Raw genomic sequence first — 230,686 nt, 5'->3', positions numbered from 1 at the left:
CCCGGCGACGGCTCCGGGCAGAAGGACCAGCGCGGATGCCATGCTGGTTTCGCCGTAGCCGCGTTGCAGCAGGATCGGCAGCAGGAAGTTCACCCCGAGCACGCTTCCGCTGCTCATGAGGATGATAAGAATGCCGAGTGTGAATCCGGGATGGGTGAAGGTACGTACCTCAACCAGGGGCCGTTCCATGTGCAGCTGCATGCGGGCGAATACGGCGAGCGCGATGATCGCCACGGCGAGCGTGGCCCAGACCCGCCAGTCGCCGTTCCATTCGGAGAAGAAGCTGACGGCCACGATGATGCCGCTGAGTCCGATGGCGGCGAGCAACAGCGATGGGATGCTGATGGTTCCGCGCTCCCCTTTGCGGATATCCGGAACCGTGGTGATGCCGAGCGAGAACGATATCGCAAGGAATGGCAGCATGATGATGAAGATCCAGTGCCAGTTGAGATATTCCATGACGACACCGCCGAAGACCGGTCCGATGGCCGGTGCCGCGCAGGTGACGAGGCTGACGAGTCCGAGCATCATGCCGCGCTGGGCGAATGGCGCCTTGTCGAGGATGATCGTGGTCAGCAGGGGCAGGGAGATACCGGTGCCAAGTGCCATGACGAGTCGCGCGGCGAGCAGCATGGGGAAGTTGATCGCCATGGCACCGAGCAGCGTTCCCGCCGAGAAGACGATGACGGCGACGGCGAAGAGCGCTTTGGTCGGGAATCGTCGCACGAGGAACGGCGAGCTGGGTATAGCCACGGCGAGCAGCAGCAGGTAGCCGGTGGTGAGCCATTGCACGATCGCCGCGGAGATGGAGAACTCCTCCATGAGTGCCGAGTAGGCGATGTTGAGGGAGGTTTCGGAGAGAATGCCGAGGAAGGTGAGCAGCGCAAGGGCCACTACGGTGACGATCAACGTGCCGCCTACGGCGCGTTGCGGTTGTTCGGAAACGTTTGGCTTGGTTTCGGTCATCGGTTGGTTCCTTTGCTGTCGCTGTCGGGTCCGTTGGTCTTGTCGCGTTGGATGAGGTCGGCGTACATGAGTCGCAGAGCTGTGTTCAATGTGTCTACCGTGGTGTTGCATTGGTCGACGGCGAGTGGGGCGAGCACGTGCATGAGATGTGCGTGGTACTGCTCGACGTACGTGCGCCGGCATGTCATTCCCTGCTTGGTGAGCGTGAGCGTCACTGCTCGGCGGTCGTCGGCGGTCGCGTGTTTTTCCACGAGGCCGAGTCTGACGAGTTCATTGACGAGTTTGGTGACGCTGGGCGTGGTGACGTCGAGGAAGGCGCTGACGTCGCCGACACGTGCGACGGCGGTGTGCTGCCCCGATGGTTCGTTGATGTGCCATATGGCGTCGATCACATGGACGTGGCGCGGTTTCATGCCCTTCGGCAGGCTGGGCAGCAGCTCGGTGATGCGCTTTGCCTTCCAGCAGGCGTCGAGCAATCTGCGCACGTCTTCGACGTTCAGTGCTCCGCCGCCGGTCTTCTCCGCCGGAGAATCATTCGGTTCGTTGTCGGACATACGATCAATATCCTTACTATTGATAATTACGAAGAGTCATTACCAATGATAAGTATATAGGCGTTCACGACATGAGATACGAAACAGCCGGTGAGCCAGCACCGGCGGCAATGAGTGTCAGCGCCCAAACAGCCCGTACGGACTGACGGAGAATCGCGCCTCGCCAAGAACGGCGACCGGACGCACGCCCATCAATGAGTTCGTGGCGTAGCATGCGTCGAATCCAGCCAGATCATCAGGACGAATATGCATTTCCACCGCGTGGTGCATCTCGCACACGCGCTGGCGCACGGTCCCCGGAAGCAATCCGCACTCGACGGCCGGCGTATACCAACGGTTGTCCCTGACGAAGAACAGATTGGCATTGGTGGCCTCGCACACCTCGCCGCGGGAGTTGAGGAACACCGCCCCGTCGAGTCCCAGATCGTGCGCCTTGCGGAATTCGAGGATGTTGTCGCCTTGATTGAGGGTCTTGTGGTACGTGAACAATGAACGCTCGTTGCGCCGAGTCGTGCACCATCCAAGATGCAGCGCACGGTCGGGGCCCCAATCGTCATAGGGGTTCTCCCGGTTCGTGATCACCGTGTTCGCCTCGGAGAGGATGATCTTGACCACGGCGGACGCCGCACCCTCCAGATCGGCTTCATGCAGGTACTCGCCAAGGGTCCATCGCAGATCATCATCGCTGGGAACGTCGATGCCCAATGCCTCCGCGCCCTTGCGCAACCGGTTCAGATGACGGTCAAGCATCATGATCCGACCGGACCGCAGTGCCATGGTCTCGAATACACCGAGACCGAACTGGTATCCCTCATCCAGTGCGATCGTTCGGCGCTTAGGTCCGCTTTCGGGTTCGCTCGTCGATGTGACGTCGCTTTCCGTCGTTGTTTCCGCAGGTTCCTCAGGCTGCCGATCGGCAGTGTTCGATTCAGTCATGCCATCCCTTTCGCGTGTCGCACCCCAAGGCGGACAGGAGGGCCTCGGTTTTCTGCATGGCCTCGTCGTATTCGAAGTCAGGATCCGAATCGAGGGTCACTCCCCCACCACCGCCGATACTATACGCACCGCCGACAGCGGCGTTCCCCTGATGTATCGCCATACGAATCAGAATGCTCAGATCACAGTCGCCCGACGCATCGATGTACCCCAGACTTCCAGTATAGGCGCCACGGGCGCTGTGCTCATACCGATCGATCAGCGTCATGGCGCTGTGCTTCGGAGCTCCGGTGATCGACCCTCCCGGGCTCAGTGCAGCCAGCACATCAGCAATCGTACGCCCCGGCGAAACGTCCGCCTCCACGGTAGAGACCAGATGGAACACGTGCGGATATGCTTCAAGTTCGGCGAAGCCGGTGGTCGACACCGTCCCCGGCATGGCGATGCGACTCAGATCGTTACGTTCCAGATCGGTGATCATGAGCAGTTCGCTACGATCCTTGAACGAATGCTCGAGCTCACCGCGCAGACGATCGTCCTCCGCAACGTCTCGACCTCTCGGCCGAGTGCCCTTGATCGGCTGGGTGACGACATGCCCTCCCCGGCTTTCCAGAAATCGTTCCGGAGAGGAACTGATGATCTGCCAGTCCCCGGCGTCGAGGTAAGCCATGAACGGTGACGGGTTATCGGATCGCAGTCGGTTGAACATGACCGGAGGCGCGATGAGGCTCCTGACGCGCAGACGCAGCGAATAGTTCGTCACGTAGATGTCCCCGTCACGCATGCGCCCGCACAGGGCCCTGATGCCTTCGCAGTAGGATGCGCGGTCATGGTCGGACGACCAGCCGGCAATGGTCGTGCCATGGCCGTCACGGCGCGGAACGGCACCAGGCATGATGCCGTCCATCATGTCATGGACCGATGGCACGCCGGTCGCGGTCCCGCGTTGGCGTCTACGAGAGTTCCAACGTTCGATGATGCGCTCGGCACCACCGGGCATACGATGGTGGGAGACCAGCGTAACCGTGCCGGCGAGCATGTCCTCAATGAGGATGTCGTCGAACCACCACCAGGCGGCATCGGGAATCGCCGACCGGGAGTGACGCGACCGGATACCCTCGCGACGCAGCCCGTCATCATACGACATGAATCCCATGACGCCGTCGGCCAACGGCAGGCGCTCGCCGGTGACGGGATCCGATGCCACCGGCGCGGCCATATCGGCGGATCGGCCGGAGCGTCCGGACAGCCATTCCCCCAGCAGGGCGAGGGCGTCGCCCTCCACGGTTGCGCAGCGCCAACGCCCATCAGCCGCCAACGATTCATCCCGCACCCGGTCTCCGATCTGCAGAAGACGACGGTAGGGATGCAGGCCAAGCATCGTATACCGTCCGCCACGGGCGGAATGCAACAGCATCATGGCACCGCGCCCGTCGGCGGACATCGTCTCGGCGAGCGCGTCGGCCATGTCGGCCACCGGATGACATGGCAGCGGTGTCACGCTCGGGGCACTCGGACCGTAGGCATCGGAGACGCTGACTGCCGTAGCGGATGAGTTCGACGCGGTTGTGCCCATCGCGTCATCCATGCCGGTCATGCCTTGGGAGCCTTGGACGCCTTGGCGGCCTCGGCTGCCTTGGCCGGCCGATGCTTCCACGACAGGTCGTCGAGCAGCTGGTTGACCCAGTCAAGCACGGCCTGCGAGTCCATCGGCCCCGAGCCCATCGATCCCTGGAACGGAGTGGCGATGAGATACTGGTGGGTGACGGGTCGATACTGCAATCCCTTGTATATGCGGGCCATGCGCATCGCCACGGATTCGGGAGGATCGATTTTGCCGACGCGTACGTTACGCCCCTGGGTCACGATCTCCTCAAGTCCCATGTCGCGGGCGCGGGCGCGCAGACGGGCCACGGCGAAGAGCGTGTCGAGCTGGGTGGGGGGTGTGCCGTAACGGTCGGTGAGCTCCTCGCGCAGTTCACGGAAATCGTTCTCGTCACGCGCGGCGGCCATCTTGCGGTAGGCCTCGAGTCGGAGCTTGTCGGAGTCGATGTACTCCTCGGGGATCGACGCGTCCACCGGCAGGTCGACGGTCACGGACACCGGCTCCTTGCGGTCGGGTTCCTTGTACTCCTCCACCGCTTCGGAGACCATGCGCACATACAGGTCGAATCCGACTCCCTCGATGTGCCCGGACTGCTCGCCGCCCAGCAGGTTGCCGGTGCCTCGCAGTTCAAGGTCCTTCATGGCCACGTCGTAGCCGGATCCCAGGGCGGTGTTCTGTGCGATGGTTGAGAGACGGTCATGCGCCGTCTGCGTCATCGTCTTGGACGGGTCGTACAGGAAGTACGCGTAGGCGCGTTCACGCCCTCGGCCCACGCGTCCGCGCAGCTGGTGCAGCTGTGAGAGTCCGAAACGGTCGGCGTGATCCACGATCAGCGTGTTCGCATTGGAGATGTCAAGTCCGGTCTCGATGATCGTGGTGCACAGCAGCACGTCGATGTCGCGATGCCAGAAGTCACGGATCACCGCATCAAGCTGTTTCTCGCCCATCTTGCCGTGGGCGATGCCGATGTTCGCCTCGGGCACGAGCTCCTTGAGATGCGCGGCGAGTCGCTCGATGCCGTCCACGCGGTTATGCACGTAGAACACCTGTCCGCCGCGCAATAGTTCTCGGCGGATGGCGGCGGTGACCTGTGCGTCCTCGTAGGCGCCCACATAGGTGAGCACCGGCAGACGGTCCTCGGGGGGCGTGGCGAGGGTGGACATCTCGCGGATGCCGGTGATCGCCATCTCCAGCGTTCTGGGGATAGGCGTGGCGGACAGGCTCAGCACGTCAACGTTCGTGCGCAGAGCCTTGAGCGCCTCCTTGTGTTCCACGCCGAAGCGCTGCTCCTCGTCGATGATCACCAATCCCAGATCCTTGAACCGGATCTTGGGGCTGAGCAGCTTGTGCGTGCCGATCACCACGTCCACGGTTCCGTCGGCCAGTCCCTCGGTGGTCTCCTTGAGCTGCTTGGCGGTCTGGAAGCGGCTCATGGCGGCCACGTTCACGGGGAATCCCTCGAACCGTTCGGTGAAGGTCTCGTAATGCTGCTGCACCAGCAGCGTGGTGGGGACGAGCACGGCCACCTGCTTGGAATCCTGCACGGCCTTGAACGCGGCACGCAAGGCGATCTCCGTCTTGCCGAAGCCCACGTCACCGCAGATCAGACGGTCCATCGGCACGGGCTTCTCCATGTCGGCCTTCACCTCGTCGATGGTGGTGAGCTGATCGGCGGTCTCCTGATATGGGAAGGCGTCCTCGAGCTCCTTCTGCCACGGCGTGTCCGGACTGAACGCGAATCCCTTCGCGCTCTGGCGAGCCGAGTAGAGCTTCACCAGATCCTGGGCGATCCGCTTGACGTGCTTGCGGGCCTTCTCCTTGGTGGCCGCCCAGTCCGAACCGCCGAGCTTGTTGAGCTTGGGCACATCCGCGCCCACGTATTTGCTGACCTTGTCGAGCTGGTCCGTGGGGATGAACAACCGGTCCGGCGGGGCGCCGCGCTTGCTCGGCGCATATTCCACGACCAGATACTCCCGCTGCGAACGGGCCTTGCCGGCACCGATCGTACGTTGTTTCATTTCGACGAAACGTCCGATGCCATGCTGGTCGTGCACCACGTAGTCGCCGGGCTTGAGCTCCATGAGGTCGATGGCCTTGCGACGACGCTTGGGGGTTTTGGCCTGGGCCGCCACGCCGGACTTTCCGGTCAGGTCGCGTTCGGTGAGCAACGCCACGCCGGCCGCCTCATCGACGAATCCGTCCACCGCGCATGACGGTACATAGTCGACGCGGGCTATGCCCGCCATGTCGAGCGCCCGTCGCAGACGGGACAGTGTGCCCTTGGCGGCGGCGGTGACCGTGACCGCCATGCCGCGGTCGAGCAGTCCTTCCACACCTGCCGTGGCCCGTGATTCGACGCCGCGGTATTCCTCGGGGGCGTCGGCGGCGAGCTGTACGTACCCGTCGCGCGAATCGTCGACCTTGAAATCGGTGAGCTGCCACACCTGACGTTCGGAGACGACCAGGGATCGTACGGCATCGTCGTAGTCGATGAAGCTGGCTTCGTCGAAGCTGATCGGAGCTCCCGCGCCGCCTCCGGAAGCGGCGACGTGCCAGCTGGCGGCGAGGAATTCGTCGGCCGTCTTGTTGAGATCCTCTCCGGCCCTTCGCAGGCGTTCGGGATCGCAGAGCATGATCACCGATCGTTTGGGCAGCAGCGACGGCACCGGGGTCAGATCGTCCACGAGCGCCGGCAGCAGCGACTCCATGCCTTCGACGGGGATGGACTGGGCGATCGATTCGAGCATATCCGCGGCGGCGGGAATCCGCCCGATCAGCGTCTTGGCGCGCGTCTTCACCGCGTCGGTAAGTTGCAACTCACGGCATGGCGTGGCCCAGACGGCGGGCACGTCATCGCCGTAGGTGCGCTGGTCCGATGCATGGAATTCACGGATCGTGTCGATCTCATCGCCGAAGAACTCGATGCGCACCGGATGCGCGACGGTGGGCGGAAACACGTCGAGGATGCCGCCACGGACGGCGAACTCCCCTCGGTCCATGACCAGTTCCGTACGGGTATAGGCGTTCTGGATCAGCCGGCGCACGGCATCGTCAAGCGACAGCTCCTCTCCAGGGCGGAACACCAGCGGTTCCACATCGCCCAATCCCGCCACCACGGGCTGGATCAGCGAGCGCACCGGCATGACGAGGATGCGGATGGGGCCGAACATTCCGTGCCCCGACTGCGGGTGAGCGAGTCGGCGGAATACTGCCATGCGACCGGCGACGGTATCGCTGCGCGGCGAGAGTCGCTCATGCGGCAGCGTCTCCCATGCCCGAAGCACGGCGATGTCATTCGGATCGCCGGCATACCATGACCGCAATGACTGCGCGGTCTCCTCCGCATCACGGCCGGAGGGGACCACCATGACCACGGTCCGCCGCTCATCATCGGACCGATCGGCGTCCGCGGCGCAAACGGCAGCGGCAAGCGCCGGTCGGATGCCAAGAGGGGCGCCGATGGTCAACCGGGGTTCAAGGGCCGCGGCAGAACCGGCGTCCTCTCCCCCATTCACGACATCGGCGAATCCCCGGTCGCCGGCAAGACCGGCGAGCAGCGGGGCGAGCGTGCCGTCGATCGTGCCGGCCGAACGCTTATCGGCCATTGAACTTCTCCTGGGCGTGGCGCAGACCGTCGATGATGATCGTCTCGGCGGCGTCGGCACCGTCGGCGAGGAACTCGGGAAGCTGCTTGCGCTGCTGCGGCGAGAAGCCGCCGAGCACCCAGTTGACCGTGTTGTCGTGCGCATGAGGGCCACGCTGGGCATGGCCGACGCCCAGTCGGACGCGGGAGTACTTGTTGGTGTCCAAAGATCGGTCGATGGATTTGATGCCGTTGTGTCCGCCGGCCGAACCGCCGGCCTTGACCTTGATGCGGCCGAAGTCGAGGTCCATGTCGTCGTGGATCACCACGATGTGCTCGGCCGGGATGTCGTAGTAGGCGCTGATCGACGACACGGCGTTGCCGGATTCGTTCATGTAGGTCAGTGGCTTGGCGAGGAAGAATTTGACCCGCCGCCCGCCGAGCGACATGAAGCCCTTGCCGAGCTTCGCGAGTCCCTTGTGGTCGGACAGACTCACCGACCATCGTTCGGCGAGCACGTCGGCGCACATGAAGCCCATGTTGTGTCGCGTGCCTTCATACTTCGATCCGGGATTGCCCAGTCCTACGATCAGCCAGAAATCGGATGCCATCATTCCCCCTGTCAGTTGCCGTCGGTCGTGTCTTCGGTCGAGTCCGCCGCGTTGTCGTCGGCGTGTGTGTCAAGATTCCTGTACCAGTACGCCACGTCGAGCAGACGCGTGCCGTTGCAGCATGCGGCAGGCAGGTACCCATAGCGTTCGAAACCGAACTTGTGCATGAGCGCGGTGGAGCCGACGTTGTCGGCGAACACCACGCATACGGCGATGCGGAACCCGATGCGGGTCGCCGCCTTGACCAGCCAGTCGACCAGCATGGTGCCGAGCCCCTGCCGTGCATACGCCTTGTCCACGTAGTAGCTGAATTCGGTGATATCGGAGTATCCCGCGCGGGCATGGTATTTCGACAGTGACGCGAATCCGGCGACCTTGCCATCGACCTCGATGACGACGACCGGATACTGGTTGCGTGGATTGTGCGAGTACACCCATTCACGCCGCTGGTCGAGATTACGCGGGGTGAGATCGGCGGTGCTGCCGCCGACGACGACCGCCATGTTGTAGATGCGGGTGATATCGCTCAGATCATCGTCCACGGCGTCGCGGATCACGATGGTCCGACCATGGGAATACGTAGTGGAATAGGTCTCATTCAATAACTGCACGGCAATAGTGTATACCGGTGCCGGAAAACACGGCGAGGGGCCCGTACCGTATCGTGGCACGGGCCCCTCGCCGATGTTCGAAGCGGTGCGGCCGCTCAGGACCGCATCACATTCCGGTCATCATCACTGGCCGGACAGCTGCATGGCCTTGTTCAGGGAGTCCTGCAGCTTCTTCTGGGCCTCGCCGTAGGCGCTCCAGTCACCGTTCTTCATGGCGGTGTCGGAATCCTGCAGGGCCTGACCGGCGTCCTTGAGCGCCTGCTGGAGCTCGGGGGACATCGTGGTCGTGCCGGACGACTGGTCACCGGCGGTGCCGGATGTGTCGGACTTGCCGGAATCCGTGGTGCCGTTCTGCTGTCCGGAGGCAGGAGTCGAGGAGGTTCCCTTGGATGCGTCGCCCGCCGCGGCACCCGAATCACCGCCGAACACCTGGTCCAGCGCCTCATCGAGGGTGTCGGCGAATCCGACCTGATCACCGAACGCCACGAGCACCTTCTTCAGCAGCGGGTAGCTGGTGGAACCGCTCGACTTGACATACACCGGCTGCACGTAGACGAGTCCGCCACCGAGAGGCAGGGTGAGCAGGTTGCCACGCTCCACATTGGTGGAACCGGATTCGAGCAGGTTGAGTTCCTTGGACACGTCGGCGTTGGCGTTGAAGTTGTTCTGCGCCTGTCCAGGACCCGGTACGTTGGTGTTCTTCGGCAGTTCCAGCAGCCTCAGCGTGCCATAGTTCTTGCCGATCACGCCCTTCTCGTTGCCTGCATCCGAGTCGACGGACAGGAATCCGGTGAGGATCTCCCTGGTGGACGAGCCGGCAGGAATGTAGGTGGAGGTGAGCGAGAACGTGGGCTCCTTGGTTCCCGGAGTCTGCATGGTCAGGTAGTACGGGGGCTGCTTGATGCCGGCGTCCTGATCCTTCTTCGGCTCGGTCGGGTCGGTGGGCGTCTGCCAGAAGTCCTCGCCCGAGAAGAATTGGTTGGCGCTCGTGACGTGATACTGGGCCAGCAGCGAGCGCTGCACCTTGAACAGGCTCTCCGGGTAGCGCATGTGGCTCATCAGATCGCCGCTGATCTCGGAGATCGGCTTGTACTGGTTGGGGAAGATGCTCTCCCATGCCTTGAGTACCGGATCTTCGGTATCCCACGCGTACAGGCTGACCGAACCGTCATAGGCGTCGACCACGGCCTTGACCGAGTTGCGGATGTAGTTGGCCTCCTGGGAGCCGAGTCCCTTGACGGTGTTGGACGTTTCGGTCAGGGAGTCGGCGGTGGCCGCGCCCAGATCGGTTTTCTGCGAGTAGGGGTAGGCGTCGGAGGTGGTGTAGCCATCGACGATCCACTTGACGCGACCGTCCACGACGGCCGGGTAGACGCGACCGTCGAGCGTGAGGTAGGGGGCCACCTTGGCCACGCGGGTCTGCGGATCACGATCGTAGAGGATCTGCGATTCGTTGTTCACTCGGTCGGAGAACAGGATCTGGTCCGAACCGAAGCGGATCGCGTACAGGATGCGCGTGAACAGGTTGCCGATGCGCGGACCGCCCTCGCCCGTGAACGTCGTGGTCGCTCCCTGGGATCCCGTCGGGTAGTCGAACTCCCATGAGGCCGTGCCCTTGGGGGCTCCCACGATCGAGTAGTCGGGAGAGTTCGGCGAGAAGTAGATGCGCGGTTCGTAGTGCTGGGATTCGGTGAGCTTGCCCTGGGTGGGCACGCCGTATTCGAAGAACTCGGGCTGGCCGTCGGCGGTGACCTTGTTGCCGTAGGCGGCGACGACACCGTAGCCGTGCGTGTAGACGGTGTGGTCGTTCACCCAGTTGCGGTTGTCGTTGCCGGCGAGGTTGATGTCACGTACGCCGATGACCGTGTCCTGGCTCACGCCGTCGATCTCGTACTTGTCCACCGCAAGCGTGTCGGCGAAGGTGTAGTACTGCTTGGACTGCTGCAGCTGCTTGAACGTCGGGGAGACGACCTGCGGATCAAGCAGTCGGATCTGCGCGGTGGATTCGGCATCGGACGCCAGTGCGCCGGATTCGCCGGCGGTGGTGGCGTCGTACTTCTCCACCTTGATGTTGCCCAGTCCATACGCCTTGGTGGTGGCGTCGATGTTGCGCTGGATGTATGTGGATTCCAGCTCCTGCGCGTTCGGGTTCACCTTGAAACGCTGCAGCAGCACCGGGTAGACGACGGTGAGCAGCATGGAGGCGACGACCACGACGGCAACGGCGACCACGGGAGTGCGCCATGCCCTGAGCGCCTCGCCGGCGGATGTGGCGGGTGTGGCGTTGCTCAGCGACTTGGTGAGCATGATCCACACGCCGAGCACCACGCCGAGCAGCGCGATGAGTACGGACATGACGATGGTGACAGGGATGGTGGCGTGCACCGAGGCGTAGGCCGCGCCGGTGATGCGATCACCCTGTTCGGTAAGCGTGGAGAACACGCCAAGGCCCATGCGGGCTGCCCAGGCGAGGAAGAACAGGATCAGCCAGATGCCGATCTGTCGACGGGCACGCTTGGTCATGTCGAAGATGGAACGGCCCTGCGTCGGCATGGTCAGGCGGATGCCACCCATGAGCACATGCGTGATGACGGAGAATACCAGACCCATGGCGAGCAGCGTGAACACTGCCATGACCACGAGTTTGAGACCGGGCAGGACGAACACGTAGAATCCGGTGTCCAGACCGAACTGCGGGTCCGTGGAGCCGAACGACTGGTTATGGAACAGCAGGAGCACCTCGGCCCAGTTGGCGTTAAATTGGGCACCGAACACCAGACCGACCAGCAGGGAGATGATGAACGCGACGCGTCGGGCCAGCTTGGAGCCGACGCCGGGCTCGATCTCCATCACACCATCCCGGACTCGGATCTTGCTGCCGTCCTCAAAATCCGGGCGCGTGCGGATGGCGAGCAACGCGGACACATAGGCCACCAATGCCACGAGGATCGCATACGCCACCCACAGGCCGATACGGACACCGTAGGTGGTCCAGATCACGCTGGAGAAGCCCAGCTGCGTGTACCACATGACCTCGGTGATGAATTGCGACAGTCCGAAGACAAGGCCGACGACGACCAGCAGGGCCACCACCACGCCGATGAAGATCTTGTTGCCACGGCTCATGCCCGTCGGGGAGCCGCCTGACGCCGCACGCGGGATGCGGGGAAAGTTCGGGGGGACGTTGCCTCGCCCGGGACCGGAGGAGCCGCGATGTTCCTCGTGGCTCTCGTCACCGTCGACGGTCACATTGAGGATCGTGGGATCATCATCGTCCCGTCCTCGTGATCCACGTCGACCGTTGCGGGGGTCGAAGGGGTCGGGGAAACCAAACATATCAAATAAAGACATGCATCCACCTTACCGTAGACCGGTAAACGAGTGGGAAAACATGGAAAACCGACTGCGAAAACGCTTGCGCCATTGGCCGACGACGGATTTCGTTCACGGCGAAATCATCGGGGGCGACGATGCGATCCGTTCCAGTCGACATCGCCTTCGGCATCGTCTATTCGATGAGCACGGGCGTATTGTCGGGCAGCTGCTCATACAGCCACTTCGCATCGGCGACGGTCAGTCTCACGCATCCGTGCGATGCCGGAACGCCGAGTTTCTCCGCCTCGGAGACGATGTACTCGCCGTTGCTGTCGGTGGGTACGGTGTGGAAGAGATACTCGCCGTAGTTGGCCCATGACACCCAGTATCGGGCGCCCATGTTCTCCTCACCGTTGAAGAAGTCCTCGCCGCGGTTCTGCACGTTGTAACTGCCGGTGGGCGTGGAACCGTCCATGCCCGTGGAGCAGATCATCGTATAGACGACCCTATCACCACTGCGGATATAGACCTTCTGGTCGGCGATCGATACGCGGATGTTGAGATCATCCACTTTGGTGAGATCGACGTAGTCGCCCCCGCTGGGGAGCATCCAGGACGGGTCGGAGGATGTGGCGGTGGCGCTTGACGCTGCCGGTACCGCGGAGGCTCGCTTGGTCGAGGATCCCGTCGAGGAACCATTCTCGACCGTCGTCGAGGATTCCTTCGAATCCGCGGCCACCACAGACTGGGATTGATCGTTCATGAACGCGGCAGACCCCTTGGGCACGATCACGCACAGCGACGCCGTGACGAACACCACGCAGGATACGATCAGCACGCGAGTCGGCTTGTCGAACAGACGCAGGAAGGAGACGATCATTGCAAATACGTTGAGACGAAACGCGTGCGCCCTGCGTCGCCGTTCGTTGTTGGATGTCGCCATATCTCACCTCACTCGTCCGTTGCCATATGCGGTCACTCATCATAGTGATTCCCATACCGGCATGCCATCAGAGTCCGCGACCCGTGAACGAGTCCGGCGGGACGACCGGCACACCACCCCAACCCGGAACAGGTGTCATGCGGAATCACCGTCATACAGGGTAGCACCCGTGACTGCAAGAAATCACAAGACGCCCTTTGGAGCCGGAACGTGCTATCAAGGAACATATGACGCATCAGCGATCCCTGTCCGTACTCATCCGCCGAACCGCCGTCCTTGCGACCACCGTCTCCCTGCTCTTCGCCACGGCGGGATGCTCCATGCCACTGTTCGCCAGTGGCGCCGACCCCACCCCGGCAGCATCGGCACCGGCCACCACCAAGACCGCACTGAATGACGGCCAGAACAATGACAGCGACTCCCCGAACGCCGACAACGAAACCAAGACCGAGGCCCCGGCTCCCAATGCGCAGGACAAGGCGAAGCAACTGCTGTCCGGCATGAGTCTGGAACAGAAGGTCGGGCAGCTGATAATGGTGCCGCTCTTCGCCGGCAACAGGGCATCGGACGTGCAAAGCCTGGTGCAGAAGAACCATGTGGGATCGGTGCTATTGCTGGGCAACTGGAAGAACGGCACCACCGCTGTGGCACAGGTATCCTCGACGCTGCAGGGATACACGTCGGACGGCATCGGCCTGCTGATCTGCGCGGATCAGGAGGGCGGCCAGGTCCAGCACCTGACCGGTGCCGGGTTCGACACCATGCCCTCCGCGGTGAAGCAGGGGCAGATGAGCGTGGAGGATCTGCGCGCAGCGGCAAAGACATGGGGGTCACAGCTCAAATCCGCTGGCGTGAACGTGGATCTGGCTCCGGTGGCCGGCACCGTGCAGACGCAAAGCCGATCCCAAAACGCGCCCATCGGAGCGCTCAACCGTGATTTCGGCCTCGATGCGTCCGGCAATGGTCAGCATGCGGCCGCGTTCGTCAATGGCATGCGTGACGCGGGTGTGATGAGCTCGGTCAAGCACTTCCCCGGTCTTGGCGGCGTGACCGGCAATACGGATTTCACCGATTCGGGCATCACCGACACGACCACCACCCTGAACAGCGGCCAGATCGAAGGTTTCCATCAGGCGCTGCAGTCCAATCCCGACATGGTGATGATGTCGCTGGCGACCTATTCGCAGATCGATCCGGAGGAGCCGGCGGCGTTCTCCTCGAAGATCCTCAACGACTATCTGCGCGGCACGCTGGGCTATCAGGGCGTGGTCACCTCGGATTCCATGTCGGCGGCGGCGCTTGGATCCATTCCAACCAATGAGCTTGGCGTGCGGTTCGTGTCGGCGGGAGGCGATCTGATCTGCATCGGGGCGAATGAGTATGTGCGTCCGATCCTCACCGGTCTGGTGCAGAAGGCCCAGTCCGATCCCTCCTTCGCCCAGCAGGTGGATCAGGCAGCGTTGCGCGTGCTCACATTGAAGGTCAACGCCGGTCTGGCCGGCTGATGATAGCCCGCCTTCGTCCGCGGTTGTCCGCGGTTCCGCAGCGCTTCATGGTGAAGGCGGGCTATCATCGAACTATGTTGCCAGCAGAACGAATGAGCGCGGTGGCATTCGCCGCGAAGAACTGTGCCCTGGAATCGATGACGATCAGCAGGGCCGCCATGCAAGCAGCCCGGGACTACGAATCGGGCAGGATCCACCTTGACGAGTTCGTGACGGCATGCTCGCCGTCCGACGCAGCACAGGCCGATCCCGGAAACACGCAGAGCATCCAGGATCTGGGAGACGCCGTGTTCGCACGGATCGTCCTGTTCGCCGCACGACCGGCATCCGGCGGGGGTCTGGGCGAGCTCCGGTCCATTCACGGCACGCTGTTCGGCGGAGTGCGGTCGGACGCCGGAGGTATCCGCACGCATGACACGACAAGTTCGACATCCGCCGGCGGTCTCGGTGCCAGTCCAGCGGCGTTCTTCCCGGCGGCCCTGCTGGAGACCGGGGCCGCGAACATCACCTCGGAGCTGGCCGAGGCACGTGATCTCAAATGCCTTGACCGTCCGGTCTTTGTGACGAAACTCGCCCACTTCTATGACGAACTGGGATACCTACACCCCTTCCCCTATGGCAATGCGATGACGTTGCGCATCTTCGTATCCCGTCTGGCGCATTCCGCCGGCTGGGATCTTGACTGGGAGCCGGTGACCCGCGAGCGCTATCGGGATGCGAAACTGCGCGCCTACAACGGAGACCTGTCGGGATTTGCCGGCATGTTTGACGCGATCACTCGTCCGGCGAATCCGACTCGCGTATTTCTTATCGCCGGATGGGATCAGGGCCCGGCGCACTGATCCCGTCGGCGCTCGCGCTCGCATCCGTATCGTCGTCGGATTTGCGCCGTTTGCGCTTCGGCAGGTGCAGTTCGGACAGCAGAATCGCACAGAAGATCAGCGCGAATCCGATGATCACGGCCACGGTCAGTCGTTCTCCGTAGAAGATGACGGAGACGAGCACGCCGAACAGGCTTTCCGTGCTGAGGATGATCGACGCCTGCGAGGTTGGCACGTATCGGATGGCTACGGTCTGGAAGATCTGTGCGATGATCGTCGAGCCGATGACCAGATAGGCCAGTCCGGCGATGATCTTCCAGCTGGCCCATGACGGTTCCGGCGAGGATTCGGTCAGGATCGCGCCGCCGAGGAACAGCAGCGTGGTGAACACGAATTCCATGAACATCAGCGCCACGGGATCGAATTTCTTGGCCATGAATCCCACCGCGACCAGATTCGCGGCGAAGAAGAACGCGCCCACGATCGTCACCGCGTCTCCGAAGCTGACGGACAGCAGTCCGGATGCCGCCCCCTCGCTCAGGGATACGAATCCGATGCCGATGATGCAGACGAATGCGGCCGCCATATGCTGCCAGTTCGGCCTGCGACGGGTGATCGCCCAGATGAGGAACGGGACCATCACGCAGTAGGTGTCGGTGAGGAACGAGTTACGCCCCGGGGCGATGGTCTTGAGTCCGGCGAGCTGGAACATGAATCCCAGCCAGTAGGTGATCGCCAGGATCAGGCCGGGCACGATCAGTCGTCGCAGGTCGATCTTCCGAAGTTTCGGCAGGAAGATCAGACCCATCAGTATGGCCGCCGCCCCCAGTCGGAACGTCATCATCCACTGTGTGGGCACGGTCGTCTGGATGAATTTGAGAATCGTGTAACCGGAGCCCCATACGGCGGCATTCGTCAGCAGCATCAGGCGGGCCAGTGATGGCGAAATGCCACGGGACCCATCATTCGCGTGCAGAACCCTGTCCGTCATTGTCGCTCCCGCCAGTCTCGGAGTCGCGTATGCAACGTGGCCCTCTGTCGATCAAACCGAGGCGATTATATCGGATCATGAACGGTCGTGTTCGCCGGCGAGTCCACCGTGACACGCGGTATCGGTTGCGTTCATGCAGTGTGTCGAACCACTATATATGAAGGGGACGGGACGTCACTTCACAGCATGGAACAGGAGGCTTCCCATGGCCGCTGCGAATCATATGGATCCCACGACAGATCACGCGACAAACCACACGCACGATGCGAACGGCGCAGTACACGATACGCAATCATATGATGACGATGGGCGTTCGCCGTTGCATTGTCCTCTGCCGACGCATCCGATGCCGGACTGGGTGCGGTACGGCATCTGGTGGCACATCTATCCGCTGGGGTTCGTCGGGGCGGAGATCCGTCCAACCGGCGAGCGTACATTCCGCGGCCGGGGCCTCGACGCACTGATCGACTGGCTGGACTATGCCCGCGATCTTGGTGTGTCGGGACTGCTGCTCGGCCCGATCTTCGAATCCTCGTCGCACGGTTATGACACGTTGGACCATATGCATGTGGATGTGCGGCTTGGCGGCGATCAGGCGTTCGATAGACTCGCCGAAGCCTGCCGGAACAAGGGACTGCAGTTGGTGCTCGACGGCGTGTTCAACCATGTAGGACGCGATCATCCCGCCGTGCGCGCCGCATTGGAGGGGGATTCCGCCAGCCCGTGGGCGGGATTGGTCCGCACGACGCCCGGCCCGGACGGGCAGCCCACCCTTGCGGTGTTCGAGGGGCATGATCGTCTGGTTGATCTGGATCACTCATCTCCCGTGACGGCGGCCTATGTGACGACGGTGATGAACCACTGGCTGGATCGAGGGACGTCCGGATGGCGTCTTGATGCCGCGTACGCCACGGATCCGTCGTTCTGGACGAAGGTGCTGCCGCAGGTGAAGCAGTCCCATCCGTATTCATGGATCTTCGGCGAGGTGATTCACGGCGACTATGCGCGGATCGTGACCGAGTCGACGATGGACTCGGTGACCGAATACGAGTTGTGGAAGGCCGTGTGGTCGAGTCTGCAGACCAGGAACTTCTTCGAACTGGATTGGACGCTGCACCGCCATAACGGATTCCTTGACGCATTCGTGCCGCAGACGTTCATTGGCAACCACGATGTAACGCGTATCGCCAGCAGAATCGGCGCAGACAAGGCGGTGCTTGCGCTGGCCATACTGATGACGGTCGGTGGCGTACCCAGCATCTATTACGGCGACGAGCAGGGGTATACGGGCATCAAGGAGGAACGGCTGGGCGGTGATGACGAGATCCGCCCGGCATTCCCGCACTCCCCCGACGAACTGTCCCCGCTGGGTGCGCCGATCTACCGCGCGCATCAGGATCTGATCGGATTGCGCCGTCGGAACCCCTGGCTGGTCGAGGCGCGTACGGAGACGCTGACGCTGACGAACGAGCATTACACGTATCGTTCCGTCTCCGCCGACGGCACGCATGCGCTCACGGTGGATCTTGACGTGTCCGGCACGCCTCGGGTGACGATCACCGACGAGGATGGAGGGACACTGTACCGCAACACGGATCGCTGACGCGGATCGCCGCCAAGCAGGCAACGGCCATATCACAACGATCACAACGGCGGAGGCGATATCGACGGTCATTGTTCAGCCGTCGATATCGCCTCCGCCATGTTGGTCAGAACTCATAACTCATAACGCCATGTCGGTCAAGGCGATGCGACCTACTTGGCGTATTGGTCGAGGTGGTGATCCACGGCGTGGACCACGTCCACCAGATCGCCGTTGCTGAGCAGCGGGCGCTGGAATTCACGCCACGGCTCCACCTTCACCTCCCAGCGTCCCGTCTCCTCGTTGAACACGGGACGAGCGGTCTGCTCCCAGCGCACTCGCTGCGAGGTGCGGCCGGTGCTGGGATCGCGACGTGAGTAATGCAGGCAGGTGCAGTTGGTGATCGTCCATGCGTCATCGGACGTACGGCGAAGGAACTCCTCGTCGGAGATGTCCTCCAAGGTGAGCATCAGCGCGAGCATGAAGTCGCCGTGGGTCACCGCCACCACGGATTCCGCCTCGGCACGGCGGTTGAGCGAGGTGAGCAGATTGTGCACGCGGTCCTCCGCCACGTCGGCGATGGACTCGCCTGCCGGCGGACGCCAGTAGAGCGGATCGGTGCGCTTGAACATCCAGTTGCGCGAGTAGTTCGTACGGAACTCATCCTGGGTGATGGTGTTGATCTCACCCCAGGAACGTTCGCGCAGCACGCGGGTCTCCTCCCACTTGGCCTTGGGCAGCGCCATCGTAGCCGCCGTCTCGCGTGTACGCACATACGGCGAGACCAGATACCGATCGAACAGGGGCTGCTGGGAGACCAGCCAGCGTCCTATGCAATCCGCCTGCTTGCGACCGGTGGAGGTGAGCCTCCACGAACGGTCGGGCACCGTCACGTTGTCCTGCGTGTACAGGGAGTTGTCGCCCTGTTCCCCGGCCTTGACGATCACGTTCGCCTCGGATTCCCCGTGGCGGATCACATACAAATCCAACGGCATTCCCATACTTGCCGTTCCTCCATTCACTTCGTCGAGAATCTCGAATGTTCTCTTCACGCTAGTCGATGGGCACCCGCGACACCCACGCAATCGCAGGGTTGACCAAGAATTCATGTTCCGGCCAGACGGCGGACAAACGACGTTCAGTCTTCGCATGCCTCGGAAATGTCCGTGAAAAACTATTGTGCAATCGGACGTTCCCCGTTACATTGGTGACGGTCACACATTGGGGACAGTCAACGGGAACGAGGATCATGACGCATCAGGGCAACGACACGAACATCACGACCGCATCCGTCGATTCGGCTGGCAACACGACGATGGCAGCGAAGGCGGCAAGACTGTCCGTGCCGGATCTCATCACGATCGGTGTGTTCACGGCACTGTACTTCGTGTTGGTGGCGGTTGCCACGCTGATCAGCACAGTGGCGTTCGTCGGGTTCGCCTCGATCTTTCTCCCCGCCATCGCCGCACTCATCTCCGGCTGCGTGTACATGCTGCTCGCGACCAAGGTGCGCAAATTCGGCGCGATCACGGTGATGGGCGCCGTGATCGGCCTGTTCCTGTTCGTCTCCGGGCATTTCGTCCTGTCGTTCATCGCCAGCATCGTCTTTCCCGTGATCGCCGATCTGATCGCCCGCGCCGGCTCGTACAGAAGCCGCACCGGCCTGCTGGCCAGCTACGTGGTGTTCTCGTACGGTCTCACCGGGCCGATCCTGCCGCTGTGGTTCATGAAGGACGCCTACGTGGCCAGCCTTCAGGCCCGCGGCAAGGATGCCGCCTACATCGACGGCGTGTTCTCGCACATCAACATGGGCACGTTCGCGATCGCCATGATCGCCATCGTCGTGTGTGCGCTGGTCGGCGGCTGGTTCGGTCAGCGCGTGCTCCGCAGGCATTTCGTCAAGGCCGGAATCGTCTGACCGATGACACCGACGACGGCGAATCCCCTCGCATTGGATCCGCGCGCCAAGCTGTTCATGCTGCTGCTGGCGAATCTTCTGCTTTTCTTCCATGTGCATACGCATACCGAGATCATGCTGGTGGCATTGGTGCTGATGCCCATGCTGGCCGCCGGGCGATGGCGCATGACGCTACGGCTTGGACTCTTCTATGCGATGCTGGTGGCCGTCAGCTATCTGGTGCCGGCTGATTCGACGAATCCCTGGCTGCATGGTCTGGCGCTGGTGGCGGTGGGATTGCGGATGATGCTGCCGTGCTTCATCACCGGCGCGTATGCGTTCGCCACCACGCGCGCCAGCGAGTTCGTGTGCGCGATGCGACGCATGCACGTGCCGGAGGCGATCGTGATCCCGTGCATGGTGGTGATCCGCTTCTTTCCCACGATCCTCCAGGACTATCGGCAGATCCGCGCCGCCATGGCATTGCGGGGCATTGCCGTCGGCAGGTTCGCGCTCGTCCGTCATCCGATGCAGTCGTTGGAGTATGTGCTCGTTCCGCTGCTCATGAACGCGAACAATGTGGCCCAGGACCTGTCCGTCGCCGCACTGACCAAGGGGCTGGGACGTTCCGGAACCCATACGTCGCTGACCGAAATCCGCATGAGACCGGTCGACTGGCTTGCCATGGCCGTATGCGCCGCGCCGGTCGCGCTTGACATCGCAGGAGTACTATGACCGACGGCATCATCGAAACCGAACATGTCACCTTCCGTTATGGTGGTGCAAGCACCGCTGACACAGTCGCAGCCAGCAACGCCCTGCACGACGTCTCACTGCACGTCTCCCCCGGCGAATGCGTAATGCTGTGCGGTCGCAGCGGCTGCGGAAAGACCTCCTACACCCGTCTGGTCAACGGACTGATCCCCACGTTCTTCTCGGGATCACTGACCGGCGAACATCATACGGCGGGATTGGGCGCGGGTGCTCCGATCGACGCATTCACGCCGCTGGTCGGCAGCGTGTTCCAAAACCCCAAGACCCAGTACTTCAACGCCGATGCCACGTCGGAGCTTGCATTCCCGTGCGAGAACATGGGCATGCCCTCCGATGAGATCCGGCGTCGCATGGCCGACACGGTGCACCGGTTCGGCATCGAACAACTGCTCAACCGCAGTGTGTTCCGTCTGTCCGGCGGGCAGAAACAGCGTCTTGCCGTGGTGGTCGCCACGATGCTGCATCCACCGGTCATGGTGCTGGATGAGCCGACCAGTAATCTCGACGCCCGCTCGATCGACGAACTGCATGACATGATCGCACGACTCAAGCGGTCCGGCACGACCGTACTGATCGCCGAACACCGTCTGGCATGGTGTCGCGATATCGCCGATCGATTCGTCGTATTCGAACAGGGACGTGTGATCGGCGACTATCCCGCACACGACTTCCTTGCACTTTCACCAGAGACGATCGCCAGCATGGGCCTGCGCGCCTTGGATCTGTGCCGATACCGGACCATCGTGGAGGCGAAGCGTCAACGACCACAAACGCGGTTGGAGGGCACCGGCAACGGCATGGGTGATGGCACCGAAGACCCCGAAGCGGAGGGCGCCGGCACCACCCCCGTCCTGCGCACACGCATGCTGCGCATCGGGTACGGCAGGAGACGCGGGCTCGGGACGCTTGTCCGCACCAACCGTCGCTCGTCACGCGGCGAATTCCTTCGTGACGTCCCCGATCTGGCGCTGCGAGCCGGACGGGTTACGGCGCTGATGGGCGCCAACGGCACCGGAAAAAGCACGCTGGTACGTACCCTGTGCGGTCTGCTCCGTCCGATCTGCGGCAGCATCCTGTGGAACGGGAAACCGGTGAAGGCGCACACGCTGACGGCCAAGGCGTTTCTGGTGATGCAGGATGTGAACTATCAGCTGTTCGCCGACAGTGTGCGGGAGGAGGTCATGCTCGGTTTCGCCGAGACGGCCGGTGACGACGCCACGGCACGCAAGCGTTGTGACCGCATCCTGCACGATCTGGATCTCGACGCCCTCGCCGAGCGGCATCCAATGAGCCTGTCGGGCGGGGAGAAGCAACGCACGGCCATCGCATCGGCGCTCATGTGCGGCAAGGAGCTGATCGTGCTCGACGAGCCGACCAGCGGACTCGACCGTTTCCACATGCGTCAGGTGGGGCTGCTGCTGCAACGGCTGAAACGCGATGGCAGGATCGTGGTCGTCGTCACGCATGACGAGGAACTGGCCGCCGACTGGTGCGACGACGTGATCGATCTGGACCCGCCGACCGACGACGTCATCATCGCCGAATGACCCTGCCGATTTGACGAATCGGGACGATTCCATCACAATGCGTTGAGTATTTTTTCGAAACCACTCAACCACCACGGGAGGATCGTCCTCATGACGGACACACGGAACGCGACAACGGGCGCCACGGCATTGAACGGGCGCAACCGCATACTAGCCACGTTCACGTTCTTCTCCATGTTCTTTGGAGCCGGCAACCTGATATTCCCCCCGTTCGTGGGAGCACAGGCCGGTGACCGTACGATGCTCGCCTCGATCGGATTCATCGTGTCGGCGGTGGGTCTGCCCATCCTCGGCGTGGTGGCGGTGTCGTTCGCCGGCGGATTCGAACGGCTGGCGAACCGCGTGTCGAACCGATTCGCACTCATTCTGGGTCTGGCGATCATCCTGACCATCGGACCGTGCTTCGCGATCCCCCGCACGGCGACCACATCATTCGAAATGGCGATCGTACCGTTCACGCCCACGCTGCCGACCGATCTCACGCAGTTCGCGTATTCTCTGGTGTTCTTCGCGGTGTCGTACCTGCTTTCCCAGCATCCGGAGAAACTGTCGAAGACACTGGGCAAGTTCATGGGCCCGCTGCTGCTCATCCTGATCGCTATCCTGTTCGTCTTCTGCGTGATACGGCATCCGGGCGGATTCGCCGCCCCCATGGGCGACTACGCCAACGGCCAGATGGCACGCGGATTCCTCGATGGATACCAGACGATGGATCTCCTCGCTGCCCTGTACTTCGGCATCGTGATCTCGGCGAACGTGCGATCGATGGGTGTGGACGACGAATCGCAGGTACGCCGCGAGACCGCGCTCGCCGGCGTGGGCACCGGTCTGCTGCTCATCGTGATCTACGGCGTACTGGCCTATATGGGTGCGGTGTCCGGGTCGATTGCCTCGATCGACCCCTCGCATGACACGGGAGCGACGGTGCTGACGAATCTGACGTCCGCCATGTTCGGCCCGTTCGGCACCGCATTCGTCGGTCTGGTGTTCATCATCGCCTGTCTCAACGTATGCACCGGTCTGATCTCCACCTGCGGCACGTATTTCCAGAACCACTTCCCCGTCGTGGCCGGCCGTCGCATGAACTATCGCCGTTGGGGCGCGGTGTTCACGGTGTTCAGCTTCGTGGTGTCGAACGCCGGTCTGAGCATGATCATCAAGGTGTCGGTGCCGGTGCTGTCGGCCTTGTATCCGATCGCCATCGTACTGGTGGCGCTGTCGATGATCGATCGTGTGTTCTCGTCGCGGTTCCCGCGTGTGTATTTCTGGACGGTGCTGCTGACGGGGATCGCCGCAGCCCTGCACTGCGTGTCGAGTCTGGTCGCCGTGTTCGGAGGCTCACTGCCATGGCTGGACACCACGCTGGCGTTGCTGCCCTTTGCCGACGCCCAGCTCGGATGGCTCTGCCCCGCGCTTGTCGGCATGATCGTGGGCGTGATCGACAGCCGGCTATCGTTGGACGGCAGGCCGCCCAACGATAGCCGGCACCGCGGCCGCCGGCGTCACTATCGGTAAATCATTATCGGTAATTGCGTTCGATCAGAATGTCGGAGACGGTCAGATTCGCGTCGTTGACAAGATTGAACAGGATCACTTCGGCCAGTTCCGCGGCGTTCATGAACGAATGCTGCTTCTCCAGCGAAACGTAGTCGTGGCTGTCCCGGTAGAAGTCCGTGTCAATTCCGCCGGGATAGACGCCTACGACCTTCACGCTGGACCCTTTGTATGCCACCTTGAGGCTTTGCGTATATCCCTTCTCCCCCCACTTGGTGGCGCAGTACACGGATTCGTTCGCGTTGCCGCGCGTCGCGGCGGTGCTCATTACGTTGGCGATCTTGAGATCCTGTTCGCCGGTGGCCTTGAGGGTCTCCACGCTCCACAGGATCATGCCCTTAAGACCTTTGAGGCATTTGTCCACGTCGGCGGCCTCATACGCCGTCGGCTTCTTGAACGAGGGCTGACCGGCGTTGTTGATCAGCAGATCGATGTGACCGATCTTCGCGATTTCCGCTACGGACGCCTTCACGAACAGCTCATCCGACACGTCCCCCACGAATCCTCGGTAGGTGTCGGCCGGGAACTGGCGAGATAATTCGATCTGTCGTTCCTCGTTGAAATCGATGCCAGCCACGAACCAGCCCTTGTCGATCAACTGCCGGGCCAGCTCGTAGCCCAGACCCAGTGCGCTACCGGTGACGATGGCGAGTTTCCTGCCGGATTGTGTGCTCATAGTGGGACTCCCGTCGTGTTGTGAGAACGCCGGAGGACCGTAATCCGACCCGACGCGTAGTGGTTGTCATATCCGATCATACCGCCTCAAAACCGCATGATGTCAATCGTTTGATGAATGCGTGTCCCCGCCTGCCTGTGGGCAGTCCACGATCTGATCATCAGTAGTTACCACCGTGGGCGTCATGGGTATGCTCGCAAATATCCTAACGGAATCCTAACACCCTTGAGATCGCGTTGGAGGCTGTCATGACCATCGCAGGAACATCCGCCGTCACCCTGATACTCGTGCTCGTCGCTGGCATCGGGGCGGGGTTTGTCGGCTATGCGGTGGGCGCGTCCTCTCTGGTCTCCTATCCGGCACTGCTGGCCATCGGTGTGCCTCCGGTGCTGGCGAACACCACGAACACCGTGGGCGTGATGGGAACCGGCGTTGGCGGTTGTCTTTCCGCACGCAAGGAACTGCATGGCCATCGCACACGCGTAATCATCTACGCATGCATCGGCATCGTCGGCGGCGTGGCCGGTGGAATGCTGCTACTCGAGCTTCCCGCGGTTGTGTTCGAATATCTGGTTCCGCCATTGATCCTGTTCAGTGCGCTGATCATCGCGCTCAACCCGAAGGAACGGGCACATGCCCGGGACTCGGTAGGCCGTGCGCTTGGTCCGCAGTCCGTGCAGGCGAGGGAATCCATCCAACGCGAACTGGACAGGCCCAAGGACGATGTACATAAGGATCCACGGTGGATGTGGCTGGGCGTCAGCTTCGTCGGCATCTACAGCGGCTATTTCGGCGCAGGCGCGGGAACGCTTGCCCTGGCGATGCTCGATCTGGGCCATATCGGACGATTCCATGAGATCAACGCACTGAAGACCGTGATCGGATTCGGCGCAAACATTACCGCGTCGGCGATGTTCATCGTGCGCGGTTCGGTCAACTGGCCGTTCGCGATCGCACTGTGTGCCGGATGTTTCATCGGCAGCTACATCGCCCCGCCGATCACCCGTCGCATTCCCGCGAACATCATGCGCGCCGCAGCCGTGCTCGCCGGTGTGACGCTTGCCGTCAAGCTCGGCTGGAATACGTATCTGTGATCAGGATTCCATCCGATAGAGATATAGCGTCATGGCCACGATGCCTGTCGTTATTTGACGCGAGTGATCAGGTTTCCCTTGACCATGAACCCCTTGCGGGCCATGTCGATCATGGGCTGGTCGAATTTGCTGTCGGTGTAGAACTCGTCAATTACCGCATCCGCGCCCAGCACTTCACGCAGACGCTTCGGCTTGTTCGTATTGAAATTGAGGTAGGTGACCTCCAGCGTGGCGGGATTGATGGTCGACGCGATCAGACGACCAACGCCCAGACGACGGCAGGCCTCCCCCACGGTCACATCAAACGACGCGGTGAGAATCACGTCATCCGGGCGAGGCACATACCACGGCTTGATGCGATGCATGTTGCGGTCCCAGAACGCACTGACCAGCGACCTCAGTCCGCCAGTGAGCGACTCCCGTTCGATCGTGGACGCGTCACTTGCCAGCACATCGTCCCCCAGGCCCGCATTTTCCGCGTGCAGCAGCGGATTCATCCGAATGCCGTCGATTCTCCGGGAGCCGGCTAGATCCTTGAGATAGCCTTTGGCGACTTTGCCTACGCCGCGTTCCATCTGTTCAAGAGTGGCGCGACCAAGCTTGTATTTGATGGCGTATCGCAATACGGGTGCGATATGGCGGAACACCTTGGGATCATAGCGGGCGCTGAACAGATACAGGTCGAACAGGCTTTCACCGTCGTAGATCGTGCCGTCAAAATCAAACACCCGCATAATTCGCTCTCCCCAGTACCACTCGGTTCCAGTGTAAGTAAGATTATGCTAAATACGTTCAGAAAACGCTAAGAATGATGCGCCTCCAATGAAATCGCCCCGCTGTTGTTCACTGATTGACGTATCCACACGCTGCTTCACCTGATCCACGCCGGTTTGCAGTAATGCATGCCCCGGCACGGTAGTGAGCAGGAACGAAAGCGCGGCTGCGATGACCGCGGTAAGAATACCGGTCAGGAAACGAATGACGATCTTGAACACGATCATCGCCACAACGGCACCCACCACGACGGTGATGCCGGTCTGCACACCCGATGGCAAGTCACCATACCATAACAGAATCTGATCGATGGTCGACTGCATATGATGGCTCCTTTTTTTGTATCCGAATATCTGGAAATGGCTCGCCCGCCCCACCCGCAAGCGTCCTGCTTTCCGTTCTCCTCATGACACATGGTAACGGATACGGGCCACCGTCGGCATCAATGTCAGGAACGGGATGAACGCAACACATCCTCTCGCTTGCCGATCTCGGCTTCCACCATCCGCAATCGGTTCCGCAATGCGGATTCCACATCCACTCCAGCACTCTGCGCACGACGAATGACATCAAGGATCTCATCGGCATACCGAACATCATCGGAGGCACCGTCACGTGGTGTGGTCTCAGTGCCGGAAACCGCAGATGCCGCAGGAAGCATGCATTCCTCATGCTCGAACGCCTTGAACAGTTCGTCGGCATCCGGGGATTTGGACACACGGGAAACCACCTTCGCGGCACGCAGGAACGCGCCCTGCGTATGCGAGATGCCGTCGAGCACGGATTTGCGATGCTTCTCCCGCTGCTTGACGCGCTCCCAGAGGGCCAGCGTCTCCTCCGGGGTCTCCGGGGCACGCTCCCCGGTGACGGACGTGTCGGCATTCGACACATTTGCCACATCATCGTCGTCATCGTTGCCATCGTCCGGCACAAACACGTGCGGATGGCGGGTGATGAGCTTGGCCACCAGTCGGTCAGCCACCTCGTCGATATCGAATGGATCCTTGGCATCGGTCTCGCATACGCGTGCCTGGAACACGGACTGGAGCAGCACGTCGCCGAGTTCCTCGCGCATGTTGTCACGATCGTTCGTTTCCACGGCGTCGATGTACTCATAGGTCTCCTCGAGCAGATGCTTGAGGAGGCTCCGGTTCGTCTGCTTGCCATCCCACGGACAGCCACCCGGCGAGTACAGGATGTCGACGATGGCCTTGACCCGGTCGAGCGCCGTGGCCGCCTCGGCGACGGGACGCAGCTTCGCGCAATGCTCATAGCCTGCGGGCAGATGGTACTTGCCGCGGTTGCCCTGAATGTTCTGGGTGCTCTGGCCGTTGTTTGCGGTCTCGCCCATGTTGGGATTATTCGTATTCGACTCTGCCATGATCGACCTCCATCCTTCGCGGCGACACGTCGCCCACGTCTCGCTTCGTCGCACACCATGGTAAACGATCTGCCGAACCGGCAGACATGGCATAATACAGCGCAATACCGGAATACGGGCCATCCGCCGCTACTGTGGAGGGCAACCACAATATCCCATCACAAGAAGGCACGGGACGGAATCATGAACGGCATACTTGGCACGGCATTGGCCGCGCAATCTCCTTTGCTCGTGGACGGGGCCATGGCCACCGAACTGGAGAAGCGTGGGGTCGATACGGCGAACGCACTGTGGTCGGCGATGGCGTTGATCCGTGACCCGCAGGCGGTGCATGACGTGCACCGGAGCTATTTCGAGGCCGGGGCGAACATCGCCATCACGAATACCTATCAGGCGAATATTCCCGGGTTTGAACGGATCGGTCTGACTGACGATGAGGCACGACGACTGATCACCGTCGCGGTGGACGAGGCGGTTGCGGCACGAGATGACTATCGCTCGTCCGTTCCTGCGCCAGCCATGGAGAACACGTCCGATGATCGCCGCTCCCGACCGTTGCTTGTCGCCGGAAGCGTGGGCCCGTACGGGGCGTTTCTTGCGGACGGCAGTGAATATACGGGCGGGTATTCACTCACCGATGCGGAATACCGTGACTTCCACCGCGAGCGCATGCGTGTTCTCGCCGACGCCGGCGTAGATCTCTTTGCCTTCGAAACCATGCCGAACATGGCGGAGGTACAGGCCCTGGTCGGATTGCTAAACGACGAATTCTCCGACATGGAAGCGTGGATGTCGTTCAGTCTGCGGGATGCGGGACATTTGTGTGACGGCACAGCGCTTGATGAGGCCACCGCCGCGCTTGACCGTGTTCCCGGCATCAGCGCGATCGGCGTCAACTGCGTGCCGCTGGAATTGGTTGGCGATGCGATCGGATGCATTCGCTCCGCCACGAGCAAGCCGATCATTGTCTATCCGAACAACGGCGACATCTATCATCCCGGCACCAAGACGTGGACGCCGAATCCCAGTGGTCTGAGCCTTGCCCAACTTGCACCGCGGTGGATTGATGCCGGGGCGTCGATCCTCGGTGGCTGTTGCCGTACTACGCCGGCGGATATTCGGGAGCTGGCCGCAGTCTGCCACGGGCCGTCCGTGCGAACGCAAACCGGCGGCCGGGAAACGCTTAGTTGACGGCTTTCAGCTCCACGGGCTTTCTGCGTTCGAAGCGCATGGCGAATATGCCGAGCAACAGCACCGCGCCCAAGGTGAACGGCAATCCGGCAAGACCGGTGATGTGGTAGTTCATACCGGCGGCGTTCAGCGCCATGCCACCGACCAGTGAGCCGACGGCATTGCCTCCGTTGAAGGCGATCTGTACCGCGGCTCCGCCGATCAGCTCGCCGCCGCCCTTGCCCGCCTCGGCCATGAGCAGCATCTGCGGACCGTTGATGAAGAACAGGCCGAAGGCGATGCAGAAGGTGAGCAGCGCGCATGTCACGAGATTGCCCGGGACAAGGAACACCATGAGCAGACCGGCTGCGGAGATCGACTGGCCCACCGCGGCGGTCACCGCGCGAAGCCACCGGTCGGCGAAATGTCCGCCGGCAAGACCGCCGACCACCATGCCGAATCCGGCGAGCATCATGAGCAGCGGCACAAACCGCGAATCGTATCCTCCGGTCTTCTGCAGCCACGGGGACACGTAGCTCCACCAGCAGAACACGCCGGAATTGCCTACAAACACGGCACCCAGCACCAGCCACGGACCGGGCTTGGAAAGGAAGCGGAACTGTCCGGCCAGACCGGCGTCCGGTACTGCGGCGATGAGCGGCATCCATGCCAACGTCAATACGATGGTGAGTCCGGCACCAATGGCCAGGATCACGAAGGCGAGGCGCCAGTCCACGTATTCGGCCAGCAGCGTGCCGGCGGGAACACCGAACATGTTGGCGATGGTCTGGCCTGTGACCATCACGGACACGGCCTTGCCTTCCTTGCCCTTGTCGGCGAGCGCCCTGGCGATGACGGTTCCCGTGCCGAAGAACGCGCCGTGCGGCAGTCCGGCGATGAATCGGGCGATGACGAGCACCGTGGCGTTCGGCGCGACGGCGCTCATCGCGTTGCCGATCAGTGCGAGGATCATGAACAGGATCACCAGATGCTTCGGACTGGTCTTCCTGCCGAAGACAAGCATGGTGACGCCCACGCACACGCCGATCGCATATGCGGAGATGAAGTGTCCGGCGGTCGGAATGGAAACGTGCGTGGCGGCTGCCGCCTCGGGCAGGATGCCCATCATCACGAATTCGGCGGCACCGAGCACGAACGCTCCGGCGGCAATGGCTAAGAGGCTCTTTTTCACTGGTCTTCCTGTTCTCTCGCTGCTCTCTCAACATGAGTGTGCGAACTGTGACCAGCATAGGATAACGCCGAATGACAGCGCTTGCAATCGACAGCTGCCATATTCTGTGACCTTGTTCGTTGCAGGCTGATATATCCCGGCAAAACGGCGGAATCCACAGTCTTCTCAAACTGGAACACTGGATTCCGCCGTTCTTACGAGAGGCTACTCACTTGGAGACGTTGAACTTGCACTCGACAATGCCGTCATATGGCATCAAAGCGAGACCAGTTCACCTCGAATGGCGTATTTGTATGAATGGTTGTACAGATACGTGGGCGAGATGTCGATGTCGCCGTCCTGCCACGTCAGAACGCCATGGTCGATGCGGAAATCCTCGAATATCTTCTCATCATGCAATGGGGCGAACGCGGGGACATCGTCAAACATTTCAGTGAAATCGCATAACCGTGTCTCGCCTGTGGAGAACGTCACCAGCATGATGTGATCATCAGTGATACGGGCTGAGCGGACTTCCAGTTCCCGAGAGGGTTCATCCGCATACAGGATGCCATTCATCTCGAACACGTCGGTTTCCTTTCTCTACGAAAGCGGCTTAATGCGGTCGAACGGACGCCCGGATACGGCCTCATTCCATGCCTTGTACAGCTCGTCCTCGTGCAGCACAAGCCACGCGGCCACCAGCTTGTATTGTTTCGCCGGCAACGATCCTGCCAACAGTTCGCCGTCAATACCGACAGAGGCTTTGAAATCACCGTAGTACACATGGACATGCGGCTTATGATGCTCACTCTCGTCCTGATACATCATGCGAATGATGATGCCAAAGAACCGACTCAACTCCGGCATTCCAGTCCCTCCGATCCATCATTCCATATGAGCGCGGCTTCTGTCTCAAGTATATTCTCCAAGGCAATGACCGCGCATAACCACGCGCAGGGCATCACCGGATAACGTAGTTACGAACGCATACCGATCGACATTACAATCGCCAACGACCATAACCCCATATGAGCGGAAAAGGCCTTGGAACCGTCAATGGATTCCAAGGCCTTTAACCCTACCCGGCGATCACTTGGACACGTTGAACTTGAATTCGACGATGTCGCCGTCCTGCATCACGTAGTCGCGGCCTTCCTGACGGAGCTTGCCCTGTTCCTTGATCTCGGCCATGGAGCCGTTCGCGGCCACGAAGTCGTCGTAGGAGACGATGTCGGCCTTGATGAAGCCCTTTTCGAAGTCGGTGTGGATCACGCCGGCGGCCTGCGGGGCGGTGAAGCCCTTGTGGATCTGCCAGGCGCGCACCTCCTTGACGCCGGCGGTGAGGAAGGTCTGCAGGCCGAGGATGTCGAAGCCCACGCGGGCCAGCTGGTCCAGACCGGACTCCTCAAGGCCGGCGTCCTGCAGCATCTCACGCGCGTCGGCCTCGTCGAGCTCGGTGAGGTCGGCTTCGAACTGGGCGTTGAGGAACACTGCCGGGGCGGGTGCCACGGACGCGGCGAGTCTGGACTGCAGGTCCTTGTTCTGCAGCTCGTCGTCATCCACATTGAACACGTAGATGAACGGCTTGGCGGTCATCAGATGCAGATCGTAGACGCTGTCTTTGTCGAAGCGACCCTCACGGGCGGCCTTGTCAAGGGTTTCGCCGGATTCGAGGATGATCTTGGCCTGCTTGACTGCCTCGAAGTACTCGGGCTCGATCTTCTTGCCGCGCAGATCCTTCTCCAGCTTGGGCAGCGCATTCTCGATGGTCTGCAGATCGGCGAGGATCAGCTCGGTGTTGATGGTGTCGATGTCGTCGGCGGGATCGACCTTGCCGTTGACGTGCACGATGTCGTCGTCCTCGAAGGCGCGCACGACCTCGCAGATCGCGTCGGCCTCACGGATGTTGGCGAGGAACTTGTTGCCAAGGCCTTCGCCCTCGGACGCGCCCTTGACGATGCCGGCGATGTCGACGAACGTGACGGTGGCGGGGACGATCTTCTCGGTGTTCACCAGCTTGGCAAGCACGGGGAGGCGCTTGTCCGGCAGCGGCACGACGCCCGTGTTCGGCTCGATGGTGGCGAACGGGTAGTTCTCGGCCAGCACGTTGTTGCGGGTCAGCGCGTTGAACATGGTGGACTTGCCGACGTTGGGCAGTCCGACGATTCCAATAGTAAGAGACATGACTTCCAGTCTAAGGCGAATGCAGACATCGGCGACATATCGCAGAAGCCCGGAGAACACCGATGGTCGGCATTCGGCGACGCGACTTTCCAGCCACCCGGATGACCGTCGGCTCAATATCCCAACCGATTCGGTTCAGACAATTGCGACACACCAAAGTTTGGTTATAGCTATTATTGATTTGCTGATAGCACGCCATAACCATCATTCATAACGACTGGAGGGGCCTCCATGCCACGGACGTCTCGTCGAGACATGTTCCGCACGTCGAAACGCCACTGCTTGCAACGAATGCCGGCGTATTGAGATCAACGACAACCATCGGTCTTCACGATCTCTCCACCCGTCGTCCCCCTTGTTTCACCCCTCGAAAACCCATTGGGCGAGCCTATGGGCGTCCGGTGGGACGGCGAAAACCCCGTATTGTATTCACAGACGTTTCCAAGAGAAAACCATGACACCATTGTCGATTCCATATACGCCATATAAGAGAGGAGGCACGCAATGAGCTGGGAAGTCATCCAGCAAAGCCTGCCCCTGTTCGAAAAGGCGTTCATCCTCACGCTGAGACTATCCGCCATCGCCGTGATTCTCGCCACCCTGCTCGGGCTTGTGGTGGCGATCGCCCGCGATAGCCGCATCCCCGTGGTCTCGCAGATCTGCGCAACGTTCGAAGAGCTGCTACGCAACACCCCGCTGCTCATCCAGCTGTTCTTCCTTTACTACGGTCTACCGTCCATCGGCCTCAAGCTGAGCGCGGAGACCTGCGCAATCCTCGGCTCGTCCCTGCTTGGAGCCGCCTACATGTCCGGCGCATTCCGCGGCGGATTCGGCGGCATTCCGAAGATCCAGATCGAGTCGGCCAAAGCGCTCGGCCTGTCGCCGTTGCAGATGATCCGGCATGTCATCCTCCCCCAGGGACTGGTGCGCAGCGTGCCCGCAATGGCCGCCAACGCGATCTTCCTGGTCAAGGAGACCTCAGTGTTCACGGTGATCGCCGTGCCCGAACTGACCAATACGGCACGAGACCTGATCGGCATGTACTACCGCACCGACGAGTACCTGCTCGTGCTGGTGATCGCCTATGCGATCATCCTCATCCCGATGTCCATCATCCTCACGCTTCTGGAAAGGAGGGTCCGTCGTGGCACCTTCGGCGATTGATCAGGCCCTCGTCCTTGCGGCGCAACCCGGCTGGACGGTCATCTTCACGGGAGACAACTTCACCCGTCTGCTCGGCGGATTGTGGACGTCGGTCAGCGTGGCGGGACTTGCACTGATCTTCGGCATCCCGCTGGGAGTCGTGCTTGGCGCGTTGCGCATCATGCACAATCCGATTCTGCGCGCGGTTCTGCGCCTCTATCTGGAGTTCTTCCGCATCATCCCCACACTGGTGATCCTGTTCCTCTTCTACTACATCCTACCCCGCGAGATGGGCGTGCAGGTGGACGGTGAGACCATCGCCGTGGTGGCGTTCGGCCTGTGGGTGGCGGCCGAGATCAGCGACGTCGTGCGCGGCGCCCTGATCTCCGTACCCAAGCATCAGGTGGACGCCGGCAAGGCGCTGGGCATGAACGGACTGCAGCTGCTGTGGTACGTCCGTCTTCCCCAGTCGGTCAACCTCATGATTCCGGCGACCATCAATCTGGCGGCCCGCGTGATCATGACTACGTCCCTGCTGCTGCTGATCAGCGTGATCGACGTGATCACTGTCGGACAGCAGATCATGGAGGCGAATCGCATGAGCCACCCCGACTCCGCGTTCTGGGTGTACGGATTCGTGTTCCTACTGTATTTCATCGTGTGCTGGCCTCTGGCTCGTATTGCCCAGGCCCTGAAGAAGCGCGCCAAGGAGCGTAACAATGGCTGAAAACGAGAATCCCGCAACCGCGGCGAACAGCAACGCCGCCACCGAGACCCCGCTGCTGTCGGTCAAGCATCTGCGCAAGGCCTACGGCGATCACGAGGTGCTCAAGGACATCAGCTTCGACGTGCCGCGCGGCAAGGTATTCGTGCTGCTGGGCCCCTCCGGCTCCGGCAAGTCCACGCTCATCCGATGCCTCAACGGTCTGGAGACTATTCAGGGAGGCACGATCGAGTTCAAGGGCAGGCCGGTAAGCGGCACCGAAAAGGAATGGCGCAAACTGCGCACCGAGATCGGCATGGTGTTCCAGAGCTACGACCTGTTCCCCAACCTTACCGTGGCGCAGAACATCCTGCTCGGCCCCACCAAGGTGCAGAAGCGCGACAAATCCGAGGTGGAACCGCAGATGGACCGCCTTCTGGCGGACGTGCAGCTGAGCGAATATCGCAACGCCTATCCTCGTGAGCTGTCCGGCGGACAGAAGCAGCGCATCGCCATCGTGCGCGCACTGACCATGAACCCCGAGCTCATGCTGTTCGACGAGGTGACCGCCTCGCTCGATCCGGAGATGGTGCGCGAGGTGCTCGAGCTCATGCTGCGACTGGCCAAGGAGCACATGACCATGATCGTGGTGACGCACGAGATGGAGTTCGCCCGCCGCGTGGCCGACACTGTGCTGTTCCTGGAGAACGGCGTGATTCTGGAACGCCAGTCCGGTGAGGACTTCTTCACGCATCCGGCGACCGATCGCGCCCGCAGCTTCCTGGACAGCATGTCGCCGATCACGGATGACGAGGAAGCCTGACATTGCAATGATCGACGCAAGTCATCGATCATCCGACACCATTTTTTGCATATTGGCAAATGAGAGGAATCCACAAGGGAGGAATCATGAAGAAACTCAAGAAGATCATCGCCGGTCTGGTGGCCGGTGCCGCGCTGATCTCGCTCGCCGCATGCGGTTCGTCCAGCTCCGGCAGCAGCGACTCCTCGGCCTCCAGCCAGCAGGGTCAGACCGTTGAGCAGATCAAGAAGGCAGGCAAGATCCGCATCGCCACTTTCGGCGATCTGCCGCCGTACGGCTACGTGAAGAACGACGGCGCCCGTGCCGGCTACGACGTGGCTCTGGGCAACAAGCTGGCCGAGGATCTGGGCGTGAAGGTCGACTGGGTGCAGGTCAACGCCGATGGCCGAGTGGACGCCCTGAAGTCCGACAAGGTAGATCTGGTGCTCGCCAACTTCACCGTGACCGATGAGCGCAAGCAGGTCGTCGACTTCGCCAGCCCGTACATGAAGGTGTCGATCGGCGTGGTCTCCCCCGATTCCGCCAAGATCACCGACGCCGACCAGCTCAAGGGCAAGACCCTGGCCGTGACCAAGGGCACCACCGCCGAAACGTACTTCACCCAGAACTACCCTGACGTGACCCTGCAGAAGTACGATTCCAAGACCCAGCAGTTCCAGGCGTTCAAGGACGGCCGTGTCGACGCTCTGGCCGACGACAACACCTATCTGTACGCGTGGGCCAAGGAGAACCCGGGATACACCGTGGGCGTCAAGACCCTCGGCGAGGAATCCACCATCGCCCCGGCCGTGAAGAAGGGCAACGCCGACCTGCTCAAGTGGGTCAACTCGGAGATCAAGACCCTCACCGACGACGGATTCTTTGAGCAGGCCTACCAGACCGAGCTCGCCCCGTCGTTCACCGACGACATCAAGCCCGAGGACGTCATCATCACCAAGTGATCATGTTCTCGCGACGATGACCGTATCCCACGGTCTCGCCATATAGACGTTCGGCTTCGGCCGACGATGTGAGAAAACCAGACGGCTGGTGTGAAGCATCGTGCTTCGCACCAGCCGTTTTCCGTCAGCAAACCCGCCCTCCGATCCCCGTTGCTACAGCAGCGAGTCCAGATCCCCGCGATACAGCGCCTCCTCATACAGGTGACGGAACACGGTCGTGCCATGATGCACGCCATCGTGCTCGAACTCGTTCGTCACCCAGGCGTGCGCATTGCCGATGCGCGAGAGCGTATCCAACTGCATGCCGGAATCCACGTACATGTCGTCGAAGTAGACGGCGGCCTGCAACGGCACCTCGTTGCGAGCCAGTTGGTCAGCATCATAGATGCGACCGAAATGCGTGTCCTGCATCAGCACATCCACCGCCGGACGGAACGGCACCAATGCACTGTCCTCCTCGAACATCCACGGCAATGCCGCCTCGCCGGTGAACATGAGCGGACGTGCATCCACGGCGAATTCGGGATGCCGCTGCAATTCGGACCACGCCGCCCACCGGATGGGCTTCTCCAGCTCGCCGTCGGCGTAGATGAACTCCTGCAACGGCCAGTAGAGCGGCCGACCGTACGACGCGGTGCGCGCCAGAACCTCCAACGCGAATCCCGACGACAGATTCGCCGATTCACGGATCTCGCCGGAGGATTCTCCGACCCCGAAGGCACCATCCACGAACGCCTGATCGATCAGCCAATGCAACCGCTCGAAACTAGGTTTCATACCGAAATCCGAGCCGAGCATCTGCAATCGACGTACGGAGAACGGATCGCCATTCGGCAACCGCACCTCTCCCCCGGCAAGCAGATCCGCCACTGCGGCCACACGCGCACGATCCTGCGGATACCGTTCGTAATACTGTCGCGTCTTGCGCATCATACGCGGGAACGTATGCGCATACACCTCGTCGGCACTGGCAGGCACATGCGGAATGCCGCCCGTGGTGAACGAGGCCGCCAACGCGCGCGGAAACAGCGACAGATACGTGAGTGTCAGGAATCCGCCATAGCTCTGTCCCAAACTCACCCAACGCTGTCCGCGGAACTCGGTGAGCCGAAGATATTCGAAATCACGGACGATGGAATCCGCAAGGAATCGTTTGAGATAGTCGGCCGCCTGACGTGCGCTCATCCCATCGATCGACCTGGGCTCCACACGTGAGGAGCGTCCGGTGCCACGCTGATCCGGCAGGATCACACGGAAGTGCCGTATCGCCTCGGCGATCCATCCGTCATCGTCCGGCCCGAGCGGCCGCGGGCACTGCCCGCCGGGGCCTCCCTGCAGAAAGACCAGCAACGGAAGATCATCATGCACATGCTCCGGAGCGCACAGCACCCGGTAGAACAAGCCGATCGTTTCGCCGCCATCATCCGTCTCGTCGAATCCGGATCGGACGACATCCATCGGATCCCGTCCATGCCAGTCGAGGGGTACTTCGATGGCATGATCCTCCACCACCAGTCCCGGTACATGATATTTGGCCAGCAACGTCATCACGCATCTCCTTGCCTGTCCTTGCCTGTTCCGTCCATGCCCATACTCGCACACCCATGTATCGGCCGTCGTCCTCTGGCATGATGGCCGTCGGGAAATCACGGGACTATTGTGAAACCAATGGAGATTTTCAAAGGCAGGGGAACGATCCGTCGCATCATGACGACGGGTCGGGGCAATCTTGTACTCATTCCCGACACGCTGCTCGCACTGGTACTGACATCGCTGTGCACAGCCATCACGGGCTACGGCTCGTTACAGGATGGACTGCTCTTCCATTACGCGGATAACAATGCAGTGTTGCAGTTCTGGACATGGATGTACTGTCTGCCGTTGGCGTTCCGACGGCGGCTGCCCCGGGCCAGTGCCATCGCGTTCGTACTGCTCTGCCTGATACAGCTGGTGTTCGGGCCTGCCTTGGTGTTCAGCAACTGCTTCGCGCTCATTCACGTCTACACGGTGATCGTGTATGGCGAACGCGACGCAATCCGAGCGTTCATCGTCATCGCGGCGGGGATGACTCTGGTTGCGGCGGGCGTCAACGCCGGTGTGCAGGATTTCGGACCATTGACGATACCGGTGAGCGAACGGCATGAGATCGGGTTCTATGACTGTGTGGCGTCGGGAGTGATGGATCTCGACTTCTGCAATCAGACGCTTCGGACGGATTTTCTGCTGACGTTGATGATGATCGCGGCACCGCTCGCCGCGGTGATCGTGATGGGCTACTGGCAGCGGGCGAAGACGCAGACGGTGCGCATGATGCAGGAGCGTAATGCCGCGTTGGAGTCGAGGCGCGAGGAGGAGGCGCATATCGCCGCGCTCGCCGAGCGTGCCCGCATTGCGCGGGACATGCATGACGTGGTGGCCCATACGCTGTCGATCATCATCGTGCAGGCGGACGGCGGTCGGTTCGCCGGGGCGAACGATCCCGTGCTCGCACGATCCACCATGGAGACGATCCGGCATGAGAGCGTGCGTGCATTGGGCGATATGAAACGACTGCTCGGCATTTTCGGAGCGCACACCGGTGACGTTGTCTCCCCCATTTCATCCATTTCCCCCATCGGAGGAGACGACGGAACCGACACGAATTCGTTCGCCCACGCACCAGGCTATGCCGATATCGCCGGTCTGGTGCGGCAGGCGGACGCGGCGTCGACGGACGTGCGCATCACCCATACGGTTCTTGGCACTCCGAATCCGGACAGGCTGAGTACGCTGGCCGCGAGCACCGCATATCGCGTGGTGCAGGAGGCGCTGACCAATGTCCGCAAATATGCGGGAACGAATGTGCACGTGTCCGTGGAGGAACGCTGGTCCGAGGATGGATTGATGATCCGCGTGTCTGATGATGGCCGGGGGCTTACGTCCGCCGATGATGGGCACAAACCGGGCTATGGTCTGATCGGCATGAGGGAGCGGCTCGACTCATTGGGTGGCTCGTGCTCTGCCGGACCGCGTCTTGGCGGCGGCTTCGAGGTGACCACGTTCATCCCCTTCCCTGGCGGAGACCGATCGGGGGTGCCGGCATCGTCGGCGCAGTCGATGCCGATAACGCAGTCAACATCGTCGGTGCAGTCGGCGGTCGGGGCCGTGCCCACGCCGACTGATGGACAGGAACCTGTTTCGTCGAGTCCCGCTCCCACAACGGAACCCGTGTCGACGTCGGTAACGGGCCAATCGAATCAGAACGACGATTCCACCGGGATCGCCAGCGGCTTGAAGCAGGCGCTGCTCGAGCATCATCGCTCGTTCATACGTTCAGTGAAGCAATTGGGGGCGTTGCCGGACTCACCGGAGCGCTCCCGACTCAATGTGATCGAGCGGCTCTCCCAGTGGACGGAGCGTCATTATCTGATCATGGACACCCTGTATGTGGTGCTGATTCTCGTGCTGTTCGGCGCGCCGACCAATGAGGCCTCCTCGTCTACGGACGGGAGCATCGCGGTCTATTACGGTTCCCCAGCTCTGCTGGGCTGGTCGTGGTCGAATATCATCGTGACAGTGCCGTTGATCTGGCGTCGACGGTTCCCGCAGGCGAGTGCAGCCGTATTCGCGGTGTTGACCATACTGCAGCTCCTGTTCTTGCCATGGATCACCGTGGCGGGGCTGGTGTCGGTGTATTCCGTGTATTCGGTGACGTTGTACGGGCCTCGGACGGCCAGACGTTGGGTGATTCCGACGATCGGCATCGGTTCGGTGCTGTTCGCGGTCAAGGTGATGGTGTCGGTGGCGTACGGGATAAACACGATCTTCCGGGCTATCACGATGCTGGCAGGAGAATGGCCGGCTGGGTTCATCGAACCGTCGACGATGTCCCTGCCGTCGGTGTTGTGGGCGGTGGCCATATACACGGTCGCCACGTTCATCACCCTGATGGGTGCCATGGCCGCAGGCATGTGGTCGCGCTCGCGCGGATCGAACTTGCTGGTGTTGCAGGCTCGCGAGGAGGCGCTGCGTGCCGAGGAACGCAAGCAGAAGATCCTGGCTGCGAATATGGAGCGCGATCGGATCAGCGCGAACATCCAGACCGATGTGACCGACACGCTGCTGGGGGTGATCGGCAAGACCGATGCGGGATTGCGGACGATCGATTCGGGCAACGCGGACGCCGATTCGATCGCCGCCGCATTCGAAGGCATTGCCACGGAGGGGCGTGCCGCACTGAAGCGCATGCGGCAGCTGCTGGGCGTGCTGCGTGAGACCGGGTTCAGCGATGAGACGCCCCGGAAGGACCAGATGCGTCTGGTTCCGGCGGTTTCACTTGACGAGCAGCTAGAGTTGAAGCAGTGAACGAAGAAGGAGTGTCCGTGACTGACGTGAATATGACCGGGGCCATCGAATCCGCGGACGCGGAGCCCTCATCCCCCATTCGTGTGGTGATCGCCGATGATCAGGAGTTGGTCCGAGCCGGATTCGCCATGGTGATCGGCTCGCAGAAGGATCTTGATGTGGTCGGACAGGCCGGCGATGGGGCACAGGCCGTGGAGCTGGTGCGTCGACTGCATCCCGATGTGGTGCTGATGGACGTGCGTATGCCCGGTATGGATGGCATCGAGGCCACTCGCCTGATCACCGAGCACTGTGGCGGGGCAAACGCGCCGCTGACCCGCGTGATCATTCTCACGACGTTTGATCTGGATGAGTATGTGATGGCGGCGATCAACGCCGGGGCGTCGGGATTTCTGCTCAAGGATGCCGAGCCCGAGTCGCTGCTCAGTTCGATCCGTACGGTGTATCAGGGCAATGCGATCATCGCGCCTTCGGCCACCAAACGTCTGATCGAGAAGATGAGTCAGGCGGGGAATGCCGCCGCGCAGCATCCCTTCCCCGTTCAGGCCGCGGTGTACACCGATCCGGAGCTTGATCTGCTGACGGATCGTGAACGCGAGGTGCTGATCGAGATCGCGCATGGATTGAGCAATCAGGAGATCGCCGACAAGCTGTTTGTCAGTCTGCCCACCGTCAAGACGCATGTGGCGCATATTCTTGCGAAGATCAACGCCCGTGACCGTGTTCAGGCCGTGGTGTTCGCCTATGAAAACCACCTGGTGTGATCATTGCGGTCATGCGACGCATACGAGGCACAACAGTGACACAATTGACGATGCCCGCCGTTTCGCATCCGTAGATGCGTCGTGCGGGCACCACTTTGGTGTTTCGGTTCTTCTCTTAACCGTTGTCTCCGAGTATGAATGGCGAACCTGAACGGAAGCTCACCATCGCGTAGATGTTCGGGAACAGTTCGGTGACGGTTTCATCTGTTCGTCGTCCGGTCAGGCTTCGGCGAGCGCGGCGACCGGCGGCGTGCGGACGGCTCGTCGCGCGGGAACGATGCTGGCGATGAGCGCGGCCACGGCGGACACGATCAGTACCGCAACGACGGTCTCCCATTCGACGGGATACTGCACGGCACCGAAATCGGAGAATACGACGGTGGCTCCCACCCAGCCGAACACCGTACCGAGTATGACGCCGACCACACCGGACCCCAGGGAGATCAGCAGCGCCTCTACCGCCAGCGAGCCGCGAAGCTGACCGCGGGTCATGCCGATGGCCCGCAATGTGGCCGATTCACGGGTGCGTTCGATCACCGACAGGGAGAGCGTGTTGGCCACGCCCACCAGTGCGATGAACACGGCCACGGCGAGCAGCGCCACCAACACCATCATGAGCATGTCGACCATCTGCTCCCATTGCGCGCGCTCGGCGATGGAACCGGTCACGTTCACGCCGTTTTCCGAGCTTACGGCATCCTTCACGTTGGTGAACAGGCCGGTCGCGCTTGTGGTGCCGTCGGATTTCACCCAGATCTGCGTGACCGTATCGCCGCCGGTGGCATCGGCGAGCACGGTCGAATCGACGAGTGCGGTGCCGACGTAGTCGTCGGAGATTCGGAAATCGGACTTGTGCGCGGTCAGGGTCTTCTCCCCGACTGCGGTGAATGCGTCGCCCTCGGGCTTGCCGAATCGTATGGTGACATCGGAGCCGTCTGCGATCGGGTTCTTACTGTCGCCCATCGTATTCATCATTTCGATGCTGCGGGAATCGATGGCATGCATGCCTGCGCTGATATTGAGTACGGCATTGCGCTGCGCCTCGCTGATGCCGACGACTTGCACGGTGACGTCGTGGCCGTGGCCATCATTCCATTGCGCCATGGACGTCTGTACCGCCTCGGCCGCCTTGACGCCCTTGGTTCCGGCGATTGTTGTGGCAAGGTCGGCGTTGAGATCGGCACCGGTGATGGTGATGTCCACCCCGTAGCGCGAGTCGAGCGCATCGGCCATGGTGGCCTTGGCGCTGGCCGCGCCCGTGCCGATGCAGGAGACGAGGGTGACGCCAATGAGCAATGCGGATCCGGTGGCGGCCACGCGTCGCGGGTTCTTGCGGATATTCGCGGCCGCGATGACAGCGGACGGACCGATGTGCGAGACCAGCGCGCCGATGCCGGAAAGCACCCATGGCAGCCAGCGGATGGCGGAGAACAGGAGTCCGAGGAAGATCAGCGCCACACCGCCCATCGCCATGAGCAGCGGTGCCGATGAGGCATTGATCAGCATACGGCCGCCGTTGACCGCCACGTGATTCTGCCAGAACGCCACACCAGTCAATGCCAGTCCCAGAATCACCAAAAGGATGCCGGATACCGTACGGAACAGTCCGGAACGCTTGCCTTCGACAAGTTCCACAGGACGCAATGCCTCAAGCGGAGTGACCCGGGTGGCGGATCGTGCGGACCCGATGGTGGCGATCATAGTCACGACCATGCCGAAGGCGATCGGCACCCAGAACGCCTCCGGACTGGGGATCACGGAGAACACGAGTCCCTGATAGTTGGCGCCTGCGGCATGCATGATGCCGATGAGTCCGAACGCCGCTGCCACACCGAGCGCGGAGGCGATGAAGCCCAGAAGCGCCGCCTCGAGGATCACCGACCGATACAGCTGGCCCTTCTGCGCTCCGATGGTGCGCAGCAATGCCAACGTACGGCGGCGCTGAGCGACGAGCACCTGGAACGTGTTACCGATCACCAAGGCCGCGACGACCATGGCGAGCACGCCGAAGGCAAGCATGAACGTGGTGATGATGTTGGTGCCGCTGCTGCTCATCGACTCCATCTGCTTGTCCCCGTACTCGTTGATGTCAAGTACGGCGAAGGCGTGCGGCACGGTCTTCTTGATCTGGTCGATGATCGTGGCGTTGGTGGACCCCTGCGGCGCGTTGATGAGCAGATACACCGCATAGGCGGGTACCTTGCCGAAATCCTGGACCGCGTTCATGACGGCGAAATCGTCGCCGGCCATGGCGCTTGCGCCACCGTTGCCGGCGTAGGCACCGTTGTCGTCACGGGTGAGTCCCACAACCGTTTCGTCAAGGGTGGATGTCATATCACCCATGTCGGCGGAACCGAACATGGTGGAGTTGTCGACGCGCACCGTGTCGCCCACACGTACGCCGAGTCGTTTGGCCACGTCGGCGGGAATCGCGATTTCTCCGTTGGCGCTTGGCCAATGTCCTTCGGCCATCGTCATCGGCATCATCGCACTGGCGTTATCGGCCGTGGGAACCATGGTGGTGGTGGAATGCTTGCCGTCGGCATTGCTGATCTGCAACGGCAGAGCGGTGGAGACCCGCACACCGTCAACGCCCGTGATGGCTCGGATGTCGTCGAGCCTGAAGTCGTCGACGGATCGGGAGGTGGTGATGTCGTCGGCGGCTCCGGCATTGACCACGTAGTTGGCGCCGCCGAAATCGGCGGTGATCTGTCGGCGTATCGAATAGTCGAGCGTGTTGCCGAACAGGAACGTGCTGGAGATGAACAGCGTGCCGATGAGGATGGCGATGCCGGCGGGAATCAGCATCTTCGCGCTGCGTTTCATGAGTTGTATGGTGATGGACAGCATGATGGTCTCTCGTTTCCTCTGTTATGTGGTGCGCGTGGTCGTCGGCCGTCAGTAGGTCATGGCCAAGGCGGTGGCGCGCTGCCGTTCCTCCATCAGCAGTTCGTTCATGCGGTCGGCTGTGGGGTTCGGTTCGTCGGCCACGATGCGACCGTCGGCGAACACGATGGCCCGGTCGGCGTATGACGCGGCGACGGCGTCATGCGTGACCATGATGATGGTCTGCTTGAGTTCGCGTACGGATCGTTTGAGGAAGTCGAGCACTTCAGCGCTGGATACGGAATCGAGGTTGCCGGTGGGCTCGTCGGCGAACACGACACTGGGGCGTGTGATCAGTGCGCGGGCGATGGCCACACGCTGCTGCTGGCCGCCGGACAGTTCGTTCGGGCGATGGTTGAGTCGCTGCTCGAGTCCAAGCGTGCGAACGAGCGTGCGCATCCAGCCCCGGTCGGGTTTGGCCCCGGCGAGGGTGAGTGGCATGAGGATGTTCTGCTCGGCGGTGAACATGGGAAGCAGATTGAAGCTTTGGAAGATGAATCCGATGCGCTTGCGGCGCAGCAGTGTCAGCTGCCGGTCGTTCATGGCGGTCAGATCCTCGCCGCCGAGCAGGATATGTCCGCTGGTGGCGGAGTCGAGGCCGGCAAGCGTGTGCATGAGCGTGGATTTGCCGGAACCTGACGGTCCCATGATCGCCGTGAATCTGCCTTGCTCGAAGCAGACGTCCACCCCGCGCAGCGCATGCACCACGGTGTCGCCCTCGCCATAGTCCTTGGTCAGGCCGATTGCCTCGATCGCCACCGATGAGCGGCTGTTGTCCGCTTCGCCACCGTACCTCGATGCGCTGGCCATTGCCGTTTCATCTTGAGTCCGCATATGCCGTCCCATGGTCGTATCCCTTCGTGTCGTGTTGCTGTCATTGCATCCTGACGAACGGCCTAACGTTCGCCGATCGTTTGCTGATATCTGCAACGGTACGGGGAATGTGCTGCGCACCCTATCGTGCGCAGGGGCGAAAAACCACAACGGCGGTCATCATCCCTGAGGACGATAACCGCCGTAGTGGCTAGCATCGGCATCAGCCATATGGCTGATCACCGTATTCGCGAACGCTGAATCAGCCGACCGCTTCCACGCGCTTGGCGCGGATGAGGAACGCGCAGACCAAGGCCACGTAGGCGATCACGCAGATCACGATCATCGTGGCGAAGGTCCACGCGCCACCCACGGCCGTGGCATGCGCGAACCCGGGCGTGCCCTCGTCGCCGGAACCGGCCTGGGCGATGGTCAGGATCGTGGAGAACAGGGCCGTTCCCGCGGCACCGCCGAACTGGAGCATCGTGTTGAAGATCGCATTGCCGTCGGGGGCGAACTGATGAGGGATCTGCGACAACGCACTGGTCATGATGTTCGAGAAACCCAGCGCATAGCTCAGACCGAAGATGAAATAGAATCCGGCGAGCAGTTCCGGCGTCAGCCGCATGGAGAACACGAGCAGCAGCACCGGGCCGACGATCGCCACTGCGAATGCGGTGAGGATGGGGCGGGTGGGACCGAACCGGTCATAGAGCATGCCGCCAACCGGGGCGAAGAACGCGCCGATCAGCGCGCCGGGCAGTACCAGTGCACCGGCGAGGAACGCGTTCGTGCCCAGCGACAACTGGGCAAGGTTGGTGATCACGTAGCCGAATCCGATGCCCACGATCGGCAGGATCGTGTACGCGAGCAGATGCAGCAGCACCACCGGATCGCGCAGGATTCCCAGTCGGATCAGCGGCGAGAACGAACGCTTCGACGAATAGCCGAAGAACAGCAGGGACAGTACGCCCACGATCAGGCTGGCCACCGCGAACGCCAGTGCATGGGTGTACGACTGTCCGGAAACGGCGGCACCGGCGGCCACACCCGCCTGATTGAGCGCCATGACCAGTCCGCACAATCCGAGCACGACCGCCAGGAACTGCAGCGGATTGAGATGCGCCTCCTGTGTGGGCTCCTTCTGCTCAATGCAGCACAGTCCGATGATCAGTGCGATGACCATCACCGGAATCACGATCACGAAGATCGCACGCCACGGCAGCACGCTCGACACGGCGCCGCCCACGGTCGGTCCGATGGCGGGCGCCACGGTGATGACCAGCGAGCCGACGCCCATCAGCCTGCCGATCTTGGACCGCGGCGACTGCTCGAGGATGATGTTGATCATCAGCGGCGTGGCCACGCCCGAGCCGATGCCCTGAATGACGCGGGCAAGGATGAGCACGGGGAACGAATGGCCGAAGATCATGATGACCGAACCGGTGATCGCGAGGATCACGGCGGCCACGAAAATGCCCTTGAGTGGGAACTTGCGCTTGAGGTATGAGGAGATCGGCATGGTGGCGGACACCACGAGCAGATATACGGTGGTGATCCACTGCACGGTCGATGTGCCGACGTTGAGTTCCCGCATGAGTTCGGGGAACAGTACGGTCATGACCGTTTCGGTGAGGATGCCGATGAACGCCAGCGATCCTACGGCGATGATCGCGCCGATGAGCTTGGGCGGGATCTTCTCATTCTCCGATGTGCGGGAGGTCTGCGCCGGAATCTTCCCCTCCGGCACGTCACTGGTATTGGTCGACAACATGGTGTTCTGTTGTTTCTTCACTGCGAAACCATCCTGCGGGCCGCCCTCCGGCCCGAATATGCGTTCTGGAATTAATGCACGCCGAGTCTATCAACATAGCGAAGACAACCACCATGGCGAAGACAACGTCATGCCGCCGACGCGGCCTGCAGCCCGCCGGTCATGTCCACGGGATATCCCAATTCCATCAGCGCCGAGCCCAGAACCGACAACGCGGTGAGCACTTTCTGCCGGCTGGCCGTATACCCCATGTGACCGATGCGGATCAGCTTACCTGCCTCCTCGCCCAGACCACCGGAGATGTGCAGACCGTACCGTTCGTCCATGAGACCGCGCAACATCGTGTCGTCGATACCGTCCGGCACACGCACGGCGGTCACCGAATTGGCCATATGCGACTCGTCATCCACCCATAGGTCGAGTCCCATGGCCCGGATACCGGCACGCGTGGCGCGGGCCGCGGTCTCGTGCCGGGCGATCACATTGTCGAGCCCCTCGTCCGCCACGATGTCAAGTGCGGCCTTCAGCCCGTAGATGCTGGAGATCGGCGGCGTATACGGCACGTAGTCGCATTCCACCCATGACCGCCACGGCAGCAGGCACAGGTAGGAGCGATCGTATCTGCCCGTTTCGGCGATCACCCGACAGGCACGCTCCCAGGCTCGGTCACTCACTGCCACCAGCGACATGCCAGGCGTGGAGCCCAGACATTTCTGCGGTCCGGTGACGCAAACGTCAACGCCCCATTCATCGAAGCGTACGTCGGAGCCACCGACGCCGGAGACCGAGTCGACGATGGTCAGCACGCCGCGGCTATGGCATTCGCGACAGATCTCCTCCATCGGATTCTCCGATGCCGACGGAGTCTCGGAATGCACGAACGCCAGCACCTTCGCCTCCGGATGGGCGTCCAGCGCCGCACGCACCTGTTCGATCGACACACTGGTGTCGTAGGGCACGGCGACATCCACCACCGTGCCGCCGTAACCGCGCAACACCTTCGCGTACCCGGCACCGTAATATCCCGATGCCAGATTGATGCACACGTCCCCGGGTTCGACCAGATTGTAGGCGGCCATCTCCAGTCCGAGAATCGACTCCCCTTCCACCGGCAGCACCCGTCCGACGGTGCGGAACAGCATGGACAGATCATCACTCACCGACCGCATGAGTGCCACGAAATCATCGGTGCGATGGTGCACCATCCGCGTGCCCATGGCGGACAGCACCTGTGGATAGATCGAGCACGGCCCCGAAGCCATGGTCAACTCGGGAACATGCGGCCTGAATGCATATGTCATGATTCATCTTCCTTCCATACGATCGCCAAGATCATGCGATCACCAAGATCATGCCGGCGTTATTCTGCAGTGCAGTCCAGTATCCGATCCCATCGGCTCTCCCCTACTCCGACGCGACGGCGTCGAGTACCGGTTTTCGCAGCGCGCGACCGGCCGGCTGCACGCTGGCCAGCAAACCGACCAGAATCGACAGCGCAAGGAACGCCCCAAGCTGATCCCAGGGAACACTGAGCGTCTCCAATCCCTTGCTGCTGTACACGGCACGGATCACCACGCCGGCACCCACACCCGTAACCAGTCCGAGCAACGTACCGAACACCGATATGATCGCCGCCTCGATGGCCAGCATGCCACGCACCTGACCCCGCGACGTGCCGATCGCCCGCAGCAGACCGATCTCCTTGGTGCGTTCCGACACCGACAGCGCCAGGGTGTTCACGATGCCGAAGATCGCGATCACGATCGACAGTGCGAGCAACGCGTACAGAATGACGAGGATCTGATCCACCATCGAGCTCATGGTGGACTTGTAGTCCTCCCGGTCAAGCACCGACAGCACGTAATACGGTTTGACCGCCTTGACCAGACGTCCCCGCAACGCTTCGATATCCGTGCCGTCCTTCGCGGCGATGAACAGCTGGATCGTGAACATGGTCTGCTGGTCGGCGAGCTTTTCGGCGGTCTCGTCGTTCATCAGCACCATCGTGCGATAGACGGCGTTCGAAATGACCGCACCGACCTTCACCGTGGCCGTGGTGGTCTCGGTTTTCGTACGGACCAGCGTGGACGGGTCCACGTTCTGCGCGTCCGCGACGGCCTGCTGCGCTTCGGCGGCCTTGGTCTGGGCTCCCGCGGAATCGCCGGCCATCGCCAGTTTCTTCGCCTCCTGCTGCAGCGCGTCGACCTTCGCCTGCGTCTGGGCCTGCCAGTCTGCCTGCGCCTTGGCGGTGGCCTCCTCGTCCACGCTGACACGTTCGCCGGTCATGGTCACCGTATCGCCGACGTGCCAGTCGCGATCCTTGGCGATGGTCTCGCCCACCACAAGCTCGCCGTCATGCAGCGCCTTGTTCGCGTCTCCGGATACGACGACCGGGGCGAACACGTCGGTGAACAGCGACGGCTGTTCGGCGAACGAGGTACCGTTGATGCGCTTGCCATCGTACTTGACGTTCATCAGCATGCGGCTGGTGGATACCGATTTCACGCCGTCGACCTTCTTGACGGCATCGACCGCGGCGTCGGGGATCTGCCCGTTGGCCGCGGACGACACCGCGAAGTCGGATTTGAGTCCCGTGTCGACGATGCCTGCGACCGACGCCTTGGCGGATGCGGCCACCACGGCCAGACAGCTGACGATCGCCACGCCCACGAACAGTGCCGCGGCGGTGTTCGCCGTGCGTCGTTTCTGCCGGGACAGGTTACGTACGGCAAGACAACCGGTCACCCGGAACACGAGCGACGGCAGGAATCCCAGCACGAGACCAGCCGGGCGAACCAGCGCCGGGGCCAATACGATCACGCCGATGACGATAAGTCCGGCGCCAACGCCCAGCGGCCAGCCGGTACCATACCGATCGGCGATCGTGTTAAGGAAACCGACCGGGGTAGGGGTGCCATCCACCGTGGCGATCCGCCAGCAGAACAGCCAGGCCACCACGCCAAGAGCGACCATGATCGCGCCGATGATCGCCCGCGCCCGTACCGGCTTCTCCGGATTGACGGTCTCGTTCATCGCCTGGATGGGCGGTGCCATGGCGGCGCGCCGGGCCGGAAGGGCCGCTCCGATGAACGTGACGACCACGCCGACCACCAGTCCGACGAGCATGTCGGATACGCTCGGACTGGCGGTTCCGCTCAGCGGTGTTCCCATCTTCGCCATGCCGAACACGATAAGTCGCACCATGCCCCAGCCCAGACCGATGCCTGCCGCCGAGCCGACCAGACCGAGCAGCAGCGCCTGGATGATCACCGTGGAGAACACCTGCATGGGCGAGGCTCCGACGGATCGCAGCAGCGCGTATCCCCGCATCGATTCACGCACGATCATGGAGAACGTGTTGGCGATGATGAACGAACCGACGAACAGCGCGATCACCGCGAAGATGAGGATCAGCGGCTGGATGAAGCCGAGCATGTCCTTGATGGATTTCGAGTATTCGTCACGTAGCTGATCGCCCGTGATCGCATGCGCCTTGGAGCCGGCGGGCAGGGCCTGGTTGATGCGGTCGGCGAGTGCCTGTTGCTGTTCAGCGCTGAGCGGCTGTCCCTTGTTGCCGGTTCCATAGACCCCGATGTACTGGGTCTGGCCGATCTCTCCGGTCTGCTGCTGGTACAGGTCCTTGGCCACGCTGGGGGCGAGTCCGATGATGATCGCGCCGGCCTGTGACACGTCGGTGTTGAAGATGCCGACCACCTTCACGTCCTCCGGCCCGGATGGGTAGACGAGTTTGGTGGTGTCCCCCACCTTGAGTCCCGCAGCTTCGGCGGCGTAGGAGTGCAACGCCATCTCGTTGCGGTTTTCGGCCCATCGGCCCTCGGTGAGGTGGGCGGACCGCCAGGTGCCCTTCTCCAATCCGATGCCCATGGTGGGCGATCCCATGGTGGACACGGCATTGCCGTCCTGCTTCACCAGTACGAGGGAACCACTGACGGAATAGACGACCTCCGCGGTGCCGACGCCCTTGACGGTTTTGACGTCATCCGCCAGTGAGTCGTCGATGGTGTTGTAGGTCTTCATCGACGAGGACGAGGCGTCCGTATCGTCGTCCTTCTTCTCGTCGCTGCCGCGCACGTACACATCATGGTCGGTGTTCGATCCCATCATCTGGTCGACCTGGTCGTTCATCAGCTCACGGAAACAGAACGATCCGACCACGAACGACACGCCAAGCGCGATCGCGATGATCGACATCACGAATCGCGAGAAATGGGCGCGGGCGTCGCGCAATCCGATCCGGATCATACGGAGGCACCGCCTTCCATCGTCCCCATCGGCTTGTTGGCAATCGGTTCATCCGCGCCATCCGTGTCACCTTCGGCGGCGAACACGTCGAGGATCTGCTCGTAGGAGGGATTGCTCATGTCGTTGACGATGCGGCCATCGGCAAGGACAAGCACACGATCGGCGTAGGAGGCCGCGCGCGGGTCATGCGTCACCATGACGATGGTCTGCCCGTAGTCATGCACGGACTGTTTGAGGAAGCTCAGCACCTCCCTGCTGGATCGCGAATCGAGGTTGCCGGTGGGCTCGTCGGCGAAGATGACGGACGGACGGGCCATAAGTGCGCGGGCGCAGGCGACACGCTGCTGCTGGCCGCCGGACAACTGGCTGGGCCGGTGCGTGAGCCGTTGTTCCAGACCCACCACATGCACCACATGGTCGAACCACGCACGGTCGATGGGACGGCCGGCGATCTGCAACGGCAGCAGGATGTTCTCCTCGGCGCTCAGCGTGGGCACCAGATTGAACGACTGGAAGATGAAGCCGATCTGCTCGCGGCGCAGTTTCGTCAGCTGCCGTTGTCCCATGGCCGATACTTCAAGGCCTTCCACGAACACCTTGCCGGATGTCGGCACGTCCAGTCCCGCCATGCAATGCATGAGTGTGGATTTGCCGGAGCCGGACGGGCCCATGATGGCGGTCATCTGACCACGCATGAACTCCACGCTCACATGGTCGAGCGCCACTACAGCCGTGTCCTTGTCTCCGTAGGTCTTGACCAGATCCACGGCGCGGGCCACTGCCTCGCCGCCGTTCCGTACCTCCGGGTCCGCGGTCCGTCGTGAAGTCGCGATCCGTGAGGCACTCGTGGCGTTCGTATTGTCGCCGCGTCCACGTCGAGCCTGCACCGCCTGCGCCGTATGTCGTCCCATGGCACCATCCATTCCGTCGAACGTTCTCTGCCATCGTACCCATGATCTTTTCATTGGTCGATGAACTCGTCCGTGAATCGTCCGTCCATTACAATGAACCGGGAAGAAAGGCTTTCGATTGGCAACTGCAACAACGGCGCAGGTCAAGGTGCACAACCGTCATCAGGTGCTTGACCATATTTACCGCAACCAGGGCTCGTCCAAGCAGGACATCATGCGCGCCCTGAACATGAGTCTGCCCACGATCACGCAGAACCTGCGCGATCTTGAGGCCGACGGGCTGATCCGACGCGGCGGCTTCTTCAAGTCGACCGGCGGACGTAAGCCGCAAATCTATACGTTCAATAATCGCGCGGCCATCGCCATCGGCGTACGTATGACGGCCCGGCAGATCATCCTGTGCGCGGTGGATCTGCGTGGCACCTGCATCAAACGCGCCACGGGAAGGCTTCCCTACCGGCACGCACACGCCTACTATCACCGTATCTGTCAGCTCATCGACCAGTTCATCGGCTCGCTTGGCGAGGACGGCGATCATGTGATCGGCGTGGCGTTCTGCATGCAGGGCATCGTGTCGCCCGACGGCCGGAGCATCGTATTCGGTGACATTCTGGGCAATACCGGGCTGGGTCTGGATGAATTCGAACGGGAGCTCACGGTGCCGTGCACGTTCATCCACGATTCGGATGCCTCGGCCATGGCCGAGCTCTGGCTGGATCCGTCGATCGATGATGCGTTGTGCATCTATCTTGAACAGTATATGGGCGGTGCGGTGATCATCGACGGCAGGCTACGTCAGGGCGGTACGATGAAGAACGGCACGATCGAACACATGACCCTGGTACCGGACGGCGATGAATGCTACTGCGGACAGCGGGGATGCGCGGACGTCTACTGTTCGGCACGCGTGCTGATCAGCCAACGTGACGAGACCCTGGACGAGTTCTTCAATCAGGTGCGCGACGACGAGTACGCGCATCGTCGTATTTTCAGTCTGTATCTCGATCATCTGGCCCAGGCGATCAAGAACATGCGCACGGTGCTCAACTGCGATGTGATCGTGGGCGGACAGGCCGGACAGTTTCTCACCACCGACGACATCGTCGAGCTGCGAATGAGGGTGAATCGGATCAGCGCCTTCCCCGACGATGATTTCACGATTCGAAAAAGCGCCTGCAGGCCTGATCAGGATGTGATCGGTTCCGCGCTGATCTATGTTCGGGAATTCCTGGATGGCGTCTGCGGCACCGACTGACGGCTGTCGGGCCAAGGCGGTTTGGACCGCACGATGATTGGTGAATCTGGCGAGCGCCCATATCGATACTGGCGAATATAGGAAAACGGACGTGCACCGCATCCCCCGGCGGTGTACGTCCGTTATTTTCCTATACGCGAGTAAGCTTCCCCGTGATCGGCGTCACTTGGCGAGGCCGGAGGCGCGGACGGCCTCGAAGCCGGCCTTGAGATCGTCGAGGATGTCCTCGATGTTCTCGGTACCGATCGACAGGCGGATGGTGCCCTGGTGGATGCCCTGATCCTCAAGCTCCTCCAGCGTCTCCTGGGAGTGCGTGGTGGAGGCCGGGTGAATGACGAGGCTCTTCACATCAGCGACATTGGCCAGCAGGCTGAACAGGTGCAGGTTGTTGATGAACACACGTGCCGCGTCCTTGCCGCCCTTGATGTCGAAGGTGAAGATGGAGCCGGCGCCGTTCGGGAAGTACTTCTTGTACAGCTCGTGGTCGCGACGGCCCTCGATGCTCGGGTGGGAGACGGACTCGACTTCCGGCACGGTCTGCAGGTACTCGACAACCTTCAGCGCGTTCTGCACGTGACGCTCAACGCGCAGGGACAGGGTTTCGGTGCCCTGCAGGAGCAGGAATGCGGCGAACGGGGAGAGCGTGGCGCCGGTGTCGCGCAGCAGGATGGCGCGAATGCGGGTCACGAATGCGGCACCGCCCAGGGCCTCGTAGAAGTTCAGGCCGTGGTAGGACGGATCCGGCTCGGTCAGGGTCGGGAACTTGCCCGGCACCTCGGCCCAGTTGAACTTGCCGCCTTCGACGACCACACCACCCAGCGTGGTGCCGTGGCCACCGATGAACTTGGTGGCGGACTCAACGACCACATCGGCGCCGTGCTCGAGCGGACGGAACAGGTACGGGGTGGCGAAGGTGTTGTCGACAATCACCGGCAGGTGATGCTTGTGGGCGATCTCGGAAATGGCCTCGAAGTCCGGCAGGTCGGCGTTCGGGTTGCCGAAGGTCTCGAAGTAGACGAGCTTGGTGTTCTCCTGGATGGCATCCTCGAAGTTCTGCGGAACCTCCGGGTCGACGAAGGTGGTGGTGATGCCGTCGCGCGGCAGCGTGTGCTTGAGCAGGTTGAAGGTGCCGCCGTAGATGTTCTTGGAGGAGACGATGTGGTCGCCGGACTGGGTGATGTTGCGAACCGCGTACTCGACGGCCGCGGCGCCGGAGGCCACCGCGATGCCGGCGGTGCCACCTTCGAGGGCGGCGATACGGTCCTCGAACACGCCCTGGGTGGAGTTGGTCAGACGACCGTAGATGTTGCCGGGATCAGCGAGACCGAAGCGGGCCTCGGCGTGATCGAAATCGTGGAAGACGTAGGAGGTGGTGGCGTAGATCGGGACGGCGCGGGAGTCGGTGGCCGGGTCGGCCTGCTCCTGGCCGACGTGCAGCTGCAGGGTTTCGAAACGGTAGTTCTTGTTGGCTTCAGCCATGAGGTTGTCTCCTTGAGTGTGGTTTGTTTGGTTGTTGGTAGTGACAATATGCGCTTGAAGGGCGTGGTTTCAAGCCCAAACGGGCTTTTCGCTATCGGGCTTGGTTATAGCCTTTTCCCAACCCTTGCGGGCGCAAAGGGTTTGCCGATGGCCGGAATCGTCCCTGCGACGCGGTTTTCTTCCATGACACGCCGAGGAATCCGAATCGATCATCATCGAGCGACGGTAGTCTGGACGGGAACGGCTCCGCCGCATTGCCATCGCGGGGCCTTCCGACGATCGAGAAAGCGAGTTCCATGACCACGAACGACGACGCCGTGCTCTATCAGCGCGACCCCGACTACATCCCCCGCATCGCTGCCGTGCACGATATGTGCGGCTACGGCAAATGCTCACTGACCTCGGCGATTCCGATCCTGTCCGCCGCCGGATGCGACGTGTGCCCGGTACCCACGGCATTGTTCTCCGCGCACACGATGTACAAGGACTACACGTTCCACGACACCACCGACATGCTGAACGATTACCTTGACGCATGGGGCAAGGAGGGCGTGGAGCTCGACGGCGTGTATTCGGGATTCCTCGGCAGCGCCGGCCAGGTGGCCATCATCCAGCGTCTGTACCGTGAGTATCCGAACGCCCTACGACTGGTCGATCCGGTGATGGGCGATGGCGGTCACATGTACCCCACATACACCACGGAGCTGTGCGAGGCCATGGGCGCGCTGGCCGATGGTGCCGACGTGCTGATGCCGAACCTTACCGAGGCGTCGATCCTCACCGGGCGTGACTACCCGGGCAAGAACCTGACCGTCGACGAGGTAGCCGACTGGATGGATGCACTGCTGGCGCTCGGTGCCAAGAGCGTGGTGCTCAAGGGCGTGGATCGCGAAGACGGCATGATCCGTAACTATGTGGCCACCGCGGACTCCGGAGTGGACGGCATGACCGAACTGGCCCATGAGAAGCTGCCATACATGATCCACGGCACCGGCGACGCCTTCGCCTCGGCGTTGTGCGGCGCGGTGATGGCTGGCCGCACGCTCGCCGAAAGCGCCCGCATCGCCGGCGAATTCGTACGTTCCGCCATGAAGTCCACCCGCAACCAGCCACACTTTGAGGAACGTGGCGTGAGCTTCGAACTCAATCTTGCGGAGCTCACCGGCCTGGTGGGCTGACCGCCACGGCAAGACTGGCATGGCCGGCGTCGACTCGCGTACCGCCGGCCATGCCGGGGGGTGCATTCGACCACATTGCGCCGTAACCCTAGACGGACCACGACGCATGATGATGGACTCGAATCATGACAGATTCAATCCTCACCCCAGCAGCATCCCTCCTCTCTCCCACTCCATCGAACGCACCATCAGCGGCCGATGCCTCCATCATCTCTTCCGTCTCCAATCCCTTCGAACGATTCAACAGGCTTACCGCCGCCCTGCACGAGCCCGGCCTCACGCCGAAACGGCTCGGCGCACTCGGCGAGGCCTATGGCGTCCTCTGGCTTGAACGTCGCGGCTGGCGGGTCGTGGACCGCAACTGGCATTCCCGGTACGGCGAACTCGACATCATTGCGCTCACTCCTGATGATCGGCTCTCGTTCGTAGAGGTCAAGACCCGTCGCAATGCCAGTTTCGGCAGTCCGCAATCAGCAGTGAACGCGCACAAGCAGACCACGCTGCGCCGTGCCGGGATCCAATGGCTACAGGAGCGCGGACACGACTTCCCCCACGTTTCCACACGCTTCGACGTACTGGCGATCACCGTGCACGGCTCACGACGAGCCCCTGAAGTCCATCTGATTCCGGGAGCGTTCTGATGCGTATAGGTACCGCACTCTCCGTCGGCCTGAACGGGTTGAAGGCATTCACCGTAAGCATGCAGGCGTATATCTCCCCCGGACTGCCCTATTTCAGTATCATCGGACTTCCCGATACCTCCCTGTCCGAGGCCCGGGAACGGGTGAAATCGGCCTGTGCCTCCGCCGGATTCTCCTGGCCGGAGACGCGGGTGACCGTGAACCTGTCCCCCGCATCCCTGCCCAAAAGCGGTGCCGCCCACGATCTGGCGATCGCGGCGAGCGTACTGTGCGCAGGCGGTGCGATCCCCCATGATTCACTATCCGACACGCTGGTACTGGGCGAGCTCAAACTCGACGGCACGGTGCTGCCGGTCACCGGTCTGCTGCCGATCCTGCTGCATGCGCGCAACAGCGGCATCGCCAAGGCATTCATTCCCCATAGCAATCATGAGGAAGCCGAACTGGTTCCCGACATCGGCGTCGTGACGATCCGTCATGTAGGCGAACTCATCGAACATATGGGAGGCAAGACCAAGTATCGGATTCCCGACGATTCCTACGAACTGCGTACCCCGTCATTCGATGATCCACTGGGCGACAAGCCGGCCACTGGACTGGACATGAGTCAGGTCATGGGTCAGGAGCATACGAAGTGGGCGCTGGAGGTCGCGGCCGCGGGAGGCCATCATGTGATCATGGTGGGGCCTCCCGGCGCTGGCAAGACGATGCTTGCCTCACGACTGCCTACGATCATGCCGCCTCTGAACGAACGACAGCAACTGGAGGTCGCCTCGATCCGTTCACTCTGCGGCACACTCACCGAACACGGCATCACCGATGTTCCCCCGTATGAGGCCCCGCATCACACCGCCAGCGTGGCGGCACTGGTGGGAGGCGGATCCGGGATAGCCCGCCCGGGGGCCATCACCCGCGCGCACAACGGCGTGCTGTTCATGGATGAGGCGCCCGAATTCCCGCCACGCGTGCTGCAGACCATTCGCGAGCCGTTGGAGACGGGATACGTGGCGATCTCCCGGTCCAAGGGCAATGCCCACTACCCCGCACGATTCCAGCTGGTCATGGCCGCAAACCCCTGTCCATGCGGATTCGGGTGGGGCACCGGGGAGAAATGCGTGTGCAGCGTCAAGGAACGCACACGATACTGGAACCGATTGTCCGGTCCGATTCTTGACCGTATCGATATTCAGATCACCGTGCCGCCCATCGCGACCTTCACCCCGACCGCCGACACACCCGCCGAGACCAGCACCACGATCCGAGCACGCGTGATCGAGGCACGCAATGCCGCCGCTGAACGGTATCGGTTCGAAAACTGGCCATGTAACGCCAAAGCCAGCGGGGAATGGCTCAGAGCCCACACGTCGACCAAGGCGCTGATGCCGCTCACACAGGCGTTGGAGCAGCAACGACTGAGCCTGAGAGGCGCCGATCGAGCCCTTCGCCTGGCGTGGACGCTGTCCGACGTTGCAGGCCGGACCAGTCCCGACGCGCAGGACGTGTCATCCGGCATCGCCCTGCGCACCCGATTGCGATGATGGGAGGCACCGATTATGACAAGGCTTGCTCACCCCGACCACGACGGCAGGGCTCTTTCGCTCGACGCCGACGCGTTGGCCCGTGCCGTGCTGTCATTTTGCGCCGACGGCCCGGACGCGCTGATGTTCGCGGCGCTCAAGGGCACGCAATCCGCCAGCCTGCTTCTGGCGCTGCTGGCAGTCCCCTCGTCCGGCTCACCGCCTGCATGGCTTGACGATCAGGGCCGCATCGACACGATGATCGGCAAGGCCAATGCCGAACTGGACCGGTTCTTCATCGTCGGTGCCGCGCGATGGGGACGCCGTCCCGATGCGCGTGGACTGGAACGATTCCACACGGCGCTTTCCCGATGGCGTGAGCGACTCTCCACGCTGCCCGTTCATGCATGGGAAACGCTGACGGATCATTTCACCTTTCACGGCGGACAGTGGATCATCGGCCCCGGCTCACCGTACTGGCCCGGTCAGCTCGACGATCTGGCCATCCGTTCCGATTGGGCTCCCCCGCTGTGCCTGTGGGGCATGGGGAACCCCGCCACGCTGGTCAGCTGTGATGAGCCGATCGCCGTCGTCGGGTCACGCGATGTCAACGATTATGGCCGGTTCGTGGCCCGCAGCGTGGGGCTGCAGGCCGCCCGCCACGGTCATCTCGTGGTGTCCGGAGGAGCGAAGGGTGCCGATGCGGCGGCGCATTGGGGCGCGCTCGCGGCGCGGGAGGAGCGTGAGGGCTCGGACGACCCCGAACATGCCGGGCGTACGGTGGCGGTATTCGCCGGCGGAGTGGAGCGCCGTGGCCCCTCATGCAACTTCAGACTGTTCGATGCCATGCTCATGACACAGGGTGCTCTGATCAGTGAGATGCCACCCGGCACCGTCCCCGAGGCGCGACGGTTTCTGCTCCGCAATCGGATCATCGCCGCAATGGCCGGTGTGATCGTCGTGGCGCAGGCCCGTCACCGTTCCGGCGCATTGAACACCGCCACCTGGGCCGCGGAGATGAACCGGACTCTGGTCGCCGCGCCCGGCGACATCGACGAGCCATACAACACCGGATGCAATCGCCTGGTGCATGACGGCAAGGCCGTATTGCTCGCCTCGGCCACGGATATCAGCGAAATCTGCCATCCGGAGCACACGCCATACCTGTTGGACACACCGCATGGCGAACCATCCGATGACGACGAATCCGACGGCGACACGACCATCACCGTCGAGGACCCTCTGCAGACGATGATGCTGGCCGCCATACGCTCTCTCGGCCGGGAGCACATCGTCTGCACGATGGACACCGTAATCGCACGGATACGCGAACGGCATCCCGGCAAGGTTATCGGCGTCGCCGCCGCACAACGGGCCCTGGCCGCATTGGAAGCGGCGGAACTCATCGCCATGGATGCGGACGGCACAATAGGTGTCACTCGCCGATCCGGAACCCGGGCCATGCCGGAGGACCATATCAGCGTTCAGCATCCGCTTTAGCGGTATAGGCTCATGCCCTCCACTGGCAGCGGTCGAGATCCACTTTCCATCCATCGGCGCCGCATGGTGCGTTCCCAGTCGGAGGCACGAAAGCCACGCCCTCCTCCTCCAGCAACTCCCGTTGACGATCGGGACCGCCGAATGCGAATCCGGGGGCCAAAGAACCGTCCCGAAACACCACGCGATGGCAGGGGATTACACCGGGCTCGGGATTCGCATGCAACGCGAAACCGACAAACCGGGCGGAACGCGGGGCTCCCGCCAAAGCCGCCACCTGACCGTAGGTAGCGACCCGCCCTTTCGGAATACGCCGAACCACGTCATAGACCCGCTGGGAAAACGTCTGCTCCATGGCTCCCATTATCCACAGCATCCAGCCGCGTCAGAGCCGGTCCTCCCCCGGTCATGGCTTGTGGGACAATCGAACCTATGAGTCCGAAGCAGTTGGAAACACAGTATGACGTGGTAATCGTGGGCGCAGGCGCGGCAGGCCTGTCGGCAAGTCTGGGACTGGTCAGGTCGGACCAGTTCGCGCAGATGAAGGAGGAGGGACGCACCCCTCGTATTCTGGTCATTTCGAAGCTTCAGCCGCTGCGCTCCCACACCGGTTCCGCGGAGGGCGGCATCGCGGCCAGTCTGGGCAATATCGACCATGACGACTGGCACTGGCATTTCTACGACACGATCAAGGGCAGCGACTGGCTCGCCGATCAGGACATGGCCGAGATCCTCGCCAAGGAGGCGCCGGCCACGGTGATCGGTCTGGAGCATGACGGTGTGGCGTTCTCTCGTACCGAGGACGGTCATATCGCCCAACGTCTGTTCGGCGGGCATACCGCGGAGTTCGGCAAGCAGCCGGTTCGTCGCACCGCCTACGCCGCCGACCGCATCGGCCATCAGATTCTGCACGCGCTCTGGCAGCAGTGCGTCAAGGAGGGCGTTGAATTCGCCGAGGAATGGTATGTCAGTGACCTCGTGCTGGAACGCGACGGCAATGGCCATGCCATGGCGCGTGGTCTGGTGGTGATCGACACGCACACCGGTACCGTGCATGGCGTGAATGCGCGCAATATCGTTCTGGCCACCGGTGGCGCAGGCCGGCTCTTCCACACCACATCGAACTCCTGGGATCTGACCGGTGACGGCATGGCATTGGCACTCGAGGCGGGCCTGCAGCTGGAGGACATCGAGTTCGTGCAGTTCCACCCCACGGGTCTGGCCCACACCGGCATCCTGCTGTCCGAGGCCGCTCGCGGCGAAGGCGGACGACTGCTCAACGCCGACGGCGAACACTTCATGGACCGGTATGCCCCGGGGCACGGCGATCTTGCAGCACGCGACGTGGTGTCCCGCTCGATCGTTGCCGAGGTGGATGCCGGACGTGGAGTGGCCGACCCCAAGGACCCCGATGGCCCGAAGGACTGCGTCTGGCTTGACCTGACCGGCATCGGCGAGCAGGCGCTCAAGGAGAAGCTGCCCGAAGTGTGCGATACGGTACGTGAATACGCCGGACTCGACCCCGCGCACGATCTCATTCCGATCAAGCCGACCGCGCACTACACCATGGGCGGAATCCCGATCACCGCCGATGGCAACGTCTACGAATGGACTGACGACTCCCGTCGCACCGTCGAAGGCCTGTTCGCCGCCGGCGAATGCTCCTGCGTCAGCGTACACGGCGCGAACCGTCTGGGCGCGAACTCGCTGCTCGACGCTTGCCTGTTCGGCTCCCGCACCGGCGCGACGATCGCCCGACTCATTGCCGACGATCCCATGGCCGGAGCCCCCGACGAGGAGCTGACCGACATCGACACCACCGCCGTGGACGATGCCGCCGCACACCGCGAACAGGACCTCAAGGCATTGCTGCAGCCGGTGGACGATGATCAGATCGACGCGGATGCGCCCGACGACAATCCCTACCGTCTGATGGCCGATCTGGGTGCGCTCATGGAACGGTATGCCGCCGTGCGATGCGATCATGACGGAATCGCCGCGGCGCTTGCCGAGATCGACGGCACGCTGCGCCCCCGTGTTGAGCTTCTGCACACGCATAGCGATACCGCCGCCTATAATCAGGAGCTCACCACAATCCTCGAAGCCCGTCATCTGCTCACGCTGGCCGGCGTGATGCTTACCGCATCCGATGCACGAGAAGAGTCACGCGGATCGTTGTATCGCACGGATCATCCGCAGCGCGACGATGAACGGTTCCTGACGCATTCCATGGTGGATGGCGGCCGCGACGTCGCCTGGCAACCGGTGACCATCACCGCGTATCCGCCGAAGGCCCGTCAATACTGAGTTCCGGACCAGTCCCGCCGCCGCCCGAGCCGATCATGTCGGTTCCATTCCCGACCATGGCATATCCTCAGCGTTCTGACGCCGGAAATCGCGACAACGTCATTTCCGGCGTCAGAACGCTGAGTAGACTGTGTTGACAGCATGTACGAATTCATGCACGAATTTGCGAGGAGAAGAACATTCATGACCAATGCCGCAGTTGACCGTATGCTTACGGTGACCTTGCGCGTCTCCCGTTTCACCCCGAAGCCCGAACGCCCAGGCCGTCGTCGCGGCGGCAGCCCGTTCGGATCCCGATCGAAGTCCCCATTTGGGGGCGATGCCGCATCAGGCCGTACGAATCGCGCGCGCGGCAAGCGATGGACGCAGGACTATACGCTGGACGTCCATGCCAGCGATTCGGTGCTGGACTGTCTGCTCGCCGTCAAGCGTGAGCAGGATCCGTCCCTCGCGTTCCGCTACTCCTGTGGCCATGGCATGTGCGGGTCCGACGCGGTGGCCATCAACGGCACGCCCACTCTGCTGTGCACCGCCAAGGTGCGAGACTGGGTGCGCCCCGACACCCCCGGATTTGTCGACGGCGATGGGTTCCGTCCCACCGGAGAGCCTTTGGATGACGACGCGCATGCACTGAATCTTGACGACCTTGATCCGGACACGCCTCTGATCATCGAATTGGCGGCGCTGCCCGGATTCCCCACACAGCGCGATCTGATCGCCGACATTGATCCGATGCTGAATCAGATCCGCAAGCTCGAACCGTATCTTAAGGCGTCGGGTGATCTGAAGGTCACCGACGAAGGCAAGATCAATGCGTTCGAATACCTGCAGAATCCCGCACAGCTCGCCCGATATGAGCTGCTGAGCAACTGCATCGCCTGCGGCGTGTGCGAGGGAAGCTGCCCGGTGTACGCGGGTGGAGACGCCTTCGTCGGCCCGGCTGCCATGATCGCCGCATCCCGATTCATCAACGATTCACGTGACGGTGCCACCGCCGACCGTCTGACCGCCCTGATGGAACCGGATGGCGCGCGTGCCTGTCAGTCCGTGCGTGCCTGTTCAATGCACTGCCCCAAGGGCATCGACGTGGGCGAGGAGCTGTGGCAGACCATTCAGAAAGTGGATGCGGCAAGGGTGTCTTCGGAGGCCGAGTGATGAGCGGACGGGACTATTCCAAGCTGGCCAACGGCTGGGAGTTCATCGAAGATACCGCTTACGACAATGAATCGGATCTGTTGCACGAACTGCGCCGTCAGGCACTGGATGCGGGATTCGAACAGGGATCGGCGTCGCAGGCTCGTTTCATGGCGATTCAGGTGCGGCAGATCCACGCACGATCGGTGATCATCCTCGGCACCGGTGCGCTGGTGGAGACCGTTCATCTGATCGGTGCGCTGAATGCGCTGTCCGCCGATACCCCAGGTCAGCTCACCGCCGTCGATTCGTCGGCGCAAGGTACCGTCCTGATCCGCAAGGCGTTCAATCGGATGCAGGATCATACGCATGTCAAACTGCGTGTGGTCAACGCCAAGGCCGACGTTTTTCTTCCTCGGTTAAATCCCGGCGACTACGACATGGTGATCGTGACCGGTGACGAGCAGAATTACAGTGGGGCGTTCGACCACGCCTACCGTCTGCTGCGTCGTGACGGCGTGCTGATGCTGTGTGACGCGCTTGCCCTGCACAGTGCAAGCGCTACCCCATCTCCCCGATCCCAGACCGAGGCATCAGGACAGGATCACAGCGGACAGCATCAGGACAGCCAGCATGACCGGGTGATGCACATGTGTCAGTTGATCGACGATGCGTTCGACGACGAACGGTTCGACTCGGCGCTGATTCCAGTGGGCACCGGCATGATTCTCAGCATCAAACGATGATCTCGGCCGCCATCCGGCGTCTCCGAGATCATCGTCATTGAAGGTCACTGTGCGATAAGTCGAGTGGCGTACTGCACGGCCTCGTCCGGGCTGTCAGTGAGCGTCACCAGATTCGGATCAATGGGCGAGATCATGCCACGATCCATCAGAGTGCTCTGGATCCAATCGAACAGTCCCTGCCAATACGCCGTATCGAACAGCACGATCGGCATCGTGGTGACCTTATGGGTCTGAACCAGAGTGAGTACTTCGAACATTTCGTCAAGCGTGCCGAATCCACCGGGACAGACGATCACTCCGGACGAATACTTGACGAACATGGTCTTGCGCACGAAGAAGTATCGGAACGTCATGCCCAGATTGACATAGTTGTTCATTCCCTGTTCGTGGGGCAGCTCGATGCCCAGCCCCACGGACTTGCCTCCGGCCAGGGATGCGCCTCGGTTCGCCGCCTCCATGATGCCGGGTCCGCCACCCGTGATCGTGGCCACCCCACGCTCGGCAAGCAGACGGCCCATCCTCCGGGCGGCCTTGTAGGCGGGATCGGTGCGTTGCGTACGGGCCGAGCCGAACACGGCCACCGCCGGACCGATCTCGGCCAGCGCACCGAATCCATCGACGAACTCCGCCTGGATGCGCAGAACACGCCAAGGATCCATATGCAGCCAGTCGGTACGATCGTCGGCACGCAGCAGATTGCCGATGGTGGTGTCTTCGGGGATCATGGATCCGCGCATCATCACCGGACCGCGATAATACGTGTCGTCATACGGGGAATCCGAATCGGCTGGCGCATTGGCGGAGGTTTCCAGCTTCGGCTCCACGATCTCCGCCGTGCTGACGCGGTTCTTGTCCTTGGCGCCCTTGCTCGACGACTTCCCATCCGTCGATTTCTTGTCCACCTTGGTGGATTTGGCCTTGGCCTTGTCCTTCCCCTTGCCGGACTTGGCCTTTTCGTGACTCTTCTTCACGATCTTCGCCATGACATTCAGCTCCTTGTCTTTCGTTCGGTCTTTCCGGACGAACGTATCTTGTCGATCGACACGGTCACGCTGCCGTCTTCGCCCACGATCTCGTACTCGTCATCGGAGTCATCGGTCTGGTCTTCACCGTCGATCAGGCTTTCCGCGGCATGTTCGCGGAAACGCCGCGCCTGACGGCTGAGCAACACGCCGGCAATCGCCGCCGACAGCAGTGATCCCACCAGTACGCCGAATCGAGCCTCGCCGGACAACTCCGTATCGGCGTAGGCCAGCGATGCGATGAGGAACGATACGGTGAAACCGATGCCGCAGGCGCAGGCCGCCGGGAACAGGTCCCGCACGCGCAACCCCTTGGCCAGTTTCAGTCCGGCGAGGTGCGTGGACAGCCATGCCGTGATCATGATGCCCACGGGCTTGCCGACCACCAGACCGACTGCGATACCCAGCACCACCGGCGATACCAGCATCGCCGCGCTGATCGTCTCAAAATGGACTCCGGTGGCGAACAGCGCGAAGATCGGCAACGCCAGCAGGGCGGAGAACGGCTGCAATTTGTCCTTGTACCGTTCGGCGCGCGGAGTAGCCTCACCATGCATCTCGCGTGCCGGAGTGAGCAGTCCAACAAGCACGCCGGCAAGCGTGGGATGCACTCCGGCCTCGAACATCATCACCCAGGAAAGAATGCCGACCACAGCCACAGCCACCCACGGCACACGACGTCGTTTGACCAGCCACGCCCATGCGACCGCGCAGAGCACAATGCCGAGGAACCAGTACCATGCGTTGAGGTTCGAGAAGAACAGCGCGATCACAATCACCGCAAGCAGATCGTCCACGGTCGCCAATGTCATCAGGAACGCGCGGATGGAGCCGGGCAGCCCCTTGGCGAACAATGCGAGCACGGTCAGGGAGAACGCGATATCCGTGGCCATGGGAACCGCCCATCCCTGAGAGACGTCGGCGAGTTCATGGGCCGTGCCGGTGGCGACCACGTCCATGCCGACGGGTCCGGGACCAAATGAGGAGAACAGGAAGACGGTAAGCAGGAACAACGCCGGCGGAACGAGCATACCGCCCACGGCGCAGGCCATCGGCACCGCGGCGGCCTTGGGATTGGCGAGGGAGCCGGTGGTGAGCTCCTGTTTGAGGTCAAGGCCGACGACCAGGAAGAACACGGTAAGCAGACCATCCTGAGCCCAATGGCCGATGGAGAGATTGATGTTGGTATATGGAATGCCGATGTGGATCTCCGACATCGTCTCGAACATGTGGGCCGTGGCGGGAATGTTCGCGAGCAACAGTCCGGCCAGCGCAAACCCCAGCATGATCAATCCGGAAATCGTATCCGATGCCGCCACACGATGAATCGACCGCCATATTCCCATATTGTTCGTCTCAGTCACGCGTTTCACTTCCATTCGCTGGCCGATACTTTGAAAAGACAATGGTTGAAAGTCTACCAGTCGGGCGCGACACGCCGATTTTGCATATGCCACAATGCGAGTTATATTAACTGAGTTGTCGATTTGAGACAGCATGCGCCAGTAGCCCAGCGGATTAGAGCATCTGACTACGGATCAGAAGGTCGCAGGTTCGAATCCTGTCTGGCGCACCACCTACACCCCGGGAACGGAAACGATTCTCGGGGTTTTTGTGTTTCGTCATACTTGCGTTTTCGCCATCCGTCAGCTTGTCCAAACAAGCCCAAGCAAACCCGCCAGCAGCCAGTTGCGTTACCTCGTTATCGCGAGGCAACGCAAACCCTGCCGTGCGACCCGTTCGGTCTTACCGCATGCCGCCTCTACTGTATATCGCCGGGCCACAGTTTTTCGATGACGATATCGTCCTTCCCGTCGATCGGGAGATTGCGTCTCATCATCTCCACACCGGCGATGTTCCTGAAAAACGTATCCTCAGCGGGATCGAGTGCATTGAACGTATCCGTCAGCATATCGTCGTCGATGTTGGACAGCAGATCCGCCACCGCAGCAGTATTGTGACCGATATAGTGAAGCTCGGCAAGAATGTTCATGAAATCTTTCTTCCTAGGGCGCTTACGAAGAAACCACACTGCGCCGACAGGACCTCACCGTAGCACAGTTCGTTCTTCTTGCGCTCACCATAGAAGCAAATACGGACTATATGCCGTGGACTGTATGCCCTTTGAAACGGACCATGTCCCCTATGGTTACGAACGAAACGCCCTCAAGGGGCATATCGGCACATGAATCGGCAATGCAGCGACGCAGGGATCTCGGACAGGCCATAGTGCAACTTCGCAAAGAACACGATCTCAGTCAGGAACGACTGGCACTGGAAGCCGGTATCGACCGCTCGTATATGGGCAGGATCGAACGCGGGGAACGATCGGTGAGCTATGACAAACTGTGGGCGGTCTGTGACGCTCTGCACATCAGTCTCGCCGAGCTCATTCTGAAAGCGGAGTCGGTACGTCGAGGTGTGAAAATCGAATCTCGCGATTGACTATCCGGATCGGATCGCCATCCCATGCAGCGCGCTACTCCATGCAGATCTTGGATAGCGGCATGGCCGAATCGATGGAGAAGTCGAGACTGCTGGGCTTGACACCGGCCTGCACCAGATTCGAACCGAGCATGGCCACCATGGCACCGTTGTCGGTGCACAGTTTGATCTCGGGAATACGCACTTCGATACCGTGCCGCGCCCCGACCTCGAGCAGCTTGGCGCGCAGCTGTGAGTTGGCGGAGAATCCTCCGCCCACGATCAGCGTACGGGAGCCATACTGTTCGCAACCGCGCACGGCCTTCTTCGCCAGCACGGACGCCACCGAATCGGCCAGCGACGCGCACACGTCATCCACCGGAATGGTCTCGCCGGCGGTCTGACGCTCCTCGATCCACCGTGCCACGGCGGTCTTGACGCCGGAGAAGCTGAAATCATACGGATGCTTGGCACCGGCTTTGCCCTGGGTCAGTCCCTGCGGCACTCTGATGGCATGGGGATCACCCGACTGCGCATGACGATCGATATGCGGCCCTCCCGGGTAGGGGAAGCCCAGCAGACGAGCCACCTTGTCGAAGCACTCCCCCGCCGCATCGTCGAGCGTAGTACCGACCACGTCGACGTGACGGGCGACATCCTGCACATGCAGCAGCGACGTATGACCGCCGGAGACGATCAACGCCAGCGTATCCTCCGGGAACGGGCCGAATTGCAACTGCGTGACGGCGATATGTCCGATCACATGGTTGATGCCGTAGATGGGCTTGCCCGCGGCATAGGCCAGGGCCTTGGCTCCGGACACGCCGACGGCAAGGCATCCGGCAAGGCCGGGACCCGCGGATACGGCGATCGCATCCACGTCGGCGATGTCCATATCGGCGTCGGCGAGTGCCTTGGACACCACGGGTACGAAGGCCTCGGCATGGGCTCGCGAGGCGATTTCCGGGATCACACCGCCGTAGCGGGCGTGCTCGTTCATGGAGGATGCGACCACGTTCGACAGCAACGTGCCGCCGCGTACTACGGCCGCGGCCGTTTCGTCACAGGTGGATTCGATGCCCAGCACCACGGGTTCGTTCATTGTGCCGCTCCTTCATTGTCGTGGATGTCTTGGTCGTTGCCCCTTGTCTGCGTCGTCTGCGTCGTCTGGAATCCCATGACGTGGGGCCTGATATCGGCGCTCATCGTGTATGCGTCGATTCCCTCGGGTTGGTAGTAGCGTTTGCGCCGCCCCATGATGGAGAAGCCGAACCGACGGTAGAGCGCGATGGCAGGGGCGTTGTCCACTCGCACCTCCAGCAGCATTCGTCGTGCTCCCTGCAGTTCGGCGTCGTGCAGCAGACGGTCGAGCATCGCCGCGGCGATGCCCTGTCGCTGGTGATCCTTCGACACGCCTATCGTCATGAGTTCCGCGTCGTCTCCGTCATACCAGAATCCCGCGTAGCCCCGTATAGATCCGTCCGGTTCATCGACGTCGAAGACGTAGGTGCGCGCCGGCGCATCGAGTTCCTGACGGATGGCGTTTTCGCTCCATGCGCCCTTGCCGAACAGCTCCCGTTCGAGTGCGGCAAACGCGGCGATCGCCCGATCACGGTCGATGTCATGCAATCCGACGAGCATTCAGACGGTCCTTTCGGCACCGGCGTGGTTGAGCACGTGCTTGAGCGGATTCGGCACTTCGGCGTCCGGGCGACGCAGGTACAGCGGTTCGATGGGATCGTCCGGGTGTTCGGCGTGCTGGACGATGGCCAGGGTGGCGAACAGGGACCAGCTCTCCGTCTGATCCAGCACGGATTCATCAACGATATCGCCCAGCTGTTCCACGTTCCTCAGCACGGACTCGTACTTGCCCGCACCGTGGCCCACCACGTCGACGACGATCGCATCTGCGGCGCATCCGTGCGCCTCGGCATAGTCGCGGACGGCCGTGTTCACACGATCGACGATTGTGGTGGGGTAATCGATGTCCATGGCGATCAGCGGCACGGTCCGTGCCTCATCGGCGTCGGTTCCGACGGCCGGTACTGCGCACAGTTCGAAATACAGCTGCTTGCGTCGAGCGTCATTCACGGCAAGCGTCAGCACATGCGGGCCGGCGGCGTTCCCCCTGCGCCGGATGATGTTCCAGTGCGCCTGCGGTTCCAGGATGTTCTGACCGATCAGCGTGGCTCCGGTGGCGAAGGCCAGTGCCTTGGCGGTGACGATGCCGGCGCGCAGGCCGGTGAAAGGCGCCGGGCCGGTGCCGACGACGATCGTGTCGATGTCCTGCGGCGTGTTGCCCGAGCGTTCGATGGCGTGGGCGATGTTGCCCTGCAGTTTTTCGACGTGGGTGCGCGAATCGGTCTCGATGATCGGCTCGTAGCCCACGACGCCCACCGTCGAACCGTATGAGGTGTCGATCACCAGTGTGCAGCCCATGTAATCCTCCCTGTCTGCGTCAAGCCCTGCAAAAAGCCTGTAGTGAGTCTACACCGATCGGCGTCGGTGAGATCATGCGGGAAGTCGGCGATCCTGCCATGACTCGCCAACGGGAACCAGTGTGACGGTACGCATGCCGTCGCCGGTCAGCTCCTCGTCGTCGCGTGTCGCCGACGACCCGTCCAGCGGACGATCGATATGAATCTCCAGACGTTCCGGGGCGAGGGCAGCCACCATCTGCTCGCCCCATTCCATGAGGATCACCGTGTTGTCGCTGGGATCCTCAAGCTCCTCGTCGAGACCCAGGGATTCGAGCTCGTCGAGTAGCCGGCCCACCGCGTCCTGTCCCGGAGCGTAGGCGGTGCCGCCGAGACGGTAGGCATCAACGTGCACCAGATGCACGCGCGCACCGTCGGCGAACCGTCCGTTGAGTTCACGGGCGATCGTGAACGTGGGCGACACGATCGGTTCGGTGATGCCCAGACCGGCACCGAATCCCTGGGCGAGGGTGGTCTTGCCGGCACCCAGCGGTCCGGACAGCAGCAGGACGTCGCCGCCGTGCACGATTTCGGCCAGCTGCCGGCCGATGCGACGCATGTCGTCGGCGGTCGGCGCCTGCAGGGTGATGGTTGTAGTGCTCGCGTTGTCGTTTCTGTTCATGGCATCCTCAATCGTATTCGTGACTCGTATCTCGTGTATCGCGGATATCGTCATCCGTCACATTCAGCCGCGGCCCTTGGTCGCGATGATCTCGATGGACCGTTCCAAAGCGTAGACGGGATCGCCGCCGTTGGTCTTGCTCTGCTCGTCCGCCCATGCGAGCATGCGGATGCAACGGGCCAGTCCGGCTGATGTCCAGCCCGGCAGCTGACGGGTGGCGTTCTTCAGCACCCATGGGTTGGTTTTTGCCTCAGCCTGGGAGATGGTCCCCGATTTCACGGCCGACGCCTTGGCCAGGGTGCGCAGCTTCATGGCGAGCGCGCCGATGAGCGCGATCGGATCCGTTCCCTGCTCGATGGCCGATCGCATGGCGACGATGGCCTCGGCGGTACGGCCTTCCACGGCCTTGTCGGCCACCATGAAGCCGGTGACCTGTGGATTGGCGATCAGATACTGGTTGACGCGGTCGAGCCCGATGATCTCGTCATCGAAATCGAAGCACAGTTGGGAGCACATGGCGGCGAGTTCACCGGTCTTCTCCCCCAGCACGCCGACGAGCTGCTGGGCTGCAAGCGGGTCCACGCGCCGGCCTTCGCGTTCGAACCGCTGATAGACGAAGTTGATCTTCGCGTCGGCTTTCTTGAGATCGGGAACGTCGATCCGTTTCGCGCCGGCACGCACCATGGCGTCGAGGATGCGCTTGCCCTTGGGGCCGCCTTCATGCTGGCAGATCAGAATGCTGGAGTTGGTCGGATCGTTTTTCGCCTGTTTGGTGTACGCGATCAACGCGTCGCCAAGACGATCGTCAGCGGACTGCAGATTGCTGATCTCGACGATTGCGATGTCGGAAAGCAACGACGGGCTGACGGCCTCGTCAAAGGCGTAGGAGTCGCATTCGGATGCATCGAGTTCCACGAGTTCCGCATCCGGACGTTGATCGCATGCCGCGTGACACAGGTCGCGCACATTCTGGGTGTTGAGGAACCGATCCCCGCCGAATACGATGCTGACGGGCGCTCCGCCTCTGCCTTGTGCTGCTGCCATGCATCCTAATGTCGCGTCACTGCTGGACATCACCCACGTCCCGTTCGAACAGCATGGCGCGGGTCTCACGCCACCAGACGTCCGCACGTTCCATGTATCGCGCGCGATAGGGTTCTCCCTCCTCGTATGGATCGTCATATGACGGATGGGTACCGTCTGATCGTCGTTGCATCACCATACGGGTCAATCGTCGGATCGCACTGCGGGCCGTCAGCATTATCAAGAACACGCCTGTCTCGATGAGCACGACGATCAGCGCGCCCACAGGCCCCTCCGTCCAAGGCAGAACACTGAATCGGGATCCACCGATCAGCGTGGCGCATCGTTCGATCGGCAACGTGCCAATACACGATCCCCATGCGAGCGCATATCCGACGACGGGGATAGCCCATGCCACGCAAAGCGACAGCAGACCGGCGATGGTGGCGAAGGCCACGAACGGCGCGACCAGCATGTTCGCAGGTACGGCAAGCACGGGCAGCTGCGGGTTCATCATGGTCTGCACGGGCAGGGCGAGGATCTGCGCGGACACGGTTACGGCCATCGTGTCGGCCAGCACTCGCGGCATGAACCGTCTCAGGAACCGTTCCACGGCGCCACCGAACAGGACCAGACCATATACGGCGGTGCAGGACAGGGCGAACCCGTAGCTGCGTGCCAGCGACGGGTCGAACAGTAGGGAGAGGATCACCGTCCAGTTCAGTCCGGCGAGTGCCTGCGATCGTCGTCCGGCCAGCAGGCAGGCGACGCCGCCCATACCCATGATCGCGGCGCGTAGCACCGAGTCGGAGGGGTAGACGAGTGTGCCGAGTACCGCATACGCGGCGACGATGCCGGCTGCGGTTATCCAACGTGGTGTCAGGAACCGGGCGCACAATCGTCGCATGAAGACCGCGGCAAGCACGAAATGGCTGCCTGACACCGCCATGAGATGCATGATGCCGGCCTGTTTGAAATCATCCTCCAATCGTTGCGCATACGCCTCGTCGACATCGTCGGCATAACCGGTGGACCATGCCCGTGGTTCCGTATCGGATTCCTCCGTCCACGGCGTCATGACGACGTCCTGTCCCAGCACACCGAGGGTGAGACCGGGCACCAGCACCCGACCGTACTCGGGAAGCCCGCGGGTGACGCGGATGAAGGATTCCTGCATGGTGGTGCCGGCACGTCGCCACCAGACCGGCCGCGTGGTTTCGGTCACCGCATCCGGATCGTCGTCGACGATCAGCCATGCCGTCGCCGTGCCGAACCGGGGCTGACGCAGAGTGCCGGCGATCCGGTATGCGGCACCCTGCCGTAATCTGCAGGCGGAACCGGTCGCGTAAACGCGCACCGCAAGCGATGACGGCAGACGAATGCGATCGATCGTCACGCCGTGCACGCGGATGTCGGTCTGGCAGTCGGCGTCACGGAGGGAGGCCGTGGCCATTGGCGTGGACGTCGTGGCGATGACCTCGACGGTGGTATCCGCGCCGTCGGCGATGGCAGTGGCGATAGGATCGCCGGACTGTTTCATGTCGGTCATTCCGCCGATAACGAACGCGCAGAGCGCCGCGACGACGATCACGATGACATGGCAGCGCAACGACATGGCGTCAACAGGCATGAAGCGCGGCCGAAGCGATGATCCCCGTCGAAGCGATGATCGACGTCGATGGCGTCTGCCATATCGATGCCGACGAGCGTTCCGGTCACGATGACGGCAATACGATCGAACGGCCACGCCACACGCCAACGCGGCGATAAGAATGACGAATGCGACGATCAACGGCATCCGGTCGGCGATCATGGGCCACATTGTCCTGTCGTCACCAATGGCGTTGCCGATGGCATCGGCATAGTGGACGAACAGCAGGTGTTCCGCCAGCATTGCGCTCCAGACGGCGAGCGCGCAGGGCAGCATGCGCCAGTCTCGGCTTCCCTGCTCCCGGTCATGATACGGTCGCGACGATGACCGACGTCCCCCATTTCGCGCCGTCATGGCCGCACCTCCACGTAGGGGCGGATCTTCTCCAGTGTTTTGGCGCCGATGCCGGAGACGTCGAGGAGTTGATCGACGCTGGTGTACCTGCCGATCCGGTTGCGATGGTCGACAATGCGTTGCGCGGTGACCGGGCCGACGCCTTTGATGGTCTGCAACTCCTCCACGGTCGCCGTATTGAGATCGATCAGCGTCGATGTGGGCGTCGAAGTCGGAATCGGAGAGGGATCGGTCGCATGGTCGTTGTCGTCCGATCCTGACGATGGCGAATCCTGAGGCTGAGACTCAGACGGGTTCTGCGGCGGGGCCGATGCGGGTGGGGACGATGAAGTGGATGACGATGTGCTGGAGTCGGTTGGTGCCGACGATGCGGGTGGCGTGTCGGCCGAGCTTTCTTTCCATGACATGGCGCTGAGACGCATGCCCTGCTGCACCAGCAGGGTGAGGCTGAGACTCAATGCCACTACGAGGATCAGGATGATGATGATGGCATGCCGTGGCTCCAATGCCAATCGGGGGCGGTCACGCGCAATACGTCGCTCCAGCAGGTCGTCGGCTCCCCCGTCGTCCACGGTGACGCCGGCGAGCATGCCCAGCATCGATGATGATCCGGTCCGAGCCGGCGGGGCATCGTCGCTGATGATTGGGGCCAATGTCATGGTCAGGGCCGTTGGATCGGCATAGTCCGCCGGCAATGGCACCTCGGTGACGGGCAGGTCATGGATGCTGGGCGGGTCGGACGACCATTCGGAATGAGACAGGGGTTTCGGCACTCTTCCACCATGGGCTTGCGATCACCGACGGCACAAGCCATACAGGACGATGTGGTCGAATGGAACCCCCTCTTCCACCACCTACCGCTACCGTCACCATCACATCGATCACTGCAAATACGACTGTGGGGGCTCCTCTCCACGAGAGGAACCCCCACGGCGTTATCAGAACCGCCGATTCAGTGAGTCACCGAATCAGTTGGCCGGCACCACGGAGACGATCTTCGGAGCCTTGACGATCACCTTGCGCGGCGGCTGGCCGCCCAGCCTGGACTGCACGGCGGGCAGTGCCAGAGCGAGCTTCTCCAGCTCCTCGGCGGAGATGTCGGGGCTCACCTCGAGCTTGCCACGCACCTTGCCCTTGACCTGGACCACGGCGGTGACGGAATCCTGACCCACGTACTGCTCGTCGGCGACCGGCCACAGCTCGTGCGCCAGCGACTTGGGGTGGCCGATCCTGCGCCACAGCTCCTCGCAGATATGCGGAGCGATCGGCGACAGCATGAGGATCAGCGGCTCGACCGCGGAGCGCGGCACGGAGTCCAGACCCGTCAGGTGGTTGTTCAGCACGATGAGCTTGGAGATCGCCGTGTTCGGGCGCATGGCCTCCATCTCCACGGTCACATCGTGGATCGTATTGTTCAGCAGCTTGAGCGTCTTGACGTCGAGCTCGTCATCGGACACGTGGGCCTCGCCGGTGTTCTCGTCGATCACATTACGCCACAGACGCTGCAGGAAGCGCATGCCGCCCACCACGTTGCGCGTGTTCCACGGACGGGACTCGTCCAGCGGGCCCATGCTCATCTCATACAGACGGAACGTATCGGCACCGTAATTGGCGTACATGTCGTCCGGTGTGATGATGTTCTTCAGGCTCTTGCCCATCTTGCCGAACTCGCGGTTGGCGTGCTGGCCGTGCCAGGTGAACGTCGGTTCGCCGTTCTCGTCGGCCGGTCCCTCCTCCACTTCGGCGGCGGGCACGTACTGGCCACGGTCGTCGGTGTAGGCGTACGCCTGGATCATGCCCTGATTGAACAGCTTGTGGAACGGTTCGGCCGAATCCACGTAGCCCAGATCGAAGAGCACCTTGTGCCAGAAACGCGAGTACAGCAGGTGCAGCACCGCGTGCTCCACGCCGCCGATGTACAGGTCCACACCGCCCGACTTGCCGGACGTGGCGTTGTGGTTCGGGCCCATCCAGTAGTCGAACTCGTCCTTCTCCACCATGTGCGCGGTGTCGGTCGGGTCGATGTAGCGCATGTAGTACCAGCAGGAACCAGCCCAGTTCGGCATGGTGTTCGTGTCACGGTAGTAGGTCTTCTCGCCATCGCCCAGATCGAGCGTGACCTTGACCCAGTCCTCGTTGCGGCTCAGCGGAGCCTCCGGGTTGGACTCGGCGTCCATCGGGTCGAAGGTGCGCGGCTCATAGTCGGGCACGTCGGGCAGGTTGATCGGCAGCGCGGAATCGGGCAGCAGATGCGGGGTTCCCTCCTCGTCATAGACGATCGGGAACGGCTCGCCCCAGTAGCGCTGACGGCTGAACAGCCAGTCGCGCAGACGGTAGCTGACCGTGCCCTTGCCCACGCCGGCGGACTCCAGCCATGCGTTCACCTTGGCAATGGCGTCGTCCACACGCAGACCATTGAGGCTCAACGCATCGCCCTTGGTCGCGGTCGCATCGACGGAGGAGTTGATCACGATGCCATCGTGGCTGACGAACGGGGCCTTGCCCTCGTAGTTCGACAGATCGTCGCCGGATTCCGGCAGCGGCTGCACGGTGTAGATGACCGGCAGACCGAACTTCACGGCGAAATCGTAATCACGCTGATCGCCACCGGGCACGGCCATGATGGCACCGGTGCCGTAGTCCATGAGCACGTAGTCGGCGGTGAACAGCGGCAGCTTCGCGCCGGTGATCGGATTGACGGCGTACAGACCGGTGAACAGACCGGTCTTCTCGCCGCCCTCGTCCACACGATCCTTGGCGGTCTTGGATTCGGCGGCCAGACGGTAGGCCTTTACGGCCTCGACGGGCGTGGCGTAGCCGCCCTTCCACTCCTCGGGCGTCTCGGCCGGCCATTCGGCGGGCACGTCCTCGAGCAGGTGGTGTTCGGGGGACACCACGGCGAAGGTGGTGCCGAACAGGGTGTCGGGACGGGTGGTGTAGATCTCCATGTCGCGTTCGCCGTTCGGCGTGACCACGGTGAAGTGCACGGATGCACCGTGGGATTCGCCGATCCAGTTGCGCTGCATGAGCTTGACCTTCTCGGGCCAATCGATGGTCGCGAGATCCTCGATCAGACGGTGGCCGTAGGCGGTGATGCGCATGGACCACTGGCGGAGTTCACGCTGGAAGACGGGGAAGTTGCCGCGCTCGGACTTGCCTTCGGCGGTGACCTCCTCGTTGGCGAGCACGGTGCCCAGACCCGGGCACCAGTTGACCGGGGACTTGGAGATGTAGGCGATGCGGAAGTCGTTGAGCACGTCCTGCTGCTCGGCCTCGGTCAGGTCGGCCCAGGACTTGCCGTCGGACTCATGGCCCGGGATGGCCTTCTCTCCGGATTCGAACTTGGCGATCAGCTCGCCGATCGGACGGGCGGATCCCTTGGAACCACTGGGGTTGGTGGCGTCCTCGTCGTACCAGGAGTCGTAGATGCGAGAGAAGATCCACTGGGTCCAGCGCACATAGCCGGGATCGATGGTGGCGAAGGAGCGGCGGTTGTCGAAGCTCAGGCCCATGCGATGCAGCTGGCGGCGCATGTTGGCGATGTTCTGCTCGGTGGTGATGCGAGGATGCTGACCGGTCTGCACGGCGTACTGTTCGGCGGGAAGACCGAAGGCGTCATAGCCCATGGCGTGCAGTACGTTCTCGCCCTTCATACGGTGGTAGCGGCTCACCACGTCGGTGGCGAGGTAGCCAAGCGGATGACCCACGTGCAGGCCCTTGCCCGACGGATAGGGGAACATGTCCATGGCGAAATACGAAGGACGCCCCTCGGCGTTGCGCCCGTCGCCGTCCTTCAGATCGCCGTTGACATTGGCTGCCCAGAAGGTGCCTTCATCGTCCCAGCGCTTCTGCCAGTCCTCTTCGATCTTCTGCGCCAGATCGGCGTTGTATCGGAATGCGGGTTCCCCGTTCTCGCTCCGCTGTGCGACATCGGCCTCGGTTGCGTCCTGCGCCATGTTGCTCCTTTGTCTGACAAAATTCCAAGTAACAGGGGCAATTATCACCACACATCCGGACACGCCGCATCCGCCGTCCCAGTTGGTGAGCGGACCGGCGAGCGCTTCACGGCCATGAGTGGAAATAGGCGCGGCGGGACTGATCAGGCCCGGTATCCTATCCTGCCGAGTGTGTCGGCGTACGCTCGGGTCAGGGATCCGTCCTGTTCCATGCCGTCAAGTGCTTTCTTCACTTCCGAGGAGAGCTTGTCGCTGCCGGTTTTCAGTCCGATGCCGTATTGGCCCTGTGCATAGTCGAGTCCCAGCGTCGTCACTTTGGCTGTGTCCGCGGATGCGACCATGCCGGCGAGTACCGCGGCCTCGGCGGAGACCGCGTCGACCATTCCCGTCATCAGCGCCGTGGTGCATTGGGTGGCGCTGGGCTGTTCGAGCAGCGTGACCGATGCGCCAAGGGCCTGCTGGAGATCGTCCACGGTGCGGCTGCCGGACACCACGCATACGTGCCGTCCGGCAAGATCGCCGATGGTGTGGATGTCATCGGCATCCTGTGCCAGCATCATGACGTCCTGTCGTCCGTCGAGATAGGGGCCGACGAAGTCGTAGCCGAGGGCATTCATGGCGGAATCGTCGGCGGCCATGGTCGTGTCCACGTACATGCCGGTGACCATGTCCACATCGCCGTTGGCGAGCATGGACACCCGCTGGTCGTAGGGCGCCTCCTCCCATACGATCTGCCATTTCGCATAGCCAAGCTTGCGGGCGACGTATTCGGCGACCTCGATGTTGAATCCGCTGTACTGGCTGCCCTTGCGCAGCCCCATGCCGGGCTGGTCGAAGGTCACGCCGATCACGATGCGTGGACCGGTCACCTCGCTGACGTCGAGTGGGCTGCGCCCGCAGGACGACAGGGTCAGCGTGAGCGTGGCAACCAGAACGGCAGCCAATCCCCTTATGATGCGGCCTGATCGCCATGCCGCGACATCGCCATGCACGTGGCGTCCCCCTACTTGAACATGCGGGAGCGGGTGAGGAACCAGGTCACCAGAGCGGAGACGATCAACGATATGACGATGATCGCCGCGAAGCCCCACGTCTTGTCGGTCAACGGCATTCCCAACTGTCCCTCGGCAAAGTTCATGCCGTACATCGAGAAAATAAGCGTCGGAATCGACAGTGTGATGGAGATGATGGTGAACACTCGCATCACATTGTTCAGGTTGTTGGACACGACGGACGCGAATGCGTCGGTCATGTTCGCAAGAACGCCGCTGTAGATGTTCGCCATCTCGATGGCCTGTTTGTTCTCAATGATCACGTCCTCGAGCAGGTCCTCATCGTCGGGGTACTGACGGATTCGTGTCAGTGTGTTGAGCTTCTCCATCACGATCTCGTTCGATTTGAGCGACGTGGTGAAGTAGACCAATGTCTTGCTCAGCTCGAGCAGCATCAGGATCTCACGGTTCTGCATGGAGTGGCGCAGCTTGAGTTCCAGCTTGTCGCTCTCGCGGTCGATGATGCGCAGATACCGCAGGTACATGGTGGCGTTGCGGTACAGGATCTGCAGGATGAACCGGGACTTCATGAACGTGTTGAATCCCCGGATCGTGCCTTCCATGAACGGATGGAGCACCGGGGTGTCCTGCATGCAGACGGTGATGATCACGTCATCCACCAGAATGATCGACAACGGGATGGTCTCGTACCAGTCGCGGCCGCCGCGTTCCTCCACGGTCGGGATATCGACGATGATCATCGTATAGTTGTCCTCGACGTCCACACGTGACCTCTCCTCGTCATCCAGCGGGGCTCGCAGATCGGCCAGATCGATGCTGCAGGTTTCGGCGACGGTGGCGAGCTCCACATCGGTCGGTTCGCTCAGACATATCCATGATCCAGGAGCCGGTTTCTCAATCTGCTCGATCTGCCCACTGACGGTGCTGAAAATCCTCATCATCGCACATCACCTGCCTTCACCCGGTCGCCGTACCATTACCCGTACGCCTAGCTGTCCTTCAACTGTCGATTGTGTTGCTTTCGATGCCGTCAATCAATACGTTGTCAATTTGCGATATCTGCGTTTCCACCAGCGGTGTTGTCGCAAATACCTCAATAAGGATAGCCCCGACCCTGACTTCATGTCGGCCCGGCCGCACCTCGAGTGTTATGGATCGGAGTACACGGTACGGAATTGAAAAAGGTCCGGAACCCATGCGGATTCCGGACCTTATCAGTGGAGCTAGGGGGATTCGAACCCCCGACCCCCTCCATGCCATGGAGATGCGCTACCAGCTGCGCCATAGCCCCGTCAGCCATTGTTCATAGCCATGAACAACTAACCGGTCGTTTCGGACTTGAAATATATTACACATGCACTCCAATACACGCAACTTCGGCGTGTCCTATAGGCACATCGTGTTGTGCGCGTGCCACAAAACGGGGTGCACGCGCATATATGCAACGTCGCCGGACACACAGCCGTTGATAGCCATGCGTCCGGCGACGGAGATCATTCATATCGGCAGGGCGAATAACACTATGATCCTACTGGATGCTGGTGGTACCCGTGCTACCGGTAGTGGTATCGGAACTGGTCGAACCGGAACCCGACGTGCCGCTGCCCGACCCCGACGACCCGGAGCCGGTCGAACCAGAGCCGGACGAACCGGAACCGGTGTCGGACGAAGTGGAACCGGAACCCGTCGAACCCGACGTACCCGATCCGCTGGTACCGGTGCCGTAACCTGACGAATCGCTGCCAGTGCCGGAACCCGTCGAACCGGAACCGGAATTCGATGTCGAACCCGATGTTCCGGAGGTGGTGTCGGATTCCCCGGAGGTACCGGTGCCCGTGGTGGACTCGGAGGAGGAGCCCGTGCCGCTGGTGCCCGTGGTGGACTCCGATGTGCTGCCGGCATGCTCACCGGCGCTTCCGGTGGATTCGTCCGTAGGCTCGTAGGCGCCACTCGTCTTCTTCTCCGTCGGCGCAGTGGGCGTGGCGGTCTCGCTCGGCGTCACGGTCTGCGTGGTCTGCGTCTGCGACGGCAGATGACGACGAACCACGTCGTCGGTGCCCTGTCCGTTGGTGAGCAGCAGGACCACGCCGGCGCTGATGCCTACGGCGACCAGTGCGGTCACCACCGAGATGATGATCGCCTTGCGATGATTGGCCTGTTCGGCCGCCTTCGACGCGGCGAGCACACCCTTGACGTTCTTGGTTCCGGTGCCGGCCGCTCCGGAAATCGTGGTACGGCCACTGTGGGATGCGGTCGAACGACCGACCGTGGTCATGACCTTCGTACCATCGGCCGCCGTGCCATCGGAGGACAGCACCCGGGTGGCGTCCGCTGCGGGAAGAGTCTGCGTGGCGTCACCCACCGCCGGCATGACCGTGGTGCCGGATGCCGCCTCGTTGCCCAGCACCTGAGTGGAGTCGGCTTCGACGGCATCATCCGTTTTGGCGGCGTCGTTCTTGGTGTCGGAGGATTCGGACGACGAATCGTCGTCATCGGAATTGATCTGCACGACCTCCTGAATCTTCTTTCCGGATTCGCGCAGTACGTTCTGGTAGACCTGCGAGGCCACCGTGGAGACTATGGAGCCGACCGCCGTGCCGATCACCGATCCCGCGATGCCGATCTTCGCGGAGAACAGGAAGGACGTCACTGCGGCGAGCGCGCCGGCGATGACGGGAACGGTCGATATGTTCTTGAAAAACTTATTGAACAATGGACCTCTCTACATGGATTGCGATTGTGGTTCCTTTATCAGGGGTCAGCGTAGACGAAATCGGATACGACACGGCGGGGAGCCATTCATCTGCACATAAATTCTCATACTCCGTCACATCATCGTCACAAGCGGGACGGATATCGGGGGTATGGATGGGTGCTCGTAACACGGAGGTCTCATCGGCGCCCGCTGACGCGCAGCGCCAATCTACGATAACTTGGGGGTCACGGCAGTTTGAGGGTCACGGCAGTTTGGGATCGGCCCATCCCCCGTCCTCCACGGCGGCGGGCCCCTGATTGAACGCTGCAAGACGCCAGCGGATCACGCCGTCCGGCAGATCCATGGGGATCAGCCTCACCCAGTGGGCGTTGCGCAGGGACACGAGCGACGCGAAGTCGGGATGGACGAGGTCAAGACCAAGAAGAGTCTGCAGGGTCTGCGAGATCCACGCTCCGTGGGAGAACACGAACAGGTCGGTGTCGTCGCCGGCGCGCCGGGCCCAGTCGTTGACCGCTTCGGCGCCTCGCATGCCGACATCGTGCTTGGATTCGGCTCCGTGCCGCATCTCTCCGCCCTGGAATGCCATCCAGGCTACGAAATCATCCGGCCAGCGCTCCTCGAGTTCGCGTAGGGTACGCCCCTCCCACTCCCCGAAGTCACGTTCGCGCACGCGCGGGTCCGGATGCACCTCCACGCCGAGCGGGTCCGCAAAGGCATGGGCGGTCTGCATGGCACGGATCAGATCGGAACTGACGACCATCTGGCGCGCGTGCGGCCGCCCGCCCTGTTCGCCGTCCACATAGAGTCTGCGCAGTGATTCCCCGGCGCGTTCCACCTGCCACATGCCGGCGGCGTCCAGCGGAATGTCGGTCTGTCCCTGAAGGCGTCCGGCGGCGTTGTATGCCGTACGGCCATGACGGACCAGTGTGACTGAGTGGACATGCGTTGCCGTACGGGAATCATCCTGAACCATGTCAGCGTCCTTCCGCGGAGGATACGGTCTGATCCGCGAGTTCGTCAGCGGCGTCGACGTTCTCTGCGATTGGGTTCACGGTGCCGCTGGTTTCGGGATGTTCGAGGCGCAGGTCGATGGCCGGGCAATCGGCCCACAGTCGTTCCAGATCATAGTATTCACGCTTGTCGTCAAGCATGACGTGCACGACGAAATCGCCAAAGTCGAGCAGGACCCATTCGCCTTCGGTCTTGCCCTCGCAGTTGCGCGCATCCACATGTCGGCGCTCATGCAACTGACGTTCGATCTCGTCGGCGATGGCCACGACCTGACGGTCGGATGATCCCGATGCGATCAGAAAGGCATCGGTGATGCCGATCATATCGCTCACATCGAATGCCACGATATCGGTGGCTTTGATGGAATCGGCCGCCTGGGCGGCGACGCGTACGGAATCGATGGAATCCTGTGCTGCGGGCACGGACGCTCCTTTCACCTCACACTGTTTGATCTATTGTCCGTTGATCTGGTTATCGCATTCAAATCAGGACCCGTCCGGTCATCAATCCTCGACAACCGACGACCGGACGGGATCTGTCATCACTCGGCGGGCTTCCAGCCCTCGACCACGTGCTGCGTGTTCTCCGAGTACACCATGGAATCGGCGGGCACGTCGTGGCGTACCACGGATCCAGCACCGGTGGTCACGCCGTCGCCCACGGTGACGGGTGCCACGAACAGGTTGCCGGCACCCACGTGCACGCCGGAGCCGATCTCGGTGTGATGCTTGCGCTTGCCGTCGTAATTCGCGGTGATGGTGCCACCACCGATGTTGGTGTGCTCGCCGATGTGCGCATCACCCACGTAGCTCAGATGCGGCACCTTGGTGCCGTTGTCGATATGCGCCTTCTTCATCTCCACGAACGCTCCGGCCTTGGTACCCTCGCCCAACTCGTTGCCGGGACGCAGATAGGTCCACGGGCCGATGTTCGCGGCCTTGCCGATATGGGTCCCCTGCACGCGGGAGCGTTCCACCACGGCCTCCTCGTCGATCACGGCGTCGATCAGCGTGGTGTACGGTCCCACGACCGCGCGCTCGGCGACGGTGGTGTGCCCCTGCAGGAAGCTGCCGGGCAGCACGGTCACGTCGCGGGCGAGCTTGACGTCGTCATCGATCCAGGTGGTGTCGGGATCGAGGATCGTCACACCGGCGCGCATCCAGGCCTCGCAGATGCGACGATTGTGCTGCTTGGCGAGCGATGCGAGCTGCACGCGGTCGTTGACGCCCTCCACCGCCAGGGCGTCAGGCGCGGCATAGGCGCCCACGCCGCCGAATTCCTTGGCCTTCTCGAGCGCGTCGGTAAGGTAGAACTCGCCCTGTGCGTTGTTGTTGCTCAGTCCGGCGATGGCCTGGGACAGCACCTTGGCATCGAACACATACACCGACGTGTTCACCTCGTGCACGGCCAGTTCGGAGGAATTGGCGTCCTTCTGCTCCACGATACGCAGCACGTGGCCCTCGGAATCGCGGATGATGCGACCATAGCCGGTGGGGTCATCAAGAATCGTGGTCAGCACGGTGGCGGAGTTGCCCGATGCGGCGTGGAAGTCCATCAGGCGACGCAGCGTGTCGGCGTCGAGCAGCGGCATGTCGGAGGCGGCGATAAGCACGGAACCGTCCAACTGGCCGTCGGGGGAAAGCTGGGCCATGGCGCATTGCACGGCACGACCGGTACCGGGAATGTCGTCCTGCTGCACGATGGTCACGTTCTCATCGTACGAGCGGGCGGCCTCGGTCACGCGTTCGGCCTGGTAATGCACCACCACCGCCAGAATGCCCGGATCGAGCGCGCGGACGGACGACATCACACGGTTAAGGAACGTCCTGCCCGCCAGGGTGTGCAACACCTTCGGATCGGCGGACTTCATGCGGGTGCCTTCACCGGCGGCAAGAATTATCGCAGCGCTGAATGCCATGTTGGAATCTTCACTTTCCTTGTGATCGCGGACCCATCCGGATCCTTCGTTGATTGGTTGTCGTCGATATGGATCGACGTTGATCGGTATGCAAAAGGGCCCGAACGACGCGAACGTCATCGGACCCTTTCGGTCATGCTCCCCCACCTGGACTCGAACCAAGACAAAGGGTTCCAAAGACCCGTGTGCTGCCATTACACCATGGGGGAACGGCGGTCGAAACCGCCGAGTCACTATTATGCCATGACCTCGAGAGCGTGACGAACGACACTGCGACACCGTTGGAATGTCAACTGTGTCGCAGTGTGTCGCGATCGGTCAGGCGAACAGGAATCCCTGCCCATGATGCGTCGGATAGGTATCGAACAGCTCGGCCACCGAGCCATCGCTGAACACGGCCTTAATGGCGCTGGCGAGCAGCGGCGCGATGGACAGGACGGTCAGTCCCTCCCAGCGCTTCTCCACCGGAATCGGCACGGTGTCGGTCAGCACGATCTCCCGTGCGCCGCAGTTCTTGAGACGTTCCACGGCCGGCCCGGATAGCACGCCGTGCGTGGCCGCGACGGTGATGGAACGGGCACCGGCATTCTTGAGGACCTGGCAGGCGCTGGCGATGGTGCCGGCGGTGTCGATCAGATCGTCGACAAGCACGCAGTCCTTGTCCTTGACATCGCCCACCACGCGGTTGGCAACGGCGTGGTTCGGACGGGTGATGTCGCGGGTCTTGTGCACGAACGCCAGCGGGCAGCCGCCGAGACGCTGCGCCCACTGTTCAGCCACCTTGATGCGGCCGGCATCCGGGGACACAACGGCGATGTTAGACATATCGAGACGGTCACGCACATAGTCCACCAGCACCGGCATGGCGATGAGATGATCCACCGGACCGTCGAAAAAGCCCTGCGACTGCGCAGCATGCAGATCGACGCTCATGATGCGGTCGGCACCGGCCGTCGCCAGCAGATCGAACACCAGACGGCAGGAAATGGGCTCGCGGCCGAGATGCTTCTTGTCCTGACGGGAATAGCCCAGCATCGGGCACACGGCGGTGATGGAACGAGCGGAGGCACGCTTCAGCGCGTCGATCATGATGAGCTGCTCCATGATCGCCTTGTTCACCGGCGTGGTATGGCTCTGCAGCACAAAGACGTCGGCGCCACGCACCGATTCGGTGTAGCGCACGTACATCTCGCCATTGGCGAAATCATACGAAGTCGTCTCCAGAATATCGATGCCGAGCTGATCCGCCACATCGGTGGCCAGCCTTGGATGGGCCCTTCCGGTGACGAGAATGAGATTCTTATCAGGCTTTCCTTCGAGGATTGCGCTCACCATATCTCCAAACGTGTGTGAGGTCCAACGACAATTGACCACTATAGAGGCCGACTTTGACAGGCCAACTGCGCAAAGACCGCGATTTCCCTTGGAATTACAGTCGTTATCAGTGATACAGACCGTGTTTTGAAATGTACTGCACCACGCCGTCCGGCACGAGATACCATACCGGCTCGCCATCACGACTCCGTCGACGCACATCCGTCGACGAGATCGCCAGCGCGGGAATCTCGAGCATATCGACCGCCCGGGCAGGCACGTCCAGCGTCTGCATGTCGGATGAATACCCGGGGCGCGAAACCGCGACGAAGTGGGCCAGACCCCACATCTCGTCGGCGTCCTTCCACCGCATGATCTCGGCCACCGCGTCCGCACCGGTGATGAAGAACAGCTCGGCGTCCGGACGGGCCGCATGGATGTCACGCAACGTGTCGATCGTATAGGTCACGCCAGGACGGTCGATGTCCACACGAGACACCGTGAACTGCGGATTCGACGCCGTGGCGATCACGGTCATCAGATACCGGTCCTCGGCATTGGTCACCGCTTTGTCGAGCTTGAACACGGGCCGACCGGTGGGCACGAACATCACCTCGTCAAGGTCATACACCCAGGCCACTTCGGACGCGGCCACCAGATGACCGTTATGGATCGGGTCGAACGTGCCGCCCATGATGCCGATGCGCGGCACTCGGTGTCGATTGCCACGGGCCGACCGTCGGCCCCACGACCCCTTGCCCAGACCGCTGAGCTCGGACATATTCCTCACCGGAGGATCATTCACCGCCTCGCTCATGCCTGACCTCCGGCGCGCTGCTCCTCGTCCTCGACCTCCGATTCGCGCTCGACGTCACTGGCGTTTCCACTCGAATCGGGATCGATGCGGTCCATGTCCTCATCCCACTCCTCCTGAACCACGCGACGGATCTCGGCGAACGTGGGCAGCGGGAATCCCGGCTGGAATCGTTTGCGGATCTCGGCGACCTGCTCGGAGATGCGGATGAGCACATCCGTCATATCGTCGATGCTGTTCTCGCGCTCGCACTCGCGGAAGCGCGTGATGTACTCCTCCATCATCTTCACATGGCCGGCGATGGTCCGGAGCTCGTCGGACTGTACATCGACCACGTCCTCGGCGTCGGCATCGGGCCATCCGATCAGCACTGCATCGGCATATTCCAGCGCGGAACGCTGCGGTGCCGTGGGAATGCCATCCTCGATCTGCACCAGAAAGACATATCGGACGATGCTCAGTCGTTCCGCCGCCACGCGAAGCCACATATTGCGCTCGTCGGACGCCTCGGCGCGCCGCACCATCTCATCGACGTCGAAAGCCTTGTCGTTCTCGCTCATGCGCGCACCTGCCCTGTTCCGTATCCGATCCACTTGGTCGTTGTCAGTTCCTCCAATCCCATGGGTCCGCGGGCGTGCATCTTCTGCGTGGAGATGCCCAGCTCCGCACCAAGACCGAACATGCCGCCGTCGGTGAACCGTGTGGACGCGTTGACCATCACCACGGCGGAGTCGATACGGGCGGTGAACCGTTCGATATGCGAGTAGTCCTCGGAGATGATCGCCTCGGTGTGTCCAGTGGAGTAGGCGTTGATGTGATCAATGGCCTCGTCGAGGGAGTCGACCACCTTGACGCCCATCTCGTAGTCGAGATATTCGGTGGACCAATCCTCTTCGGTGGCGGGGACGATGTCGAGTCCATCGATGCCGGCGTTGACGATGATGCTCAACGCGGCCTCGTCGGCGTGCAACCTCACGCCATGCTCGGTGAGTGCATGGGCCGCCACGGGAAGGAACTCCTCCGCCACGGATGAATGCACGAGCAGTTTCTCCGCGGCGTTGCACACGCCCACGCGTTGCGTCTTGGCGTTGATGATGATCGGCAAGGCCTTGTTGAGATCGCCTGATTCGTCGACGTAGATATGCACGTTGCCGGCACCGGTTTCGATGACCGGCACCTTGGAGTTCTCCACCACGGCGCGGATAAGCCCGGCACCGCCGCGCGGCACCAGCAGATCGATATGACCGCGCGCCTGCATCATCGCGGTGGCGCCGTCCCTGCCGAACCGGTCGACGCTGGCCACCAGCGCAGGATCGAAGCCATGGGCGGATAGCACGTCGCCGATCACCTCAAGAGTGGCCTCATTGGTACGACGGGCGGCATGGCCTCCACGCAGCAGCACGGCATTGCCCGACTTCAGACACAGCGACGCCACATCGACGGTCACGTTCGGGCGAGCCTCATAGATCATGCCGATCACGCCGAGGGGCACGCGTACCTGATTGAGCCGCATGCCATTGGGAAGATTGCGTCCGCGCACCATCTCACCCACGGGGTCCGGCAGTGCAGCCACGTTGCGCACACCGTCAGCGGTGGAAACGATACGGTCCGTGTCGAAACGCAGACGATCAAGCAGCCCCTGGCTCATGCCCGAATCGCTGGCCTCGGCCATATCCTCGGCATTGGCGCGCTCGATGCCCCCGGCGCCGTTCACCAAGGCGTCGGCTATGTCAAACAGCAGTGCGTTCTTGACCTCGGTGCTCGCCCCAGCAAGCGTCTGCTGGGCGCGTGCAGCCTCATCGGCCATGGCACAGACCGCGTCGAAGACGCCATCCGCCAGGCTGTCCTGTTCGGCCATGAAACTCCCCTCCGTGTGCGTGAAACATCCGTTCATGTCAATATACCGCCATATCCTCCCCAAAGCGGGGTGAACATGGCGGTATATGTCAATGCGATGGGGATATCCCCCCAGCAGGCGCGATCAGTGCGCTATCAGTACGTGATCAGTGCACCTGATCGAGTTCCGGGTAGAGCGGGAAGTCCTCGACGAGCCTGTCGACGCGCGCCTTGAGCGACTCCACGTCGGCGGACTTGCCGGCTGCGAGCGCGGTGCCGATGATGTCGGCCACCTCCTCGTACTCCTTGGGACCGAAGCCGCGGGTGGCGAGCGCGCTGGTGCCGATGCGCAGGCCGGAGGCCACGGACGCCGGACGCGGATCGAACGGCACGGTATTGCGGTTGATGGTGATGCCGCACTGGGCGAGCAGATCCTCGCCCTGCTGGCCGTCCATCTCGCTGTTGCGCAGGTCGACCATCACCAGATGCACGTCGGTGCCGCCGGTGAGCACGGAGATGCCGTTGGCCTTCACGTCGTCGGCGGTCAGACGCTCGGCGAGGATCTTGGCATCGTCGAGCGTGCGCTGCATGCGGTCCTTGAACTCGGGGGTACCGGCCACCTTGAAGCTCACGGCCTTGCCGGCGATCACGTGCATGAGCGGGCCGCCCTGCTGGCCGGGGAACACGGCGGAGTTGAGCTTCTTGGCGTACTCCTGCTTGGCCAGAATGAAGCCGGAGCGCGGGCCGCCGAGCGTCTTGTGCGCGGTGGAGGACACCACGTCGGCGTACGGCACCGGGCTCGGATGCAGTCCGGCGGCGACCAGTCCGGCGAAGTGGGCCATGTCGACCCAGAACTTGGCGCCGACCTCGTCGGCGATCTCCTTCATGGCCTTGAAGTCCTCGATGCGGGGGTAGGCGCTCCAACCGCCGATGATCATGGCCGGGGGCGTTTCGAGTGCGCGCTGGCGGATGATCTCGGGATCGATGCGGAAGGTCTCGGGGTTCACGCCGTAGGCTTCGGCGTGGTAGAAGCGGCCGGAGAAGTTGATCTTCATGCCGTGGGTGAGATGGCCGCCGTGGTCGAGGGCCAGACCAAGCACGGTGTCGCCGGGCTTGACGAGCGCCTGGTAGACGGCGGCGTTGGCCTGGGCTCCGGAGTGGGGCTGCACGTTGGCGTATTCGGCGCCGAACAGTTCCTTGGCACGGTTGCGGGCGATGGTCTCGAGCTTGTCGACCTGTTCGCAGCCGCCGTAGTAGCGGCGCCCCGGATAGCCTTCGGCGTACTTGTTGGTCAGTACGGATCCCTGCGCCTGAAGCACGGCACGCGGCACGAAGTTCTCGGAGGCGATCATCTCGAGACCGTCCTGCTGACGATGCAGCTCTGCAGTCAGGATGTCGGCGATCTCGGGATCAGCCTCGGCGATCGGCGCGTTGAACGCGTCGCCCGGCTTCTGGGGGTAGGACGTCTGTTCCGTCATGGTGCTCCTCACTTCGTTGCACACGGATATGAATGACCCGTTTAGTTTAAGGCGGCATTTGCATCGTGCCAATCTCCATAACGGTTTTGTCTCATAAACGTTCGTGAGACGCCCGGCCGCGCTTGCCCAGCGCTACCGGTAGACTGACGGCTGTCCACACAATGTTTTCTAGGAGATTCCGAGGGTTTTGACCGTGACCACTTTCCACAGCACGCGCAGCACCACCGATTCGCTCACCGCCAAGCAGGCCATCCGCAAGGGCATCGCCGACGACGGCGGCCTGTTCGTCTCCGACTCGCTGGGCTCCGAGCGCGTCGACATCGCCTCGCTGGCCGGCAAAAGCTACCAGCAGATCGCCCAGACCGTGCTCGCCAAGCTGCTTCCCGACTTCACCGAGGAGGAGCTGTCCGACTGCATTCGCGCGGCGTACGGCGACCAGTGGTCCGACCCGGCCATCACGCCGCTCAAGCCGCTCGGCGACGACTACATCCTCGAACTGTTCAACGGCCCAACGAGCGCGTTCAAGGATGTGGCGCTGCAGATCCTGCCGCGGTTCATGGCCCGCACCACCCCGGCCGACGGTGACGCCGACGAGAAGATCATGATCCTCACGGCCACCTCCGGCGATACCGGCAAGGCAGCTCTGGCCGGCTTCGCGGACGCTCCGGGTACCGCTATCACCGTGTTCTATCCGGAAGGCAAGGTCAGTCAGGTCCAGCAGTTGCAGATGACCACGCAGACCGGTTCCAACGTGAACGTGTGCGCGGTCAAGGGCAACTTCGACGACGCGCAGTCGGCAGTCAAGCGCATCTTCGGCGACCATGAACTGGCCGCCGAGCTCGCCGGCGAATCGCACACCGTGCTGTCCTCCGCCAATTCGATCAACGTGGGCCGTCTGGTGCCGCAGGTGGTGTACTACTTCGCCGCCTACGCTCAGCTGCTCGAGGATCAGGTGATCAACGTGGGCGACGAGGTGGAGTTCTGCGTGCCCACCGGCAACTTCGGCGACATCCTTGCCGGCTACTACGCCAAGCTGCTCGGCCTGCCCGTCAAGCATCTGATCGTGGCCAGCGACAAGAACAACGTGCTGTTCGACTTCCTGACCACCGGCACGTACAACCGTCAGCGCCCGTTCTTCCAGACCATCTCCCCCTCGATGGATATCCTCATCTCGTCGAATCTGGAGCGCATGCTCTACTACTTCTCCGACAAGGACACCCGTCTGATCTCCATGCTCATGAACGATCTGAACCAGTGGGGTGCCTATGAGGTGCCCGAGGAGATGCTGGCCAAGATCCGTTCCCTGTTCGGATGCGGCTGGGCCGACGAGGATCAGGTACGCGAGTCGATTCACGACTGCTGGGAGAAGAACCACTACGTGATCGATCCGCATACCGCCTGCGGCTACTTCGTGATGCAGCAGATCCCGCGCGATCCGCTCACGCCGCGCGTGCTGCTGAGCACCGCCAGCCCGTACAAGTTCCCGCGCGTGGTCAATGAGTCCCTTGGCCTCGACGCCACCGGCACCGATTTCGAGTGCATGGATGTGCTGTCCAAGGCCACCGGCACCACGGCCCCCGCCGCGCTGCGCGGATTGGAGACCGCGGACGTGCGATTCGATGACGTGGTGGAGATCGACGCGATGGAGGACTACGTCCGTTCCGCCGCCGAGAAGTAAGGCACGCACCCAAGTTCCTTCTTCGCATATTGCATGAGGAGGATTCATCGATACGGCACCGATCAGGAGTTGCGTAAGCATCACCTTGACCAGTGCCGTATTCGTATTTCATGAGAGGGACATGCGGCCAGATCGGAGGTCAGTCGGAGGTGACGACAGTCGACCGGTGTCGTCTGGCCCGCGATTCACGGGCGCGACGATCGTTTGCCGACCTTCGCGCCGCCTCGACGGCTTCCTCCTCAAGTGACGGCATGCCGGCGGCACGGCGACGCCGGTTCTCCCGCGCGTGGTCACGTACGGACTTCCGTTCATCGGCGACCGATCCGGGATTCGGGAACCAGCGCAGTTGTGCAACGGTCTGCATGAGATTCCATAGATTGTTGGTGACCCAATACAGCAGTACGCCGAACGGCAACGTCACTCCGGAGAAGATATAAATCACGGGAAATACGAACACCATCGTTTGCTGCATACGGAACTGTGGCGACTCCATGATCGTACGGGATGTATTGCGATGGGTCAGCAGCCATTGCATGATGACCAGCGCCGCACACATCACCGCGACAATCGCGCCGATGGCCAATCGTTCCGAAACCCCGTCGGCGGACATGAACGTATCGGCGACACGAACGCCAAGGAATCGCGACGCTTCGATATCGCCGGCGACCGAGCGGTCGATACCGCCGATCGCAGTCGATGTCCCGTCGGCGATCATCGGCAGTCGTTGCAGCATGGAGAACAACGAGCACAGCACCGGCATCTGCACAAGCGCCGGCAGACACGATCCCATGGGATTCGCGCCCTCCCGGCGATAGAGCGCCATGGTTTCGCGTTGCAGCGCCTCCTGCGAGCGCGGATCCTTGCGCCCGGCATATTTGCGCTGAATGCGCTGGAGCTGCGGCTGGATGGCCTGCATACGTCGCATGGACTGTATCTGCCGCACAAACAACGGCAGCAGACAGATGCGGATGACAAGGACCAGTCCCATGATGGCAAGGCACCAGGCGAGGCCCGCACCGTCGGGCATGCCAATGGCGGTGAGCATTCGGTGGCCGAGAATGAGTAGTTGTGCGATCAGCCATTCCAGGGGCTGAAGCATGGTATTGACGATGGACATGATGACTTCCTGATGATATGGCGAATCCATCGTGAAACACTGTCATGAATATTGTTCACGTGAAACAGTCATGTGCATCATGAATATGCGTCATGATGGCACTCATAGCAGTGTGGATGGATTCGCTCCGACGAATACGAAACGGCGAATATTGGAACGACGCAATATGCGAACGAAAACCGTTCAGATTCGAACATCAGGAAGCGAGAAGCGGGCCCAACGCGGCACCCATTGCTGGCGGGACCACGATCGTGACGAATCCGCCACATGCCGGTCACAGTGCAATACGGCGGGAAGACCGGCAAGACGGTGCAGCAGCGCACCCACCGTTGCGGGAACGGCCGCCGCGAAGGCCGGCAATGCCACGACCATAAGCGCACAGAACGCCACTGCCGCCCCGTAGCACATCGCCATATTGGAAGTAGTCGGCATAACGGCTATATCCGGCATGCCAAGTATCAGCGCGGCCGCCACAAGACCCAACATGGAAGCACAGGATGCCGCCCCTACGGCCACCATTCCGCGACTGCGCACGCGCAGCAGCGAGCCTTCGAGCCGGGATCGCACGATCATCGACGCGGCCACCGGAATCAGCAGCACCAGCATGGGAACAAGAACAACGGCATACTCCACCCGCATGGCGAGCGGTATGCCGTTGAACATCGTAAGTCCCTTCGGAAGAATTACACAATTACGATCATTATACGATGGAGAAGCCGGGATCTTCGATCACATCTCATGACCGTTCCAGATCCGTCGGGATACTCGATGAGAGATGGCGATCGACGCGGCGCACACCGCCACCGCGATCAACGCGTCAAGACCGGGGAAGGGAGAGTCGGCGATCGCACGGACCATCCCCGCGACGATCTCGAAAAGACCGTTGAGCCAGCGTCGCAGATCCGGTGACGAGGCCGCAAGCCCCATCAGCACTCCGAAAACAAGGCACACCGCGAACGCACCGATCATGAGCACACGGATCCCCTTGCCGAATCCGAACCGGTAAAGCACCGGAACCAGCACCGAGGAAAGCAGCGCGAAGATCAGCATCGAGAACAGCATGGCGAAGACCACCTCGAATACGGTGATTCCCGTGCCGAACAGCGCCATGATCACCCCGCTGATCACCATATCGAAGATGATGATGGCCATGTTGACCAGCAGGAACGACGAATCGAAGACCACACCGAGATCGGCCTTGAACGCCTCCTCGTCCCGGACGGAGTCCCGTCCAAACGACTCGATGGTTCCGGCATCGCGGCGGATCATGTTGAGGATGAGTTTGATGAGCGTGGATTTACCGGCTCCATTGGGGCCGATCAGTCCCATGACATACCCCGCAGGCAGATCGAAGGTGACGTCGTTCAGGGTGAAACCCGAGGCGTAGTGTTTAGCCGCTCCGGTTACGGACAGCGCCATTGGACCGGAGTCGAGGGAACGGTCGGTCATGATTGCTCCTTAATGATGTCGTCGTACACATCATCGAGCAGATCGTGCAGATCAGCGACCGGCATTCCCGCCGCATGCGCCGCGGTGCAGACCTCGGCGAGATTGGCCTTGATTTGCGTTTCCAAGGCTTCCCGCATGACCTCGTTGCCGCGGTCCATGACAAAGCTGCCCTTGCCCTGGATATTACGCACCACACCCTCATCGGCCAGTTCGCCATACGCTCTGGTGACGGTGAGTACGGATACGCGCAGTTCCTTGGCCAGCTTTCGCAGGGACGGCAGTGCTTCACCGGGTTTGAGTTCGCCGTTGAGCACCGCATCGCGAATCTGTCGTTTGATTTGCTCGTAGATGGGTTCTCCAGACACCGATGAGATGATCAGCTTCATCGATACCCCTTTCTGTACCATTACACTGTGTAACTGTTGTGTATAACAGTATCACAGTTATGACAACTGTTCAACTCAGAGACATAACAGTTGAGCAGACCATCCACTCCTCCCCTACGAACGATCCCTCCCCGCAGATCATGCAGGAAGGGATCGCATCTCACCACGCGTCATTCGTCGCGCGTCGCGCGTCGCACATCACACACGCTACGCAATACGGGTACGGAATTCTCCGGTCTCCAGTACGGCGCGGATGCCATCGACGGAACAGGAGACCATGCTGCGCACGGCGGCGTCGGTGTAGAACGCCATATGCTGCGTCATCACCACGTTCGGGAACTGACGCAGGTAGGCGATGCCTCGGTTGGTGAGGATGTCGGTACGGCGATCGCGATGGATCAGCTCGCCCTCGGTCTCCACGGTGTCAAGGCCGAGTCCGCCGATCTTCTTGGCCTCGATGTTGTCGATCAGCGCGTCAAGATCCATGAGCTCGCCACGTGCGCAGTTGATCAGCACCACGCCGTCCTTCATCCGGGAGATCGTCTCGCGGTTGATGATATGGAACGTGGAATCGAGCAGCGGCATGTGCAGCGTGATCACATCGCTCTGCGCGTACAGGGTCTCCAGATCAACGTATTCGGCGTGCTCCGCGACGGCGGCCTTCGGATGCGGGTCATGGGCGAGAATGCGGCAGCCGAATCCGGTCAGGCATTGGATCACCGTCGCGCCGATGCGGCCGGTGCCCATCACGCCGACGGTGAGATTGCGCAGTTCGCGCCCCTGCAATCCCCCAAGCGAGAAGTCGTAGACCTGACCGCGCCACAGCGCCGGCTTGTAGTTGCGCAACACGAGCAGGATGAACATCACCGTGTACTCGGCCACACCGTTCGGCGCATAGTCGGCGTTGAGCACCATGACGCCACGCCGTCTGGCCGCATTGAGATCGATGTGGTTGTACCCGATCGTGCGGGTGGCCACCACCTTGACCCCGGCATCGGCGAGCGCGTCGATCATGGCGGCGTCGATATGGCTCTGGCCGAGAGTGCTGACGCCGTCGCAACCGGCAACCAGACCGATTTTGTCGGGACCGAGGCATTCGCTATGCAGCTCAACGGCCACACCGACCCGGTTTGCTTCATCGGCGAACGATCCACGCTCGTCGTCGCGCACCTCGAAGGCGGCTATCTTCATGTTCATTTCTCCTTGACTGACATCATTGACGCCCGAACCGCACGGTCACCCTGCCTATTGGACCGCGTCGGGCGAGATTCGTCTGCCATCTTAGCGAGCGCGACACGCATAATTCTTTCCATAACGGAAAGTGATATTCTTTCCACAACGGAAAGAGATTTTCCGCAACCATCATCGTTGGGAGGAAGCGATGACCAAGGAATCCAGCACGGCGCATGATGACGCCGTATCCACCACGACGGCGGCAAGTCAGTCTACCGAACCCACGGCCGACGCCCATGAGGCCCTGAATGCATTGGACAGCCTGCAAACGTTGAAGACGTTGGATACGGATCGGGAACGCCTGGCGGAACGTTCAGAGCAAGGATTGCAGACGATCAATATGCGCAGTACGCCGATCTTCGCACTCATGGTCTTTGTCTATTGGGGTATCGGTCTGATGTTCGGCGGACATTTCTATTCGGACGTTTCCTACATCGTGATCATGACGACGCTCGCATTGATCATAATCGCCGCAATCGTCATCATGGCCCGGTATCAGAAGACCACCGGCATCTCCCTATTCACCATGGCACCACACGGGCGAACGGCGTTCCGTGATCATCGCTTCGCCATCGCCTGGACGGCGGCCATGGCCTCGCAGCTTCTGCTGCCATGGGCAGGATTTGCATGGGGATTCTTCAACGGACAATGGGTGGGCGCGATCGTGCTCGCCGTCCTCTGCGCATTGGCAATCCATGCATTGGGGCGATGGTACATCCGCGAATATGCCAGGATAAGCAAACTCCCGGTATTCCAGGAAACCGAGACAAATGAACGATAGTTCCCCTTTGGTCGAGCCGAAATTCGACGAAACGATTCACGCGCCGATCCGTCTGCGGATCTGCGGCATGCTCGAGGTTTACGGCAAGCTCAGGTTCGATGCGCTGCGCGACTCCCTCGGCGTGAGTGACGCCGTCTGCTCCAAGCATCTCAAAACACTTGCCGACCATGGATACGTAACGTTGAGCAAAAAAGCGGAACGCAACAGCGGCCGAGGATACAAAGTGACATGGGTGTCGTTCACCGACGCCGGACAAGCCGCATTTCAAAGCCATGTCGCCGCTCTGAAGCAGATCGTCGCCGGCGGATAACCGGCAATCGGCTCCGCAGTATTCATCCCGTAGTCATCCCATATATCACAGGGTCGGCGCGAGCCTACCCAAAATCCAATCGATCCACCACCCAGGTGTCCCCCAGCCAACGAATCGAGGACCATATGAAGGCCATCCTCTACAAGGATCTGTTGCAGATCCGCCGCAATACCGGACTGCTGATCATGCTCATTGTTGCTGGAACGCTGTCAGTACTGCTTATCGGGACCGCTGCAATCATTCGACCAGGCGTAGTACTCGCCGGCATCATGCTGCAGGCCACCCTGATCACATTCCTCATGTCGGTCGTGCCCACCTGCGCGATGGAGCTTATTCGCAGCGACATCGGCAATGGCACGCTGGCCGCGTTCAAGGCAAGCGGACGCCCGAATCGGCAGTATCTGATCGCGCAGATGATTGCGGCATTGGTACCGTCCGGCACACTCGGCGCACTGATCGTACTGGTGTTCCGCGCACTCGTGCCGTCCCTGCATACCGTCATAGCCGGCGAGCAGGGACTGCTACTCACCGTCGAACCGCTGCTGGCCGCTCTCATCCTGTTTCTCTGGTCGATCTTCTTTAAAGGAAAGGTACTCATTATGACCACCACCACAACAGCACAGTCTCTGACGTCCTCGCCCACGACAGGTGGCACACAGTCCTCCGCCGATCGCATGGCTCACTCCCCCATTGCCGTATCCGTACGCGACATGACCTTCGGATATCAGAAGTCCAAGCCCGTGCTCAGCCATATCAGCCTCGATGTTCCCGCCGGTCAGTCGATCGGCATCCTCGGCTATAACGGCGTGGGCAAGACCACCCTGTTCGGCGTGATCCTCGGCCTGCTGCGTCCGCAACACGGCGATGCGGTGATCAACGCCGACGTGTTCCCCTCCATGCGCGATGTATTCCAGCTCACCGATTCAAACAATCTGACCGCCGACCTGACCGTACGCGAGAACATCCGATTCCGCACCATGCTCTACGCGACCCGCGAACACCCCAATCCCGTGGATCTCGCTCATCTGGAGGATCTGCCGATGGTCAAGGCGTTCGAGATTGGAGATCATCTGGACAAGAAGGTGAAGGAGCTCTCCTCAGGTCTGAAGAAACGCGCCGGCATCGTGACGGGCATGCTGTTCGACCCGAAGCTCATCATGCTCGACGAGCCCACCAACGCCGTGGACCCGCTCACCCGGCAGCTGCTCATCGAACTCATGCGGCAACTCAGGGCCGACGGACGCACGATCATGACGATCACGCATGACCTCGACTACTGCTGGTCGGTGACCGATCGCGTGGTGATTCTCGATAACAAACATCTGGTCAAGGACTGCATGACCCATGATTTCGCCGATTATCAAGCGTTCACGGAAGCCGTCACACTGGGCCGAGGGAAAACCGACGTGGACTTTGGACTGCATGCAGGCAAGGCCATATCCGACACGACGTCGACAACGAAATGAATGAATCCAAGGCAACGACAGGAGACGACAATGAAAGCGATCATCTGGAAGGACTGGCTGCTGTGCAGGCGCCAAAAAACGTTCTGGCTGCTCGGTGCGATCATGGAAGCAATCACATTGACGTACATCATCGGGTTCATCCTGTGGCTCGGCACCAAGAACACCCTGCTGGTGTTCATGATGTTCGGCCCGATGGTCGCCTATCTTTCGCCGATCCTCACCGTGGGCACCTCTTATCCGAACGGCAACGCGCATACCCTGAGTATGAACAAGCCGCTGAGAACCGACGGAACGGTGGAGACCATGCGCTGTTCAGACCGTCCGATGGCACAGTATCTGCTGGCGAAAAGCGTAATGCCCATGCTGCTTGGACTGTCCCTGCTGCTACCACCCGTGTTGTATTGCCTGTACGGCGGGGCGTTGACACCGCACGATCTCGTTTCCCCGGAGATGCTTTATACACTGCTCACCGTTCTGGCGCTCACCTTCACCAATGAGCAAGTGATACTGGCCTCGCATGCGACCACCTCCGGCACGATCAACATCCCGATCTTCCTCACGGCGATACCGATGATGTGCTTCATGGTGCTATCCATGTTCATATCGCCATGGATGGCGCTGCTGGTCATGATCGCGGTGGGACTGCTTGCCTTGACGGTTTCGGTGATTCACAGTCGCCACAGCTACCCGACCACGTTCCGCAGGCTGTCATAGTCCCGGCACGACCCAACACCAATGTGGGATCTGGGTCTATCCGTATCATGAGCAGGGCGTATTGCGGCTCTTCATGACATGGATAGACCCAGATTCAGTGTTTCGTTCTACTTCCACTCGGGCTTCCAGCGCTGCTGGAGACGGTAGGCGCTGTCCCAGAACATGTATTCGTGTTCCACGCCCACCACGAACTGTTCGGTGAGCGTGCGCTTGTGGTCCTCACTCAGTCCGACGGACAGCTTTTCGATGTCGTCGAGCAACCAGACGGCGGACTGCCAGAATTCGTCGGTCTTGTACATGTCGATCCATGCGCGATACGGGTTCGTCTCGATTGCATCGCCGATGCGTGCCGCGATGCGCGTGCCGTAGTCGGCATACACCCAGGCGCACGGCAGCAACGCCACAAGCACGTCGACCAGCGGCCTGGTGTGTGCAATGGCGATCATATTCGACGTGTAGGCGCGAGCAAACGCCGACTGACGGGCGTCGTCCATCTGCTGACGGGTGATGCCGAATGTGTCGCGGAAGAAGTCGTGCACGTGCTCGGTCTCGTTCGAGGCACCGGCGATGGCGTTCGACAGATGCGTGCGGATGACCGGATCGTCGCACTTGGCGAAGGCGAGCGCATGCACGTTCACGTAGTCATTGAGATACAGATAGTCCTGCAGCATGTAGAACACGAACTTCTCACGGTCGAGTGTGCCGTCGCCGAGCTCGCGGAGGAACGGCTGGTCGACGCCCTCCTCCCATACGGGTTCGGCGGCCTTGTAGAGGCATTCGGCGAAGGGGTGATCGGGAAGGAATCGAGTAAGGGGCATGTTGGGTTCCTTTCGGGATGTGAAATCGGCGAATCGGCAAACATCGGCCTGAATGGCCGTAGAAAATGTGAGTAAGGAGGGTCGGTGGTCTAGAGGATCAGCGGCGCGTCGGAAAAGTCGTGCATGACGCCATCGGCGATGGCGGTGATCTGCCGCCACTGGTTTTTCGATGAGGCGTCGTACATGGCCCATGCACGCATGCCGACGGATTTGGCCACGCGGATGCCCACAAGGATGTCCTCGAATACCGTGCAGCAGGTCGGTACCACGCCAATCTGGGCCGCGGCATGCAGGTACACGTCGGGCCGGTCCTTGCCGACGTTGTTCACATCATCCACGCTGCTGAACGCGTCGAACAGATCGTAGACGCCGAGTCGACGAAGGACTGCCTCACGGAACCGTGGCGGCAGGCTGGTGGCCACGGCGAGCTTGGCACCGGACGACTTGAGGTGGCGCAGGTACTCCTCCGCATGCGGCTTGAGCGGCACGGTGGTGGCATAGGCGTCGAACGCCATGCGGTTCCATTCGTCCATGAGATCCTGTGGGCTGTCCGGCAGACCGAACCGGCGAATCGTGTACTCCGCGCACCCCTCGAACGACAGGTGGGCGATGGATTCGGCATAGTCGGCGGGCACGTCGAGTCCTCGGCCGTGGAGGAATTCGTTGTCCACGTCGGTCCACACGTGCATTGAATCGAGCAGCGTGCCATCGAGGTCGAAGATGGCGGCCTTGTCCGCATTCGCGTTGTCGGACGAGTTACCGGACGACACGACGGAATCAGGGGAATCAGGCATTGGCGTCGAAACCGGCAAGGCCGTGTGCGTACAGATCCCAGAAATGATTGGTGGGACCGTTGCCGTTGCCGAGCTCCAGCGAATGCTCGATGGCCATGGTCACGTACTTCTTGGCACGATCGATGGCCTCGTGGAACGGGTGGCCGAGTGCGAGGTTGGCGGCGATGGCCGACGAGTACGTGCAGCCGGTTCCGTGCGTGTTCTTGGTGTTGATGCGCTTGGCGGAGAACTCGTAGAAGTCCTTGCCGTCGTACAGCACGTCGATGGCGTCGCCCGTGGCGTGGCCGCCCTTGACGAGCGCGGACGTGCAGCCCATCTCCTGAATGGCCTTCGCCGCGGCCTTCTGGCCTTCGAGATCAGTGATCTTCAGTCCGGAGATGCATTCGGCCTCGGGAATGTTCGGCGTCAACACGTCGGCGTGTGGGATCACGATCCTGATCAGCGAGTCGATGCAGTTGGGGTCCATGAGCGGGGCACCGTTCTTGGCGTACATGACCGGGTCGATGACCACGTTTTCGGCCTGGTATTCGACGAGCTTGCCGGCCACGACCTGCATGATGTCCGGATTGTCGAGCATGCCGATCTTCACGGCCTTGGGACGGATGTCCTCGAACACGGCGTCGATCTGATCGGCGATGATCTTCGGATCCACGTCGAGCACGGAGATCACGCGGGCGGTGTTCTCGGCGACGACAGACGTGATCACAGACATGGCGAAGCAGCCGTTGGCGCTCATGGTCTTGAGATCGGCCTGAATTCCGGCGCCTCCGGAACAGTCGGATCCTGCGATGGACAGCACGGGCGTCAGTACGCTCATAATCGTTCCTCCCTACGATGGTATTAACCAACAGGTTCAAAGGGTCAGGTGTCATGCCTTTCTCAACCCGTTCCACCGCGCGCCGCATGCGAGTACGCATCGTCGGCGCCGAGTCGGGTTCCCCTGCAACTTGACGGCATCCACGCTATCCGCGGGAGCCGACATCCCGATTCGGCCATCACGAATGACAGGCGTCGAGCAGCTCCCGCGCATGCGTCAGCGACGTATCGGTCTCGCCGCCGTCAAGCATGCGGGCGATCTCACGTTCACGGGCTTCGCCACGCACCTCGTCCACAGTGGTACGTACCGCATCGGCATCGGATTCGTCGGCGCGCTTGGATACCACGAATTGCGCGTCGGCCCAAGCGGCCACCTGCGCCAGATGCGTGACGACGATCACCTGCGCGTTCTCGGCGAGTCGCGCCAGACGTCGTCCGAGCTCGGCGGCCGTACGTCCGCCCACGCCTGCGTCCACTTCATCGAATACGAACGTCATGTCCTGACCGGACACGGACGAGAACCCCTTCTGCGCCGCGGACAGCTCCAACGCCAGCATGAGTCGACTGAGCTCGCCGCCGGACGCGCTCTTGCCCATCGGCAGACTCGGCGCTCCCGGAAACGCGGTGAACAGAAAACGGATGTCGTCGCCGCCATGCGCGTCGAGTCCGTCACGCCGGTCCACTTCGATGTCAAGTCTGGCTCCGGCCATGGCCAACGATTCGAGTTCCTTCGTTACATGATCGGCGAGTTCGGCCGCCGCGTCGCGGCGTCGCTTCCCCAGCCGCTCGGCGGCCTCGCGCGCGGAGGTGTGGGCTTCATCCCGTTCGCGGGTGAGCTTCGCCACGCGTTCGGGGGATGCGTCGAGATCCTCCAGCTCGTACCCGGCCTTCTCCCTCCAGGCGATGACATCGGCGAGGGTGGGTCCCCACCGTCTGGCGAGTTCGTCGAGCTCGTGGATGCGTCCGTTGATCTGATCGAGATCGCCTTCGCCATCCTCCTGTTCAAGCAGGCCGCCAAGGGTGAAGACGATGTCGGACAGTTCCGTTTCCACTGATGACAGACGTTCCGCGGTTTCGGCGTAGGTTCCCTTCATACCGATGGACTGCAGGGAGTGTATGGCCTGCTCGATCATGGCCATCGCCCCTCCGGTCTCCGAATCCACACCCATTTGACCTGGATCGAGCGCGGCGAGCGCCCCGCCGACCCCCTGCATGATGGCGGCCGAGTTCTCGATGCGGTCGCGCATGGCCTTGAGTTCCGCATCCTCACCGTCGTGGGGGGCCGTACGGTCAATGCGTTCGATGGATTCACGGAGATAGTCGGCACGCTGTGTGGTCTCCGACTCCTGTTCGACGATCGCGCGCAGTTTGGCATCGCAATCGTTGAGCCGTTTCCATGCCGCACGATAGTCGTCGAGTTCGGCAGCGTCGTCGGCGTATGAGTCGAGGAATTCCCGCTGCCGGGCGGGAGATGCCATGCGCAGCTGGTCGGCCTGTCCGTGGATGGCGATCAGTTCGTCGGTCAGGTCACGAAGCACGGCACGTGGCACGCTTCTGCCGTTAAGCACGGCACGTGAACGTCCCTGTGCGGGCAGGGTACGGGACAGGAACAATCCGTCGTCGCCGAGTTCGGCGCCGGCATCTCGGGCGATGGCGTCCACGGTCCCGCCCGGCGCGATATCGAATACGCCCTGCGCCCATGCCTCCCGGTCCCCCTCCGATACGGTGCGCGCGGGAACGGCACCTCCCGAGATCAGTCGGAGGGCGTTCAGCAGCATGGACTTTCCCGCACCGGTCTCGCCGGTGATCGCGGTCATGCCGCGAGCCGGATTCACCACTGCATGACGGATGGGGCCAAGTGAGCGGATCTCCAGTTCTTCGAGCATTACCGCCTCTTGTCCTCCTTTGACTCCTTCGAGCCGCGATTCTTGCCTGACTCCCGCCATCCCATCACGGGGAGATCGAATTTGCCTACAAGACGGCTGGTGAACGGCACGCCGACCAGACGTGCCAGACGCAACGAGTTCGGCGACTGCCGAACCACCACGCGCGATCCTCGCGGCAGATTGCGCTGTCGGCGTCCGTCGCAGCAGATCCACCCCTCGCTCGAAGAATCCTCGGAGATGTCGAGCGTGAACGACGACTTGGAGCCGATGACGAGAGGACGGGAGAACAGGGCATGCGCGGCGAGCGGCACGAGTTGCAGAGCGTCCACATTCGGCCAGATGATCGGGCCGCCTGCAGAGAACGCGTACGCCGTGGACCCGGTGGGTGTGGAGACGATCACGCCGTCGCATCCGAAGGAGCTCATTTCCACATCGTCCACGCTGATGCTGAGCTCCACCATCTTGCCCCGGTCCGCACGTTCGAGCGTCACGTCGTTGAGCGCCCAGTCATGCATGGGCTCGGTGGCGCCGGGCACCCACACATCCACCCATGCGATCACACGCTCGTCGATCGAATAGTCGCGGGCGGCAATCTTGGCGATGGCATCCTGGGTCTGGAAGCTTTCGAATTCGGCGAGGAAGCCGACATGTCCCATATTGATGCCGACGATCGGCACGTCGGTGCCCTTGACAAGCTCCGCGGCGCGCAGAATGGTCCCGTCACCGCCAAGCACGATCACGATTTCCGTTTCGGGGTTGAACGTCTGCACTTCACCGGCCGCAAACGGCGGAGCCTCGAGATTGTCCACGATCGTCACGTCGAATCCGACGGACTTGAGCTGCTCCACCACCTCCTTGACCTCGGTGCCGGTGGTCGCCAGCTGCCTGTGAGTGACAATGACCGCGTTTCTCTGTCTTGGCAACACACCCTCCTATTCGCGGGAATCGTAATCATGACCCATACGCGATCAGCGATGCGCGATATGCGTCCGTGGTCACATTCTCCCATACCGAAACGATAAAACGTCATTCGTTTCCAAGCCGTGTCACCGACAGGCATCGAACGTCCGTTCGATTACGATGATACACGCGAATCGACGATGATCCGCGTGTCGCGCTTGCGCTTAATTAATTAACGATGTTAATATATTCACGATACGAAATCCAACCGATTGACGACAATACGAACCGTATGAAACGTGTTCGCCTGCCGCCGACGACGAAGTCAAGGAGGCCATATGATCGCACCACCCGGCAGTACGCACGCCTCCATGGCCGAACTGAACCGTTCCCGCATCATCCAGCTGCTGCACCGCGACGGCATCTGCTCTCGAGCGCACATCGCCCGCAAGCTCGACCTCACCCCCGCGGCCATCACCAAAATCACGGCACAGCTCATCGACATGGGCGTGGTCAGCGAGACCGGCAACCTCGACGGCATCAAGAAACGCCGGTCCATCGGCCTGCAACTCAACGAGTCGAAATACCGCGTGATCGCCGTCAAATTCGCCCGCTCCCTCGCACAGATCGGCGTATTCGACCTCGGCGGCAATCTCGAATCCATGCAGACGCTGCCGCCGGTCCGCAACGACACCATCCGCGAGACCTGCGACGACATCAAAACCCGTATCCGATCCATCCTGGACAAGGACGACTCCATCGTCGCCATCGGCATGGCCGTACCCGGCCCCTACCTGCGCGACGAAGGACGCACCGCCGTGGTCACCTCCATGCTCGGCTGGCGAAACGTCAACTTCATCGAGGAATTCTCCGCCGAATTCCGCGTACCCGTCTTCATCGAGCAGGACGCCCGTGCCGGCGCACTCGCCCAGGCGCTGTTCAACCCGGAGGCCACCTCACGCAATCTCGGCTACTACCTGATCGGCGAAGGCGTGGGACTCGGGCTCATGGACCACGGCGAACTCCTCAACGGGGAGCTTGGCGCGGCCACCGAGATCGGGCACATCAGCATCGACGCCGCCGGCAAGCCCTGCGAATGCGGCAACGTCGGATGCCTGGAAAACTACTGCTCCGCCGTCGCCTTCCACGGAATGGTCGCGGAATCCGGGCTTGTCCCCGGCTCCGAATCCATGCACCACGCCGAAGCCTGCCGGGCGGCATTCTCGCTCGCCCGCAACGGCGATCCGGAAGCGCTCGCCCTGATCCGCGACGTGTCCACGTACATCGGATACGGATGCGTCACCATCATCAACGCCTTCAACCCCAAGCAGATCATCATCGGCGACATCATGGCGGAAGCCGGGGAGCCGATGCTGGAACGGGTGCGAGACATCGTGGCGCAACGCGTCATCCCCGTACTGGACCGGACGACCGAGATCATGCTGTCCGACCTGCCCGTCGATGCCACGCTCAACGGTGCCGCCGCGGTGGCCGCCGCGCAGTTCCTCGAACACCCATCAGAATTTGTCGAACAGACGGAAGGGATGTGACCCCGCAAGGGCCACGAACGACCAGACGCCGACACGAACGAAAACCGATCAACAGCAACCAATATGACCATCTCGTGGACGAGATGCCAGAGAAAGGAAAACCAATGACCGACAAGAAGCCGATCGTCCTGAGCCTTGGCGAGATCCTGTGGGACATGATCCCCGAAGGCAAGCGCGCAGGCGGCGCCCCCGTCAACTTCATCTACCACGCCACCAAGAACGGCGCCGACGGCTACTCGATCAGCGCCATCGGCCAGGACGAGCTCGGCGATGAGCTGCTGGCCGCGGTGGAGAAGACCGGTATCAAGTCCATCCTGCAGCGCAACGCCTACCCCACCGGCCGCGCCGACGTGAAGCTGGAGAACGGCATCCCCGAGTGGACCATCGTCAAGGACGTGGCCTGGGACCACATCGCGCTGACTCAGGATCTCATCGATCTGGTGCGCAAGGCCGACGCAATCTGCTACGGCTCCCTCGCCTGCCGCATGCAGGAGTCCCATGACACCATCATGAAGCTGCTCAAGATGAGCCGTCCCGAAACGCTGCGATACTACGACATCAACATCCGCGGCGACCACTACTCCAAGGAGCTCATCGAAGAGCAGCTGGCCGACGCCACCGTGTTCAAGCTGAACGATGACGAGCTCGTGCTGCTGCGCCCGATGTTCGGCATCACCGGCACCGACGAGGAAGCCTGCAAGTGGTTCATGGACAACTTCGATCTCGATTACGTGATCCTGACCGCCGGCGCCGACTTCAGCACCATCCTCGCCAAGAACGGCGAGATCTCCACCCTGCCCACGCCGCGCGTGGAGGTGTCCGACACCATCGGCGCCGGCGACTCCTTCTCCGGCGCGTTCACCATCAACATCCTGCTCGGCAAGTCCCTGCAGGAGGCCCACCGCGCCGCCGTGAACACCGCCGCATACGTGTGCACCCAGGCCGGTGCCTGGCCGGAGTACCCGGAGGTCATGCCCGACTACATCGCCGAGTATGAGGCGAAGCAGAAGGCCGAGTGATCCTCTCCTCCCCCGTTTCGCTCACCTTGGCCGATGTTCCATCGGGAATTTCACCATGAGTGACACTCCTTGTTGACAAGCCGGACATTTCAACGGTATATTGAAATGTCCGGCTTTGTATGTCGGCAGTTGATTGATAATTCAATATCGGGGTCGATCGGTTTCGACGGTGACCTGTTCGTCGCAGGGAAGCGTGCCGAGAACGCGGGGGTCCACTCGTTAATGTCCTCCCGCAAAGAATAAGTGCTAAATCTAACCGCACTGAGTTCGCTCTCGCTGCCTGAGCTTCGCGCCAGAATTAACCAGCGAGCAGCCGCTCCGTTCACTCTCCCATGTTTCCGGGGAGATGCTGAGCGTCATTAGGAGACTTGCCTGAAGCATTGCGTCACAGGGCGCTTCAGGGACTTTTGCTGTGACTATGCCCGCCGCCAGTTGTCTGCGACACAGGCGGGGGCAGACAGATAGCCACCTGGCCAGCAGACTACGCACGTAGAAGACTGAGGGTACGGTCATCGGACCCGGGTTCAATTCCCGGCGACTCCACAAGCAAAGCCATCCAAGCACGCGCTTGGGTGGCTTTTTTGTTGCGATTCCAACGGTTCTGGCCCGTATTTTCAACGTTTCGACACTCCCCCTATAATCGATTCAAACCGATAAAAACCGATCGAAAAGGGGCTGATGTACGTCGTTTAGTACGTCGTCCGGAGGAGGCATCGTTGCCCAGGAAGAAGAAAACATCATCGTCGCGCAGGTCGTTCGGCCGAATCGAATACCGTCCCAACTCGACCAGCCCGACGCGAGTGGTCGCCGCCTACCCCACCCCCGCCGCGGCGTTCGCCCGGTGGCCGGGACTGCCGAAAAGGATCAGCAGGTCGTTCCCGATCGAGCAGGAGTCGGAGGCGGTAGCATGGTTGGATGGCGAGAGGCGCCGTATGGACGCGGGAGTGTGGGAGCCGCCCACGGTGCGCGAAAAGAAGGCCGAGACGGTCGGATTGACGTTCGACGAGTATTTCCCCGACTGGCTGGAGCAACGCCGCTACAAGGGCAATCCGCTGCGCCCCGGCACCAAATACCGTTTGCGCCGTGACTATGAGAATCATATTCAGCCGGCGCTCGGATCCACGTCGATGAGCCGTGTGACGCAGGCCATGGCCGACCGTTTCCGGGATGGGCTGCGCGCCGACCAGCCGGCCATGCGCCGGAACGTGATGAAGCTGCTGGCGGAGATCCTGCGCTCAGCCGCACTGCCGGGCGAGGACGGAAGCGAGCCGATCATCCCCCGTTATCCGTTGACGCGCTCGGAGGCGACGCCCAGACGGGAGCGGGAGATCATTCCCGCGACCCCGGCGCAGGTGCGCAGGATTATGGACATGATGCCGGACGCGTATCGGCTCACGGTCGAGCTCGGATGCGCCGTGGAGCTACGAATCGGTGAGGTCTGCGCCCTGCAACGTAGGGACATCATCCTGGCCACGCGTCGCCTGCATGTGCATCGCACGCGCACGACGATGGATCCGGAGAGTACGACGGGTAGTCCGAAGACGAGTGGTTCGGAGCGGTGGGAGCCTATCCCGGAGACGATCCTCCCCCACCTGCAGGAGCATCTGGCCTCGCTACCGGAGGGTGATGACGCGTGGCTGTTCCCCGCCATCCGTGACCCTTCACAGCCTGTGCATCCGAATACGCTGCGCGGCTGGTATGACGCGGCGAGGAAGGCCGCTCACCGGCCGGATCTGCGTTTCCACGATCTGCGGCATACAGGGCTCACCTGGCTGGCGTTGGAGGGCGCGACGCTGCGCGAGTTGATGGACGCGGGAGGACATACGAGCGCCGACGTCGCCCTGCTGTACCAGCACAGCATGGATGATCGACGCCGCGACCTCGCCAACAAGGTCGGCGAACGATTGTACGAGGACACGACGCCGGACGGGCTGAGGGCTCGTATCAGGGAGATCAATGATCGGATCCGTGAGTTGGAGGAGGAGCGGGATGGTCTCCGATCTCAACTCGAAGCGATTTCCTCGTGATTTTTGTAATCCTTTATGTCTCTCTTCTTGTAGAGATTTATGTTAGCTCACACATACGTGTTAGTAAGCAGTATCCGATACATGTGAGTGTGCACTAATCAATGTGTGTGATTGTGTGATATCATCTGTGTGTGAATGAAAGACCCCGCAGTGCTGGTGACACCGCGGGGTCGGATGGAAAAACCGCGCATACGATTCTCCGCATCACAGTCTAAGCCATGGTGTGGAGGGAAAAGGCATGACATACATGGGATACCGCAACATTGACCGCGTATTCGCCCTCGCCGAGCGGGGCAAGCTGTCCAAGATCGTCGGAGACAACCTCAAGCTTAATGAGCTCGCCCTCGGCATGATGTGCTTCATGGGCAAGACAGCTATTGACAAGGAGGATACTGCCGCAATCAACGAGGGCAACCCCTACTGGTGTTATTGGCTCGGATGGGATGCCACGGCCGCTGGAATGGGACTGATACTACCGACGCAGCAGCAGCTGGACCTCTCCTACGTCGGCGATGGCTCGGCTGCCGAGAAGGCCATTGAGAACCGCACCCTGACCGCTCGAAACCGGCTGAGCAGAACGGCGAAGTTCCTTCGCGACAATGGGTGCGTGCGGCTTCTGCGCCCCGCCACATCGTTCGCGGGAGGCAACAAAAAAACGGCGATCTGGATGCTATGTCTCGGCGAGGATGATGCGGAGAACGATACTGCGGAACGCTGGGCACGCCGAGTCCTACATCTCCGAGCACGGTGAGGATTGGGCGCGGGAGTGTCTGGGACTGCCATGGCGACGGTGAATCCACGACACGCCGGAGACAAAACGTTTCCGATGGTGTAGTGTGGGTATCAACAGGGAAGCACAAGGCAAGCCCTGAACGAGCGGAAGGCTCCGATCATGAAAACACGATCCACCCCTACTACATCTCCAAGGCGCAGGACATCCTCGCCCGGATGCATTTCGACGCCGACGCCGATCCCACGCAGCTCGCAGCATGGGCGCAGGACGCGGAAAAAGGCACGTTCGTCTACGCCACGTCCGACGGCATGATCGTCGGCCACGGACGTTACACCACCACCTCCGGCGTCACCGTCGGCTACGCGGACCGGGAAACCAGCCAGCGTTACGGCATGGTCGCCAACGAGGCGAGTTTCGCCCGCACGCAGATCGGCCACGCCCTCGGCCGTCCCGTCGTCCTCGTCAAAGCGTCCCAGTTCACCGGCCGCGCCACCCACCGCATCTGACAACAGGAGATACGATCATGCAGGACGTGAACATCATCCGCACCGACACCGACATCCGACTCGTCAGCCCCTATCACCCCCGACTGCCCGAAACGCGCCCGCTCGATCGGCGGAAAATGGGATCCCGCAACCCGCTCATGGCGGTTCGATCCCCGCGACCGGCAGCGAGTCGAACAACTCGCCGCCGACCTATGGGGGTGGAACGCCGGGCAGGACACCGGAGTAACCATCCGCGTCAACGCCGGCGACTACTGCCAGGATAATGAGATCATTGTCGCCGGGCGTAGCGTCGCATACCGTCCCGGCCGCGACGCAAGCGTCCGGCTCGCCGACAACGTGATCATCGTCAACGGCCGTTTCGCCGACCGTGCCGGCAGCGCGAAATACCCGGAGGTAGGCGACTGCGACGGCGTTATCCTCGAGATCCGCGACCTGCCGGCATCCGCGCTCACCCTGCTCGACCAGGACAAATACGAGCTGGTCAACGACGACAGTGATCCGCTCGCCGCATTGCGCGAGGAACGACAGCGCCTGATGACACGAATCGCCCAGATCGACAAAATCATCAGCCAGCACGAACAGAACGGAGGAACCGAATGATCACGAGCGCCGAGATGAAATGCCTGCGCGAAAGCATGGGCCTGTCCACCAAATGGCTCGCCATCCACTGGGATGTTGCGGAATCAAGCGTCAAACGGTGGGAGCACACCAGGCTCCTGCCAGCCGGATTGGAAATGGACCTGTGCGCGCTCAAAAAGCGATTCGACGCGGAGGTCGATCGGCTCGCATCCCAGTCCGGCGAATCCGCGCTGCTGGTGCCTCGAGTGGAGATCGAATCCACCCAGGGCATGCCGGCCTCATGGCATCGGGCCATCGCCCAACGGGCTTCGGAGATCAACGGCGCACGCATACTGTTCGTCGGCGACGAACAGTTGTAGCCGGAAACGGGAAAACGGCCCCTCCCCCGCCAAAGCGAGAGAGGGGCGAATTGTATTCGAGCGTAAATTATTCCACTAGGACATGGTGGTGGCAGTTATTTGCCGGCGAGTCGGATCGGGTTGTAAGCGACACCGAATGCTGCGGCGATCACGCCGGCCGCGGAGCTGATGTAGGCGCCGACCTGCGGATCCCCGAACGCCGAAACGCCGAGACCGACGATGCCGGCGACGAGAGTGATGATGTAGATGATCGTGCGTACGCGCTCGTCGAACACGGGCGTGTACGGGGTGGTGTCCGCAGCGTGCTGCGGCGTGTTCTCGTCTTCTGCCATATGGATCCTCCCTAGAATCGATTCTCATTGAGCCGGGTCTGCAATGCCCGCACCGTGGCCGGGCCGAACGACGCGTCCTGCGCGACGCCCAGATGCGCCTGGATCGCCCTGATCGTGCCGGGGCCGAGCAGACCATCCTGCCCCTGACCCAACTGGGCCTGAACGCGGCGGATCAGCTCACTGCCGTATCCGCCATAGGTGACGCACGAGTCCACGAGCGCGGGACGCCAGTAGGTGCGGCAGTCGGGTACGAGCTGGCCGCTGATTTTGCCGTCCACGCTGGTGCCCATGACCTCCTGCCACCTGCGGATGGTGAGAGGACCGCACGAACCGTCCACCTCCAGCACGGTCGGTGCCGTGGTCTCCGGCCTGGGTGCGGACTCGGCGGGGGCCGAACCGCGTGCGATACGGTCGAGCCGGTCGAGGTCGTAGGTGCCCGGGCAATCGGTACTGGTCCAGTGCCGGTGGGGATGGAGTGGCAGATCGCCGTATACGCCGCGCAGGTCACGGATCAACTCGCCGATGGTCTCGTAGTCGCCGTCGGACTGCCGGGGATTGCATTCGATGCTGATGCTCCGGTCATTTCCACCACTGTTGCGTCCGACGCCGTCTCCGCACGCCCACGCGCGGTCGTCGGGATCCACCAGACATGCCACGCGCCCCGCCTCGGCGACGTAGTGGGCCGAGGTTCTGCGCGAGCCGCTGGTGAACGTGCTGATGGCACCCTCGAATGTCGGATGCCGGCTGGGATCATCCCACCAGTGGATGGTGATGGATGTGATCCCGTACGGCCGGCCACTCGTATAGCATGCGGCTGTGTATTGGGTCAGGGTTTCATAGGCCATACGGCCTCCTTTCCGCCCCAGATCGGGGCAATGTGGCCCATCCCCATGACGGGGCGGGCGATGGTCATGGGAGCAGGAACGGAAACGCGAGCAGCAGGGCGAGCCCCCGCAGGAGCACGACCAGCAGCAGCACGCCCACCATGATCGCGGCCATGATGGCGAGGGCAGTGAGCAGGACGACGGCCACCAGTCGGATGATGTCGCGGCCGGTCACCGGTACTCCCAGTCATCGGACGTTTCCCTGCGCACGTAGTCCTGTTTGAGCGCGTCGTACCTGGCGTGGCCCAAACCGTTGCCGCCGAGCGCCAGGTACTCCTTGCCGGCCTCCAGCTGGCGTTCGTGCTGGGTGCGCGTGCTGGTGTGGGCGAACATCTCGATGCGGAGCACGTCCAGGCGGATGGCGCGACGGTCGCGGTCCGCCTCGTCCAGCCGGGCGAAATCCCGGTCCAGCTTGGCCTCGAGCGAGACGATCACCGGCGAGGACGCCAGGGCGCGGTCGAGCTCGTCACGGGTGATGGTCATGTCATGCCGGTCCAGATGCCGGTCGATGCGGCGCAGGATCCACGCCATGACACCGCCCGAACCGACCGACGCGACGATGAGCGCGGTCCAGAACTCCGGCGACGCGAACAAACCGGGAAACAGCATGCGAATCCTCTCTGATTGGATTACCTAGGAAAATCCCATACGCTCCACCCGTGCGGAACGGCCGCCGGGCGTGTGGGAATCCAGGATTGGAAAACTATGTTGCTGGACGAGTTTTGGACGACACGATTCCTGCCCTACTGCACGGCAACGCTCCGTGAATGCACTGTGATCGGCTATGAGAGCGCATGGAGGCTGCACGTCGCACCCACACTAGGTGGCATGAGCATGGAGGACATCACCGTGGACACGGTCGACGAGTGGATCGCCGGCCTGTCCTCGGCAGGCGTCGCCCGCAAGGCGTGGACGCTGCTGCGCGCCATGCTGCGTCGCGCGATCCGCTGGGGCCTGCTGGACGTGGACATCACTCGCAGGCAGATCCGCCTGCCGCAGAGCAGACGGTACGAGCCCCTGCTACTCACTCTCCGTCAGCAGCGCATCCAACTGCGCGGATTCTACGATGCGCCATTGGAGGCGTGGCTCATCTGCGCGTCCACCTGCGGGCTCCGCACGGAAGAGGGATACGGGCTGGAATGGAGTGACGTGGATCTGCGCGCCGGCATCCTGCGAGTGGAACGTGGCGTGCAATGGGTCAGCGGACGGGTGATCGTCGTGGATCCGAAAACCTCTCTGTCCCGGCGGACGCTCCCGTTGCCTCGGTTCGCGGTACGCCGCCTGCGGGAGTTGAAGTCGAGATCATCGGGGCGGCTGATCGGCGGGTTGACTCCGCCGCAGGCGGCTCGCGCGTATCGCGCCTACTGTCTGCGGCATGATCTGCCGTATGTGCCGCCGCGCAACCTGAGGCATTCGTGGGCGACGAACGCGCTGGCATCGGGAGCGGATATCGCGGTCGTGTCGAAGATGCTCGGGCACAGTGACATCCAGACCACGGCCCGCTACTATCTCAAACCCGATCTCACCGCGCTCAGGGACGCGCAACGTCTCTACGAGCGAGCGCTCATCGCGTAGTGGGATTCCCTGACCCAGACGGTCATATGGACCAAGCTTGCAGACAGTTCGGACACGGTCAGCGTGACCGGCACCGTGGTCAACGGGGTCGCGCTCATGCGCGTGTTCTGGATGAATAATGGGTCGTTCATGAGCCCGTCATGGAAGAGAGTCAATCTCGCCCGGATGGTGAATTTCAAAACCAACGGGGAGGGCTACGATTTCATTTGCGCGGAGAACACCGGCTCGGACGTAGCCGGCAGCGGCATCATCGGAGTGCAGAATCAGGACATCTACTGGCAGCATACCGGCGGCCAGTATGAGATCCCGAAACAGCAGTGGCATCAGGCCGCACTCATTTTCCCCGTTCTCCGCGTCTAGGTGCGTTCCACGGGGAAGACCATGGAGCAGTTGTGCCACGCGTTCTCCGGCACCTGCCAGCCTCCTGACGGCATCCAGTTGATCCACTCGTCCGCGCACTGGATGAACGCCTTGCTGACATGATCCCAGTCGACGTTCTCCGAACACACCTGAATAGCCTCCCGCGTGGCCCTCCACCCGACCATGCGAGCAAGGCGGGTCTTCGCCCACCCGTCCGAATAAAACGATCCGGCGTTGACCCATCGGAGGGTAACCATGGCCAGATGGCCCTGATCGGAGGAGAACACCTGCCCGCCGATCGCCATCGGATCGGACACCGTGGTGGTGCCAGACCTATCAAACGTGATGCGCTGGGTCAGGGAATCCCACACACTTGCGAGCGAGTCCAATGTGCGGAACAGTTTGACCGGGGTGCCGAGGGTGATGCCGTTGAGAGGGAGTCGGTAGAGCGGCATGTCGTGCACTGTGGTCGATCCCAGTAGTGTGCTCGCCTTATTGTATGAGGGATCCGCCGGCGTCCCCGTGGTGGGCGTGCCCTTGATGCACACGAGGCTTGCCTTCTCGATGTCGCCGGTCTTGGTATATCGCAGGCAGACGAGGTCGTTGCGTTTCTGCCCCTGCGTGCCGGACTGGATGGTGACGGTCTCCGCGGCGGTGACGTGTGCTGCGCCCCCGTTGAGCATGGCCATGCCGGTATCGATCACGACATGGTTGGAGTCCTGCACGCTGATGGCCAGTTCGTTGCGCAGTCGCATCACGTAGTCGTCCAGGCCGATGATGCTTGCGTTGATGCTTCGCCAGTCGTTGCCGTCGATATGGTCCGTTCCGGCCTTGCCTGTGATGAAGTCGATAGTCATACGGTCTTTCCTTCCTCGAGGAACTTCTCGAACTCGCCGGTCTGCTGTTTGAGGAGACTCTGGTAGACAGTCCAGCAGGTGCCACACAGCACGTACGGCGCAGTCGTGCTGCCCGTGGTGACGCGTGTCACGTCGTACCAGTCTCGGACCTGCAGGTCCGACGCCTGCAGGAAATCCTTCCGGCCGCACCGATCACACTCGTACGCGGTCAGATCGGTCGTCTTGCCCATGTTCGGGATCCTTTCTATTTGATTCGTTCCCACGTGTACGCGCCCAGTGATGGCAGTTCCTGCCAGGTGCCGCCGAACACGCTGCCCGGATTCTCCCCGGTGGTGTTGCGCACGATGTAGCCGACCGGGAACGTGAGCCCGCCCCCGCTTCCCGTCGTGTGAGCGGTGATGGTCCCGTCATTGGTGATGGTGATGGTGCTGCCGTCGGGTTTGACGCCACCGAGCGTGTCCAGGGTGGCCGCGGGCAGCGTGTAATGGTTCGCGTACGGGCTGATGTCGTCGAGCTTGGTCTTGTCCGAGGCGCTCATCATGCCGTCGGCGTTCTGCGTGGCGGTATCCGCGTACACGGTGGCCGTCGCCTTGTCGTCGCTTCTCCATACGTGGATCGGCGATGTGCCGTTCAGGTTGCGGACGCTCTGGTTGGCAGTGGCGACGGCGTTTGCCGCGGTCTGCTGGGCCTGTCCGATCTGTTCGGCGTATCCGCTGGCCGTCGTGTTGGCCTCCTCGGCCAGCGCCCTTACCGCGTCGAGCTTGGATTGGGTGACCACGGCGTTGATCCTGTTGCCGTTCGTGATCGTGATGCCGTCTCCGGCGACGATGCCGACAGTTCCGCCTCCGCCGCCTCCGCCGCTGCTGGTCTCGGCGCTGCCGGACCATGAGGACTTGGACGTGCTCGTGGATCCGATCTCGTAGTCGACGGACAGCACGCCCGAATCGACCTTGATGATCTTCTTGGTGACGGTGGCGGTCACATCGATGCCGAGTGTCTGATCACGACTGGTGACGGTATCGCCGATGTCGAACTCGATGCCACTGCCGGCTCGCAGGGTGACCGAGATCTCGCCCTGCGTCTGCAGCTCCTTGAGCTTCTTCTCGGTGTCCTCCCTAAGATCGTCGATCTTGGCGCTCGAGTAGTCGTAGATCGCGGTCCGTTCGTCCAATCCGAACAGGGATTGGGTCTGGCTGACCTTGCCGGTTCTGTCGGCGTACCAGTGGGTGACCGCGCGGTCGCGCAGCTCCCCCTCGCCCAGGCCGATGAGGTGGTTGATCGGCCGGTGGTCGCGGGTGCTGTCGAACTCGAGCAGGTCGGAGTCGATCGTGTCCCCGTATGTGGCGCGTGGCAGGGCGCTGGCCATGACGGTGCCTTCCGCCCACATGAGATGGAGTTTCGCGCCGACGCTGGCGAGCATGGCGCGGATGCCGGTGTAGGCGTCGACATACCGTTCGAACCGGTAGGAGTTGATCGTGATGTCCGTTTTCGGGGAGACCCCCTCGAACAGGTCCTGCAGTCCCATGCGGGCGAACAGCTGGTTGAGGATGGTCGCCGCGGTCCCGTTGACGGTCAGGTAGTCCTGGCCTGTGTCGGGGGCGAGGATCTTGCCGGCGAGGATGCCATGCCATGTACGGCCCCTCGCGGACCCGTCCGACGAGCGTTGTTCGATGATCCCGCCGTATTCGGTGCCGTCGATGCCGATGAACGCGCCAGCGTCGGGCAGGAACGGGGCGAGCAGCTCGAAATCGTTCTCCTCGTCCCCGTACGCGAGGTCGAGATTGAACGAGTCGATGGCCGCAATGGGCGTGTGCCGCTGGTCGGTGACGATCAGTTCGACCATGGGGGCACGCTCCTTTCCTCCACGACGGTCAGATCGAAACCGAAGCTGTTGGACCAGCTCAGCGCGCTCGTGCCGGCGGGGATGCGTTCGAAGATGTATTCGCCGCTGCCTTGCCCGGTGCCGCGACGCGCCTTGTCGAGCACGTTGGCGCGGTTGCCGTTCTGGTCGACGAGCAGCACCTGCTTCTCGTTGTCGATCGCGTCGATGAGCAGGTATCCGCCAGCGGGGATGGTCACGTCGATCTGGTGGGTGTTCCCGCCGATCACGATCGACGGGTTGGTGGCCGGGCCGAATATGGTCATCCGCCATGGGCGTGGCAGCAGGCTCGTGTTGACGAGCGTGTCGATCTTCGCGCCGCCGGCGAGGTCGAACGGCATGTCGGTGGGCAGGTCGAGATCGGCGGCACCTCCCGACGTGGATGCGGGCCAGTAGTGGAGCGTGTCCATGTCGTGTCGCCACACGCCGTCCAGCAGGAGGAACGTGATGTCGCATTGGGCGAACCCGTGGAACGTGATCGACGGTTTGACTCGTGGGACGAGGCATTTCTGCGTCCATCCGTCCACCGTGAGCGTGCCGGCGGTGCGTCTGCCCTGCCCGTTGTCGAGTCCCGCGAGGTCGGCGTCGAACACCATGACCGCCCGGTCGAGCGCCTCGAGGCTGGGGCAGTTGGCCGTGGCCTCGGCCTCCCGCGCCTCCCGGATCGCGGACGTGACGGTCCGATAATCGGTGTCCACGTTCCATCCGGTCGTGCGCAGGTCGCGGATCTGCCCGATCATGATGGACTCGGGGTCGGCCAGGTCGACCGTCGTGGTCGGGTCCACGCCGCTCGTATAGGTGAATGTTCTCATCGCTGGGCCCTCCATGTGAGCCGGTTGAAGTCGCGTTCCCCCAGTCGTGGCGCGTATGTGCTGATCGTTGGGCCGAGGTCGCGGCGCAGCCGGTCGATCGCGTCGATGATCTGCCGGCTTGTCTCGACCGTCTGCGGATTGTCGGTCAGGATCGTTGGCGCGACCGTGTATTTCACGCCGGAGTCGGGATTCCATCGCATGCCGTTGATCGCGTCCATCGCGGCGACCCCGTAATGGTCGACGGCGCGCGCCTGGATCATGTACTCGCCGCGGGATGCAAGGATCAGGTTGCTGTCGCTGATCTTGCTGCCGATCCCGCGTACGAGCCCCTGATAGCCGCCGTCCGCGTACCGGGGGATGCGGCCGCCGGTCGCGTATCCGATGATGCCGCCATGCGCCTTGCCTTCCGACGCGCTCACGTTGACGGAGAACACGCGGTTGAGGATCCCGTTGACGCTGCCCCAGAAGCTGCTCGTGTCGGCTCCGACCTTGACGGTCTTGTCGCCGATCTTGGTGTCCTCCACGGCCTTCTTCTTGGCCATGAAGTCCCCGTTGTTGCCGCTGATCACACCGGTCTTCGGGTCGATCTTCCACCCGTTGGCCTGGGCGACCTTGTTGAGCAGGTCGGAGCCGTCGCCGAGCAGCTTGCCGGTCTTCTCGTCGATCCTCGCGCCGTTGGCCAGGGCGAGGGCGATGTCGTACTGGCTTTTGTCCATGGTCAGGGCGCCGGTCTTCTCGTCGACGGACAGCCCGTTGACGAACGCGATCGCGTTGATCGCCTCGGTGTTGTCGCCTCCGATCCGGACTGTCCCGTCGGGCAGGGTCTCGACGGTGATGCCGAGCTCCTGCAGTCGCCCCTCGGCCTCGCCGGTGTTCGCGTTGACGTTGAGGTTGACGTCGTCGGGCACGAGACCGGCCGCTTCGGCCAGCTCACGGAACTTCTCGGACGTCAGGCCTGCGGCGGACGCGGCCGCATCGGCGGCCTCCGGTGTCATGCCCATGGCCCTCGCGGCCTCGATATACCGGTTGCGCGCGTCGTCGAGCGTGGCGTTGATGTCGTCCATGCTGGCGCCGTTCTCGGCCTGCGCCTGAGCCGCCTTCAACGCGCTGGACGCGACGTCGTTGAGCGCGCTCTGGTTGTTGCGCCCCTTCTCGGTGTTGAGATCGAGGGTCGCGCCGTTCTCGCGCGCGGCCTCGGTGGCCTTGTCGAACGCGGAGTGCATGGCGATGAGCGCGTCCGACGCGTTCAGGCTGAACCCGTAGTAGGTTTCCATCGCACTGATGACCTCGCCCCACGCGCCGGCCGTCTCGCTGACCGCATCCTTGGTCGCGCCCATCGCGTCGGTGAGCAGGCTTTCCGCGTCGGCGGTCTCGGCCGCGCTGCCGGCGAGCTGGGATTGCGCGTCGGCCGCACTCCCCGCCGCCGCGGCTCCCTCCCCGTTGGTCGCGTTGAGAGCGTCGGTCGCGCTCTTGGCCTCGGCCGCACCCTCGGTCGCGGTCCCGTACGCCTCACTCAGCTCGTTAAGACTGTTCCGGATCTTGTTGGCGGCGGGGGTCATGCTCGTGTCCCCACCGTCCTTGTTCATGTTCTTCAGGGCCTCGTTGACCTCGTCGATCGCCGTCTTGGACCCCTGGGCGGCGCGCACGAACGTTTCCATGCTGATGCCGGCCTTGTCGAGCAGGTCGCTCATGTTGGAGCTGCCGGTCTGCATCCGGTCGAGCCAGTTGAAATCGATCTGCTGGGTCATGTGGACCATCTGCTCGCCCACGTCCGCGGACGACTCGATCGCATTCTGCAGCTGTTCGGCGTCCTGCCTGGCCTTCCGCGCCTTCGCGGCCCACTGGGTGAGCGCGACGCCGGCGACGGTCAGGGCGATGCCCCACGGGCCGCCGAGCATGCTGACGATACCGCCGCCAATGTTTTTCAGCCCACCCATCGCCGCCTGCGCACGGCCCGCGGAACCGGACAGGCTCTGGATGCCCGTACCGGCGCCAGTGGCCGCGCCGACCAACTGCCGGAACCCGTCCGACAATTGTGGTGCCGCCGTGCTCAACCGTTGCACGGGGTCGAGCAGCAGGCCCATGCTGCGGCCGGTCTGGCTGGTGGACGTGGCGAGCCCGCCGAACATCTGATGCAGTCCGGCGGTCGCGCCGACCATCAGGCCGAACATGATCGTGCCCTGCTGGACCGGCGCGGGCAGGTCGGAGAACGCGTCGACGAGCATATCCAGCGTCTGGACAGTGTCCCTCAATACGCCGTCCGCGCCCGAGCCGATGGTGATGAGCATGGACTCGACCGAACCGCTCAGATTTTCGAGATCGCCCTTGAGATTGTCGTTCTTGGCCGCGGCCTGTTCTGCCGCATACCCGGAGTCGGCCACCGCGTCGGTCCACTCCTGGATGCCGTCCGCGCCCTCGTTGTACAGGACGTTCGCGGCGCGGATCGCATCCGACCCGAAGATCGTGGCCAGCGCCTGGTTGCGCTGCTCCTGCGACAATCCACCCAACTGGGTCTGGAGCTGGCCGGCAAGCGCGCCCAGACCAATGAAGTTGCCCTGGGCGTCGTATGCGTTGATGCCGAGCTCCTGCATGAGCGCGGCGGCCTTGTCGGATGGGTTGGCGAGGCTGATGAGCATGGTTTTCAGTGAGGTTCCGGCGTCGGATCCGATCATGCCTGCGTTGGCGAACGCGGTGAGCGTGCCGACGGTCTCCTCCATGCCGATGCCGAAGCTGTTGGCGACCATGCCGGACTGTTGCAATGCGTATCCGAGGTCGCGGGCGGAGCCCTGCGCCTTGCCGGCTCCGGCGGCGAGGGCGTCGGCCACGCGGCCCGCGTCCGTGCCGGTGAGGTTGAACTGGGCCATGGCCGAGCTCATGAGTTCGGCGGCCTCGGCTACCTGCATGCCGTCGGACGCTGCGAGGTTCAGTGCGCCGGTGAGTCCGCCGGAGAGGATGTCGCTGGTGCTCATGCCGGCCTTGCCGAGCTCGTTGATCGCGTCGGCGGCTTCGGATGCGCTGTACACGGTGTTGGCTCCGGCGTCGATGGCGGCCTGACGGAGCGCGTCCATTTCACGGGCGCTGGCTCCTGTGTTGGCCTGCACCGTGCTCATGGCGGCGTCGAACTGGGCGAACGTGGTGATCGCGGCCACGCCGATCGCCGCGCTGACCGCGCCGATCGCCAATCCGGCCTTGGTCGCTCCGGCGGCGAGCCGCTCCTGCGTGCTCATCGGCTTCTCGAGTGCGTCGCCGAACGCGCTGGCCTGCTTGGATGCGGCCGCCATCCGGGTCGTGTAGTTGCTCGTGTCGGCCATAAGCCGGATCATGATGTTCTCATTCAACGCCATGATGGCTGATCCTCCTCGAATATGTCCGGTGGTGGAGCGGTCAGTCCGACGGTGATCGCTCCCTCGGCGAGCGGGTCCGCCTGCCCGGATCCGCGATACTCGTCGAGAGCACGGTTACGCTCGTACCTGGCGAAGCACACTTCCACCCGGCCTTTCGCCCTCATGCTTTGGAATCGGGTTTCGTCATGGCAGATACGGCTGTCCATGCCGCATACCGGGCACAGTCTGGCTTCGTATGCCTGCAGTGCGAGCATCCATGCGCGCTCTCTGTCGTCCCATTCAGTCGGGTCGTCCGGTGTGGAGATCCATCCTTCGAATCGTTTGAGGCTGATGCCCAGTGATTTCGCGCAGCGGAGCCGGGCGAGTAGTTCGGGATTGTTGCCGAGCTGCTCGGAGAGGTGGGTTATGCGGTCAGGCGCGTCACGTCTTTTGGGAGGCTGACGGCGGGTGAGTTCAGCGTCTGGATGGTCTGCAGCAGTTCGTACGACTGGGTGTCGGCGAGGGATTCGAGCAACGTGTTGAGGTCAGTGTCGCTCATGGTGATGGGAACGCCGGTATGGTTGAGGACGCCCTCCACCATGCTTGGGACGGCGAGACGCAGGAGCTTGTTGCCGTCCTTGACGGGCTTGCCGTCGACGGTGCGCGTGCACTGCAGGATGTACTGGTTCCATTCCGAGGAGCGGAGGCCGCGCAGACGGATGGTGATGGTGCTCTCGCGCACCTTGTCGACGAGGTCTCGTAACTGGCTGGTGATCCGGTCGCGTTCCTCGCGTGCGGTGGAGGTTTCGGCCTCGGTCATGCCGCCGGTCTTGTCGAGCTGGCTGATCCTGTCGGCCAGGATGATGGTTTCTCGCAGCGTGTTGAGATCGGTGACGATGTCGTGCGAGCCGATCGGCTGCTGTACGGTCACAGTCATGTGATGTTGCCTCCTCTTGCAGGGGTTGGTTTAGTCGATTTTGACGAGTATGGGGGTGATGGTGCGGCCGATCCCGGATTGGCTGTTGACGTTGATCTGGGCGCGGTACATGCCTGCCGGCAGGCTGGTGGCCGGTGTGCCGGGTTTGATGAGCGCGTCGCCGCTGGGTGCGGGGGCGATTTGCAGGATCAGGTCCCACGAGTTGAGCGATGTCAGGCCGGAGGACCACTCGATGGTGTACCGGCCGGCCTCGAGGGTCAGGAATTGTTCGAACGTAGCCCATGTGGAGAATTCGCCCGATGTGGTGTAGGAGCCGTCCCCGAGCGCGGTGAGGGTGACGCCGTTGCGTGTGCCCGAGGGGATGGCCGGCCAGAGGTTGGCTAGCTCAAGCCCCCCCCCGAGAGGCTTGTGTCGTCGGGCCTCATCCATGTGGTAGCGGTCTCGCCGGGGTTGATCTGCACGCGGATGTCCCCGTCGACCGGGTTGGTGGTGTTGGTCGCGACGCGGAATTCGATCTCGGTCGCCTCGGCCGACAGCGTATGGGTGGGGTCCGAGATCAGGAACGTGGAGAGCACGCCTCCCGTGTTGCGTGACTGCGCGTAGCAGTACACGCCCGCGGGCGCGCTGGCCAGACGGTAGGTGACGGTCTTTCCCCGGACGTCGTCGGGGATAGGGAACCGCCATTTGATGCCCTGATTGGCGGCGGTGGTCTGTCCGCTGACGTGCAGGCTGCCGTCATCGTTCACGCTGACGGTCAGGCCGTTCTCCCGTGCGGGACCGTAGGAGAGCAGATTGCGGGATTGGACGGTGACCGGCACGGTGGTTTTGACGGACGGCACGGTTTTGCTGGTGATGGTCAGGCTGGTGTCGCCCATGGCCAGCCCGGTGACGGTGATGGATCCCATGACGGGGTCTCCTCTCGGATAAGGGAGCCCCTGTCATAGGGGCTCAGGTGGTGATGGTTTCGAGCACGGGCAGGAACGTCACGTCGATCGGCCGGGTCGTGACCGCGAACAGGCGGAACGTGTACTGCCCGGCGGTGACGTCGGCTTCGAGCAGGCCGGCTCTTGTGTCAATCACACCGGTGCCGCTGCCCTTGGGTTCGACCTTGACTCCCACGCCCGAGGGGACTCCCGTCAGACGGATGCGTCCCGCGGGCAGGCTGATCGGTGCGTTCGGCTCGCCCGGACTCGTGCTGGTGCTCGTGCCGGTCATGCGTATGCCGGCGTCGACACGCGTGTAGGTCACGCCGTTGACCGTGACCGGCAGCACGTCCAGGATCGGTGCAGCCCAGTTCTCCAAAACGGTGACCGGCACGCGCGCGGTGACGGTGCCCGCGGTCAGGACCAGGGTCGTCTCACCGGCCGTGACACCGGTGACGCGAATCCCCCCCTTGAGTGTTTCAGCCATGATGAGTTTCCTTTCTAGTCGTCCTCCCGCGTGAGACGGGGGGTGACGTCGGTGTCGATGCTGGTGCCTGCGTTGACGCTGATCTGCGCGTTCTGCCACCATGTGGACGTGTATTCGCGGGTGACGTTCCCGCGGCGCGCGTCCAGCTCGTCGGGGCGGACCCAGAAGCCGATTCCACCGGTGTTGCTGAGCAGGTTCGCGCTGCTGGACTTGAGCGAGTAGGTTCCCGCGCTCATCTGCTTGGCCGTGAACGCGAACCCGGTCCACGCGGTGGCGGTGCCCTTCAGATGGTAGGAGCCGTCCCCGTTCGCGCTCATCGTGACACCGTTGGCCGTCAGAGGCAGTGATGGCGGTGTGGTCAGCAGGTTCTCCCGCTCCACCGTGACGGCCCGTACGGTGAGGGTGAGCGAACCGGTCCTGCCGCCGGCCGTCGCGGTGACGGTGACCGTTCCGGCCTCGACACCGGTCACGAGCCCGGACCGGGAGACCGTGGCCACTGTGGTCGGACTGGCGGACCATGTGACCGTGCGGTCGGTCGCGTCCACGGGCAGGACCGTGGCGGACAACTGCAGCGTGCCGTTGACGTCCAGCGTGGTCACGCCGTCGGGGCTGGCCACGGTGACCGACTGGACGGAGACCGTGGCCGCGGTCACCGTCACTGCGCACGACGCCGTGTATCCTCCCGCGGACGCGGTGATCACGGCCCTGCCAGCGGCGCGCAACGCGACGACACCGTTGCCGGACACCGACGCCACGCCGGTCGCGTCCGACCGCCACGACACCGTCGCATCGTCCGCATCCGACGGGGATACCGTCGCATGGAGCGTGAGCGTGGAACCGGCCACGCCGGAGTACGACGTGCGGTCCAGAGTGATGCCCGTCACCGGTTTCGGACTGGGGTCCGGCGACGGGTCAGATCCCCCCAATACGGCGATCCCGGTGTCCTGGATGCGTGCCGTATACTCCTGGCTGGCCTCCTCGGGGAGGACGGAAACCTCAACAACCCGGCTTTCGCCCACCCGCAGCGTCAGACGATCGGGCGACGCCTGGATTGCTGAGGGCATTATTTTCCCGCGGCGACCACCGCGGTCTCGTCCTGCGAGCTCGGGTCGGCGGCGAACGAGATCGTGCTCATCTGACGCTGGTTCGCCGCGTGGGCGACCGGGGTCTTGATGCCGATCGTCACCGGATAGACGGACACGACCTGGCCGGCCGCGAACGGATCGTCGGTCGGCAGGCCGCGACGGCGCACGATGTATCCCTTCGTGCCCTGCGTGAGGCGCTCCACGGCCGCGTTGTCCTCGGCGGTCTCCCCGTTCTTGATGTTGATGTTGTCGATCACCTGCAGGCTGGTGTCGGTGTATTTCTCCTGTCCTGGAATCTGGCCAACGGCGGCGGCTCCCTCACGGTCGTCGTCGATCATGTCCTGGGAGTGGGTGGCCTTGAACCCGTCGGCGGTCAGCCAGTAGGACAGGTCGAGCGGGTTCGTGGTCAGTTCGGTCACGGTCGGAGCGGACACGTCCTCGATCGTGTCGACGAACACGGTCTTGACGCGGCCGTCCTCGAGATGCGCGGTAATGGTGTTAGGCATTGGATGCCCCTTTCATGGTCTCTGATGGGTTTCTCGCGCATCGGGGCTACTGTCCGACGCGCCAGGTCAGCACGCGCATCACGTATGCGGTGGACGTGCTGGGGTTGGTGAGTTCGCTCGCGTACACGCTGCTGTCCGAGTAGGGGATGAGCGCGCCCATCCGGTCGGGCATCCTCCCGTCGAGCCGGTCGTGCAGCCGGGCGCAGGCGACGTTCACCCCGTCCGGGGTTTCGCCGACGACCCGGATGGTCAGCCTCCACAGGCATCCCGTCGCACGGACGGCCTCGCTCAGCCCGCGGTCGATCTCGTCGAATTGGACGACGATCCACGGTGGGTGCGCGCCCGTGGCCACCCCGTCCGGATAGACGGTCCACCCGGACATGTCGGGCATGAGCGCGAGGACTCGTTGTTTCGCCTCCATGTGGTTCATAATCCTCGCGCGGCCTCCCTCACATACCGGGCCGTGGTATCGAGCTCGTCGATGCCGTGCTCGTAGAACCGGTGGGAGCCACCGCCCTTGGACGTGCCGAAGAACGCGATGTTCGCGAGACCGCCGGCGCCTCCCCTGACGGGGGCGATGTCGGCCTCGCTGATCACGCCCTCTTGCCGCATCTCGTAGGCGATGGGGATGCGGCGGATGCCGCTGTCGGAGGACGCGCGCACGTCCGCCTGGATCGCGGTCTTGATGTTCTGCGCGCCCTTCTTCACGGCGGCCGAGACGAGCGCCTGCCGGCGTTTGGGCGCGGCCGCGAGCCGTGCGGCCAGCTCGGTCACTTCGGACACGTCGATCGTCGGCATGCTAGTCGCCTCCCTTCGGGATCTCCTGCACGTTCCACCGTCTGGCGGTCGCATGCGTCTTTTCGGACTGGCGGTTGACCAGTCGCACGCGATGGCCGACCAGTTCCGGGTCCATGGATTCGACGCATTCGGCCAGATCCTTCTCCCTGACCCCGATGGCGGTCATGGGCAGGTGCAGGACGAGAGGCCATTCGGCGACATTGCCGCCGACGTTGCCGGTCTCCCCGGTGGCGCTCACACGGTCGGATGCGATACCACCAGTCGTCTGCAGCCTGCCCGGCCCCTCCCAGACGGTCTCGACACTGGGTGCACTTGCGCCGGTCTCGGGGTCGATGGTTGTGGATCCCGTGTACCGGGTGATGCGCCACCGGTCGGTCATGAGTGATTCCGCCCACCTGCGCAAACGGTCGAGCCGTGGCGGAGTGAACCCGTTCATGGCAGGATCCTTGCCTGCAGGCAGCCGGGATGATCGTCGTCATCGAACCAGATGCGGCTCATGTCGAGACTATGCGTCTCGCCTCTGGTGGATGCGATGACGCCGATGCCGCCGATCAGCGGGGACTGGTCGGCGACGAGGTCGTCGAGCGTGGCCATTTCACTGGCGGTCAGGTACAGGCCGGCCTCGTCGACCTTCCTGCTGCCGCCGTCCATGGCGTCGTCGATCTGCCGTGACCACGAGGTCTCGCCGCCGGGATTCATATAGAATCGTCCGGCGCAGGCGAGCGTCACGTCCTCGAGATCCTCGGGCAGTGGGTCGAGGAGGCTCCCCGTCTCGTCGACCCAGCTGCGTTTCGTGTAGCGGCGGATCCTGTTGCTCGCGGCGCGCAGGCAGCGTTCCGCGCGTTTCAGGTCGTCGCCGGCGATGGGCTCGCCTAGCCATTCCGACAGGGCGTCCGCCTGGGCAAACGCCGGGAGTCGCTCCACGGTCATGCTTCTCCGATCTCGATGATGCCGGCATCCACTGTTTCCGCGGACACGTCCTGCGGGACACCGTCCGGCAGGACTCGGTAAGACACCGTGGCGGTTTCGCCGACCCTCATGCTGATCGAATCAGGTTCTACCGTGATGCCCGTCGGCGCTAGGCCGCCGCTTTTGGGGTGATGAAACCGGCGGGGAACTGCTTGCCCTTGGCCACGGTGCGGGTCACGGGGTTGGCGACGGCGAATCCGACGCGCATGACCACGCGCAATGCCTTCGCGTCCTGCTGCATGAGGTTGTACACGACCTTGCCGGTGGAGTCGCTGATGACTCCCTGGTCGAACACCTGATAGGTGATGTCCTGGCGGACGCCGATCACGAACTTGGACCAGTCGGCCGCGAGCAGCACCCCCTTCGTGGCATCCCACGCGCCGTTGGCGACCTCGTTGAGCGGGTATCCGTACAGGCTGGCCGGCGTGCCCTGCGCGAGGCTGGGCGTGTAGATCGGCGTGCCCTGCGCGTTACGCAGACCGACGAGCTGCCAGTTGAGGCCCGGCTGGCTGGCGAAGCCGTTGACGGCGAACCCCTGACGGCTCAGGGTCTCGCCGAGCGTGGCGACGTCCTGCGCGAGATCGACGCCCGTGCCCTGGGCGACGGTGTTCTTGGCGGCGGTCGCGCCGGCGAGGATATCGGTGCCCCAAGTGGCGGGCTTGTCGACGCCGAAGATCGCGGCCGCGTCGATCTTCTTGCCGAACGCCTCGGCGATGAGCGGCTTGACGGTCTGCCACAGGTTGATCTTCGCGTCGTCGACCACCGAGTCGGGGATCGGGACGATCACGGCGAGCTCCTCGGCGGTGATCTGCACGTCCTCCCAGCCGGTCTTGCTGGTCTGCTTGAGCGCACCTTCCTGCACCCAGTAGGCGTCGGGCAGGGTCGCGAGCACCGGCTGGGTCTTCTTGCGGCTGCTCATGCTGATGCGCTTGGCTCGGGTGAGCATCACGCTGGACTGGGGGATGGTCTGGATGATCTCCTGTGACACCTCGTCGGGGATGAGGCTGGAGCCCAGATCCCCACGGTTGATCTGGCTGGCGAAATTGTCTGCCATGGGTTCTCCTTACTGGTTGGTCAGTCGGTCGCGCAGCCAGTCCTTGGAGTGTTCGACTGTCGGGTCGATGCCTCCGGTGGGCTTGGCGCGCAACGCGGGGTTGGTGGGGTTCTCACTCGCCGTGGCCTGCGCGGCGATGCGGGCCGCGAGCTTCGCGGCCTTGGCTTTGATCTCGTCGGGGCTTCCCCCGCCGATGAGTTCGAGGTCGTCCTCGGACAGTTGCGGGTGGGCGGCACGTGCCTCGGCCCACGCCTTGGCCATGTCGGCCTCGGCAAGCCTGGCTTTGGCCTCCTCGAGGTCTCGCTGCAGTTTCTCCTGCTCGGACAGCTTCGCGTCCTCGATCTCGCGCAGCTTCGCGGAGTTGGACTCGTTGGACGCCTTGAGCCTCGTGTTGTCCTCGCGCAGATGCTGGATCAGGCTCCATGCCTTCTCCGGGCTGAATTCCTCGCCGTCGCGCTCCCACGGCGGTTTCGGCGCGCCGTCCGTGTCGGGAGTGTTTTCTCCGGTATCGACGGCGTCGGGGTTCTGGTCTTCGATGTTCTCGTCGGCCATGATCGGCTCCTTTCCGCCCGGCCTGCGGGCATAAGAAAAGCCATCATGGAACTTCCATGATGGCTTTGAAAACTGTTGTGTGGAGGTGGCTATTGACGGTGCTTCTCCAGCAGGCCCTGATAGCGGTGGAGCACTACGTAATCAGGGTTCCGAGCCAGCTCGTAGACCTCGGGGGGGAGCTTCGCGTACAGTTCAGGATGCGCGTATGCCATGTCGAGAACGCTGGCCATGGCATACTCCGGTTCTCCAGCCGCGATGGCGTCCCTCGCATCATCCTCCATGTCTTCATCTAACCCCTTGGCAACCGCCAGGCACTGCTCTGCAAGGCTTTCTAGCTCATTTAATGTCATGTCGGACTTCCTTCCCCCCACCGTTTCGCCTTGCTGGGTTTGGCTTCGACTTTACCATCGAGGGTGTTTCTGGTGACATCGTTGCCCCCGACCGGATACGCTTGATTGATAATGTACTTGCCATCGACCATGTAGGCCTTGACCTCGACTTGGACGTCATTGATTGTTTTGCCCAACCAATGAAGCGCATGCTCGTTCTTCGCGGGTACTGTCCAGTCGGGATCGGCCATGACCTGACTGATGGCGCGCAGGACATCCTCTTCGGACCAGTCTTCGGGGAATTCGGTCTTGCCGATTACACCGGTTCCGTAGAGGTGTCCCCCACGTTTGCCGTCGCCCTCCCCGTGCAGGATGTGATTGGCGACTGTCTCACTCGGCGGTTGCACATTGTCGGGCCATTTGATGGTTTCGGAACTCGGCTCCTTTGGTTTCGACCGTTCCGGAGCGCGGGAGAGATCCGCTATTTTCTTCTCGAACCGTTTCCGACGCCGCTGGGCGAGGAATTCGGGCGTACTGCGGTAGGATGCGGAATCCCGGTAGTCTCCGGTCTGGCGCATTCGCGGCAGGATGCGGTCCCAGGTGCGCGGCTCGCCCTTGGGGAGGCTTTCGGCATTGCGATAGTAGTCGTCGATCCACTGCTGTTCCCGTTCGGTCGGCTGCCAGTCCCCGTACACGAGCTCGATGGTGCACCCGCAGTGCGGATGGTACTTGTGCAGCGTCCCCTCGGGGATTCCCCTCGCCGGGTTCCTCGTGGAGAGGGCTTTTTCCCGGCTGGTGTATACGGGGCCTCTGGAGACGAGCATTGCGCAGAACGCGCAGGGGCGGCCGTCCGAGACGCGCCGCCACCCGATGGCGCGCGGATCCTTTTTCGCCCATTTCTCGATCGTGGTGCGTCCTCCGGTCAGCACGGCCTCATGGAACATGCCGATGAACAGGGTGCGTGCGGCCGCGTAGGCGGCCTCCTGCGTCTGCCCCCGGGCGATATGCCACAGCACGTTCCGCATGCCGGCCCATTCGAGCTGTCTGCCCAGATGCCTCCGGTCGAACCGTGGCAAACGCACCTCGATGCCATTCGTGGAACCGGTCTCGGCCTCACGGAAACGTGGCAGATATTCGCCCGCGTCGGCGGCGCTGATCTGCCACCATGTCTGCAGCAGGTCGAGCATCGTCTCACGCCAGACCGGCTGGGAGCCCTCGAGGTCGTTCAGGTCGAGCGTCGAGTCCCACATGCGGCGTGCGCGACTGTCGGCCGCGATCGCGAGCCGTACCTGACGGCGTCGATGCTGGTCGGTCAGCAGTGCGCCCTCACTGGTCAACGCCATCCGACACCTCCGCGACCGGGGCGAGCTGGGTCTGATACGCCTGGACTGCGAGCAGGTCGGCGTCGGGGTGAGTTTCGGCGTATTCCCGCCAGCTGTCGGCGCGTGACTTGGACACGCCGGGGATCATGTCCCACAGCATCTGCCTGGGCACTCCCAGCATCTGGGCGGCCTTGCCGAGCGCGTCGACCGCCTGGTTGATGGTCCTCACGTCCGTGTCCTCCCAGATCGGGGTCAGGTCGAACCGGGACGCGTCCAGCATGCGGCCCTCGACGGCCGAGCACAACCGCAGCACGTCCATGTGGCTGACCCCGAACGATTTCTGCCGTTCGTCGCGTTTGGCGTAGAATCCGGCGCGGCTCTCCGCGATGCCGGCGTCACCGACGTTGACGAGCTTGCCGAACGCCGTGGTCGGGGTCTGCGAGACCGCGGCGAGCTCCTCCACGTCGGCCTGCTTTGCCTCGATGAGGCTGGACAGCGTGGTCTCGGGCAGGGTGCCGAACTGGACGCCCTCGCCGGCGACGAGCATGTCGTCCTGCCGCAGATCCATCTTCTTGTCGGCGCGCTGCTGGTCGGTCAGCGAGCTCATGTCCAGGCCGGTCGCGGTCCGCACCTTCCAGCTGTTGTAATGCTGGGCGAGCAGACGATCATAGTTGTCCTTGTTGAGCCGGCCTGCGAGAGGGATGAGTGGTTCGACCTCGCCGGGGGCGCGTCCCTGCAGATCGATGTCGTTGAGGTAGCGGACCACGGGGCAGACCGGATCGCCGTTCGCATCCCGAGCGTCATGCTGGGATACGCCAGCGAACCGGTATGCGCCCTCGCGCCGCTCCCACGCCCACACGTTCCACGCGTCCCACAGCTCATAGCTCTCCGCCTGCGGTGAGAGCGTGCGGACCCGGCAGAACAGTTGCGGCCACGTGTCGCGCGCCGGATCGTCGTAGAGGGCGATGCCCTCGCGGGGGCTGCAGCAGTCGATCACGGCACCGTTGGCTCCGGAGCGGACGCACGCGTACGCGGTGCCGTACGCGATCGCGGCCTTGTGCAGGCTCATCTGCTTGCGGCCCATCCGGTTCGCGACCCATGGATGCCAGAACGCGCGCGCCGCATCACCTTCGGTGCCGGGGATGTCTACGCCTTCGAGGTAAAGGGTCTGGCTGATGGTCGTGATCACGAGCCGGAGCCATGGGGTAACGCCCATGTCCCGCAGCATGCGATGCTCCTGTGTGGCCTTCTTCAACCGGATAGGCCTTGGATGCCACCGCCACCAGCGGTCGATCCTGTCCAGTGCCGGCTGCTGGTCGCCGTAGGCCGGCAGCAACAGGGTGCGCAGCGCGTCGAGCGCCTGCACGTCGTTCTCGTATGAGGTGGTCACCATACCTGTCCGGCTCCTCGTTTCCTCGTGTTCAGATATTCACGCCGCATGCCACGCGCGGCGATGGCGCAGAACGCCAGATCGATCTTGCGTCGGGACTCGCGCCCCTCCTTGGCGATGCTCATGCCGGCGCGCGTGGGCTGACGGCGTGCGTTGAGCATGTGGGCGCGCAGTCTGGCGTCCCCGTCATGCGGGAAATCATGGTCGACGATCGCCGTATACGCCTGGTCGACGTAGGCGACGAACCGTTTCTGCACGTCCAGCCGGACCATGTCGAACATGACCGCATGCCGGTCACGGCCCGATGGTTGCGCCCAGATGCGCAGCCTGCGCGAGAAGTCGCGATGCCACTGGTCGAACAGCGGATCCCAGTAGTGCAGTCCGGTCTCGTCGTCCAGCACGTGGCTGGGGTCGCCCCAGAAGCCGACGACCCGATACCGGTCCATGGCGGTGCGCACGGTGTCGTCGACGCTCTCCCTGGGCACGGTCCACTGGTCGCCGCGCTTGCCCGGCGGCCGCTGCCACAGGCCGAGCGGTTTGACGAACCCGTCGGACAAGCGGCATGCCACCAACGCCGTCGCGTCGTCGGTCAGCGAGCAGTCGAGGAACATGACGATCTCCTCGCCTGCCTCGAGCCTGAGTTCGGGATGCTCGTTCGCGTCCCATTCCTGACTGGTGACGAACGCGTCCTCGGGGGCCTCGCACTGGTTGAACCATTTGCGTCGGGACTCGCTGACGGGGTTCTTCGGGTTGATGATGTCCTTGACGATCTTCGCAGTGCTCAGCCAGGTCGAATCGCCGCGCACGTCCTCGACGACCTTCGGGATCGACTCCTCGGTCATGGGAGTGTCCGGCGCGGCCTCGATCGAATCGTAAAGGAGGCCGAAATCCATGTACTTCGGGCGTCGTCCCTGATCGGAGGACGTGGGATCTCCCTGCGTGCCCTCCCACGCCTCCCGCACACGCTGGGCGACGGAGTCCTCGCCGTCCCGGTAGGCATTGCAGATGTCGAGGGTCTTCACGTTCACGCTCGCCTCGGACTTCGCGGCGTTTCCGGACAGGACGCCGTCCATGTCGTGGCCGCCGTTCGACGAGTTCCAGTTCTGCGTCTCGTTGCGGATCAGGAACGTGGGGCGTCCGCCCTCCAATGCGAGCGGCGAACTGGTGACGGCCTCGATCTGTCGGCTGTCGCCGAGCGCGTACATGTTGAGCTTGCCCAGCTGGATGCCGTAATGGCGGCGGGTCTCCGCGGGGATGAGGCCGGGCAGCAGCTTCATCGTGTTCTTGGTCTGTTCCTGGCTGACTGCGCACACCTGCACCCACGAGTTGGGCTCGTCGCGGCCTATGGGTGTTCCGTCTCCGTCGAAGTGGTCGAACGTGAGATCCGCGAAGCAGGAGCACACGGCCCCTCCGGCGGCCATCGGGTCCTTGCCCCACCCTTTGAGCCGCTGCAGGACCGCGGTGTCGTGCAATGGGACGCCGTGCTCGTCGAGCGCGTAGTACCACAGCCAGAACCTTGCCTGCTCGAGCGTCCACTTCCACGGGGCGCGGCGTTTCGAGTCGCGCAGCCAGTAGCCGCTCCATGCGAGCAGGTTCCAGCCGAGCGTCCGTTCGGGCAGCAGCCAACCGTGCTCGTCTCGCCGCCAGGTGGGGCCGATCAGCGTCGGGTTCGTATGCCAGGCGCGCGCCGGCTCATGGTCGAGCGCGGCGCGATACCAGGCGATGATCTCGTCGTATTCACTTTGACGGTCGGGGATGTAGGCTGCGCTTCGTTTCAGCAGCCTTGCCATCATGCCTCCCCGTACGCCTTGTGCCACCTGCTTTGCGCGACGTCGCGCATGCGGGCGGACCTGTCTCCGTCCTCGTTGCGCGCCGGCTCGTCGTCGGGCAGATCAAGCTTTGCCAGCAGGTTCATCAGATGCGCCTCGTCCGCGCGCAGCTGGGGCAGGAGCGGGTGGGCGACGATCTGTCCCTGGGAGCCCTTCGTGGTGAGCTGGCCGCCGATGGCGCGGCGTTCCTTGGAGATCCGGTCGGCCGTGTATGCGGCGGTCTCGAGGAGTCGCAGCTCGGCGGGGGAGAAGGAGTACTTCTCGGTCAGTTCTCTCCATAGGCGCTGTCCGCGCCCGTCCTTGATGAGCCCGGAGGGCATGCGGGGGGAGGTCATCATGTCGGCGTTTCCCCCTTTCCGTGACTGTGGTTATGCGAGTCGCTGCAGGACGTCGAACAGGAACGTCAGGTCGGCTAGGCTGCCGGGGCTGTCGTGCCAGACGCGGCCCGTGTACGTGACGTACCTGTCTCGTGAGTAGGCCTCGGCGTTCATCAGTCCGCGCACCCTGACTCCGGTACGCTCCGCGGCGCGGCCCCAGATGTGCAGTCCGTCTCCCGACGGGCTGATCTCGATGTATGTGCGCCCCTCGACTGGGGCGAGGATCATCCTCGCCCAGTCGGCGAGATGGTTGCGGCTGTCGTAGCAGTGGTCAAGGTCGATGCATGCGAATCCGTCGCCGAGTGCGAACCCCAGGCCGTCGCCCACTGTGGACGCCTCGGCCTCGATGAGCGTCGCCCATGTGGCCGGATCGGTGCTGGATGCGGGGCTTCCGTCCATGCGGACGGGCAGTTTCGTGGTCCCGTCGCCCCGTGTGACGCGCTTCCAGCGGACCCACCTGTCGGCCATGGCCATGTCGGCGGGCACTCCGGGCTTGCGGCGCGCCCTGCTGGAGGCCATACGGCACGCGTCGGAGCAGTAGCGGCGTTTACGGCCACGTCCTGGGTTCTCGGCGAGCTCCTGCCCGCAGAATTCGCATTGCGTCATACCCCAATTATATAACGTAACACCGCTAAAAAACTTTAAAATCCTATATTTTTCAAGTTTTTTACCTAAATTGTAACATCGCTGAAAAACGTAACAGCGATACGAAAAAACACCCACGGACAAGCCGAAAACAGCCCTGTGGCACACAAAAACAGAGCCCTGAAAGCCGGTCGGGCACAAAGGTCGAAAGAATACCGAAGGCCGCCAAAAACCCATCCTGTGACGCATGCATGACCGGAGGTGCTATCCGGCGGTTCCACCGAGCAAGCCGGGGAGTCCTCCCCCACCGGCCTAGGGGCCATTCTAGGCCGCAGGTCAGACGTCGATTGTTCCGGGATGTCGCTCCCGTGGGTGTCGTCGCATCGCGGTCCGGAGTGTGTTGCGTTGCGCGTTCTCACGTTCGGTCTTGAGCTTGTGGCATGCGTGCGACAGCCATTGCAGGTTGTCGAGGCTGTGGTCGTCGCCGGCGATGATGTGGTCGCAGTCAGTGCCGATGCCGTCGCAGTCCGGCGCATGATGTTTTGCCTGGCATCGGCCGTGGGCGCGGGTCCTGACCTTGGCTCGGATGACCGGCCAGTCGCTTGGCAGCCTGGCGCTTCTGTCGCTGGTGTTCCAGCGCGTGCGACGGTGGGGCATGGGGCCTCCCCTTGGGGTGGAGGGGGTGTTCGGATCTGCCGGGCGCATTGGTTGCAGGGTCCGGGAAATCGTTGGAATCACCGGCGTGTCGAGTGCCTTTCGAATTGCGTAACTATAGTCATTGCGTTACTATAGATATGTCGGGCAAGGAAAGGAGGTGAACATGGAACAGATCACGGAGCTGCTCAAGGCCATCGGGGAATTCCTCTCCGGTCTGGGCGCGACGCTCGCGCCCATCGCCGCCGTGGCCGTCGCGTTGATCGCGAAGAGCAGGCCGCGAAAGCCGTCGGATAAACGGCGCAAGCGGTAGAAAGAGCCGTGGATTCCGGATACTCCTACTATCCGGAGCCACGGCTCCACTCCCAACTATTCCATGGAACATCATGAACGGCAAGATAGGAATCATCGCACTCATGTTCGGCGTCGTCAGCCTCATGCTGGCCGTCTCATCCCGGACCATACCTGCGGGGGTGTTCGGCCTGTGCGCGGGCGTGCTGGGATATCTGGCGGGAAGGATAAACGATGGCGACTGAATACCTCGGCGTCAAGCAGGCCGCCGAACGCCTCGGCATCACCAGCGGCGGTCTGCTCAACCTCAAACTCCCCGAACCGGACGCGACCATCGGCCGCACGCGCGGCTGGCTTCCCGAGACGATCGACGAATGGAACGCGAACCGTCCCGGCCGTGGTGTCGGCGGCGGCAGGCCGCGCAAACGCCCGAAGGAATGAGTAGCCGTGCCGCGTCCCCGCTGACTGCCGACGGGGATGCGGCACGTGTGAGTTGAGAGAGGTCGGCGTCGACGAACTGGACGGTCTCCACGTGCTGGCTGTCCGGCATATGGTCCGGATCGTTGACGGCATGCGCGTACAGGATGCTCATATGACTCCCCCATCATTGGAAAAAGATTCATGGTGATACGTGTTCGCCCCCGCTGGCGGCTGCCTGGCGGGGGCGAAACGGAAGTTTCCCTCGTGAGAAAAGGAAGAGAGACTACTCATTGGGCCCATCGGACCCACTAGTCCCACTGCAATTATCGGTGACAGTCGCCGAAAACACAAGTCCCGGCGAATGATAACGCCCCTGTCGTTAGACAATTTCGTGGGGTGCGCGCAGCAGCCGGTACACGTCGCAGTACGCGACCAGCCCATCATCATCCGCGGCCAGCCGTCCACGTCTCGCCCATTGGCTGATCGTGTTGCGTCGCACGTGGATGCCGGCGTCCATGAACGCGCGTGCCACCATGGCCGGAGTCCCCCGCTTCGACTCGTCGAAGCACAGGCGTTCCAACCGTCGCATCTTCACCGTGCGTACGCGTTCGACGCTCCCGCAGGTGGGGCAGGTGACCCACTGGTCGCGCTCGCCGGCGGTGAGCATGGTCGCGCAGGTTGGGCATGGGCCGATCTCGCGTCCGGGGGTGGGTGGGTCGAGGATCATGTCCGCCTGTCTGGCGAGTCGTTCGGTGACGTGCAGGTAGAGGCCGGCGTCCGGGAAGGTGGCGAGTCTGGGGTGTCCCGCGCAGTGCAGGAGCGTGGTGTGCAGGTCGCGCGGCGGCGTGTCGGTGGCGTCGGGGTGTGCGTCGGTGCCGTCGAGTCTGCGGGCGAGCTCGTAGATGGTCGAGTCGAGGATGTCCAGCATGTCGAGCACGTCGAGCCTGATCGGCGTGGGTGGTACGGCGTTTTTGGCTCGTGTCGGCTGGTGGCCTCCGGGGTGGATGGTGGCGTCCAGTGCTGCACGCAGTGGGGCGAGATCGCATGCGAGGCGGAGCAGGAGCATGCAGAAGCGTAGTTCGCATGTCTCGCATAGCGTGTGGTCCGGGTCGATGCTGGTGTGGCAGTGACGGCAGGTGTTCACGAAAAGGCCTCTCATTCCGACGGTTGGTAGACTGGATTGTGCGGATTCCCAGCCTCATGCCCTGTCGGGTGTGAGGCCCTTTTTTTCATGTGAGCAGGGGCAACAGCCATGCTGCTGCCTGATAGCAGACGAACAGCAGCCCCGCGATGACGGCCTCGAAGGCGCAGACGATGATGAAGGCGGTGAACAGGTCGTCGCCCCCCGGATGCCCTGGGGTCTCGGCATACCTGTTGGCAAGCAGGAAGGTGGGCAGCCCGACCGTGAGACAGAGCAGGATGAAAAGCAGCAGGGTGAGTGCGATGATCATGATCCCTCCTCCTCGTCCCGGTAGGGGTTCTCGAGCAATGGGTCGACTCGCGCGTCGTTCGCTGCGGAGCGGACGGCGTTCATCCCGTAGATGACTCCCTCGGCCCATGCCTTGGCTCCCACGGTCTGCGCGATCGTATGATCATGCCGGGCGAGCCATGCGGTGATCCTGTGCCGGCGCAGGTCGATGTCGTCGGGATCCGACGCGAACGCGTGCGCATAGTCGTGGATGATGCTCGACAGGCTGACCTGCTCGTCACGTGTGGTGAAGATGCTCATACCGCCTCCCCGGGAATGTCGCCCGTCTCGACGAGTGTCGTGACGTCGGTCTCGATGCCGGTGCCCTCGTAGACGGCGTCGGCGAGCGCCTTCACGTCCTCGCTGGTGTACGTGTCGTCCGTCCACTGGTTGGGCACGATGGTCAGGTCGAGGTTGTCGAGTTGGTTCTGCAGTGCGTCCGTGAGTTGTCGGCGGGTGATGATTTTTGCCGTGGGGGTGCTCATTGGCGGCCCTCTCGTTGGGTTTCGTATGTGGCGATGATGGCTTCGATCTCCTCGCGTGTGGCGAATGGGATGAGGGGCGCGATCTCGTCGATCGTGTAGTGGTTGCGATGCCATTTGATGATCATTTCCCGCGTGTATGCCTTCACCGTCATGACTGGCTTCTTTCCCTGAGTACGTTGATGGATCGGAGGGTGAGTCCGAGTGTGTTTGGCTGGGTCGGGGCGCCGATCAGGATGATGGGGATTTGGAAGTCCTGGTCGGTCATGATGGTCATGGGGCCGATGTGGTGGATGGTCAGGCGGCTGTCGACGACGCTGCCTGTCCAGGTGCGGGCGATGAATCGTCGCCCGTCGAGTTGTTCGGCGGTCAGGGACTGCCAGTTGATGGATTCGCTGACGTTCATTGGATCTCGATTCTGGTGTGGGGCGCGCGGCTGGTGAACTTGGGATCGTTGGTTTTGCAGGGGTAGACGCGGTTGGTGCTGCCGTGCCTGGCGTCGCCGCTGGTCATCCATTTGTCGTTTTCGCGGATGAGTTGGGCGGTGTCGTCGGCGATGATCCACAGGTCGCCGAACGCGTCGAGGTAGAGTCCGTCACGCATCGTCATCATGGTCTCCTTGGAGTTGGTCGAGGGTCCAGTCGAGGGCTGTCATCCAGCCGGAGATGTATCCGAGGACGCATGCTTCGGCCGGGGTTTGGTTGGTTAGGTGGAGTTGTTGCATGGCTTGGATGGCGAGGTCGAGCAGCCAGTCGGGTGTGTCTAGTGGGTTCATTCGTGTTCTTTCCTGTTGTGCTTGCATGCCTCAAATCTTCACGTAATGATGGCGCGAAGCGGTTTTTATGGCACTCCGGTAGAAGTATTAGGGTGCGCGTCTGCCGGCGTCTTGGCGGCCTGTTTTTCGCGTTCCTTGAGTTTGGTGCCGCGACGCCACAGCTTGTACCACTCGTCCGGATAGCGTGCACGAGCCAATGCCTGCGCCTTCTCGGGCAGTTCCAGGGCGGCGAGCTGGCATTCCTCGTCCCGCCAATGCCGGCACAGGTAGTCCACGTCGCGCATGTTGCGCTCGTGCCGCTTGGCCTCGGCCTCCTGCCGCGGATCCACGGGCATGGGCTGCGACGCCCAGTCGATCTCCCAGTAGGGGCGCTTGCCGGACGGGCCGCCGCCACGCACGTAGGTCGCGAACTCCGTCACATAGCGCGGCTCCGACTGATGCTCGACGTACGCGCGGCAGCGGGCCACGAACCAGTCGACGATGTCCGGCTGGCTGCCGGCGACGCGCAGGATCGCGTCCGACTGCAGGATGATGCCCGGCTCATACGAGCGGCCGCGGAACTTCACCGCCGGGTAGAACTCGCGTACACGGCGGACGATCTCCTGCGCCTGCTCGAAGCTGATCGCATGATCATCGGCCGTGTTCTCCCGGATGGCCTCGGTCTCCTGCTCCTCCTCGCCGGCCCCCTCGACGGAGGGGGTTTGGGGGAGGGAGAATTCTTCGTTAGAAGAATTCTTATCTGTATCTGTATCTGTATCTGTATCTGTATCTGGCTTCGTTTTGCTTCGCGGCTGCTTCGGTTCTGCTTCACTGATGCTTCGCGGCTGCTTCGGTTCTGCTTCACTGATGCTTCGCGGCTGCTTCGGTTTGCTTGCCGGTTGCTTCGCGTAGCGTGATTCGCCGGATGCCTTGCCGCCTTGGCGGCCGGCCTCGGCCTTCCTCTCCTTGGCCGCCTCCACGTCCGCGCGGGAACGTCCCTGAGCCTCGACGAAATCGTGCAGCCATAGGGTTCCGTTCTCGTGCTTATCCAACAGGTGCGCGTCGATGAGTGCGTCGATGTCCTCATCGGAGGCTCCGAGCAGGCACTTCAAGTGGAAGCGTGACAGTTCGCCGTCGTTCAGCTCTCCCGCGCAGTACGAAATCGCGAAAGTCCATACGGCGAACGCGGACGGATGTTCCATCGCGAGAGTCCGGACCTTCTCGTTCTGCCACAGGCGCGTGCTGATCTTCGCAAACGTCTCCATATTGTTTTTCGCCATCACAGCACCTTTTTCCTGAAGTCGATTTCCCGTGTACCTTTCCAGGAGTTGCAGGACCGGCACAATGTCTGAAAATTCTCGATGGAATCCACACCGCCGTCTGACCACGGATGAACATGGTCTAACGACAGATTCTCGGCGCTCCTGCATCGGAGGCATTTCCACTCGTCCCGCGAGTACACGGCCAGGCGGATTGAATCAGGGATGTAGGCTCTGGTGTCGGGCCCGAGGTAGTTGCGCAGCACATACATGCCGGGTTCGTCTTCGGCTGGCTGGAGCATGCCGGATGCGACGAGATCCACTACGTCCTGTTCGGTGGCGCCGAGCACGTAAAGGAGCGTGTCCTCGTCGATCCGGCCGTCGGTCGCATGATCGGAGCACCAGCTGATGGCAAGCACGTGCAGGAGCGCGGCGGCCGGATTACGGCGGCGCAGCTTAAGGATGCCCTTGTCCTGCCAGTAACCATTGCTGAGGCGGGCGTAGCCCTTCCTATCGGCCATGCCATGTTCCTTTCCTCATGCGGTCGATCATCAGCCGCAATTCCGGGTCCAGTCTGACGGCGTCCTCGATGCTGAACGCCGGTTTGGCTGGTTTCACGGTTTTCGTTCTGGTTGGTTTGTCGGCCCACGGGGTTCGTGAGCCGACATAGGATTTCGGCGTGCGCGGCATTGGTCTACTCCGGGCCCAACGGCAGCCCATGGTTGAACAGTCTGAAGAGACTACTGCAGGGCATGCCGACGAGATCGTTGGCGATCATCGCCTGCGTAGGCTGGATCAGCGAGGGGCGGAATCCCGTCATGTTGTGCCGGCAGAGACGGTAGTAGTCGTTTTCGAGGATGATGCCGAGCTGACTGCCGCCGTTGCGTACGAGCCGGTCGCCCACCTGGTCTCGTTTTTTGATCAGGACGGGCCACGGGCTGTCGATGTTGCCGGCTTCGGTGATGGCCTCGCCGAATTCCTTGACGACGCCGCGGGGCGCGCCGTCCTTGCCGTTGCGTGTGGCTTTGCATTCGATGCACACGCGGTCACCGTCGAATCGGAGTCCGACGATGTCACCCTGATCGTGTTTGCCGTGCAATCGTGAGCGGACGATGCGATCATCTTGGAACGCCCACTGGAGCCATTGCTCCATTTGTGTTTCGAGGCGTTGCCCGGCTGCTTTCGCACTGGTCCTACTGCGTGTCATGTCCTGCCCCTTATGGTTCAAGTCCGTATTCGTCGTAGGCGCGGTCACGCCAGTAGGGGCATCGGCCGAGCGAGTCCAACGGGCTGCCGCAGTCGGGGCACACGTCGTCGTCCATGCCGTCCGGCGTCTCCTCGACGAGTCTCCAATCAGTCATCGTGTTCCTCCCCCGCTTCGATCTGCAGTGTGTCAAATGATGGCTGCTGGGTGGGGAACACGTGCTTGATGGATTCGATGGTCTCCTCGACGGTGAATTCGTCCGTGCAGGAGAGCCAGTTGCCGGTGAATTTGAAGCGTTGGCCGCAGGAGCGGCACCAGTATGGTGCCGGCGTGTTCTTCAGCAGGCGTTCGATCTCCTCGATGTCGGTCATGCCCTCCACGCAGCCGAAGATCGCGGCGCCGCAGCGCGGGCATTTCGACCATGGTGGTCGTTTCACGGCGGGTTTCGCCGAGGCGAACAGTTTTTTGAGTGCGGTTTCGGTCGGGCCGAACACGAGCGGCCACTGGTCGATGATCCCCTGCCAGCGTTGACTGGGGTGGTTCTCGAAATCGTCACGGAACGTGTCGAGCTCCTCCATGCCGTTGAACACATAGCGGCCGGCCATCCACAGCATGCATGCGAGCACGCTGTCGGGATAGTCACTGTTGAGTCGGACGCGGACGGTGAGCCGGGTGTCGAACGATAAGCCGGATTCGATCTCACTGACCGTGAGGTTCACGTGCGGGTTCACGGACAGTAGAGTCCATGGGCTCTTCTGCTTGTCTGCCATGATCTCCTCCTTAGAATGCATAATCGCCGTTGTCGGCGGCCCATGGGTCGCCACTGGTGGTGGCTTGCTGTGCGGGTGCCGGCTGGCCCTGCTGCTGTGGTTTGTTGATGAATCCGAGTGCCTGCGCGTAGCAGCGGAGACTGCTGCGCTCCGCACCCTGCTTGTCGGCCCAGAAACGCTGCGACAACAGGCCGTAGACAAGGACTCTGACACCCTTATGCACGAATGGGAGCTGTTTCGCGGCGCCGGGCGCGCATTCCACGTCGATCCACATCGTGCCCAGGTCAACCCACTGGTGCGTGTCATCGAAATAGCCCTGCGAGACGGCGACGCTGAACGTGGTCACGCTGCTACCGTTGTTGAACGTGCGCGTGTTGGGTTCGCCTCCCACGTTGCCCTGAAAGCAGATGTTTACCGCCATTACTCACCGTCCTTCGCGGTGTCGGGAACGGGGTCGAAATCATTGAGCACCTTGTCGATCTCCGCCTCCGACATGTCCGTGAACGCGCTGACGGGACGGTTGACGATCTTGGATACGGTCTGGCATGCCTCCTGTTCGGACGCGACGCCCAGTGCTTTGAACCGGTCGATCAGGTCGGACAGTTTCGCCTCACGCTGGTCGGCCTGCGCGGACTCCCCCGACTCCGGTTCCGCTTCGGATTCGTTGTCGGGCGTGGTGTCCACGACGGTGGTCATGGCGTCGGTGATCTGCGGGGTGAGCACGTCGGAATAGTCGGGCGTGGTCTCGTCCACGGTGGTGGCGGTCTTGGCTTCGACGCTGACTGGCAGGTATTTGAAGCTGCGGCGGATCAGCGTTTTCAATCCCATTTCGACGAAGTTCGTGGCCCATGGTCCGCTGATCGCGTTGCCGCGTCGCTTGGAGCGGGGCGCGTACAGGTCACGGTACGCTTCGAGATCCTTGCGGCTCATGTAGGCGGCGTAGGTGCCGCCGTTGGGCAGGTCGATGCTGAGGAACACGAACTTGAGCTTGCCGGGCGAGTGATCGGCGTCGAGGTTGATCTCGTCGGGGCATTCGATGTAGGGCGTGCCCTTCGCGTCCATCCTGAGTTTCACGCCGTCGTCCTCGTAGACGGCTACCGGCTGCGCGTAGATACCCGAGTTTTCGAGTAGTTTGAGCATGCCCTTGTAGCCGATCACGAATGTCGCGTCGGGCTGGCCTCCCTGATGGTTCTTATTGCCGTAGGGGAGGATGTACGCCTGTCCGAGACCATCCACGTTGGAGGGCTTCAATCCGAGGGCGGCGCACTGCATGAAGCATGAGAGCACGCTTACCGGTGTGCAGTTGCGCAATGCGGGTTCGCGGTTGATGCTGCTGATGCAGTATTGCAGGAGCATGTCGGGCTTGAGGTTGCCGCCGATGACGCGCTGGATCTGCGGCCATGAGGCGCGCACCATGTCCCTGATGTCGCGCTCCGTGGTGTTGGCGGTGAGCTGTCGGCCTTGCGTGGCCTGTGCGAGCTGTCCCATTAGTTGTTCTCCTTGAGTTGTTTGACGTAGAAGCGACGCTGGTCGTACGCGGGTTTCGCCGGACGCGCCGCCTGCTCCTTGAAATGGATGGTTCGGTAGCCGACCTGCCAGTGGGGTGAGACCAGACCCTCGCGGTCCCCTCCGACGAGCTGCTTCAACCGGTCGGCGATCTTCGCCTTGGATTTACGCGCGTCCGATTCGGCCTGCGCGTAACTGTCGTACAGGGCAGACAGCTGGTCGAAGTCCGTGTCCTCGACCTGCTCGAATCCCTCCGGGTAGGGCTGTTGTTCCTGGACTCGGTCCACGTCCGTGCCGGTGAGCTGCGGCATCTGGTTGGTCTCAACGAGATGCCAGAAGTCGTCCACCGCCTTATCGACCGCGGCAATGTCCTGCTCGTCACGTTCCACCGTGAATTCTCTGAATTCACGGTTGCCGATGAGTACTACGACGTAGGCTTTTGGCCAGCCTGTCACGCTAAGATAGTGCGTCACTTGAGTGAGGTAGTAGTCGGGTACGCCGTCCTCCCAATCAGCGGCCCTGAATTCGGAGCACGTCTTGCATTCCAGGACTGCATAATTGGCTGGGTCATTGCGTTTTGTTCCGAGCACTCGGCAGCGTCCGTCTAACGATGCCTGAGCCCATGGGCGTGTCTTGCTGCGGAGCATTCCGTGGACCTGCTGAACTTCAAGTTCCGGGTGTTGCCGCTGAAACCATTTACGTACGACGTCCTCAAGTGCGTTGCCAACGAGAATGGCGGGCTTGTCACTGATGTCTTCGGGGATAACACGCCCAGTTTTTTCATCCCATACATCTTTCGGAGTCCCGAAGGAGCTGATGCCCATAATTTTCGCGACATCGGATCCGCCGACCCCCTTGTTGCGAGCCTCATGCCAGAGTTGATTGATGGTTGCATTGTTCCCGGTGAATCTGATCACCGTATAGGGTTTCTCGCTTACCATTGCGGCTCCCCCGACGTCTTGTTGCTGTAGTCGTAGGTGAATGCCTGCGCGGTGTTGACCACGTCGCGCAGCAGATTGGCGAACCGGGCCACGGCCGCATAGTCGCAGGCATCCCAGCGATCATCCATGGTCTCGCCGATGGCGTGATAGATGTTATCGAGCTGGGCGATGGAGTAATGGAAGTCATCCTCGGCGAACTCCAGATCGTCGCCCACCCCCGTGCGGCGGAGACGCTTCAACTGGTCCTTATCGGACTTGAACGCCTCGATAAATTCGTCGAATGCCTTCCTGACATTTTCAGGCAGATCATCCGGTTCGATATGCTGGATTTTAGCCATGGTTTTTCTCCTTTATTTCCTGTTTGTTTTCCTGTGGTTTTGTTGCTTATATTTCGTCGCCCTTCCATGCCCAGATTCCTGCGAATCCGAGGAATGCGGTGACGCCGATCGCGTAGGCCTCCCACGGCTGGTAACCGTGGAAATACAGCCAGACGCTCCAGACGAGGCCGGCGAGGGCGAGGAGCGCGAGGAGCCCGCCGAGCAGGATGACGAGCAGGTAGCCGATTCCGGTGAGGATCCTCCCGTAACGCGTCCAACGGGTGAGCCTGTAATTGGACGAGGCGCTCTTCCTGGTCGGTGGTTTCGGCGGGTTCAGGGGTGCGAACTGGGGGTTCATCGACGGCCTCCCCTCTGCTGTTTGATGTCGCCCAGGTATTCGTGGATGCTTTGGACGCTGATGAGGATGGTGCGGCTTCCACGCTGCTGGCGGGCGCGGATGGATCCGCTGCGGATGAGACTGTCGAGGGTTTCAACGCTGACGCTGAGGAGTCGTGCGGCCTCGTGTCGTTTGACCGCGAGGGGTTCCATTGGTTGACTCATGGTGATATCCTCCTGAATTGGTGTTTGATTTCACTGCCCCCGGTTGCAGCGGGGGCTTTTTGTTTGCATTGCTGCGTGCCTGCGCCCGGAGTCGAACCGGGACCATTCCGACGCGAAGCAAGGGAAGTCATCGGAATGGGGCCGGGAGGTCGTGGAGCAAACCGATCCGAAACCACGACGATCCCCGCAGGCTAGGCGGCCGTCCGCCGGTATCCTTGTTCCCAAAATGTGTGGGTGGTCCAAGAGATCAAGGCAATGCCGGTTTCGGGCCATATCCCCTATCGGATCCACGTCGGTATGCGGTAAGCGGGCGTTGAGACGTGGACACGGGTGGTGTCATGCGACCACAGGGAAGCATTGTTCAGTTGTCGGAATCAGTGTCGTTGTCGATGGTTTTGAGGATCGTTTCGGCGATCGTGCGCAACGTCTCCGTGTCGTACGTTCGACTCCAGTCGCCGTGCGGGCCGACCGCGATCATCCAACCATCACCGGAGCGTTTCATGCTCAACAGGCCGATCTGCCGGGTCACGACCGTGTAGACGGTCACGTAATCGCCACTGTCGTCGATCTGCCAATGGAAACGAGGGGCGTTCGATGTGTCGCCGATCATGCCGCTACCCCCATGCGGGAATCAGCCAACATCAAGGATGCCTTAACCAAATCCACGAATGAGATGCTGAGGAACTGTGCCACCTTGTCCACTTCGTCGGTGGTGAGCATCCCGGTTGCCAGTTTGCTGTAAACGGTCTGCTGGGTCACCCCCCACACGTCAGCCAACTCGCGCTTGCTGTGGCCTCTGCGAGCCAGCTCGGCGGAGATGCCCGCTGCGATTTGCTTGGATGTGTTCATCCGATGTCCTTTCGATCTCGATAGCTTCACTCTACCTATTTAGATACAGTCTGTCAACTCAGATAGGTAGATTGTTGCAAAAATTACCTAAATAGTATAATTTTGGGTACATGGGCAGAAACAGCAAAGATGAAGTAACGCCAATGAGCAGAGCGATTATCGACGTGTCGCGCGATCTCTTGGGACAAAGCGACATGTCGGCGTTGAGATTCTTCGAGGAATCGGGATTCTCTTCGAACTACTGGTACAAACGGATGAGGTATGAGGCCCCGTTCACCACGTCCGACGTGGACCGGATAGCCGATGTGTTCGCAACGTCCGCGCTTGCCATCTATATAGCTGCGTCAAAAAGAGTCAAGGAATGATCTAGTCTAGTGCATGTCCGGCTCCTTTCGTTGGGCAATGCTGCACTGGGGCGGCGTCAGGCTTCCAATCTGGGCGTCGCCTTTTTTCTGTGCCCACACGATCGAACGCACGTTCACCCTGTGGGGTGTCCAATACCGTTATTGGCACGCATGTTCGATGTCATGGTTACTGGTCTACCACGCAAACCATCGTTTCGCATTCGAACAAAGCGGATTTAAGCCGATCGGAGATTATCGCGACGTAGAATCGAACCAATACCGATCCACAGAAACAAAAGGGAACCATGGAATTCAACGAAGCCATCAATCAGGTAGCCGCGAAGGTGAAGGAGCTGAAGGACAGCCTCGAAACCGAGGAGGCAACCAAGACGGCGTTCATCATGCCGTTCATCGGACAGGTGCTCGGCTATGACGTATTCAACCCCCGCGAGGTCGTCCCCGAGTTCACCGCCGACGTCGGCGTGAAGAAGGGCGAAAAGGTTGACTACGCGCTCGTCCTCGACGATCAGGTGCAGATCCTCATCGAATGCAAGAAGATCGGAGCACCGCTCACTCTGGAGAACGCAAGCCAGCTGTACCGGTACTTCGCCACGACGCGAGCCCGGATCGGCGTGCTGACCAATGGCCAGGTGTGGAACTTCTACATGGACATCGACGAACCGAACCGCATGGATTCCAAGCCGTTCCTCGTGCTCGACCTGCTCGACATCGACGAGACGGTACTGCCCGAGCTCAACAAGCTGACCAAACCGGCGTTCGACATCGATTCCATTGCCAGCAGCGCCGAGGAGCTGAAGTACGTCGGCGCACTGAAGCGCGCGGTAAGCGACGAATTCAAGACCCCGTCGGATGATTTCGTCAAACTGCTCGCCGGACACGTCTACGATGGCGCCTTCCGCCAGCAGGTCATGGAGAAGTTCAGGCCGCTGGTCGACAAGGCCCTGAAACGCTATCTCAATGACCAGGTGAACGACCGTCTGAAGACCGCGCTCGGCGCCGAGGACTTGAAGATCGACGCCGGCACGCAGATAACCGAGACGCCGTCCGCAGAGGATGAACCCGCGGCCCAGGAGGAGCCCGACGACGGTATCGTGACGACGGAGGAGGAGATTGCGGCATACCGGATTGTGCAGGCGATCGCGTGCAGCGAGGTCGATCCGGAGAGGGTCACGATGCGCGATGCGAAGTCCTACTGCGCCATTCTGCTGGACGACAACAACCGCAAGCCCGTGGTGCGCTTGTTCTTTAACACTCGGCAGAAGTATCTTGGGCTTTTCGACGAGAGCAGGAACTGCGAACGTGTTCCGATCGAATCGCCGGCCGGGATCTATGGGTACGCCGATCAGATCCGCGAAGAGGTTCGACGTCTCCTCTAGTACGTCGTTTAGTACGTCGTCGCGAACACCTATCCCCGAGAGCTGTTGGAATCATTGCGCTCCGGGGAATGGTTTTCAATTCCCGGCGACTCCACAAGCAAAGCCATCCAGACACACCATCTGGATGGCTTTTTTGTTGCAATTTTTTTTTGTTGCAATTTCAGCGGTTTAAAACCATGCGGAATCATCCGGTTTGCCAAATGTTCATTTTGCGTCTATGCTCCAAATCAGTTGTTTTGATCAGCAGGGTTGCTACTTGGTAAAACGAGGCAAGACCTGAGGCACGGCGTAAAGCCGTGTCTCAGGTCTTTTTTTGTTTTCCGGTCGGTTCGCCGGATCGGAACAGCGGAAGTGGAAGGACCGAGACAAAGGAGATTCGATGCGATTCCCACTTAATAACACGTTCATCTTCATATTCGGAGCGCTGGGAGGCATGCTGTTCGGATTCGATACCGGCATCATCTCCGGTGCCTCGCCACTGATCGAATCCGAGTTCTCGCTGAATGCGGCGCAGACCGGATTCATTACCTCGTCGGTGCTGATCGGATCGATGATCGGCGCACTCACCATCGGCGGTCTGTCCGATAAGTACGGCCGCAAGAAGCTGCTCATCGTCTCCGCGATTCTGTTCCTGCTGGGTTCCGGCCTGTCGGCCACGGCGACCGGCTTCGTGTGGATGGTGCTCGCCCGTATTCTGCTGGGTCTGGCCGTAGGTGCCGCATCCGCTCTTACGCCGGCCTACCTGGCCGAGCTCGCCCCCAAGGAACACCGCGGATCCCTGTCCACGCTGTTCCAGCTCATGGTCACGTTCGGCATTCTGCTGGCCTATGTGTCGAACCTCAGCTTCCTCAACCACAACCTGCTCGGCTTCAGCGACTGGCGTTGGATGCTCGGTTCCGCACTTATTCCGTCCGCATTGCTGCTGATCGGCGGCATCCTGTTGCCTGAGTCCCCCCGTTATCTAGTCAAGCAGGGCGATATGCGCAACGCCTTCAAGGTATTGCAGCTGATCCGTAAAGACATGGACGCCACCGAAGTCACCGCCGAACTGGATGAGATCAAGCGCGTCGCCGGTGCCGAAGGCGCACAGCAGCAGAAGCAGGGCAGTGTCAAGGAGCTGTTCACCACCGCCCGTCCGGCCATCATCGCCGCCATCGGCATCATGCTGTTCCAGCAGCTGGTGGGCATCAACTCGGTGATCTACTTCCTGCCCCAGGTGTTCATCAAGGGCTTCGGCTTCCCGGCTGATCAGGCGATCTGGGTGTCGGTGGGCATCGGCGTGGTCAACTTCGTCTCCACCATCGTCGCAACGATCTTCATGGATCGTTTCAACCGCAAGACCGTGCTGTTCTTCGGATCCATCGTCATGGCCGTGTCGCTGGTCGCGCTCGCCCTGCTCAACTTCCTCGGCGATGTCAGCCATGCCGCCATCCCGACCATGGTGCTGATCGCCATCTACATCCTCGGTTTCGCCGTATCGTGGGGCCCGCTGGCTTGGGTGATGATCGGCGAGATCTTCCCGCTGTCCGTGCGTGGCATCGGCACCTCGATCGGCTCAGCCGCGAACTGGATCGGTAATTTCATTGTCTCCCAGTTCTTCCTGATGCTTCTTGCCGCGTTCCACAACAACGTGGGCGGCCCGTTCGCCATCTTCGCCGCGTTCGCCGTGCTGTCCATCCCGTTCGTCGCGAAGTGCCTCCCCGAGACCAAGGGCAAGTCGCTTGAGGAGATCGAGGCCGAGCTCGTGTCTCGTTCCAAGTAAGGTCCAGATAGGGTCTGCGGAATCAGACCACAATCGTAACGACGACGGCAGTATCGTCAGCATTGCAACGATAGTCGTCAATAAGCAAGGGCCGGTGAACACGCCGATCAGCGTCCACCGGCCCTTGGCATATCATCCGGACGACCGTCGTGTCGGACAACCGAACCGGCCCCACGTCCTCCGAATGCATGTCGCATGGCACGGCATACACTGACTGGCATGCGTATCGTAGTGCAGAAAGTAAGTCGGGCCGCGGTGGATGTCATTCCCGAGTCCGATGACGAGGAGCCCTTCATTCCACAGTCGATCGATCGGGGATTCATGCTGTTGGTCGGCGTCGCCGACACAGACGGCCCCGATCAGGTGGCATGGCTGGCCCGCAAGATCGCTCATCTTCGCGTATTCGAGGACGACAACGGCAAGATGAACAAGTCGATTCTCGATGTTGGAGGCTCCGTATTATCCATCTCGCAATTCACGTTGTTCGCCGATGTGCGCCGCGGCAACCGTCCCGGATTCACCGGGGCTGGAGAGCCTCATCACGCCGAACAGGTCTGGCATGATTTCAACCGTGAACTCGCCTCCTACGGACTGACCGTCAAGGAAGGCCGTTTCGGCGCGCATATGCAGGTGAGTCTGACCAATGACGGGCCGGTGACGATCAACTACGACACCGATGAGCTCATGCACTGAACAGGCTCAGCAGTCTCTCCAGCCGCTGGCCGCAGTCGCCTGTACACCGCTGCGGCCGCCCCTCGACCAGTCCACTCCTATTTGATGGTGGCCTTGTCTGGCGCCGCCACATTGATGGTCTTTGCCCCCTCAAGCTGATCGGGTTTCGACAACAGCGTGTCCACCACGGCCTTCTTCAGTTTCATCTGCGACGAGTTGCCCCAGATGATCGTGTAGCCGTCGTCGAGCGTGGTGGTGATTGAGTCCTGCGTCTTGGCCTCCACCTTGGTGATCTTCTGACGCATGGGCTCATCCAAGGAGCCGAGCACCTGCAACGCCTGCTTGACGGCCTTGTTGTCCAGACTCTTCTTGGCATCCTTCACCTCGATCACGGGGATGCCCTTCACCGAGGCGTTCACCGCGTTGAGCACACGCCCCTCCCTGTCGACCGCCGTGTAGTCCGATTCGGAAACCTGCAGCACTGCCGCGGGGATCTCGGCCTTCACCGTAACGTCAAGGCCATGCGGATACCGTTTCACCGCCTTGGCCGAGGTCACTCCCGGTAGATCGCTGATCTTCTCCTCCATGCCGTCGGTGTCGACCAGCAGCAGGGACTTGCCCTGCTGGGCATAGGCGATATCGGCCACTTCGCTGGCCGACACCCACGTGTTCGTGCCGCCGACCGTGATCTGGTCGGTATGCAGTCTCAGCAACGGGGAGAACAGCAGCCCCCAGATAAGCGCCACCACTGCGGCGATCACGGCCACCACGATGGCGATGCGTACGGCCATCTCCCGACGGTGTGCCTGCCGGCGTTCCTTGAGACGTTCGGGAAAATTCACCACCTTGGGACGGGCGAACAGGCCCGGGCCGCCGAAATCCGGGCTGTCAAGTCGCTCGGACACCGATTTGCGTGGTTTCATGGTACGCGCGTCGACGAAATCACCGTCCTTGCTGCGGACTCCCGCACCAGAACCGGCACCATACGACCGGTTTACCGAAGTAGAGGAACGGGAGGCAGCGGATGCCACCGAACGGGACGATCGAGCACCCTTATCCCCCGCCCCGGAACGGGCCACGCCGCTTGCCTCGCGAGGCGCACGCTTCGCGACGGACCCGTGAGCACCCGCACGGTCCGAGGTCTGCTTCCCGTTTCCTCTCTGGGACGAATCCGACGAGGAGACGACACGTCCGGCCATGATCACCCGACCTTGGTTCAGCGGATACCCGCGGAACGAGCCTCAAGCACGCTCAGCAGCACTTCGGCCATATTGGTGATGTCGCCGGCACCGACGGTGAAGATCACATCGCCGGGATGGGAACGCATGGCGAGCATCTTGGCGGCCTGGCACATGTCCGGAACGGCCTGAATCCACGACTCGGGATCATGCTCGATGCCTTCGGCGGCGTCAACGACCGTCTGCGGCCCGATCTGCGGATAATCGGCCTGCTTCTCACGCGCGGGGAAGATTCCCGTGACGATCACATCGTCGGCCTTGGCCAACGCATGGGCGAAGTCGGACGCGAAGAACATGGTGCGGGAGAACAGATGCGGCTGGAACAGCACACGTACCGTGGACTCCGGGAAACGACGACGGGCCGCGTCGAGCATGGCCGCGATCTCGGTGGGATGGTGCGCGTAATCGTCCACAATGGTCACGCCGGCGCGTTCACCACGGATCTCGAATCGGCGCGCGGCTCCACGGAAGGTGCCTGCGGCACGCGCGGCGTCATGCGGGTCCATGCCCAGCAGCGTGGCCGCGGTGATGGCGGCGGAGGCATTACGGGCGTTGTGAATGCCCGGGATGCGCAGTCCGACGGTGATGTCCACGGCATCGGCGTCGGTTCCTCCAAGACCAGCTGGCATATGCAGAACGAAGGATTCCACGGCATCGGAGGTGTCGTCCGCGGAGGCCTCGGCCTCATGGTCGATATGCGCGAACGACGCTCCGTTGATGTCGCCGATCTCGTCGACGGTATGCGTTGAATAGGCGACGGCCTTCGCCGCGGACTCCGGGCTCATCGCACGCAGGACGGCAAGCGCACCCTCGTCATCCGCACACAGCACCACATGGCCCGTGGCGTGGTGGGAATGGTCGACGAACGCCTGACGATAGTTGTCCGCAGTGCCATAGTGGTCGAGGTGTTCCGCCTCCACGTTGGTGATCACTGCGATTTCGGGATGGTATTTGGCGAAGCTGCCGTCGGATTCGTCGGCTTCGGCCACCAGAACACCGCCCTTGCCGGCATGGCCACCGTCGATCGTGCCGTTGGGTCCCTGAATGGAGCCGCCGATGGCGTAGCTGGGGTCGGCCAGTTCGCCGGTACCCGCGTTGACGAGAATATGGGCGATCATCGCACTGGTGGTGGTCTTGCCGTGCGCTCCCGCCACGGTCACCGCACGCGAATCTCGCATAAGCAGGGCGAGGATGTCACTGCGATGCATGAGTCGCGCGCCCTGTTCCACGGCGGCCACGATCTCCGGATTGTCCGGTTTGATGGCACTCGACCAGACCACGGTGTCCACGCCCTGCACGTTTTCCGCCTTCTGGCCGATCATCACCGTGAGTCCAAGGGTGCGCAGACGTTCGGCCTTGGGGCCGAGTTCGCGGTCCGATCCCTGCACGTCAACGCCCCGCTCATGCAGGATCTCCGCCAGCACGCTCATGCCGGCGCCACCAATGCCGATGAAATGGGTTCGACCGAGATCCTGCACGCGCAGCGAGTCGGCGTGCGGCGGCCGGCTGGTGGGTTCAAGCACGATGGTGTTGTCGGAAGCGTGATCAGTCACGAAAGATTCTCCTTATGACGCGGAAGCAAACTCATTCCATTATCGACGAGGACGGGATATTGCCCAGTCGGGTTCGGGGCGATATCCGCGTCTCTCATCGCATCGTTCATTGTTGTTCATTGTTATCGTTTGTCGACGAAATCGAGCACGCGTTCGGCCATGGTGTGGGCGGCGTCGCGGATGCCGTAGGTCCACGCGGACTTGGCCAGATCGCTGAGCCTGTCGCCATCAGCGAGCAGTGCGGGAACGTGTCCGGATACCCATTCGCTGGTGAAGTCGGCATCGAGCACCAGGAAGCCGCCGCCCGCCTCCACCACCGGTTCGGCGTTGTAGCGCTGCTCGCCGTTGCCGATGGGCAGCGGCACGTATACGGCGGGAAGTCCCAGAGCCGCGATTTCAGCCACGGTGCCGGCACCGGAACGGCAGATGACAAGATCGGCGCAGGCGAAGGCCTGATCGATGCGTTCGAGGTATTCGGCGGCGTGGTAGTCCCCCCGACCGGCGCTGTCCGGTCCGATGCCGCAGAGTACGTCCGCTCCGGCGGAGGCTTCGACGAGCTTGCGTACCTGGCTGATCTTGCCCTTGCCGGTCAGGTGAATGACCTGGGTGACGTCCAGCAGCTCCCGGGCGGTGTTCGACACGGCGATGTTGAGGCTTTGCGCGCCCAGGGAGCCTCCGGTGACCAGCACGATGGGCCGTGTCGGGTCGAGACCGAGTGCCGTCGCTCCGGCGACGCGGGCCGCGGCACGATCCTGTTCCATGGCTTCGGCGACCTGTGCGATGGCGGGACGCAGCGGCAGGCCCACACGTTCGATGACCGCTCCGGGGAGTGCCGTCAGACCGGTGTTGTCGTAGACGGTGCCGATGAAATCGGCCCAACGGCTGCCGAGCTTGTTCGCCATGCCGGCTCGAGCGTTCTGCTCGTGAATCACCACGGGAATACCCATCTTGTGGGCTGTATAGTATGCGGGAGCAGACGCGTAGCCACCTACGCCGACAAGCACGTCGGCGTGCCGTTCGGTGAGGATGCGCCGGACACGGCCGGTCTCGCGAATCCATCGCATCGGGAACTTGAAGGCGTCTGCATTGATCGAACGCGGGAACGGCACCTTCTCGATGGTGTCCATCTCGAAACCGGCGGCGGGAACGAGCCGCTTCTCCAGACCGACCTCGGTGCCGATGACGCTGATTGATGCATCCGGACGGATTCTGCGGATTTCGGATGCGATGCTCAGCAGCGGATTGACATGACCTGCGGTGCCGCCACCGGCGAGCACGATGCTTACTCGATCAGACATGGTTACGAGCATAGCGCCCGCGGCGGTCAACATCGGATGTCCGAGTCGGACGCCGAATCACGTCGGCAGATGACAGAACGGATCATATGTGCGATACCGCGGCCTTGATCTCGGTCTGTGATCGAGCCATGCTGACCACTGTTCCCGCAGCGGCCAGACACATGATCATCGCCGTGCCACCCGACGATATGAACGGCATCGGCAGACCCATGACCGGCAGCAGTCCCACAACGACGGCGATGTTGACCAGCGCCTGTCCCACCAGCCATACGGTGAACGCCATGATCACCATACGGGCATAGGCGTCCTGATGACGCACCGCGATATTGATCATGCACCAGCCCATGATCACGAATCCAAGGATTACCGCACATGCGCCGAGGAATCCGAGTTCCTCACCGATCACGGCGAAGATGAAATCATTGTGTGCGGCGGGCAGGTAGTTCCACTTTTCGCGCGAGTTGCCCAATCCCACGCCGGTCAGCCCGCCCGAGGCCAACGCATAGGTGCCATGAATCGACTGATAGCACACACCGGTCAGGTCCGCGGTCGAGCATTCACCGTATGTCGCCATGATACGACTCATACGGTTTGAGCTTCCGGTGACGAACGCGAGCACGATGCCAGCCGCACCTATCCCGCCAAGCAGCACGAACATGCGCAGCGGGAATCCTCCCACCAGCAGCACCACCGCGCCGATGAGCACCACGATCATGCCGGTGCCAAGATCACGGCCGACAAGCACCGCAAGGAAGGCAAGCGTGAATCCAAAGATCGGGGCCCAGTACTGGCGTGGAACGAAGCGCTCCACGATCCGTCCGATCTTCCTCATCCATGGCGGCGAATTGAACGACAGCAACGGCTTGCGTTTGACCGTTCGTTTAGCCGTTGCCCGTGACGCGAGCAGAGACGCCGGCATCCAAATGATCAGCACCCATTTGAGGATCTCAGCGGGCTGGAAACGAACCACGCCGAGATCGACCCATCCGATGTTGCCGCCGGCTTCGGATCCGATGCCGGGGATCATGGTGGCCAGCTGGCCCACTATGCCAAGGATTATGGCGATCTTCGACAGTTTGCGGAACACTTTCACCGGAATCTTGGAAAGGATGAAACCGATCACACATCCCAGAACGGCGAATGCCGTCTGCGAAAGCAACTCGGACCAGGTCGGCATGCTTTTGGCAAGCATATCGACGGCGGAACTGGAAAACACCATGAGCAACCCGAACAGGGTGAGTCCTGTTACGGAGATGATGAACCCGTAGTAGCACCACACAGGATTGAGCAGACAGCGGATGCCGCTGTAGTCGACTGGTTTCGTCGAACTGCCGTCGATGCTGCCCTTGGACACCGGAGAACCGTTGGTGACCAAGGCCACGGCCTTGTCGAGACCCTTGAGATCCGAGTCGTCGGAATCGTCGGGGCCGAGGCGGACAGGGTCGCGGCCCAGCGAGGATCGGGATCGGACGGTCACCGCCTTCTTCCCGGAGGAAGCACCTCCCGATCGGGAGGTGCGGACGGGCTTTCCGGTCGGCTTATTCGCCATGCGCAGCCACCCACTGCCGCGCGGCCTTGGCGAAACGATCGCCGCGATCGGCATACGACTTGAACTGGTCCATGGACGCACAGGCAGGGGCCATCAGCACCACGCTACCGGCCTTGGCATAGGATCCAGCGGCTTCGACGGCACGATCCATCACCGTGTCGCGGGGTTCGGGATCGATCACGGTCAGCGGGATCTCGGGGGCCTTGGCCGCGAACGCTTCCAGCATGGGCTTCTGATCCACGCCGATGATCACGGCGGCGCTCATCGTATGCGCCTGATCGGTCACCAGATCCTCGAAACGGGAACCCTTGGCCAACCCTCCGGCGATCCAGACGACGGAACCGGGGGCGAAGCTGGACAGCGAGGCGTGAGCGGCGTGCGCATTGGTCGCCTTGGAATCGTCGACGAATCGGATGCTGCCACCGGGCACCTTGGCTTCGGCGACCTTGGCGATGCGATGGCCACCGGGAGCGAACTGCTTGAGCGCGCCGATGGCTGTCGCCGCGGGCACACCCATGCCCAGGGACAGCGCCAACGCGCACAGGGCGTCGGCCAGCAGATGCGGATAGACAGTACCATCCGGCTCGCACAGGTGCGTGAAGTCAAGCACCCGGGCCATGCGTTCGGCCGCGTCCTCGTCACGCAGACCACTGCGGTCCACGATCCAGCCGTCCTCGACGCCGATCTGTCCCTCGGCGGGCGCCCCCAGCGTGAAGCCGACCCTGCGGCATCCCTCGGCGGGATGGGCGGCCTCGGCCAACGCCGTCACCCGGGCGTCGTCGGCATTGTAGACGAGTGCGCGCTTGACGCCCCGGTACACCTTCGCCTTGTCGGCGGCGTAGTTCTCGAATCCGCCATGCCAGTCGAGATGATCGTCGGCAAGATTGGTGATCGCCGCGCAATCGAGTTCAAGGGAATCGGTGTAGTGCATTTGGAACGAGCTGAGTTCCACCACGAGCGCATCGTTGGCTGGATCCACCGAAGCTGAAGAGACCGGCGTACCGATGTTGCCCACGGCAGGGGCCTTGAGACGGGCGGCACGCAACACCTCGGAGGTCATTTCCGTGGTCGACGTCTTGCCGTTGGTACCAGTGATACCCACCCATGACGCCGGCTTGCCGGTGGAGGTGGAGGGTACGCGCAAACGCCAGGCGAGTTCGACCTCACTCATCGTGTCGATGCCGCGCCTGGCCGCCTCGGCAAGGAATGGTGTGGACGGCGCGAATACCGGCGAGGTGACGATGGCATCCAGTGCATCGAAGTCGATATCCTCGAACTTATGCAGATCGGCGTCTGGCTTGCGCTCATCGTATGCGAGCACCGTGGCTCCCGCATCTCTGAGTCGTTCGCACGCGCTCACGCCGGATACACCCAGTCCGGCCACCATCACGGTCTTGCCCTGAAAATCCTCTACCTTGGTCAACGGACCCCTCCTTTTAGGATTATTCATACCATCGTCAGGCTAGTAGCCCACCAATACAGAACGCGATACGAAACGGCATCGCACCGTCGGACGGTGGGCCGGGAAAAAGAAAAACGAGGAAAACGACGGGCCGCACCTTCCGTGATGCGGCCCGCAGCGATCGGCAGGATCAGAACAGTCCGGAGCCGACCAGCCAGTTGGAGTAGAACAGCACCAGACCGACAAGCACGAACAGCATCTCGATCATCCAGAAGCGCACCACAACGGTGTTCTCCTGCCATCCGCACAATTCGAAGTGGTGATGGATGGGGGCCATCTTGAACACGCGCTTGTGGGTCATCTTGAAATATCCCACCTGAATCACATCGGAGCAGGTCTCCATCACGAACAGACCGCCGAGCACCACGGCGAGCACCTCGGTATGCGTGGTGATCGACAACGCGGCGAACAGACCGCCCAATGCCAGCGAACCCGTGTCTCCCATGAAGATCTTGGCCGGATTGGTGTTGTACCACAGGAAGCCGAAGCAGGCGGCCACCGCACACGCGGCCAGAATGGCCAGATCCTGCGGATCGGACACGGAGTAGGCGAAGCCGGAATGCCCGGCGCCCTTGAGATGGTAGCTCTCCCAGTAGGCGATCAGCGCGTAGCCGATGAACGCGACCATGGAGCTGCCGGATGCCAGACCATCAAGGCCGTCGGTGAGATTGAACGCGTTCGTCCACGCCGTCATCAGGAAGTTCACCCAGATCACGAACAGCACGATGGCGACCACACGCCCGGCGAACTCGAACGAGATGATTCGATGCTCGATGAACGAAATGCCGGCCTGCGCGCTCGGGAAGCCGTTCTTGGTGGGCATCATCAACGCAAGAATGGCGAACATGGTGGCGAACACAAACTGCCCGAAGAACTTGCCGCCCACCGACAGTCCCTCGTTCTGCTTCTTGCGCACCTTGGCGAAATCGTCAATGAAGCCCAGCAGACCCATGGAAAGCATGGCGAACAGGACCAGCAACGCCGTCCAACTCGGCACGTCATGGTACGCGATGTACCGGTACAGCGCCGAAGCCGCCCAACCCAACACGATGGCGAGATTGATGACCACGCCGCCCAGCGTGGGCGTGCCACGTTTGACGAGATGGGACTGCGGACCGTCCTGACGGATGTACTGGCCGTAATGCAGTTTGTGCACCAGCTTGATGAGCATCGGCGTGCCCACCAGCGTAACGATGAGGGACACCCCCAGACCGATAAGGAGCGAAATCACAGTGCTTCTCCATTCTTCGTGGTTTCGTGGCCATCGGCGTTGCGCTTGGATGGCAGATCATCGTTGCGCTCCCAACGCGTGGCGAGCGCGCTCAGTCCCGAGGCATGCGAGCCCTTGAGCAGCACCACGGCATGGGGATGCCTGGCGGCGAGATCGATCACGGTGCGATCCGCGTCGTCCACATTGTGCACCAGCTCCGCGAACGGGGCGTTGTCGGCGGACTTCACGCCGTCGATGATGTCGGCTGCGAGCGAGTCGAGATTCCGGTCATGGTCGCTGCCCACGGCGATCACGGCGTCGATGCCGAGTTCGGCGGCGTACGCGCCGATGCCCCGGTGCAGGCCGGCCTCGTCTCCGCCCAGCTCAAGCATGGATCCGAGCACGGCCACACGGTACGGCCTGTCACCGGCATCGGCACTGTCGCCCGTCCAGCCATGCAGACCATCAAGCCCGGCCTTCATCGAATCGGGGTTCGCGTTGAAGGAGTCGTCGATCACGGTGAAGTCCGCTCCACCACGGCTGAGCGTGGACACAGCCATACGGTGAGGGCTGATGGTGGACTGTCGCGCCAACACGCCGGCGATATCCGTGGCGGACATGCCCAGATGCCAGGCGACCGTGGCCGCCGCCAGCGCGTTCATCACATTGTGACGTCCCGGGATGGCCAGATTCACCTCGATCGGATCCTGACCGGGCAGGGCAAGCGTGAACGTGGCTCGGTCAAGACCATTCATGCGCACATCCGAGGCCTTCGACTCGGCGCCGTCACCCATGCCGAACCACAGTACCCGATCGTCCACGATCCTGGCCATCGGTGTCACGTGGTCGTCATCGGCGTTGAGTACCGCCAGACCATTGGCATCCAGCGCACGCACGATTTCGCTCTTCGCCTTCTGAATGTTCTCCACGGAGCCGAATTCGCCCAGATGGGCGACGCCCACCTTGAGCACCACCGCGATGTCCGGTCGGACCAGAGACGTCAGGTAGGCGATCTCCCCCAGATGGTTCGCGCCCATCTCCGACACCAGATACCGGGTATGCTCATCCACCTGCAGCGCGGTGATCGGCATGCCGATGTCGTTGTTGAACGATCCCACGGGTGCCACGGTCGGTGCCTGCGACGACAGCAAGGCCTTGAGCAGATCCTTGGTGGTGGTCTTGCCCACCGACCCGGTGATGCCGATCACGGTGAACGGCGTGCCAGCGGCACGGCGACGCTCGATGCTGGCCTTGGCGAGCAGGCCCAATGCCTTGACAGTGTCATCGACGATGATCTGCGGCACATCGGCGTCGGCGATCTCATGGTCCACCAAAGCCGCTGCCGCGCCCGTCTGTCCCGCCTTGGCCACGAAGTCATGACCGTCCACATGTTCGCCGGCAATGGCCACGAACAGGGCTCCCTTACCGGCCTGACGGGAGTCGGTCACCACCGAGCCGATCGGATTCCCGGCCTGATCGGCATCCCGCACACGCAGTCTGCCGTCTACCGTCAGCGCCGCTTCCTCAACTGTCATGACCATCATGGGTTGTTTACCTCTTCCGTGGTTCCTGTCTCTTGTGTTCTACGAACCGTTCTTGCGAACGCATCCGTATTGTTCCGCGTACGGGAATGTTCCGACGCGTCAGCTCATTTCCTTCGACACACGCAGGGCACTCTTAATGTTGCCCTTGCGCACGCCGGCCTTCATCACCATGGCGATGGCCAGCGACAGTCTTCCGCTCGAAGCCGGGTCGAGCTGTCCATCGTAATGGTGGGCCATGTCGTCGCTTTCCACGGTTCGATGTGCGATATGGGTTCTTTCACGCAGCTTTGCACCGTACCGTTCCAGCGTCTCCTTCAGCGATGGACGGATCGCGTCCTCGTCACCGATTCCCGGTTCGTCAAGCGCACACACATCGGTGATCACGGACTCCAGCGCACCGGGGCTGAGTGTGCGGTCGTCCGCGCCGATCACCACCGCGGACGCGCCGTCCTCCACGAACACCGCCAGGATGCGCTGCACATCGATTGCGCTTAACGGATACTCCTCCACCAGATGACGTTCCAGCGACACCGAATGACGGTATCCGATCTGACCGACGGGATTGCCAAGCACATGCAGCAGCTCGGCAAGATCCGCTCCCTGTTCCACGGCGTCGTCGCCAGCGACCAGGAACACCGCCACGGAGTTCGAGGGATGGCCTGCCATATCGGAGGCGAGACGTCCCATCTCCTCGGCGCTCAGGTCGCCGTACAGCACGGGGATGCTGCCCTCCAGGCCATCATCCTGCACGGACGTCGGCAGAAGGACCGCATACGCCCCCTGTTCCTCGGCCTGTGCCACGGCATCGGCGTTGAGATCCTGCGGTCCCGGAATGAACAACGCACCCGGCATCACCGACTTCAGATCGTCGGCGATGGAGGTGACGGTGACCTTGCCCGCGAATTTCGCATTGGTGGTCAAACCATATCGCTCGCGAAGATCGGCGATGGTGAGATGTTCCGTGCTTGCTTCACTTAGTGCGCTCATCTGTTACCCCTTGGCGTCGGTTGTCTCCGGCCGAAATACCGTCGGCCTGCAATTGCGAGTCCTGCTTGTCGACCACGGCCGGATCACCATTCAGTAGGAATAGCATCGGTCCGCTCGGGCGAGGCCGGGACCTCGTACTTCTGCATAAGGAATTCACCAATCGTACCCACCACAGGACCTGCCGTAGTGCCACCGTAGGTGCCTTCCGGGTCCTTGAGTGCGACGGTGATCACATACTGCGGGTCATTGGCCGGGATGGCGGCGATGAAGTCGCCGATGATGCTGTTGAGCGCACCGGAGGAATCGGCCACCTGCGCGGTACCGGACTTGCCCGCCAGACGATAGCCCTGGACGTTGATGACGGACTTGTACTGCTCGGCCATGGACTCCATCATGTTCATCAGTTCGGATGCCACGTTCTCGTCGACCACGCGTTGCGACTTGCTGGTCGCGGGCGTGGTGTCATTGCCCTGGGCGTCGGTGGACGATTCGATGATCGACTGCCCGTTGCGCACACCCTTGTTGGCGATCGTGGCCACCACGTTGGTCATCTGCAACGCCGACGCGGAATAGCCCTGACCGAACAGCACGGTGTTTCGAGTGCGCTTGTCCCAGTCCTTGTACGAGGAGACGATCTGGCCGTTGGATTCGCCGGGGAAGTTCAGTCCCGTGCTCTGTCCGATGCCGAACTTGGTGATGTACTCGTATCGCTTGTCGAGGCCGTAGTTCGTCGACGCCATGACGGTGCCCACGTTGGACGACTCCTTGAGGATGCCGGCAAGCGTGAGGTTCTGCACGCCGTGTTCATGCGAATCGTGATAGGTCTGTCCGTCGAGCTGGATCTGGTAGGGCACCTGGAACTGATCGGTGGGCTTGTGGATGCCCTCCTGCAGCAGTCCCGCCGCTGTGATGAGCTTGCCCGTGGAACCCGGTTCGAACACCGCGGTCACGGCCTTCGACGCGTTCATCTTCGCCTCGTCGGTGCCGGCCACGTAGTCATCGGTGTCGGCGATCGCGCGGATCTTGCCGGTTTTCACCTCCTGCACCACGGCGATGCCCCATTCGGCATTGGTCTTCGCCTGAGCATCCTTCAACGCCTTCTTGACGTACCATTGCACGTCCCAATCGATGGTGAGCTTGACGGTGCCGCCATCGACCGGGTCAACGGACTCGGTCACCGTGCCGGGGATCTGCTGACCCCGGGCTCCGCGCTGATAGCTGGTGGAGCCGTCCTTGCCGACCAATGACTTGTTGGCCATCTTCTCGATGCCGGCGACACCGGTCCCTGTGCTATCGACACCGCCGAGAATGGTGCCAAGCAGCCCGCCATCGTCGGAATACTGCCGATCGGATGTCAGCTCGGCGCCGATGACGCCGGTCAGGTGCAGATTCTGAATGGCCCTCATCACCTCGGGAACCACGTTCTTCTTCAATACCACGTAGCGGTTCGTGCCCACGAGCTTGCCACCGAGTTCCATGGTGTTCATATCGAGCACCGGTGCCAGCAGCTTAGCCACGGCGGCAGGACCCGTGGCGTTCACGTTCTTGCCATCGATCGAATGGCAGGTGCTCTCGTTCGTGCCGTTGCAGTCCACGGGGGTGAAGTCGGCTGCGGCCACCTGATCGGCGTAAATGGTATACCGTTCCACGCTTTGGGCCAGGACCACGTTGTTCGTGTCGACGATCGTGCCACGCTGCGCCTTAACGGTCTTGGTAACCGTACGGCTGGCCGTGGCGGCCTGGGCTACCGATCCAGCAGCGAACAACTGCATGTATGACAGCTTCACCACGCACATCGAGGCTATGAACGCGAGAATGATGCCAACGGCCAGGGATCGTCTGCGGAAGATGTCGCCACGCGTACGACGGACTTTGCGGCTCACTTGGATCCCTTCCCGTCACTGGATGCGGCGTGGTCGCTCAGGTCGATGGTCAGCGCATCGGAGCCGGGAACCATACCCAGCTTCTGCGCCTTAGACGGCAGGGACGCCTCAAGGCCATCAAGTTCGGTCTGCTTCTCCTGAATGTCCTGGGTAAGTCGGCCGATGGACTGCTGAGTGTCGGTGATGGCGAACGAGTCCTCGATCATCTGCGTACGTAGCACCAATGATCCGATAAGACTCGCGCCGAGGAACACCAACGCCACCACGAAATGGAACAACCTCATACGGTGGGGACGCACACCGCCCATAAGCCCACGCATGCGATTGGAGAACGTTGTGGTTTTCGACGAGGTGGTCACTTGAAGCCGGTCCCGGGTGGATGTGGTCGGACGGGTGCTGCGCTCCTGCGCCTTGGAACGGGAACGCGCAACCCTTGGAGATGCGCTCATCTTCGGCCCCTCCTTGCCTTTCCAAAGCCCTTGCCGGCTCCGTTTCGCATGCGGCCCTGCGACTTCGACGGCTCCCTATAGCTGAAGCGGTGCTCGCCCGACGCGAAACTAGACGCCCATCGTTCCGGAAGCTCACGGGTGAGCTCCACTCCCCTCAGACGTACGGAGGCCGACCTCGGATTATTCGCGATCTCCTGCTCGTCGGCCTTGATCGCGCCATGGGTCAGGTCCCTGAAGAACGGCTGCGCATCATCCGGAATCACCGGCATGCCGGTCGGCACGTCGATCTTCAGACCGTTGGACATGAACCGTTTGACGGTCTTATCCTCGAGCGAATGATACGATTCGACGACCAGTCGACCGCCGACGGCGAGATGCAATGCGGCCTGCGGCAAGGTCGACGCCAGCTTGTCCAGCTCGCCATTCACCTCGATGCGCAATGCTTGGAACACCCGCTTGGCCGGATTGCCCGCAGGCCTGTGGGCCTTGGGCACCACCCGATCAACCAGTGCGTTCAACTGTGCCGAGGTGCGTAACGGTTCGCGTTCACGGTCGGTCACGATGGCCTTCGCGATCGGGCCGGCGAAGCGCTCCTCGCCATATTCGCGGAAGATCCACCGCAGATGATCCATGGTGTATTCGGCCAGCACGCGTTCGGCGGTCATCCCCTGCGTGGCGTCCATGCGCATATCCAATGGCGCATCGTGCGAATAGGAGAACCCGCGTTCGGTTTCGTCGATCTGCAGACTCGACAATCCCAGATCCATGAACACGGCGTGCACGCGATCGATCCCCTGATCGGCCAGCACGTCGGCGAACGCATCGAAGGCGGCGTGAACCGGCGTGAACCGATCCGACAGGCCCTCGTCCTGCATACGACGAGTGGCGAGGGCGAGCGCCTCCTCATCCCGGTCAATACCGATGAGTCTGGCGTTCGGGGCGGCTTTGAGAAACGCCGTGGAATGGCCCGCAAGTCCAAGCGTGCAGTCGACGATGACCGATCCAGGCGCTGTTGCGGCCTCGGTCACCAGACGCACGCAGTCGTCCAGCAGCACCGGTTGGTGAATCGCTGTGATATCCATGTGTGTTAGAACTCCATTGCCGGTAGTACGTCATCGGCTATGTCCGCATAGCCCTGTTCCTGCTCGGTCAGGTATGTCTCCCAAGCGTCCCTGTTCCATATCTCCGCACGAGTGCCGACGCCGATGACGACGACATCGGTTCCCAGACCCGCATAGTCGCGCAACATGGGCGGGATCACCACTCTGCCCTGTTTGTCGGGTTCCTGATCGACGGCCCCCGACAGGAACACGCGCAGGTAGTCACGTGCCGCCTTGTTGCCCAGCGATGTGCGCTGGATCTGCGCGGCAACCCTTCGAAATTCGCTGTAGGGCAGCAGATAGATGCAGCGTTCCTGTCCCCTCGCCATGACCAATCCGCGGCCAAGCTGGCTACGAAGCTTTGCGGGGAGGGCGAGCCTTCCCTTGGCGTCGATCTTCGGGGTATAGGTGCCCAGCAGCAGGGGCGGAAGCTCTGGAGGAGCCTCTGCCGGCGCGGCCGCTGGTTCGCTGTCGACCATCGCGCGCACCTCCTTGCCCCGTTTGCCATGAGTCGCGACCAACAGTTCACCACTTTACCCCACTTATCCCCAATCTTCCCCACTATAGGTTTTTCCGCCCCAATAACGCCACAAATGCATGCATCCGAGGAAATCCATCGGGTTTTAGAGGCCTGCGAGTATAGTGAAATGCCGAACTTTCCGGCCCCGCCAAGGAGCGATCTTTTCATGTCCAACTATTCCTCGCAGCTGCGCGACGAGCAGCAGACGGTCGATCGTGTCTACGGACGCCTTGATGAGATGCGCAAGCAGACCAAGGACAGTCTCGACAAGGTCAGGGCTACGGGAGCGCACGGCTCCCCCACCCAGCGGGCCGAACGCGATTCCTTCGCCACCATGTACGAGAATCGTCTCACCCAGTTGCGCTCGGTGGAGGATCGTCTGGTGTTCGGCAGGCTTGACGAGGAGAATGGCGTTCGTCATTACATCGGACGCATCGGCCTGTCGGACGCTGATTACAATCCCATCCTCATCGACTGGCGAGCCGAGGCCGCCCGCCCGTTCTACGAGGCGACACCGGCCCATCGGGGCGATATCGTGATGCGTCGTCATATCACGCTGCGATTCCGAGAGGTCGTAGGCATCGAGGACGAGGTGCTCGACGTGCACTCGGAACAGGTGAGCGAGGCGTCCGCCTCCGGCACGCTGACCGGCGAAGGTGCTCTGCTGGCTTCGCTCAGCTCCCGTCGCACCGGCAAGATGACCGACATCGTGGCCACCATTCAGGCGGAACAGGATCGCATCATCCGCACGCCGTTGAACCGTGCGGTGGTCGTGCAGGGCGGGCCCGGCACCGGCAAGACGGCAGTGGCGCTGCATAGGGCGGCCTATCTGCTGTATACGCATCGCAACAAGCTGCAGCGTTCCGGCGTGCTGGTGGTCGGCCCCAGCGCGTCGTTCCTGCACTACATCGATCAGGTGCTCCCGTCGCTGGGCGAGACCGGCGTGGTCTCCCGGACCATCGCCAATCTGATCCCGGGTATTCAGGCCACAGGCGTCGAATCACCACGGGCGGCGGCGCTCAAGGGGGATCGTCGTATGGCCGCCGTCATCGCCAATGCCGTCTCGGCGCGTATCCGCGTTCCGAAGGATCTGCCGGTCGTCCGTGTCAATGGCATCAAAGTGCCAATGCGATCCACGGATATCATTGCGGCGCAGAACGACGCCAAGCGTACCCGACAGCCGCATAACAAGGCCCGCGAAACCTTCGTCGAGTCGATGCTGCACTCCATGGTGACCCGCTACGCGGAGCTGTTGGACTATGATCCCGACCGTTCCGAACTGGCGTCCGCTCATTCCATGCTGCGTATGGACGATCAGGTACGCAGGACCCTCAATCTGGCATGGTTGCCCATGACCGCACAGTGGCTGCTTGAGGATATGTGGGCCAAGCCGAACAAACTGCGCCGATACGCTCCTTGGCTGCGCGATGACGATCTGCACGAGTTGTTCCGTCCCAAGGGATCGCCGCTGACGCCGTCCGACATCCCACTGCTCGACGAGGCGCTCGAACTGCTCGGCGATGACCCTCGTGAGTACGACGCCCGTGCACGAAAGGACGCGCAGCGTCTGCAGGATGAGCAGTTCGCCAAAGACACGCTTGCACAGGCCGGCATCGGTTCGGGCATCGTCACGTCGGACATGCTGCTCGATCAGATCAACGGGCTGGATGACAGCACCGCCGCGCAGAAGGCCGCCGGACAGCGCGAATGGACCTACGGGCATATCGTGGTGGACGAGGCACAGGAGCTCACCCCCATGGATTGGCGTATGCTGATGCGCCGTTGTCCATCGCGTTCGTTCACCATCGTGGGCGACGTGGCGCAGACGTCGGCATTGGCCGGCTCCCGTTCCTGGCAGCGCACGCTTGACAAGCTGTTCGGTCAGGATGGCTGGGATCTCAATGAGCTGACCATCGACTACCGCAATCCTCAGGAGGTCTCCGATCTGGCCTCCCGATTCGCCGAGCAGGAGGGACTGTATATCTCCACCGTCAAGGCGGTTCGTAAGATCAAGGACTCCGTGGAACGCATCGTGGTCCAGGATGACGATGACATGCTGAACACGGCTGCCGACTACGCGGCTGATCTGGCCACCCGGTTCGTGTCCGCCGATGGCACCGGACGCATCGCCGTGATCGCAGACCCCGAAATTATCACGGCTCTGGGCGAACGCGTGTGGTCGTCTGTCAGCCAGCGTCTGGGTGAGGATCGCGCCCAGATTCTGCGTCGTCAGAAGGTATGGGACTCGCAGGTGAGCCTGTGTACGCCGCAGGATGTCAAGGGACTCGAGTTCGACGCCGTCGTGGTGGTACAGCCCGGTCTGATCGAGGACAATGCGCCGGCCCGTCAGGTCGCCGCCTCCGATCTGTACGTGGCGATGACCCGTCCGACTCAGAAATTGGTCATCGTGCGGACGCAGGATGACGCGGACCACCTGCCGATGTAGGGTAGCTGTATGCCTAAAGCCTTATTACTCGAGAACATTCATCCGTTCGCTTCCGAGAATCTTCGACAGCACGGCTTCGAAGTGGTGACCACGAAAGGTGCCATGGATGAGGACGAACTCATCGCAGCGCTTGATGGTGTGGATCTTCTCGGTGTTCGCTCCAAGACGAGCGTCACCGAGAAGGTGCTTGCCGCCAGGCCGAATCTGACCGCCGTAGGATGCTTCTCCATCGGTACCAACCAGGTGGATCTGAAGTATGCGGGCAAGCACGGTATCGCCGTGTTCAATGCTCCCTATTCAAACACCCGCTCCGTGGTTGAGCTGGTCATCTCGGACATCATCTCGCTGATGCGCCGCCTGCCCGCCCACTCGCATCATGTGCGTGGCGGCGTGTGGGACAAGTCCGCTGCCGGTTCCCACGAGGTTCGCGGCAAGACGCTGGGCATCATCGGCTATGGCAACATCGGCTCGCAGGTGTCCGTCCTCGCCGAGGCTCTGGGCATGCATGTGGTGTTCTACGACATCGAGGAGAAGCTGGCGCTGGGCAATGCCGAGCGTATGGAGACCCTCGATGAGCTGCTGGAGCAGTCCGACGCGGTGACGTTGCATGTTGATGGCCGCAAGTCGAACACCAATTTCTTCGGTGAGGCTCAGTTCGCCCGCATGAAGCCGGGTGCGGTATTCATCAACCTGTCCCGTGGATTCGTCGCCGATCTGGATGCGCTGAAGAGCCATATGGACTCCGGTCATATCGCCGGTGCCGCAGTGGATGTGTTCCCGGTGGAGCCGAAGAAGTCGGGCGATGCGTTCTCCACCCCGCTGAGCGAGGAGGACAACGTAATCCTCACCCCGCATATCGGCGGATCCACGCTGGAGGCGCAGGAGGCCATCGGCCACTTCGTGTCGCATAAGCTGCTTGACTACTGGAGCAATGGCGTCACTTCGCTGTCGGTCAATATGCCGACGTTGAACATGAATCCCTGTCAGGGTGCTGTGCGTATCGCCCACCTGCACGACAACCTGCCCGGCGTACTGGCCAATGTGAATCATGTACTCGGTGCGGAGAACATCAACATCACCGCACAGGCGTTGGCCACCGAGGACGAGCTCGGTTACGTAGTCACCGATGTGTCCAGCCGCCCGAGCGACGAGTCGCTGGAGAAGCTCCGGAATCTGCAGGGCACGATTCGCGTACGCGTGCTGTAGATTCGCGTATTTCGTTCCTTGCGAGACAACCAACATGAAGGGTGTCCCCCTCTGCCCGGGGACACCCTTCATGTATATCTACACGTATCGCGATAACGGAACTTTCACGAACTATAGGCTTCACGGTGAAGCTCATTCCATATCAGCCAACCGATCTGTCGGTTCCTCATTCAGTCGTGGGACTCGTTCCCTTCCTTCGATTCCTGATCGCGCAGTTCCTTGATTGCTCGTTCGAAATCTTCGAGATTGTTGAATTCCTGATACACGCTTGCAAAACGCATGTAAGCGACTTCATCCAGATCACGCAACGGGCCGAGTATCGCCCGGCCGACTTCATCGGAAGGCACCTGAGCAAGTCCGCGGGCGCGAAGATCCTCTTCGACTCTCTGGCCCAGCTGCTTGAGATCCTCTTCCTTGATGGGCCGCCCCTGGCACGCCTTGCGCACTCCGGTGATCACCTTGTCACGGTTGAACGGTTCAACGTTCCCCGATCGTTTGATCACCATCAATGTGGCTGTTTCCACTGTGGTAAAGCGACGCGAACATTTCGGGCATTCGCGTCGACGTCGAATGGAGTAGCCATCCTCCCCCACACGGGTATCGACGACCTTGGTATCCGGGTTCTTACAGAAAGGACAATGCATACCATCAAGAGTAAACGTTGGGGCGCACCACCCGCGTGTCTTGCACAAACCATCGACGAAATCGAACTGCGTGTCCTCATTACGGACGGCTACCGCCGCTATGGACGCCTCATCGTTGCAGGACATGTCATCGCACCGGAACCACAATGCGCTGCCCCACCCGCAGCGACGACGTATCAAGATGATTGATCCGTTTCAGTTCATCCACCGTCTCGCTTACATCCCCACCTCTCGGCGTGATCCGCTCGGCGTAGGACCACAAGGTATCTCCCGGAGCCACGGTATAGCTGGTGACTTCCATGGGTTCGGCGTTGGAGTCCGCATTGCTCGGCCCGTTCAGCGCCAAAACCATCAGGCAGCATATGACAATGGCCAGCACGCCAACCACCACGCGTGCCCAGGAAGCCATGATCGATCGAACATCACCAGCGGTCGATCGAACATTCGTCGCAACCGAAGACATTATCGCCTTCTGCGACATCCGACGTCTCAAAGCCTTGGAATTCGGGCCCTTTGCCTCCAATGTGAAATGCATATCCGTCATGACACACCTTTCTCGAACACACGTTCTATCGAACGTTAGTTGCAATTGTGCCACATGTGTACGACCGATGCAAGCGGACATAGAACATCTGTTTTGCATTTCGAACATTTCGATGTACAGTTGAACCAACTGAAAGGAGTCCGACGTGCGTACCATACCCTTTTCGCCGGAAGATGGCGGTCCCGTATTCGGCGGGGAGGATCTCACCGACAGGCAACGACGTGTGCTGGAGGCGATTCGCGAGCATATTCTTCAGAAGGGTTTCGCCCCTTCGTTTCGTGAAATCGGCGAAAGCGTTGGACTGAAGAGCCCTTCGTCAGTGAAGCACCAGCTTCACGCCCTTGAGTCAAAAGGCTATATTCGCATCAATGCGAACAAGGGTCGTGCCATCGAGCTGCTGGCTGATTGGGATGGCGATACGATCGAACGAACTCCGAACGGATCAGCAATCGTTCGTTTCCCGAGTCAGGAGGCCATTGAGGAGCGGGAGGAATCCCTTGCCCAGTCCCGCGATGTGCCGCTGGTGGGACGTATAGCGGCCGGCGTGCCCATTACCGCCGAACAGCATGTTGAAGATGTGATGCGTCTGCCGAAGCGCTTGACTGGAGATGGCAATCTGTTCATGCTGGAGGTCCATGGCGATTCCATGGTGGATGCCGCCATCTGCGATGGGGATTTCGTAGTGGTGCGTTCACAGCATACGGCAGAGAACGGTGATATCGTTGCCGCCCTGCTTGATGGAGAGGCCACGGTGAAGACGTTCCGCAAGGACAAGGGCCACATCTGGCTGATTCCGCATAATCCTGCATACACGCCCATTGACGGCACCAACGCCACGGTCATGGGTAAGGTGGTTACAGTCCTCCGCAAGATCTAACACCTTGCGAGGCCATACCACACATAACAATCCGCCCCACGCGAGTGCCACCCAACGCAGGAATCGAAAAAAACGTACAAACGTTACATTCTCTGCAACGAAGATGACACCCCGTGGGACCTCAACCACAAAACCGCCCCACGAGTGTGTCATCAAGACGCAGAGAACGCATACAAAGGTACGTCAGATCCTCCGCAACACAGACGACACTCCATAGGGACGGATCACATAAAAAACCGCCCCACGAGTGTGTCATCAAGACGCAGAGAACGCAGGCGTACAAAGGTACGTCAAGTTCTCTGCAACGAAGATGACACTCCGTGGGGCGGTTTTTTATCAGAAGCCGAACTGGGCGGCGGTCTGCTTCAGCGTCTCGGCAGAGCGCTTGAGGGCCGCGAGCTCACGATCGGAGAGCGGGGTGTTGATGCGGGTGTTGACGCCCTGACGGTTGAGGACGGAGGGGACGGACATGCAGACATCGGAGATGCCGTGGAAGTCGTGGAGGAGGGAGGAGACGGGGAGGATGCGGTTGGAATCCTTGAGGATGGATTCGATGATGTCGACACCGGACATAGCGATGGCGTAGTTGGTGGCGCCCTTGCCTTCGATGATGCGGTAGGCGGCGTTCTTGACTTCCTGGTGGATCTCCTCACGCTTGGCGGCATCGAGGGGCTCGTGGCCGGGGAGCGGGGTCCAGTCGCACATGGGGACGCCACCGATGGTGGCAGAGGCCCAGAGCGGGACTTCGGAGTCACCGTGCTCGCCGGCGATGTAGGCGTGGACGTTCTTGACGTTGACGCCGGTCTGCTGGGCGATGAGGAAGCGAAGACGGGCGGAGTCCAGGTTGGTGCCGGAACCGAAGATCTGGTTGGCGGGGAGGCCGGAGAGCTTCATGGACACGTGGGTGACGATGTCAACGGGGTTGGTGACGAGCATGTAGATGGCGTTGGGGGCCACGTTGACGACACCGGGGATGATGGACTTCATGATGTTGATGGTGGCACCGGCGAGGTCAAGACGGGACTGACCGGGCTTCTGGCGGGCACCGGCGGTGATGACGACGACGTCTGCGTCACGGCAGATCTCGACATCGTCGGATCCGCTGATGGAGACGGTGGGATAGAAGCTCGAACCGTGCTGCATGTCCAGCACCTCAGCCTCGACACGCTTGGCGGCGATATCTTCCAGCACGATCTCACGGGCGATGCCGCGCTGAGCAGCGGCGAAGGCCATGGTGGAACCGACGGCACCGGCACCAATGATCGCAAGCTTTGTGGGACGAATCGTTGATTCTGCCATTAGAAGGCACCTCTCTTTGAATAACTCCAAACATCGGCAAATCAAGCCAACTTCGAGATTACTATAACGTCACCATCTGACTATTGTTGCCACGGTTATGCCCGCAAATCCCGAAGCCGCGACATCATGCCGTTAGCGCGAACATGCGCGGGATTGCAACATCGGGAGTCGGGGCGGGAATTGCTCGCGAACAGGACTGGGAACATCACTCGTCGTCACTTCACTCGTCGTCGATGGCACGATCCACGATGCGGGAGGCGAGCCGCCTGTCGACATCGGCCTCGACGTATACGCCGTCGGGCCGGTAGTCGATATGGTCGACCATACCGCGTTCGCGGACTTCGGAGACGAGCGAACCGGCATCGTAGGGAAGCAGTGCGCTGACGTGAACGTCGGGGACGGGGAGAAGCGCCTCGACGGCGTCGCGGAGGGCGTCGACTCCTTCTCCGGTGGCCGCTGAGACGAGATACGCGGTGGGCTCGAGCTGGCGCAGACGTTCGCGGGCCACATCGTCGATCATGTCGATCTTGTTGAACGCGAGAATACGGGGAATATCCTCGGCACCGGGAATGTCGGCGAGAACGTCGTTGACGGCGTCGATCTGGGAGAAGGGATCGGGATGGGATCCGTCGACGACGTGGAGGATGACGTCGGACTCCCCCACTTCTTCCAGCGTGGATTTGAACGCCTCGATAAGCTGCGTGGGCAGACGGCGGACGAATCCGACAGTGTCGACGAACGTATAGTGGCGGCCATTGACCGAGCGGGCACGACGGACCGCAGTGTCAAGGGTGGCGAACAGTGCGTTCTCGACCAGCTCGGCAGATCCGGTAAGACGGTTGGTCAGCGAGGATTTGCCGGCGTTGGTGTAGCCGACCACTGCCACGGACGGGAGTTCGTGACGACGCCGGGAGCCGCGCTTGACCTCACGGGCTGGTGCCATCTGGGCGATCTGCCGCCGAAGTCGGGCCATGCGCGTACGGATCACGCGACGGTCCATTTCGATCTGGGTTTCGCCGGGGCCTCGGGAGCCGATGCCGCCTGCCTGGCCGGCGGCCTGTCCACCGGCCTGTCGGGACAACGATCCACCCCAGCCGCGCAGTCGGGGCAGCATGTATTCAAGCTGGGCGAGCTCCACCTGCGCCTTGCCTTCACGGCTGGTAGCGTGCTGGGCGAAGATGTCGAGAATCACGGCGGTGCGATCGACCACTTTCACCTTGGCCACGTCCTCAAGGCCACGTCGCTGCGATGGCGGCAGATCGGCGTCGACAACGATGGTGTCGGCGTCGAGCTGGGCGACGATGCCGGCGATCTCCTTGGCCTTGCCGGAGCCCACATAGGTGGCGGAATCGGGACGCAATCTGTGCTGCAGCAGGCCATCCATCACCTGCGCGCCGGCGGTTTCGGCGAGCGCGGCAAGCTCTCGCAGGGATTCCTCGGCTTTGGCCTGCGTGGTTTCCAGACTGGACCATACGCCGACGAGTACGACGCGTTCAAGACGCACCTGTCGGTATTCGACTTCGGTAACGTCCTGCAGTTCGCCGAGTCCGACCACGTGTTTGAGCTGATTGCGGGATTCGCGTTCCGCCCATTCCTCACTGCCCGGCCCGAACGCGTCCCTAGTCGTGTCCTGCAGTACTTCGGAATGTTCGGCCAGCACATCCGGCGTGCCTGCCGTCGATCGATCCGCCATGGCCGTCCCGGCGAATCGTTCCGCGACCTCCCCCTGATCGTGGTATTCCGTTTGCTGTTCTCTGCCGTTTATTTCGCTGTTGGCCACTGGCACCTCTCGTTGTACGCTCTATTCCGGCTTCTTATTATCATCATGTGAGAAGACATGGGGCGTTGGTGCGACCGGACAGTCGCCGAACAGTCGCCGAACAGTCGATGCGGGCAATTGTCGGCGTGATCGATACGGATGGGTCCGCGGCCGTGGACGCAGGCAGGAAGCAATCAAGGAGTAAGTGGCATGGCAGATAATGAGCAGTATTTTTCCTCGACGCCGTCGTCGCAGGATGTTCGTCGTGAATTGCAGGTGACGCTTCGTGGACGCGAGGTCGTTGTGGAGACGAGTCATGGCGTGTTTTCCGGTTCCCGTTTGGATCTGGGCACGTCGGTGCTGCTCAGGCATGCACCGGAGCCGCCGGAGCATGGCGTGTTTCTGGATCTGGGTTGCGGCTGGGGTCCAATTACTTTGTCTCTGGCTTTGGAGTCGCCTGAATCCACGGTGTGGGCTGTCGATGTGAATGAGCGCGCGCTGGAGTTGACCGCGGGCAATGCGAAGCGCAATGGATGCGAGAACGTGCATGCGGTGACGCCGGATGCGTTTGCGGAGGAGTTTCCGTCCGATGCCGGTTTCGATGTGATCTGGTCGAATCCCCCGATCCGTATCGGCAAGGAGGCACTGCATGAGCTGCTGATGACGTATCTGCCTCGGCTGAATCATGGCGGCGAGGCGTATCTGGTGGTGCAGCGCAATCTGGGTTCGGATTCGTTGATCCCGTGGCTGGCCGATCAGTTGGGCGATGGGTTCACTGTGGGCAAATACGCATCCTCCAAGGGATATCGTGTCATCGAGGTGCTGCGCGCGTAGACGCTGCGGAATGTCGTGGTTACTTGAATAAGGGATTGATAAGGGAATAGGGTCAAGTGAAATTCGAATATCCAGCCGAACTGCCGGTCAGTGCCGCGAAGGACGAGATCGCCGAGGCGGTTCGTTGCCATCAGGTGGTTATCGTCTCCGGTCAGACGGGTTCGGGCAAGACCACGCAGTTGCCGAAGATACTGCTGGAAATGGGCCGGGGCAGTCATGGCCATCAGATCGTGCACACGCAGCCGAGGCGTATCGCCGCGCGTACCGTGGCCGAGCGCATCGCGTCGGAGATGCAGGTGCGTCTGGGCGACGAGGTCGGCTTTCAGGTGCGGTTCACGGATGAGTCCTCGCCGAAGACCCGGTTGCGCGTGGTGACCGATGGTATTCTGCTGGCGCAGATCCAGCGGGATCCGAAGCTGTCGGCCTACGATACGATCATCATCGATGAGGCGCATGAGCGCAGTCTGAACATCGACTTTCTCCTTGGCTATCTGACGGCGTTGTTGCCGAAACGTCGTGATCTGAAGCTGATCATCACGTCGGCGACCATCGACTCGGTGAAGTTCCAGGAGCATTTTGCGAAGGTGCTGCATACAGATGTGCCGGTGATCGAGGTGTCGGGCCGCACGTATCCGGTGCAGATCGTGTACGAGCCGCTGGGTTCGGCTCCCGCATTGATGCGTCATGTGCCTGGATTCGAGGATGTGCTGCCCGGCGAGGAGTCCGATGATGCGGATATGGATATGCCCACGGCGGTGGCCCGCGCCTGCGCCGAGCTGGTGATTCATTCCTCGCATGAGCGTGGCCCTCGTGACATTCTGGTGTTTGCCGCGGGCGAGCGCGACATCCATGAGTTCGAGACGGCGTTGCGTCGTCATTTCGGCCAGCGTGCGGTTGATATGCGCCGACCGGATGCGATCGAGATCCTGCCGTTGTTCGCCAGGCTGTCGTCGAAGGAGCAGCATCGCGTGTTCGAGGCCCATGCCCATCAGCGCATTGTGCTGGCGACGAACGTGGCTGAGACGTCGTTGACGGTGCCGGGTATCCGCTATGTGGTGGACCCGGGTATGGCGCGTATCTCCCGGTATTCGAAGGCTGCGAAGGTGCAGCGTCTGCCGATCGAGCCGATCAGCCAGGCGAGCGCGGACCAGCGTGCCGGTCGATGCGGTCGTATCGCGGATGGCATTGCCATTCGTCTGTATGAGCGAACGGATTATGAGACGCGTCCCCGGTTCACCGAGCCGGAGATCCTCCGTACGGCGTTGGCGTCAGTGGTGTTGCACATGCTGTCGGTGGGCGTGGCGCATACCGCATCGGATGTGACGAACTTCGGGTTCATCGATCCGCCGGATACCAAGTCGGTGGCCAATGGCTTCAATGATCTGGTGGAACTGCGGGCCATCTCCCGCAAGCAGGGCGATGCGCGTCTTACCCGCATCGGCCGTCAGCTGGCGCGGTTGCCGATCGATGTGCGTCTGGCGCGCATGGTGGTGCAGGCGTCGAATGATACGCCGAACACGCTGGCCGCGATTCTGGTGGTGGTGGCGTTCCTGAGCCTTCAGGACCCGCGTGAGCGCCCGGAGGACAAGCGGGAGGACGCGGACCGCGTTCATAACCGGTATGCGGATCCGTCGAGTGATTTTCTGACGGCGCTGAACATCTGGGATCGGTTCTTCCAGGCGGAGGGTGATCCGTCGAATTCGGCGTTGCGCCGACTGTGCAAGACCGAGTTCATGAGCTTCCCGCGTATGCGTCAGTGGAAGGATCTGTATCGTCAGCTTGAGCAGATGTGCCGCGAGTTCAAGTTTAATGTGGGTGAACCGCAGCCGTCGTCGCGTCCTCCGCTGGAGGTACGGCAGCTGCCGATCAACCAGCAGGCGGCGCATTCGCTGAATTGTTCGTGGGATGCGGATGGCATTCATAAGGCCATGCTGTCGGGCCTGTTGTCGAGTATCGGAATGCAGCAGATCCGTGAGCCGAAGGCGTCGGATTTCGCCGGCTTGCATGGTGCGGCTCGTGCGAAGGCCATGAAGCGTGCGCAGAAGCAGTCGCGGAACGAGTATCTCGGTTCGCGTGGCACCCGGTTCGCGCTGTTCCCCGCGTCCGCGGTGGCGAAGTCGACGCCCCAGTGGGTGATGGCGGCCGAATTGGTGGAGACGTCACGTCTGTGGGCGCGGTCGTCCGCAGCGATCGATCCGGCGTGGGCGGAGCCGCTGGCTGGCAATCTGACGCGTACCACGTATGCCGAACCGCACTGGTCGGCGTCGAAGGGCGCCGCGGTGGCGAGCGCGAAGGTGCTGCTGTATGGCCTGCCGATCGTGCAGGATCGTACGGTGCTGTGGGGGTCGATCAATCCGGTGGAGGCGCGTGGTTTCCTGATCCGTGAGGGTCTGGTGGGCGGTGACGTGCAGCAGCGCTTCCCGTATGACGATTTCATCGACAACAATCGTGATGTTCTGGAGGCCGCCGACGAGGAGTCGAGTCGTACCCGCCATATGGCGGATCGTGTGACGGATGAGGATCTGGTTGATTTCTATGATGCCCGTCTGCCTGCGGATATCACGTCGATGGCGAAGCTGGGGTCGTGGTGGCGTCATCATCATGATGAGGATCCGACGCTGCTGGATTTCGATCCGTCGAAGGTGGAGCGTCTGCAGACCGCCGAGGAGGTGAGTCTGGATGATTATCCGGATCGCTGGCATACGCTCGGCTCGGATGGCACGCCGATCGATCTGAAGCTCACGTATGTGTATGATCCGAACGCGGACAATGACGGCGTGACCGTGCATGTGCCGTTGAAGTTCCTGTCGCGCATCAGTCCGGAACAGTTCACGTGGACCGTGCCGGGTCTGTTGGATGAGCTGATCGTCACGACGATCAAGTCGCTGCCCAAGGCGTTGCGCGTGCAGTTCGTGCCGGCTCCGGATACGGCTCGTGCGATCCGCGCGTGGATCGACGATCGGTATGATGCGCTGCCGGGTTCCGGCGAACAGGGTCATCCCTCCCCCGCTCCGGTGGATGAGACGACCGGCGTGGCGGCATGGCCTGACTTCGCACACGTGTTCACGCAGGCGGCGATTCATGTGGTGGGCGCGCAGCTGCATCCCGAGGTGTTCGGTGACGAGCAGTGGGAGCGTCTGCCGAAGCATCTGAAGATGACGTTCGCCGTGGAGAAGCCGGTGCCGGATCGTCGTGGGCGTGGCGGCCATGGACGCCGCGGACGTTCGCAGCGCATGCAGGTGATCGCCACCGGCAAGTCGTTGCTGGAGCTGCAGCAGCGGTTCGCGGCCGAGGCCGCGGAGTCGGCGCGCGCCACGGTGAGAAAGCAGGCCACTGCCGCGGCCGATCAGGGCAAGGTGGTGCAGTCGGCGAATCTGCTGCACAAGGCGGGTGCGACCACGGTGTCACGGTCGTCGATGCTGTGGAGCGCGGCGCTGGATGCGTTGCGACTGCCGTCCGAGCGTGTGTCCTCGCGTTGGCTGGGCTCTGAGTCGTTGATGCTGGCGTCCGCCCCGTATTCGTCCACGGCTGATCTTGTGGAGGATCTGCAGTTGGCCGCCGTCAAACGGCTGCTGCCGAATGTGGGATCGGTCCGTGATGATGCGCAGCTGGCGGATGCGGTGAGCGATGTGATGCAGGTGTATGAGGATACGGTCTATCAGGTGGCCCGCGATGTGATCGCGATTCTGCGTCGGTACGCCGAAGTGGACAAGGCGGTGTCGGGCCCGGCGTCATTGCCGTTGCTGTCCGTGCTGCAGTCGATTCGCGAGCATATCGCCACGCTGGTGTGTCCGGGATTCATCGGCAGTGTGCCGCCGGACGCGTTGCGTTCCATGGAACGGTATCTGCATGCGGATCTGTTGCGTCTGGACAAGGCGAAGGTAGACAAGTCGCGTGATGTGAACTGGGCGTGGCAGGCCGACGAGGCGAAACAGCTGGTGGACAAGGCGCTGGACAAGGCGCGTAAGCAGCCGGCCGGCCCCCGTCATGACGAGATGATGGGCAAGGCCACCGATGCGCGCTGGATGCTTGAGGAGTTTTATGTGTCCCTGTGGGCGCAGGAGCTTGGCACGCCCAAACCGGTGAGTCTCAAGCGCATCACCAAGGTGCTGCAGTAGTGCGGTAACGGTTGGTCCGTCGGCGTCGGATGCTCGGCACGGGTATGAGAACGGCCCTTTTCCGTGATACGCGTAGGCGGTACGCGGTCTTGGAAAAGGGCCGTTCGTTATTCGATCGACGTGGAAAACAACGAACCGTGGTCTTCCACATGGGTGACGGTCTGGCTCAGCGGCGTCCGATGTTGTGCAGATCGTGACCATGACCGAAGCCATGACCATGACCGTGGTGGTGCTGGTCGTTCATCACGGCGAAGTTGATGCCGATGAGCAGACCGCCGCCCACGAAGTTGCCGAGTATCACAACGATGATTGTGGCGACCTCCATGAGTGGATCGCCCACGCCGAACAGTCCCATGATGAGGAACAGCACGGAGTCGGCCACGGAGTGTTCAAATCCGAGGTAGGCGAACACGAACACGGCGACCATCATGATGATGCACTTGGTGAAGTCGTTGACAAGCTTGCCGTTGTAGCACATGAGCATGGCGATGTTGATGCAGAAGTTGCAGAAGATGCCCCGGACGAACAGGTCGATGATGCCGGGCAATCCCTGCGTCAGATATCCGGTCTTGGTGGCGACGGCGGTGGACATGACCGTGAAGATGTCACCGCTGATGATGGTTGATCCGCGCATGAGGACCGCAACGATGAATCCGCCGATCAGGTTGCCGATCAGGCACAGACCGAGGATGTACAGGCTTCGCAGCGCGCCGATGCGATGATGGTAGACGCCGATCGACACGATCATCATGTTCGAGGTGAGCAGTTCCGAATTCGTGTAGTAGATGAGCACGAGCGCCCATCCGAACGTGCATGCGCCCAGCACCTTGCCGGCCAGAGCCATGCCGGGCCCGGCGGCGGCGAATGTGGCGGAGACCGTGAAGAACGCGGTGAAGAAGATCCCGACGAACAGGCCTGCCATGATGGCGCGCTGCATGTACTTGCTCACCAGATTACCGGTCATGGTCTTCTTGCTGTTGAGCGCGTCGAGTACGGTGCTGACGAAGATGTTACCGGGGAACAGCGGGTCGAGTTTTGGAGCTGCGGTCAGTGGCGATGAGGCGGGCTGGGGTGCGCTGCTTGCCGCGCTGGCGGTGGCCGCTGTGGTGGCGGCACTGTTCGCCGCGTCGGCTGCGGTGGCCGCCGCGGTGGCTGCAGCGGCAGCGGCGGTAGCGGCGGCAGCAGCCGCAGCGGTGGCCGCTTCCGGAGTGGTGGTCGGAGCCGGCTGTGCCGGTGCCTGGATTTCCGGTGTCTGATCAGAAGACATGGTGGGACTCTCTATCCTCATAGGTGAATGGTTTTTTCTTCCTTATGCAACATATCCACCCTAGGCCCGAACACCATCCCCGTGCCACTTCCGATGCCGTGATGTTCACCACAGTTACCGGTTATGCATATCGGCTACACACGGCCGATATATTCACGAAAGCCTTGATCCACCTATCGTCCACGCCCCATACAGAAACTGCCCAACGGAGCGTTATCGGCACTGTAGAAGAATCGACGTACCGGCGTACGCCTTCATCTTCTGCGACACCGATACCGCACACGTTGGGCAGTTTCTGCTCAGCTTCCGGACAGTTTTCGGCCGGTTGCTCTAGACGCTACAGACGAGGCAAATACCGCTTCAGCTCATAGGGCGTGACCTGCATACGGTAGTCGTCCCACTCCTTGCGCTTGTTGCGCAGGAAGTAGCGGAAGACGTGCTCGCCCAGTACGTCGGCGACGAAGTCGGACTTGGACATGATCTTGAGGGCGGTGTCCAGGGAGTCAGGGAGGGGCTGGATGCCCATGGCCTGACGTTCCTCGTCGGTGAGCTCCCAGACGTCGTCGCTCGTGGGCTCGCCGAGGGTCATCTGCTTTTCGATGCCGTCGAGGCCGGCGGCGAGGAGCAGCGAGTAGGCGAGGTACGGGTTGGTGACGGGGTCGAGGGCGCGGAACTCCATACGCGAGGAGTTGCCCTTGCCGGGCTTGTACTGCGGCACGCGGAGGAGGGCGGAGCGGTTGTTGTGGCCCCAGCAGATGTAGCTGGGGGCCTCGTTGCCTCCCCAAAGGCGCTTGTAGGAGTTGACGAACTGGTCGCACACGGCGGTGATTTCGGCCGCATGGTGGAGAATACCGGCGGCGAACTGACGGGCGGTGAGCGACATGTTGAACTCCTGGCCCGCCTCGTAGAAGGCGTTGGCGTCGCCTTCGAAGAGGCTGAGGTGCGTGTGCATGCCGGAACCGGGGTGGTCGGCGAGCGGCTTGGGCATGAAGCTCGCGTGGATGCCGCGTTCAAGGGAGATCTCCTTGACCACGGTGCGGAAGGTCATGATGTTGTCGGCCATGGTGAGCGCATCGGCATAGCGCAGATCGATCTCGTTCTGACCGGGGCCTGCCTCGTGATGCGAATACTCGACGGAGATGCCCATCTGTTCGAGCATGTTCACGGTGGCGCGGCGGAAGTCCATGCCGGGGCTGCGCGGCACGTGATCGAAATAGCCGCCTTCATCGACGGGCTTGGGAGCCTGCGACCAGTCGTCCTGCTGCTCGAACAGGTAGAACTCGATCTCGGGATGGATGTAGAAGGTAAAGCCTTTTTCCTTGGCCTTGGCGAGGGTACGCTTGAGCACGTAACGCGGATCGCCCATGCTGGGCTCGCCTTCGGGGGTGAGCACATCGCAGAACATGCGGGCGGTACCTTGCGGACCGCCACGCCAGGGCAGGATCTGGAATGTGGAGGGGTCGGGTTTGACGATCATGTCGTCTTCGGAGACACGGGTGAGACCCTCGATGGCCGATCCGTCGAAGCCAAGCCCTTCCTCGAACGCGGCCTCGAGTTCAGCGGGGGCGATGGCCACTGATTTGAGGGTACCGAGAACGTCGGTGAACCACAAACGAATAAAGCGCACGTCGCGTTCCTCGACCGTGCGCAAAGCAAACTCTTGCTGTCTGTCCATAACGGACATGGTTTCACGGGTTTGTTTCGCGACTCGTTAACAGAACGTCACGCGTGTCGCTTTCGTCACATGACACCGGAGGCGAGATCGTTGGTGATCAGCCATTCGCGGATGTCGTTGAACTCGTCGAGGTTCACCGCGTGATCGAGACCACGGTAGCTCTTGGTGTTGAGCCACGTATGTTCCTCAAGCCATGCGGCGCAGGCGTAGAGTTCGTATTTGGGGACGACGGACTCCTTCTTGCCGTAGCAGTAGTACACCGGACGGTCGAGTTCGATAAGGCGATCGTCGGCCGGAGCCGTGCCGGGCACGCGTCCGGGGGCGAGATAGCCGGAGAACGAGACCGCGGCCCGATAGCGTTCGGGGTGGAGACGCAGCAGGTGCACGGCAATCGTGCCGCCCTGCGAAAAGCCGAATGGCACGACGTCACGATCGGCGGGCACATGCGTGGTCACCCAGTCGTCGATGGCCTTGGCCGCGGCGTAGACGTCGTAGTCGAGATCGTCGCCGCTGAGAATGTTGTCGTGGAACCACGCGTAGGCGCCGGGAATGTATGTGCCCTTGGGCTCCTCAAGCGTGTACGGTCCGCGCAGCGATACGTAATCGCTGAGCGGCGTGACCATCTGGATCAGGTCCTCGGCGTCCTCCTCGTTGGCGCCCCAGCCGTGCAGGCAGAGAAACAGCGGACGGGACCGGACCGTTCTGCCGTCACCGCGTGATACCAGTACATGCTTGTCATCGATGACGAACGGATCGCCGAACCGTCCAGGGACCACCGTCGACTCCCGTCCGATCATACCGTTGACTTCATTGTGCTCTTCGCTCATACCAAATCACTATATCGAGCGTGAGATGCGGAAAACGGCCGTTGTTCATCAGAACAACTATGAGTTTCCTCACATCACAAGATGAATCAGTGGCAAATCCGAGGTAATCGGCGTGAAAAATCCGGGGTGATCGTCAAACCGTCATTCTCGTGCCGTTCAGACGCGTATTGTAGTGGGGGAATTGTTTCGCTGTTTCGATGTTGAAGATTGGGGATAGTACCGCAATGGCCGATTCGACAGGCACACAGACACGACCGCCGATAGTCCTGGACTGGCAACAGGCCGACAACCCTGAGGACCGGCGAGCCGCCGGTCTGACTGCCCGTAGCAACGCTCCGCGCTCATCGCATGCCGCATGGACGGTGGTTCCCGGTCGTGAGGAGAAGATCGCGCTGCTGGAGGAGCAGTCGGCGGCCCGTGTGCAGGAATTGATCCCATTGCGGTATGCGCGAATGAGCGTCTCGCCGTTCACGTTCTATCGCGGCACCGCGTTGATCATGGCCTCTGATCTGGTAAAGACGCCGATCAGCGGCATCCCCGTCCAGTGCGTGGGCGATGCGCATATCGCGAACTTCGGCATCTTCATGTCCCCCACGCAGCATCTGGTGTTCGACGTGAACGATTTCGACGAGACCCTGCCCGGCCCGTGGGAGTGGGATGTGAAGCGTCTGGTCACCAGCGTCGAGATCTGCGCGCGAGATCGAGGATTCGACACCGACACAAGGAAGCGTGCGGTGTCCGAATGCATTCGCGCCTATCATGAGGCGATTCACGAATTCTCACAGATGGACAATCTCGATATCTGGTACGCGCATCTGGACGTGGCCAGGACGATTCAGGACTTCGAACGCAACGGCATGCCCAGCAAGACGCTGCGCCGTACGGTGGTCAAGGCGGTGGCCAAGGATTCCAACCATGCCGCGCAGAAATTCGCCTATATGAGGAACGGCGAGCCGAAGTTCCGTTGGATGCCACCGGAACTCGTGCCGATCGACAAGCTCACGGGATATGATCACGAAGGTCCGCTCGACGAAACGATCAAGACGCTGTTCGAGGGATATCGCGAGAACCTGTATCATGACCGTCTGCGCGTGCTGGATTCCTACCATCGTTATCATGATGCGGCACGCAAGGTGGTCGGCGTGGGCAGTGTGGGCACACGCGTATGGGTGCTGCTGCTCAGCGGTCGCGATGTGGACGACGCCCTGGTGTTGCAGATCAAGGAGGCGGAGGCCTCGGTGCTGGAACGCTTCGTCGGTGTCAGTCGATATGCGACGCACGGCGAGCGCGTGGTGCAGGGGCAGAAGCTGATCCAGACCACGGCCGATGTGCTGCTCGGCTGGACGAGCATGACCACGCGTGATGGCCTTCGCAAGGACTATTACGTACGCCAGTTGTGGAATGGCAAGGGGTCGATCGATCTGGACAACGCCGGCAAGGAAGGCATCATCAACACCGCGCGCATGAGCGCCTGGGCGCTGGCGCACGCGCATGCCCGTACCGGCGACGCCATCGCCATCGATGGCTACATGGGCGAGGAGACGAACTTCGATGATGCGATCATCACGTTCGCCAAGCAGTACGCCGATCAGAACGAAGAGGACTACAAGGTGTTCATGGACCAGATCAGGTCCGGTCATCTGCCCTGTGCGAAGTAGCGTACAAGCCGCGGAATCAGTGCGATAACGGAGTCGTGGCGCACCGGTTTCCGAATCCGGTCTGATTCATCCGGAGAATGAGCCGGGGTGGATGCCTGCATGCAGCACGCATCCACCCCGGTTTCGTATATCCCGTTTTCTGGTTATGTACGGTTATGTACTAGGCGTTGGCGACCTCGAGGGCCTCCTCCAGCGTGAAGGCACGGGCGTAGAGGGACTTGCCGAGGATGGCCGAGTCCACGCCCAGTCCGTCAAGCGTCTTGATGGCGCGCAGATCGTCGAGGCTGGAGATGCCGCCGGATGCGGTCACCTTGGCGTCGGTGCGTTCGGCCACCTCGCGCAGCAGGTCGATGTTCGGGCCGCTCATCATGCCGTCGCGGGCCACGTCGGTGACCACATAGCGGGAGCATCCGACCGAGTCGAGGAACTTCATGGTCTCGAACAGGTCGCCGCCTTCCTTGACCCATCCGCGGGCGGCCAGCGTGTGGCCGCGCACGTCAAGTCCAACGGCCACACGGTCGCCGTACTTCTTAATGACTTCGGCGGTCCATTCGGGGTTTTCGAGTGCGGCGGTGCCGATGTTCACGCGGGCGGCACCCGCGTCGAGAGCGGCGTCGAGCGAGGCGTCGTCGCGTACGCCGCCGCTCATCTCGATGTTCACCTTGTCGCCGAGTTCGCCGACGATGCCGCGCAGCTGCGCGCGGTTGTCGCCGGTGCCGAACGCGGCGTCGAGATCCACCAGGTGAATCCATTTCGCACCGGATTCCACCCAGGTGCGAGCGGCCTCAAGCGGGCTGCCGTAATCGGTTTCCGAACCGGATTCGCCCTGACGCAGACGCACGGCCTTGCCGTCACGCACATCGACGGCGGGAAGAAGGGTAAGCATGGTTTTTCCTTTCAGATGATCAGACGATTACGATCGTCAATCAGAACGTGGCGATCCAATTGCGCAGCAGCTGCGCCCCGGCATCGGCCGACTTTTCGGGGTGGAACTGGGTGGCGCTGAGCGCCCCTTTCTCCACTGCCGCAACGAAACGGCTGCGACCGTATTCACACCATGTGAACTTGGTGTCGGGGTCGCCGGCGATCACGGACGCATTCTTCCCATCCGGTGTGGGGTGGGACACGGCGTAGGAATGCACGAAGTAGAAACGCTCATGCTCCAGACCGTGCAGCAGCGTCGATCCCTCGGCGGCGTCCACGGTGTTCCAACCCATGTGCGGCACCACGTCGGCGTCAAGCGGTTCCACCACTCCCCCGACGTAACCGAGGCCGTCGGCGGGCGTTCCTCCTTCGACTCCGCTTTCGAACATGACCTGCAGGCCCACGCACACGCCCAGCACAGGACGCCCGGCTTCGAGCCGTTCATGCACCACGCGATCGCCGCCCACGGTCTTCAGTCCCTCCACGCAAGCCGCAAACGCGCCCACGCCGGGCACCACGAGACCATCGGCCTCCATGGCCTGTCGATAATCGCTGGTCAGGGTCACATCGATGTCAAGATTCGCCAGGGCGCGCACCATGGAACGGACATTGCCGAATCCGTAGTCGAAGACAACTACCGATGTCATTTCAAGCCTTTCTGATTAGCCGGACCCGTCTCGCACGGTTCGTCATATCACGAGCTCGTACGAGACAGGCGCGGAACGTCACTTCACGCTGGAGTTCCGGGTGGAACCGCCGCGGCCGAACTTCGTATGCTTGGCGATCACCTGCAGAGCGGCCGCACGATCGTAGTCGCCGGAATCGGCGATCTGATACCCGGCGGCGCGAACGTCGTCGATATTGCTCGTGCCGATCAGCAGATCCTCCACGAACGACGGCGTGGACATGAACAGCACGGGAGGCGCGAACTTGTTGCCCGGTTTGCCGTTCACCCACAAGGTGGCTTCGAGTTTGTCGGCACGGTTGACCGCCAGCACCACCGACAGTCCGGAGACCACGGTGGTCAGGTCACGTGCCGCCGACTCGGGACCGTCACCGTCCACGTTGCGCAGCACGGCGACGGCTCCCTGATCCGATCCCACGCAGTGCGCGGAGATGTCGGAAAGCTGGCAGAACGCGGCGAGCAGGTCGGGAGCGCTCAGCTGGGTGATGAGCACCGCGGCCTTGGCCTTGTTGCCCAGCAACCCCTGAAGCTCGTCGTCGAAGTTGCCAAGGCCGCTGTCCAGATCGTTGAGTTCGTCTTCGAATCCGGCCAACGCGGCGTTGATCTCTTCCTCGCTGAGCGAATCGGGATCGCGGTCATTGTTCTTGTCGGCGTTGTTGTCGGCGTTGTTGTCGGTCATAGCGACCCCTTGGTGCTGGGGATCAGACCCTGGATGCGCGGATCGGGTTCGATGGCGAAGCGCAGCGCGCGGGCCACGGCCTTGAATTCGGCTTCGGCGATGTGGTGCGGATCACGTCCGGCGATCAGCTGCAGGTGCAGGCACAGTCCGGCGTGAAATGCGATGGATTCCATGACGTGACGGACCATGGATCCGGTGAAGTGACCGCCGATCATCGCGTATTCAAAGCCTTCCGGTTCGCCGGTGCATACGGCGTACGGACGGCCGGAGATGTCGATCACGGCCTTGGCCAGGGCCTCGTCGAGCGGCACGGTGGCGTCGGCGAAACGACGGATGCCACGCTTGTCGCCGAGGGCCTGCTTCAGGGCCTCGCCGAAGACGATGGCCGTGTCCTCGACGGTGTGGTGCACATCGATATCGGTGTCGCCATGCGCCTTGATGTCGAGGTCGATGAGCGAGTGCTTGCCGAGCGCGGTCATCATGTGATTGTAGAAGGGCACGGAGGTGTCGATGTTCGTCTTTCCCGTGCCGTCGAGATTCAGCGACAGTTCAATGCAGGATTCGCTGGTCTCACGCTTGATCGTAGCGGTTCTTGCCATGATTGGTGACTCCTTTCAGGCCTTCTGGGCCAATTCGAGCACTTCCAGGAACGCACTGCGGAACGTGGCCATCTCCTCGTCGGTGCCCATGCACACGCGCAGCCAGCCTTCGGGGCCGACGTCGCGGATGAGGACGCCGCGCTTGAGCAGCTCGTTGAAGATGAAATCACGGTCGTCGAACGTGCCGAAGTACACGAAGTTCGATTCCGAGTGTGCCACGGTGATGTTGCGTCCCTTGTAGGTGAGCGACGAGAGCCATTCGGCGGTGGCCTCGCGGGTCTCGCGCAGATGCGCGACCGTGCTGAGCTGTTCGTCGGTGTGTTCAAGGGCGGCGAGGGCGGCTGTCTGGGTGACGGCGCTCAGGTGGTACGGCATGCGCACGATGCGCATGGAGTCGATGATGCCCTGATCCGCGGCGATGTATCCGACGCGTGCGCCGGCGTAGGCGAACGCCTTGCTCATGGTGCGGCTGACGGCCAGATTCGGGTGCTCGTTGACCAGGCTGACGGCGGAGGGCACGCCGGGCGTGCGGAATTCCACGTAGGCCTCGTCCACCACGAGGATCGGATGCACGCCTTCGTCCGCGCCGTCGACGTCGGCCTGCTCGCATGCGGCGAGCAGGGCCTTGGTCTGGTCCATCGGCAGCGGCGTGCCGGTGGGGTTGTTGGGGCTGGTGACGAGCACCATGGCAGGCTTGACGGTCTTAATCGCCTCGATGGCGGCGTCCATGTTGATGGTGAAGTCGTCGTTGCGCGGCACGGTGACCCATTCGGTGAAGGTGTCGCGCGCGTACTCCGGGTACATGGAGTAGGTGGGCGTGAAGCTCAGCGCCTTGCGGCCGGGACCGCCGAACGCCTGGAAGAGCTGCAGCATGATCTCGTTGGAACCGTTGGCGGCCCACAGCTGTTCGACGGCGAGTCGGGTGCCGGATTCCTTGGCGAGATAGTCGCTGAAGGCCTTGCGCAGGGCGATGTGCTCACGATCCGGGTAGCGGTTGAGCGTGGGAGCGATCTCACGGACGCGTTCGGCGATGGTGTCGGCCACGTCCGGTGCCGGCGGATACGGGTTCTCGTTTACATTGAGGCAGACGGGAACGTCGAGCTGGGGAGCGCCGTATGGCTCCTCCCCTTTGAGATCGTTGCGCAGCGGCAGGTTTGCCGGAATGCTCATTTGAGGCCGGCCTCCTTTTCCTGAGCGTCCAGGGTCGCCTTGTCGTACGGGTCCTTGACGAAGCGACTGAGCACGCATTCGCCGTGGGCGGGCAGATCCTCGGAGACGGCGAAGGCGTTGATGCGCGCGGCGAGCTCCTTGAGGCCCTCCTCGTCGTATTCGATGACCTCGACCGGCTTCATGAACGTGTGCACGCCGAGGCCGGCGGCGAAGCGGGCGGTGCCGCCGGTCGGCAGCACGTGGTTGGAGCCGGACATGTAGTCACCCAGCGGGACCGGCGAGTACGGTCCGCGGAAGATGGCACCGGCGTTCTTGATGCGCTTGACGACCTCGTCCGCGTTGGCGGTCTGGATCTCGAGGTGTTCGGCGGCGTACGCGTTGGCGGCGTCGATGGACTGGTCGAGTCCGTCGGTGAGCACGATGGCGGACTGGGTGCCGGACAGGGACGTGTGCACGCGTTCGGCGTGTTCGGTGCGAGGCACGCGGTAGTTGAGGCTCTCCTGCACCTTGGCGGCAAGCTCCTCGGAGTCGGTGAACAGCACGGAACCGGCGAGCTCGTCGTGCTCGGCCTGACCGATGAGATCGGCGGCCAGCAGGCTCGGGTTGGCGTCCTTGTCGGCGATGATGCCGATCTCGGTGGGGCCTGCGACCGCGTCGATGCCCACGAACGCGGAGACGAGGGACTTGGCGGTGGCCACGAAGATGTTGCCCGGACCGGTGATCTTATCGACCGGATCGCACAGCACGTCGCCGTCCTGCGGCTCGGAGCCCTTGGCACCGTAGGCGAACATGGCGATGGCCTGGGCGCCGCCGACGGCGTACACCTCATCCACGCCGAGGATGGCGCAGGTGGCGAGGATGGTCTTGTTCGGCAGACCCTCGTTGTTGTCGCGTGCCGGCGGGGTGGCGATGGCGAGCGATTCGACGCCAGCGGCCTGTGCCGGCACGGCGTTCATGATCACCGAGCTCGGATAAACGGCCTTGCCGCCGGGCACGTACAGGCCCACACGCTGGATCGGGATCCAGCGTTCGGCCACGCGGGCACCGGGGGCGAGATCGGTGTGGAAGTCCTTCGGGACCTGATTGGCAGCCACGGCGCGGGCGCGGCGCACGGATTCCTCGATGGCGGCACGTACTTCGGGATCAAGCGTCTTGACGGCCTCCTGCATGGCCCCCTTGGGCACACGCAGATTGGCGGGACGCACGTGATCGAACTTCTCCTCGAAGTCACGCAGGGCGGCCGCGCCGCGCTCCTTGACGTCCTCGAGGATGGGGCGCACCAGATCGGTGGCCTCGGATGTGCCCATGGCGGCACGCGGCATCGCGGCCAGCAGTTCGGCACGGGACAGGTTCTGACCACGAAGGTCGATGATTCGCATAATATTCTCTGCCATGTTCCTGATGGTAGAAACCGGCTGTGACGAAACCCGCCACTTTTCGCCGTCTGTCTCACAGTTCGGAGAGGCATCGCTGTTCGCCGTTCGTGGAATACACCCGCGGCAGGCGTACAGTGGAGAGCGGAGGTGTACCGATACACAAATCGGCACGCCGCAGGTCACCGCTAGTGATAAGGAGCGATCATGGCATTGATGGAACCACCGGCCATTCCCGTACGTAAGGCGCATGACGGACTGGAACTGCCCGTCATCGGATTCGGTACGTACAAGGTCAACGGCTTCGCGGGCGTTGACGCGATCAAGTCGGCGCTCGAAGTGGGCTATCGTCTGGTCGACTCGGCGTTCAACTATGAGAACGAGGGTGTGGTCGGCAAGGCGATCCGCGAATCCGACGTGCCGCGCGAGGACATCATCGTCACGTCGAAGCTACCGGGACGTCATCATCAGTACGATCAGGCCCGTGCCACGATCGAGGAGTCGGTGGCACGCATGGGTCTCGACTACATCGATCTGTATCTCATCCACTGGCCGAACCCGTCACAGGGCCAGTTCGTGGAGGCATGGCAGGCGCTGGTCGACGCGCAGCGGCAGGGCATCGTAAAGCATATCGGCGTCAGCAACTTCCTGCCTGGCCACATCGATCTGCTGATCCGCGCCACGGGCGTCACACCTGCCGTCAACCAGGTGGAACTGCATCCGTTCTTCCAGCAGAACGAGCAGCGCGCCTACGACGACGCACATGGCATCATCACCGAGGCGTGGAGTCCGCTGGGCCGCGCCAACCAGATGCTGCGCGACCCGGACATCGTCCGCATCGCCGAGAAGCACGGCGTCTCCCCCGTGGCCGTGATCCTGCGCTGGCACGTGCAGCTGGGCGATGTGGCGATCCCGAAGTCGATGAACCGCGAACGCCAGCGCGCCAATCTCGATCTGACCGGATTCGAACTCGACGATCAGGACATGCGCGACATCGCCGCGATGGATAATCCGGAAGGCTACACCTTCGGCCAGAACCCGCACTGGCACGAGGAGGACTAGTTCCGCAAACAACTCCGAATCGGGGGATAAGCGTAACTCAAGGGGAACACGACCTATCCCCCTCCCCTAATTTAATAGAAATCTTCATTGAAGCATATTCTGCTTCACTACGGAAAGCTCTTTCATAAGAGTTTTATATTTTTCAATGTTAGCAAGCTGAAACTACAATCTAATTGGGAAACAATAAATCAAATTACCAATATAATGTCAATAAGAAAAGTATTAGATTTTCTTAACAAGGGTATATTTCCCAATATCCTCATCTTCGTCAACAGGTTGTCCGCTCACTTCGACCCAAGCATGAGCCTGGAAAGGATCAACTACAAATCCGGTACACCAAGTGACGGATTAAAAAAAATGACACAGTTTCACACAAGATTGACATCTACAGATGTCAATTATGGTTTTAGACATTGCATTAAGATAAAAGTTGACTTATTAACATAAAAACGCCTGCTGTGAGGTAACACATAAAAGTGGCAATTCGAAAAATCTGCGTGCGGTCACTTTCTTTTGAGACCAACGTAATAACCGTTAAAATCAGACCGATTGCTAATGCTACCTCACCGACACGGAACAATACCCACATTTGTTTTCTCCTTAATAGATGAAACTATGTGGCTCTGAGAATAATCCCAGAACCACATCAAGCATCAGCAAACAAATTCTGCGATTATCGCTTCTACTGCAGAATAGCTTCCCATCGCTCCTGCGAGAAGTCCTAACACCTGAGGCGATAGGAAAACACCGGCCACCCACAAGCCGCCTGCTGTAGCAGCAAGGCCGATCACGGCAGCTCCTAGCCCAAACACGGCGGCAGTGACCGCGACGGTACAAGCACCATATGCTTGAGGCTCATCACCATTATCAGGAGTCCATCCTTCAGGCAACGCCCGGAGAGATGACTCGCCTTGAGGATCCTTCTGAGCGTAGATATCGAATCCATCAATTGATCCGATATACTCGTATCCGCCATTAGGCAGTGCGGCCTGAATCTTCTGAACCTCTGCGGCAGACGGCAAATTGCCGGAATCCTGCACATGAACAGTTGCTGCGGTCGCCCCTGTCATATCCTTCGCATTTGCGATGCCAGCAAATCCGAAGAACAGGAATACAACCGACACCACACTGGCTACGGCCTTCCTGAGATACCCACACATAATATTCTCCTTTGAATATCATCGGCATTGTTGCCGATACTTCAAGTATCGAGACCAACAAATCCCTGGTCAAGCATCTCGCGGAATATTGCCATCTTCAGAGGACAGCTTCCGGCAAGAACACACGATTCCGACGATATATCGCAACTGTTTGCGATACGTTTCGGACTCGGATCAATCAGACCGTTTTGTCGTCGCGGCACCCCGCACGGTCGAATTTGGCGGGGCTCTCCATCGAAGCCTATGGTGGCACGGTGGCACCATCATGGTTCATACTATTGCGTTCAAGGACGATGGACATCATTAGCGGAATCGTCGACTGGTTCCGCGCGCACACCAACGCAGATGACGTCGATCAACCGACACTGTCATAGCAAACAGCAGCCCAATTCTTCCGCAATTCATCCGGAATGTGACCACCATCCCGCATTTCGATCACCGCCTCTCCTTAGTGTGATCACACTAAAAAATGAGGGTGTTGAAATTGCAACGTTTTGGGGCAATTACCTTCGGTAGTGTGATCACACTAAGGACGGTGGGACGGGGACGGGGGCAGGGGCAGTGGGCAGGCTCAGGCCTTCCACCAGGGACGCAGCGGGTACCACTTGCCGTCGGGGTGGCCTACGCGATCGGGCTTGATGGCGAGGAACTGGTGGATCTGGATGCCGTCGATCTCGAAGTTGAGCGCGCAGGCAGCCATGTACAGACCCCACACCTTGGCGCGTTCGAACCCGACCTGCTTCGCGGCGTCGTCCCAATGCTCGGACAGATTATGGTTCCAGTGGTGCAGGGTCAGTGCGTAATGCTGACGCAGGTTCTCCTGATGCACCACGTTGAAACCGGCGTCGTGGATGCACGATTCGATGAATCCCGGAGCGCCCAGATCGCCGTCGGGGAAGATGTACCGGTCGAGGAACTCGTCGGTGCCGGGCTTGCCGTCCGGCTTGTCGTGGCTGATGGTGATCTGATGGTTGAGCAGGCGTCCCATGGGCTTGAGCAGATGGAACATCTCCTCGAAGTAGCTCTGGTAGTTCTTCACGCCCACGTGCTCCATCATGCCGATCGAGCAGATGCCGTCGAAGTCGTGCTCGGGCACGTCGCGGTAGTCCTGCACGCGCACCTCGGCCAGGTCCTCGAGTCCTTCACGACGAATCCACTCCTGCGCGTAGGCGGCCTGTTCTTTGGACAGGGTGACGCCCAGCGCCTTGATGCCGCGGCGGGCGGCGGTGATGACCATGGATCCCCAGCCGCAGCCGATGTCGAGCAGCCGTTCGCCGGGCTTGAGTCCAAGCTTGTCGAGAATGAGACGCAGTTTGTTGGCCTGCGCGTCCTCAAGGCTCATCTTCTCATTGTCGAACACTGCGCAGGTGTAGGTCATGGACGGCCCGAGGAAGTCGGCGTAGAACTCGTTGGACTGGTCGTAGTGGTAGCTCACGGTTTCGGAGTCGGCCTTCTCGGTGTGCGGCAGCAGACCGGCCTTGATACGGGCGAACTTGGAAGGGCCTTCGGTCTCGGGCACCGGCGGACGGCGCAGTCCGTGGGACAGTACCGCGGCGGCGACCTTGGCGACGGCGGCCGGCGAGGGCTTCTTCACGTAAGGGGCCAGCGACAGCAGCTTGCGCAGTTCCGGATACGGATCGGCGTAGTCGATGCCCTCAATGTCGAAATCGCCCAGCACGTAGGCGCGTACGGCACCGATCTCATTGGGGTGGGCGAGCAACTGATAGACCGCGGCCGGCGACGTGACCTTCACCACCAGATCCGCATCGTCGGGGCCGAAGGAGGATCCATCGAACGCATCAACCCTCAGGTGCGGATTCGACTCGATGAACTCCCCCACCATCTCACTCACCAACATCGACTTGCCACTGCTCATACTTCGCCTCTTTTTCGAGCGCTCGTTGACAATTACGTCTTTTGGCAGTTTAGGTCCGTCGTTTTTCCCGTATTCCCGATGTTTGCCCATGGGCGAAAAACAAATCAAAATGTTCGACAGTTCATCGCAAGTTGATGATTTCAGCGATCCGATTGATCATTCGATCAGACGAATACCAGCTGCACCAGCACCATGTACAGAATCGTTCCGCCGGCGATCGATAGCAGCATGTTGCGCTTCCATGCGTGCAACGCCACGATCACCGCCATGGCGATGAGTTCGGGAATACCGTGATTCCCCGTCATGGGCGACACGTCCTTCAGCGAATACACGACCAGCAGTCCGGTCATGGCGAACGGCAGCACGCGCCCCAGATAGTCAATGAACCGCGGCGGCTGTTTGGACTCCGGGAACACGATGAACGGCAGGAACCGGGTGATCATGGTGCCCAATGCCACCACGGCGATGGTGATCACGCTCTGCCATACGGTCATGGTCATGCCGTCACCTCCATATCATCACGCTTATCATGGTCCCCGCCCGTCTTCAGCTCATCCAGCCATGGACGCAACGCCACGAACAGCACAAGCATGGCGATCATCGACGGAATCATGAATCCATCCGAGCCGAACACCATCAGGCATCCGGCCGAAGCGAGCACGCCGATCATGGCCGGCAGATGCGCGCGCAACCCGCCGTCGGTTCCCATCCACTGATCGAGAAAGATCACCAGAAACAGCGCGGTAAGCACGAATTCGATGCCACGCGTGCTCACCGGCAGCAGTCCGCCGACCAACCAGCCGAGCGCCGTGCCGAAGATCCAATACCACCGATTGAGCAGATTCACGAACAGCATGAACCATCCACGGTCCACGTCCTCGGGAATCCTCGCACTGGAGTTGATGGCGAAGCTCTCGTCGCACATCGCGAAGATCAGGTATGGCTTCTTCCATCCCATGTTCTTGTATTTGCCGAGCATCGACAGTCCGTAGAACAGGTGACGGGCGTTCACCATCAGCGCCAGCATGAATGCGGCGACCGGATTGAACGCGCTGAGCAGCAGGTTCACCGTCACGAACTCCATCGAGCCGGCGAAGATGAAAAACGCCATGCACACCGGGTACAGGAACGCGAACCCCTTGGCATGCATGAGCAGACCGTACGAGCAGCCAAGAAACAGGAAGCCGGCAGCGATCGGCACAGTGAGCGGGAACGCCGCCTGAAACGCCCGGCCAACGGTTCCGCCGCGTCCCCGTCCGGTTGCTCCGCCACTGCCTGCCCGCATGGTTCTGATCCTCTCCCGTTTTCCAGCGTCCGACCGAGTGCGCGCAATCGATCGGATCGAACGACTGGATCATCCTAGCCCCGGCTCTGCCCGAGCCTTGCACGGCATGAGCACCCATCACTCGCGGAACGAACATCGGACATTGCCAGCCGAAACCGAATCAGCCGGAGAAGTCGATGTCGCCCAGCTTGTCGATGAGTCGCATGTTCTCGCTGTAATCCACCGGACAGGAGATGATGTCCACACCGCTGCCGGAACGCAACGCATGCCGCAGCACGGGATACAGCTCGTCGGCGCTTTCGATTTCGTGGCCCTTGGCGCCGAAGCTCGCACCAAGCGCCACCACATCGGGGTTGTTGAAGTCCACGTATTCGTGCGTGCCGTCGTGGATGTCCATCTTCCACTTGATCAGACCGTAGGCCTCGTCCACCCACACCAGAATCACCATGCGGCAGCCGCAACGCACCGCCGTTTCGATCTCCTGCACGTTCATCATGAAGCTGCCGTCGCCCATCACGGCGAGCACGGGACGGTCGGGATTGGCCATCGACGCAGCCACGGCACCAGGCAGCGTCCATGCCATGGTGGACAGCGAGTTGTCGATCACGCAGGTGTTGGGATGATACGTGGGGTACAGGCGCGCCATCCACATCTTGAGCGCTCCCGTATCGACGAGCACCACGCCGTTGTCGTCCACCGCGCGACGCGTATCGTAGACGATGCGCTGCGGCTTCATCGGGAACGAGTCGTCGTCGGCGCAGGACTCGTATTCGCGGTTGAGCAGTTCGCGGATCGCCGGGTGCGAGTCGTCGAACGTGATACCCTCCCAGCGCAGACGGCCGATCAGCACGGCGAGCGTCTGGTCGATGTCGGCCATGATGTTCAGGGCGGTGGAATAGTGCGCGTCCGTATCCTCCACGAATGTGTTGATGTGGATGATGGTCTTGTCATCGTTCGGGTTGATCTTCTTCGGATCGAACTGCTGGATCGAGAAGCCGATGGCGATGATCAGGTCGGCGGTGTCGAACGCGAAGTTCTCGTAGTCCTTGTGCATGAATCCGACCACGCCGAGCGCATTCGGCAGCTTGTCAGAGAACACGCCCTTGCCTTCGAACGTGGTGGCCACCGGCACGTTGAGCAGGTCCGCCAGTTCACGCAGTCGATCCTGCGCGTGGGCGCGTGTGACGCCGTTGCCGGCGAGAATGACCGGACGTTTCGCCTCGCGGATGATCGATATGGCCTCGTCGATCGTGTCGTCGGCGGGCATGAGATGGGTCGGCTTGGGCAACGGCAACGGTTTGGCGTTTTCCGGAGCCGGCATTTCGGCCACGTCCTCCGGCAGGACCAGGCAGGTGGCACCGGGACGATTGCGCTGCGAGATCGAAAAGGCCTTGCGGATCATTTCGGGCGTGGATTCCGGTGTCATGATCATCGCCGACCATTGGGTCAACGGTTTGAATACCGACACCAGATCGACGATCTGATGGGATTCCTTGTACAGACGGCCCACGCTTCCCTGCGCGCAGATCGCCACGAGCGGCGTGGTACTGGCGTTCGCCTGCGCCACCGGCAGGGTGAGGTTGAGCGCGCCTGGCCCAAGCGTCGCCAGACACACGCCCGGCTTGCCGGTGAGATGGCCGTGCGTGGCGGCCATGAATCCGGCCCCCTGCTCATGCCTGGTGAGCACGAACCGAATGCGTCCGTTCCGTTCGATGGCCTCCATGAGCGGGATGTTCTCCTCGCCCGGAATGCCGTAGATCGTGTCGACGCCCTCGTTGACCAGGCATTCGACGAACAGATCGGCGACGGTTCTCACATGATCTTCGGCAGCGTTCTTCATGGCTTTCCCCTTCCGTGCGTCATTGTAGCCGCGCGATGTGTCCGCTCTGCGCGGCTGTCCGTCGGTTGACCGGCTCAGGCCGCCGCCAGACAGGCCGGACCGAACACGGTCTTGATCTCGCCGAACAGCGATGTGTCGCGTTTGACGCGGAATCCATCGCCGAGCGTCAGCATCGTCACCCCTCCCTTGGCATCCACGACGGCGAGCTTCACCTCGCAATAGCCGGGATGCTGATGCAGGATGCCGGCCAGCCGCTCCACATGCGCGTGGTCGATGGCCGCTTCGGGCAGCATGATCACCAGCGAGCGCTCGTCCTCCGCCTCCAGCGTGGGTACTTCCATTTCAGTGGCACGCAACGATACGGTCTCGTCACGTACCTCCACCTGCCCGCGGATGCGCACCACGGTGTCCAGCGCCATTTCGGCGGCGGCCGATTCGTATGCCTTGCCGAAGAACATGCATTGGATGGAGCTTTCCAGGTCCTCGATCGTCACGATCGCCCATGGGTTGCCCTTCTTCGATACACGCCGGTCGATGCCGGTGATCAGGCCGGCGAGCGCCACCTGTTCGCGTTCGGGCATGGTCTTGGCCCGGTCGATCAGGTGGGCGATCGACATGTCGCGCAGTCCGGCGAGTACGGCGCTCATGCCGCTGAGCGGGTGGTCGGAGACGTAGAGGCCGAGCATTTCGCGTTCGAAGTTGAGCTTGGTCTTCTTGTCCCATTCCTCCACGTCGGGGATCTGCACGTCGGCATCGCCCATGGCGTCCCCGCCGTCGTCGTCTCCTCCGTCGAGGTCGGCGAACAGGTCGAACTGGCCTTCGGCCTCCTTGCGTTTGAGCGGCACGATCTGGTTGATCGCGGTCTCGTGGATCTGGAAGAGGGCGCGACGGTTCGGGTCGATGGAGTCGAATGCGCCGGCCTTGATCAACGATTCGACGAGTCGGCGGTTCAGCGCGGCGAGCGGTACGCGCTTGATGTAGTCCATGAAGTTCACGTACTTGCCACGCGGACTGTTGCGTTCCTCGATGATCTCCTTGACGGCGTTTTCGCCCACGTTGCGGATGGCGCCCAGACCGAATCGCACCACGTCGCCGACTGCCGAATACTCGTACACCGATTCGTTCACGTCGGGCGAGAGCACCTGGATGCCCATGCGACGCGCTTCGCCGAGGTAGAGCGCGGTCTTGTCCTTGTTGGTGGACGCGCCCTGCAGCAGTGCGGCCATGAACTCCACCGGATAGTGGGTCTTGAGATAGGCGGTCCAGTAGGAGATCAGTCCGTAGGCTGCGGAGTGCGCCTTGTTGAACGCGTAGCCGGAGAACGGGACCAGGATCTCCCAGATGGCCTCGGCCGCCTCCTCGGAGTAGCCGTGCTCCTTCATTCCGGCGAAGAACGGCACCTTTTCCTTGGCCAGCACCTCCGGCTTCTTCTTGCCCATGGCTCGACGCAGCACGTCGGCCTTGCCGAGCGAGTAGCCGGCGAGGATTCGGGCTGCTGACTGCACCTGCTCCTGGTAGATGATCAGACCGTAGGTCTCGTCGAGCACCTCCTTGAGCGGCTGGTCGAGTTCGGGGTGGATCGGCTCGATCTTCTGCAGGCCGTTCTTGCGCTTGGCGTAGTTGGTGTGCGATTCCATACTCATCGGGCCCGGTCGGTACAGGGCGATGAGTGCGGAGATATCGTTGAAGTTGGTCGGCTTGAGTGTGCGCAGCAGCGAACGCATGCCGTCGCCATCGAGCTGGAACACGCCGAGCGTGTCGCCGCGGGACAGCAGCTGGTAGGTCGGCTCGTCATCCAGCGGGATCTTGGTGTAGTCGATCGGCTCCTTGCCGTTGTTCGCCACATTGCGCAGGGTGTCTCGGATCACCGTAAGGTTGGATAGGCCGAGGAAGTCCATCTTGACCAGACCGAGCGTTTCGCACGTGTGGTATTCGAATGTGGTGGTCACGGTACCGTCGGTGCGTTCCAGCAGCGGCGACGTGTTGGTGATGGGCTCGGATCCCATGATCGTGGCGCAGGCGTGCACACCGGTCTGGCGGATCAGGCCCTCGATGCCCATCGCCTCTTCGGTGATGCGCTTGACGTCCGGATCGGAATCGTATAGTTCGCGATATTCGCGCGCCTCGGCGTAGCGTTTGGCGCTCGGATCGAAGATGTCGTGCAGCTTGATGTCCTTGCCGCCGGTCTCGGCCGGGGGCAGCGCCTTGGTGACGCGCTCGCCCACGGAGAACTCGTATCCCATGATGCGTGCGGAGTCCTTGAGCGCCTGCTTGGTCTTGATGGTGCCGTAGATCACGCACTGGGCCACCTTGTCGTGACCGTATTTGTCGGCCACGTATTCCAGGACCTTCATGCGGCCTTCGGGGTCGAAGTCGACGTCGATATCCGGCAGGGACACACGTTCCGGGTTGAGGAACCTCTCGAAGATCAGACCATGCTCAAGCGGGTCGAGTTCGGTGATGCCCATCGCGTAGGCGACCATGGCGCCTGCGGCGGAGCCTCGTCCCGGACCCACCATGATGCCGTGCTCCTTCGCCCAGTTGATGTAGTCGGATACCACCAGGAAGTAGCCGGGGAACTGCATCTGGCAGATCACGCCGCACTCGTAGTCGGCCTGCTTGGACACGTGCTCGGGCACGTTGCCCTCGTAGCGCTTCTCGAGCCCCTCCTCCACCTTCTTGAGGAACAGGGAGGTCTCGTCCCAGCCTTCGGGGCAGTCGAACTGCGGCATGAACGCGCCGTCCTCGTTGTCGTCGAACATCACGTTGCAGCGTTCGGCGATCTCCAGCGTGTTGTCGCACGCCTCGGGCAGTTCCTTGAACAGTTCGCGCATCTCCTCGGCGGATTTGATGTAGTAGCCGGATCCGTCGAACTTGAACCGGTCGGGGTCGTCGAGACGGCTGCCGGAGTTGATGCACAGCATGGCGTCCTGCGCCCCGCGATCCTCCTCGAGTACGTAGTGGGAGTCGTTGGTGGCGAGCAGCGGCGCACCGAGCTTCTTCGCGATCGTCAGCAGATCCTTGGTCACCTGCGTTTCGATCTTCAGCCCGTGGTCCATGAGCTCGATATAGAAGTTGTCACGGCCGAAGATGTCCTGCATTTCGCCGGCGGCGCGCAACGCCTCATCGAACTGGCCGAGACGAAGCCTCGTCTGGATGATGCCGGACGGGCAGCCGGAGGATGCGATCACGCCTTTCGAATATGTGGACAGCACTTCCTTGTCCATACGCGGATAGCGCATGACGCGGCCTTCGAGGTTGGCCACGGAACTGGCCTTGGTCAGGTTCACCAGTCCCTCGTCGGTTTCCGCCCACATGGTCAGGTGGGTGATCAGACCGCCGCCGGAGACGTCGTCACGTCGTTGCGCCTCGGTGCCCCAATGGACTCGGGACTTGTCCTGCCTGGCGGTTTCCGGCGTCACATACGCCTCGATGCCGATGATCGGCTTGACTCCGGCCTTTACGGCGGTGCTCCACATCTCGTATGCGCCGTGCATGTTGCCGTGGTCGGTGATGCCCACGGCCGGCATGCCGAGTTCCTTGACGCGGTTCACCAGATTCGGGATCTTCGACGCGCCGTCGAGCAGCGAATAATGCGTATGGTTGTGCAGTTGTACGAAGTTCTTTCCCGATTCAGCCATGGTTTCCACCATACCGTACGGGCTCGGCGTGCTCGTTTTCGTTGCAATTCCAAGCGTAATTCACATTCGACCACATTGGTCGCACATGCTTGCCCCTGCCGGTGCCTACGAGTGACGATGGGAGTCACCGATTCCAATGACGGAACCGCGTACACCTGCATAGTCGCATGGATGATCACGCGAAAATGATCATCCAGGAAAGGAGATCTCATGGACGAGACCATCACACGCACTGCATCACCATCCGTGGCGGTGACGACACCGCTCGTTTCGGCCGGTTGTCCGTCAACGGGCTCACCGCAGACCGAGGATGCTTCCAGACCGGATCCGTGGCCCGATGTGCAGGGCCCACAGCCGGCTCCCGCCTATATGGACTTCGTTCGGACCGGCGTCGTTCCTAGCGAAGTCATTGACGATGTCGATCACGCCGATGCCGCAGGTGCCGATATCGTGTCTGTCACCGGCATCTCCGACGGCATACCGGCAACGGCGCCAGGCAACAGTATGCTTGCCCGCTTGGGCGTTCCTCCGATTGACGATCAGGCATCAACAACTACCGGCATTGCAAAACGACGATTGTCCGTGTTCGCGGTGATCGCGCTCATGCTGGGTATTCTGTGTTCCGTATCGTTCGGCTTCATGGGGTTGATGGCCTCATATCTCCTTGGTATCGGGCACAAGGGCACCGTAAGTCTGTTCGCCTTGTCGACGATCGCATCCACGACATCATCGCTGATCATCCGACCGAGTGGCATCGGTGCGCTGATCGCGGGAGTCGCGGGCATTCTCGAATGCGCCATTCCCCATCCCCGTACCAAACAGCGGGCCCATGGATGGTGGCTGGGTCTCATCGGCATGGTGATCAGCGTGATGCCGATGCTTGCTCTGGCATTGCTGAACTCTCTGGCGCTGATCTGACCGGCTCCGCCATCACGACTGATCCGTACGATCCTCGTGACGGGTGCGCAGCACATCGAGCGCATGCTGCAGATCGGCCGGATAATGTGAGGCCACGTGCGTCCAGATACGGGTGCGGGGATGCCGGAAATCGAGTTCCATGGCGTGCAGCCACTGGCGTTCGAGTCCCAGTTCCTCGGCAAGTTTCGGATTGGCGCCATACATGTGGTCCCCCACCAGAGGGTGCCCGATCGATGAAAAGTGCACACGGATCTGATGGGTGCGACCAGTTTCAAGATTGATCTTGGCCAGCGTGGCCTCACCGAATCGTTCCAGCACATCCCAGTGTGTGACGGCCGCCTTGCCGCTTGGCGTGACCGTGAACCGGAAGTCGGATACCTTGGCCCGGCCGATCGGCGCCTCAATGGTGGCCTTGTCCTGGGCGAGATCGCCCTGTGTTACCGCGTGATACGTCTTGACGACCTCGTGTTCGGAGAACTGTCGGCGCATCTCCTTGTAGGCGAGTTCGGATTTGCACACCAGCATCAGACCGCTGGTGCCGACATCAAGACGGCTGACGATACCCTGACGCCCGGCGGCTCCGTAATCCGTGATGTGCACACCGCGATGCAGCAGACTGCCCAGCACGGTCGGGCCCGTCCATCCCACGGAGGCATGGGCGGCAACGCCCACCGGCTTGTCGACGATCACCACGTCGTCGTCCTCGTAGACGATGGCCATGTCGTCGGCAATCGGTTCGGGTTTGTTCTCCTCCTTGACGAGGTCGAACTCGACCATGTCTCCGGCAAGCAAGGTGGTGGAACGGTCGCAGGAGCGGCCGAGCAGCTTCACCTGGCCGGATGTGATCAGATCGCTGGCCTTGGAACGGGACTCCCCCGTCATCTTGGCCACGGCCACGTCGAAACGCTTGCCGATGAGGGCGTCGGGTGCTGGAACGATGGGCATCAGCGTGTCTCCGTCATATCGTCATTGGATGTGGTGTCGGTCGCTCCTTCCCGTGTCGGCCGGAACGGCACGGAAAGCACGATGAGCAGTACGAGTCCGATACCTGCCACCATCAGCCAGATATCGGCCACGTTGCCCACGGACCATCCATAGTTGAGAAAATCGACCACTCTGCCGTCAAGGAATCCTGTGGCATACATGACACGGTCGATAAGATTGCCCACGGCTCCGCCGAACGCCAGTCCAAGGCATACCGCCCAACGCCAGTCCGTGGTAATGACACCGGCAACGAAGAGTGCGATCGACGCGACGATGGCCAACAGCGAGATCAACCACGTGGTGGAGGATCCCATGCCCAACGAGGCACCGGGGTTGTGTAGGAGACGCAACGACAGCAGCCCGGGAATCACACTGATATCGTGATCGGTGGTCAGCGAGGAAAGCGCCATGTTCTTGGTGATGCGATCCAGCACCAGTGCGACAAGGGCCACGCATGCGAAGACGGCCACGCACATACGCGGCCGTCTTGCGACAGTGTTCTCAGTCATACAGTCGGAATGATCAGCGGTTGCCACCGTTGAAGTCCTGCATGGACTGGTAGTTGTTCGTGTCCGAGATCTGCGTGGTCAGCTGGCCGAGGAACTCGGTCAGGCGGCTACGGTACTCGGCCTCGAACTGCTTGAGGCCTTCGATGTTGCCCTCGATGACCTTGGAGTCGGTGTACAGCTTGTCCTTGACCTGCTGGGCGTAGTCATCGGCGGCACTACGGGTGCGGTGATCGTACTCGTCAGCCACGTCGCGGATCTTCTTGGCCTCGGCCTCGGTGTCCTTGCGTACCTGGGCATCGTACTGCTCGGCGGCGGCACGGGTCTGCTTGCTGTAGGCGTCCGCCTCGGAGTGCGTCTTCTTGGAGTACTCGTCGGCCTGCTTGCGGGTCTTGGCGGAGTAGTCGTCAGCCTCGTTACGGGTCTTGGCCTGGTAGACATCGGCGTCGTTGCGGGTCTTCTTGCCGTAGGAGTCGGCCTCGGTATGCACACGCTGCGAGTAGGCGTCGGCATCCTGATGGATACGCTTGGAGTAGGCGTCGGCCTTCTGGATGACGTCCTCGTGCTTGGCCTGGCCATCGGCGATGAGCTGATCGCGCTGAGCCTTGCCCTTGTCCACATACTGATCGTGCAGCTGCATGGCCAGTGCCAGCATGGCGGTGGCGCGCTCGGGCTCGGTGGTGGCACCGGCACCGGCACCGGCGATCTTGCGCAGGCTACCGGTCTCGGTGGACGGCTCGACCTTGGCCAGCTGCTGACGCAGCTGCTCCTCACGGGCCTTGGATGCCTCCAGTTCGCGGTTCAGGGCGGCGATCTGATCGTTGCTCTGGCCGTTGGCGGTGTTCTGCGCCTGCTGGAGGGCGGCGATCTGCTGCTTGGCGGCCTGCAGCTGACCGTTCAGAGCCTGTAGCTGACCATTGGCGGCCTGCAGCTGGTTGGAGACCTCGGCGGTACGGCGACGCTCGGCATCAAGCTGGCTGGCGGCACCATCGCTCTTGGCCGACTGGGCGGTCAGCTGATCGATCTGGGCATTGAGCTGATCCACCTGGCTCTTCAGCTGGGCATTCTGGCTGGCCAGCGCCTGCACCTGCTCGGAATCATTCGCCTTCGCTTCCGGAGCCGTCTGCTGGGCCTGGACAAGCTGATCCTTCAGCTGGCTGTTCTCATTGGTCAGCTGGGAAATCTTCTCATTCAATGCGGCCACATCGGGACCCAGCGACTGGGTGGAACCAGACTGAGCGGCCTGACTGCCCAGCGCCTCCACCGTTTCGGTAACTTCATCGAGGAAGTCATCGACCTCGTCGATGTCGTAGCCTTCCTTGAAACGTACCGTCTGGAAAATATGGTTACGAATATCATTCGGTGTCAACAGGGCCATTGCAGATCCCAACCTCACTCTCAGCTCGTAGGGAGCTTATGAAATTACGTATCGGAACCATGCTAGCACGTAGCCCGTGACTGTCTAGGCGCTACGCCGACGACACGCAGTGTTCGGGGGTGTTCATCGGTGCCATATCGCATCGAATTCATTCGACAGGCGATTGAGGTATATTCCCCGCTCTGAATTCGCGTTAAATCCGCAGGTGCTAAATCAGCATTTGCAGCACGACCAGCGCGAAATACAGCACGATAAAACTCACATCAAGGTAGATCGCACCCAGCGGCAGTGGCTTGATATACCGCCGTAGCCATCTGAGTGGCGGCTCGGTGAGACGATATACCACATCGATCAGGGAATACACCACGCCCCGGGGATACCATCGGGGTGCCAATACACGTACCCAATCAAGAATCATCCGCACGAACAGTACGAATATATAGGCATTGATCAACAGACTCAGCAACAACCGCAACAGATAAATGAAAGTCATGCATTCACCGTATCAGGGAAGACTTTAACTCAGCTGATCGTTCGCTTAATGGGAACGATCAGCAATGGTCTTCGACAATAAAGCTCAGGCACCGAAAATATCGGAATTCGATGAGGACGGAGACTCCTCCACCTTGATATTCACCTGAGCGGGACTGAGCAGGAACACGCGAGGCGTCACACGTTCGATGGATCCTCGCACACCGAATACCACACCGGCGGAGAAATCCACGATGCGATATGCGGTGCTTTCCTCCACACCGGTGAGGTTGAGCACCACCGGCACACCATCGCGAATGGCGCGTCCCACCAGCTGGGCTTCCTCATAGGACTTCGGATGGATCGTGGTGATCCGATTGAGCTGTCCCTTGAACGGTGTGGTACGGGAACGGCTGGGGGCCGCCGCCGGTGTGGGCGTGGGAGCTGCGGCCGGCGTCACGCTGCGATCCGAATCGAACGACGGCGACTCGTCCGCGTCGGTGTCCTCGGGCACGACCTCGTCATCGTCGTCAACGACATCGGCCATGCCAAGATATGTCATCGCGTTCTTCATGAAACCGGCCATGATAACCCTCCAGTACTATCGATCAGCGCAGGAAGTCGGGAATGTCCAGATCGCCCAGTTCGGAGTCCGGGATCCTCGGGGTGCGCGGGACGGCGGCATGCTCGTTCGTGGCATCGTCATACGACGGAACGGCAGGCATGGACGTGGACGACGGCGTTGCCGTGGGGTTCACCGGCGCGGGATACTGAACCTGCGGCTGCGGCGTGGGGTTCACCGGAGCCACGGCCGGTGCCGCCGGCTGTGCGGCCGTCGGAGCGGTGGCCTGGGTTGCCGCCGGCTTGCTCGCCGGCTGGGACGAGGTGTCGTCGGTGGCGGGCTGCTGTGCGTACTGCACGGCACCGTTGGTCAGGTGCAGCTCGGGAAGCTGAGGAACCTTCACATCGGAACGATCGGCCGGACGGTAGCTTTCCACACCCTTCTTGGCGTCGAAGCCAGCCGCGATGACGGTGACACGCACCTCGTCGCCGTAGGAGTCGTCGAGGGCAAGACCCCAGATGATCTGGGCTTCGGGGTGAATGGCCTGACGCACCAGCTCGGCGGCCTCGTTCGCCTCCTGCAGGGTAAGGTCGGTCGGGCCTGCGATGTTGAGCAGGGCACCGTGGGCACCCTCGATGCTGGCCTCGAGCAGCGGGGAGCTGATGGCGATCTCCGCGGCCTGGCTGGCGCGGTCCTCTCCCCGGGCGGAGCCGATGCCGAACAGCGCGGTACCGGCATCCTTGAGGATCGCCGTGACATCGGAGAAGTCCACGTGGATGTAGGAGTTCATGGTGATCAGGTCGGTGATGCCCTGCACGCCGGCGAGTAGTGCCGAATCGGCGGTCTTGAAGGCATCGATCACGCTGACGGAACGATCGGACAGGTCAAGCAGACGATCGTTCGGGATGATGATCAGGGCATCGACCTCCTTGCGCAGGTTCTCGATGCCGGAGTCGGCCGACGCGGAACGACGCGGGCCTTCGAAGCTGAACGGACGAGTGACCACGGCGATGGTGAGCGCACCCTGCTGACGTGCGGCACGGGCCACGAGCGGGCTGGCACCGGTACCGGTGCCGCCACCCTCGCCACAGGTGACGAAGACCATATCGGCACCTTTGAGCGCCTCCTCGATGTCGGACTGGTGGTCCTGGGCGGCCTTGGCACCCTTCTCCGGGTCAGCACCGGCACCGAGACCACGGCTGGACGCATCGGAAAGGGAGATCTTGACATCGGCATCGGAGCGTAACAGATCCTTGGCATCCGTATTGATGGCAACGAACTCCACATTCTGCAGGCCCTCGGCGATCATGCGGTTCACCGCGTTGCCACCGGCCCCGCCCACACCAACAACCTTGATGAGGGTCTTATCGCTGAAGTTCTCAGCCTGGGCAATGTCGCTCACTGTATGCTCCTGTCACTCACGGTTATGTCTAACTCTATCGCAGTATTACCGTCTAAACGTGTTTATTTTATAGCGTGTACGCAGTTTTGATCAGTACGAGGCATCCAACGGGTCCGCACTGATCACATCCCGCCGCTGTTCCTCGGTCAGCTCCCGGGAATCCAGCCATCCGTAGGGAAGATGGACCTTTTTCGCATAGCGGACCCGGCCTCGAGGCTTACCTTCCGCGGACTCCGGGAACGGAATGCTCGGATCAAGCTCATCGATTCGCCGGCGAACATCCTCCAAGTTTTCACATTCCATGAATGCGCGGCGCGTACCGCCCCCCACCGGGAACCCTTTGAGGTACCAGGCCACATGCTTGCGCAGATCATGTACGGCCATGACCTCGTCGCCATCGTAGAACTCGGTAAGCAGCTGCACGTGACGCATCATCACCTGTCCCACTTCGCCCAAGGTGGGATTCACCCGTTCAGGGGAACCGGCGAATGCGTTCTTCAGGTCGGCGAACAGCCACGGACGCCCCTGGCACCCCCTGCCGATGGCCACGCCGGCGCATCCGGTCTGGCGGACCATGGCCAGCGCATCCTCGGCACTCCAGATATCACCGTTGCCGAATACGGGGATGTCCAGCTCATCCACCAGTTCGCCGATGCGACTCCAATCGGAGTGCCCGCCATAGTATTCCGCCGTGGTGCGCGCATGCAGCGTCACCGCGGCGCAGCCCTCCTCCTGGGCGATACGCCCGGCTTCAAGGAACGTCTCATGGTCGTGGTCGATACCCACGCGGATCTTCGCCGTCACCGGAATGTTCTCCGGAGCGCACACCCGCACCACGCGACGGATGATCTCCCGGAACAGCTCGGTCTTCCACGGCAGCGCCGAGCCGCCGCCCCGACGGGTCACCTTGGGCACCGGGCAACCGAAGTTCAGATCCACATGATCGGCCATATGCTCGTCCACCACGATGCGGGCGGCCATCTCCACGATCGCCGGACTCACACCATACAACTGCAGTGAGCGGATCCGCTCACTCGGCGCAAAGCGGCACAGTCGCAATGCCTTGGGATTCCGTGCCACCAATGCCCTGGCCGTGATCATCTCGGCCACATACAGGCCGTCGGGACCGTATTCCTCACACAGCACGCGGAACGGCCAGTTCGTCACCCCCGCCATAGGCGACAACACCACCGGCGTCGTCACATGAACGGGCCCGAGATCCACCGGTGGCATGGTCACGGATGGTGCGGACGATGGCATGATGCTGGCGTTTGATTCCATGGTTCCTTTTCTTGATGATCCCTTGATGATCCTGATGATCCCGCGACGGCCCCGACCGCCGAAGCGGCTCCGTCGGGAACTGCCGGTGAAACAAACTGGCGGGAAGCGTCTCAAGGCGCATCCCACCAGTCGAATGTCATAAATGTCATATCCATCGGATTTCATTCCAGACGTTCCAGATGTTTCGGCAGCGTAGCAACGAAATCAGACGGAATCAGGTCATGCCCGTGACCGTAACGACATCAGCCGGGCATGACGGCGTAAGCGATCAGTACAGACCGCCGGCCTCCTGAATACGAACGCTGTCCGGCCATGCCTCGCCGCCCATGGCGACGGGCTTGAGCGGCACATGCGTGCGGTGCTCGCCGATGCGGGCGGCCACGTAGTCGGCCACCTTGTCAAGGGCCACGCGCTCCTGGTTCATGGTGTCGCGGTCACGAATCGTCACGGCCTGATCGTCGAGGGTGTCGAAGTCGACCGTCACGCACAGCGGGGTGCCGATCTCGTCCTCACGACGGTAACGGCGGCCGATGGCACCGGACTCGTCGTAGTCGATCATCCATTCGTTCTGACGCAGATCGTTCGCCAGGTTCTGGGCCACGTTCTGCAGTTCGGGCTTCTTGCTGAGCGGCAGCACGGCGGCCTTGACCGGAGCCAGACGCGGGTCGAGACGCAGCACGGTGCGCTTGTCCACGCCGCCCTTGGTGTTCGGGGCCTCGTCCACATCGTAGGCGTCCACGAGGAAGCACATCAGGGAGCGGGTCAGACCGGCCGCAGGCTCGATCACGTACGGCACGTAGCGTTCGCCGGTGGCCTGGTTGAAGTAGCTGAGGTCCTCGCCGGAGTGCTTGGCGTGGGCGGAAAGATCGAAGTCGGTGCGGTTGGCCACGCCCTCGAGCTCGCCCCAGTCGGATCCCTGGAAGCCGAACTTGTATTCGATGTCCACGGTGCGCTTGGAGTAGTGGGCGAGCTTCTCCTTCGGATGCTCGTAGTGGCGCAGGTTCTCCGGCTTGACGCCGAGGTCGAGGTACCACTGGGTACGGGCGTCGATCCAGTACTGGTGCCAATCCTCATCGGTGCCGGGCTCCACGAAGAACTCCATCTCCATCTGCTCGAACTCACGGGTGCGGAAGATGAAGTTGCCGGGGGTGATCTCGTTGCGGAAGGACTTGCCCATATTGGCGATGCCGAACGGCGGCTTGGAACGCGAGGAGGTCATCACGTTCTTGAAGTCCACGAAGATGCCCTGCGCGGTCTCCGGACGCAGGTAGTGCAGGCTGTTCTCGTCCTCCACCGGGCCGAGATGGGTGCGCAGCATCATGTTGAAGTCGCGCGGTTCGGTCCACTTGCCACGGGTGCCGCAGTCGGGGCACACGATGTCGGCCATGCCGTTCTCCGGCAGCTGGTCATGGTGCTTCTCGGCGTAGGATTCCTGCAGCTTGTCGGCGCGGTTGCGCTTGTGGCAGTTCAGGCATTCGACCAGCGGGTCGTTGAACACGGCGACGTGACCGGAAGCGACCCACACCGGGGTGGGCAGGATGATGGACGTATCAACGCCCACGACGTCGGGACGGGTGACAACCATCGAACGCCACCACTCGCGCTTGATATTGTCCTTGAGCGCCACGCCGAGCGGGCCGTAATCCCATGCGGAACGGGTGCCGCCATAGATCTCACCGGCGGGGAATACGAAACCGCGACGCTTCGCGAGGGATACGACTTCATCAAGTTTGGACTGAGCCACAATGCACCTTCTGGTTTGAACGGTTTGGGGTCTTGTTTTGCGCCCCTGAGTCTATCCGTACGCGCTGACAGTCAACGCCAACGACGGAACGACCGGAACACACCGTCGAATCGCCGTGCACATAACGACGGTGCAACGACGATGCGACGCAAGTACAAGACGCACAATACGCGCATACTACTTGAAGTTGCCGGAGTTGTCCGAACGACGGCATAGCGTCAATGGCACAATGCAGGGGAACCCGTACGGCGTACGGCGCGATGGCTCGGCCAAGACTCGACGGTTTCGAGTCGCAACACCATCGGATCGACGCGTAACGGGTTGAGAAAGGCGCCGGCCTGACCCTTGGAACCTGTTGGTCAACACCATCGTAGGGAGGCATTCTTCATATGAGTTCCGATTCCGAAAACCTCGAATCCGGCAACCTCACCGTCGGTGATCCGCTGCGCGCCGAGATCGCGCAGGCCGTGGACGCCGTACGCGAGACCACGCCACTCGCCCAGTCGCTGACGAACTTCGTCACCATCAATTTCGTCGCCAACGCCCAGCTTGCCGTAGGGGGCACGGCGGCCATGCACTACAGCGGCGAAGAGGCCAGTGCCCTGGATTCCGCCGGAGCCTCCAAGGCCACCTACATCAATATGGGCACATTGCTCGCGGAATTCCGCAACGAGTATCCGGCCGCTGCGCGCGATGCCGTGGACCGCGGTCTGCCGTGGGTGCTTGATCCCGTGGGAGCAGGAGCGGGCGAGCTGCGCGGCGAGATTCTTCGCGCCTTTCGGAAGACCCCGCCCACGATCATCCGCTGCAACGCGTCCGAGGCGATTGCGCTGGCCGGGATCTGGGGGCTGGAGGGAGCCGATTCCAAATCACGCGCCGGTGTGGAGGCTCATGATGAGATCGATGCGGCAATTCCCGCGGCCCATGCCCTCGCTCGGTTCACCAAGGGTGTGGTGTCGGTATCGGGGGCCATGGATCTGGTCACCGACGGCGAGCGCGACTTCCGTCTGCCCGGCGGCAGCGTGTGGATGACGAAGATCACGGGCGCGGGCTGTTCGCTGGGCGGCGTCACGGCGACGTACGCCTGTGTGGCCCGCCCGCTGGTCGCCGCGCTGGCTGCGGCACTGCATTATAACCGTGCGGCGGATGCCGCCGAACGTGTGGCCGAGGGTCCTGGCTCGTTCCAAGTGGCGTTCCTCGATGCGCTGTGGAACACCACGTCCGATGAGATCGCCCAGTCGGCGATCTACGCCTGATTCCCTGATTCATTGTCGATTCATTGTTCATATTGCAAGGAGCGAATCATGACCAACCGTTTCCCGTACGCGTCGATGCGCGACATTCTCGATGTATCCGCCTATCTGGTGCTCGGCCCGGATGATACGCACGGCCGCCCGGTCACCGATGTGGTGGCACAGGCCCTGCGTGGCGGCGTAACCATCGTGCAGCTGCGCGCCAAGCACTCCGATGCCGGCGAGATCATCGCCATGGCCAGGGATATCGCGCAGGTGATCGCGGATGCCGGCAAAAGCGATACCGTGCCGCTGCTGATCGACGATCGTCTGGACGCGGTGCTCGCCGCCCGCGATATGGGCATCAAGGTGGACGGCGTGCACGTGGGCCAGACCGATGTTCCCGCCATCGCATGCCGCAGGCTGCTCGGCCCGGACGCGATCGTGGGTCTGTCGGCCAACACCACCGAATTGTTCGACATCATCGAGGAGCTGCCGGCCGGTGTGGTGGATTACATCGGCGCGGGCGCCGTGCATCCGACGACCACCAAGCCGGAGGCCACGCTGATCGAGAAGGCCGCGGATGATTCGGATTCGATTGCGGCGATCGGCCGCCTGTGCGCAATCAGCGATTATCCGGTGGTGGCCGGCGGCGGTGTGAAACTTGCCGATGTGGCACCGCTGGCCCGTGCGGGGGCCGCCGGCTGGTTCGTGGTGTCGGCAATCGCAGGCGCCGACGACCCACAAGCGGCGACCAGCGAACTGGTCAAGGCGTGGAAGGATGTGAAGGGGGATGCCGCGCACTCTCCGGCCCCGCATCCGCAGGGCGGGATCCTGACCGGTCCGGACTCCCCTGACTATGTCAATACGATGGCCCAGTTGACGATCTGGCCGACGGGCGTGGGCGAGGAGCTAAGCGAATATGTGGCGCAGGTGATCCGTGTGATCCGCGAATCCGGTCTGGACAACAGCACTCATGCCATGAGTACCGATATCGAGGGCGACTATGACGATGTGCTTGCCATGGTCAAGCGTGCCGCGTTCGTGCTGTATGACCATGGGTACCGTACCCAGGTGAGTCTGCAGATGGATATGCGGCCGGGATTCAGTGGGCAGATCCGTAAAAAAGTGGAGCTTGTGGACCATATTCTGGACGAAGAGCGGGATTAAGTCCATACCTCGCTACCGAACCCTCGTACGATGCGGTATAACGTAGTAATTATGACTACGATGAAGGAGATTGCCGAACGTACGGGGGTTTCGGTATCGACGGTCTCTTTGGTACTGAACGATCGCGATGCCGGAAGAGTCAAGCCTGAGATCGCGCAGCGGGTTCGCGCGGAAGCGAAGGCGTCGGGCTACAAGCCCAATCCTTTGGCGAGAAGCCTGAGGACCAGTAGGACGCGGATCATCGGATTCGTCAGTGACGAGATCGCCACCACACCGTATGCCGGACGGTTGATTCTTGGCGCGCAGGATGCCGCGCGCGCCATGGGATACATGCTGCTCACCGTCAATACGAACGGCGACAGCAAGCTTGAGGAGCGGGAAATCGCCACGCTTCTCCAGTACGGCGTGGACGGTTTCATGTACGCACGCATGTACGATCAGCACACGACGGTTCCGGAAAGCCTGCTGAAACTGCCCACCGTACTGCTGGACGGCATCGACGACACCGGTCGCGTGCCGTATATCGTGCCCGACGAGGAGTCCATCGGATATGACGCCACGCGGCATCTCATCGACGCAGGCTGCCGTCGTATCGCCTACATCGGCGCTTCGGATCGCGTGTACGTGGCCGATCTGGGACGTCGTGCCGGGTATCGTCGCGCGCTTGCGGAAGCCAACATCGACTATGACGAGGCGCTTGACATCGGCGTGACGTTCAACCGTCCGGCGCTCGACGCCGTGGATGCGATGTTCGATCGCGCCCATCCGGATGGCATCTTCTGCTTCAACGATGCCCGCGCCTGGTACGTCTATCAGTGTGCAGCCAAGCGGGGTCTTACCATCGGCCGGGACATCAGTGTGGTCGGCGTGGACAATCATCGCGTGTTCGCCGAAACGCTGGCACCGTTGCTGACCACTGTGGATCTCCCACATTATGAGATGGGATATTGGGGCACGCTCAAGCTGGTATCGATGATCGAGGGGCACGCCCCCAAGCCTGAAGCCATGACCCCCGCCGGCGGTCGTTCTCCCCTGCCGCCGTTGGACGCATCGCCCGCACAGATCCATTGCACGCTGATCAGCAAGGAATCCGTGGCGGCCAAGGGCTGAGCCTACCGACTGGGATTTCATCCAGTCGTCTATCCGCCGTGTTCATGACACAGTACGTTGTCGTCATGGACACGGCTGCTTCATAAACCACACATAATCGAACAATACTGAATAATCACTGGCCCTCTTGATGTCGTCCACTATAATCGTAAATCGTTTGACGATTGCAGAGAGAAAGGCATTCAACGATGAATGACATCAATCGCGAATTCGTATCCCATGACGAGGCGCTCGCCAGGGCCGAGGCCGGTGTGGCCAAGTTGGCCGCCACGCGCAACGACCGCTGGTACCCCAAGTTCCACATCGCCTCGAACGGCGGATGGATCAACGACCCCAACGGCCTGTGCTACTACCGGGGACGCTGGCACGTCTACTACCAGCTCCACCCCTACGGCACCCAGTGGGGGCCCATGCACTGGGGCCATGTCTCCAGCGACGACATGATCAGCTGGAAGCGCGAACCCATCACCTTCGCCCCCAGCCTCGAGGCCGACCGGGATGGTGTGTTCTCCGGTTCGGCCATCACCGGCGACGATGGTCGGCTTTGGGTGTTCTACACCGGCCACCGCTGGGCCAACGGCGTGGACGATGCGGATGAGAATCTTGAGGTGCAGTGCGCGGCGATGAGCGACGATGGCGTGCACTTTGAGAAGCTGGGCGTGATCATAGACAACCCCGAGGGGTTCCGTCACTTCCGCGACCCCAAGGTGTGGAAGCAGGACGGCATGTGGTACATGGTCTTCGGCATGAGCACCGCCGATCGGCGAGGAGAGGTGCTGCTCTATTCCTCCGAGAACATGCGCATCTGGCATTTCGAACAGGTGCTGTTCAGGCATCCGAACCCTGGTGTCTACATGCTCGAATGCCCTGACTTCTTCCCGCTCCGGGACAAGGAGGGCAACGAGTACTGGGTGCTGTGCTTCTCTGCCATGGGCGAGCGCCCGAACGGATTCGCCAACCGCAATCTGCATAACGCCGGATACGTGATCGGCACGTGGGAGCCCGGCGAGGAGTTCAAGCCGCGCACCGAGTTCCGCCTCTGGGATTGGGGGCACAACTACTATGCGCCGCAGTCCATGGTCACACCTGACGGCCGTCGTCTGCAGTATGCGTGGATGAGTCCGTTCGTACCACCAGTGCCCATGCAGGATGATGGATGGTGCGGGCAGCTCACGGTGCCGCGTGAGATCAGTCTGGATTCGTACTGCTGCATTCGTACCGAACCGGCCCGGGAACTGGAGTCACTGCGAGAGACCACGATGGAATACGATCCATTCATGCTTGGCGTCAATGAGAGCTTCCGTCTGCTTGATGACGTGGAGGCCGCCGAAATCGAGCTCGAAATGGACATGAGTCATTCCACAGCCGAACGTGCGGGCCTTAAACTGATGCTGACCGAGGACAATGCGCACACCTGCGTGTACTACGACGACCAGACCCATCGTGTGGTGCTTGATCGTCACGCCAACGCGCGGGGTGATCGCGGCTACCGTGCGGCACCGTTCACCAGTCATACGTTGAAGTTGCACGTGTTTGTGGACCGTTGTTCGATCGAGGTGTTCGTGAACGACGGCGAGCAGGTGATGAGCTCCTACAGCTTCCCGTCGGACGGTCCGCGAGCGTTGGAGATCACCGCGGAATCCGGCACGCTGTCCATTCCGTCGTTGCGTATCCACGAACTCAGGTCCATCGGATTGGAGGAATAGCCGAATACCGTCCTCCGCCTTTCGGCAGCCGATATCCCCAACCAATAGTCGACCGGTCCGGTACGTACCAAGCCGGACCGGTCTCCACGGCATCAATGACGATGCCGTCCGTAACGGGAAAGGTCGCACCACTCCGTACACGATTGCGCCTGTCTGCAATCGCATGCACCGAGCGTACGACACGCCGATCACATCAAACCCGTTCGATGAGTTTTCGTTGAAAACACAACCATGCAAACATTTGCAATACCAAAGCCGTTGCAACACATAGCGTCAATCGTTTGACGTAGATCGTTTGACGCATTAACATCGTTAATACGACCACAGCAATGAGGCACAGTCACAAACCGGAGCCTCGACGCAACGGTCACACAACGGATCCGCGAATCGCAAGGCAGCGATCCGCAAGGAAACGAGAGAAACGGAAAACGAAATGGCTAACAAAACCAAGGTGTGGCAGAACCCGTCGTATCTGCAGAGCTCCTTCGGCATCTTCCTCTTCTTCTGCTCCTGGGGCATCTGGTGGTCCTTCTTTCAGCGCTGGCTCATCTCCGGCGTCGGTCTGACCAACGCCGAGGTCGGCACCATCTACTCCATCAACTCGCTGGCGACGCTGATCATCATGTTCGTCTACGGCGCCATCCAGGACCAGCTCGGCATCAAGCGCAAGCTGGTGATCTTCGTCTCCCTGGTCGCCGCGCTCGTCGGCCCGTTCGTCCAGTTCATCTACGCCCCGATGATCCTCGCCGGCGGCACCACCCGCTACATCGGCTCGTTCATCGGTTCCATCGTGCTGTCCGCGGGCTTCATGGCCGGCTGCTCCTTGTTCGAGGCGGTCACCGAACGCTACTCCCGTAAGTTCGGCTTCGAATACGGACAGTCCCGCGCCTGGGGCTCCTTCGGCTACGCCATCGTCGCCCTGTGCGCCGGTTTCCTCTTCAACATCAACCCGCTCATCAACTTCTGGGTCGGTTCCGCCTTCGGCGTGTGCATGCTGCTCGTCTACGCCTTCTGGGTGCCGTCCGAGCAGAAGGACGAGCTGAAGAAGGAAGCCGATCCGAACGCCGCCCCCACCAACCCCTCCTTCGCGGAGATGGTGGCCGTGCTCAAGATGCCGACCCTGTGGGTGCTCATCGTCTTCATGCTGCTCACCAACACCTTCTACACCGTGTTCGACCAGCAGATGTTCCCGACCTACTACGCCAACCTCTTCCCCACCGAGGCCATCGGCAACGCCACCTACGGCACGCTCAACGGCTTCCAGGTGTTCCTCGAGTCCGCCATGATGGGCGTCGTGCCGATCATCATGAAGAAGATCGGCGTGCGCAACGCCCTGCTGCTCGGCGCCACCGTGATGTTCCTGCGCATCGGCCTGTGCGGCGTGTTCCACGATCCGATCACCGTTTCCATCGTGAAGCTGTTCCACTCCATCGAGGTGCCGCTGTTCTGCCTGCCGGCGTTCCGCTACTTCACCCTGCACTTCGATACCAAGCTCTCCGCCACGCTGTACATGGTCGGCTTCCAGATCGCCTCGCAGGTCGGTCAGGTCATCTTCTCCACCCCGCTGGGCGCCTTCCACGACAAGATGGCCCAGATGATGCCGAACGATGACATGGGCTCCCGAGTGACCTTCTGGGTCATCTCCGCCATCGTGCTCTGCGCGCTGATCTACGGCTTCTTCGTCATCAAGCGCGATGACCAGGAGGTCGGCGGCGACCCGTTCTACACCGACAAGCAGCTGCGCCAGATGGAGGCCGCCAAGGCTTCCGAGGCCGCTGAGGCCAAGCACTGATCCGCGTTGTCCGGCTCTCTTTCGTCAAGTACAAGGGAGCCGGACTCGTGCAATCACGCACACCATCCATCCTCGCAACCGCCATCCACACCAGAACCAGAAAGGAATTCAACGATGAGTGACTTCAAGCCCATCTACACCCCCATCAGGGACCACGACGAGGAACTCGCCAGGGCCGAGGCCGGTGTGGCCAAACTGGCCGCCACGCGTAACGACCGCTGGTACCCCAAGTTCCACATCGCCTCGAACGGCGGATGGATCAACGACCCCAACGGCCTGTGCTACTACCAGGGACGCTGGCACGTCTACTACCAGCTCCACCCCTACGGCACCCAGTGGGGGCCCATGCACTGGGGCCATGTCTCCAGCGACGACATGATCACCTGGAAGCGCGAACCCATCGCCTTCGCCCCCAGCCTCGAGCAGGAGAAGGACGGCGTGTTCTCCGGTTCCGCGGTGATCGCCGACGACGGCAAGCCGATGTTCTACTACACCGGTCACCGCTGGGCCAACGGCGTGGACGGCAGCGACGGCGAATGGCAGGTGCAAATGCTCGCCGAGCCGACGGACGACAGCCTCAACGTTCTGAAGAAGAAAGGCATGGTCGTCGATTGCCCGCGCGACAAGGTGAACTCGCACTTCCGCGATCCGAAGGTGTGGAAGACCGGCGGCGTGTGGTACATGACGTTCGGCGTGTCCTCCGCCGAGAAGCGCGGCCAGATGTGGCTGTACACCTCCGAGGACATGGTCGAGTGGACGTTCAAGACAGTGCTGTTCGAGCACCCGGATCCGGACGTGTTCATGCTCGAGTGCCCCGACTTCTTCCCCGTCACCGACAAGGACGGCAACGAGAAGTGGGTCATCGGCTTCTCCGCCATGGGATCGAAGCCGAGCGGCTTCATGAACCGCAACGCGAACAACGCCGGCTACATGATCGGCACGTGGGAGCCGGGTGGCCAGTTCACGCCGGAGACCGAATTCCGTCTGTGGGACTGCGGTCACAACTTCTACGCCCCGCAGTCGTTCAACACCGTCGCCGGCGACACCGATGACAACACCGACGGCCGTCAGATCATGTACGGCTGGTACAGCCCGTTCGTGCAGCCCATCCCGCTGGACGACGAGGGCTGGTGCGGCCAGCTGACCCTGCCTCGTGAGGTGTTCCTTGACGAGGATGGCGACATCCACACCGTGCCGGCGGCTGAAATGGCCGGTCTGCGCGAGGATTCCACCGATCTGGGCGTTGTGGAGGTCAAGTCCGGCACCGAAACCGTGGTGGCCGAGAACGCGGAGGCCATGGAGATCGAGATGACGATCGACCTGAAGAACACCACCGCCGATCGTGCCGGCATCAAGGTGCACGCCACCCCCGACGGCGCCTACACCTACGTGGCCTATGACGATCAGATCGGCGGCATCGTGCTCGACCGTCAGGCTAATGCCTTCGGCGACCGCGGCTACCGCGTGGCCCCGCTTACGGCGGACGAGCTGGCGGCCGACCAGCTCACGCTGCGCATCTACGTGGACCGTGGTTCCGTGGAGGTGTACGTGAACGACGGCCATCAGGCGATGAGCTCCTACAGCTATGCCGCCGACGGTCCGCGTGCGGTGAAGCTGGTCGCCGAATCCGGTGATCTCTCGGTCGCGTCCCTGACCCTGCACAATCTCAAGTCCATCGGTCTGGAGTAGTGGAAGTAGTGGAGTAACGGCGGACCGCTGATATTCCGATCGCGGATATCCGTCACCGTGAATATCAGTTACTCATCACCATGGCCTCGACGCATTCATGCGCCGAGGCCATGTCATTCACATGGAATTCCCGTACCGTAACTACGTACCTTATGTTTTTATGGACAAACGCTGCATAACCCCTATGAATCAGACGGCATGATCATCTGACAACGCAGCAACAGCCATTGTCATGAATAAAATGTCTGTTCCCGATACCCCCTAGTGATTAAGGGGTGGCTTACGCACGATAACCGTTGGAATTACGTAGTTTCCTTGGACCTTGTACCGCCCTTTCAACGACAGTAGGATAGGGGGTGGTTGTGGGATTTATCGGTGTGTTGTGTGACGGATAATACCGCGACGCCGCTCGCGAGGTTTGAGAGCGGCCACCCCATCCATAGAGATACTAAGGAAGTTCATCACCATGACACTCATGGGAACGAAGACGGGTCTGATCGGCAAGCTGGCCGCAGGCGCGCTTGCATTGGCAACTATCGTCGGCATGGCCGGCTTTGTGGGTCCGACCGCATCGGCGGTGGAGACCGACACCTACACCTTCGACCTGTCCAAAGTTCCGGTCGAAGCCCGTTCCGGTTTGAGCGGCAGCCTCGGCATCGTGGCCGTCAACGACCCCAAGGACACCCCGAAAGCCGTGAACCCGACCGACGACAACCAGCCGCACACTGTCGAAACCCAGTACGTAGGCGTCAAGCCCGGCAAGTACACCGTCACCTACGAGGCCCCTGAAAACAGCAATTACCGTATGGCCGCTCAGGGTGGTTTCTACGCTACGTCCGAAACCGACGAGGACGGCATTTTCCACGCCGGCCCCAATCACAACTACGAATCTTTCTCCATCTATGCCTCGTGGGCAAAGCCGATTGACAACAAGCCTCTCGACAAGAGCAAAGATGTGACGCTGAATGCCGGAGCATTTTTGACTGTCCTCGGCGGCCTGCCGAACGACACCCTCAAAGCCGGCACCCTCAAGCTGGTCCGCACCGATGGCGGCGACACGCCCAATCCCCCGGCTCCGACCAAGTCGCTGAACATCGTGGGCGCCGATAACAAGGCATTCGACAACAACGCCACCACGCTGAAGCTGAACGACGAGCTCAAGCTCAACGCCAAGGCCGAGAACCTCGCCAGCAAGGATCTCAAGTGGACCATCACATCCGAGGGAGCCGACAAGGTGCTCGAGGCCGTCGATCAGGGTGCCAACCCGACCGCCGACTATCAGGTGAAGGCGCTGAAGGCCGGCAAGGCCACTGTCACGGTGACCGCCGACGGACTTACCGCCACGCTGACCGTCACGGTCCCCGCCAACGAGGAGACCAAGCCGAACGAACCCAACAAGCCCGGCACCAATGACAACGGCAACAAGCCCAACAACGGCAACAACAACGGTGCCGTCAAGCCGAACGACACCAACACCAACACGCCGAACACGAACAAGCCTGCCGCCAGCACGCCGAACACGACCACCAAGGACGTGAAGAACAACGCTAAGCAGGACACGAAGAAGTCGCACCTCGCCACGACCGGCGTCAACATCGCCGTGGGCGTGGTCGTGATGCTCGCGCTGTTCGGTGCGGGTGCCGCTCTGGTGCTTCGCAAGCGGGCACAGCGCTGATCGAGCGATAACCCGATACAGCCGCTAGCTCGATAGCCCAGATAACCAAATGACTCCGGTGGGATGCATTCCCACCGGAGTCCTTTATTTGTTCCGCTGCTGCCGCTATCGTTGTTCCGCGACCGTTCCTGACATCAACGATGGCACCGACATCAACGCAAACCCAGCGCGGTACAGGAGCGCCGGATCGCGGACACGGTACGGTCGATGTCGTCATCGGACAACGGCCGCCGGAACGTCAACCGCAGCGCCGACTTGGCGATGGACGGCTCCAATCCCATGGCCAGCAGCGTCGGAGGAATTTCATGCCTTCCCACCGCGCATGCCGAACCGGACGAGCATTCGATGCCGCGCGTATCCAGATCCACCAGCAGGGCCTCCCCCGTCACTCCGGGGAAGATGAACGACGCGTGCCCGGGCAGGCGATTCCGCGGATCCCCCGTAAGACGGGCCTGCGGTACGGCGTCCAGCACCGCCTGAATCAGGCGGTCACGCGAGGCGACGAGTTCGGCAGCATGTTCGCGCATGAACGCGATCGACTCATCCAATGCGATCGCCAGTCCCACGGCCCCGGCCACGTTCTGCGTACCCGAGCGCAGTCCGCGTTCCTGCCCGCCGCCGCTGAGCAACGGCTCGATCGGGGTACTGCCACGCACCAGCAGAGCGCCAAGTCCCTTGGGGGTGCCGAACTTGTGTCCGGAAACACTGAGCGCATCCACACCCCATTCCCGCATGCGGATGGGCACCTGTCCTGCCGCCTGTACGGCATCCACATGCGCAGGCACCCCGGCCGCGTGGGCGATGCGCACCACGTCCTCGACCGGCTGGATGGTACCCACCTCGTTGTTGGCCAGCATGACCGACACCAGCGCCGTACGTTCGGAAGCGACATCCATTGCGCGTTTCAGGGCGTCCAGATCGATACGGGCCGCGTCATCCACGGGAACGCGGACCACGTCGAACCCGAAGAACCGTTCCAACCATGCCGCCGATTCGGCGACGGCCGGATGCTCCACCGCGGAGATCACGATACGCGGGCGGCGGCCCGATGCGGCGGACTCCGCATGCGACGTGCCAAGGAGGAGGTCAGACACCACCCCATCCCGCCGCATGCGTTCCATCCGGGCGAGCGCTATGCCCTTGACGGCCAGATTGTCCGATTCGGTGCCGCCGGACGTGAAGATCACATCATCCGGCCGCGCACCCAGATTCGCGGCGAACGACCGGCGTGCCGCATCCAACGCCTGTGCGGCGGTCTTTCCCGCCCGGTGCACGCTGGCCGGATTCGCGTACGCGTCGGTCATGAACGGCAGCATGGCGTCGATGACGTCACGGCTCACCGGCTCGGTGGATGCGGCGTCAAGATAGAGTTCGCCGTCGGTACGTCCATCGTCGTTGCGTTCGGATTCTGGCTCACTCATAGTCGAGTCCCAGATCGATGCTACGCACGCTGTGGGTGAGCGCACCCACCGAAATGATGTCCACGCCGGTGGCGGCCACGTCGGCCACGCGGTCGAGTGTCATGTTGCCGCTGGCCTCCACGATCGCCCGCCCGTCGATGCGCGCCACACCCGTGCGCGTGTCGTCGATCGAGAAATTGTCGAGCATGATCGTGTCCGCGCCGCCGTCGAGTGCCATCGGAATCTGATCGAGTCGATCGACCTCCACCTCGATGTGGGTGGTATGGCTCACGCGTTCACGGATATGCCGGATCGCACCGGCCAGGTCGATGCCCTGTTCGGCCAGCGTCGCCAGATGGTTGTCCTTGACCATCACGGCGTCGGACAACCCATATCGATGGTTGAACCCGCCGCCACAGACGACCGCGTATTTCTCGAACGGCCGCAGCAACGGCGTGGTTTTGCGGGTGTCGACGATGCGGGTGCGCGCGTACCGGCGAGGGCTCACGGCGTCGGGTCGGGCATTGCCTCGTGCGGCTTCGGCCACGAATGCGGACGTCATGGTGGCGATGCCGCTCATGCGCTGGGTCATGTTGAGCGCCACACGTTCGGCGGTGAGGATGTCACGCACCGGGCCGCTGACCTCGGCGAGACGCTGGCCAGCCTCGAACCGTTCGCCGTCCTTGATGGACGCGTCGACGCGGATGTTCGGGTTCTGGGTGACGAACGTGGCGGCGAATACGCCGATGCCGCTCATCACACCGGGTTCGCGTGCGGTCAGGGCGGCCATACCTACGGCGTCGACGGGAATGGTCGATTCGCAGGTGATATCGCCGGCGGGAGCGTCCTCGGCCAGAGCGGCCTCGATGGTGGTGCGGATGATGTGTTCGGTAAGCATGGGATTCCTGATTCCTGTGATGAGGATTGCGGATTGTGCCGATACCAGAGAGTTCCGATATCAGGCCTGTACCAGGGTGCGCTACGACTACCGCAGCACGTAGGCCGTGGACATGGCCCATTCGTCATGTGCATCCGGATAGTCGGTGCGGGCGTGGGCGCCACGGGATTCGGTGCGGGCCAGTGCGGCGTTCGCGGCCACATAGCCGACGGTGAGCATGTTGCGGTTTTCAAGCCGGATGACCGTATCGGTCGTATCGGCTGCATTGTTCTCATCGGTCGCAGCCGCCGTATCAGCCGTGTTCGCAGCGGTGTTCGCCACCGCAAGCGCATTACCGAGCCGCCCGATGGCGTCTCGTAGTCCTTGGTCGTCGCGTAGCACACCGACGTCCTGCCACATGGTTTGTTCGATGCGATCGCGATCCCAGAGCGATGCGGTCCGTGCCGGTTCCGACATTCGAGGCGTATCCAGCGGGATCGGATTGTTGTCGGTCAGTTGACCGGTCGCCGAGTTCGAGAATGGTACGGGATCCCATACGGTGCCGTCCGGGTCCGAAACCGCGGCGAGACCTGCGCGGCGACCGAACACCAGTCCTTCGAGCAGTGAGTTCGAGGCCAGACGGTTCGATCCCATCACGCCGGTGCGGGCGCATTCGCCGGCCGCATACAGGCCGGGGATGCTGGCACGACCGTTGAGATCGGTGCGGATGCCGCCCATGTAATAGTGCGCGGCCGGTGCCACGGGAATCGGCTCCCGGCTCCAGTCGAAGCCGAGAGAGCGCGTATAGGCGTCGATGGTGGGGAAACGATGCTTCAGGAACGCGGCGAGATCGGGGTTGTCCTTGCGCATCGGGGAGACGTCGAGCATGACCGGACGTCCCTGCTGACGTTGCATCACGCGGAAGTTCTCGCGGGCCACCACATCGCGTGGAGCGAGTTCGGCGCGCGGATCCACGGCGGTCATGTAGCGGTCGCCGTGCTCGTCGAGCAACACGGCCCCTTCGCCGCGCACCGCCTCGGATATGAGGAAGTGCTCGCCCACCGCAAGCGCCGTGGGGTGGAACTGGTAGAACTCGAGATCGGCGGTCTGGGCTCCGGCGCGCAGTGCCGCGGCGAGTCCGTCCGCGGTGGCCACCTGGGGGTTCGTGGTGTACGGGTACAGGCGTCCGGCACCGCCGGTGGCGAGGATCACACGGCTCGCGGCGAGGTCCGTCGTGGTCGGATCGCCGTTGGAGTCGTTGACCAGCAGACGCACACCGCTGATCGCACCGTCGCGCAACAGCAGGTCCTTGAGGAAGGCGTGCTCCATGACGTGGATGCGCGGGTTGGAACGCACCATGGCGGATACGTCGAGCTCGAGGATCTTTCCCGTGGCGTCGCCGCCGGCATGCACCACGCGGGCACGGGAGTGGGCCGCCTCCAGTCCGCGGAGCATGTGGCCTTCGGCATCGCGATCGAATCGCACGCCCGCCTTGGCGAATTCGCGGACACGATCGGCACCTTCGCGGGTGAGGATCTCCACGGCCTTCGGTTCGCACAGACCGTGTCCGGCGGCCATGGTGTCCTGGGCGTGCAGCTTCGGGTCGTCGTCGGGGAAGATGGCCGCGGCGATGCCTCCCTGCGCGTGGTAGGTGTTTGATTCCACGAGTTCGGTTTTGGTCACCAGGACCACATCATGACCGGTGCCGGCCACGGCGAGCGCGGCGGACAGTCCAGCCACGCCCGCGCCGATCACGACGATGTCGGCGCTGTTGGCGCTGTTGGCATTGTGAGGATTCACGGTTTCACTTCCCTTTGGCCCGCCATCGGCGGGTGCTTGCGACGGTCTGGAATGACGTCGCCTTGTTGCTTGCTGCTTGCTGCCAGTTGTCTGCTGCCAGCGGCATCTGTTTGCCGTCCGTGGATTCGCGGACACGGTTCACGGGCGGTTCACGGATGGACGCGCAGCATGCGCTCGAGCGCGACCTTGGCTTCGCGGGCGGTGTCGTCATCCACGGTGATGCGGTTGACGATGTTGCCTTGTTCGATGTTCTCCAGAGCCCAGGCGAGGTATGCGGGGTGGATGCGGTACATCGTGGAGCACGGGCAGACCACCGGGTCGAGGCAGAACACGGTCTTGTCCGGATACTGCGCGGCCAGTCGGTTCACAAGGTTGATCTCGGTGCCCACGGCGATGACGGATCCGGCGGGGGCGTTGGCGATCTCCTTGACGATGTAGGCGGTGGAGCCGGTGCCGTCGGCGGCGTCGACGACCTGCATGGAACATTCGGGGTGCACGATCACCTTCACGCCCGGGTACGCCTTGCGGGCGCGTTCGATCTGGTCCACGGTGAAGCGCTGGTGCACCGAGCAGAAGCCCTTCCACAGGATCATCTTGGCCTTGGCGTAGTCGGCGGGGTCGCTGGCGCCGCCCTGCGGCTTGTACGGGTCCCACAGCGGCATCTGGCTCAGCGGGATGCCCATGGCACGGGCGGTGTTGCGGCCGAGATGCTGGTCGGGGAAGAACAGGACGCGCTTGCCGCGGGCGAAGGCCCATTCGAGTACGGCTCGTGCGTTCGATGATGTGCAGACGATGCCGCCGTTGCGTCCGCAGAAGGCCTTGAGCGAGGCCGCGGAGTTCATGTAGGTCACGGGGATGATCTGCTGCAGTCCGTCGGCGTCCGGCTTGGTGCCGCAGATCTCGCCGAGCTGCTGCCAGCAGTCCTCCACCTGATCGATGTCGGCCATGTCGGCCATGGAACAGCCGGCGGACAGGTTCGGCAGGGTCACGCTCTGTTCGGGCTTGGACAGGATGTCGGCGGTTTCGGCCATGAAGTGGACGCCGCAGAAGACGATGTGTTCGGCATCCGGACACTGGGTGGCGTTCTTGGCCAGCTGGAAGGAGTCTCCCACGTAGTCGGCGTGCACGATGATCTCATCGCGCTGGTAGAAGTGGCCGAGGATCAGCAGCTTGGATCCGAGGCGCGCCTTGGCGTCGCGGATGCGCTGCTGCAGTTCATCGTCGGAGGCGTCGCGGTATTCCTCCGGCAGCGGCTGCTGACGGGGGGCGTTCCTCGGGATCATGTCGAGGGCGGATGCGCCGGGTCCGTAGGAGGGCCGTGTGGTGTCGAATGCCCATGGATCCTTGGTCAGTCCGGCGTCGCAGGTGCTGGTCGCGCCGAGTCGTTCGATGATGTCATTGACGGAAGCCACGCTCATGGTTGGCTCCTTCCTTATTCCTTCAGTCACGTCTGTGGTCGACGCGGGTCGTCGGACGTGTTCCAAGGCATGTCCGAATCATCGCCCGCGCGAAATCAGATAAGAGCATACCACATATAGTCACAATGACTATATGTGATGCGGCGCGTCACCCGACACGGCTTCTTCACCATTCGGATAAACGAAATCAACGTGAGTCGATTACTCTGAGTAACGCCTGTATCATCATCTCGAATAAGGAGTGCCATGAGTCTGTTGGACAGGTTATTCGGCAAAAAGCCCTCGGCGGAGCAGGAAGGGCTGGCCCACGGAATTCAAAACCCCATCGATGCATCCGTCACCGGCATCCAACGGGATGAAGCCTATGCCGACACCTCACTCATACCGCAACTGAGTGATTACGTGGCGCAGATGATCGTTTCCATGCTCAGACACTCAACCGACGCGCCCATGATCGAGCTCGACGCGTCCGATACGCCACCGAATGTCCTCGACACCAAGATCGGCGGCGAATTCTACGTTCCGTCGGGCATGCGCCCGCCGCGCAACCACGAGACCGGCAAGCCGCTGTATCTGCTCGCACAACTCAACTTCGACGAACTGCCCCACCTTCCGGATTTTCCCGAGCACGGGCTGCTTCAGTTCTTCATCGCCGGTGACGATCCGCTGTACGGCATGAACCTCGACCACCCGCAGTCGCAGAAGAAATGGCGGATCCGGTACATCCCCACCGTGCCGGACACCGTCCCGCCGACCCACGTGGCCCATCCATCCTGGAGGGCCGACACCGATCTGCCGCTGCCCGACAAGAACTACGCAATGAAACTGGTCCCGACGCTCACCGCGAAAGTGATCAACACGACGGATTATCGTTTCGACGGCGCGCTGCAACGCTGCCTCAGCACGATGAACGACCGAGATCGTGACTTCTATCGCACGCACGAGGGCGAGATCCTCGACACGATCAACGATATGCTCGCATACGGTGGTCATCAGATCGGCGGATATCCGTTGTTCACGCAATGGGATCCCCGTCCCAATGGCCCATGGCATGGTGCCGACACATTGCTGCTGCAGATCGATTCGATCGACGACGTGATGTTCGCCGACTCCGGTGTGGCGAACTTCTTCATTCGCCCTGATCAGCTTCGTCGTCTTGATTTCTCCCAGGTGCTCTTCCACTGGGACTGCATGTAGGCCCGAACAATCAAACTGGGTGGCCGACTCTCCTTTGAAATCCGGTCACCCAGTCTCGTTTCACGCCGACCCGGTCAGCGCGGACTGAGTCAGCGCTTCACGCCGCCGAAACGACGGTCACGGTGAATGTAGTGGTCGATCGAACGCCACAGCACCTCGCGGCCGCAGTCGGGGAACAGCTCGGGCACGAAATCAAGCTCGGCGTAGGCGGCCTCCCACGGCAGGAAATTACTCGTGCGCTGCTCGCCGGACGTGCGGATCACCAGATCGCAGTCGGGAATGTCGGGATTGTACAGATGCTGGGCGATCATCTTCTCCGTCACACGATCACCGGAAATACGACCATCACGCACCTCACGGGCAATGGCGGCGCAGGCATCGGCGATCTCGGCACGACCGCCGTAATTGATGCAGAACACCACATCGATGGTCTTGTTGTTCTTGGTGCGCTCCATGGCCACCTCAAGCTCGTCGATCACCGACTTCCACAGCTTCGGACGGCGACCGGACCAACGCACACGCACCCCCCAATCATCCATCTGCGCCACACGGCGGTGAATGATCTCACGGGAGAAACCCATCAGGAACCGCACCTCCTGCGGCGAGCGCTTCCAGTTCTCCGTGGAGAACGTGTACAGGCTCAGATAGCGCACACCGGCTTCGATGGCACCGGCGATGGTGTCGAAGACCACGGGTTCGGCGGCCTGATGCCCGTTGGTGCGGATCAGTCCGCGCTGCTGCGCCCAACGTCCATTGCCATCCATGATGACGCCGACGTGACGGGGGACCTTGTTCTTGGGAAAATCGGGGATGATCGAAGGATCGGAGAACGGTGCCGCGGGAATGGAGAGCGACGTGTAATCGACGTTTTCAAAAGCCATGATTACGAATGTAGCAAGCGAGCGGAACGAATCGGCCGTTCCAGATAGTATTCGGCCCATTTTTCCACCAGTTCCGCCACCTGATCATCGCCATCATGCGCGTCGACGGCATTGACGTCCGCGGACGCAGCGGATGAATCCGTTCGCGCATCGAGTGCATTCCAGTCGCCGGCGAGCAGCGCGCGCAGTCTCGTCACGCCCCTCTCCCCCACGCGGTACGCCTCGGGGGTGCGATCCATGGCGCACATCACCCCACCGGCGGGAATGGAGAACGCCACGGGACTGCGGTGCTCGCCGCACACCACGCATGCGTCGAGTCGCGGACGCCATCCGGCAAGCGCAAGCGCTCGCAGGACATAGGACTCGCTGATGTCGCGCGGACTGTGCAAATGCCGCGACAACGCCGATATGGCACCGACGGCTAAACGATACTGCTGCGGAGACGGCTCCTCGAGCGCACTGAAAATACGGTCGGCGGTTTCGACGATCACACTGGCATTGAGATAGGCGTCGTAGTCGCATACGATGCCGTCGGCGTACGCACCCAACGTGGACGCCTGCGAGACCACATCAAGCGACCGTCCCGTGGCGATGAGCAGCGAGGCGCGCATGAACGGTTCGAGTCGTGCGCCGAACCGTGACTTCAGCCGGCGCACCCCCTTGGCCACGGCCCGGATCTTGCCATGATCGCGGGTGAGGATCGTGATGATCCGGTCCGCTTCGCCGAGTTTCACGGTGCGCAGCACGAGTCCCTCGTCCTTATACAGTGGCATCAGCTCTCCCGTCCAGTAAACCTAGTAGACGAAAAATCTAGTAGACGAACAGTCCCCAGAAGGCGAACACGAGCAGCACGCAGAACATGGCGAGCGTGGTGGCGACGAACAGCGTCACGCCGAGTCTGGTGGAGGCGACGACCGGGCCGGTATGGACGCCGCGGATGCGCAGCACGGGTTTGCCGGTGAGTCGTTTGATCTCGAAGTCGGCACGCCATTCGTCGGGAGTCCGCAGCAGACCCTTTTGCGAGGCGGTCTCCAACAGCTGGCAGAACACGCGCGACCATGCCCAGACGACCAGTACGCAGACCACCTGAATCGCGTACCAGCTCCAGTAGATCATGCCTGGCGATTCGGGCGCGGCTCCCCAGATGAGCGTGACGACACGCCAGACGATCTGGCCGATGCCGGCGAAGAACAACAGCAGCGTCGCCAGTGTGGTGGCGGATATGGTGATGAGCACGCGCTGGTATCCGCGCACGAATCCGAGCGCCGGCCCCTGACCACGGATCATATAGCGGATTTTGCGTTCCAGAGCGATAAGCGCCAGCACGAACGCGATGAGCAACGTGACCACCGCGGCCACATGCACGCCCACGCCGTAGACGGTGAGTTTCGGATGCCCATACAGGTTGGTGGGCACGGCGATGGACTGATAGATGGTGGTTCCGGCGATGGACGCCGATGTCTCCTGAAGGCCGCGCGACGTGCCCACCGCCCAGTCGACCATGTCGCGTTCGTACCGATCCACCAGCGGAGTGCCCTCCTCCGCCTCGTCGCCGAGACGCATCACATGGTTGGCCACGGGATAGTTGCGAACGGTCACGTTCCAGTTGCCGCTCCGATGCGCCATGAGCTCGATGTCGCGCACACCGTCCACCTGGGCGGTCATCACATCCTTGGACCCGTAGGCCACGAATGTGGGGATGGCGTAGCCTTCGGCGATCATGGGATTGAAATCAAGATTCGTCAGGCCAAACTGCGCGGTATCGGCGCTGAACACACGCCTCACGATGGATTGATATCCCGGGTTGGCGCCCACGATGGCGAAATCCTGCGCCACGAAGAATCCCAGCGCATGACGAGGCGTCTGCACCATGGGCGACAGCAGGATCTGGAAGGCGATGTCGCCGTCGTCACGGACCAGATACGGCGATATCCACGTGCTTTCCGACGTGGCGTACAGGCCGACCTTGTGAGGATCGACCATGTCCATGGATCGCAGATAGTCCACCACCTGACCGTAGGCGTGCGCGGATCCCGGGTAGTCGCGGGTGATGTCGTTGGTGGACCAGACCGGCTTGTCCACGGTGGCGGTGACGAATCCGGCCGAGCTCAGATCCTCGGCCACGTCGCCGAACGAATTGTCGGCGGTGCCATAGCCGGCGCCATGCATGAACACCACGCCGGGCAGTTTGTTAGTGGCGTTGGTATTGTCTTCGTCCGTGCCGCCCGCGTTCTGCGGATAGCGGATCAGTACGTGGGCGCGCTGCGTCTCCCCCGTGGACGGCCGTTTGAGATCGATCCACGCGTCCTTTGTCGCCACCTTGTAGGTGTCCAGCGCCGGCAATGCTTCCCCGGGATTGTTGAACGTGACGGCGGTGTCGGATGCCAGCGTGTCGACGCTCTGATCGATGGGATTGTTGTTCCACGGCACGGTGGTGGCATGGGACACGAAGATCAGTATGCCCATCAGGATGATGAAGATGGGCACGCTGACCTTCATGCGTTTGACCCAGCCCCATTCACCGGGCTGCGGCACTCGTGTTTTCCGACGTTTCAGCACGACACGCATTCTATACGCCCAGTCCGAAGACGCATGTCGGAGGCATGGGCGCACGACGACACATGCAGCGCGCGCCTCCGATGACCGGAGGTCGGCACGTCTGGTTCTACTCTCTCGCACCCACCCCTCGAACAGGCATCTGTGCACGTTTTTGGAGGATTCGTCGCGTGTGTAGGGGCGTAATGGAAAGAACCCGCCTGCCAGCGGTTACAGATACGATTCCACTTTTTCGAGAAAGTGCTGCACATTCGTCGAATAGTTCGGATACGCAACGGCAAGCTGCTCAGCATCATGGGCATATGCCAATACGATATTGTCGTAACGACATCAATTGCAGGATATTCTCCTGTTCCAAGGGCATCGTTCATGGAACATTCCATGCCGTCATATTGTCGAAGCGCTTCGCTTAATTCACTCATAGGAAACGCATCGACATCAAGGTACTGGTTCTCTCGGGAAAACTTCATGAGGAACAATTCACCAGTGTTTTTTGGCACGTCCGCGCTGAAAACACTGTCAACAGACGCTTCTAGATCGGTCAGCAACCTGTCAGTACAGGAAAGCTCCTTGAGCTGACGAACCAACGATGCCTGATCACCCTCAAAATCCGGTATCTGCGGAGTGTGTTCCTCCAACGCGAACAGGCTGGAGACTATCTTGAAAAGTATTAGCCGTTCCTTATCAGCGCCTTGCGCCGCAGCACTTACCGTGGGACTTTTGTACTCGGTTCCGTAAATCTCCCCAACCGTCTCCACTGCCGTGGACCAATAATGCTGCAGTCTCGTACACGAATCTGCACTTCCACATGATACGAAGCGGAACCGGCTTCGGCCTTGCAGAGGAGATGCCGGGAACGATATCCACTACGTTGCGGATGAGCAATGTAATCCTTGTCGCCCGATCCATTCTTTAACGACAATCGCGAAATAAGCCAGTCGGCAGCTTCATTGACTTCTTCGTTCGTTTCCACGATCAGCCGGCATCCGCCAATATCGTCAAGCTCGCCGAGTTTGAAATGGGCATTCGGACGCTGAAGCTTACGAATGATGGAAATCATACGCTTCAGTCGGTAAGTCGCCACGGATTGCGGTATCCGCTTTGAACATTCCAACACCTGTTTGAAGCATTGCTGAGTCGGATCGATATGCTGGGCTCGCCACCGCTGAGCGATTTCTCTAGCCTGAACATACTCCGCACCGTCCTGCCCCTGATCGGCACGAAGGATCTTGCCAGCAGCATTGGCACGGCTTCGGCTGATGAAAGGCACGACGTTGTCTGAACTCATGTTCTACAATATAACCCCGGAAAGGAGGATAATCATGGCAGGAATCGTGGACGTAGCCGCCTACATTCTTAGCGAATATGGGCCGATGACCACTATGAAATCGAGGTGGTGACGTTTTCTTGGACTGTGATCCGGGAGGAGTCATCATGGCGAGGTATACGAGGGAGCAGCGTCGGCGTGCGGTGGAGTTGTATGTGAGGTATGAGTGCTGCGCGGCGGACGCGATCCGGGAGTTGGGGTATCCCAGTCGTGAGGCGTTGCGTATGTGGCATCGGGACTGGCTCGAGGAACAGAGGACGGGAATACCCTCGACGCGTGGCGAGCGGTATTCGCGCTACACGTTGGAGCAGAGGCGGGCCGCGGTGGACCATTACCTGACGCACGGGCGGCGAGCGAGCCGTACGATCCGCCAAATGGGGTATCCGAGCAAGACGCTGCTGGCCTCGTGGATTGACGAGCTCGCGCCCGGCGAAC

At 61.9% G+C, this 230,686-nt stretch carries 216 protein-coding genes, 3 tRNA genes, 1 other RNA gene, 3 pseudogenes and 1 riboswitch (1 of these 224 cut by a window edge); of the genes and pseudogenes, 63 read left to right on the top strand and 160 right to left on the bottom strand.

The window, feature by feature from the left end:
• The 9 genes from BTIS_RS06155 to BTIS_RS06115 all read right to left on the bottom strand — a co-directional run.
• On the bottom strand, nt 1–966 hold the 5' portion of the coding sequence (locus tag BTIS_RS06155; protein WP_211279434.1) for a DHA2 family efflux MFS transporter permease subunit. It extends 630 nt beyond the left edge of the window; the window shows 966 of its 1,596 coding nt (coding positions 1–966); it begins with the start codon at nt 964–966; the stop codon falls past the left edge of the window.
• Nucleotides 963–1,520, bottom strand: coding sequence for a MarR family winged helix-turn-helix transcriptional regulator (locus tag BTIS_RS06150; protein ID WP_094663650.1), 558 nt, complete (start codon nt 1,518–1,520; stop codon nt 963–965). The genes BTIS_RS06155 and BTIS_RS06150 overlap by 4 nt, the downstream gene beginning before the upstream one ends.
• Nucleotides 1,521–1,637: 117 nt before the next feature.
• Complete coding sequence (locus tag BTIS_RS06145) at nt 1,638–2,456, bottom strand: aminotransferase class IV (RefSeq protein WP_094663648.1); 819 nt, start codon at nt 2,454–2,456, stop codon at nt 1,638–1,640.
• Complete coding sequence (locus BTIS_RS06140; protein WP_094663645.1) at nt 2,449–4,053, bottom strand: anthranilate synthase component I family protein; 1,605 nt, start codon at nt 4,051–4,053, stop codon at nt 2,449–2,451. Before BTIS_RS06140 ends, BTIS_RS06145 begins: the two co-directional genes overlap by 8 nt.
• On the bottom strand, nt 4,050–7,667 hold the full coding sequence (mfd, locus tag BTIS_RS06135; RefSeq protein ID WP_094663643.1) for a transcription-repair coupling factor: 3,618 nt from the start codon (nt 7,665–7,667) through the stop codon (nt 4,050–4,052). Before mfd ends, BTIS_RS06140 begins: the two co-directional genes overlap by 4 nt.
• A complete protein-coding gene (pth, locus tag BTIS_RS06130; RefSeq protein WP_094663641.1) occupies nt 7,657–8,256 on the bottom strand; it encodes an aminoacyl-tRNA hydrolase in 600 nt (199 codons plus the stop codon). Before pth ends, mfd begins: the two co-directional genes overlap by 11 nt.
• 11 nt (nt 8,257–8,267) lie before the next feature.
• Nucleotides 8,268–8,813 (bottom strand): GNAT family N-acetyltransferase, encoded by a 546-nt coding sequence (locus BTIS_RS06125; RefSeq protein ID WP_275542044.1) that lies wholly within the window; start codon nt 8,811–8,813, stop codon nt 8,268–8,270.
• 177 nt (nt 8,814–8,990) lie between these two features.
• Nucleotides 8,991–12,218: a UPF0182 family membrane protein gene (locus BTIS_RS06120; protein ID WP_094663639.1), complete on the bottom strand. Its 3,228-nt coding sequence runs from the start codon at nt 12,216–12,218 to the stop codon at nt 8,991–8,993.
• Between the two features lie 157 nt (nt 12,219–12,375).
• Entirely contained in the window at nt 12,376–13,125 is a 750-nt protein-coding gene (locus BTIS_RS06115) for a L,D-transpeptidase (RefSeq protein WP_094663637.1), read from the bottom strand.
• A gap of 227 nt (nt 13,126–13,352) precedes the next feature.
• Here BTIS_RS06115 and BTIS_RS06110 point away from each other — a divergent pair, with 227 nt between their 5' ends.
• On the top strand, nt 13,353–14,630 hold the full coding sequence (locus tag BTIS_RS06110; protein ID WP_245819334.1) for a glycoside hydrolase family 3 N-terminal domain-containing protein: 1,278 nt from the start codon (nt 13,353–13,355) through the stop codon (nt 14,628–14,630).
• A 137-nt stretch (nt 14,631–14,767) separates the two neighbouring features.
• Nucleotides 14,768–15,472, top strand: coding sequence for a Fic/DOC family protein (locus tag BTIS_RS06105; RefSeq protein ID WP_181160767.1), 705 nt, complete (start codon nt 14,768–14,770; stop codon nt 15,470–15,472).
• On the opposite strand, the gene BTIS_RS06100 is transcribed toward BTIS_RS06105, so the two are convergent.
• Nucleotides 15,438–16,442: a DMT family transporter gene (locus tag BTIS_RS06100; protein WP_094663633.1), complete on the bottom strand. Its 1,005-nt coding sequence runs from the start codon at nt 16,440–16,442 to the stop codon at nt 15,438–15,440. The two genes, BTIS_RS06105 and BTIS_RS06100, sit on opposite strands and share 35 nt — an antisense overlap.
• 346 nt (nt 16,443–16,788) lie before the next feature.
• Between BTIS_RS06100 and BTIS_RS06095 the strand changes: the two genes are divergently transcribed.
• The gene (locus tag BTIS_RS06095; RefSeq protein WP_094663768.1) at nt 16,789–18,045 is read left to right on the top strand and encodes an alpha-amylase family protein; all 1,257 of its coding nucleotides are present in this window, start codon (nt 16,789–16,791) and stop codon (nt 18,043–18,045) included.
• A 152-nt stretch (nt 18,046–18,197) separates the two neighbouring features.
• Here the strand turns inward: BTIS_RS06095 and BTIS_RS06090 are convergent, their stop codons facing one another.
• Nucleotides 18,198–19,025, bottom strand: coding sequence for a histidine phosphatase family protein (locus BTIS_RS06090; RefSeq protein WP_094663631.1), 828 nt, complete (start codon nt 19,023–19,025; stop codon nt 18,198–18,200).
• A 314-nt stretch (nt 19,026–19,339) separates the two neighbouring features.
• On the opposite strand from BTIS_RS06090, the gene BTIS_RS06085 reads away from it, so the two are divergent.
• The 4 genes from BTIS_RS06085 (at nt 19,340) to brnQ (ending at nt 23,757) form a co-directional block, all read left to right on the top strand.
• A complete protein-coding gene (locus tag BTIS_RS06085; RefSeq protein WP_094663766.1) occupies nt 19,340–19,942 on the top strand; it encodes an MptD family putative ECF transporter S component in 603 nt (200 codons plus the stop codon).
• Between the two features lie 3 nt (nt 19,943–19,945).
• Nucleotides 19,946–20,656 (top strand): energy-coupling factor transporter transmembrane component T, encoded by a 711-nt coding sequence (locus BTIS_RS06080; RefSeq protein ID WP_094663630.1) that lies wholly within the window; start codon nt 19,946–19,948, stop codon nt 20,654–20,656.
• The gene (locus BTIS_RS06075; protein WP_094663628.1) at nt 20,653–22,242 is read left to right on the top strand and encodes an ABC transporter ATP-binding protein; all 1,590 of its coding nucleotides are present in this window, start codon (nt 20,653–20,655) and stop codon (nt 22,240–22,242) included. The genes BTIS_RS06080 and BTIS_RS06075 overlap by 4 nt, the downstream gene beginning before the upstream one ends.
• Nucleotides 22,243–22,332: 90 nt before the next feature.
• A complete protein-coding gene (brnQ, locus tag BTIS_RS06070) occupies nt 22,333–23,757 on the top strand; it encodes a branched-chain amino acid transport system II carrier protein (protein ID WP_094663626.1) in 1,425 nt (474 codons plus the stop codon).
• 4 nt (nt 23,758–23,761) lie between these two features.
• Here the strand turns inward: brnQ and BTIS_RS06065 are convergent, their stop codons facing one another.
• Nucleotides 23,762–24,472 carry an SDR family oxidoreductase gene (locus BTIS_RS06065; RefSeq protein WP_094663624.1) on the bottom strand — a complete coding sequence of 237 codons (711 nt, stop codon included), beginning with the start codon at nt 24,470–24,472 and terminating at the stop codon, nt 23,762–23,764.
• A 248-nt stretch (nt 24,473–24,720) separates the two neighbouring features.
• Here BTIS_RS06065 and BTIS_RS06060 point away from each other — a divergent pair, with 248 nt between their 5' ends.
• Entirely contained in the window at nt 24,721–25,566 is an 846-nt protein-coding gene (locus BTIS_RS06060; protein ID WP_094663622.1) for a sulfite exporter TauE/SafE family protein, read from the top strand.
• A 50-nt stretch (nt 25,567–25,616) separates the two neighbouring features.
• On the opposite strand, the gene BTIS_RS06055 is transcribed toward BTIS_RS06060, so the two are convergent.
• The 3 genes from BTIS_RS06055 to BTIS_RS06045 form a co-directional block, all read right to left on the bottom strand.
• Nucleotides 25,617–26,300, bottom strand: a complete 684-nt coding sequence (locus tag BTIS_RS06055) for an HAD family hydrolase (RefSeq protein WP_094663620.1) — start codon at nt 26,298–26,300, stop codon at nt 25,617–25,619.
• Nucleotides 26,301–26,348: 48 nt separating this feature from the next.
• The gene (locus BTIS_RS06050) at nt 26,349–26,663 is read right to left on the bottom strand and encodes a hypothetical protein (protein ID WP_094663618.1); all 315 of its coding nucleotides are present in this window, start codon (nt 26,661–26,663) and stop codon (nt 26,349–26,351) included.
• A gap of 125 nt (nt 26,664–26,788) precedes the next feature.
• Entirely contained in the window at nt 26,789–27,691 is a 903-nt protein-coding gene (locus tag BTIS_RS06045; protein ID WP_094663764.1) for a nucleoside triphosphate pyrophosphohydrolase, read from the bottom strand.
• Nucleotides 27,692–27,904: 213 nt separating this feature from the next.
• Here BTIS_RS06045 and mmuM point away from each other — a divergent pair, with 213 nt between their 5' ends.
• Nucleotides 27,905–28,912, top strand: coding sequence for a homocysteine S-methyltransferase (mmuM, locus tag BTIS_RS06040; RefSeq protein WP_094663616.1), 1,008 nt, complete (start codon nt 27,905–27,907; stop codon nt 28,910–28,912).
• Here the strand turns inward: mmuM and BTIS_RS06035 are convergent.
• The 4 genes from BTIS_RS06035 to ychF all read right to left on the bottom strand — a co-directional run bounded on the left by BTIS_RS06035 (nt 28,905) and on the right by ychF (nt 32,249).
• A complete protein-coding gene (locus BTIS_RS06035) occupies nt 28,905–30,083 on the bottom strand; it encodes an MFS transporter (protein ID WP_094663614.1) in 1,179 nt (392 codons plus the stop codon). The two genes, mmuM and BTIS_RS06035, sit on opposite strands and share 8 nt — an antisense overlap.
• 255 nt (nt 30,084–30,338) lie before the next feature.
• A complete protein-coding gene (locus tag BTIS_RS06030; protein WP_211279433.1) occupies nt 30,339–30,641 on the bottom strand; it encodes a DUF2442 domain-containing protein in 303 nt (100 codons plus the stop codon).
• Nucleotides 30,642–30,665: 24 nt separating this feature from the next.
• On the bottom strand, nt 30,666–30,932 hold the full coding sequence (locus tag BTIS_RS06025) for a DUF4160 domain-containing protein (protein WP_094663610.1): 267 nt from the start codon (nt 30,930–30,932) through the stop codon (nt 30,666–30,668).
• 222 nt (nt 30,933–31,154) lie between these two features.
• Complete coding sequence (gene ychF, locus BTIS_RS06020; protein WP_094663608.1) at nt 31,155–32,249, bottom strand: redox-regulated ATPase YchF; 1,095 nt, start codon at nt 32,247–32,249, stop codon at nt 31,155–31,157.
• A 504-nt stretch (nt 32,250–32,753) separates the two neighbouring features.
• Here ychF and BTIS_RS06015 point away from each other — a divergent pair.
• From BTIS_RS06015 to BTIS_RS06000, 4 genes are all read left to right on the top strand, one after another.
• Nucleotides 32,754–33,413, top strand: a complete 660-nt coding sequence (locus BTIS_RS06015; protein ID WP_094663606.1) for an amino acid ABC transporter permease — start codon at nt 32,754–32,756, stop codon at nt 33,411–33,413.
• The gene (locus BTIS_RS06010; protein WP_245819333.1) at nt 33,394–34,119 is read left to right on the top strand and encodes an amino acid ABC transporter permease; all 726 of its coding nucleotides are present in this window, start codon (nt 33,394–33,396) and stop codon (nt 34,117–34,119) included. The genes BTIS_RS06015 and BTIS_RS06010 overlap by 20 nt, the downstream gene beginning before the upstream one ends.
• Nucleotides 34,112–34,918: an amino acid ABC transporter ATP-binding protein gene (locus tag BTIS_RS06005; protein WP_094663602.1), complete on the top strand. Its 807-nt coding sequence runs from the start codon at nt 34,112–34,114 to the stop codon at nt 34,916–34,918. The genes BTIS_RS06010 and BTIS_RS06005 overlap by 8 nt, the downstream gene beginning before the upstream one ends.
• Before the next feature lie 86 nt (nt 34,919–35,004).
• Entirely contained in the window at nt 35,005–35,859 is an 855-nt protein-coding gene (locus BTIS_RS06000) for a transporter substrate-binding domain-containing protein (protein ID WP_094663600.1), read from the top strand.
• 153 nt (nt 35,860–36,012) lie between these two features.
• On the opposite strand, the gene BTIS_RS05995 is transcribed toward BTIS_RS06000, so the two are convergent.
• Nucleotides 36,013–37,407, bottom strand: coding sequence for an alpha/beta fold hydrolase (locus tag BTIS_RS05995; protein WP_094663598.1), 1,395 nt, complete (start codon nt 37,405–37,407; stop codon nt 36,013–36,015).
• Nucleotides 37,408–37,566: 159 nt separating this feature from the next.
• Here BTIS_RS05995 and BTIS_RS05990 point away from each other — a divergent pair, with 159 nt between their 5' ends.
• Together BTIS_RS05990 and BTIS_RS05985 are read left to right on the top strand one after the other, a co-directional pair.
• Complete coding sequence (locus BTIS_RS05990) at nt 37,567–40,203, top strand: sensor histidine kinase (protein ID WP_158216853.1); 2,637 nt, start codon at nt 37,567–37,569, stop codon at nt 40,201–40,203.
• 32 nt (nt 40,204–40,235) lie between these two features.
• On the top strand, nt 40,236–40,967 hold the full coding sequence (locus BTIS_RS05985; RefSeq protein ID WP_094663762.1) for a response regulator: 732 nt from the start codon (nt 40,236–40,238) through the stop codon (nt 40,965–40,967).
• Between the two features lie 219 nt (nt 40,968–41,186).
• Here the strand turns inward: BTIS_RS05985 and BTIS_RS05980 are convergent, their stop codons facing one another.
• The 6 genes from BTIS_RS05980 to BTIS_RS05955 form a co-directional block, all read right to left on the bottom strand.
• The gene (locus tag BTIS_RS05980) at nt 41,187–43,817 is read right to left on the bottom strand and encodes an ABC transporter permease (protein ID WP_094663594.1); all 2,631 of its coding nucleotides are present in this window, start codon (nt 43,815–43,817) and stop codon (nt 41,187–41,189) included.
• A gap of 48 nt (nt 43,818–43,865) precedes the next feature.
• Nucleotides 43,866–44,663, bottom strand: coding sequence for an ABC transporter ATP-binding protein (locus BTIS_RS05975; protein WP_094663592.1), 798 nt, complete (start codon nt 44,661–44,663; stop codon nt 43,866–43,868).
• Nucleotides 44,664–44,928: 265 nt separating this feature from the next.
• Nucleotides 44,929–46,440, bottom strand: a complete 1,512-nt coding sequence (locus tag BTIS_RS05970) for an MDR family MFS transporter (protein WP_094663760.1) — start codon at nt 46,438–46,440, stop codon at nt 44,929–44,931.
• A 128-nt stretch (nt 46,441–46,568) separates the two neighbouring features.
• Nucleotides 46,569–47,741, bottom strand: a complete 1,173-nt coding sequence (locus BTIS_RS05965) for a pyridoxal-phosphate-dependent aminotransferase family protein (RefSeq protein WP_094663590.1) — start codon at nt 47,739–47,741, stop codon at nt 46,569–46,571.
• Nucleotides 47,742–47,844: 103 nt separating this feature from the next.
• Complete coding sequence (locus BTIS_RS05960) at nt 47,845–50,703, bottom strand: ABC transporter permease (protein WP_094663588.1); 2,859 nt, start codon at nt 50,701–50,703, stop codon at nt 47,845–47,847.
• On the bottom strand, nt 50,700–51,614 hold the full coding sequence (locus BTIS_RS05955; protein ID WP_094663586.1) for an ABC transporter ATP-binding protein: 915 nt from the start codon (nt 51,612–51,614) through the stop codon (nt 50,700–50,702). Before BTIS_RS05955 ends, BTIS_RS05960 begins: the two co-directional genes overlap by 4 nt.
• A 118-nt stretch (nt 51,615–51,732) precedes the next feature.
• Between BTIS_RS05955 and BTIS_RS05950 the strand changes: the two genes are divergently transcribed.
• Nucleotides 51,733–52,869, top strand: a complete 1,137-nt coding sequence (locus BTIS_RS05950; RefSeq protein WP_245819332.1) for an ROK family transcriptional regulator — start codon at nt 51,733–51,735, stop codon at nt 52,867–52,869.
• A 162-nt stretch (nt 52,870–53,031) separates the two neighbouring features.
• Here BTIS_RS05950 and BTIS_RS05945 read toward each other — a convergent pair whose 3' ends face one another.
• Complete coding sequence (locus BTIS_RS05945; protein ID WP_094663584.1) at nt 53,032–54,348, bottom strand: O-acetylhomoserine aminocarboxypropyltransferase/cysteine synthase family protein; 1,317 nt, start codon at nt 54,346–54,348, stop codon at nt 53,032–53,034.
• Nucleotides 54,349–54,644: 296 nt separating this feature from the next.
• On the opposite strand from BTIS_RS05945, the gene BTIS_RS05940 reads away from it, so the two are divergent.
• The 4 genes from BTIS_RS05940 to BTIS_RS05925 all read left to right on the top strand — a co-directional run bounded on the left by BTIS_RS05940 (nt 54,645) and on the right by BTIS_RS05925 (nt 59,184).
• On the top strand, nt 54,645–55,526 hold the full coding sequence (locus BTIS_RS05940) for a pyridoxamine kinase (protein WP_094663582.1): 882 nt from the start codon (nt 54,645–54,647) through the stop codon (nt 55,524–55,526).
• Nucleotides 55,527–55,651: 125 nt separating this feature from the next.
• Entirely contained in the window at nt 55,652–56,167 is a 516-nt protein-coding gene (locus BTIS_RS05935) for a YraN family protein (RefSeq protein WP_094663580.1), read from the top strand.
• A complete protein-coding gene (locus BTIS_RS05930) occupies nt 56,167–57,705 on the top strand; it encodes a YifB family Mg chelatase-like AAA ATPase (RefSeq protein WP_094663578.1) in 1,539 nt (512 codons plus the stop codon). Before BTIS_RS05935 ends, BTIS_RS05930 begins: the two co-directional genes overlap by 1 nt.
• Nucleotides 57,706–57,720: 15 nt before the next feature.
• Nucleotides 57,721–59,184: a DNA-processing protein DprA gene (locus BTIS_RS05925; protein WP_094663576.1), complete on the top strand. Its 1,464-nt coding sequence runs from the start codon at nt 57,721–57,723 to the stop codon at nt 59,182–59,184.
• Nucleotides 59,185–59,194: 10 nt separating this feature from the next.
• Here the strand turns inward: BTIS_RS05925 and BTIS_RS05920 are convergent, their stop codons facing one another.
• A complete protein-coding gene (locus tag BTIS_RS05920) occupies nt 59,195–59,536 on the bottom strand; it encodes an MGMT family protein (protein ID WP_094663758.1) in 342 nt (113 codons plus the stop codon).
• Between the two features lie 77 nt (nt 59,537–59,613).
• Between BTIS_RS05920 and BTIS_RS05915 the strand changes: the two genes are divergently transcribed.
• The 3 genes from BTIS_RS05915 to BTIS_RS05905 all read left to right on the top strand — a co-directional run bounded on the left by BTIS_RS05915 (nt 59,614) and on the right by BTIS_RS05905 (nt 63,368).
• The gene (locus tag BTIS_RS05915) at nt 59,614–61,488 is read left to right on the top strand and encodes an FAD-binding protein (RefSeq protein WP_094663574.1); all 1,875 of its coding nucleotides are present in this window, start codon (nt 59,614–59,616) and stop codon (nt 61,486–61,488) included.
• Between the two features lie 183 nt (nt 61,489–61,671).
• A complete protein-coding gene (locus BTIS_RS05910; protein WP_245819331.1) occupies nt 61,672–62,643 on the top strand; it encodes a succinate dehydrogenase/fumarate reductase iron-sulfur subunit in 972 nt (323 codons plus the stop codon).
• Nucleotides 62,643–63,368 (top strand): O-methyltransferase, encoded by a 726-nt coding sequence (locus BTIS_RS05905; RefSeq protein WP_094663572.1) that lies wholly within the window; start codon nt 62,643–62,645, stop codon nt 63,366–63,368. The genes BTIS_RS05910 and BTIS_RS05905 overlap by 1 nt, the downstream gene beginning before the upstream one ends.
• A 44-nt stretch (nt 63,369–63,412) precedes the next feature.
• On the opposite strand, the gene BTIS_RS05900 is transcribed toward BTIS_RS05905, so the two are convergent.
• Both BTIS_RS05900 and nhaA read right to left on the bottom strand, forming a co-directional pair.
• Nucleotides 63,413–64,351, bottom strand: a complete 939-nt coding sequence (locus BTIS_RS05900) for an LOG family protein (protein WP_094663570.1) — start codon at nt 64,349–64,351, stop codon at nt 63,413–63,415.
• A gap of 5 nt (nt 64,352–64,356) precedes the next feature.
• Entirely contained in the window at nt 64,357–65,769 is a 1,413-nt protein-coding gene (gene nhaA / locus BTIS_RS05895) for a Na+/H+ antiporter NhaA (RefSeq protein ID WP_094663568.1), read from the bottom strand.
• A 120-nt stretch (nt 65,770–65,889) separates the two neighbouring features.
• Between nhaA and BTIS_RS05890 the strand changes: the two genes are divergently transcribed.
• A tRNA-Arg gene (locus BTIS_RS05890) sits at nt 65,890–65,966 on the top strand.
• Nucleotides 65,967–66,152: 186 nt separating this feature from the next.
• On the opposite strand, the gene BTIS_RS05885 is transcribed toward BTIS_RS05890, so the two are convergent.
• On the bottom strand, nt 66,153–66,383 hold the full coding sequence (locus BTIS_RS05885) for a hypothetical protein (RefSeq protein ID WP_094663566.1): 231 nt from the start codon (nt 66,381–66,383) through the stop codon (nt 66,153–66,155).
• Nucleotides 66,384–66,535: 152 nt separating this feature from the next.
• Here BTIS_RS05885 and BTIS_RS05880 point away from each other — a divergent pair, with 152 nt between their 5' ends.
• Nucleotides 66,536–66,835 carry a helix-turn-helix domain-containing protein gene (locus BTIS_RS05880; protein ID WP_245819330.1) on the top strand — a complete coding sequence of 100 codons (300 nt, stop codon included), beginning with the start codon at nt 66,536–66,538 and terminating at the stop codon, nt 66,833–66,835.
• 34 nt (nt 66,836–66,869) lie between these two features.
• Here BTIS_RS05880 and tsaD read toward each other — a convergent pair whose 3' ends face one another.
• From tsaD to glyA, 21 genes are all read right to left on the bottom strand, one after another.
• Nucleotides 66,870–67,916, bottom strand: coding sequence for a tRNA (adenosine(37)-N6)-threonylcarbamoyltransferase complex transferase subunit TsaD (gene tsaD, locus BTIS_RS05875; protein WP_094663562.1), 1,047 nt, complete (start codon nt 67,914–67,916; stop codon nt 66,870–66,872).
• Nucleotides 67,913–68,455, bottom strand: coding sequence for a ribosomal protein S18-alanine N-acetyltransferase (rimI, locus tag BTIS_RS05870; RefSeq protein ID WP_094663560.1), 543 nt, complete (start codon nt 68,453–68,455; stop codon nt 67,913–67,915). The genes tsaD and rimI overlap by 4 nt, the downstream gene beginning before the upstream one ends.
• Nucleotides 68,456–69,253: a tRNA (adenosine(37)-N6)-threonylcarbamoyltransferase complex dimerization subunit type 1 TsaB gene (gene tsaB / locus BTIS_RS05865; RefSeq protein WP_094663558.1), complete on the bottom strand. Its 798-nt coding sequence runs from the start codon at nt 69,251–69,253 to the stop codon at nt 68,456–68,458.
• Nucleotides 69,254–69,325: 72 nt separating this feature from the next.
• On the bottom strand, nt 69,326–69,913 hold the full coding sequence (gene tsaE, locus BTIS_RS05860; RefSeq protein ID WP_094663556.1) for a tRNA (adenosine(37)-N6)-threonylcarbamoyltransferase complex ATPase subunit type 1 TsaE: 588 nt from the start codon (nt 69,911–69,913) through the stop codon (nt 69,326–69,328).
• A 63-nt stretch (nt 69,914–69,976) separates the two neighbouring features.
• On the bottom strand, nt 69,977–70,957 hold the full coding sequence (gene holA / locus BTIS_RS05855; RefSeq protein ID WP_169713065.1) for a DNA polymerase III subunit delta: 981 nt from the start codon (nt 70,955–70,957) through the stop codon (nt 69,977–69,979).
• A 16-nt stretch (nt 70,958–70,973) separates the two neighbouring features.
• Nucleotides 70,974–72,941, bottom strand: a complete 1,968-nt coding sequence (locus tag BTIS_RS05850) for a ComEC/Rec2 family competence protein (protein ID WP_094663554.1) — start codon at nt 72,939–72,941, stop codon at nt 70,974–70,976.
• On the bottom strand, nt 72,938–73,714 hold the full coding sequence (locus BTIS_RS05845; protein ID WP_245819329.1) for a ComEA family DNA-binding protein: 777 nt from the start codon (nt 73,712–73,714) through the stop codon (nt 72,938–72,940). Before BTIS_RS05845 ends, BTIS_RS05850 begins: the two co-directional genes overlap by 4 nt.
• Before the next feature lie 195 nt (nt 73,715–73,909).
• Nucleotides 73,910–76,897, bottom strand: coding sequence for a leucine--tRNA ligase (gene leuS / locus BTIS_RS05840; protein ID WP_094663552.1), 2,988 nt, complete (start codon nt 76,895–76,897; stop codon nt 73,910–73,912).
• 143 nt (nt 76,898–77,040) lie between these two features.
• Nucleotides 77,041–77,841, bottom strand: coding sequence for a transporter substrate-binding domain-containing protein (locus BTIS_RS05835; RefSeq protein WP_094663550.1), 801 nt, complete (start codon nt 77,839–77,841; stop codon nt 77,041–77,043).
• Nucleotides 77,842–77,900: 59 nt separating this feature from the next.
• Nucleotides 77,901–78,851, bottom strand: a complete 951-nt coding sequence (locus tag BTIS_RS05830; RefSeq protein ID WP_094663548.1) for a magnesium transporter CorA family protein — start codon at nt 78,849–78,851, stop codon at nt 77,901–77,903.
• 277 nt (nt 78,852–79,128) lie between these two features.
• Nucleotides 79,129–79,201: transfer RNA gene (locus BTIS_RS05825), tRNA-Ala, on the bottom strand.
• Between the two features lie 237 nt (nt 79,202–79,438).
• Nucleotides 79,439–80,623, bottom strand: coding sequence for a hypothetical protein (locus tag BTIS_RS05820; protein ID WP_094663546.1), 1,185 nt, complete (start codon nt 80,621–80,623; stop codon nt 79,439–79,441).
• A gap of 244 nt (nt 80,624–80,867) precedes the next feature.
• On the bottom strand, nt 80,868–81,599 hold the full coding sequence (locus tag BTIS_RS05815; protein ID WP_094663544.1) for a histidine phosphatase family protein: 732 nt from the start codon (nt 81,597–81,599) through the stop codon (nt 80,868–80,870).
• Between the two features lies 1 nt (nt 81,600).
• Nucleotides 81,601–82,059: a ribosome silencing factor gene (rsfS, locus tag BTIS_RS05810; RefSeq protein WP_094663542.1), complete on the bottom strand. Its 459-nt coding sequence runs from the start codon at nt 82,057–82,059 to the stop codon at nt 81,601–81,603.
• A 119-nt stretch (nt 82,060–82,178) separates the two neighbouring features.
• On the bottom strand, nt 82,179–83,555 hold the full coding sequence (glmU, locus tag BTIS_RS05805; RefSeq protein WP_094663751.1) for a bifunctional UDP-N-acetylglucosamine diphosphorylase/glucosamine-1-phosphate N-acetyltransferase GlmU: 1,377 nt from the start codon (nt 83,553–83,555) through the stop codon (nt 82,179–82,181).
• Nucleotides 83,556–83,693: 138 nt separating this feature from the next.
• Nucleotides 83,694–83,764: transfer RNA gene (locus tag BTIS_RS05800), tRNA-Gln, on the bottom strand.
• A 109-nt stretch (nt 83,765–83,873) separates the two neighbouring features.
• The gene (locus BTIS_RS05795) at nt 83,874–84,890 is read right to left on the bottom strand and encodes a ribose-phosphate diphosphokinase (RefSeq protein WP_094663540.1); all 1,017 of its coding nucleotides are present in this window, start codon (nt 84,888–84,890) and stop codon (nt 83,874–83,876) included.
• A gap of 106 nt (nt 84,891–84,996) precedes the next feature.
• Nucleotides 84,997–85,686, bottom strand: a complete 690-nt coding sequence (gene nadD / locus BTIS_RS05790) for a nicotinate-nucleotide adenylyltransferase (protein WP_094663538.1) — start codon at nt 85,684–85,686, stop codon at nt 84,997–84,999.
• A complete protein-coding gene (locus tag BTIS_RS05785; RefSeq protein WP_094663536.1) occupies nt 85,683–86,243 on the bottom strand; it encodes a phosphoribosylglycinamide synthetase in 561 nt (186 codons plus the stop codon). Before BTIS_RS05785 ends, nadD begins: the two co-directional genes overlap by 4 nt.
• On the bottom strand, nt 86,240–87,541 hold the full coding sequence (locus tag BTIS_RS05780; RefSeq protein ID WP_094663534.1) for a glutamate-5-semialdehyde dehydrogenase: 1,302 nt from the start codon (nt 87,539–87,541) through the stop codon (nt 86,240–86,242). Before BTIS_RS05780 ends, BTIS_RS05785 begins: the two co-directional genes overlap by 4 nt.
• Before the next feature lie 145 nt (nt 87,542–87,686).
• Nucleotides 87,687–88,997 carry a serine hydroxymethyltransferase gene (gene glyA, locus BTIS_RS05775; RefSeq protein WP_094663532.1) on the bottom strand — a complete coding sequence of 437 codons (1,311 nt, stop codon included), beginning with the start codon at nt 88,995–88,997 and terminating at the stop codon, nt 87,687–87,689.
• Between the two features lie 193 nt (nt 88,998–89,190).
• Here glyA and thrC point away from each other — a divergent pair, with 193 nt between their 5' ends.
• The gene (thrC, locus tag BTIS_RS05770) at nt 89,191–90,675 is read left to right on the top strand and encodes a threonine synthase (protein ID WP_094663749.1); all 1,485 of its coding nucleotides are present in this window, start codon (nt 89,191–89,193) and stop codon (nt 90,673–90,675) included.
• 139 nt (nt 90,676–90,814) lie between these two features.
• Here thrC and yidC read toward each other — a convergent pair whose 3' ends face one another.
• The 5 genes and pseudogenes from yidC to BTIS_RS05745 form a co-directional block, all read right to left on the bottom strand.
• Entirely contained in the window at nt 90,815–91,792 is a 978-nt protein-coding gene (gene yidC / locus BTIS_RS05765; RefSeq protein ID WP_245819328.1) for a membrane protein insertase YidC, read from the bottom strand.
• A gap of 183 nt (nt 91,793–91,975) precedes the next feature.
• Nucleotides 91,976–92,455 (bottom strand): hypothetical protein, encoded by a 480-nt coding sequence (locus BTIS_RS05760; protein ID WP_094663530.1) that lies wholly within the window; start codon nt 92,453–92,455, stop codon nt 91,976–91,978.
• A 498-nt stretch (nt 92,456–92,953) separates the two neighbouring features.
• Nucleotides 92,954–93,241: pseudogene (locus BTIS_RS12250) on the bottom strand (ATP-binding cassette domain-containing protein); the annotation flags it as partial.
• Entirely contained in the window at nt 93,238–93,627 is a 390-nt protein-coding gene (locus BTIS_RS05750) for a GntR family transcriptional regulator (protein ID WP_094663526.1), read from the bottom strand. The gene BTIS_RS05750 and the pseudogene BTIS_RS12250, both read right to left, overlap by 4 nt.
• Nucleotides 93,628–93,834: 207 nt before the next feature.
• The gene (locus BTIS_RS05745) at nt 93,835–94,824 is read right to left on the bottom strand and encodes a D-isomer specific 2-hydroxyacid dehydrogenase family protein (RefSeq protein WP_211279432.1); all 990 of its coding nucleotides are present in this window, start codon (nt 94,822–94,824) and stop codon (nt 93,835–93,837) included.
• A gap of 184 nt (nt 94,825–95,008) precedes the next feature.
• Between BTIS_RS05745 and BTIS_RS05740 the strand changes: the two genes are divergently transcribed.
• The 4 genes from BTIS_RS05740 to BTIS_RS05725 all read left to right on the top strand — a co-directional run bounded on the left by BTIS_RS05740 (nt 95,009) and on the right by BTIS_RS05725 (nt 98,131).
• On the top strand, nt 95,009–95,641 hold the full coding sequence (locus BTIS_RS05740) for a hypothetical protein (protein WP_094663522.1): 633 nt from the start codon (nt 95,009–95,011) through the stop codon (nt 95,639–95,641).
• A complete protein-coding gene (locus tag BTIS_RS05735) occupies nt 95,631–95,951 on the top strand; it encodes a transcriptional regulator (RefSeq protein WP_094663520.1) in 321 nt (106 codons plus the stop codon). Before BTIS_RS05740 ends, BTIS_RS05735 begins: the two co-directional genes overlap by 11 nt.
• Before the next feature lie 125 nt (nt 95,952–96,076).
• Complete coding sequence (locus BTIS_RS12075) at nt 96,077–97,417, top strand: ATP-binding cassette domain-containing protein (RefSeq protein ID WP_245819327.1); 1,341 nt, start codon at nt 96,077–96,079, stop codon at nt 97,415–97,417.
• A 30-nt stretch (nt 97,418–97,447) separates the two neighbouring features.
• A complete protein-coding gene (locus BTIS_RS05725; RefSeq protein WP_094663518.1) occupies nt 97,448–98,131 on the top strand; it encodes a hypothetical protein in 684 nt (227 codons plus the stop codon).
• Between the two features lie 107 nt (nt 98,132–98,238).
• On the opposite strand, the gene tenA is transcribed toward BTIS_RS05725, so the two are convergent.
• From tenA to BTIS_RS05700, 5 genes are all read right to left on the bottom strand, one after another.
• The gene (tenA, locus tag BTIS_RS05720; RefSeq protein WP_094663516.1) at nt 98,239–98,949 is read right to left on the bottom strand and encodes a thiaminase II; all 711 of its coding nucleotides are present in this window, start codon (nt 98,947–98,949) and stop codon (nt 98,239–98,241) included.
• Between the two features lie 89 nt (nt 98,950–99,038).
• On the bottom strand, nt 99,039–99,743 hold the full coding sequence (locus BTIS_RS05715; RefSeq protein WP_094663514.1) for an HAD family hydrolase: 705 nt from the start codon (nt 99,741–99,743) through the stop codon (nt 99,039–99,041).
• The gene (thiD, locus tag BTIS_RS05710) at nt 99,736–100,560 is read right to left on the bottom strand and encodes a bifunctional hydroxymethylpyrimidine kinase/phosphomethylpyrimidine kinase (protein WP_211279431.1); all 825 of its coding nucleotides are present in this window, start codon (nt 100,558–100,560) and stop codon (nt 99,736–99,738) included. Before thiD ends, BTIS_RS05715 begins: the two co-directional genes overlap by 8 nt.
• A riboswitch (TPP riboswitch) is annotated at nt 100,553–100,695 on the bottom strand. Its footprint overlaps the gene before it by 8 nt.
• A 43-nt stretch (nt 100,696–100,738) precedes the next feature.
• Complete coding sequence (recN, locus tag BTIS_RS05705; protein WP_094663512.1) at nt 100,739–102,445, bottom strand: DNA repair protein RecN; 1,707 nt, start codon at nt 102,443–102,445, stop codon at nt 100,739–100,741.
• The gene (locus BTIS_RS05700; RefSeq protein ID WP_094663510.1) at nt 102,445–103,368 is read right to left on the bottom strand and encodes an NAD kinase; all 924 of its coding nucleotides are present in this window, start codon (nt 103,366–103,368) and stop codon (nt 102,445–102,447) included. The genes recN and BTIS_RS05700 overlap by 1 nt, the downstream gene beginning before the upstream one ends.
• Nucleotides 103,369–103,683: 315 nt before the next feature.
• Here BTIS_RS05700 and BTIS_RS05695 point away from each other — a divergent pair, with 315 nt between their 5' ends.
• The 8 genes from BTIS_RS05695 to BTIS_RS05660 all read left to right on the top strand — a co-directional run bounded on the left by BTIS_RS05695 (nt 103,684) and on the right by BTIS_RS05660 (nt 110,118).
• A complete protein-coding gene (locus BTIS_RS05695) occupies nt 103,684–104,895 on the top strand; it encodes an ROK family transcriptional regulator (RefSeq protein ID WP_094663508.1) in 1,212 nt (403 codons plus the stop codon).
• Between the two features lie 104 nt (nt 104,896–104,999).
• Nucleotides 105,000–105,914 (top strand): carbohydrate kinase family protein, encoded by a 915-nt coding sequence (locus BTIS_RS05690; protein WP_094663506.1) that lies wholly within the window; start codon nt 105,000–105,002, stop codon nt 105,912–105,914.
• Between the two features lie 149 nt (nt 105,915–106,063).
• Nucleotides 106,064–106,460: a transfer-messenger RNA gene (gene ssrA / locus BTIS_RS05685) on the top strand.
• Between the two features lie 170 nt (nt 106,461–106,630).
• Nucleotides 106,631–107,941: a tyrosine-type recombinase/integrase gene (locus BTIS_RS05680; protein ID WP_094663505.1), complete on the top strand. Its 1,311-nt coding sequence runs from the start codon at nt 106,631–106,633 to the stop codon at nt 107,939–107,941.
• Between the two features lie 238 nt (nt 107,942–108,179).
• On the top strand, nt 108,180–108,692 hold the full coding sequence (locus tag BTIS_RS05675) for a hypothetical protein (RefSeq protein ID WP_094663503.1): 513 nt from the start codon (nt 108,180–108,182) through the stop codon (nt 108,690–108,692).
• A gap of 83 nt (nt 108,693–108,775) precedes the next feature.
• Entirely contained in the window at nt 108,776–109,180 is a 405-nt protein-coding gene (locus tag BTIS_RS05670) for a hypothetical protein (protein WP_094663501.1), read from the top strand.
• A gap of 336 nt (nt 109,181–109,516) precedes the next feature.
• Nucleotides 109,517–109,780, top strand: coding sequence for a hypothetical protein (locus BTIS_RS05665; RefSeq protein WP_094663499.1), 264 nt, complete (start codon nt 109,517–109,519; stop codon nt 109,778–109,780).
• Nucleotides 109,777–110,118, top strand: coding sequence for a hypothetical protein (locus BTIS_RS05660; RefSeq protein WP_094663497.1), 342 nt, complete (start codon nt 109,777–109,779; stop codon nt 110,116–110,118). Before BTIS_RS05665 ends, BTIS_RS05660 begins: the two co-directional genes overlap by 4 nt.
• 95 nt (nt 110,119–110,213) lie before the next feature.
• Here BTIS_RS05660 and BTIS_RS05655 read toward each other — a convergent pair whose 3' ends face one another.
• The 4 genes from BTIS_RS05655 to BTIS_RS05645 form a co-directional block, all read right to left on the bottom strand.
• A complete protein-coding gene (locus BTIS_RS05655) occupies nt 110,214–110,450 on the bottom strand; it encodes a hypothetical protein (protein WP_094663495.1) in 237 nt (78 codons plus the stop codon).
• Nucleotides 110,451–110,461: 11 nt separating this feature from the next.
• Nucleotides 110,462–111,295, bottom strand: coding sequence for a peptidoglycan-binding domain-containing protein (locus tag BTIS_RS05650; protein ID WP_094663493.1), 834 nt, complete (start codon nt 111,293–111,295; stop codon nt 110,462–110,464).
• 64 nt (nt 111,296–111,359) lie between these two features.
• Entirely contained in the window at nt 111,360–111,509 is a 150-nt protein-coding gene (locus BTIS_RS11855; RefSeq protein ID WP_158216852.1) for a hypothetical protein, read from the bottom strand.
• Nucleotides 111,506–111,943, bottom strand: coding sequence for a hypothetical protein (locus BTIS_RS05645; RefSeq protein ID WP_094663491.1), 438 nt, complete (start codon nt 111,941–111,943; stop codon nt 111,506–111,508). Before BTIS_RS05645 ends, BTIS_RS11855 begins: the two co-directional genes overlap by 4 nt.
• Nucleotides 111,944–112,039: 96 nt before the next feature.
• On the opposite strand from BTIS_RS05645, the gene BTIS_RS05640 reads away from it, so the two are divergent.
• Both BTIS_RS05640 and BTIS_RS05635 read left to right on the top strand, forming a co-directional pair.
• On the top strand, nt 112,040–112,909 hold the full coding sequence (locus tag BTIS_RS05640; protein WP_094663489.1) for a tyrosine-type recombinase/integrase: 870 nt from the start codon (nt 112,040–112,042) through the stop codon (nt 112,907–112,909).
• A gap of 63 nt (nt 112,910–112,972) precedes the next feature.
• A complete protein-coding gene (locus BTIS_RS05635; RefSeq protein ID WP_094663487.1) occupies nt 112,973–113,269 on the top strand; it encodes a hypothetical protein in 297 nt (98 codons plus the stop codon).
• Here BTIS_RS05635 and BTIS_RS05630 read toward each other — a convergent pair.
• From BTIS_RS05630 to BTIS_RS05510, 25 genes are all read right to left on the bottom strand, one after another.
• A complete protein-coding gene (locus tag BTIS_RS05630; protein WP_094663485.1) occupies nt 113,266–114,126 on the bottom strand; it encodes a hypothetical protein in 861 nt (286 codons plus the stop codon). The genes BTIS_RS05635 and BTIS_RS05630 overlap by 4 nt on opposite strands.
• Complete coding sequence (locus BTIS_RS05625) at nt 114,123–114,356, bottom strand: hypothetical protein (protein WP_094663483.1); 234 nt, start codon at nt 114,354–114,356, stop codon at nt 114,123–114,125. The genes BTIS_RS05630 and BTIS_RS05625 overlap by 4 nt, the downstream gene beginning before the upstream one ends.
• Before the next feature lie 14 nt (nt 114,357–114,370).
• Complete coding sequence (locus tag BTIS_RS05620) at nt 114,371–115,969, bottom strand: head fiber protein (RefSeq protein WP_094663481.1); 1,599 nt, start codon at nt 115,967–115,969, stop codon at nt 114,371–114,373.
• Nucleotides 115,957–116,817, bottom strand: a complete 861-nt coding sequence (locus BTIS_RS05615; protein WP_094663479.1) for a hypothetical protein — start codon at nt 116,815–116,817, stop codon at nt 115,957–115,959. Before BTIS_RS05615 ends, BTIS_RS05620 begins: the two co-directional genes overlap by 13 nt.
• Nucleotides 116,814–120,161 (bottom strand): phage tail tape measure protein, encoded by a 3,348-nt coding sequence (locus tag BTIS_RS05610; RefSeq protein ID WP_094663477.1) that lies wholly within the window; start codon nt 120,159–120,161, stop codon nt 116,814–116,816. The genes BTIS_RS05615 and BTIS_RS05610 overlap by 4 nt, the downstream gene beginning before the upstream one ends.
• Entirely contained in the window at nt 120,152–120,415 is a 264-nt protein-coding gene (locus tag BTIS_RS05605) for a hypothetical protein (protein ID WP_094663475.1), read from the bottom strand. Before BTIS_RS05605 ends, BTIS_RS05610 begins: the two co-directional genes overlap by 10 nt.
• Before the next feature lie 149 nt (nt 120,416–120,564).
• Nucleotides 120,565–121,077 (bottom strand): RNA-dependent RNA polymerase family protein, encoded by a 513-nt coding sequence (locus BTIS_RS05600; protein WP_094663473.1) that lies wholly within the window; start codon nt 121,075–121,077, stop codon nt 120,565–120,567.
• A gap of 30 nt (nt 121,078–121,107) precedes the next feature.
• Nucleotides 121,108–121,506, bottom strand: a complete 399-nt coding sequence (locus BTIS_RS05595) for a hypothetical protein (RefSeq protein WP_094663471.1) — start codon at nt 121,504–121,506, stop codon at nt 121,108–121,110.
• Nucleotides 121,458–121,982, bottom strand: a complete 525-nt coding sequence (locus tag BTIS_RS05590) for a hypothetical protein (protein ID WP_094663469.1) — start codon at nt 121,980–121,982, stop codon at nt 121,458–121,460. Before BTIS_RS05590 ends, BTIS_RS05595 begins: the two co-directional genes overlap by 49 nt.
• A gap of 43 nt (nt 121,983–122,025) precedes the next feature.
• On the bottom strand, nt 122,026–122,487 hold the full coding sequence (locus tag BTIS_RS05585; RefSeq protein WP_094663467.1) for a hypothetical protein: 462 nt from the start codon (nt 122,485–122,487) through the stop codon (nt 122,026–122,028).
• Nucleotides 122,488–122,501: 14 nt separating this feature from the next.
• A complete protein-coding gene (locus tag BTIS_RS05580; RefSeq protein ID WP_094663465.1) occupies nt 122,502–123,551 on the bottom strand; it encodes an Ig-like domain-containing protein in 1,050 nt (349 codons plus the stop codon).
• Entirely contained in the window at nt 123,551–124,078 is a 528-nt protein-coding gene (locus BTIS_RS05575; RefSeq protein WP_094663463.1) for a phage tail tube protein, read from the bottom strand. Before BTIS_RS05575 ends, BTIS_RS05580 begins: the two co-directional genes overlap by 1 nt.
• Nucleotides 124,079–124,124: 46 nt before the next feature.
• Nucleotides 124,125–124,499, bottom strand: a complete 375-nt coding sequence (locus tag BTIS_RS05570; protein ID WP_143248884.1) for a hypothetical protein — start codon at nt 124,497–124,499, stop codon at nt 124,125–124,127.
• 5 nt (nt 124,500–124,504) lie between these two features.
• Entirely contained in the window at nt 124,505–124,876 is a 372-nt protein-coding gene (locus BTIS_RS05565) for a hypothetical protein (protein ID WP_094663459.1), read from the bottom strand.
• Between the two features lies 1 nt (nt 124,877).
• Nucleotides 124,878–125,312, bottom strand: coding sequence for a DUF6093 family protein (locus BTIS_RS05560; protein ID WP_094663457.1), 435 nt, complete (start codon nt 125,310–125,312; stop codon nt 124,878–124,880).
• On the bottom strand, nt 125,309–125,806 hold the full coding sequence (locus tag BTIS_RS05555; protein ID WP_245819326.1) for a hypothetical protein: 498 nt from the start codon (nt 125,804–125,806) through the stop codon (nt 125,309–125,311). The genes BTIS_RS05560 and BTIS_RS05555 overlap by 4 nt, the downstream gene beginning before the upstream one ends.
• Nucleotides 125,807–125,954: 148 nt before the next feature.
• Nucleotides 125,955–126,899: a phage major capsid protein gene (locus BTIS_RS05550; RefSeq protein ID WP_094663455.1), complete on the bottom strand. Its 945-nt coding sequence runs from the start codon at nt 126,897–126,899 to the stop codon at nt 125,955–125,957.
• A 9-nt stretch (nt 126,900–126,908) separates the two neighbouring features.
• A complete protein-coding gene (locus tag BTIS_RS05545; protein WP_094663453.1) occupies nt 126,909–127,451 on the bottom strand; it encodes a hypothetical protein in 543 nt (180 codons plus the stop codon).
• A gap of 89 nt (nt 127,452–127,540) precedes the next feature.
• Nucleotides 127,541–127,801, bottom strand: a complete 261-nt coding sequence (locus BTIS_RS05540; protein ID WP_094663451.1) for a hypothetical protein — start codon at nt 127,799–127,801, stop codon at nt 127,541–127,543.
• Complete coding sequence (locus tag BTIS_RS05535) at nt 127,798–129,123, bottom strand: VG15 protein (RefSeq protein ID WP_094663739.1); 1,326 nt, start codon at nt 129,121–129,123, stop codon at nt 127,798–127,800. Before BTIS_RS05535 ends, BTIS_RS05540 begins: the two co-directional genes overlap by 4 nt.
• Nucleotides 129,107–130,495: a phage portal protein gene (locus BTIS_RS05530; RefSeq protein WP_245819325.1), complete on the bottom strand. Its 1,389-nt coding sequence runs from the start codon at nt 130,493–130,495 to the stop codon at nt 129,107–129,109. The genes BTIS_RS05535 and BTIS_RS05530 overlap by 17 nt, the downstream gene beginning before the upstream one ends.
• Nucleotides 130,489–132,285, bottom strand: coding sequence for a terminase (locus BTIS_RS05525; protein WP_245819324.1), 1,797 nt, complete (start codon nt 132,283–132,285; stop codon nt 130,489–130,491). Before BTIS_RS05525 ends, BTIS_RS05530 begins: the two co-directional genes overlap by 7 nt.
• On the bottom strand, nt 132,282–132,659 hold the full coding sequence (locus tag BTIS_RS05520; RefSeq protein ID WP_094663449.1) for a hypothetical protein: 378 nt from the start codon (nt 132,657–132,659) through the stop codon (nt 132,282–132,284). The genes BTIS_RS05525 and BTIS_RS05520 overlap by 4 nt, the downstream gene beginning before the upstream one ends.
• A gap of 30 nt (nt 132,660–132,689) precedes the next feature.
• On the bottom strand, nt 132,690–133,304 hold the full coding sequence (locus BTIS_RS05515) for a bifunctional DNA primase/polymerase (RefSeq protein ID WP_094663447.1): 615 nt from the start codon (nt 133,302–133,304) through the stop codon (nt 132,690–132,692).
• A 315-nt stretch (nt 133,305–133,619) separates the two neighbouring features.
• Nucleotides 133,620–133,940 (bottom strand): HNH endonuclease, encoded by a 321-nt coding sequence (locus BTIS_RS05510; RefSeq protein ID WP_094663445.1) that lies wholly within the window; start codon nt 133,938–133,940, stop codon nt 133,620–133,622.
• Between the two features lie 163 nt (nt 133,941–134,103).
• On the opposite strand from BTIS_RS05510, the gene BTIS_RS11925 reads away from it, so the two are divergent.
• From BTIS_RS11925 to BTIS_RS05505, 3 genes are all read left to right on the top strand, one after another.
• Nucleotides 134,104–134,250 (top strand): hypothetical protein, encoded by a 147-nt coding sequence (locus tag BTIS_RS11925; RefSeq protein WP_169713064.1) that lies wholly within the window; start codon nt 134,104–134,106, stop codon nt 134,248–134,250.
• 73 nt (nt 134,251–134,323) lie between these two features.
• Complete coding sequence (locus BTIS_RS11920; protein ID WP_169713063.1) at nt 134,324–134,473, top strand: hypothetical protein; 150 nt, start codon at nt 134,324–134,326, stop codon at nt 134,471–134,473.
• The gene (locus BTIS_RS05505; protein WP_094663443.1) at nt 134,463–134,669 is read left to right on the top strand and encodes a hypothetical protein; all 207 of its coding nucleotides are present in this window, start codon (nt 134,463–134,465) and stop codon (nt 134,667–134,669) included. Before BTIS_RS11920 ends, BTIS_RS05505 begins: the two co-directional genes overlap by 11 nt.
• A gap of 358 nt (nt 134,670–135,027) precedes the next feature.
• Here the strand turns inward: BTIS_RS05505 and BTIS_RS05500 are convergent, their stop codons facing one another.
• From BTIS_RS05500 to BTIS_RS05410, 21 genes are all read right to left on the bottom strand, one after another.
• The gene (locus BTIS_RS05500) at nt 135,028–135,792 is read right to left on the bottom strand and encodes a hypothetical protein (protein WP_245819323.1); all 765 of its coding nucleotides are present in this window, start codon (nt 135,790–135,792) and stop codon (nt 135,028–135,030) included.
• Nucleotides 135,793–135,877: 85 nt separating this feature from the next.
• On the bottom strand, nt 135,878–136,099 hold the full coding sequence (locus tag BTIS_RS05495; protein ID WP_094663439.1) for a hypothetical protein: 222 nt from the start codon (nt 136,097–136,099) through the stop codon (nt 135,878–135,880).
• Nucleotides 136,096–136,377, bottom strand: coding sequence for a hypothetical protein (locus BTIS_RS05490; RefSeq protein WP_094663437.1), 282 nt, complete (start codon nt 136,375–136,377; stop codon nt 136,096–136,098). Before BTIS_RS05490 ends, BTIS_RS05495 begins: the two co-directional genes overlap by 4 nt.
• Nucleotides 136,374–136,601: a hypothetical protein gene (locus tag BTIS_RS05485; protein ID WP_094663435.1), complete on the bottom strand. Its 228-nt coding sequence runs from the start codon at nt 136,599–136,601 to the stop codon at nt 136,374–136,376. The genes BTIS_RS05490 and BTIS_RS05485 overlap by 4 nt, the downstream gene beginning before the upstream one ends.
• Nucleotides 136,598–136,753, bottom strand: coding sequence for an antitoxin (locus tag BTIS_RS11685; protein WP_143248883.1), 156 nt, complete (start codon nt 136,751–136,753; stop codon nt 136,598–136,600). Before BTIS_RS11685 ends, BTIS_RS05485 begins: the two co-directional genes overlap by 4 nt.
• Nucleotides 136,750–137,004 carry a hypothetical protein gene (locus tag BTIS_RS05480; protein ID WP_094663433.1) on the bottom strand — a complete coding sequence of 85 codons (255 nt, stop codon included), beginning with the start codon at nt 137,002–137,004 and terminating at the stop codon, nt 136,750–136,752. Before BTIS_RS05480 ends, BTIS_RS11685 begins: the two co-directional genes overlap by 4 nt.
• Nucleotides 137,001–137,210, bottom strand: coding sequence for a hypothetical protein (locus BTIS_RS05475; protein ID WP_143248882.1), 210 nt, complete (start codon nt 137,208–137,210; stop codon nt 137,001–137,003). The genes BTIS_RS05480 and BTIS_RS05475 overlap by 4 nt, the downstream gene beginning before the upstream one ends.
• On the bottom strand, nt 137,194–137,373 hold the full coding sequence (locus BTIS_RS05470; protein WP_094663429.1) for a hypothetical protein: 180 nt from the start codon (nt 137,371–137,373) through the stop codon (nt 137,194–137,196). The genes BTIS_RS05475 and BTIS_RS05470 overlap by 17 nt, the downstream gene beginning before the upstream one ends.
• Before the next feature lie 65 nt (nt 137,374–137,438).
• Nucleotides 137,439–138,632: a hypothetical protein gene (locus BTIS_RS05465; protein WP_094663427.1), complete on the bottom strand. Its 1,194-nt coding sequence runs from the start codon at nt 138,630–138,632 to the stop codon at nt 137,439–137,441.
• A complete protein-coding gene (locus tag BTIS_RS05460; protein ID WP_094663425.1) occupies nt 138,632–139,132 on the bottom strand; it encodes an HNH endonuclease in 501 nt (166 codons plus the stop codon). Before BTIS_RS05460 ends, BTIS_RS05465 begins: the two co-directional genes overlap by 1 nt.
• A 173-nt stretch (nt 139,133–139,305) precedes the next feature.
• The gene (locus tag BTIS_RS05455) at nt 139,306–139,818 is read right to left on the bottom strand and encodes a hypothetical protein (RefSeq protein ID WP_143248881.1); all 513 of its coding nucleotides are present in this window, start codon (nt 139,816–139,818) and stop codon (nt 139,306–139,308) included.
• Nucleotides 139,819–139,828: 10 nt separating this feature from the next.
• On the bottom strand, nt 139,829–139,972 hold the full coding sequence (locus tag BTIS_RS11850) for a hypothetical protein (RefSeq protein WP_158216851.1): 144 nt from the start codon (nt 139,970–139,972) through the stop codon (nt 139,829–139,831).
• The gene (locus tag BTIS_RS05450) at nt 139,965–140,585 is read right to left on the bottom strand and encodes a DUF2321 domain-containing protein (protein ID WP_094663421.1); all 621 of its coding nucleotides are present in this window, start codon (nt 140,583–140,585) and stop codon (nt 139,965–139,967) included. The genes BTIS_RS11850 and BTIS_RS05450 overlap by 8 nt, the downstream gene beginning before the upstream one ends.
• A 10-nt stretch (nt 140,586–140,595) precedes the next feature.
• The gene (locus tag BTIS_RS05445; RefSeq protein ID WP_094663419.1) at nt 140,596–141,006 is read right to left on the bottom strand and encodes a single-stranded DNA-binding protein; all 411 of its coding nucleotides are present in this window, start codon (nt 141,004–141,006) and stop codon (nt 140,596–140,598) included.
• Entirely contained in the window at nt 141,006–142,073 is a 1,068-nt protein-coding gene (locus BTIS_RS05440; RefSeq protein WP_094663417.1) for a recombinase RecT, read from the bottom strand. Before BTIS_RS05440 ends, BTIS_RS05445 begins: the two co-directional genes overlap by 1 nt.
• The gene (locus BTIS_RS05435) at nt 142,073–143,032 is read right to left on the bottom strand and encodes a YqaJ viral recombinase family nuclease (protein ID WP_094663415.1); all 960 of its coding nucleotides are present in this window, start codon (nt 143,030–143,032) and stop codon (nt 142,073–142,075) included. The genes BTIS_RS05440 and BTIS_RS05435 overlap by 1 nt, the downstream gene beginning before the upstream one ends.
• A complete protein-coding gene (locus BTIS_RS05430) occupies nt 143,026–143,370 on the bottom strand; it encodes a hypothetical protein (protein ID WP_094663413.1) in 345 nt (114 codons plus the stop codon). Before BTIS_RS05430 ends, BTIS_RS05435 begins: the two co-directional genes overlap by 7 nt.
• 46 nt (nt 143,371–143,416) lie before the next feature.
• Complete coding sequence (locus BTIS_RS05425; protein WP_094663411.1) at nt 143,417–143,707, bottom strand: hypothetical protein; 291 nt, start codon at nt 143,705–143,707, stop codon at nt 143,417–143,419.
• Complete coding sequence (locus BTIS_RS05420) at nt 143,704–143,910, bottom strand: helix-turn-helix domain-containing protein (RefSeq protein WP_143248880.1); 207 nt, start codon at nt 143,908–143,910, stop codon at nt 143,704–143,706. The genes BTIS_RS05425 and BTIS_RS05420 overlap by 4 nt, the downstream gene beginning before the upstream one ends.
• Nucleotides 143,911–144,271: 361 nt before the next feature.
• The gene (locus BTIS_RS05415) at nt 144,272–144,520 is read right to left on the bottom strand and encodes a hypothetical protein (RefSeq protein WP_094663407.1); all 249 of its coding nucleotides are present in this window, start codon (nt 144,518–144,520) and stop codon (nt 144,272–144,274) included.
• Nucleotides 144,517–144,759, bottom strand: coding sequence for a helix-turn-helix domain-containing protein (locus tag BTIS_RS05410; RefSeq protein WP_094663405.1), 243 nt, complete (start codon nt 144,757–144,759; stop codon nt 144,517–144,519). The genes BTIS_RS05415 and BTIS_RS05410 overlap by 4 nt, the downstream gene beginning before the upstream one ends.
• A gap of 649 nt (nt 144,760–145,408) precedes the next feature.
• Here BTIS_RS05410 and BTIS_RS05400 point away from each other — a divergent pair.
• The 3 genes from BTIS_RS05400 (at nt 145,409) to dtd (ending at nt 148,955) form a co-directional block, all read left to right on the top strand.
• Nucleotides 145,409–146,500 carry a type I restriction enzyme HsdR N-terminal domain-containing protein gene (locus BTIS_RS05400; RefSeq protein WP_094663401.1) on the top strand — a complete coding sequence of 364 codons (1,092 nt, stop codon included), beginning with the start codon at nt 145,409–145,411 and terminating at the stop codon, nt 146,498–146,500.
• A gap of 379 nt (nt 146,501–146,879) precedes the next feature.
• Nucleotides 146,880–148,262 (top strand): sugar porter family MFS transporter, encoded by a 1,383-nt coding sequence (locus tag BTIS_RS05395; RefSeq protein ID WP_094663399.1) that lies wholly within the window; start codon nt 146,880–146,882, stop codon nt 148,260–148,262.
• A gap of 219 nt (nt 148,263–148,481) precedes the next feature.
• A complete protein-coding gene (gene dtd / locus BTIS_RS05390) occupies nt 148,482–148,955 on the top strand; it encodes a D-aminoacyl-tRNA deacylase (protein ID WP_094663397.1) in 474 nt (157 codons plus the stop codon).
• A gap of 77 nt (nt 148,956–149,032) precedes the next feature.
• Here the strand turns inward: dtd and BTIS_RS05385 are convergent, their stop codons facing one another.
• The 12 genes from BTIS_RS05385 to mraZ all read right to left on the bottom strand — a co-directional run bounded on the left by BTIS_RS05385 (nt 149,033) and on the right by mraZ (nt 163,686).
• A complete protein-coding gene (locus BTIS_RS05385) occupies nt 149,033–150,133 on the bottom strand; it encodes a cell division protein FtsQ/DivIB (protein WP_094663395.1) in 1,101 nt (366 codons plus the stop codon).
• 17 nt (nt 150,134–150,150) lie between these two features.
• Entirely contained in the window at nt 150,151–151,725 is a 1,575-nt protein-coding gene (gene murC, locus BTIS_RS05380; RefSeq protein WP_094663393.1) for a UDP-N-acetylmuramate--L-alanine ligase, read from the bottom strand.
• 122 nt (nt 151,726–151,847) lie between these two features.
• Nucleotides 151,848–153,023, bottom strand: coding sequence for a UDP-N-acetylglucosamine--N-acetylmuramyl-(pentapeptide) pyrophosphoryl-undecaprenol N-acetylglucosamine transferase (locus tag BTIS_RS05375; protein WP_094663734.1), 1,176 nt, complete (start codon nt 153,021–153,023; stop codon nt 151,848–151,850).
• 82 nt (nt 153,024–153,105) lie between these two features.
• Nucleotides 153,106–154,572, bottom strand: a complete 1,467-nt coding sequence (locus BTIS_RS05370) for an FtsW/RodA/SpoVE family cell cycle protein (protein WP_245819321.1) — start codon at nt 154,570–154,572, stop codon at nt 153,106–153,108.
• Nucleotides 154,562–155,959: a UDP-N-acetylmuramoyl-L-alanine--D-glutamate ligase gene (gene murD, locus BTIS_RS05365; RefSeq protein ID WP_245819339.1), complete on the bottom strand. Its 1,398-nt coding sequence runs from the start codon at nt 155,957–155,959 to the stop codon at nt 154,562–154,564. The genes BTIS_RS05370 and murD overlap by 11 nt, the downstream gene beginning before the upstream one ends.
• A gap of 205 nt (nt 155,960–156,164) precedes the next feature.
• Entirely contained in the window at nt 156,165–157,265 is a 1,101-nt protein-coding gene (mraY, locus tag BTIS_RS05360; RefSeq protein WP_094663389.1) for a phospho-N-acetylmuramoyl-pentapeptide-transferase, read from the bottom strand.
• A complete protein-coding gene (locus BTIS_RS05355; RefSeq protein ID WP_094663387.1) occupies nt 157,262–158,788 on the bottom strand; it encodes a UDP-N-acetylmuramoyl-tripeptide--D-alanyl-D-alanine ligase in 1,527 nt (508 codons plus the stop codon). Before BTIS_RS05355 ends, mraY begins: the two co-directional genes overlap by 4 nt.
• A gap of 99 nt (nt 158,789–158,887) precedes the next feature.
• The gene (locus BTIS_RS05350) at nt 158,888–159,775 is read right to left on the bottom strand and encodes a hypothetical protein (RefSeq protein WP_094663385.1); all 888 of its coding nucleotides are present in this window, start codon (nt 159,773–159,775) and stop codon (nt 158,888–158,890) included.
• A gap of 83 nt (nt 159,776–159,858) precedes the next feature.
• Complete coding sequence (locus tag BTIS_RS05345; protein ID WP_245819319.1) at nt 159,859–161,658, bottom strand: peptidoglycan D,D-transpeptidase FtsI family protein; 1,800 nt, start codon at nt 161,656–161,658, stop codon at nt 159,859–159,861.
• Complete coding sequence (ftsL, locus tag BTIS_RS05340; protein ID WP_094663383.1) at nt 161,655–162,107, bottom strand: cell division protein FtsL; 453 nt, start codon at nt 162,105–162,107, stop codon at nt 161,655–161,657. The genes BTIS_RS05345 and ftsL overlap by 4 nt, the downstream gene beginning before the upstream one ends.
• Complete coding sequence (gene rsmH, locus BTIS_RS05335) at nt 162,104–163,189, bottom strand: 16S rRNA (cytosine(1402)-N(4))-methyltransferase RsmH (protein WP_094663381.1); 1,086 nt, start codon at nt 163,187–163,189, stop codon at nt 162,104–162,106. Before rsmH ends, ftsL begins: the two co-directional genes overlap by 4 nt.
• 5 nt (nt 163,190–163,194) lie before the next feature.
• Nucleotides 163,195–163,686 (bottom strand): division/cell wall cluster transcriptional repressor MraZ, encoded by a 492-nt coding sequence (gene mraZ / locus BTIS_RS05330; RefSeq protein ID WP_094663379.1) that lies wholly within the window; start codon nt 163,684–163,686, stop codon nt 163,195–163,197.
• A gap of 207 nt (nt 163,687–163,893) precedes the next feature.
• Between mraZ and BTIS_RS05325 the strand changes: the two genes are divergently transcribed.
• Together BTIS_RS05325 and serA are read left to right on the top strand one after the other, a co-directional pair.
• Nucleotides 163,894–166,173, top strand: a complete 2,280-nt coding sequence (locus BTIS_RS05325) for a HelD family protein (RefSeq protein ID WP_094663377.1) — start codon at nt 163,894–163,896, stop codon at nt 166,171–166,173.
• 9 nt (nt 166,174–166,182) lie between these two features.
• Complete coding sequence (gene serA, locus BTIS_RS05320) at nt 166,183–167,379, top strand: phosphoglycerate dehydrogenase (RefSeq protein WP_094663375.1); 1,197 nt, start codon at nt 166,183–166,185, stop codon at nt 167,377–167,379.
• A 170-nt stretch (nt 167,380–167,549) separates the two neighbouring features.
• On the opposite strand, the gene nrdR is transcribed toward serA, so the two are convergent.
• Both nrdR and BTIS_RS05310 read right to left on the bottom strand, forming a co-directional pair.
• On the bottom strand, nt 167,550–168,023 hold the full coding sequence (gene nrdR / locus BTIS_RS05315) for a transcriptional regulator NrdR (protein ID WP_094663373.1): 474 nt from the start codon (nt 168,021–168,023) through the stop codon (nt 167,550–167,552).
• A 127-nt stretch (nt 168,024–168,150) separates the two neighbouring features.
• Entirely contained in the window at nt 168,151–168,567 is a 417-nt protein-coding gene (locus BTIS_RS05310; protein ID WP_245819317.1) for a LysM peptidoglycan-binding domain-containing protein, read from the bottom strand.
• A gap of 145 nt (nt 168,568–168,712) precedes the next feature.
• Here BTIS_RS05310 and lexA point away from each other — a divergent pair, with 145 nt between their 5' ends.
• On the top strand, nt 168,713–169,444 hold the full coding sequence (gene lexA / locus BTIS_RS05305; protein ID WP_375137731.1) for a transcriptional repressor LexA: 732 nt from the start codon (nt 168,713–168,715) through the stop codon (nt 169,442–169,444).
• Between the two features lie 336 nt (nt 169,445–169,780).
• Here lexA and BTIS_RS05300 read toward each other — a convergent pair whose 3' ends face one another.
• Together BTIS_RS05300 and hflX are read right to left on the bottom strand one after the other, a co-directional pair.
• Nucleotides 169,781–170,743 carry an L-lactate dehydrogenase gene (locus BTIS_RS05300; protein WP_093960118.1) on the bottom strand — a complete coding sequence of 321 codons (963 nt, stop codon included), beginning with the start codon at nt 170,741–170,743 and terminating at the stop codon, nt 169,781–169,783.
• 220 nt (nt 170,744–170,963) lie between these two features.
• Complete coding sequence (gene hflX / locus BTIS_RS05295) at nt 170,964–172,436, bottom strand: GTPase HflX (RefSeq protein WP_094663724.1); 1,473 nt, start codon at nt 172,434–172,436, stop codon at nt 170,964–170,966.
• Nucleotides 172,437–172,712: 276 nt separating this feature from the next.
• Between hflX and BTIS_RS05290 the strand changes: the two genes are divergently transcribed.
• On the top strand, nt 172,713–173,336 hold the full coding sequence (locus BTIS_RS05290; protein WP_094663371.1) for a class I SAM-dependent methyltransferase: 624 nt from the start codon (nt 172,713–172,715) through the stop codon (nt 173,334–173,336).
• Between the two features lie 56 nt (nt 173,337–173,392).
• A complete protein-coding gene (gene hrpA, locus BTIS_RS05285; protein WP_094663369.1) occupies nt 173,393–177,454 on the top strand; it encodes an ATP-dependent RNA helicase HrpA in 4,062 nt (1,353 codons plus the stop codon).
• A gap of 166 nt (nt 177,455–177,620) precedes the next feature.
• Here the strand turns inward: hrpA and BTIS_RS05280 are convergent, their stop codons facing one another.
• From BTIS_RS05280 to BTIS_RS05270, 3 genes are all read right to left on the bottom strand, one after another.
• Nucleotides 177,621–178,721: a formate/nitrite transporter family protein gene (locus BTIS_RS05280; protein ID WP_211279430.1), complete on the bottom strand. Its 1,101-nt coding sequence runs from the start codon at nt 178,719–178,721 to the stop codon at nt 177,621–177,623.
• 337 nt (nt 178,722–179,058) lie between these two features.
• Entirely contained in the window at nt 179,059–180,396 is a 1,338-nt protein-coding gene (glnA, locus tag BTIS_RS05275) for a type I glutamate--ammonia ligase (protein WP_094663367.1), read from the bottom strand.
• A gap of 65 nt (nt 180,397–180,461) precedes the next feature.
• Nucleotides 180,462–181,223: an alpha/beta hydrolase gene (locus BTIS_RS05270; protein WP_094663365.1), complete on the bottom strand. Its 762-nt coding sequence runs from the start codon at nt 181,221–181,223 to the stop codon at nt 180,462–180,464.
• A gap of 224 nt (nt 181,224–181,447) precedes the next feature.
• Between BTIS_RS05270 and BTIS_RS05265 the strand changes: the two genes are divergently transcribed.
• Entirely contained in the window at nt 181,448–182,881 is a 1,434-nt protein-coding gene (locus tag BTIS_RS05265) for a DUF2252 domain-containing protein (protein WP_094663363.1), read from the top strand.
• A 160-nt stretch (nt 182,882–183,041) separates the two neighbouring features.
• On the opposite strand, the gene priA is transcribed toward BTIS_RS05265, so the two are convergent.
• The 6 genes from priA to hisD all read right to left on the bottom strand — a co-directional run bounded on the left by priA (nt 183,042) and on the right by hisD (nt 188,332).
• On the bottom strand, nt 183,042–183,767 hold the full coding sequence (priA, locus tag BTIS_RS05260; RefSeq protein ID WP_094663361.1) for a bifunctional 1-(5-phosphoribosyl)-5-((5-phosphoribosylamino)methylideneamino)imidazole-4-carboxamide isomerase/phosphoribosylanthranilate isomerase PriA: 726 nt from the start codon (nt 183,765–183,767) through the stop codon (nt 183,042–183,044).
• Between the two features lie 40 nt (nt 183,768–183,807).
• Complete coding sequence (hisH, locus tag BTIS_RS05255; protein WP_094663359.1) at nt 183,808–184,452, bottom strand: imidazole glycerol phosphate synthase subunit HisH; 645 nt, start codon at nt 184,450–184,452, stop codon at nt 183,808–183,810.
• Nucleotides 184,453–184,530: 78 nt separating this feature from the next.
• Nucleotides 184,531–185,169, bottom strand: a complete 639-nt coding sequence (locus BTIS_RS05250) for a hypothetical protein (protein ID WP_094663357.1) — start codon at nt 185,167–185,169, stop codon at nt 184,531–184,533.
• The gene (gene hisB, locus BTIS_RS05245; RefSeq protein WP_094663355.1) at nt 185,166–185,768 is read right to left on the bottom strand and encodes an imidazoleglycerol-phosphate dehydratase HisB; all 603 of its coding nucleotides are present in this window, start codon (nt 185,766–185,768) and stop codon (nt 185,166–185,168) included. The genes BTIS_RS05250 and hisB overlap by 4 nt, the downstream gene beginning before the upstream one ends.
• Before the next feature lie 15 nt (nt 185,769–185,783).
• Nucleotides 185,784–186,938, bottom strand: coding sequence for a histidinol-phosphate transaminase (locus BTIS_RS05240; protein ID WP_094663353.1), 1,155 nt, complete (start codon nt 186,936–186,938; stop codon nt 185,784–185,786).
• A complete protein-coding gene (gene hisD / locus BTIS_RS05235) occupies nt 186,935–188,332 on the bottom strand; it encodes a histidinol dehydrogenase (protein WP_169713062.1) in 1,398 nt (465 codons plus the stop codon). The genes BTIS_RS05240 and hisD overlap by 4 nt, the downstream gene beginning before the upstream one ends.
• Before the next feature lie 192 nt (nt 188,333–188,524).
• Here hisD and BTIS_RS05230 point away from each other — a divergent pair, with 192 nt between their 5' ends.
• Complete coding sequence (locus BTIS_RS05230) at nt 188,525–189,373, top strand: aldo/keto reductase (protein WP_094663720.1); 849 nt, start codon at nt 188,525–188,527, stop codon at nt 189,371–189,373.
• A 222-nt stretch (nt 189,374–189,595) separates the two neighbouring features.
• Here the strand turns inward: BTIS_RS05230 and BTIS_RS12305 are convergent.
• The 7 genes and pseudogenes from BTIS_RS12305 to dnaE all read right to left on the bottom strand — a co-directional run.
• A pseudogene (locus tag BTIS_RS12305) lies at nt 189,596–189,706 on the bottom strand (lasso peptide biosynthesis protein); the annotation flags it as partial.
• Nucleotides 189,707–190,026: 320 nt separating this feature from the next.
• Nucleotides 190,027–190,533 (bottom strand): hypothetical protein, encoded by a 507-nt coding sequence (locus BTIS_RS05220; RefSeq protein WP_094663349.1) that lies wholly within the window; start codon nt 190,531–190,533, stop codon nt 190,027–190,029.
• Between the two features lie 571 nt (nt 190,534–191,104).
• Entirely contained in the window at nt 191,105–192,409 is a 1,305-nt protein-coding gene (locus BTIS_RS05215) for a class I SAM-dependent methyltransferase (protein WP_094663347.1), read from the bottom strand.
• 164 nt (nt 192,410–192,573) lie between these two features.
• Complete coding sequence (locus BTIS_RS05210) at nt 192,574–192,909, bottom strand: branched-chain amino acid transporter permease (protein WP_094663345.1); 336 nt, start codon at nt 192,907–192,909, stop codon at nt 192,574–192,576.
• Complete coding sequence (locus BTIS_RS05205; RefSeq protein WP_094663343.1) at nt 192,906–193,694, bottom strand: AzlC family ABC transporter permease; 789 nt, start codon at nt 193,692–193,694, stop codon at nt 192,906–192,908. The genes BTIS_RS05210 and BTIS_RS05205 overlap by 4 nt, the downstream gene beginning before the upstream one ends.
• 160 nt (nt 193,695–193,854) lie before the next feature.
• Nucleotides 193,855–195,534 (bottom strand): acetolactate synthase large subunit, encoded by a 1,680-nt coding sequence (locus BTIS_RS05200; protein ID WP_094663341.1) that lies wholly within the window; start codon nt 195,532–195,534, stop codon nt 193,855–193,857.
• Between the two features lie 74 nt (nt 195,535–195,608).
• Complete coding sequence (gene dnaE, locus BTIS_RS05195) at nt 195,609–199,175, bottom strand: DNA polymerase III subunit alpha (RefSeq protein WP_169713061.1); 3,567 nt, start codon at nt 199,173–199,175, stop codon at nt 195,609–195,611.
• 210 nt (nt 199,176–199,385) lie between these two features.
• On the opposite strand from dnaE, the gene BTIS_RS05190 reads away from it, so the two are divergent.
• Complete coding sequence (locus BTIS_RS05190) at nt 199,386–200,093, top strand: hypothetical protein (protein WP_094663337.1); 708 nt, start codon at nt 199,386–199,388, stop codon at nt 200,091–200,093.
• Between the two features lie 12 nt (nt 200,094–200,105).
• On the opposite strand, the gene BTIS_RS05185 is transcribed toward BTIS_RS05190, so the two are convergent.
• From BTIS_RS05185 to BTIS_RS05150, 8 genes are all read right to left on the bottom strand, one after another.
• Complete coding sequence (locus BTIS_RS05185) at nt 200,106–201,041, bottom strand: RluA family pseudouridine synthase (RefSeq protein WP_094663335.1); 936 nt, start codon at nt 201,039–201,041, stop codon at nt 200,106–200,108.
• Nucleotides 201,038–201,586, bottom strand: coding sequence for a signal peptidase II (locus BTIS_RS05180; RefSeq protein ID WP_094663718.1), 549 nt, complete (start codon nt 201,584–201,586; stop codon nt 201,038–201,040). Before BTIS_RS05180 ends, BTIS_RS05185 begins: the two co-directional genes overlap by 4 nt.
• Before the next feature lie 13 nt (nt 201,587–201,599).
• Nucleotides 201,600–202,961 carry a DivIVA domain-containing protein gene (locus tag BTIS_RS05175; protein WP_094663333.1) on the bottom strand — a complete coding sequence of 454 codons (1,362 nt, stop codon included), beginning with the start codon at nt 202,959–202,961 and terminating at the stop codon, nt 201,600–201,602.
• Nucleotides 202,962–203,169: 208 nt separating this feature from the next.
• Nucleotides 203,170–203,454, bottom strand: a complete 285-nt coding sequence (locus tag BTIS_RS05170; protein WP_094663331.1) for a YggT family protein — start codon at nt 203,452–203,454, stop codon at nt 203,170–203,172.
• A gap of 84 nt (nt 203,455–203,538) precedes the next feature.
• Nucleotides 203,539–204,018: a cell division protein SepF gene (locus BTIS_RS05165; RefSeq protein ID WP_094663329.1), complete on the bottom strand. Its 480-nt coding sequence runs from the start codon at nt 204,016–204,018 to the stop codon at nt 203,539–203,541.
• A gap of 22 nt (nt 204,019–204,040) precedes the next feature.
• On the bottom strand, nt 204,041–205,396 hold the full coding sequence (ftsZ, locus tag BTIS_RS05160) for a cell division protein FtsZ (protein ID WP_094663327.1): 1,356 nt from the start codon (nt 205,394–205,396) through the stop codon (nt 204,041–204,043).
• Nucleotides 205,397–205,486: 90 nt separating this feature from the next.
• Complete coding sequence (dusB, locus tag BTIS_RS05155; RefSeq protein ID WP_169713068.1) at nt 205,487–206,656, bottom strand: tRNA dihydrouridine synthase DusB; 1,170 nt, start codon at nt 206,654–206,656, stop codon at nt 205,487–205,489.
• Between the two features lie 289 nt (nt 206,657–206,945).
• Nucleotides 206,946–208,421 carry a glycine--tRNA ligase gene (locus BTIS_RS05150; protein ID WP_094663323.1) on the bottom strand — a complete coding sequence of 492 codons (1,476 nt, stop codon included), beginning with the start codon at nt 208,419–208,421 and terminating at the stop codon, nt 206,946–206,948.
• A gap of 389 nt (nt 208,422–208,810) precedes the next feature.
• Here BTIS_RS05150 and thiM point away from each other — a divergent pair, with 389 nt between their 5' ends.
• The 7 genes from thiM to BTIS_RS05115 all read left to right on the top strand — a co-directional run bounded on the left by thiM (nt 208,811) and on the right by BTIS_RS05115 (nt 218,795).
• Nucleotides 208,811–209,677, top strand: coding sequence for a hydroxyethylthiazole kinase (thiM, locus tag BTIS_RS05145; protein ID WP_094663321.1), 867 nt, complete (start codon nt 208,811–208,813; stop codon nt 209,675–209,677).
• Between the two features lie 48 nt (nt 209,678–209,725).
• A complete protein-coding gene (locus BTIS_RS12070) occupies nt 209,726–210,823 on the top strand; it encodes an MTH1187 family thiamine-binding protein (RefSeq protein WP_094663319.1) in 1,098 nt (365 codons plus the stop codon).
• Between the two features lie 51 nt (nt 210,824–210,874).
• Nucleotides 210,875–211,933: a LacI family DNA-binding transcriptional regulator gene (locus BTIS_RS05135; protein ID WP_094663317.1), complete on the top strand. Its 1,059-nt coding sequence runs from the start codon at nt 210,875–210,877 to the stop codon at nt 211,931–211,933.
• Between the two features lie 188 nt (nt 211,934–212,121).
• Nucleotides 212,122–213,639, top strand: coding sequence for a glycoside hydrolase family 32 protein (locus BTIS_RS05130; protein WP_094663315.1), 1,518 nt, complete (start codon nt 212,122–212,124; stop codon nt 213,637–213,639).
• A gap of 433 nt (nt 213,640–214,072) precedes the next feature.
• Nucleotides 214,073–215,431, top strand: a complete 1,359-nt coding sequence (locus BTIS_RS05125) for an MFS transporter (RefSeq protein ID WP_094663313.1) — start codon at nt 214,073–214,075, stop codon at nt 215,429–215,431.
• A 114-nt stretch (nt 215,432–215,545) separates the two neighbouring features.
• Nucleotides 215,546–217,120, top strand: a complete 1,575-nt coding sequence (locus BTIS_RS05120) for a glycoside hydrolase family 32 protein (RefSeq protein ID WP_094663311.1) — start codon at nt 215,546–215,548, stop codon at nt 217,118–217,120.
• Between the two features lie 466 nt (nt 217,121–217,586).
• Nucleotides 217,587–218,795 (top strand): hypothetical protein, encoded by a 1,209-nt coding sequence (locus tag BTIS_RS05115; RefSeq protein ID WP_094663309.1) that lies wholly within the window; start codon nt 217,587–217,589, stop codon nt 218,793–218,795.
• A 152-nt stretch (nt 218,796–218,947) separates the two neighbouring features.
• Here the strand turns inward: BTIS_RS05115 and BTIS_RS05110 are convergent, their stop codons facing one another.
• The 4 genes from BTIS_RS05110 to nadA all read right to left on the bottom strand — a co-directional run bounded on the left by BTIS_RS05110 (nt 218,948) and on the right by nadA (nt 224,290).
• The gene (locus BTIS_RS05110; RefSeq protein WP_094663307.1) at nt 218,948–220,216 is read right to left on the bottom strand and encodes a cysteine desulfurase family protein; all 1,269 of its coding nucleotides are present in this window, start codon (nt 220,214–220,216) and stop codon (nt 218,948–218,950) included.
• Nucleotides 220,209–221,093, bottom strand: coding sequence for a carboxylating nicotinate-nucleotide diphosphorylase (gene nadC, locus BTIS_RS05105; protein ID WP_094663305.1), 885 nt, complete (start codon nt 221,091–221,093; stop codon nt 220,209–220,211). Before nadC ends, BTIS_RS05110 begins: the two co-directional genes overlap by 8 nt.
• An 87-nt stretch (nt 221,094–221,180) precedes the next feature.
• Entirely contained in the window at nt 221,181–222,872 is a 1,692-nt protein-coding gene (gene nadB, locus BTIS_RS05100) for an L-aspartate oxidase (protein ID WP_094663303.1), read from the bottom strand.
• Between the two features lie 149 nt (nt 222,873–223,021).
• Nucleotides 223,022–224,290, bottom strand: a complete 1,269-nt coding sequence (nadA, locus tag BTIS_RS05095; protein WP_094663301.1) for a quinolinate synthase NadA — start codon at nt 224,288–224,290, stop codon at nt 223,022–223,024.
• 246 nt (nt 224,291–224,536) lie between these two features.
• On the opposite strand from nadA, the gene BTIS_RS05090 reads away from it, so the two are divergent.
• Entirely contained in the window at nt 224,537–225,487 is a 951-nt protein-coding gene (locus tag BTIS_RS05090) for a YwqG family protein (protein WP_094663299.1), read from the top strand.
• An 89-nt stretch (nt 225,488–225,576) separates the two neighbouring features.
• Here the strand turns inward: BTIS_RS05090 and BTIS_RS05085 are convergent, their stop codons facing one another.
• From BTIS_RS05085 to BTIS_RS05070, 4 genes are all read right to left on the bottom strand, one after another.
• Nucleotides 225,577–226,368, bottom strand: coding sequence for an isoprenyl transferase (locus tag BTIS_RS05085; RefSeq protein WP_094663297.1), 792 nt, complete (start codon nt 226,366–226,368; stop codon nt 225,577–225,579).
• Nucleotides 226,369–226,370: 2 nt separating this feature from the next.
• Nucleotides 226,371–227,141, bottom strand: a complete 771-nt coding sequence (gene recO, locus BTIS_RS05080) for a DNA repair protein RecO (RefSeq protein ID WP_094663295.1) — start codon at nt 227,139–227,141, stop codon at nt 226,371–226,373.
• Between the two features lie 37 nt (nt 227,142–227,178).
• Complete coding sequence (locus BTIS_RS05075) at nt 227,179–228,867, bottom strand: alpha/beta hydrolase family protein (protein WP_094663293.1); 1,689 nt, start codon at nt 228,865–228,867, stop codon at nt 227,179–227,181.
• Nucleotides 228,868–229,630: 763 nt separating this feature from the next.
• Entirely contained in the window at nt 229,631–230,212 is a 582-nt protein-coding gene (locus tag BTIS_RS05070) for a RelA/SpoT domain-containing protein (protein WP_094663291.1), read from the bottom strand.
• Nucleotides 230,213–230,358: 146 nt separating this feature from the next.
• Here BTIS_RS05070 and BTIS_RS05065 point away from each other — a divergent pair.
• Nucleotides 230,359–230,686, top strand: a pseudogene (locus BTIS_RS05065) (IS3 family transposase); the annotation flags it as partial.

Source organism: Bifidobacterium tissieri, assembly GCF_002259645.1.
GTDB lineage: Bacteria > Actinomycetota > Actinomycetes > Actinomycetales > Bifidobacteriaceae > Galliscardovia > Galliscardovia tissieri.
This window is presented reverse-complemented; position numbering and strand designations above follow the sequence as displayed.

Coding starts and splice junctions, on each gene's coding strand:
- BTIS_RS06150 (WP_094663650.1), bottom strand. CDS start 1,520: ATGTCCGACAACGAACCGAATGATTCTCCGGCGGAGAAGACCGGCGGC.
- BTIS_RS06145 (WP_094663648.1), bottom strand. CDS start 2,456: ATGACTGAATCGAACACTGCCGATCGGCAGCCTGAGGAACCTGCGGAA.
- BTIS_RS06140 (WP_094663645.1), bottom strand. CDS start 4,053: ATGACCGGCATGGATGACGCGATGGGCACAACCGCGTCGAACTCATCC.
- mfd (WP_094663643.1), bottom strand. CDS start 7,667: ATGGCCGATAAGCGTTCGGCCGGCACGATCGACGGCACGCTCGCCCCG.
- pth (WP_094663641.1), bottom strand. CDS start 8,256: ATGGCATCCGATTTCTGGCTGATCGTAGGACTGGGCAATCCCGGATCG.
- BTIS_RS06120 (WP_094663639.1), bottom strand. CDS start 12,218: ATGTCTTTATTTGATATGTTTGGTTTCCCCGACCCCTTCGACCCCCGC.
- BTIS_RS06115 (WP_094663637.1), bottom strand. CDS start 13,125: ATGGCGACATCCAACAACGAACGGCGACGCAGGGCGCACGCGTTTCGT.
- BTIS_RS06110 (WP_245819334.1), top strand. CDS start 13,353: ATGACGCATCAGCGATCCCTGTCCGTACTCATCCGCCGAACCGCCGTC.
- BTIS_RS06105 (WP_181160767.1), top strand. CDS start 14,768: ATGACGATCAGCAGGGCCGCCATGCAAGCAGCCCGGGACTACGAATCG.
- BTIS_RS06100 (WP_094663633.1), bottom strand. CDS start 16,442: ATGACGGACAGGGTTCTGCACGCGAATGATGGGTCCCGTGGCATTTCG.
- BTIS_RS06095 (WP_094663768.1), top strand. CDS start 16,789: ATGCCGGACTGGGTGCGGTACGGCATCTGGTGGCACATCTATCCGCTG.
- BTIS_RS06090 (WP_094663631.1), bottom strand. CDS start 19,025: ATGGGAATGCCGTTGGATTTGTATGTGATCCGCCACGGGGAATCCGAG.
- BTIS_RS06085 (WP_094663766.1), top strand. CDS start 19,340: ATGGCAGCGAAGGCGGCAAGACTGTCCGTGCCGGATCTCATCACGATC.
- BTIS_RS06080 (WP_094663630.1), top strand. CDS start 19,946: ATGACACCGACGACGGCGAATCCCCTCGCATTGGATCCGCGCGCCAAG.
- BTIS_RS06075 (WP_094663628.1), top strand. CDS start 20,653: ATGACCGACGGCATCATCGAAACCGAACATGTCACCTTCCGTTATGGT.
- brnQ (WP_094663626.1), top strand. CDS start 22,333: ATGACGGACACACGGAACGCGACAACGGGCGCCACGGCATTGAACGGG.
- BTIS_RS06065 (WP_094663624.1), bottom strand. CDS start 24,472: ATGAGCACACAATCCGGCAGGAAACTCGCCATCGTCACCGGTAGCGCA.
- BTIS_RS06060 (WP_094663622.1), top strand. CDS start 24,721: ATGACCATCGCAGGAACATCCGCCGTCACCCTGATACTCGTGCTCGTC.
- BTIS_RS06055 (WP_094663620.1), bottom strand. CDS start 26,300: ATGCGGGTGTTTGATTTTGACGGCACGATCTACGACGGTGAAAGCCTG.
- BTIS_RS06050 (WP_094663618.1), bottom strand. CDS start 26,663: ATGCAGTCGACCATCGATCAGATTCTGTTATGGTATGGTGACTTGCCA.
- BTIS_RS06045 (WP_094663764.1), bottom strand. CDS start 27,691: ATGGGCGAGACCGCAAACAACGGCCAGAGCACCCAGAACATTCAGGGC.
- mmuM (WP_094663616.1), top strand. CDS start 27,905: ATGAACGGCATACTTGGCACGGCATTGGCCGCGCAATCTCCTTTGCTC.
- BTIS_RS06030 (WP_211279433.1), bottom strand. CDS start 30,641: ATGAATGGCATCCTGTATGCGGATGAACCCTCTCGGGAACTGGAAGTC.
- BTIS_RS06025 (WP_094663610.1), bottom strand. CDS start 30,932: ATGCCGGAGTTGAGTCGGTTCTTTGGCATCATCATTCGCATGATGTAT.
- ychF (WP_094663608.1), bottom strand. CDS start 32,249: ATGTCTCTTACTATTGGAATCGTCGGACTGCCCAACGTCGGCAAGTCC.
- BTIS_RS06015 (WP_094663606.1), top strand. CDS start 32,754: ATGAGCTGGGAAGTCATCCAGCAAAGCCTGCCCCTGTTCGAAAAGGCG.
- BTIS_RS06005 (WP_094663602.1), top strand. CDS start 34,112: ATGGCTGAAAACGAGAATCCCGCAACCGCGGCGAACAGCAACGCCGCC.
- BTIS_RS06000 (WP_094663600.1), top strand. CDS start 35,005: ATGAAGAAACTCAAGAAGATCATCGCCGGTCTGGTGGCCGGTGCCGCG.
- BTIS_RS05995 (WP_094663598.1), bottom strand. CDS start 37,407: ATGACGTTGCTGGCCAAATATCATGTACCGGGACTGGTGGTGGAGGAT.
- BTIS_RS05990 (WP_158216853.1), top strand. CDS start 37,567: ATGACGACGGGTCGGGGCAATCTTGTACTCATTCCCGACACGCTGCTC.
- BTIS_RS05985 (WP_094663762.1), top strand. CDS start 40,236: ATGACCGGGGCCATCGAATCCGCGGACGCGGAGCCCTCATCCCCCATT.
- BTIS_RS05980 (WP_094663594.1), bottom strand. CDS start 43,817: ATGCTGTCCATCACCATACAACTCATGAAACGCAGCGCGAAGATGCTG.
- BTIS_RS05975 (WP_094663592.1), bottom strand. CDS start 44,663: ATGGCCAGCGCATCGAGGTACGGTGGCGAAGCGGACAACAGCCGCTCA.
- BTIS_RS05970 (WP_094663760.1), bottom strand. CDS start 46,440: ATGTTGTCGACCAATACCAGTGACGTGCCGGAGGGGAAGATTCCGGCG.
- BTIS_RS05965 (WP_094663590.1), bottom strand. CDS start 47,741: ATGACATATGCATTCAGGCCGCATGTTCCCGAGTTGACCATGGCTTCG.
- BTIS_RS05960 (WP_094663588.1), bottom strand. CDS start 50,703: ATGATCCGGATCGGATTGCGCGACGCCCGCGCCCATTTCTCGCGATTC.
- BTIS_RS05955 (WP_094663586.1), bottom strand. CDS start 51,614: ATGGGACGACATACGGCGCAGGCGGTGCAGGCTCGACGTGGACGCGGC.
- BTIS_RS05945 (WP_094663584.1), bottom strand. CDS start 54,348: ATGGCTGAAGCCAACAAGAACTACCGTTTCGAAACCCTGCAGCTGCAC.
- BTIS_RS05940 (WP_094663582.1), top strand. CDS start 54,645: ATGACCACGAACGACGACGCCGTGCTCTATCAGCGCGACCCCGACTAC.
- BTIS_RS05935 (WP_094663580.1), top strand. CDS start 55,652: ATGACAGATTCAATCCTCACCCCAGCAGCATCCCTCCTCTCTCCCACT.
- BTIS_RS05930 (WP_094663578.1), top strand. CDS start 56,167: ATGCGTATAGGTACCGCACTCTCCGTCGGCCTGAACGGGTTGAAGGCA.
- BTIS_RS05925 (WP_094663576.1), top strand. CDS start 57,721: ATGACAAGGCTTGCTCACCCCGACCACGACGGCAGGGCTCTTTCGCTC.
- BTIS_RS05920 (WP_094663758.1), bottom strand. CDS start 59,536: ATGGAGCAGACGTTTTCCCAGCGGGTCTATGACGTGGTTCGGCGTATT.
- BTIS_RS05915 (WP_094663574.1), top strand. CDS start 59,614: ATGAGTCCGAAGCAGTTGGAAACACAGTATGACGTGGTAATCGTGGGC.
- BTIS_RS05910 (WP_245819331.1), top strand. CDS start 61,672: ATGACCAATGCCGCAGTTGACCGTATGCTTACGGTGACCTTGCGCGTC.
- BTIS_RS05905 (WP_094663572.1), top strand. CDS start 62,643: ATGAGCGGACGGGACTATTCCAAGCTGGCCAACGGCTGGGAGTTCATC.
- BTIS_RS05900 (WP_094663570.1), bottom strand. CDS start 64,351: ATGGCGAAGATCGTGAAGAAGAGTCACGAAAAGGCCAAGTCCGGCAAG.
- nhaA (WP_094663568.1), bottom strand. CDS start 65,769: ATGGAAGTGAAACGCGTGACTGAGACGAACAATATGGGAATATGGCGG.
- BTIS_RS05885 (WP_094663566.1), bottom strand. CDS start 66,383: ATGAACATTCTTGCCGAGCTTCACTATATCGGTCACAATACTGCTGCG.
- BTIS_RS05880 (WP_245819330.1), top strand. CDS start 66,536: ATGGTTACGAACGAAACGCCCTCAAGGGGCATATCGGCACATGAATCG.
- tsaD (WP_094663562.1), bottom strand. CDS start 67,916: ATGAACGAACCCGTGGTGCTGGGCATCGAATCCACCTGTGACGAAACG.
- rimI (WP_094663560.1), bottom strand. CDS start 68,455: ATGCTCGTCGGATTGCATGACATCGACCGTGATCGGGCGATCGCCGCG.
- tsaB (WP_094663558.1), bottom strand. CDS start 69,253: ATGGGCTGCACACTGGTGATCGACACCTCATACGGTTCGACGGTGGGC.
- tsaE (WP_094663556.1), bottom strand. CDS start 69,913: ATGAACAGAAACGACAACGCGAGCACTACAACCATCACCCTGCAGGCG.
- holA (WP_169713065.1), bottom strand. CDS start 70,957: ATGGCAGCAGCACAAGGCAGAGGCGGAGCGCCCGTCAGCATCGTATTC.
- BTIS_RS05850 (WP_094663554.1), bottom strand. CDS start 72,941: ATGACGGCGCGAAATGGGGGACGTCGGTCATCGTCGCGACCGTATCAT.
- leuS (WP_094663552.1), bottom strand. CDS start 76,897: ATGGCGCAGGACGCAACCGAGGCCGATGTCGCACAGCGGAGCGAGAAC.
- BTIS_RS05830 (WP_094663548.1), bottom strand. CDS start 78,851: ATGATGAGGATTTTCAGCACCGTCAGTGGGCAGATCGAGCAGATTGAG.
- BTIS_RS05815 (WP_094663544.1), bottom strand. CDS start 81,599: ATGGTTCAGGATGATTCCCGTACGGCAACGCATGTCCACTCAGTCACA.
- glmU (WP_094663751.1), bottom strand. CDS start 83,555: ATGGCATTCAGCGCTGCGATAATTCTTGCCGCCGGTGAAGGCACCCGC.
- BTIS_RS05795 (WP_094663540.1), bottom strand. CDS start 84,890: ATGGTGAGCGCAATCCTCGAAGGAAAGCCTGATAAGAATCTCATTCTC.
- nadD (WP_094663538.1), bottom strand. CDS start 85,686: ATGAGCGAGGCGGTGAATGATCCTCCGGTGAGGAATATGTCCGAGCTC.
- BTIS_RS05785 (WP_094663536.1), bottom strand. CDS start 86,243: ATGAGCGAGAACGACAAGGCTTTCGACGTCGATGAGATGGTGCGGCGC.
- BTIS_RS05780 (WP_094663534.1), bottom strand. CDS start 87,541: ATGGCCGAACAGGACAGCCTGGCGGATGGCGTCTTCGACGCGGTCTGT.
- glyA (WP_094663532.1), bottom strand. CDS start 88,997: ATGACGGAACAGACGTCCTACCCCCAGAAGCCGGGCGACGCGTTCAAC.
- yidC (WP_245819328.1), bottom strand. CDS start 91,792: ATGTCCATCGTCAATACCATGCTTCAGCCCCTGGAATGGCTGATCGCA.
- BTIS_RS05760 (WP_094663530.1), bottom strand. CDS start 92,455: ATGTTCAACGGCATACCGCTCGCCATGCGGGTGGAGTATGCCGTTGTT.
- BTIS_RS05750 (WP_094663526.1), bottom strand. CDS start 93,627: ATGAAGCTGATCATCTCATCGGTGTCTGGAGAACCCATCTACGAGCAA.
- BTIS_RS05745 (WP_211279432.1), bottom strand. CDS start 94,824: ATGAACATGAAGATAGCCGCCTTCGAGGTGCGCGACGACGAGCGTGGA.
- BTIS_RS05740 (WP_094663522.1), top strand. CDS start 95,009: ATGACCAAGGAATCCAGCACGGCGCATGATGACGCCGTATCCACCACG.
- BTIS_RS05735 (WP_094663520.1), top strand. CDS start 95,631: ATGAACGATAGTTCCCCTTTGGTCGAGCCGAAATTCGACGAAACGATT.
- BTIS_RS12075 (WP_245819327.1), top strand. CDS start 96,077: ATGAAGGCCATCCTCTACAAGGATCTGTTGCAGATCCGCCGCAATACC.
- BTIS_RS05725 (WP_094663518.1), top strand. CDS start 97,448: ATGAAAGCGATCATCTGGAAGGACTGGCTGCTGTGCAGGCGCCAAAAA.
- tenA (WP_094663516.1), bottom strand. CDS start 98,949: ATGCCCCTTACTCGATTCCTTCCCGATCACCCCTTCGCCGAATGCCTC.
- BTIS_RS05715 (WP_094663514.1), bottom strand. CDS start 99,743: ATGCCTGATTCCCCTGATTCCGTCGTGTCGTCCGGTAACTCGTCCGAC.
- thiD (WP_211279431.1), bottom strand. CDS start 100,560: ATGAGCGTACTGACGCCCGTGCTGTCCATCGCAGGATCCGACTGTTCC.
- recN (WP_094663512.1), bottom strand. CDS start 102,445: ATGCTCGAAGAACTGGAGATCCGCTCACTTGGCCCCATCCGTCATGCA.
- BTIS_RS05695 (WP_094663508.1), top strand. CDS start 103,684: ATGATCGCACCACCCGGCAGTACGCACGCCTCCATGGCCGAACTGAAC.
- BTIS_RS05690 (WP_094663506.1), top strand. CDS start 105,000: ATGACCGACAAGAAGCCGATCGTCCTGAGCCTTGGCGAGATCCTGTGG.
- BTIS_RS05675 (WP_094663503.1), top strand. CDS start 108,180: ATGACATACATGGGATACCGCAACATTGACCGCGTATTCGCCCTCGCC.
- BTIS_RS05660 (WP_094663497.1), top strand. CDS start 109,777: ATGATCACGAGCGCCGAGATGAAATGCCTGCGCGAAAGCATGGGCCTG.
- BTIS_RS05655 (WP_094663495.1), bottom strand. CDS start 110,450: ATGGCAGAAGACGAGAACACGCCGCAGCACGCTGCGGACACCACCCCG.
- BTIS_RS05650 (WP_094663493.1), bottom strand. CDS start 111,295: ATGGCCTATGAAACCCTGACCCAATACACAGCCGCATGCTATACGAGT.
- BTIS_RS05645 (WP_094663491.1), bottom strand. CDS start 111,943: ATGCTGTTTCCCGGTTTGTTCGCGTCGCCGGAGTTCTGGACCGCGCTC.
- BTIS_RS05640 (WP_094663489.1), top strand. CDS start 112,040: ATGTTGCTGGACGAGTTTTGGACGACACGATTCCTGCCCTACTGCACG.
- BTIS_RS05630 (WP_094663485.1), bottom strand. CDS start 114,126: ATGACTATCGACTTCATCACAGGCAAGGCCGGAACGGACCATATCGAC.
- BTIS_RS05625 (WP_094663483.1), bottom strand. CDS start 114,356: ATGGGCAAGACGACCGATCTGACCGCGTACGAGTGTGATCGGTGCGGC.
- BTIS_RS05620 (WP_094663481.1), bottom strand. CDS start 115,969: ATGGTCGAACTGATCGTCACCGACCAGCGGCACACGCCCATTGCGGCC.
- BTIS_RS05615 (WP_094663479.1), bottom strand. CDS start 116,817: ATGAGAACATTCACCTATACGAGCGGCGTGGACCCGACCACGACGGTC.
- BTIS_RS05610 (WP_094663477.1), bottom strand. CDS start 120,161: ATGGCGTTGAATGAGAACATCATGATCCGGCTTATGGCCGACACGAGC.
- BTIS_RS05605 (WP_094663475.1), bottom strand. CDS start 120,415: ATGCTCGCACTGCAGGCATACGAAGCCAGACTGTGCCCGGTATGCGGC.
- BTIS_RS05600 (WP_094663473.1), bottom strand. CDS start 121,077: ATGACTGTGACCGTACAGCAGCCGATCGGCTCGCACGACATCGTCACC.
- BTIS_RS05595 (WP_094663471.1), bottom strand. CDS start 121,506: ATGGATGAGGCCCGACGACACAAGCCTCTCGGGGGGGGGCTTGAGCTA.
- BTIS_RS05590 (WP_094663469.1), bottom strand. CDS start 121,982: ATGGGATCCATCACCGTCACCGGGCTGGCCATGGGCGACACCAGCCTG.
- BTIS_RS05585 (WP_094663467.1), bottom strand. CDS start 122,487: ATGGCTGAAACACTCAAGGGGGGGATTCGCGTCACCGGTGTCACGGCC.
- BTIS_RS05580 (WP_094663465.1), bottom strand. CDS start 123,551: ATGCCCTCAGCAATCCAGGCGTCGCCCGATCGTCTGACGCTGCGGGTG.
- BTIS_RS05575 (WP_094663463.1), bottom strand. CDS start 124,078: ATGCCTAACACCATTACCGCGCATCTCGAGGACGGCCGCGTCAAGACC.
- BTIS_RS05570 (WP_143248884.1), bottom strand. CDS start 124,499: ATGGAGGCGAAACAACGAGTCCTCGCGCTCATGCCCGACATGTCCGGG.
- BTIS_RS05565 (WP_094663459.1), bottom strand. CDS start 124,876: ATGCCGACGATCGACGTGTCCGAAGTGACCGAGCTGGCCGCACGGCTC.
- BTIS_RS05560 (WP_094663457.1), bottom strand. CDS start 125,312: ATGAACGGGTTCACTCCGCCACGGCTCGACCGTTTGCGCAGGTGGGCG.
- BTIS_RS05555 (WP_245819326.1), bottom strand. CDS start 125,806: ATGACCGTGGAGCGACTCCCGGCGTTTGCCCAGGCGGACGCCCTGTCG.
- BTIS_RS05550 (WP_094663455.1), bottom strand. CDS start 126,899: ATGGCAGACAATTTCGCCAGCCAGATCAACCGTGGGGATCTGGGCTCC.
- BTIS_RS05545 (WP_094663453.1), bottom strand. CDS start 127,451: ATGGCCGACGAGAACATCGAAGACCAGAACCCCGACGCCGTCGATACC.
- BTIS_RS05540 (WP_094663451.1), bottom strand. CDS start 127,801: ATGACATTAAATGAGCTAGAAAGCCTTGCAGAGCAGTGCCTGGCGGTT.
- BTIS_RS05535 (WP_094663739.1), bottom strand. CDS start 129,123: ATGGCGTTGACCAGTGAGGGCGCACTGCTGACCGACCAGCATCGACGC.
- BTIS_RS05530 (WP_245819325.1), bottom strand. CDS start 130,495: ATGGTGACCACCTCATACGAGAACGACGTGCAGGCGCTCGACGCGCTG.
- BTIS_RS05525 (WP_245819324.1), bottom strand. CDS start 132,285: ATGATGGCAAGGCTGCTGAAACGAAGCGCAGCCTACATCCCCGACCGT.
- BTIS_RS05520 (WP_094663449.1), bottom strand. CDS start 132,659: ATGATGACCTCCCCCCGCATGCCCTCCGGGCTCATCAAGGACGGGCGC.
- BTIS_RS05515 (WP_094663447.1), bottom strand. CDS start 133,304: ATGACGCAATGCGAATTCTGCGGGCAGGAGCTCGCCGAGAACCCAGGA.
- BTIS_RS05510 (WP_094663445.1), bottom strand. CDS start 133,940: ATGCCCCACCGTCGCACGCGCTGGAACACCAGCGACAGAAGCGCCAGG.
- BTIS_RS11925 (WP_169713064.1), top strand. CDS start 134,104: ATGGAACAGATCACGGAGCTGCTCAAGGCCATCGGGGAATTCCTCTCC.
- BTIS_RS11920 (WP_169713063.1), top strand. CDS start 134,324: ATGAACGGCAAGATAGGAATCATCGCACTCATGTTCGGCGTCGTCAGC.
- BTIS_RS05505 (WP_094663443.1), top strand. CDS start 134,463: ATGGCGACTGAATACCTCGGCGTCAAGCAGGCCGCCGAACGCCTCGGC.
- BTIS_RS05495 (WP_094663439.1), bottom strand. CDS start 136,099: ATGATCATCGCACTCACCCTGCTGCTTTTCATCCTGCTCTGTCTCACG.
- BTIS_RS05490 (WP_094663437.1), bottom strand. CDS start 136,377: ATGAGCATCTTCACCACACGTGACGAGCAGGTCAGCCTGTCGAGCATC.
- BTIS_RS05485 (WP_094663435.1), bottom strand. CDS start 136,601: ATGAGCACCCCCACGGCAAAAATCATCACCCGCCGACAACTCACGGAC.
- BTIS_RS11685 (WP_143248883.1), bottom strand. CDS start 136,753: ATGACGGTGAAGGCATACACGCGGGAAATGATCATCAAATGGCATCGC.
- BTIS_RS05480 (WP_094663433.1), bottom strand. CDS start 137,004: ATGAACGTCAGCGAATCCATCAACTGGCAGTCCCTGACCGCCGAACAA.
- BTIS_RS05475 (WP_143248882.1), bottom strand. CDS start 137,210: ATGATGACGATGCGTGACGGACTCTACCTCGACGCGTTCGGCGACCTG.
- BTIS_RS05470 (WP_094663429.1), bottom strand. CDS start 137,373: ATGAACCCACTAGACACACCCGACTGGCTGCTCGACCTCGCCATCCAA.
- BTIS_RS05465 (WP_094663427.1), bottom strand. CDS start 138,632: ATGGCGAAAAACAATATGGAGACGTTTGCGAAGATCAGCACGCGCCTG.
- BTIS_RS05460 (WP_094663425.1), bottom strand. CDS start 139,132: ATGGCCGATAGGAAGGGCTACGCCCGCCTCAGCAATGGTTACTGGCAG.
- BTIS_RS05455 (WP_143248881.1), bottom strand. CDS start 139,818: ATGACACGCAGTAGGACCAGTGCGAAAGCAGCCGGGCAACGCCTCGAA.
- BTIS_RS11850 (WP_158216851.1), bottom strand. CDS start 139,972: ATGACTGATTGGAGACTCGTCGAGGAGACGCCGGACGGCATGGACGAC.
- BTIS_RS05450 (WP_094663421.1), bottom strand. CDS start 140,585: ATGGCAGACAAGCAGAAGAGCCCATGGACTCTACTGTCCGTGAACCCG.
- BTIS_RS05445 (WP_094663419.1), bottom strand. CDS start 141,006: ATGGCGGTAAACATCTGCTTTCAGGGCAACGTGGGAGGCGAACCCAAC.
- BTIS_RS05440 (WP_094663417.1), bottom strand. CDS start 142,073: ATGGGACAGCTCGCACAGGCCACGCAAGGCCGACAGCTCACCGCCAAC.
- BTIS_RS05435 (WP_094663415.1), bottom strand. CDS start 143,032: ATGGTAAGCGAGAAACCCTATACGGTGATCAGATTCACCGGGAACAAT.
- BTIS_RS05430 (WP_094663413.1), bottom strand. CDS start 143,370: ATGGCTAAAATCCAGCATATCGAACCGGATGATCTGCCTGAAAATGTC.
- BTIS_RS05425 (WP_094663411.1), bottom strand. CDS start 143,707: ATGAACCCCCAGTTCGCACCCCTGAACCCGCCGAAACCACCGACCAGG.
- BTIS_RS05420 (WP_143248880.1), bottom strand. CDS start 143,910: ATGAGTCAACCAATGGAACCCCTCGCGGTCAAACGACACGAGGCCGCA.
- BTIS_RS05415 (WP_094663407.1), bottom strand. CDS start 144,520: ATGATCGGCGACACATCGAACGCCCCTCGTTTCCATTGGCAGATCGAC.
- BTIS_RS05410 (WP_094663405.1), bottom strand. CDS start 144,759: ATGAACACATCCAAGCAAATCGCAGCGGGCATCTCCGCCGAGCTGGCT.
- BTIS_RS05400 (WP_094663401.1), top strand. CDS start 145,409: ATGGAATTCAACGAAGCCATCAATCAGGTAGCCGCGAAGGTGAAGGAG.
- BTIS_RS05395 (WP_094663399.1), top strand. CDS start 146,880: ATGCGATTCCCACTTAATAACACGTTCATCTTCATATTCGGAGCGCTG.
- dtd (WP_094663397.1), top strand. CDS start 148,482: ATGCGTATCGTAGTGCAGAAAGTAAGTCGGGCCGCGGTGGATGTCATT.
- BTIS_RS05385 (WP_094663395.1), bottom strand. CDS start 150,133: ATGGCCGGACGTGTCGTCTCCTCGTCGGATTCGTCCCAGAGAGGAAAC.
- BTIS_RS05375 (WP_094663734.1), bottom strand. CDS start 153,023: ATGTCTGATCGAGTAAGCATCGTGCTCGCCGGTGGCGGCACCGCAGGT.
- BTIS_RS05370 (WP_245819321.1), bottom strand. CDS start 154,572: ATGGCGAATAAGCCGACCGGAAAGCCCGTCCGCACCTCCCGATCGGGA.
- murD (WP_245819339.1), bottom strand. CDS start 155,959: ATGGTGGCCGGACTGGGTGTATCCGGCGTGAGCGCGTGCGAACGACTC.
- BTIS_RS05355 (WP_094663387.1), bottom strand. CDS start 158,788: ATGATGGTCATGACAGTTGAGGAAGCGGCGCTGACGGTAGACGGCAGA.
- BTIS_RS05350 (WP_094663385.1), bottom strand. CDS start 159,775: ATGAGCGCACTAAGTGAAGCAAGCACGGAACATCTCACCATCGCCGAT.
- ftsL (WP_094663383.1), bottom strand. CDS start 162,107: ATGAGCGCATCTCCAAGGGTTGCGCGTTCCCGTTCCAAGGCGCAGGAG.
- rsmH (WP_094663381.1), bottom strand. CDS start 163,189: ATGGATATCACAGCGATTCACCAACCGGTGCTGCTGGACGACTGCGTG.
- mraZ (WP_094663379.1), bottom strand. CDS start 163,686: ATGGTCGACAGCGAACCAGCGGCCGCGCCGGCAGAGGCTCCTCCAGAG.
- BTIS_RS05325 (WP_094663377.1), top strand. CDS start 163,894: ATGTCCAACTATTCCTCGCAGCTGCGCGACGAGCAGCAGACGGTCGAT.
- serA (WP_094663375.1), top strand. CDS start 166,183: ATGCCTAAAGCCTTATTACTCGAGAACATTCATCCGTTCGCTTCCGAG.
- nrdR (WP_094663373.1), bottom strand. CDS start 168,023: ATGCATTGTCCTTTCTGTAAGAACCCGGATACCAAGGTCGTCGATACC.
- BTIS_RS05310 (WP_245819317.1), bottom strand. CDS start 168,567: ATGACGGATATGCATTTCACATTGGAGGCAAAGGGCCCGAATTCCAAG.
- BTIS_RS05300 (WP_093960118.1), bottom strand. CDS start 170,743: ATGGCAGAATCAACGATTCGTCCCACAAAGCTTGCGATCATTGGTGCC.
- hflX (WP_094663724.1), bottom strand. CDS start 172,436: ATGGCGGATCGATCGACGGCAGGCACGCCGGATGTGCTGGCCGAACAT.
- BTIS_RS05290 (WP_094663371.1), top strand. CDS start 172,713: ATGGCAGATAATGAGCAGTATTTTTCCTCGACGCCGTCGTCGCAGGAT.
- BTIS_RS05280 (WP_211279430.1), bottom strand. CDS start 178,721: ATGTCTTCTGATCAGACACCGGAAATCCAGGCACCGGCACAGCCGGCT.
- glnA (WP_094663367.1), bottom strand. CDS start 180,396: ATGGACAGACAGCAAGAGTTTGCTTTGCGCACGGTCGAGGAACGCGAC.
- BTIS_RS05270 (WP_094663365.1), bottom strand. CDS start 181,223: ATGAGCGAAGAGCACAATGAAGTCAACGGTATGATCGGACGGGAGTCG.
- BTIS_RS05265 (WP_094663363.1), top strand. CDS start 181,448: ATGGCCGATTCGACAGGCACACAGACACGACCGCCGATAGTCCTGGAC.
- priA (WP_094663361.1), bottom strand. CDS start 183,767: ATGCTTACCCTTCTTCCCGCCGTCGATGTGCGTGACGGCAAGGCCGTG.
- hisH (WP_094663359.1), bottom strand. CDS start 184,452: ATGACATCGGTAGTTGTCTTCGACTACGGATTCGGCAATGTCCGTTCC.
- BTIS_RS05250 (WP_094663357.1), bottom strand. CDS start 185,169: ATGACCGACAACAACGCCGACAACAACGCCGACAAGAACAATGACCGC.
- hisB (WP_094663355.1), bottom strand. CDS start 185,768: ATGGCAAGAACCGCTACGATCAAGCGTGAGACCAGCGAATCCTGCATT.
- BTIS_RS05240 (WP_094663353.1), bottom strand. CDS start 186,938: ATGAGCATTCCGGCAAACCTGCCGCTGCGCAACGATCTCAAAGGGGAG.
- hisD (WP_169713062.1), bottom strand. CDS start 188,332: ATGGCAGAGAATATTATGCGAATCATCGACCTTCGTGGTCAGAACCTG.
- BTIS_RS05220 (WP_094663349.1), bottom strand. CDS start 190,533: ATGTGTGGGTATCTCAGGAAGGCCGTAGCCAGTGTGGTGTCGGTTGTA.
- BTIS_RS05215 (WP_094663347.1), bottom strand. CDS start 192,409: ATGAGCAGTGGCAAGTCGATGTTGGTGAGTGAGATGGTGGGGGAGTTC.
- BTIS_RS05210 (WP_094663345.1), bottom strand. CDS start 192,909: ATGACCATGACCGTATGGCAGAGCGTGATCACCATCGCCGTGGTGGCA.
- BTIS_RS05205 (WP_094663343.1), bottom strand. CDS start 193,694: ATGCGGGCAGGCAGTGGCGGAGCAACCGGACGGGGACGCGGCGGAACC.
- BTIS_RS05200 (WP_094663341.1), bottom strand. CDS start 195,534: ATGAAGAACGCTGCCGAAGATCATGTGAGAACCGTCGCCGATCTGTTC.
- dnaE (WP_169713061.1), bottom strand. CDS start 199,175: ATGGCTGAATCGGGAAAGAACTTCGTACAACTGCACAACCATACGCAT.
- BTIS_RS05190 (WP_094663337.1), top strand. CDS start 199,386: ATGGACGAGACCATCACACGCACTGCATCACCATCCGTGGCGGTGACG.
- BTIS_RS05180 (WP_094663718.1), bottom strand. CDS start 201,586: ATGACTGAGAACACTGTCGCAAGACGGCCGCGTATGTGCGTGGCCGTC.
- BTIS_RS05175 (WP_094663333.1), bottom strand. CDS start 202,961: ATGGCCCTGTTGACACCGAATGATATTCGTAACCATATTTTCCAGACG.
- BTIS_RS05170 (WP_094663331.1), bottom strand. CDS start 203,454: ATGACTTTCATTTATCTGTTGCGGTTGTTGCTGAGTCTGTTGATCAAT.
- BTIS_RS05165 (WP_094663329.1), bottom strand. CDS start 204,018: ATGGCCGGTTTCATGAAGAACGCGATGACATATCTTGGCATGGCCGAT.
- dusB (WP_169713068.1), bottom strand. CDS start 206,656: ATGCCATCGTCCGCACCATCCGTGACCATGCCACCGGTGGATCTCGGG.
- thiM (WP_094663321.1), top strand. CDS start 208,811: ATGAGTTCCGATTCCGAAAACCTCGAATCCGGCAACCTCACCGTCGGT.
- BTIS_RS12070 (WP_094663319.1), top strand. CDS start 209,726: ATGACCAACCGTTTCCCGTACGCGTCGATGCGCGACATTCTCGATGTA.
- BTIS_RS05135 (WP_094663317.1), top strand. CDS start 210,875: ATGACTACGATGAAGGAGATTGCCGAACGTACGGGGGTTTCGGTATCG.
- BTIS_RS05130 (WP_094663315.1), top strand. CDS start 212,122: ATGAATGACATCAATCGCGAATTCGTATCCCATGACGAGGCGCTCGCC.
- BTIS_RS05125 (WP_094663313.1), top strand. CDS start 214,073: ATGGCTAACAAAACCAAGGTGTGGCAGAACCCGTCGTATCTGCAGAGC.
- BTIS_RS05120 (WP_094663311.1), top strand. CDS start 215,546: ATGAGTGACTTCAAGCCCATCTACACCCCCATCAGGGACCACGACGAG.
- BTIS_RS05115 (WP_094663309.1), top strand. CDS start 217,587: ATGACACTCATGGGAACGAAGACGGGTCTGATCGGCAAGCTGGCCGCA.
- BTIS_RS05110 (WP_094663307.1), bottom strand. CDS start 220,216: ATGAGTGAGCCAGAATCCGAACGCAACGACGATGGACGTACCGACGGC.
- nadC (WP_094663305.1), bottom strand. CDS start 221,093: ATGCTTACCGAACACATCATCCGCACCACCATCGAGGCCGCTCTGGCC.
- nadA (WP_094663301.1), bottom strand. CDS start 224,290: ATGAGCGTGGCTTCCGTCAATGACATCATCGAACGACTCGGCGCGACC.
- BTIS_RS05090 (WP_094663299.1), top strand. CDS start 224,537: ATGAGTCTGTTGGACAGGTTATTCGGCAAAAAGCCCTCGGCGGAGCAG.
- BTIS_RS05085 (WP_094663297.1), bottom strand. CDS start 226,368: ATGGCTTTTGAAAACGTCGATTACACGTCGCTCTCCATTCCCGCGGCA.
- recO (WP_094663295.1), bottom strand. CDS start 227,141: ATGCCACTGTATAAGGACGAGGGACTCGTGCTGCGCACCGTGAAACTC.
- BTIS_RS05075 (WP_094663293.1), bottom strand. CDS start 228,867: ATGAAGGTCAGCGTGCCCATCTTCATCATCCTGATGGGCATACTGATC.
- BTIS_RS05070 (WP_094663291.1), bottom strand. CDS start 230,212: ATGAGTTCAGACAACGTCGTGCCTTTCATCAGCCGAAGCCGTGCCAAT.